The organism is Defluviicoccus vanus, from assembly GCF_014672695.1.
GTDB lineage: Bacteria > Pseudomonadota > Alphaproteobacteria > Rhodospirillales > Defluviicoccaceae > Defluviicoccus > Defluviicoccus vanus.
The window spans coordinates 1,032,501-1,263,186 of the sequence record NZ_CP053923.1; the positions used below are offsets into that span (position 1 = coordinate 1,032,501).

206 protein-coding genes, 3 tRNA genes and 17 pseudogenes (2 of these 226 only partly in view) are annotated in these 230,686 nt (G+C 63.4%); 77 read left to right on the forward strand and 149 right to left on the reverse strand.

The features are described from left to right. Together HQ394_RS04595 and HQ394_RS04600 are read right to left on the reverse strand one after the other, a co-directional pair. Positions 1–593 carry the start of a bifunctional anthranilate synthase component II/anthranilate phosphoribosyltransferase gene (locus HQ394_RS04595; RefSeq protein ID WP_317628996.1) on the reverse strand. The gene continues 1,078 nt to the left of window position 1, outside the view, so the window shows 593 of its 1,671 coding nt (coding positions 1–593); it begins with the start codon at positions 591–593; its stop codon lies off the left edge, out of view. Between the two features lie 301 nt (positions 594–894). Then, positions 895–1,053 (reverse strand): annotated as a pseudogene (locus tag HQ394_RS04600) (IS3 family transposase); the annotation flags it as partial. Between the two features lie 334 nt (positions 1,054–1,387). Between HQ394_RS04600 and HQ394_RS04605 the strand changes: the two are divergent. Next, positions 1,388–2,146 carry a TIGR01458 family HAD-type hydrolase gene (locus HQ394_RS04605; RefSeq protein WP_190262237.1) on the forward strand — a complete coding sequence of 253 codons (759 nt, stop codon included), beginning with the start codon at positions 1,388–1,390 and terminating at the stop codon, positions 2,144–2,146. A 46-nt stretch (positions 2,147–2,192) separates the two neighbouring features. Here the strand turns inward: HQ394_RS04605 and wrbA are convergent, their stop codons facing one another. The 5 genes and pseudogenes from wrbA to HQ394_RS04630 all read right to left on the reverse strand — a co-directional run. Then, entirely contained in the window at positions 2,193–2,792 is a 600-nt protein-coding gene (gene wrbA, locus HQ394_RS04610; RefSeq protein ID WP_190262239.1) for an NAD(P)H:quinone oxidoreductase, read from the reverse strand. Positions 2,793–2,912: 120 nt separating this feature from the next. Continuing rightward, entirely contained in the window at positions 2,913–3,368 is a 456-nt protein-coding gene (locus HQ394_RS04615; protein WP_190262240.1) for a carboxymuconolactone decarboxylase family protein, read from the reverse strand. A gap of 121 nt (positions 3,369–3,489) precedes the next feature. Continuing rightward, positions 3,490–4,620 (reverse strand): type 1 glutamine amidotransferase family protein, encoded by a 1,131-nt coding sequence (locus HQ394_RS04620; protein ID WP_190262242.1) that lies wholly within the window; start codon positions 4,618–4,620, stop codon positions 3,490–3,492. 306 nt (positions 4,621–4,926) lie between these two features. Then, positions 4,927–5,272: pseudogene (locus tag HQ394_RS04625) on the reverse strand (IS3 family transposase); the annotation flags it as partial. Between the two features lie 13 nt (positions 5,273–5,285). Then, positions 5,286–5,510, reverse strand: a pseudogene (locus HQ394_RS04630) (IS30 family transposase); the annotation flags it as partial. Positions 5,511–6,381: 871 nt separating this feature from the next. Here HQ394_RS04630 and HQ394_RS04635 point away from each other — a divergent pair. Further along, entirely contained in the window at positions 6,382–7,725 is a 1,344-nt protein-coding gene (locus HQ394_RS04635; protein WP_190262245.1) for an IS1380 family transposase, read from the forward strand. Positions 7,726–7,900: 175 nt separating this feature from the next. Here HQ394_RS04635 and HQ394_RS04640 read toward each other — a convergent pair. Next, positions 7,901–8,113, reverse strand: a pseudogene (locus HQ394_RS04640) (transposase); the annotation flags it as partial. 226 nt (positions 8,114–8,339) lie between these two features. Here HQ394_RS04640 and HQ394_RS04645 point away from each other — a divergent pair. The 5 genes from HQ394_RS04645 to ptsP all read left to right on the forward strand — a co-directional run bounded on the left by HQ394_RS04645 (position 8,340) and on the right by ptsP (position 12,364). Then, positions 8,340–8,768, forward strand: coding sequence for an HPr kinase/phosphorylase (locus tag HQ394_RS04645; protein ID WP_190262248.1), 429 nt, complete (start codon positions 8,340–8,342; stop codon positions 8,766–8,768). 105 nt (positions 8,769–8,873) lie between these two features. Further along, a complete protein-coding gene (gene rapZ / locus HQ394_RS04650; protein WP_223291850.1) occupies positions 8,874–9,776 on the forward strand; it encodes an RNase adapter RapZ in 903 nt (300 codons plus the stop codon). Then, positions 9,773–10,180 (forward strand): PTS sugar transporter subunit IIA, encoded by a 408-nt coding sequence (locus tag HQ394_RS04655; protein WP_190262250.1) that lies wholly within the window; start codon positions 9,773–9,775, stop codon positions 10,178–10,180. The genes rapZ and HQ394_RS04655 overlap by 4 nt, the downstream gene beginning before the upstream one ends. A gap of 8 nt (positions 10,181–10,188) precedes the next feature. Further along, complete coding sequence (locus HQ394_RS04660) at positions 10,189–10,482, forward strand: HPr family phosphocarrier protein (RefSeq protein WP_190263125.1); 294 nt, start codon at positions 10,189–10,191, stop codon at positions 10,480–10,482. A gap of 97 nt (positions 10,483–10,579) precedes the next feature. After that, positions 10,580–12,364, forward strand: coding sequence for a phosphoenolpyruvate--protein phosphotransferase (ptsP, locus tag HQ394_RS04665; RefSeq protein ID WP_190262252.1), 1,785 nt, complete (start codon positions 10,580–10,582; stop codon positions 12,362–12,364). 14 nt (positions 12,365–12,378) lie between these two features. On the opposite strand, the gene HQ394_RS04670 is transcribed toward ptsP, so the two are convergent. Next, entirely contained in the window at positions 12,379–13,413 is a 1,035-nt protein-coding gene (locus tag HQ394_RS04670) for an NAD(P)/FAD-dependent oxidoreductase (protein WP_190262253.1), read from the reverse strand. Positions 13,414–13,543: 130 nt separating this feature from the next. Here HQ394_RS04670 and tsaE point away from each other — a divergent pair, with 130 nt between their 5' ends. The 6 genes from tsaE to trxA all read left to right on the forward strand — a co-directional run bounded on the left by tsaE (position 13,544) and on the right by trxA (position 22,735). Further along, positions 13,544–14,026 carry a tRNA (adenosine(37)-N6)-threonylcarbamoyltransferase complex ATPase subunit type 1 TsaE gene (tsaE, locus tag HQ394_RS04675; RefSeq protein WP_190263126.1) on the forward strand — a complete coding sequence of 161 codons (483 nt, stop codon included), beginning with the start codon at positions 13,544–13,546 and terminating at the stop codon, positions 14,024–14,026. 22 nt (positions 14,027–14,048) lie between these two features. Then, positions 14,049–15,071: an aminoglycoside phosphotransferase family protein gene (locus HQ394_RS04680; protein WP_190262255.1), complete on the forward strand. Its 1,023-nt coding sequence runs from the start codon at positions 14,049–14,051 to the stop codon at positions 15,069–15,071. Positions 15,072–15,107: 36 nt separating this feature from the next. Continuing rightward, positions 15,108–15,845, forward strand: coding sequence for a nucleotidyltransferase family protein (locus HQ394_RS04685; protein ID WP_190262257.1), 738 nt, complete (start codon positions 15,108–15,110; stop codon positions 15,843–15,845). Continuing rightward, positions 15,842–18,790 carry a double-strand break repair protein AddB gene (gene addB / locus HQ394_RS04690; protein ID WP_317628997.1) on the forward strand — a complete coding sequence of 983 codons (2,949 nt, stop codon included), beginning with the start codon at positions 15,842–15,844 and terminating at the stop codon, positions 18,788–18,790. The genes HQ394_RS04685 and addB overlap by 4 nt, the downstream gene beginning before the upstream one ends. A 33-nt stretch (positions 18,791–18,823) precedes the next feature. Further along, on the forward strand, positions 18,824–22,327 hold the full coding sequence (gene addA, locus HQ394_RS04695) for a double-strand break repair helicase AddA (RefSeq protein ID WP_456151537.1): 3,504 nt from the start codon (positions 18,824–18,826) through the stop codon (positions 22,325–22,327). A gap of 81 nt (positions 22,328–22,408) precedes the next feature. Next, positions 22,409–22,735: a thioredoxin TrxA gene (gene trxA, locus HQ394_RS04700; protein WP_190262261.1), complete on the forward strand. Its 327-nt coding sequence runs from the start codon at positions 22,409–22,411 to the stop codon at positions 22,733–22,735. Positions 22,736–22,779: 44 nt separating this feature from the next. Here trxA and HQ394_RS04705 read toward each other — a convergent pair whose 3' ends face one another. The 10 genes from HQ394_RS04705 to cmk form a co-directional block, all read right to left on the reverse strand. Then, a complete protein-coding gene (locus HQ394_RS04705; protein WP_190262262.1) occupies positions 22,780–24,087 on the reverse strand; it encodes a bifunctional folylpolyglutamate synthase/dihydrofolate synthase in 1,308 nt (435 codons plus the stop codon). Between the two features lie 24 nt (positions 24,088–24,111). Continuing rightward, positions 24,112–25,047 carry an acetyl-CoA carboxylase, carboxyltransferase subunit beta gene (gene accD, locus HQ394_RS04710; protein WP_190262264.1) on the reverse strand — a complete coding sequence of 312 codons (936 nt, stop codon included), beginning with the start codon at positions 25,045–25,047 and terminating at the stop codon, positions 24,112–24,114. Further along, complete coding sequence (trpA, locus tag HQ394_RS04715; RefSeq protein WP_190263127.1) at positions 25,044–25,874, reverse strand: tryptophan synthase subunit alpha; 831 nt, start codon at positions 25,872–25,874, stop codon at positions 25,044–25,046. Before trpA ends, accD begins: the two co-directional genes overlap by 4 nt. Before the next feature lie 15 nt (positions 25,875–25,889). Continuing rightward, complete coding sequence (gene trpB, locus HQ394_RS04720) at positions 25,890–27,101, reverse strand: tryptophan synthase subunit beta (RefSeq protein ID WP_190262266.1); 1,212 nt, start codon at positions 27,099–27,101, stop codon at positions 25,890–25,892. Positions 27,102–27,238: 137 nt separating this feature from the next. Then, positions 27,239–27,880 carry a phosphoribosylanthranilate isomerase gene (locus HQ394_RS04725; protein ID WP_190262268.1) on the reverse strand — a complete coding sequence of 214 codons (642 nt, stop codon included), beginning with the start codon at positions 27,878–27,880 and terminating at the stop codon, positions 27,239–27,241. A 128-nt stretch (positions 27,881–28,008) separates the two neighbouring features. Beyond that, on the reverse strand, positions 28,009–28,350 hold the full coding sequence (locus HQ394_RS04730) for a LapA family protein (protein WP_223291851.1): 342 nt from the start codon (positions 28,348–28,350) through the stop codon (positions 28,009–28,011). Between the two features lie 37 nt (positions 28,351–28,387). After that, positions 28,388–28,672: an integration host factor subunit beta gene (gene ihfB / locus HQ394_RS04735; RefSeq protein WP_190262271.1), complete on the reverse strand. Its 285-nt coding sequence runs from the start codon at positions 28,670–28,672 to the stop codon at positions 28,388–28,390. 83 nt (positions 28,673–28,755) lie between these two features. After that, complete coding sequence (sppA, locus tag HQ394_RS04740) at positions 28,756–29,658, reverse strand: signal peptide peptidase SppA (RefSeq protein WP_190262273.1); 903 nt, start codon at positions 29,656–29,658, stop codon at positions 28,756–28,758. A 38-nt stretch (positions 29,659–29,696) separates the two neighbouring features. Continuing rightward, on the reverse strand, positions 29,697–31,484 hold the full coding sequence (gene rpsA / locus HQ394_RS04745) for a 30S ribosomal protein S1 (RefSeq protein ID WP_223291852.1): 1,788 nt from the start codon (positions 31,482–31,484) through the stop codon (positions 29,697–29,699). 215 nt (positions 31,485–31,699) lie between these two features. Beyond that, complete coding sequence (gene cmk / locus HQ394_RS04750) at positions 31,700–32,359, reverse strand: (d)CMP kinase (RefSeq protein ID WP_190262276.1); 660 nt, start codon at positions 32,357–32,359, stop codon at positions 31,700–31,702. 573 nt (positions 32,360–32,932) lie between these two features. Here cmk and HQ394_RS04755 point away from each other — a divergent pair. Together HQ394_RS04755 and HQ394_RS04760 are read left to right on the forward strand one after the other, a co-directional pair. Continuing rightward, positions 32,933–35,185: a polysaccharide biosynthesis tyrosine autokinase gene (locus tag HQ394_RS04755; RefSeq protein ID WP_190262278.1), complete on the forward strand. Its 2,253-nt coding sequence runs from the start codon at positions 32,933–32,935 to the stop codon at positions 35,183–35,185. Between the two features lie 152 nt (positions 35,186–35,337). Beyond that, positions 35,338–36,699 (forward strand): IS1182 family transposase, encoded by a 1,362-nt coding sequence (locus HQ394_RS04760; protein WP_190260069.1) that lies wholly within the window; start codon positions 35,338–35,340, stop codon positions 36,697–36,699. A 366-nt stretch (positions 36,700–37,065) separates the two neighbouring features. Here the strand turns inward: HQ394_RS04760 and HQ394_RS04765 are convergent, their stop codons facing one another. Next, positions 37,066–38,223, reverse strand: a complete 1,158-nt coding sequence (locus HQ394_RS04765; protein ID WP_190262280.1) for a glycosyltransferase family 2 protein — start codon at positions 38,221–38,223, stop codon at positions 37,066–37,068. 161 nt (positions 38,224–38,384) lie between these two features. Between HQ394_RS04765 and HQ394_RS04770 the strand changes: the two genes are divergently transcribed. Further along, on the forward strand, positions 38,385–39,233 hold the full coding sequence (locus HQ394_RS04770) for a ChbG/HpnK family deacetylase (RefSeq protein WP_223292032.1): 849 nt from the start codon (positions 38,385–38,387) through the stop codon (positions 39,231–39,233). 50 nt (positions 39,234–39,283) lie between these two features. On the opposite strand, the gene HQ394_RS04775 is transcribed toward HQ394_RS04770, so the two are convergent. The 49 genes and pseudogenes from HQ394_RS04775 to HQ394_RS05000 form a co-directional block, all read right to left on the reverse strand. After that, on the reverse strand, positions 39,284–40,327 hold the full coding sequence (locus HQ394_RS04775) for a Do family serine endopeptidase (protein ID WP_190262283.1): 1,044 nt from the start codon (positions 40,325–40,327) through the stop codon (positions 39,284–39,286). A gap of 118 nt (positions 40,328–40,445) precedes the next feature. After that, positions 40,446–40,961: an Hsp20/alpha crystallin family protein gene (locus HQ394_RS04780; RefSeq protein WP_190262285.1), complete on the reverse strand. Its 516-nt coding sequence runs from the start codon at positions 40,959–40,961 to the stop codon at positions 40,446–40,448. A gap of 32 nt (positions 40,962–40,993) precedes the next feature. Next, complete coding sequence (locus HQ394_RS04785) at positions 40,994–41,374, reverse strand: Hsp20/alpha crystallin family protein (RefSeq protein WP_190262287.1); 381 nt, start codon at positions 41,372–41,374, stop codon at positions 40,994–40,996. Positions 41,375–41,389: 15 nt separating this feature from the next. Beyond that, positions 41,390–41,830 (reverse strand): Hsp20/alpha crystallin family protein, encoded by a 441-nt coding sequence (locus tag HQ394_RS04790; protein ID WP_190262288.1) that lies wholly within the window; start codon positions 41,828–41,830, stop codon positions 41,390–41,392. A 123-nt stretch (positions 41,831–41,953) separates the two neighbouring features. After that, positions 41,954–43,048, reverse strand: coding sequence for an RluA family pseudouridine synthase (locus tag HQ394_RS19550; RefSeq protein ID WP_317629032.1), 1,095 nt, complete (start codon positions 43,046–43,048; stop codon positions 41,954–41,956). Positions 43,049–43,069: 21 nt separating this feature from the next. After that, a pseudogene (locus HQ394_RS19555) lies at positions 43,070–44,353 on the reverse strand (replication-associated recombination protein A); the annotation flags it as partial. A 132-nt stretch (positions 44,354–44,485) separates the two neighbouring features. Next, positions 44,486–44,917 carry a 50S ribosomal protein L17 gene (gene rplQ / locus HQ394_RS04800; protein ID WP_223291853.1) on the reverse strand — a complete coding sequence of 144 codons (432 nt, stop codon included), beginning with the start codon at positions 44,915–44,917 and terminating at the stop codon, positions 44,486–44,488. Between the two features lie 48 nt (positions 44,918–44,965). Beyond that, positions 44,966–45,982, reverse strand: coding sequence for a DNA-directed RNA polymerase subunit alpha (locus tag HQ394_RS04805; protein ID WP_223291854.1), 1,017 nt, complete (start codon positions 45,980–45,982; stop codon positions 44,966–44,968). 113 nt (positions 45,983–46,095) lie between these two features. Next, complete coding sequence (gene rpsK / locus HQ394_RS04810) at positions 46,096–46,488, reverse strand: 30S ribosomal protein S11 (protein WP_190262292.1); 393 nt, start codon at positions 46,486–46,488, stop codon at positions 46,096–46,098. A gap of 16 nt (positions 46,489–46,504) precedes the next feature. Continuing rightward, entirely contained in the window at positions 46,505–46,882 is a 378-nt protein-coding gene (gene rpsM / locus HQ394_RS04815) for a 30S ribosomal protein S13 (RefSeq protein WP_190262294.1), read from the reverse strand. An 87-nt stretch (positions 46,883–46,969) separates the two neighbouring features. Further along, positions 46,970–47,629, reverse strand: a complete 660-nt coding sequence (locus HQ394_RS04820; protein ID WP_190262296.1) for an adenylate kinase — start codon at positions 47,627–47,629, stop codon at positions 46,970–46,972. Beyond that, positions 47,626–48,972 (reverse strand): preprotein translocase subunit SecY, encoded by a 1,347-nt coding sequence (gene secY / locus HQ394_RS04825; RefSeq protein WP_190262298.1) that lies wholly within the window; start codon positions 48,970–48,972, stop codon positions 47,626–47,628. Before secY ends, HQ394_RS04820 begins: the two co-directional genes overlap by 4 nt. A gap of 21 nt (positions 48,973–48,993) precedes the next feature. Then, positions 48,994–49,518 (reverse strand): 50S ribosomal protein L15, encoded by a 525-nt coding sequence (rplO, locus tag HQ394_RS04830; RefSeq protein WP_190262300.1) that lies wholly within the window; start codon positions 49,516–49,518, stop codon positions 48,994–48,996. A 40-nt stretch (positions 49,519–49,558) separates the two neighbouring features. Beyond that, positions 49,559–49,759: a 50S ribosomal protein L30 gene (gene rpmD, locus HQ394_RS04835; RefSeq protein WP_190262302.1), complete on the reverse strand. Its 201-nt coding sequence runs from the start codon at positions 49,757–49,759 to the stop codon at positions 49,559–49,561. Positions 49,760–49,866: 107 nt separating this feature from the next. After that, positions 49,867–50,469 (reverse strand): 30S ribosomal protein S5, encoded by a 603-nt coding sequence (gene rpsE / locus HQ394_RS04840; RefSeq protein ID WP_190262304.1) that lies wholly within the window; start codon positions 50,467–50,469, stop codon positions 49,867–49,869. Positions 50,470–50,479: 10 nt separating this feature from the next. Further along, positions 50,480–50,842, reverse strand: a complete 363-nt coding sequence (gene rplR, locus HQ394_RS04845; RefSeq protein WP_190262306.1) for a 50S ribosomal protein L18 — start codon at positions 50,840–50,842, stop codon at positions 50,480–50,482. A 3-nt stretch (positions 50,843–50,845) separates the two neighbouring features. After that, positions 50,846–51,382 (reverse strand): 50S ribosomal protein L6, encoded by a 537-nt coding sequence (gene rplF / locus HQ394_RS04850; RefSeq protein ID WP_190262308.1) that lies wholly within the window; start codon positions 51,380–51,382, stop codon positions 50,846–50,848. A gap of 24 nt (positions 51,383–51,406) precedes the next feature. Continuing rightward, positions 51,407–51,805 (reverse strand): 30S ribosomal protein S8, encoded by a 399-nt coding sequence (gene rpsH / locus HQ394_RS04855; RefSeq protein ID WP_190262310.1) that lies wholly within the window; start codon positions 51,803–51,805, stop codon positions 51,407–51,409. Between the two features lie 12 nt (positions 51,806–51,817). Beyond that, positions 51,818–52,123 (reverse strand): 30S ribosomal protein S14, encoded by a 306-nt coding sequence (gene rpsN, locus HQ394_RS04860; RefSeq protein ID WP_190262312.1) that lies wholly within the window; start codon positions 52,121–52,123, stop codon positions 51,818–51,820. 19 nt (positions 52,124–52,142) lie between these two features. Then, entirely contained in the window at positions 52,143–52,682 is a 540-nt protein-coding gene (rplE, locus tag HQ394_RS04865) for a 50S ribosomal protein L5 (protein WP_190262314.1), read from the reverse strand. 11 nt (positions 52,683–52,693) lie between these two features. After that, positions 52,694–53,015: pseudogene (gene rplX / locus HQ394_RS04870) on the reverse strand (50S ribosomal protein L24). Further along, positions 53,012–53,381, reverse strand: a pseudogene (gene rplN / locus HQ394_RS04875) (50S ribosomal protein L14). Before rplN ends, rplX begins: the two co-directional pseudogenes overlap by 4 nt. 28 nt (positions 53,382–53,409) lie before the next feature. Beyond that, positions 53,410–53,646 carry a 30S ribosomal protein S17 gene (gene rpsQ, locus HQ394_RS04880; RefSeq protein WP_190262316.1) on the reverse strand — a complete coding sequence of 79 codons (237 nt, stop codon included), beginning with the start codon at positions 53,644–53,646 and terminating at the stop codon, positions 53,410–53,412. Between the two features lie 3 nt (positions 53,647–53,649). Continuing rightward, entirely contained in the window at positions 53,650–53,868 is a 219-nt protein-coding gene (gene rpmC, locus HQ394_RS04885; RefSeq protein ID WP_190262318.1) for a 50S ribosomal protein L29, read from the reverse strand. Positions 53,869–53,872: 4 nt separating this feature from the next. Further along, positions 53,873–54,292, reverse strand: a complete 420-nt coding sequence (rplP, locus tag HQ394_RS04890) for a 50S ribosomal protein L16 (protein ID WP_190262319.1) — start codon at positions 54,290–54,292, stop codon at positions 53,873–53,875. Positions 54,293–54,319: 27 nt separating this feature from the next. Further along, positions 54,320–55,003, reverse strand: a complete 684-nt coding sequence (gene rpsC / locus HQ394_RS04895; protein WP_190262321.1) for a 30S ribosomal protein S3 — start codon at positions 55,001–55,003, stop codon at positions 54,320–54,322. After that, complete coding sequence (rplV, locus tag HQ394_RS04900) at positions 55,003–55,386, reverse strand: 50S ribosomal protein L22 (protein ID WP_190262323.1); 384 nt, start codon at positions 55,384–55,386, stop codon at positions 55,003–55,005. The genes rpsC and rplV overlap by 1 nt, the downstream gene beginning before the upstream one ends. 3 nt (positions 55,387–55,389) lie before the next feature. Further along, positions 55,390–55,670: pseudogene (gene rpsS / locus HQ394_RS04905) on the reverse strand (30S ribosomal protein S19). A 16-nt stretch (positions 55,671–55,686) separates the two neighbouring features. Further along, positions 55,687–56,519: pseudogene (gene rplB / locus HQ394_RS04910) on the reverse strand (50S ribosomal protein L2). Positions 56,520–56,529: 10 nt separating this feature from the next. Continuing rightward, positions 56,530–56,844 carry a 50S ribosomal protein L23 gene (locus tag HQ394_RS04915; protein WP_223292033.1) on the reverse strand — a complete coding sequence of 105 codons (315 nt, stop codon included), beginning with the start codon at positions 56,842–56,844 and terminating at the stop codon, positions 56,530–56,532. 9 nt (positions 56,845–56,853) lie between these two features. Beyond that, positions 56,854–57,474: a 50S ribosomal protein L4 gene (gene rplD / locus HQ394_RS04920; protein WP_190262327.1), complete on the reverse strand. Its 621-nt coding sequence runs from the start codon at positions 57,472–57,474 to the stop codon at positions 56,854–56,856. A gap of 6 nt (positions 57,475–57,480) precedes the next feature. Next, on the reverse strand, positions 57,481–58,215 hold the full coding sequence (rplC, locus tag HQ394_RS04925; protein WP_190262329.1) for a 50S ribosomal protein L3: 735 nt from the start codon (positions 58,213–58,215) through the stop codon (positions 57,481–57,483). Between the two features lie 11 nt (positions 58,216–58,226). Beyond that, complete coding sequence (gene rpsJ, locus HQ394_RS04930) at positions 58,227–58,535, reverse strand: 30S ribosomal protein S10 (protein ID WP_190263131.1); 309 nt, start codon at positions 58,533–58,535, stop codon at positions 58,227–58,229. Between the two features lie 29 nt (positions 58,536–58,564). After that, positions 58,565–59,755, reverse strand: coding sequence for an elongation factor Tu (gene tuf, locus HQ394_RS04935; RefSeq protein WP_190262331.1), 1,191 nt, complete (start codon positions 59,753–59,755; stop codon positions 58,565–58,567). Between the two features lie 33 nt (positions 59,756–59,788). Beyond that, on the reverse strand, positions 59,789–61,870 hold the full coding sequence (fusA, locus tag HQ394_RS04940) for an elongation factor G (RefSeq protein ID WP_190262333.1): 2,082 nt from the start codon (positions 61,868–61,870) through the stop codon (positions 59,789–59,791). Between the two features lie 20 nt (positions 61,871–61,890). Beyond that, complete coding sequence (gene rpsG, locus HQ394_RS04945; protein WP_190262335.1) at positions 61,891–62,361, reverse strand: 30S ribosomal protein S7; 471 nt, start codon at positions 62,359–62,361, stop codon at positions 61,891–61,893. A gap of 15 nt (positions 62,362–62,376) precedes the next feature. After that, positions 62,377–62,748: a 30S ribosomal protein S12 gene (rpsL, locus tag HQ394_RS04950; protein WP_190262337.1), complete on the reverse strand. Its 372-nt coding sequence runs from the start codon at positions 62,746–62,748 to the stop codon at positions 62,377–62,379. Positions 62,749–63,217: 469 nt separating this feature from the next. Next, the gene (gene rpoC, locus HQ394_RS19560) at positions 63,218–67,411 is read right to left on the reverse strand and encodes a DNA-directed RNA polymerase subunit beta' (RefSeq protein WP_223292034.1); all 4,194 of its coding nucleotides are present in this window, start codon (positions 67,409–67,411) and stop codon (positions 63,218–63,220) included. 47 nt (positions 67,412–67,458) lie between these two features. Then, a pseudogene (rpoB, locus tag HQ394_RS19565) lies at positions 67,459–71,617 on the reverse strand (DNA-directed RNA polymerase subunit beta). Positions 71,618–71,937: 320 nt separating this feature from the next. Then, positions 71,938–72,318 (reverse strand): 50S ribosomal protein L7/L12, encoded by a 381-nt coding sequence (rplL, locus tag HQ394_RS04960; RefSeq protein ID WP_190262341.1) that lies wholly within the window; start codon positions 72,316–72,318, stop codon positions 71,938–71,940. A gap of 89 nt (positions 72,319–72,407) precedes the next feature. Then, positions 72,408–72,941 carry a 50S ribosomal protein L10 gene (gene rplJ, locus HQ394_RS04965; protein ID WP_190262343.1) on the reverse strand — a complete coding sequence of 178 codons (534 nt, stop codon included), beginning with the start codon at positions 72,939–72,941 and terminating at the stop codon, positions 72,408–72,410. A 376-nt stretch (positions 72,942–73,317) separates the two neighbouring features. Beyond that, the gene (rplA, locus tag HQ394_RS19570; RefSeq protein ID WP_223291855.1) at positions 73,318–74,013 is read right to left on the reverse strand and encodes a 50S ribosomal protein L1; all 696 of its coding nucleotides are present in this window, start codon (positions 74,011–74,013) and stop codon (positions 73,318–73,320) included. A 4-nt stretch (positions 74,014–74,017) separates the two neighbouring features. After that, positions 74,018–74,448: pseudogene (gene rplK, locus HQ394_RS19575) on the reverse strand (50S ribosomal protein L11). A 92-nt stretch (positions 74,449–74,540) separates the two neighbouring features. Further along, entirely contained in the window at positions 74,541–75,071 is a 531-nt protein-coding gene (gene nusG / locus HQ394_RS04975; RefSeq protein ID WP_190262347.1) for a transcription termination/antitermination protein NusG, read from the reverse strand. 2 nt (positions 75,072–75,073) lie between these two features. Then, positions 75,074–75,271, reverse strand: a complete 198-nt coding sequence (gene secE / locus HQ394_RS04980; protein WP_190262349.1) for a preprotein translocase subunit SecE — start codon at positions 75,269–75,271, stop codon at positions 75,074–75,076. A 17-nt stretch (positions 75,272–75,288) separates the two neighbouring features. Continuing rightward, a tRNA-Trp gene (locus HQ394_RS04985) sits at positions 75,289–75,364 on the reverse strand. 69 nt (positions 75,365–75,433) lie between these two features. Beyond that, on the reverse strand, positions 75,434–76,624 hold the full coding sequence (gene tuf / locus HQ394_RS04990) for an elongation factor Tu (protein ID WP_190262331.1): 1,191 nt from the start codon (positions 76,622–76,624) through the stop codon (positions 75,434–75,436). A 141-nt stretch (positions 76,625–76,765) separates the two neighbouring features. Continuing rightward, a tRNA-Gly gene (locus HQ394_RS04995) sits at positions 76,766–76,839 on the reverse strand. 38 nt (positions 76,840–76,877) lie between these two features. Continuing rightward, positions 76,878–76,962: transfer RNA gene (locus tag HQ394_RS05000), tRNA-Tyr, on the reverse strand. Positions 76,963–77,132: 170 nt separating this feature from the next. On the opposite strand from HQ394_RS05000, the gene rlmB reads away from it, so the two are divergent. After that, on the forward strand, positions 77,133–77,981 hold the full coding sequence (gene rlmB / locus HQ394_RS05005) for a 23S rRNA (guanosine(2251)-2'-O)-methyltransferase RlmB (protein ID WP_190262351.1): 849 nt from the start codon (positions 77,133–77,135) through the stop codon (positions 77,979–77,981). Here rlmB and HQ394_RS05010 read toward each other — a convergent pair. The 8 genes from HQ394_RS05010 to HQ394_RS05040 form a co-directional block, all read right to left on the reverse strand. Continuing rightward, the gene (locus tag HQ394_RS05010; RefSeq protein ID WP_190262352.1) at positions 77,978–78,688 is read right to left on the reverse strand and encodes an SEL1-like repeat protein; all 711 of its coding nucleotides are present in this window, start codon (positions 78,686–78,688) and stop codon (positions 77,978–77,980) included. The two genes, rlmB and HQ394_RS05010, sit on opposite strands and share 4 nt — an antisense overlap. A 31-nt stretch (positions 78,689–78,719) precedes the next feature. After that, positions 78,720–79,748, reverse strand: a complete 1,029-nt coding sequence (locus HQ394_RS05015) for an ATP-binding protein (protein WP_190262353.1) — start codon at positions 79,746–79,748, stop codon at positions 78,720–78,722. A 192-nt stretch (positions 79,749–79,940) separates the two neighbouring features. Continuing rightward, positions 79,941–81,905, reverse strand: a complete 1,965-nt coding sequence (locus HQ394_RS05020) for a putative bifunctional diguanylate cyclase/phosphodiesterase (protein ID WP_190262354.1) — start codon at positions 81,903–81,905, stop codon at positions 79,941–79,943. Positions 81,906–82,146: 241 nt separating this feature from the next. Then, positions 82,147–83,385: an ArsB/NhaD family transporter gene (locus HQ394_RS05025; protein ID WP_190262355.1), complete on the reverse strand. Its 1,239-nt coding sequence runs from the start codon at positions 83,383–83,385 to the stop codon at positions 82,147–82,149. A 21-nt stretch (positions 83,386–83,406) separates the two neighbouring features. After that, positions 83,407–84,246, reverse strand: coding sequence for a polyphosphate kinase 2 family protein (locus HQ394_RS05030; protein WP_190262356.1), 840 nt, complete (start codon positions 84,244–84,246; stop codon positions 83,407–83,409). A gap of 25 nt (positions 84,247–84,271) precedes the next feature. Then, positions 84,272–84,403, reverse strand: coding sequence for a hypothetical protein (locus HQ394_RS20400; protein ID WP_263053769.1), 132 nt, complete (start codon positions 84,401–84,403; stop codon positions 84,272–84,274). Next, on the reverse strand, positions 84,388–84,630 hold the full coding sequence (locus HQ394_RS05035; RefSeq protein ID WP_223291856.1) for a cation-transporting P-type ATPase: 243 nt from the start codon (positions 84,628–84,630) through the stop codon (positions 84,388–84,390). The genes HQ394_RS20400 and HQ394_RS05035 overlap by 16 nt, the downstream gene beginning before the upstream one ends. 204 nt (positions 84,631–84,834) lie before the next feature. Continuing rightward, positions 84,835–85,194, reverse strand: a complete 360-nt coding sequence (locus tag HQ394_RS05040; RefSeq protein ID WP_190262357.1) for a SpoIIAA family protein — start codon at positions 85,192–85,194, stop codon at positions 84,835–84,837. A gap of 543 nt (positions 85,195–85,737) precedes the next feature. Between HQ394_RS05040 and HQ394_RS05045 the strand changes: the two genes are divergently transcribed. Continuing rightward, positions 85,738–86,043 carry a hypothetical protein gene (locus HQ394_RS05045; RefSeq protein ID WP_190262358.1) on the forward strand — a complete coding sequence of 102 codons (306 nt, stop codon included), beginning with the start codon at positions 85,738–85,740 and terminating at the stop codon, positions 86,041–86,043. After that, positions 86,043–86,996, forward strand: a complete 954-nt coding sequence (locus HQ394_RS05050) for a hypothetical protein (protein ID WP_223291857.1) — start codon at positions 86,043–86,045, stop codon at positions 86,994–86,996. The genes HQ394_RS05045 and HQ394_RS05050 overlap by 1 nt, the downstream gene beginning before the upstream one ends. Positions 86,997–87,183: 187 nt before the next feature. On the opposite strand, the gene HQ394_RS05055 is transcribed toward HQ394_RS05050, so the two are convergent. Next, positions 87,184–87,555 (reverse strand): hypothetical protein, encoded by a 372-nt coding sequence (locus HQ394_RS05055; protein ID WP_190262360.1) that lies wholly within the window; start codon positions 87,553–87,555, stop codon positions 87,184–87,186. Positions 87,556–87,737: 182 nt separating this feature from the next. Between HQ394_RS05055 and HQ394_RS05060 the strand changes: the two genes are divergently transcribed. From HQ394_RS05060 to HQ394_RS05070, 3 genes are all read left to right on the forward strand, one after another. Next, positions 87,738–91,124 carry a tetratricopeptide repeat protein gene (locus tag HQ394_RS05060; protein ID WP_223291858.1) on the forward strand — a complete coding sequence of 1,129 codons (3,387 nt, stop codon included), beginning with the start codon at positions 87,738–87,740 and terminating at the stop codon, positions 91,122–91,124. 100 nt (positions 91,125–91,224) lie between these two features. Further along, the gene (locus tag HQ394_RS05065) at positions 91,225–91,794 is read left to right on the forward strand and encodes a tyrosine-type recombinase/integrase (protein WP_190262362.1); all 570 of its coding nucleotides are present in this window, start codon (positions 91,225–91,227) and stop codon (positions 91,792–91,794) included. Next, entirely contained in the window at positions 91,794–91,985 is a 192-nt protein-coding gene (locus HQ394_RS05070; protein WP_190262363.1) for a hypothetical protein, read from the forward strand. The genes HQ394_RS05065 and HQ394_RS05070 overlap by 1 nt, the downstream gene beginning before the upstream one ends. 49 nt (positions 91,986–92,034) lie before the next feature. Here the strand turns inward: HQ394_RS05070 and HQ394_RS05075 are convergent, their stop codons facing one another. Beyond that, a complete protein-coding gene (locus HQ394_RS05075) occupies positions 92,035–93,132 on the reverse strand; it encodes a tyrosine-type recombinase/integrase (protein ID WP_223291859.1) in 1,098 nt (365 codons plus the stop codon). A gap of 114 nt (positions 93,133–93,246) precedes the next feature. On the opposite strand from HQ394_RS05075, the gene HQ394_RS21035 reads away from it, so the two are divergent. Beyond that, entirely contained in the window at positions 93,247–93,558 is a 312-nt protein-coding gene (locus HQ394_RS21035) for a hydantoinase/oxoprolinase N-terminal domain-containing protein (protein ID WP_190262365.1), read from the forward strand. 247 nt (positions 93,559–93,805) lie between these two features. Here HQ394_RS21035 and HQ394_RS05085 read toward each other — a convergent pair whose 3' ends face one another. Together HQ394_RS05085 and rquA are read right to left on the reverse strand one after the other, a co-directional pair. Next, positions 93,806–94,093, reverse strand: coding sequence for a hypothetical protein (locus HQ394_RS05085; protein ID WP_190262366.1), 288 nt, complete (start codon positions 94,091–94,093; stop codon positions 93,806–93,808). Between the two features lie 208 nt (positions 94,094–94,301). Beyond that, positions 94,302–95,012, reverse strand: coding sequence for a rhodoquinone biosynthesis methyltransferase RquA (rquA, locus tag HQ394_RS05095; protein ID WP_190262367.1), 711 nt, complete (start codon positions 95,010–95,012; stop codon positions 94,302–94,304). 517 nt (positions 95,013–95,529) lie between these two features. Here rquA and HQ394_RS05100 point away from each other — a divergent pair. Then, on the forward strand, positions 95,530–96,345 hold the full coding sequence (locus HQ394_RS05100; RefSeq protein WP_190262368.1) for an EipB family protein: 816 nt from the start codon (positions 95,530–95,532) through the stop codon (positions 96,343–96,345). Here the strand turns inward: HQ394_RS05100 and HQ394_RS05105 are convergent. Then, on the reverse strand, positions 96,240–97,316 hold the full coding sequence (locus tag HQ394_RS05105) for an ROK family protein (RefSeq protein ID WP_190262369.1): 1,077 nt from the start codon (positions 97,314–97,316) through the stop codon (positions 96,240–96,242). The two genes, HQ394_RS05100 and HQ394_RS05105, sit on opposite strands and share 106 nt — an antisense overlap. Positions 97,317–97,395: 79 nt before the next feature. Continuing rightward, entirely contained in the window at positions 97,396–97,755 is a 360-nt protein-coding gene (locus HQ394_RS05110; RefSeq protein WP_190263133.1) for an ArsR/SmtB family transcription factor, read from the reverse strand. A 232-nt stretch (positions 97,756–97,987) separates the two neighbouring features. On the opposite strand from HQ394_RS05110, the gene HQ394_RS05115 reads away from it, so the two are divergent. The 6 genes from HQ394_RS05115 (at position 97,988) to HQ394_RS05140 (ending at position 103,664) form a co-directional block, all read left to right on the forward strand. Further along, positions 97,988–98,233: a sulfurtransferase TusA family protein gene (locus tag HQ394_RS05115; protein WP_190262370.1), complete on the forward strand. Its 246-nt coding sequence runs from the start codon at positions 97,988–97,990 to the stop codon at positions 98,231–98,233. A gap of 287 nt (positions 98,234–98,520) precedes the next feature. Then, positions 98,521–99,405: a histone deacetylase family protein gene (locus tag HQ394_RS05120; RefSeq protein ID WP_456151486.1), complete on the forward strand. Its 885-nt coding sequence runs from the start codon at positions 98,521–98,523 to the stop codon at positions 99,403–99,405. Positions 99,406–99,703: 298 nt separating this feature from the next. Then, on the forward strand, positions 99,704–99,952 hold the full coding sequence (locus HQ394_RS05125) for an exodeoxyribonuclease VII small subunit (protein WP_190262372.1): 249 nt from the start codon (positions 99,704–99,706) through the stop codon (positions 99,950–99,952). A gap of 8 nt (positions 99,953–99,960) precedes the next feature. Then, positions 99,961–100,851, forward strand: coding sequence for a polyprenyl synthetase family protein (locus HQ394_RS05130; RefSeq protein WP_223292035.1), 891 nt, complete (start codon positions 99,961–99,963; stop codon positions 100,849–100,851). Between the two features lie 66 nt (positions 100,852–100,917). Continuing rightward, positions 100,918–102,843, forward strand: coding sequence for a 1-deoxy-D-xylulose-5-phosphate synthase (gene dxs / locus HQ394_RS05135; RefSeq protein WP_190262373.1), 1,926 nt, complete (start codon positions 100,918–100,920; stop codon positions 102,841–102,843). Positions 102,844–102,920: 77 nt separating this feature from the next. Continuing rightward, the gene (locus HQ394_RS05140; protein ID WP_190262374.1) at positions 102,921–103,664 is read left to right on the forward strand and encodes a TlyA family RNA methyltransferase; all 744 of its coding nucleotides are present in this window, start codon (positions 102,921–102,923) and stop codon (positions 103,662–103,664) included. A 149-nt stretch (positions 103,665–103,813) separates the two neighbouring features. On the opposite strand, the gene HQ394_RS05145 is transcribed toward HQ394_RS05140, so the two are convergent. The 7 genes and pseudogenes from HQ394_RS05145 to HQ394_RS05175 all read right to left on the reverse strand — a co-directional run bounded on the left by HQ394_RS05145 (position 103,814) and on the right by HQ394_RS05175 (position 111,403). Continuing rightward, complete coding sequence (locus tag HQ394_RS05145) at positions 103,814–105,871, reverse strand: tetratricopeptide repeat protein (RefSeq protein WP_223291860.1); 2,058 nt, start codon at positions 105,869–105,871, stop codon at positions 103,814–103,816. 14 nt (positions 105,872–105,885) lie between these two features. Then, entirely contained in the window at positions 105,886–106,989 is a 1,104-nt protein-coding gene (locus HQ394_RS05150; RefSeq protein ID WP_407644713.1) for a branched-chain amino acid ABC transporter substrate-binding protein, read from the reverse strand. A gap of 170 nt (positions 106,990–107,159) precedes the next feature. Further along, positions 107,160–107,537, reverse strand: coding sequence for a DUF6867 family protein (locus HQ394_RS05155; RefSeq protein ID WP_190262376.1), 378 nt, complete (start codon positions 107,535–107,537; stop codon positions 107,160–107,162). Further along, positions 107,534–108,248, reverse strand: a pseudogene (locus HQ394_RS05160) (ABC transporter ATP-binding protein). The gene HQ394_RS05155 and the pseudogene HQ394_RS05160 overlap by 4 nt, the downstream one beginning before the upstream one ends. Before the next feature lie 11 nt (positions 108,249–108,259). Further along, on the reverse strand, positions 108,260–109,138 hold the full coding sequence (locus HQ394_RS05165) for an ABC transporter ATP-binding protein (RefSeq protein WP_190262377.1): 879 nt from the start codon (positions 109,136–109,138) through the stop codon (positions 108,260–108,262). Next, positions 109,135–110,449: pseudogene (gene livM / locus HQ394_RS05170) on the reverse strand (high-affinity branched-chain amino acid ABC transporter permease LivM). Before livM ends, HQ394_RS05165 begins: the two are co-directional and overlap by 4 nt. A gap of 36 nt (positions 110,450–110,485) precedes the next feature. Beyond that, entirely contained in the window at positions 110,486–111,403 is a 918-nt protein-coding gene (locus tag HQ394_RS05175) for an ABC transporter permease subunit (protein WP_190262378.1), read from the reverse strand. A gap of 1,307 nt (positions 111,404–112,710) precedes the next feature. On the opposite strand from HQ394_RS05175, the pseudogene HQ394_RS05180 reads away from it, so the two are divergent. From HQ394_RS05180 to HQ394_RS05195, 4 genes and pseudogenes are all read left to right on the forward strand, one after another. Further along, a pseudogene (locus tag HQ394_RS05180) lies at positions 112,711–112,893 on the forward strand (tyrosine-type recombinase/integrase); the annotation flags it as partial. A 12-nt stretch (positions 112,894–112,905) separates the two neighbouring features. After that, positions 112,906–114,081, forward strand: coding sequence for an IS91 family transposase (locus HQ394_RS05185; protein ID WP_190262380.1), 1,176 nt, complete (start codon positions 112,906–112,908; stop codon positions 114,079–114,081). Between the two features lie 401 nt (positions 114,082–114,482). Then, positions 114,483–115,430 carry an IS630 family transposase gene (locus HQ394_RS05190; RefSeq protein ID WP_223291524.1) on the forward strand — a complete coding sequence of 316 codons (948 nt, stop codon included), beginning with the start codon at positions 114,483–114,485 and terminating at the stop codon, positions 115,428–115,430. A gap of 468 nt (positions 115,431–115,898) precedes the next feature. Further along, positions 115,899–117,287, forward strand: a complete 1,389-nt coding sequence (locus HQ394_RS05195; RefSeq protein ID WP_456151538.1) for a multicopper oxidase family protein — start codon at positions 115,899–115,901, stop codon at positions 117,285–117,287. 160 nt (positions 117,288–117,447) lie between these two features. Here the strand turns inward: HQ394_RS05195 and HQ394_RS05200 are convergent, their stop codons facing one another. The 6 genes from HQ394_RS05200 to HQ394_RS05225 form a co-directional block, all read right to left on the reverse strand. Further along, complete coding sequence (locus HQ394_RS05200; protein ID WP_190262382.1) at positions 117,448–117,981, reverse strand: ferritin-like domain-containing protein; 534 nt, start codon at positions 117,979–117,981, stop codon at positions 117,448–117,450. 45 nt (positions 117,982–118,026) lie between these two features. After that, on the reverse strand, positions 118,027–118,863 hold the full coding sequence (locus HQ394_RS05205; RefSeq protein WP_190262383.1) for a 2-oxoacid:ferredoxin oxidoreductase subunit beta: 837 nt from the start codon (positions 118,861–118,863) through the stop codon (positions 118,027–118,029). A gap of 3 nt (positions 118,864–118,866) precedes the next feature. Further along, positions 118,867–120,591, reverse strand: a complete 1,725-nt coding sequence (locus HQ394_RS05210; RefSeq protein ID WP_190262384.1) for a 2-oxoacid:acceptor oxidoreductase subunit alpha — start codon at positions 120,589–120,591, stop codon at positions 118,867–118,869. A gap of 337 nt (positions 120,592–120,928) precedes the next feature. After that, positions 120,929–122,311, reverse strand: a complete 1,383-nt coding sequence (locus tag HQ394_RS05215; RefSeq protein WP_190262385.1) for a sensor histidine kinase — start codon at positions 122,309–122,311, stop codon at positions 120,929–120,931. Further along, positions 122,298–122,975: a winged helix-turn-helix domain-containing protein gene (locus tag HQ394_RS05220; protein ID WP_190262386.1), complete on the reverse strand. Its 678-nt coding sequence runs from the start codon at positions 122,973–122,975 to the stop codon at positions 122,298–122,300. The genes HQ394_RS05215 and HQ394_RS05220 overlap by 14 nt, the downstream gene beginning before the upstream one ends. 136 nt (positions 122,976–123,111) lie before the next feature. After that, positions 123,112–123,687, reverse strand: a complete 576-nt coding sequence (locus HQ394_RS05225; protein ID WP_223291861.1) for a PepSY domain-containing protein — start codon at positions 123,685–123,687, stop codon at positions 123,112–123,114. Positions 123,688–124,076: 389 nt separating this feature from the next. Between HQ394_RS05225 and HQ394_RS05230 the strand changes: the two genes are divergently transcribed. From HQ394_RS05230 to HQ394_RS05265, 8 genes are all read left to right on the forward strand, one after another. Then, the gene (locus tag HQ394_RS05230) at positions 124,077–125,705 is read left to right on the forward strand and encodes a ShlB/FhaC/HecB family hemolysin secretion/activation protein (RefSeq protein WP_456151539.1); all 1,629 of its coding nucleotides are present in this window, start codon (positions 124,077–124,079) and stop codon (positions 125,703–125,705) included. 11 nt (positions 125,706–125,716) lie between these two features. Continuing rightward, on the forward strand, positions 125,717–127,075 hold the full coding sequence (locus HQ394_RS05235) for a two-partner secretion domain-containing protein (protein ID WP_190262389.1): 1,359 nt from the start codon (positions 125,717–125,719) through the stop codon (positions 127,073–127,075). After that, positions 127,044–127,535, forward strand: a complete 492-nt coding sequence (locus HQ394_RS05240) for a hypothetical protein (protein WP_190262390.1) — start codon at positions 127,044–127,046, stop codon at positions 127,533–127,535. The genes HQ394_RS05235 and HQ394_RS05240 overlap by 32 nt, the downstream gene beginning before the upstream one ends. 575 nt (positions 127,536–128,110) lie before the next feature. After that, positions 128,111–130,657: a CHAT domain-containing protein gene (locus tag HQ394_RS05245; RefSeq protein WP_456151540.1), complete on the forward strand. Its 2,547-nt coding sequence runs from the start codon at positions 128,111–128,113 to the stop codon at positions 130,655–130,657. 16 nt (positions 130,658–130,673) lie between these two features. Continuing rightward, positions 130,674–132,647 (forward strand): adenylate/guanylate cyclase domain-containing protein, encoded by a 1,974-nt coding sequence (locus HQ394_RS05250; RefSeq protein ID WP_190262392.1) that lies wholly within the window; start codon positions 130,674–130,676, stop codon positions 132,645–132,647. Between the two features lie 31 nt (positions 132,648–132,678). Next, positions 132,679–133,440: a hypothetical protein gene (locus tag HQ394_RS05255; protein WP_190262393.1), complete on the forward strand. Its 762-nt coding sequence runs from the start codon at positions 132,679–132,681 to the stop codon at positions 133,438–133,440. Between the two features lie 139 nt (positions 133,441–133,579). Continuing rightward, positions 133,580–134,029, forward strand: coding sequence for an acyl-CoA thioesterase (locus HQ394_RS05260; protein ID WP_190262394.1), 450 nt, complete (start codon positions 133,580–133,582; stop codon positions 134,027–134,029). Between the two features lie 170 nt (positions 134,030–134,199). Next, positions 134,200–135,774, forward strand: a complete 1,575-nt coding sequence (locus HQ394_RS05265) for a choice-of-anchor I family protein (protein ID WP_190262395.1) — start codon at positions 134,200–134,202, stop codon at positions 135,772–135,774. A 90-nt stretch (positions 135,775–135,864) separates the two neighbouring features. Here the strand turns inward: HQ394_RS05265 and HQ394_RS05270 are convergent, their stop codons facing one another. From HQ394_RS05270 to HQ394_RS05285, 4 genes are all read right to left on the reverse strand, one after another. Continuing rightward, positions 135,865–136,287, reverse strand: a complete 423-nt coding sequence (locus HQ394_RS05270) for a rhodanese-like domain-containing protein (protein WP_190262396.1) — start codon at positions 136,285–136,287, stop codon at positions 135,865–135,867. A gap of 68 nt (positions 136,288–136,355) precedes the next feature. Beyond that, positions 136,356–137,663 (reverse strand): FAD-dependent oxidoreductase, encoded by a 1,308-nt coding sequence (locus HQ394_RS05275; protein ID WP_223291864.1) that lies wholly within the window; start codon positions 137,661–137,663, stop codon positions 136,356–136,358. Between the two features lie 47 nt (positions 137,664–137,710). After that, entirely contained in the window at positions 137,711–138,742 is a 1,032-nt protein-coding gene (locus HQ394_RS05280; RefSeq protein WP_190262398.1) for a 2-oxoacid:ferredoxin oxidoreductase subunit beta, read from the reverse strand. 1 nt (position 138,743) lies between these two features. Next, a complete protein-coding gene (locus tag HQ394_RS05285) occupies positions 138,744–140,621 on the reverse strand; it encodes a 2-oxoacid:acceptor oxidoreductase subunit alpha (protein WP_190262399.1) in 1,878 nt (625 codons plus the stop codon). 261 nt (positions 140,622–140,882) lie between these two features. On the opposite strand from HQ394_RS05285, the gene HQ394_RS05290 reads away from it, so the two are divergent. From HQ394_RS05290 to HQ394_RS20670, 3 genes are all read left to right on the forward strand, one after another. After that, entirely contained in the window at positions 140,883–142,229 is a 1,347-nt protein-coding gene (locus HQ394_RS05290; RefSeq protein ID WP_190262400.1) for a TldD/PmbA family protein, read from the forward strand. Between the two features lie 78 nt (positions 142,230–142,307). After that, positions 142,308–143,132, forward strand: coding sequence for an IS5 family transposase (locus HQ394_RS05295; RefSeq protein ID WP_190261407.1), 825 nt, complete (start codon positions 142,308–142,310; stop codon positions 143,130–143,132). 165 nt (positions 143,133–143,297) lie between these two features. Continuing rightward, a complete protein-coding gene (locus HQ394_RS20670; protein ID WP_317628998.1) occupies positions 143,298–145,091 on the forward strand; it encodes a glycosyltransferase in 1,794 nt (597 codons plus the stop codon). A gap of 65 nt (positions 145,092–145,156) precedes the next feature. On the opposite strand, the gene HQ394_RS05310 is transcribed toward HQ394_RS20670, so the two are convergent. From HQ394_RS05310 to metK, 12 genes and pseudogenes are all read right to left on the reverse strand, one after another. After that, positions 145,157–146,554, reverse strand: coding sequence for an NAD(P)H-dependent flavin oxidoreductase (locus tag HQ394_RS05310; RefSeq protein ID WP_190262402.1), 1,398 nt, complete (start codon positions 146,552–146,554; stop codon positions 145,157–145,159). A 172-nt stretch (positions 146,555–146,726) separates the two neighbouring features. Beyond that, complete coding sequence (gene pnp / locus HQ394_RS05315) at positions 146,727–148,874, reverse strand: polyribonucleotide nucleotidyltransferase (RefSeq protein ID WP_190263136.1); 2,148 nt, start codon at positions 148,872–148,874, stop codon at positions 146,727–146,729. A 102-nt stretch (positions 148,875–148,976) separates the two neighbouring features. Then, positions 148,977–149,246, reverse strand: a complete 270-nt coding sequence (rpsO, locus tag HQ394_RS05320) for a 30S ribosomal protein S15 (protein ID WP_190262403.1) — start codon at positions 149,244–149,246, stop codon at positions 148,977–148,979. 15 nt (positions 149,247–149,261) lie between these two features. After that, a pseudogene (gene truB, locus HQ394_RS05325) lies at positions 149,262–150,198 on the reverse strand (tRNA pseudouridine(55) synthase TruB). After that, complete coding sequence (gene rbfA, locus HQ394_RS05330; protein WP_190262404.1) at positions 150,195–150,641, reverse strand: 30S ribosome-binding factor RbfA; 447 nt, start codon at positions 150,639–150,641, stop codon at positions 150,195–150,197. Before rbfA ends, truB begins: the two are co-directional and overlap by 4 nt. 43 nt (positions 150,642–150,684) lie before the next feature. Continuing rightward, on the reverse strand, positions 150,685–153,462 hold the full coding sequence (gene infB / locus HQ394_RS05335) for a translation initiation factor IF-2 (RefSeq protein WP_190262405.1): 2,778 nt from the start codon (positions 153,460–153,462) through the stop codon (positions 150,685–150,687). Beyond that, positions 153,440–153,781, reverse strand: a complete 342-nt coding sequence (locus HQ394_RS21040; RefSeq protein WP_223291865.1) for a hypothetical protein — start codon at positions 153,779–153,781, stop codon at positions 153,440–153,442. Before HQ394_RS21040 ends, infB begins: the two co-directional genes overlap by 23 nt. A 34-nt stretch (positions 153,782–153,815) precedes the next feature. Beyond that, the gene (locus tag HQ394_RS21045) at positions 153,816–154,073 is read right to left on the reverse strand and encodes a DUF448 domain-containing protein (RefSeq protein ID WP_223291866.1); all 258 of its coding nucleotides are present in this window, start codon (positions 154,071–154,073) and stop codon (positions 153,816–153,818) included. 60 nt (positions 154,074–154,133) lie between these two features. Beyond that, a complete protein-coding gene (gene nusA / locus HQ394_RS05345; protein WP_190262406.1) occupies positions 154,134–155,666 on the reverse strand; it encodes a transcription termination factor NusA in 1,533 nt (510 codons plus the stop codon). 161 nt (positions 155,667–155,827) lie between these two features. Beyond that, positions 155,828–156,313, reverse strand: a complete 486-nt coding sequence (gene rimP / locus HQ394_RS05350; protein ID WP_190262407.1) for a ribosome maturation factor RimP — start codon at positions 156,311–156,313, stop codon at positions 155,828–155,830. Between the two features lie 119 nt (positions 156,314–156,432). Then, positions 156,433–157,137, reverse strand: a complete 705-nt coding sequence (gene trmB / locus HQ394_RS05355) for a tRNA (guanosine(46)-N7)-methyltransferase TrmB (RefSeq protein WP_223291867.1) — start codon at positions 157,135–157,137, stop codon at positions 156,433–156,435. A gap of 153 nt (positions 157,138–157,290) precedes the next feature. Beyond that, positions 157,291–158,463, reverse strand: a pseudogene (gene metK / locus HQ394_RS05360) (methionine adenosyltransferase). A gap of 324 nt (positions 158,464–158,787) precedes the next feature. Here metK and HQ394_RS05365 point away from each other — a divergent pair. Beyond that, entirely contained in the window at positions 158,788–160,452 is a 1,665-nt protein-coding gene (locus HQ394_RS05365; RefSeq protein WP_190262408.1) for an AMP-binding protein, read from the forward strand. Positions 160,453–160,510: 58 nt separating this feature from the next. After that, entirely contained in the window at positions 160,511–161,641 is a 1,131-nt protein-coding gene (locus tag HQ394_RS05370) for an acyl-CoA dehydrogenase family protein (protein ID WP_190262409.1), read from the forward strand. A 214-nt stretch (positions 161,642–161,855) separates the two neighbouring features. Here the strand turns inward: HQ394_RS05370 and HQ394_RS05375 are convergent, their stop codons facing one another. The 8 genes from HQ394_RS05375 to HQ394_RS05410 all read right to left on the reverse strand — a co-directional run bounded on the left by HQ394_RS05375 (position 161,856) and on the right by HQ394_RS05410 (position 169,131). Beyond that, positions 161,856–162,311, reverse strand: a complete 456-nt coding sequence (locus HQ394_RS05375) for a helix-turn-helix domain-containing protein (protein WP_190263138.1) — start codon at positions 162,309–162,311, stop codon at positions 161,856–161,858. Between the two features lie 229 nt (positions 162,312–162,540). Next, positions 162,541–164,073, reverse strand: coding sequence for an apolipoprotein N-acyltransferase (gene lnt / locus HQ394_RS05380; protein ID WP_190263139.1), 1,533 nt, complete (start codon positions 164,071–164,073; stop codon positions 162,541–162,543). An 80-nt stretch (positions 164,074–164,153) separates the two neighbouring features. Beyond that, positions 164,154–165,128: a hemolysin family protein gene (locus HQ394_RS05385; RefSeq protein WP_223291869.1), complete on the reverse strand. Its 975-nt coding sequence runs from the start codon at positions 165,126–165,128 to the stop codon at positions 164,154–164,156. A 3-nt stretch (positions 165,129–165,131) separates the two neighbouring features. After that, the gene (ybeY, locus tag HQ394_RS05390) at positions 165,132–165,647 is read right to left on the reverse strand and encodes an rRNA maturation RNase YbeY (protein WP_190262410.1); all 516 of its coding nucleotides are present in this window, start codon (positions 165,645–165,647) and stop codon (positions 165,132–165,134) included. Further along, the gene (locus HQ394_RS05395) at positions 165,619–166,521 is read right to left on the reverse strand and encodes a PhoH family protein (RefSeq protein WP_317628999.1); all 903 of its coding nucleotides are present in this window, start codon (positions 166,519–166,521) and stop codon (positions 165,619–165,621) included. The genes ybeY and HQ394_RS05395 overlap by 29 nt, the downstream gene beginning before the upstream one ends. Positions 166,522–166,656: 135 nt before the next feature. Beyond that, on the reverse strand, positions 166,657–167,994 hold the full coding sequence (gene miaB, locus HQ394_RS05400) for a tRNA (N6-isopentenyl adenosine(37)-C2)-methylthiotransferase MiaB (RefSeq protein WP_456151541.1): 1,338 nt from the start codon (positions 167,992–167,994) through the stop codon (positions 166,657–166,659). A gap of 191 nt (positions 167,995–168,185) precedes the next feature. Further along, entirely contained in the window at positions 168,186–168,614 is a 429-nt protein-coding gene (locus tag HQ394_RS05405; RefSeq protein WP_190262412.1) for a Fur family transcriptional regulator, read from the reverse strand. Between the two features lie 94 nt (positions 168,615–168,708). Then, positions 168,709–169,131: a MucR family transcriptional regulator gene (locus HQ394_RS05410; RefSeq protein ID WP_190262413.1), complete on the reverse strand. Its 423-nt coding sequence runs from the start codon at positions 169,129–169,131 to the stop codon at positions 168,709–168,711. A gap of 75 nt (positions 169,132–169,206) precedes the next feature. On the opposite strand from HQ394_RS05410, the gene HQ394_RS05415 reads away from it, so the two are divergent. Next, complete coding sequence (locus HQ394_RS05415) at positions 169,207–169,488, forward strand: sulfurtransferase TusA family protein (RefSeq protein WP_190262414.1); 282 nt, start codon at positions 169,207–169,209, stop codon at positions 169,486–169,488. Here HQ394_RS05415 and HQ394_RS05420 read toward each other — a convergent pair. The 3 genes from HQ394_RS05420 to tsaB are packed head-to-tail and all read right to left on the reverse strand — an operon-like array spanning position 169,436 to position 170,732. Further along, complete coding sequence (locus HQ394_RS05420; protein ID WP_223292037.1) at positions 169,436–169,816, reverse strand: GNAT family N-acetyltransferase; 381 nt, start codon at positions 169,814–169,816, stop codon at positions 169,436–169,438. The two genes, HQ394_RS05415 and HQ394_RS05420, sit on opposite strands and share 53 nt — an antisense overlap. Then, the gene (locus HQ394_RS19590; RefSeq protein WP_223292152.1) at positions 169,744–169,971 is read right to left on the reverse strand and encodes a hypothetical protein; all 228 of its coding nucleotides are present in this window, start codon (positions 169,969–169,971) and stop codon (positions 169,744–169,746) included. The genes HQ394_RS05420 and HQ394_RS19590 overlap by 73 nt, the downstream gene beginning before the upstream one ends. Then, positions 169,968–170,732: a tRNA (adenosine(37)-N6)-threonylcarbamoyltransferase complex dimerization subunit type 1 TsaB gene (tsaB, locus tag HQ394_RS05425; protein WP_223291870.1), complete on the reverse strand. Its 765-nt coding sequence runs from the start codon at positions 170,730–170,732 to the stop codon at positions 169,968–169,970. Before tsaB ends, HQ394_RS19590 begins: the two co-directional genes overlap by 4 nt. A gap of 94 nt (positions 170,733–170,826) precedes the next feature. Between tsaB and ddpX the strand changes: the two genes are divergently transcribed. Further along, positions 170,827–171,384 carry a D-alanyl-D-alanine dipeptidase gene (gene ddpX / locus HQ394_RS05430; protein ID WP_190262417.1) on the forward strand — a complete coding sequence of 186 codons (558 nt, stop codon included), beginning with the start codon at positions 170,827–170,829 and terminating at the stop codon, positions 171,382–171,384. A 1-nt stretch (position 171,385) separates the two neighbouring features. Here the strand turns inward: ddpX and HQ394_RS05435 are convergent, their stop codons facing one another. The 4 genes from HQ394_RS05435 to murJ form a co-directional block, all read right to left on the reverse strand. Beyond that, positions 171,386–171,967: a malonic semialdehyde reductase gene (locus tag HQ394_RS05435; protein ID WP_190262418.1), complete on the reverse strand. Its 582-nt coding sequence runs from the start codon at positions 171,965–171,967 to the stop codon at positions 171,386–171,388. Positions 171,968–172,155: 188 nt separating this feature from the next. Further along, positions 172,156–172,707: a NifU family protein gene (locus tag HQ394_RS05440; protein ID WP_190262419.1), complete on the reverse strand. Its 552-nt coding sequence runs from the start codon at positions 172,705–172,707 to the stop codon at positions 172,156–172,158. 91 nt (positions 172,708–172,798) lie between these two features. Beyond that, on the reverse strand, positions 172,799–173,812 hold the full coding sequence (gene trpS / locus HQ394_RS05445) for a tryptophan--tRNA ligase (RefSeq protein ID WP_190262420.1): 1,014 nt from the start codon (positions 173,810–173,812) through the stop codon (positions 172,799–172,801). A gap of 49 nt (positions 173,813–173,861) precedes the next feature. Further along, entirely contained in the window at positions 173,862–175,412 is a 1,551-nt protein-coding gene (murJ, locus tag HQ394_RS05450) for a murein biosynthesis integral membrane protein MurJ (RefSeq protein WP_190262421.1), read from the reverse strand. Between the two features lie 117 nt (positions 175,413–175,529). Here murJ and HQ394_RS05455 point away from each other — a divergent pair, with 117 nt between their 5' ends. Beyond that, positions 175,530–176,519 (forward strand): zinc-dependent alcohol dehydrogenase family protein, encoded by a 990-nt coding sequence (locus tag HQ394_RS05455; RefSeq protein WP_190262422.1) that lies wholly within the window; start codon positions 175,530–175,532, stop codon positions 176,517–176,519. 1,444 nt (positions 176,520–177,963) lie between these two features. Here HQ394_RS05455 and HQ394_RS05470 read toward each other — a convergent pair. Continuing rightward, a complete protein-coding gene (locus tag HQ394_RS05470) occupies positions 177,964–178,233 on the reverse strand; it encodes a hypothetical protein (RefSeq protein ID WP_190262425.1) in 270 nt (89 codons plus the stop codon). Between the two features lie 121 nt (positions 178,234–178,354). Between HQ394_RS05470 and HQ394_RS05475 the strand changes: the two genes are divergently transcribed. Further along, positions 178,355–179,470 carry a patatin-like phospholipase family protein gene (locus HQ394_RS05475; protein WP_190262426.1) on the forward strand — a complete coding sequence of 372 codons (1,116 nt, stop codon included), beginning with the start codon at positions 178,355–178,357 and terminating at the stop codon, positions 179,468–179,470. A 112-nt stretch (positions 179,471–179,582) separates the two neighbouring features. Continuing rightward, positions 179,583–180,227: a glutathione S-transferase family protein gene (locus tag HQ394_RS05480; protein ID WP_190262427.1), complete on the forward strand. Its 645-nt coding sequence runs from the start codon at positions 179,583–179,585 to the stop codon at positions 180,225–180,227. A gap of 20 nt (positions 180,228–180,247) precedes the next feature. Here HQ394_RS05480 and HQ394_RS05485 read toward each other — a convergent pair whose 3' ends face one another. The 10 genes from HQ394_RS05485 to kaiB all read right to left on the reverse strand — a co-directional run bounded on the left by HQ394_RS05485 (position 180,248) and on the right by kaiB (position 188,175). Further along, on the reverse strand, positions 180,248–180,991 hold the full coding sequence (locus HQ394_RS05485) for a hypothetical protein (protein ID WP_190262428.1): 744 nt from the start codon (positions 180,989–180,991) through the stop codon (positions 180,248–180,250). A gap of 144 nt (positions 180,992–181,135) precedes the next feature. After that, positions 181,136–182,197 (reverse strand): phosphate ABC transporter substrate-binding protein PstS, encoded by a 1,062-nt coding sequence (pstS, locus tag HQ394_RS05490; RefSeq protein ID WP_190262429.1) that lies wholly within the window; start codon positions 182,195–182,197, stop codon positions 181,136–181,138. Between the two features lie 19 nt (positions 182,198–182,216). Next, positions 182,217–182,984: a phosphate ABC transporter ATP-binding protein PstB gene (gene pstB / locus HQ394_RS05495; RefSeq protein WP_223291871.1), complete on the reverse strand. Its 768-nt coding sequence runs from the start codon at positions 182,982–182,984 to the stop codon at positions 182,217–182,219. Between the two features lie 84 nt (positions 182,985–183,068). Continuing rightward, a complete protein-coding gene (pstA, locus tag HQ394_RS05500) occupies positions 183,069–183,977 on the reverse strand; it encodes a phosphate ABC transporter permease PstA (protein WP_223291872.1) in 909 nt (302 codons plus the stop codon). 12 nt (positions 183,978–183,989) lie between these two features. Continuing rightward, positions 183,990–184,940, reverse strand: a complete 951-nt coding sequence (gene pstC, locus HQ394_RS05505) for a phosphate ABC transporter permease subunit PstC (RefSeq protein WP_190262430.1) — start codon at positions 184,938–184,940, stop codon at positions 183,990–183,992. Positions 184,941–185,090: 150 nt separating this feature from the next. After that, positions 185,091–186,101, reverse strand: a complete 1,011-nt coding sequence (gene pstS / locus HQ394_RS05510) for a phosphate ABC transporter substrate-binding protein PstS (protein WP_190262431.1) — start codon at positions 186,099–186,101, stop codon at positions 185,091–185,093. Between the two features lie 210 nt (positions 186,102–186,311). Then, on the reverse strand, positions 186,312–186,755 hold the full coding sequence (locus HQ394_RS05515) for a trypsin-like serine peptidase (RefSeq protein WP_190262432.1): 444 nt from the start codon (positions 186,753–186,755) through the stop codon (positions 186,312–186,314). Then, on the reverse strand, positions 186,682–187,185 hold the full coding sequence (locus HQ394_RS21050) for a trypsin-like serine peptidase (RefSeq protein WP_223292038.1): 504 nt from the start codon (positions 187,183–187,185) through the stop codon (positions 186,682–186,684). The genes HQ394_RS05515 and HQ394_RS21050 overlap by 74 nt, the downstream gene beginning before the upstream one ends. Next, entirely contained in the window at positions 187,143–187,832 is a 690-nt protein-coding gene (locus HQ394_RS05525) for a Crp/Fnr family transcriptional regulator (protein ID WP_223291873.1), read from the reverse strand. Before HQ394_RS05525 ends, HQ394_RS21050 begins: the two co-directional genes overlap by 43 nt. A 40-nt stretch (positions 187,833–187,872) precedes the next feature. Next, positions 187,873–188,175 carry a circadian clock protein KaiB gene (gene kaiB / locus HQ394_RS05530; protein ID WP_190262435.1) on the reverse strand — a complete coding sequence of 101 codons (303 nt, stop codon included), beginning with the start codon at positions 188,173–188,175 and terminating at the stop codon, positions 187,873–187,875. A gap of 512 nt (positions 188,176–188,687) precedes the next feature. Here kaiB and HQ394_RS05535 point away from each other — a divergent pair. The 16 genes from HQ394_RS05535 (at position 188,688) to HQ394_RS05610 (ending at position 205,326) form a co-directional block, all read left to right on the forward strand. After that, the gene (locus HQ394_RS05535; RefSeq protein ID WP_190262436.1) at positions 188,688–189,128 is read left to right on the forward strand and encodes a response regulator; all 441 of its coding nucleotides are present in this window, start codon (positions 188,688–188,690) and stop codon (positions 189,126–189,128) included. Between the two features lie 22 nt (positions 189,129–189,150). Beyond that, positions 189,151–189,633, forward strand: coding sequence for a hypothetical protein (locus HQ394_RS05540; protein WP_190262437.1), 483 nt, complete (start codon positions 189,151–189,153; stop codon positions 189,631–189,633). Then, positions 189,624–192,002: a hybrid sensor histidine kinase/response regulator gene (locus tag HQ394_RS05545; RefSeq protein WP_190262438.1), complete on the forward strand. Its 2,379-nt coding sequence runs from the start codon at positions 189,624–189,626 to the stop codon at positions 192,000–192,002. Before HQ394_RS05540 ends, HQ394_RS05545 begins: the two co-directional genes overlap by 10 nt. Before the next feature lie 722 nt (positions 192,003–192,724). Then, entirely contained in the window at positions 192,725–193,897 is a 1,173-nt protein-coding gene (gene wecB / locus HQ394_RS05550; RefSeq protein ID WP_223291874.1) for a non-hydrolyzing UDP-N-acetylglucosamine 2-epimerase, read from the forward strand. After that, positions 193,881–195,608, forward strand: coding sequence for a DUF3473 domain-containing protein (locus HQ394_RS05555; RefSeq protein ID WP_190262440.1), 1,728 nt, complete (start codon positions 193,881–193,883; stop codon positions 195,606–195,608). Before wecB ends, HQ394_RS05555 begins: the two co-directional genes overlap by 17 nt. 2 nt (positions 195,609–195,610) lie before the next feature. Next, entirely contained in the window at positions 195,611–196,843 is a 1,233-nt protein-coding gene (locus HQ394_RS05560; protein ID WP_223291875.1) for a DegT/DnrJ/EryC1/StrS family aminotransferase, read from the forward strand. 54 nt (positions 196,844–196,897) lie between these two features. Beyond that, positions 196,898–197,902: a Gfo/Idh/MocA family protein gene (locus HQ394_RS05565; RefSeq protein ID WP_190263143.1), complete on the forward strand. Its 1,005-nt coding sequence runs from the start codon at positions 196,898–196,900 to the stop codon at positions 197,900–197,902. A 44-nt stretch (positions 197,903–197,946) separates the two neighbouring features. Further along, the gene (locus HQ394_RS05570) at positions 197,947–198,582 is read left to right on the forward strand and encodes an acyltransferase (protein WP_190262441.1); all 636 of its coding nucleotides are present in this window, start codon (positions 197,947–197,949) and stop codon (positions 198,580–198,582) included. A 318-nt stretch (positions 198,583–198,900) separates the two neighbouring features. Next, positions 198,901–200,277 (forward strand): FAD-dependent oxidoreductase, encoded by a 1,377-nt coding sequence (locus HQ394_RS05575; protein WP_190262442.1) that lies wholly within the window; start codon positions 198,901–198,903, stop codon positions 200,275–200,277. Continuing rightward, entirely contained in the window at positions 200,274–201,281 is a 1,008-nt protein-coding gene (locus HQ394_RS05580) for a polysaccharide deacetylase family protein (protein WP_190262443.1), read from the forward strand. The genes HQ394_RS05575 and HQ394_RS05580 overlap by 4 nt, the downstream gene beginning before the upstream one ends. Positions 201,282–201,620: 339 nt before the next feature. Continuing rightward, on the forward strand, positions 201,621–201,839 hold the full coding sequence (gene infA / locus HQ394_RS05585) for a translation initiation factor IF-1 (RefSeq protein WP_190262444.1): 219 nt from the start codon (positions 201,621–201,623) through the stop codon (positions 201,837–201,839). Positions 201,840–201,980: 141 nt separating this feature from the next. Next, entirely contained in the window at positions 201,981–202,502 is a 522-nt protein-coding gene (locus HQ394_RS05590; protein WP_317629000.1) for a Maf family protein, read from the forward strand. Continuing rightward, on the forward strand, positions 202,492–203,727 hold the full coding sequence (locus HQ394_RS05595) for a ribonuclease E/G (RefSeq protein WP_223291876.1): 1,236 nt from the start codon (positions 202,492–202,494) through the stop codon (positions 203,725–203,727). Before HQ394_RS05590 ends, HQ394_RS05595 begins: the two co-directional genes overlap by 11 nt. Positions 203,728–203,741: 14 nt before the next feature. Continuing rightward, on the forward strand, positions 203,742–203,930 hold the full coding sequence (locus tag HQ394_RS05600; RefSeq protein ID WP_223291877.1) for a DNA gyrase inhibitor YacG: 189 nt from the start codon (positions 203,742–203,744) through the stop codon (positions 203,928–203,930). A 200-nt stretch (positions 203,931–204,130) separates the two neighbouring features. Continuing rightward, the gene (locus HQ394_RS05605; protein ID WP_190262447.1) at positions 204,131–204,667 is read left to right on the forward strand and encodes a DUF2946 family protein; all 537 of its coding nucleotides are present in this window, start codon (positions 204,131–204,133) and stop codon (positions 204,665–204,667) included. Positions 204,668–204,915: 248 nt separating this feature from the next. Further along, complete coding sequence (locus tag HQ394_RS05610; RefSeq protein WP_190262448.1) at positions 204,916–205,326, forward strand: DsrE family protein; 411 nt, start codon at positions 204,916–204,918, stop codon at positions 205,324–205,326. Positions 205,327–205,393: 67 nt separating this feature from the next. Here HQ394_RS05610 and HQ394_RS05615 read toward each other — a convergent pair whose 3' ends face one another. Then, entirely contained in the window at positions 205,394–205,546 is a 153-nt protein-coding gene (locus HQ394_RS05615; protein ID WP_190262449.1) for a hypothetical protein, read from the reverse strand. Here HQ394_RS05615 and HQ394_RS05620 point away from each other — a divergent pair. Together HQ394_RS05620 and bamE are read left to right on the forward strand one after the other, a co-directional pair. Next, complete coding sequence (locus HQ394_RS05620; RefSeq protein WP_190262450.1) at positions 205,526–205,786, forward strand: hypothetical protein; 261 nt, start codon at positions 205,526–205,528, stop codon at positions 205,784–205,786. The two genes, HQ394_RS05615 and HQ394_RS05620, sit on opposite strands and share 21 nt — an antisense overlap. A gap of 159 nt (positions 205,787–205,945) precedes the next feature. Beyond that, on the forward strand, positions 205,946–206,290 hold the full coding sequence (gene bamE / locus HQ394_RS05625; RefSeq protein ID WP_190262451.1) for an outer membrane protein assembly factor BamE domain-containing protein: 345 nt from the start codon (positions 205,946–205,948) through the stop codon (positions 206,288–206,290). 269 nt (positions 206,291–206,559) lie between these two features. On the opposite strand, the gene HQ394_RS05630 is transcribed toward bamE, so the two are convergent. Then, positions 206,560–207,567: a DUF6635 family protein gene (locus tag HQ394_RS05630; RefSeq protein ID WP_223291878.1), complete on the reverse strand. Its 1,008-nt coding sequence runs from the start codon at positions 207,565–207,567 to the stop codon at positions 206,560–206,562. A 1,131-nt stretch (positions 207,568–208,698) separates the two neighbouring features. On the opposite strand from HQ394_RS05630, the gene HQ394_RS21445 reads away from it, so the two are divergent. Continuing rightward, positions 208,699–210,021 carry a mechanosensitive ion channel family protein gene (locus HQ394_RS21445; protein ID WP_456151542.1) on the forward strand — a complete coding sequence of 441 codons (1,323 nt, stop codon included), beginning with the start codon at positions 208,699–208,701 and terminating at the stop codon, positions 210,019–210,021. 51 nt (positions 210,022–210,072) lie between these two features. Here the strand turns inward: HQ394_RS21445 and HQ394_RS05640 are convergent. From HQ394_RS05640 to HQ394_RS05650, 3 genes and pseudogenes are all read right to left on the reverse strand, one after another. Further along, positions 210,073–210,246: pseudogene (locus tag HQ394_RS05640) on the reverse strand (transposase); the annotation flags it as partial. Between the two features lie 109 nt (positions 210,247–210,355). Next, positions 210,356–210,625, reverse strand: coding sequence for a hypothetical protein (locus HQ394_RS05645; protein WP_223291879.1), 270 nt, complete (start codon positions 210,623–210,625; stop codon positions 210,356–210,358). 159 nt (positions 210,626–210,784) lie between these two features. Next, entirely contained in the window at positions 210,785–211,240 is a 456-nt protein-coding gene (locus tag HQ394_RS05650) for a sulfotransferase family protein (protein ID WP_190262454.1), read from the reverse strand. A 534-nt stretch (positions 211,241–211,774) separates the two neighbouring features. Here HQ394_RS05650 and HQ394_RS05655 point away from each other — a divergent pair. Continuing rightward, complete coding sequence (locus tag HQ394_RS05655) at positions 211,775–212,464, forward strand: hypothetical protein (protein WP_223291880.1); 690 nt, start codon at positions 211,775–211,777, stop codon at positions 212,462–212,464. A gap of 923 nt (positions 212,465–213,387) precedes the next feature. Here the strand turns inward: HQ394_RS05655 and HQ394_RS05665 are convergent. Further along, positions 213,388–214,443, reverse strand: coding sequence for a glycosyltransferase (locus HQ394_RS05665; protein ID WP_456151487.1), 1,056 nt, complete (start codon positions 214,441–214,443; stop codon positions 213,388–213,390). 804 nt (positions 214,444–215,247) lie between these two features. On the opposite strand from HQ394_RS05665, the gene HQ394_RS05670 reads away from it, so the two are divergent. Next, positions 215,248–216,450 (forward strand): acyltransferase family protein, encoded by a 1,203-nt coding sequence (locus HQ394_RS05670; protein ID WP_190262458.1) that lies wholly within the window; start codon positions 215,248–215,250, stop codon positions 216,448–216,450. Positions 216,451–217,011: 561 nt separating this feature from the next. Here HQ394_RS05670 and HQ394_RS05675 read toward each other — a convergent pair. Both HQ394_RS05675 and HQ394_RS05680 read right to left on the reverse strand, forming a co-directional pair. Beyond that, on the reverse strand, positions 217,012–218,274 hold the full coding sequence (locus tag HQ394_RS05675) for a glycosyltransferase (protein ID WP_223291881.1): 1,263 nt from the start codon (positions 218,272–218,274) through the stop codon (positions 217,012–217,014). A 317-nt stretch (positions 218,275–218,591) separates the two neighbouring features. Further along, on the reverse strand, positions 218,592–220,064 hold the full coding sequence (locus HQ394_RS05680; RefSeq protein ID WP_223291882.1) for an undecaprenyl-phosphate glucose phosphotransferase: 1,473 nt from the start codon (positions 220,062–220,064) through the stop codon (positions 218,592–218,594). 971 nt (positions 220,065–221,035) lie between these two features. Between HQ394_RS05680 and acnA the strand changes: the two genes are divergently transcribed. The 3 genes from acnA to HQ394_RS05695 all read left to right on the forward strand — a co-directional run bounded on the left by acnA (position 221,036) and on the right by HQ394_RS05695 (position 225,142). After that, on the forward strand, positions 221,036–223,717 hold the full coding sequence (acnA, locus tag HQ394_RS05685) for an aconitate hydratase AcnA (RefSeq protein WP_190262461.1): 2,682 nt from the start codon (positions 221,036–221,038) through the stop codon (positions 223,715–223,717). A 148-nt stretch (positions 223,718–223,865) separates the two neighbouring features. Further along, positions 223,866–224,591 (forward strand): DUF1223 domain-containing protein, encoded by a 726-nt coding sequence (locus HQ394_RS05690; protein ID WP_190262462.1) that lies wholly within the window; start codon positions 223,866–223,868, stop codon positions 224,589–224,591. Between the two features lie 305 nt (positions 224,592–224,896). Beyond that, positions 224,897–225,142: a hypothetical protein gene (locus HQ394_RS05695; RefSeq protein WP_190262463.1), complete on the forward strand. Its 246-nt coding sequence runs from the start codon at positions 224,897–224,899 to the stop codon at positions 225,140–225,142. Between the two features lie 304 nt (positions 225,143–225,446). Here the strand turns inward: HQ394_RS05695 and glpK are convergent, their stop codons facing one another. The 3 genes from glpK to dapF all read right to left on the reverse strand — a co-directional run bounded on the left by glpK (position 225,447) and on the right by dapF (position 230,191). Next, a complete protein-coding gene (glpK, locus tag HQ394_RS05700) occupies positions 225,447–227,009 on the reverse strand; it encodes a glycerol kinase GlpK (RefSeq protein ID WP_190262464.1) in 1,563 nt (520 codons plus the stop codon). Between the two features lie 141 nt (positions 227,010–227,150). After that, positions 227,151–229,346 (reverse strand): tRNA (N(6)-L-threonylcarbamoyladenosine(37)-C(2))-methylthiotransferase MtaB, encoded by a 2,196-nt coding sequence (gene mtaB / locus HQ394_RS21055; RefSeq protein WP_190262465.1) that lies wholly within the window; start codon positions 229,344–229,346, stop codon positions 227,151–227,153. Then, complete coding sequence (dapF, locus tag HQ394_RS05710) at positions 229,343–230,191, reverse strand: diaminopimelate epimerase (RefSeq protein ID WP_190262466.1); 849 nt, start codon at positions 230,189–230,191, stop codon at positions 229,343–229,345. The genes mtaB and dapF overlap by 4 nt, the downstream gene beginning before the upstream one ends. A 155-nt stretch (positions 230,192–230,346) precedes the next feature. Here dapF and HQ394_RS05715 point away from each other — a divergent pair, with 155 nt between their 5' ends. Next, positions 230,347–230,686, forward strand: partial view of a TM2 domain-containing protein gene (locus HQ394_RS05715; RefSeq protein WP_190262467.1) — the 5' portion only. It continues 14 nt past the right edge of the window; 340 of the gene's 354 nt are visible here — the first part of the coding sequence; its start codon is at positions 230,347–230,349; its stop codon lies off the right edge, out of view.

Genomic DNA, 230,686 nt, shown 5'->3' on the forward strand with positions numbered 1-230,686 from the left:
GGNNTAGCAGCGTTGCTACGGCGGGCTAGATCGAAGAAATTACCGATTATTCGCATGCCATGTTCGGTTTCAATACTTTCTGGATGGAACTGGACGCCGTATATAGGCCACTTCCGGTGCTGCAGACCTTGAATAACCCCGTCTTCACTGGTCGCAGTCACTTCAAGCTCTTCCGGCAGTGCCGTCGGCTCCACCATCAGTGAATGGTATCGCGTGGCGCGGAATGGGCTCGGCAGGGTGGCAAACAACCCCTTGCCGTGATGGCTGATCGAACTCATCTTGCCGTGCATCGGCTTTGGCGCCCGCACCACCCGGCCGCCAAAAACCTGGCCGATGCTCTGATGGCCAAGGCAAACCCCGAGGATGGGCACGCGTCCGGTAGCTTGACGAATCAACTCAAGGCAAATCCCGGCTCGATCCGGGTCGCATGGGCCGGGAGAAATAACGATCGCGTCCGGCTTCCACGCCAAGACCTCGTCGACGCTCACCGCATCGTTGCGCTTGACCACCACCTCGACTCCGAAGGAGCCGAGGTAATGAAAAAGATTATAGGTGAAGCTGTCGTAATTATCTATTAGGACATACATCTTCATCCTCGCGCGGATCGGAAAGATCACGCCTTCCCGATCTTGCAAAACCCATAGGGAGGCCCGGATAAAGACGGCCGATTATTTCAAGTACGATTCGCTCTGCGTCGGCCGTGCAATTCTTTGTAGTCCAGCAATCCACGCATCGTGCCACTGATACTTGCCCAGATCGATGCATGAACACTGGTGTTCGGTCCGGGGCTGCGAATGCGTCTTTTTTGAACCAAGCCCGTACGGCGACTACTTACCAGTTGCCAATCGGTCGGACAAGAGGCGGGCGGCGCGACGCGCCCCGGTTTGATGCCAATCACCGGCGCTTATCTTCGACGGTTCCGGCGAGTCTCGCTGTGGCCTCAGCCGGTGGGATACTGCCGATCGGCGCGAGGAGCCGCCGATTGTTGACCCAGTCGACCCATACGAGCGTGGCATACTCGACCGCTTCGAACGACCGCCACGGTCCGCACCGCCCGGCCGCGCACTTCCGGGGAAAACTTGCTCGTCGTCTTGCTCCTCATCGCTCCATGCTCTCAAAAGTTGGAGCCTCAGACCCACCGGAGCGGTTCACAGGAGCCCCTGTGATCTTTCGGCTGGCAAGGCGAACTCGCTCGTCGTTTACTACTCCCGTGGCGCGCGCAACGATGTGCCGCAATGACAGCGATGGGGCCATGGGCAATGAGAATGCCGCGCATCGGTAATGACGGCGGTTGCGGCGGTAAAGATTGCCGCGGCGCCGTGCAGCTGACGGAACGTCTGACCGCCGCGCCGTCGTCCGAAGGCGCTGCCAGAGGCATCCCATACCCATGACTGTCAGCGGCGTGCTGCTGGATATCGCCGGCGTGCTCGTCGATGGCCATGCCCTTGTTCCCGGAGCGCTTGAGGCCGTCGCCCTGCTGCGCGGCAACAACGTGCCCTTCCGGCTGGTCAGCAATACGTCGCGCCGACCGAAGCGCGACGTGATCGACCAGTTGCGCGAACTTGGCTTCGATATTGCCGCAAGGGATGTGTTCACCGGTGCAGAGGCCGTGATTGCGTATCTGCATAGCCAGCAACTGACGCCCTACCTCCTCGTCCATCCGGCACTCGAAGGCGAATTTGCCGCGCTGACAGGTAGTACGCCTAACGCCGTAGTCGTCGGCGATGCCGCCGAGCGGTTCACCTACGACCGGCTGAATGCGGCGTTCCGCTTGCTGCTCACCGGTGCGCCACTGCTTGCCATCGCCACCAACCGTTATTTCAAGGAGGCTGACGGCCTCAGCCTCGACGCCGGCCCCTTTGTCGCCGCGCTCGAATATGCGGCAAACGTCAAGGCGGCGGTGTTCGGCAAGCCGGCCGCCGCGTTCCTCGATCTCGTCCTCGCCGATCTGGGGACCGCGCGGGGCGAAACGCTGATGATCGGCGACGACGTCGAGAGTGACGTCAACGGGGCACTGGCCGCCGGACTGCAGGCCATTCTGGTCAGAACGGGAAAATTCCGGACCGGCGACGAACTGCGGATCAACGTGGGCGGCGAGAGTGCCGCCCACGTCTGGGAAGCGGTAGCAATCGCCCTCTCCCGCTAACCATTGCGTCGCCGAAATCCCGGCCAGTTTGCGCCTTGCGACCGCCTCAGCCGAACAGCTTGCCGGCAATCTCCGCCACGTGACGGCCCTGATAACGGGCGCCGTCGAGTTCATTGGCGCTCGGCAGGCGCGAGCCATCGCCCGCCGCAATGGTCGTTGCCCCGTAAGGGCTGCCGCCGGTGATCTCGTCGAGCGACAACTGTCCCTTGAAGGCGTAAGGCAGACCGACAATGACGAAGCCGAGGTGGAGAAGAACGGTATGAAAGCTCAGAATGGTGCTTTCCTGGCCGCCGTGTTGGGTCGCCGTCGACGTAAACACCGAGCCGACCTTGCCGACGAGGCTGCCTTCCATCCATAGCCGCCCGGTCTGGTCGAGAAAGTTCTTCATCTGCGACGCCATGTTGCCGTAGCGGGTCGGCGTGCCAAACACCACCGCATCATACTCGGCCAACTCCATCGGCGTGGCGATAGGCGCCGGTTGATCGACTTTGAACCCGGAGCGGCGGGCTATGTCGTCGGGAACCAGTTCCGGCACCCGTTTGACCGTCACGTCCGCAGCCGCCGCGCGCGCCCCTTCGGCGACCGCGTGCGCCATCGTTTCCACGTGACCATAGCTGCTGTAGTACAAGACGAGAACTTTTGCCATAACCGTCAACTCCTTGTGTATGTTGAATTGGTTAAAGGCGGCCAAACATTCACTGCTGCCCGGCCGTGGGTTAGTTGTCGAAGGCAGTCAGATCTGCATCGTCATCACGACCAAGACCGCTCAGGCGTGTCTAGCTGCTTGCGGCGGCACGCGAAAGCTGATGGCCATCCGGTTGTAGGCATTCATCAAACCGATCGCGATGGTGAGGTCGGCAAGCTGCTTATCACTGAACTGAGCGGCCGCGGCGCTGAACTCCGTTGCCGGGACGGCTGATGCGGCGATGTCTGTTACCGTCTCCGCCCAACGCAGGGCAGCCCGCTCCTGTTCCGAGAACAGATCCCCAGCCTCGTGCCAAGCCGGCACCAGGACGAGCTTCTCGACCGTCACGCCATCCTTGAGCAGATCACGCGAATGGAGGTCGATGCAGTAGGCGCAGCCGTTGATTTGCGATACGCGCAGGTAAATCAGGTCGATGAGTGCCTTCGGCAGCCCGCACTGAGCGACGTAAGCATGGACGCCGCCCAGTGCCTTCATCCCGTCGGCGGCCACCGTGGCATAGTCAAGGCGTTGGGTCATTGTACGCTCCTCCTTCGGCGCAAGCGGGCATCCGGAATGGCGGGCTGCAGCGATACCCCCGCGGCTATCAGGGTCGCCGTTGGTGGCGACGACGCCCGACAGCCGCTGTGGCGACAAGCACTCACCCGGCGATGCGGCGCACCTCGGCCAGAGTCGGCACATGCCCAAGGCCGTCCCCATCGATCACGTACTTGGTCGGCAACTGCCCGTTGCCGTGCATTTGCGCCAGCGCCAGCATCGCCGCCGGATAACCGTCAGGCGTCGTGCGGGCGGTAATGACATTGCCATCGGCGACCGCCATGTACGGGCTGCCGTTGTTGGAGATGAAGCCGCCCTGTGGCCCGGTATACTGCTTGATCATCTGTTCGAGGGTGATGGTGGCCGCGCCGTAGTTGGGGCCGTAGCCACCTTCGACCGGAACGTTGGTGGTTCCGTCGGTGTAGTCGTCCTGTTCGGAATGACCGGTGACCAATCGACCCCAGACGAGAGGGACCTTGGTCTTTGGATCCGTTGCCTGGATGAGGACCTCCACGCCGTAACAGATCGCCACCACCGGACGCCCGAGCGCGGCCAGCAGCCTGATCAGGGGGCGGATCGAGGTGTTGCCACCATAGTCCATGTAGGCGCCGGCGCCGCCGACGATGAACATGCCGGCGTACTGCGTTGCCTCGCTCAGTCCCTTGAGCAACGCCTGCCGGTACGGCTCGCGTGCCGCTTCGCCGTGCTGCGGCCGCGGCGTTGGCGGCAGCCAGGTATCGAGGTTACGCGGTTGATTCAAGCGTAGCCCCTCAGTGGTCGTCCGGTCGTTGTAGCGGTTGCCCAACGCCGCTTCACCCGGCGATACCTGGGCGGCATTCCACGCCTGATCACGAAAGCTGGTGTCGAGACTGACGCCATAGACAAAGGGCCGTTCCCCACGCAGGGTTACGTAGTCCACCTCGTAACCGGCGGCGCGGAAGGCCTGATCAGTGAGCGTCAGCTCGGAGCTCCAGTAACCGTGCTGGGGAATGACCGCCACGATCCTGCCGGGATTTGCAGGAACGTCGATCGTCACCCCGGTGAAACGCTTCACTTCGCTGATGAGGAACGCCTTGTCGTACCGCCCTTCGACCATCCGCTGGGCGACCAATCCGACGGGTGCGTCATCCGGAAACAACATCGTCGGAAACTCGACGGCCGCGGCGTGGCCGTTCGCGATCGCCTTGGCAACATCTTCGGGCGCTTGGTCGCCCTTCGTAGCCGTCTGTACCATCAAAGCCTCCTGGAGAAATTTGTCCGTACCGGGATCATCTCGTGCCCACGGTTTATTGTTGACGCCCAGCCCCTCCGCCCCGGAGGGGGATCGAAGTCATCTATCTGTCATCACAGAGGATGAAGTCCCCAACGTTAGACGCGGATGTGGCAATAGGTGTCGTCGCCGCCGGGTGTTGTCCAGAGCGCGCTGCGGAACTATCCGGGGATGCCCACAACGGATCCTCAGTGTCTGTCCGGGAGCTTTGTGAGTCATTGAAATCGGTTAATGGCGGGGCTGACCTTCCCCGGACATATGGGCGCCTGATTATGCGGCTTGAAGCTCTGCCTGTTCGGGTGTGAGGTCGCCGAGGGCGGAGTGAAGCCGCTGTCGATTGTAGTATCCTTCGATGTAGGCGAACAGGTCCCGTCTGGCTGTCTCGTCGGTCGGATAGGCGATGTGGTGAACCAGTTCTATCTTCAGGGTGTGGAACCAGTTTGCCATCGGCACCCAGCTTTCCATCGGCGCATTGTCGCAGCAATTGCCCTTCCGGCGCATCGACGGCACGATGCCATTCGCTTCCAGCAACGCGCGGGTTAGCGTCCGCGGAGAAGGCGGAAATTTGCGGCGAGTGGCGCGCCCGAGCGACCGCCGGGGAGTCTCGCAGAGGCGCGCCGCGGCGATGAGGCGGCGATCGCGTCTGCGCCATAGGCACTCAGATCGGTGCCTTTTGGAAGGTACTGGCGCAGAAGACCATTGGTGTTCTCATTGCTGCCACGCTGCCATGGGCTTTGCGGATCGCAGAGGTAGACTTGGACGCCTGCATCAATCTTGAGACGGGCATGCTGGGCCATTTCGGCTCCCTGATCCCAGGTCAGCGATCGGCGCAGCTCCTCGGGCAAGGTGATGATTGAACCGCTTCCCGCTTGAACGCGTCCGCGAAACTCCGACGCAGTTTCGTCATCAAACACCTTCCTGCCCTTTGCAGAGTTTAGCAGATGCGTCCACCAATTCGGGGAGTGTGCAACCTTCACCTGCATTGCCTTCACCTTCAGTTGAGCGGTGATCGCCTCGAACACGGCATGGTCCAGGCCGGCGGCGACGAGCGCCTGACGAAAGCGCACGAAGGCGGTGCGCGCCTAGCCGGCCGCGGGACAAGCCAACACCGATGTACCGACGAGGGATGACGCCAGCGGCGATCAACGTCACACACTTTCGACTGTGCAAAGCATTAGCATAAGCTGTAACGGCACCTGCAATCAGGAGTTTTGGCTGGCAGCGCAAACGTCCGTCCCGCCAGGGCTGACGCCGGGGGCGAGGATCGATAGTGCGCGTGATTGGCGCGCCCGCGCCGCGCACTGGGTCAATGACCGCTGCACCCGCATTTCTTGACTCAAAATGGCCGGCACTACATGTTTTTTATTTGTTCTTATGGCCGAAAGGTAAGGAAACGGTGCGAAGGCCGTAAGATAACGGCCATTTCGCGGAGACCTTGGTCTGTGCCCAAGAATTTCAGAGGCTTGGAGGGTTTGACCCGCCGATGAACGGTATCTGGACCGTCTGTGAACCACATCGATCCATCTATTAAGCGGTTTTAGCCAGCGACAGTTCCCGGACCTAACGGTGGTGGGCACCAACCAAGGTCTCGCGCCGTCTCGATCGGCGCAACTGTCCTAACCCGAAAAATGCACGTTGGCTGGCGGGTGTAGCGTAAGCCGTTGAACGGATTTAGGATATTGTTACTGAAGCCTGATCCTGCCGTTTCCGGAGGCCGCACCCGCCATGGTTGATCCGACGATACCGCTCCCCGGCCTGTCACCCGTCTCCGGCAAGACGGTGGTGGCCCGGTTTGATGGTGGCGAGCTTTCCTCGGCTGCCGGGGTGCTGGCGCTGCGCGAGATCGAGGCCCGCCTTGGCGTGGCGACGCGACTGGCCGCCTGCCTGGATGATCCACGGGCGCCGGGGCAGACCATCCATGGACTGGCCGAGATCATCCGGTTCCGGCTGCTGATGATCGCCGCCGGATACGAGGACGGCAACGATGCCACCGGCTTGCGGCTCGATCCGGTGTTCAAGATGGCGCTGGATCAGGCGCCGTCGGGCCGCGCGCTGTGTTCGCAATCGACCATCTCGCGGCTGGAGAACCTGCCGGGCAAGCGGGCGCTGCTGCGCATCGGCCGGGCCATGGTCGATCTCTATTGCGCCTCGTTCCGGCAGGTGCCGAAGCGGATCACGCTCGACATCGACGACACCTTCGACGCCGTCCACGGCGGCCAGCAGCAGCTTCGGCTGTTCAACGCCCATTATGACGAATACGGGTTCCAGCCCATCGTGGTGTTCGACGGCGAAGGCCGCTTCGTCACCGCCGTGCTGCGCCCTGCCAAGCGGCCCAAGGGCGTGGAAATCCGCACCTTTCTGCGCCGCCTGCTCCGCGCCATCCGCGCCAACTGGCCCCAGACCTCCGTCCTGCTGCGAGCCGACAGCCATTACTGCGCGCCGGAGGTCCTGGACTGGTGCCGGGGCGAAGGCGTCGATTACATCTTCGGCGTGGCGCCGACCCCGACGCTCCGCGCCCATATCCTTGCCCTGGAAGCCCGCACCCAGAAGCGGTTCGACGATACCCCGGACGGCGGCAAGCTCCGCCGCTTCAAGGAATTCCTCGACGGCGCCGCAAGCTGGAGCCGGGTCGAGCGCATCGTCGCCTGCGTCGAGGCAGGACCAGACGGCACCGACACCCGCTTCATCGTCACCAACCTGACCGGCGGCGATGGCCGCTCCCTGTACCAGGGCATCTACTGCCAGCGGAGACAGGCCGAGAACCACATCAAGTCCTGGAAGACCCACCTGGCCGCCGACCGCACCTCTTGCCACGCGGCCACCGCCAACCAGTTCCGCCTGTTCCTCCATGCCGGGGCGTATTGGCTGCTGTGGAGCCTGCGCGGGCTGATGCCAAAGCACTCGGTCTGGCGTGTCGCCCAGTTCGACACTCTCCGACTGCGGCTGATCAAGATGGCGGCGCGGGTGATCGAGATGAAGACCATGATCAAGGTCCACTTGCCCACCGCCACCCCGTGCCAGGACATCCTGCGCCTCGCCCTCGGCCGGATCCCACGCTTGGTCACCTGACCGATGGGGCGATGTGCCCCCAAACGCCACCCACATCGTGAACCCACCAGCCCCACCCCACATACCGTCCCCATCTCCGGCTGGCGGCGGGACGCCACGCCCAAACGCAACCTAACGGAGAGTGGTTGCCCGGGTGTCAAGTGCGAGCATCAGCGCGGTGCATAATGGCGGTTAGCAGGTCGCTTGGCACGGCGCGCCACTGGCAGCCGATACTCAACACGTACATGATGCCATTCAGGATTGCCCGGATATCGACGCTGCGCCAGCACCCGCCGCGTTTTTCTAAAGGAATTAGTGGCTTGATCAGCGCCCACTCGGCGTCGGTCAACTCACTCGGGTAGCGCAGCTTGCTGCGATCGTAACAGTGGCGGTTGTCGGTCGTCCACATCGGGCACCTCGCGAATCGGCGCCGACCATGGCGTCACAGATGAGGCCGACAGTTCAAGCCCCGCCAGTAACCGATTCCAATGGCTCGCAAAGCTCCCGGACGGACACTGAAACCAAGCGCCTGTTGGCACAATGAGCCTGTTGCTCCCAAGCGGTTGCGAGCGATTTTGCATTCACTCGATGGTCGGCAATTGACAACCGCACCCCGGCGCAGCAGGCTCCGGCGCATGCAAAGACTGCGCGGAACCTGTATCGCCCTGGAAGGGCACGGTATCCTGCTTCGCGGCGATCCCGAAGCCGGCAAATCCGACTTGGCACTGCGGCTAATCGATGCCGGTGGAGAACTCGTGTCCGATGATTACACCGATATCTTGGCGGAAGACGGCCGTCTTCTCGCGTCGGCACCGCCGCCATTGCACGGACTTCTTGAGGTGCGCGGTCTTGGCATTGTCCGCCTGCCAGCGATCGCAACCGCATCACTCGTCGCCGCGGTCGACTTGGTGGACATCAGCGAGATCGAACGACTGCCACACCCCTGTTCGGAGACGATTCTCGGCGTGGCGTTGCCGGTGTTCCGCCTGATGGCACGGGAAGCCTCCGCTGTCGCCCGCATCCGGTTGATAATCNNCACCTCGCCCGCGGCAGCATCATGCTGATGCAATGATCGTGAACTCGCCAATNNGCCCGATCACATTGAGGCGACAGGCCGAACTGCACCGGCAGACGCCGCCGCCCGAGGAAACCACCACGGTGTCCTGATCGTGACCGGCATGTCTGGCGCCGGCAAGACCACTGCTCTGAAATCGCTGGAAGATCTCGGTTACGAAACGATCGATCACCTGCCGCTTTACTTCTTGCCTCGCCTGTTCAAGCCGCTGGATGATGAACCCGAGCGGCCGATCGGACCGCTCGCCATCGGCTTTGATGTGCGGACGCTCGATTTCGATGTGCGCGGCTTTCTCGCCACCTACGATCGTCTGCGCGGCAGCGAAGCGCTTCCCACCCGGCTGTTATTTCTCCAGTGTGACGACGAGGAACTGCACCGTCGCTACACCGCCACTCGGCATCGCCATCCGCTCGCGCAAGAGCGGCCGGTGATGGAGGGGATCATCCGCGAACGAGAGCTGTTGGCACCCATCCGCGAGCGCGCCAACGTGGTGATCGACACCACCGGCCTTTCGCCGGCAGAGCTGAAGCGGCTGCTGGCCGGCCATTTCGTCTCAGCGGATCACGCCGGCCTGATGATCCACGTGGTCTCCTTTTCCTTCCGCAGCGGCCTGCCCCGGCACGCCGACCTGATTTTCGATGTTCGCTTCCTGGCCAATCCCTTCTACGTGCCGTCGCTGCGCACGTTGACCGGGCGCGATCAGCCTGTCGCCGACCATATTGCCGCCGATCCCAACTGCGGATTGTTCTTTGCTAATCTCACACGCTTGCTTGAACCGCTGCTTCCGCGCTACGACGCGGAAGGAAAATGCTATCTGACCATCGGCGTCGGCTGCACCGGCGGGCGGCATCGGTCGGTATTTGTTGCCGAGAAGCTCGCGGCTTGGCTGCAAAGGCGCAACTTGCGCGTGGATTTGACCCATCGCGATCTGGATCCGTCGGCAAACCACATCGAAGTTACGCCGAGGAGCGGCAACGAGGACAGCAAAGAACCATGATCGGAATGGTCATCGTTACCCATGGTCGACTGGCGGAGGAACTCATCAACGCGCTTGAGCACGTTGTCGGTCGCCAAGTCAACATCACCCCCGTTTGCATCGGCCCCGATGACGACATGGAGCAACGCCGCGCCAACATCCTCGACTGCGTCGCCCAGGCTGAGGAAGGCAACGGTGTGATTTTGCTCACCGACATGTTCGGGGGCACCCCCTCTAATCTCGCCATCTCCATCATGGACAAGGCCAACGTGGAGGTCATCGCCGGGGTCAACCTGCCGATGCTGATCAAGCTTGCAAGCGTGCGCCAGACCGAATCTTTGGAAGAAGCGGCGGAAAGTGCTCAGGAGGCGGGGCGGAAATACATTAACATTGCATCAAGGCTGCTCACCCAAGACGAAAATTGAGCGGTCGGATGGTCGAGTACAGTCGCGATGGCAATATCCTTAAGTGCATTGCCGTTATCGCCAACCGTCGAGGCCTGCATGCCCGCGCCGCGGCCAAATTCGTCAAACTGGCTTCGGGCTTCGACGCAGAGATTACAGTGTCGAAGCGCGGCCAAACGGTTTCCGGCCGCTCAATTCTCGGCCTGATGATGCTGGCTGCCGGACCTGGAACGGAAATCGAAATTGCCGCCGTCGGCCGTGAAGCGGAAGACGCGATCGAAAGCTTAGGGAGTATCATCGAAGCTCGATTTGACGAAGACTGAAATCGCACCGCCGATGTCACGGTCGCAACCGGCGGTCGACCAACTGAAGACACAAAGAAACTCGTATAGGCGGGATGAACATCCGCCAGGGGAGGAAATGACCGAGAGCATTGTCTTGGAGCGAGTCGTCGAAGGTCTCGGCGTCTCGCCCGGAATAGGTGTTGGCGTCGCGTATGTCTGCGAGGCTGGCAAGCCGCGAATCCCGGAGTATAGGATCCGGTACGCGGATGTGGCCATTGAACAGCGCCGGCTGCGCGGAGCGATCCTCAAGGCACGCCGCCAGATCGGGCGGTTGCGTGGCAAGGCGCGTGCCCGCGCTCAAACCACTCCCGGGCTCGCCGCCCAGGAACTGATCTATCTCCTTGAAGCCTACCAGCAGATCCTCAAAGACTCACGGCTCGTGCGCGGCGCCCAGTCCCGCATCATTCATGAGCAGGTCAATGCCGAGGCGGCGGTGCAGATGGAACTCGGCACCATCTGCGAAGGTTTCCGCAGCATTCAGGACCCCTATCTCGCCGCACGCATCGATGATATTCGCGAAGTGGGCAATCGCATCCTGGCGCAGCTCACCCGCTCTCCCGGTAAATTGCTGCTGACAATTCCATCCGGATGCATCCTCGTCGCCGAAGAGGTGACGCCGGCGGATACGGCGCAGCTCGATCCCGAGCACGTCATCGGCATCGCCGCCCAGATGGGCGGAGCACAGGGACACACCGCGATCATGGCGCGGGCGCTGGGGCTTCCGGCGGTGCTCGGCGCGCCAGGGCTGCTTGACGTCGTCCGCACCGGCGATCCGCTGCTGATCGATGGTGATCTCGGTCGAGTGGTGATTCACCCCTCCGCCCGCTCACTCAGCGTCTATCGGCGACGATGTGGTAAGCGCCGGCTGGAGGAACGCAACCTGCAGCGGCTGGCTACCAAACCGGCCGTAACCCGCGACGGCGTGGCGGTGCGACTGCAGGCCAACGTCGAGCTTCCCATCGAAATGGATCATGTGGTTGCGGTCGGCGCCTGTGGCATCGGCCTGTTGCGTACTGAATTCCTGTTCATGAATCGCACCGTTCCTCCCGATGAGGAGGAGCAGTTTGAAGTTCTCCGCAGCATCGTCATGCGGGCCGGCGGCCAGCCGGTCACCATGCGCACCCTCGATCTCGGCGGCGACAAGGGGGAAGCCTGCTTCGTGCACCAGTTCGGTGACAGCGTCACCTCCGCCCTTGGCGTCCGCGGCATCCGCCTGTCGCTCGCTCGCACCGAATTGCTCGAAGTGCAGCTTCGCGCCATGCTGCGGGCGAGCGCCTTTGGCCCGGTGCGGATTCTGCTGCCGATGGTCACCTCCGTCTCGGAGGTCCGCGCCGCACGCGAGATTCTTGCCCGCGCCGCGCGCCGCCTCCACCAGCGTGGCGTCGAGTTTCCCACCGCGCTGCCACCAGTCGGAACGATGATCGAGGTGCCGGCGGCGGTGCTCATCGCCGATGCGCTGACCCAGATCAGCGAATTCTTCGCCATCGGTTCCAACGATCTGACCATGTACACACTGGCCATCGATCGCGCCGACGAACGTGTCGCCCACCTGTACAATCCGCTGCACCCGGCGGTGCTGCGCTTGATCCGGCTCACCGTCGACGCCGCCCGCCGCGCCCACATTCCGGTCAGCATCTGTGGTGAAATCGCCGGTGATCCGCGCTTCGCCCCGCTGCTGCTCGGCCTCGGCCTGCATGAGTTGTCGATGGCGGCGAGCAGCATTCCCCGCGTCAAGCGCCGCATCGTCAACACGGATCTGGCTGCCGCCACGGCGATGGCAGAGACGATTTTGAAGGAAAGCGATCCCGTCCGCATCCAGATCCTCCTCGACGAGAACGAAGAGGGGGACGAGGAAGGGTGAGCGCTGCGGCAACGTTAGGACGCCGCCGGCACCCCCTTGGTGGTGGAGTATTCGAAATGCAGCGCTTCGCCCGGATGCACCACCGGGTGGGCAGCATGTGCGGCCGTCGCCGCCTCAGCAAAGCCGGTCAGGATCAGCTTGAGCTTGCCGGGATAGCTGGCGATATCGCCGATGGCAAATACCCCCGCCGATCCGGCGGAGCAGGTTGACGGATCGATGGCCACATGGTTGCGGTAGAGATTGAGCCCCCAGCGCGCGATCGGTCCCAAATCCTGCGACAGGCCGAAAAACGGCAGGAGGACATCCGCGGCAAGCGTCCGCGTCTGGCCATCGAGATCACGCACAACGACGCCGGTAAGCTGTTTGCCCTCGCCCTCCAGACCCGCAAGCTGGAACGGAACGACAAGCTCGATCGTTCCCGCAGCTGCCAGCCGCCGCAGCTTCTGCACGCTGTCAGGGGCGGCGCGGAACTTGTCACGCCGGTGCACCACCGCAACGCTGGCGGCAATCTCGGCGAGCGATACGGCCCAATCCACCGCCGAGTCACCGCCGCCGGCGATCACCACCCGGCGATCGCGATAGTCGTCGCGCCGCCGGACCAGATACTGGACTCCCGAGCCCGCCGGCTGCTGTTCGAAGTGCTGGATATGGGCGAGCGGCGGCCGATTCGGCCCGAAGGAACCGACGCCGGCCGCAAGGATGACCACCGCCGCATCGATGCCAACACCGGCCGAGGTCCCCAGAAACCAGCGGTCGGTCGGCAGCCGTTTCAGTTCAATGACTTGCTGGCCAAGATGATAGACGGGATGAAAGAGCGCCGCCTGCGTCTGCAACCGGTCGATGAGTTCTCCGCCAAGGATTTGCGGAAAGCCCGGAATGTCGTAAATGGGCTTTTCCGGATAAAGTGCGGTGCACTGGCCTCCCGCCACGTCGAGCACATCGATGACATGAGACGCCATGCCCAGCATGCCACACTCGAAAATGGCGAACAGGCCCACCGGCCCGGCCCCGATGATCGCCACGTCGGTCCGGAATGAGGTCGAAGTCATGGAATCGGCCCCCGTGTTTCGATCTGCTGTTGATGGATGTTCGTCGTACCTACCATGGCGGCTTCGCCGCTTCCGCGCAAGCATCGGTGCCAACAGTATGCTGCGCCGTGCACAAACGGGGGTGCCAGCGATGCTGCCGACGATCGCCGAACAAACCCTCGCCGACCAGCAGGCCACCGAACATCTCGCTGCCAGCCTGGCTAGGATCGCCCGCCGCGGTGATATATTCGCCCTTGAGGGTGATCTTGGCAGCGGCAAGACCGTTTTCGCCCGCGCCTTCATCCGGGCGCGTGGCTGCGTCGACGAGGACGTGCCCAGTCCCACCTTTACCCTCCTCCAGGTCTACGAGCCATCGCTGCCAGACGCCTGCCCGATCTACCATTTCGACCTCTATCGGCTCGACGCGCCGGATGACGCCTGGGAACTCGACATCGAGGACGCGTTCGCCAGCGCCATCTGCCTGATCGAGTGGCCAGATCGCCTCGGCCCGCTGCTGCCAGCGCACGCGCTCTCGGTGCGCCTGCGCCCGGGGACAGCGGCGGAGCAGCGTCGCATTCAGCTCGCCGGCACGACAGCCTGGCGGCAACGTCTGCAGGAGACCGGCCTTGCCTGATCGTTCCTTGCCTGATTGCTGCTTGTCAGATCGCGCTGGCCTCATCGACGCCTTCATCCGCGCCGCCGGCTGGCAGCCGGAACACCTGCGCCCGCTTGCCGGTGACGCCTCCTTCCGCCGCTATAGCCGTTTGGCCGATAATGGCCGCCGCGCGGTGCTGATGGATGCACCGCCGGACCACGAAGACGTCCGCCCCTTCGTCCGCATCGCCCGTCATCTGGCCAACCTCGGCCTCAGCGCCCCCGCCATCCTCGCCGCCGACGAAACGGCCGGCCTGCTGCTGCTGGAGGACTTCGGCGACGCCACCTTTACCCGGCTGCTCGCCGATGGCACCAGCGAGCGCGATCTCTACCGCCTCGCCACCGACGTGCTGATCTATCTCCACCGCTTGGCGCCTGCCGTCGCCGCGCCCGCCGGTCTTCCCGCCTACGATGAGCGCCGCCTCCTCGACGAAGCGTTGCTGTTGACCGACTGGTACCTCCCGGCGGTCACCGGCACGCCGATCTCCATCGCCGGCCGCGATGCCTGTGTGGCGGCTTGGCAGGACGCCCTGGCGCTTGTGATGCAGCTTCCACCGACGCTGGTGTTGCGCGATTTCCACGTGGACAACCTGATGCGCCTCGATGAGCGCGACGGCCTCGCCGCCTGCGGCCTGCTCGATTTTCAGGACGCCGTTGCCGGCCCCGCCGCCTACGACCTGATGTCATTGCTCGAGGACGCGCGCCGCGACGTTTCGCCTCCGGTCAAGCAGGCGATGCTGCAGCGCTACCTGCAAGCAATGGACATGGCCGATCGAGAGCAGTTCGCCGCCGCCTTTGCCGTGCTGGGCGCGCAGCGGCATGCCAAGGTGATCGGCATCTTCACCCGGCTGCACCGCCGCGACGGCAAGCCGATCTATCTCGGCCACATCCCCCGCGTCTGGCGCTTGCTGGAGGCGGCGCTGCAGCACCCGGCACTGGCGCCGGTGGCAGCCTGGTTCGATCGTCACTTGCCGCCAGCGCTGCGCCGCATGCCCGCGGTTGCCGACCAACAGGCCGGTCGTTGATGGCGTCGCACNTCCCTGGAGCGGCCGACGCGGGCGATGGTGCTGGCCGCCGGCCTCGGGGTACGGATGCGGCCGATCACGCTGACGCTGCCGAAGCCGCTGATCCGCATTGGCGGGCGGACGATGCTCGACCGGGCGCTGGACGAACTCGCCGCCATCGACGTGACCGAGGTGGTGGTGAATGTCCATTACCTGGCATCACTGATCGAAGCCCACCTCCAGGGCCGCACGCGGCCGCAGATCGCCATCTCGCCGGAGCCGGTGTTGCTCGAAACCGGTGGCGGCGTTACCAACGCCCTGCCTCTGCTCGGTCACGAGCCGTTCTTCGTCGTCAACGGCGACGTGCTCTGGTGCAACGGCCCGCAGCCGTCGCTGCGCCAACTTGCAGACGCCTGGGACGCGGGACGGATGGACGGCCTGCTGCTGCTGCATCCCACCGCCACCGCCTGCGGCTATAGCGGTCCCGGTGACTTCTTTCCGCTGCCGAACGGCCGGCTGCAGCGGCGAGGGACACGCGCCAGCGCNCCCACCCTGTTTGCCGGTCTGCAGATCCTGCATCCGCGGCTGTTCGTCGACCTGCCGGCGGGCGCGTTTTCTCTCAACGTCCTCTACGATCGGGCGATCGCCGCCGATCGGCTGTTCGGTGTGCTGCACCAGGGCGCCTGGTGCCACGTGGGAACGCCGACTGACATACCCGTCGCCGAAGCCTTCCTGCAAACCCACAGCGACGACGGCAACCACGCAACGGCAGCGGAGCGGCGGGCCGGGGAATGACCGCAGCCGCGGTCTACACCATTCCACCCGGCGTTTCCTTCGTCGATGCCCTGGCGAGCGAACTGCTGCGCCGTGGTGAGGGTGATCCGCTCGCCTTGCCAAGAATGCGCCTGCTGCTGCCGACACGACGCGCCTGCCGGGCGCTGGCCACCGCCTTCCTGCGCATCCGTCCCGACCGGCCGCTGTTGCTGCCGCGGATGACGCCGCTCGGCGACGTGGACGAGGACGAGATCGCCCTCGACCATGCGGCGGAGCTTGGCGGCGAGGACGCGCTCATCGCGCCTGCCATCCCGCCGTTGCGTCGCATCTTGCTGCTGACACGCCTCGTGCTCGCCCGGAGCCCCGGCGAGACCTCCGTCGATCAGGCGGCGCGGCTGGCGCAGGAGCTGGCGCGGCTGCTCGACCAGGTACAGACCGAGCGCCTGGATTGGCACGATCTGGCGGCGCTGGTGCCGGACGAAATGGCGGCGCATTGGCAGCTGACGCTGCGTTTCCTCGCCATCCTCACCGAGAACTGGCCGCGCATCCTCGCCGAGGAAGGCGCCAGCGATCCCGCCGACCGGCGCAACCGCCTCCTCGCCGCACAGGCGCTGGCGTGGACAAAGGCGCCGCCGCCGACGCCCGTCATCGCCGCCGGCTCCACCGGCAGCATCCCGGCGACCGCAGATCTGCTGAAAGTCGTCTCGCGGCTGCCGCAGGGGGCGGTGATCCTTCCCGGGCTCGACCAGGAGGCCGATGACGCCACCTGGGCTGCCATCCGCGCCGAGCCCTGGCATCCACAGTACGGCATGGCGCTGCTGCTGGAGCGCCTGGAGGTGACGCGGGCCGAAGTTCGGCAGTGGCCGCACCGACCGGGTGACCGGTTCAGCGAAGCGCGCGCCAGACTGATCCACCGGGCGTTGCGTCCCGCCGTCGCCAGCGCCGAACCTGAACCCTTCAAGGCCGCCGGGCTCGCCGTACAGCATGTCTCCCGGCTGGACGCAGCGACGCTGGAGGAGGAAGCACGCGCCATCTCGCTGATCATGCGCCAGACGCTGGAAGCGCCCGAGCGCACCGCCGCCCTGGTTACGCCTGACCGGGCGCTGGCCCGACGGGTCGCCGCCGAGTTGCAGCGCTGGTCCATCACCATCGACGATTCCGCCGGTCTGCCGCTGGGGGACACCCAGCCGGGCGCCTTTCTTCGCCTCGTCGCCCGCATGGTCGCCGAGCGCTTCGCCCCGGTGCCGCTGCTGGCAGCACTGAAGCATCCGCTGGCCGGCGGCAGTATTGCCGTCGAGCAGTTCCGCCGAACCGTCCGCCGGTTGGAGGTGGCGACACTGCGCGGGCCACGACCGGCACCGGGGCTTGTCAGCCTGCGCGCCGCATTGGGCGAGAAGACCGAGAGCAACAGCAGGCTGCACGCCCTGATCGACCACCTCGCCGCCGCCACCGGGCAACTGGTTGCCCTGCTGCAGCAGCGATCGGCAGACCTCCCGGACCTGCTCGCCGCGCACGTGGCCGCTGCCGAGGCGCTCGCCGCCACCGACGTGGAGACCGGGCCGGACCGGCTCTGGCGGGGTGACGCTGGCGAGGCGATGGCGAAGTTCATCGCCGAACTGGCCGACGCCGCCCGCGGCGACAGCGGCGTCGGCTGCCATGCCTATCCTGCCCTGTTCGAAACGTTGCTGGCCGGCCACGTCGTCCGCCCGGTGTGGGGACGTCACCCGCGCCTGGCCATCTGGGGGCCGCTGGAAGCCCGCCTGCAGCACGCCGATGTGTTGATCCTCGCCGGGTTGAATGAGGACAGCTGGCCACCGCGGGCAACAGCCAGCCCGTGGATGAGCCGGCCAATGATGCAGGCCTTCGGCCTGCCGCTGCCCGACCGGCGCATCGGTCTTTCCGCCCACGACTTCGCCCAGGCCTTCTGTGCCCCCGCAGTCTGGCTGAGCCGCTCGCGCCGGCGGGAAGGCACACCAACAGTGCCGTCGCGCTGGCTGCTGCGGCTGGAGGCACTGTTGCGCACCACGCCGGTGCGGCCGATCGAAGCGGGCATCACATGGCTGCACTGGCAGGCGCTGCTCGATGAACCACCTGCCAATGAGCGCCACCACATCGATCCGCCCGCCCCCTGCCCGCCGGTCGCCGCGCGGCCGCGCCAACTGTCGGTCACCCGGATCGAGACCTGGATGCGCGACCCTTACGCCATCTACGCCCAGTACATTCTCGGGCTCAGGGCGATCGAGCCGCTGGATGCGGACCCGGGGGCGGCCGAATATGGCTCCTTCGTCCATGCGGCGCTTGAACACTTCGTCCGCCAGCATCCGCGCCGTCTGCCGGGCGATGCGTTGCCACAACTGCTCGCCATCGGCCGCCAGGTCTTCGCGCCGATGCTCGACCGGCCNGGGGTGCGCGCCTTCTGGTGGCCGCGGTTCGAGCGGATCGCCCACTGGTTCGTCGCCGAAGAGCAACGCCGCGACGACAGCATTCGCTACCGCTACAGCGAAGTAACGGGTCGCCTTCGCTTCGAAGCTCCGTTCGCGCCATTCGAGCTGACGGCGAAGGCCGACCGGATCGATGTTCTCGCCGATGGCCGGCTCGGCATCATCGACTACAAGACCGGGCAATTACCAACCAGGAAAGAAGTGGCCGCCGGTTTTGCCCCGCAACTGCCGCTGGAGGCGGCGATCGCCCTCGCCGGCGGCTTCGATAGCATCGCCAGGGCGCCCATCGCCCAGATCACCTACTGGCGCCTGCGCGGCAACGAGGAGGGTGGCGAAAAACTCGACCTCGANCGGCGACCCGATCGAGCTGGCACAGACGGCGCGTGCCGGCCTGGAACGCCTCGTCGCGGTGTTCGATCAGGAGGAGACCGCCTACGCTGCCCGACCGCGATCCTCGGTCGCGCCGCGGTTCAGCGACTACGAGCACCTGGCGCGGATCAGGGAATGGTCCGCCTGGGGCGGTGACGCCAGCGAATGACCGACGCCCTCTCGCCGCCGATGCCTGACCCGAATGCTGCTCACGATGCTACCCCCGATGCGCTGCAGCGTCAGGCGGCCGCCGATCCGAACGCATCTGTCTGGGTCGGTGCCTCCGCCGGCACCGGCAAGACCAAGGTGCTCACCGACCGGGTGCTGAGCCTGATGCTGCAGGGGACGCCACCGCACCGCATCCTCTGCCTCACCTTCACCCGTGCCGCCGCGGCGGAGATGAACAAGCGCATCGCCGACCAGTTGAGCGATTGGGCGACGATGCCGGCGAAGGCGCTCACCCTGGCGCTGCAAGGCCTGCTCGGCCGGATACCGAACGACGACGAGGCGGTGCTCGGCCGGCAGTTGTTCGTCCGCGTCCTCGACACCCCGGGCGGGATGAATATCCAGACGATCCATGCCTTCTGTCAGTCACTGCTCGGCCGCTTCCCGCTCGAAGCCGGCATCGCCCCACACTTCGCCGTGGTCGATGAACGTGATGCCGGCGAAATGCTCGCCGATGCGGCACGACAGGTGTTGAGCAGTGCCGAGCAGGCAGAAGGCGGACTGACCGCGGCCGTCGCCGTGATCACCGGCCATGTGGCGGAAACCGGCTTCCAGGCGCTGGTGCAGATGCTGGCAAGCGAAGCCGGCCGGTTGCAGGGGACGCTCCAGGCCTGTGGCTCGATTAAAGCGGCCATCGTCGCGATCCATGCACGCCTCGGCCTGGCGACCGGCGAGACGCCGGAGACCGTCGTCACCAGTGCCTGCGCCGACGGTGCTTTCGAAGCCGATGCTCTGCGAGCAGCGATGGCGGCGCTGGCTGCTGGCGGCAAGACGGACCGAGAGCGAGCGACCGCCATCGCCGATTGGCTCGAAGGCAACGTCACCACGCGGGCGAGCGGATTCGCCAAATACGCGAAAGCCTATGTAACCAAGGATAAGGAAACCGACCTGCCGCAGCCGAAGAAGACGCTGGCGACCAGCGGGGTGCTGAAGGCTTGGCCGGCGGCGGAGGCCATCCTCAATGACGAAGCCGAGCGGCTGGTTGCCACCCTGCTGCGGCAGCGGGCGGCGGTGACCGCAGAAGCGAGTGCCGCTCTGCTCACCGTCGCCACCGCGCTGCTCGATGTCTACGCGCGGACGAAACAGGCGCGCGCACTGCTCGACTACGATGACCTGATCCGCGCCACAGCCCAGCTGCTGGAACGAGACGGCGGCGCGTCGTGGGTACTGTTCAAGCTCGACGGCGGCATCGACCACGTGCTGATCGACGAGGCGCAGGACACCAACCCGGATCAGTGGCGGGTGATCCGGGCGCTGACGGCGGAATTCTTCACCAGTGAACGGCGGTCGGTGCGACCGCGCACCGTCTTCGCCGTCGGCGACGTCAAGCAGTCGATCTTCAGCTTTCAAGGCGCCGAGCCGGCCGAGTTCATCGCCAACCACCGCCACTTTGCCGGCGAGGCAACCGAAGCCGGCAGCCGTTTCCGTGCCGTCGATCTCAGCGTCTCCTTTCGCTCCACCCGGGCGGTGCTGGCGGCGGTGGATGCGGTCTTCGCCCAGGATGCGGCGCGCGACGGCGTCGCCCTCGACGGCCAGCCGATCGCCCATCAGGTGTCGCTGAGGCGCCAGGATGACGGCGGCATAGTGGAGCTGTGGCCGGAACTGGCGGCTCGCAAGGAAGATGAGCCGGAACCATGGAAACCGCCGGTGGATCGCGTCGACAAGGATGCACCGCACAGCCGCCTGGCGCGACTTGTGGCCGCCCGTATCGCCCGGATGATCGCCAACCACGAACTGCTGGACTCGCAGGGGCGGCCGATCCAAGCGGGCGACGTGATGGTGCTGGTGCGCCGCCGGGACGCCTTCGTCGAGCAATTGGTCCGCGCACTGAAAGATCGGCAGGTTCCCGTCGCCGGCGTCGATCGGATGATTCTCACCGAACAGATTGCGGTGATGGACCTAATCGCGCTCGGCCGCTTCGTCCTGCTGCCGGAGGACGATCTGACCCTCGCCTGCGTGCTGAAAAGCCCCCTCCTCGGCCTCGACGACGATCAGCTTTTCCGTTTTGCGCATGGTCGTACGACCAGCTTGTGGCGGGCGCTACAGGCGGCAGAGGACGAGCCTGCGTTCGCCGCAGCGCGTACGTTTCTCCGCGACCTGATGGCGATCGCCGATCAGATCCCGCCCTTCGAGTTCTTCTCCCACGTGCTCGGACCGCTACGCGGGCGGCGGCGCTTCTTTGCCCGCCTTGGCCACGAAGCCGACGAGCCGATCACCGAGTTCCTCGATCTGGCGATGCGCTACGAACGGACGCATCCGCCGACCCTGGAGGGCTTCCTCCACTGGCTGGAAACCTCGGCGGTGCAGATCAAACGCGACATGGAGCAGGCGACGCGGGATGCGGTGCGGGTGATGACCGTGCATGGCGCCAAAGGCTTGCAGGCGCCGATCGTCTTTCTGCCCGATACCAGCAGGGTACCGCAGGTACATACCGCTGGTCGGCCGCCGCCGATTCTGTGGACGCAGGCGCTGAGCGGCGGGGCGTTGCTGCCGCTCTGGCCGCCCGCCGCCGACGCGCGCGAGGTGGTGACACAGGCGGAGCATGCGCAACTGAAAGCGCGGCAGCGGGCGGAATATCGCCGCCTCCTCTACGTGGCGATGACCCGCGCCGAAGATCGGCTGATCGTCTGCGGCTGGCACGGCAAACAAAAGCCGTCCGAGGGCTGCTGGTACCAGTTGATCAAGGACGGGCTCAGTGCTGCCGCCGTCGCCACCGAAAACGATCCCTTCCTGCAGGAGGCGAAGGAGCGGGACGAGTTCGACGCCGATCCCGTCGTCTATCGCCTGCGGTCGCCGCAACGCGTGCAGCCGCAAGCGCAGCCGGCAAGCGAGGCAGTGCAGCTGCCGGACCTGCCTGGGTGGGCGACAACATTACCGGCCGAGGTCCGCCCGGTGCCGCGGCCCTTGTCGCCCTCGCGCGCGGTGGATGCCGCCGATCCGCCGATCCGCCCGCCGCTGACCGCCAGCGGTGAGGGTGGCTATCGGCGCGGCCAGATCATTCACCGCTTGCTGCAAAGCCTGCCGCANGTGACCGGTAGCGGCCGCGACGAGGCGGTTCGCCACTGGCTCGCCCGTCAGGCGCGTGGGCTAGCCGCTGCCGAACAGGCGGATGTGATGCGCCAGGTGCTGGCGATCGTCGATAACCCGCAGTTCGCATCGATCTTCGGTCCGGACAGCCTGGCGGAAGTGCCGATCTCCGGCGAGGTGGACGGGCGACTGTTGAGCGCTCGCGTCGATCGGCTGGTGGTCAGCCCCGAACGCATCACCGTCCTCGACTACAAGACCGACCGGCCGCCACCGGACGATCCGGGGCGCGTATCGCCCGCTTACCTGCGGCAGATGGCGCTCTATCGCCGCGCCCTGAGCGCCGTATTCCCCGACCGCCCGGTGGAATGCCTGATCTTGTGGACAGATGCGCCGCGATTAATGCAGCTTAGCGATGAGACTCTCGCGGGGTTGACGCCTTGACCCCCGATGTCGCTCCATAGATTGTGGGACTAGGACGCAAGCTCAGGTTGGCTCGCGTTATGAAGCTGCAGGGATAACCAAATGCCGAAGCCCGTTACCGATGACTCGTTTTCCACCGATGTGCTCAAGAGCGAGAAGCCCGTTCTTGTCGACTTCTGGGCCGAGTGGTGCGGTCCCTGCAGGCAGATTGCGCCGGCACTGGAAGATCTCGACAAGGAGTTGGGCGCCCGCGTCACCGTCGCCAAACTCAATATCGATGAAAATCCGATGACACCATCGAAATATGGTGTTCGCGGCATTCCGACGCTGATGCTGTTCAAGGATGGACAAGTTGCCGCCACCCGGATCGGCGCACTGCCGAAGGGTAAACTGTTCGAGTGGGTCGAGTCCGTCCTGTCCGTGGCCTGATCGGCCCTGATCGGCCGGTCCGTCGCCTGCTCGCGGCGGCGCCATCAGCCGCGGGCGTTCGCCGCCAGGACGTGCCCGGCGAGATACAGTGAGCCACAGATAAGTACCCGGGCGCGCCCGCGCTGCCGGCCAACGGTGGCGAGGGCGCCGCGGATACCGTCGCAAGCCAGCGCGTTCGCCCCGCAGCTGCGGATCAGTGTTGCGAGCGCTTCCGCCGCGAAGCTGGCCGGCTCGTCGGGGATATCCACGGTGACCATGGTGTCGAAGAGCGGCGTCAGCGGCGCAACGAAGCCGGCGGCGTCCTTCGTCTGCAGCATGCCGATCACCCCATAGCAGGGGCGATCCTGCCACTGTCGCAACTGGGTCGCCAGGACCTCGGCCGCCCCCGGATTGTGGCCGCCATCGAGCCAGAGCTCCCAGTCGGCCGGCAGCAGCGCCGCCAGCGAACCGCTCGCCAAGTGCTGTAGCCGTGCCGGCCAGACGGCCGTCCGCAGCCCGGCAGCCACCCGCTCGCGTTCGGCCGCAATCCCGAACAGCCGGTGCAGGGCGGCGATCGCCACACCGCCATTCTGCCGCTGATGCGCACCAGGCAATGCCGGAGCCGGCAGGTCCCACGCGTCTTCGACGCCGTCGGCCCGCCACTGCATCCCGTCACCGCGGGCGCGCACGGACCACTCGTGCTCTTCTTGGACCAGCGGTGCCCCCACCGCCTTCGCCCGCGTGGCGATCACCTGTGCAGCCGCCGGTGGCTGCGCCGCAACCACGCAGGCGACACCGGGCTTCAGGATGCCGGCCTTTTCAAAAGCGATCTCGCCCAGGGTTTCACCAAGGTAGGTGCGATGGTCGATGGAAATCGGTGTGATCACCGTCAGTGCCGGACGGTCGACCACATTCGTTGCATCCAGTCGGCCGCCAAGCCCGGTTTCTAGCAAGGTGAAATCAGCCGGCATCTCGGCGAACGCGAGCAGCGCGGCAACGGTGGTGATCTCGAAGAAGGTAATCGGCGCACCGTCATTCGCCGCTTCGCAACGGGCGAGCAGCGTCGTTAGTGCCTGATCGTCAATGATTCGATCGGCAACAACGATTCGTTCGTTGAACCGCACGAGGTGCGGCGAGGTATAGACGTGCGTCGTTCGCCCATGCGCGGCGAGCATGGCCCGCAGGAACGCCACCGTCGATCCTTTGCCGTTGGTCCCGGCCACGTGCACCACCGGCGGGAGGTATCGGTGAGGGTCGCCCAGGCGCCGCAGCAGTCGATAAACACGGTCGAGCGACAGGTCGATCAGCCGCGGATGCAACGCCTGCAGCCGCGTCAGGATGGCGCCGGGGTCATGCTCGGTTGAGGCGCTCATGCCAGGGACGTCATGCCAAGGACGTCATGCCGGGGGCGGAGCGCTCCCACCCACCGCTAGCGACGGCAACGCCACTTCGGTTCCAGGTCCCTCTGCCTTCGCTTCGACCGCAGGCCGCCGCAATAGCCGCAGGATTCGCGCCAGCGTCTCCGCCAGCTGGTGGCGTGGCACCACCATATCCACCATGCCGTGTTCCAGCAGATACTCCGCCTTCTGAAATCCTTCCGGCAGGCTTTCGCGAATCGTCTGTTCGATCACCCGCGCGCCGGCAAAGCCAATGACCGCGCCAGGCTCGGCAAGGGTGATATCGCCCAGCATGGCAAAGGATGCGGAGACGCCGCCGGTAGTAGGATCGGCCAGGACGACGAGATACGGCAGCCCCGCCTCGCGCACTTCGTTCACGGCAATGGTGGTACGCGCCATCTGCATCAGCGACAGGATGCCTTCCTGCATCCTCGCCCCACCCGAGGTGGCAACGACGATCAGCGCGCACTGCTCGCTCACTGCCGCCCGCGCCGCGGTGAGCAGGCCCTCGCCCACGGCGATGCCCATGGAGCCGCCCATAAAAGCGAAATCGAGACAGGCGACCACCGCCGGCACGTCACCCAGGGTACCGATGGCAACGCGGATCGCCTCCGGCTGGCCGGTGCGCGTCTGCGCTTCCTTCAGTCGGTCGGTGTACTTGCGCACATCGCGGAAGCGCAGCGGATCGACCGGTGCCTTGGGCAGGTCGAGAATGCGGTACGCGCCAGCATCGAACAGGCTCACCAGCCGCTTCTCGACCCCAATACGCATGTGATGGCCGCAGTGCTGACAGACGTGCAGCGCCTTCTCCAGGTCGCGATGAAAGATCAGCTGCGCACAGGCCGGACACTTCTGCCACAAATTGTCCGGGATATCGCGTTGCGCACCGACCAGCTCACGCAGCTTCGGGCGGACAACCTCGGAGAGCCAGCTCATGCCGCCGACTCCCGACGACTGCCGGCGCGTACCCCTTGCGCCAATTGGGCGACGAAGGTGGTGATCGCGTCCACCAAGCCTGCCATGGGCTGGTTGGCCGCATCAAGGTGCTCGGCGACGCGTTTAACCAGTGCCGTGCCGACCACCGCTGCATCGCCGATCCTGGCCATCGCAGCAGCCTGCTCCGGCGTGGTGATGCCGAAGCCAACGGCGATCGGCAGGTCGGTTGCGGTGCGGATGCGGGCCACCGATCGCTCCACATCGTCGAGGCTCGCCGAGCGGGTGCCGGTCACCCCGGCGATCGAAACATGGTAGACGAAGCCCCGCGCATGGGCGACCACCGTCGGCATCCGCGTAGCATCCGTGGTCGGTGCGATCAGGAAGATGAAGTCGAGCCCCACCGCCTCGGCCGGAAGTCGCAACTCGTCCGCCTCTTCGGGTGGCAGATCGACGATGATCAGCCCATCGACACCGGCACGCCGCGCATCGGCGACGAACGCCTCCACCCCATAAACGTAGACCGGATTGTAGTAACCCATGAGGATGACCGGCGTCTGATCGTCCGACCGGCGAAACTCGCTCACCATTGCCAGCGTCCGACGGACAGTCTGTCCCGCCCGCAGTGCCCGCAGCGACGATGCCTGGATCGCCGGTCCGTCCGCCATGGGATCGGTGAACGGCATCCCGAGTTCGATCAGGTCGGCGCCGGCTCCGGGTAGCGCCGCCAACAGCTGTGCCGCGGTTGCGGCATCGGGATCGCCGGCGGTGAGGAAGGTGATGAGACCACCGCGGCCTTCGGCGCGCAGGGTCGCGAAACGGCGATAGATGCGACTCTNGGTTGATCACAGCTTGATTCCGAGATGATGGCCGACGGTGAAGACGTCCTTGTCGCCTCGACCGCACATGTTCATCACCAGCACGTGGTCCGCCGGCAATTGCGGGGCAATGCGCGCCACGTGCGCCAGCGCGTGCGCCGGTTCGAGCGCAGGAATGATGCCCTCCAGCTTGGCACACAGCTGGAAGGCAGCAAGAGCCTCGTCGTCGGTGACCGATACGTAGTCGACCCGACCGCAGTCACGCAGGTGTGCGTGCTCCGGGCCGACGCCGGGATAATCGAGTCCGGCGGCGATGGAATGGCCGTCGAAGATCTGTCCGTCGTCATCCTGCAGCAGGTAGGTGCGGTTGCCATGCAGAACGCCCGGCTGCCCCGCCGTCAGCGAGGCGCAGTGGGCACCGGTATCGATGCCGCGCCCCGCTGCCTCCACCCCGACCATGCGGACAGCGGCGTCGTCGAGGAACGGATGGAAGAGGCCCATGGCATTGGAGCCACCGCCAATGCAGGCAACTAGGGTGTCAGGCAAACGGCCTTCCGCCGCCAGGATCTGCTCCCGCGCTTCCTGGCCGATGACCGCCTGAAAATCGCGAACCATCGCCGGATAGGGATGCGGGCCGGCAACCGTCCCGATCAGGTAGTAGGTGTCGTCGACGTTGGCGACCCAGTCGCGCAGCGCCTCGTTCATCGCGTCCTTCAAGGTACCAGTGCCCGAGGTCACCGGCCGGACGGTGGCGCCGAGCAGCTTCATCCGGAAGACGTTCGGCGATTGCCGCTCGATGTCGGTCGCCCCCATGTAGACTTCGCAGCGAAGGCCGAACAGGGCGCAGACGGTCGCCGTCGCCACGCCGTGCTGGCCGGCGCCCGTCTCGGCGATGATTCGCGTCTTGCCCATGCGCCGTGCTATCAGCGCTTGGCCGAGTGTATTGTTGATTTTGTGCGCGCCGGTATGATTCAGTTCATCGCGCTTAAAATAGATTTTCGCGCCACCAAAGTATTCGGTCAGGCGCTGGGCCAGATAGAGCGGGCTGGGGCGACCAACGTAATCCTTCATGTAATAATCAAACTCGGCGATGAACGCCGGATCAACCCGCGCCGCATCGTAGGCCTGCTCCACCGACAAGATCAGCGGCATCAGCGTCTCGGCGACAAAACGGCCACCGTAGATGCCGAAGTGTCCGCGTTGGTCGGGATCGTTGCGAAGGGAGTTTGTACCCTCCATCGTCTTTGCCTCCTCTGCCCGAAGCACCGTCGCCAAAGGACGGTGCCGGTCCGGGGATCCAACCGGGATGGGCTAAGCCCACCGGCGACGCTGCCGACTGCTTGCTGTCTCCCAAGCCTGGCGCGCCCGGCACCACATCACAAGTCTTTCGCCACCGCCAGGAACTGGCCGATCTTGGCGAGGCTCTTTTCGCCCGGAACATCTTCGATGCCGGAAGAAACGTCCACCGCCGCCGCACCGCTAAGGCGCACCGCCTCGGCAAGATTGCCCGCATGCAGGCCGCCCGCAAGCAACCACGGCCGGCGCCACGCACGCCCGCGCAGCAGCGACCAATCGAAGGCCAGGGCGTTACCACCGGGATGGCGCGCCTGGTTGGGCGCCCGGCTGTCGAAGAGGAGCCAGTCCACCGCATCCTCGTAAGGCGCCGCCGCGTCCAGGTCGGCTGCCTCGGCCACCGGTACCGCCTTGATCACGCCGATGCGAAATCGCTCCCGAATTGCTCGTGCCCGCGCCACCGTTTCCCGTCCGTGGCACTGAACAAAATCAAACGGCGCCGCAGTCAGGATCGTTTCCAGCGTCAGGTCATCGGCATCGACGACAACGGCCACCCGCCGGATACCCGGTGGCACCTTTACCACCAACCTTGCGGCCTCGCATGGCGTCAAGGCCCGCGGTGAGGCAGGGAAGAAGACAAAGCCGACAAAGCTTGCGCCGCCCTGCACTGCCACCGCGAGCGCCACTTCGGTCTTCAGCCCACAAATCTTGACGGCAACCGCCATGGCTCAGTTCCGAACGGCTGCGACCGGCAATGGCGGCACCGCCGGCAAACGCCGCGCCTGTAATCTGCCACGCCGTCGATCGTGCCGCCGCAAACAGATCAATGCCTGGGTCGCCGTTCTGGTTGCCGCTACGCGGCCACGGCCGGCGGCGAGGGAATCGTTGCCTGGGCGACGGCGGCCTCATGCTTGGCGACCTGTTCGTTCAGGCCAATCGCCTCACGACGCGCGCGCTCAAGCTCCCGCATCAGTTGGCGGTTGCGCTGACGGACCTTGAAACCCTGTGCCCAACCGGCAAGGGCGCCAATGAGGAAGCCAAAGAGAGCGCCGACCAATGCGATCGCGTACAGCGGCACGTCCAGCTCAATAAACGGCCAGAGGTTCAGCGAGACCGGGTTGGGATTTGTTGCCGCAAAGACAATCACGAACGTGATCAGCAGCAAGGCAACAAGCCAGAAAATCACCTTCAACACGCTGGCTTACCTCTCGCTCGCAAGGAAGGAATATCGATTATTCATCCGTATTCAGCTTTTCGCGCAATTGCTTGCCGGTTTTGAAGTAGGGAACGTATTTGGAGTCGACGTCAACGGCCTCGCCGGTGCGCGGATTGCGGCCAACCCGGGCGCCTCGTTCCTTTACTGAAAAGGCGCCGAAGCCGCGCAGTTCAACCCGATCGCCTCGCTCCAAAGCGCCGGATATCTCCTCAATGATTGTTGTCACGATCCGTTCCACATCGCGCTGATAGAGGTGCGGATTGGCGGCTGCCAACCGTGCGATCAACTCCGATTTAGTCACCTGCGGAACCTCCCTCCCTTACAACGATCCTCGCCGGTCGTGGGGAGGCAACCGAGTTGCCTCTTCTCGCCCGTGACGCGGCCTCAAGGGTGCCAGAGGGAGACCACCCCGTCAAGACTAAGCCTTTCAGAAANAAGCGCTTTTCCAAAGGCGCCGCCAACGAGGTCACGCAGCGTCTTCTCCGTATCGTCAGTTTCCAGATCGATCGCCGGCAACTGTGTACTGATCCCGTGGGAGGATTGCAGCCAAGCTCTCGCTTCCTCCTCGCCGCCGAGTTGATCCACCAGACCACTTGCGATCGCCTGCCGGCCACTGAACACCCTGCCATCGGCAACGCTCGCCAGCTGCTGCCCGGTCAGCCCCCGGCGTTCGCTCACCATCGCCACAAAGCCGTTGTAGATGTCGCTGATGACCAGCCGCATCGCTTCACGTGCTTCGGNGGTGAACGTCTCGAGCGGGTTCGGCTGAGCCTTCAGTGGCGAACTCTTAATTGCTTCGGGCTTGATTCCCAACCGGCTCAACAGCCCGGTCACGTCGGCTGATTGCAGAATGACCCCGATCGACCCCGTTACCGTACCCTCACGGGCAAAAATGCGGTCGCTGCCGATCGCTGTCATGTAGGCTGCCGAGGTGGCGAGATTGCCCATCACCGCAACCACCGGCTTGTGTCGGGCGGTTTCGCGCAGGCGGGCGTAGAGGGTTTCGCCTCCAACGACCGTCCCGCCCGGACTGTCGATATGGACAATCAGCGCTTTGACCCGGTCGTCGTCGGCGATGCGGCTGAGGGCCTGATCACGCTCACGGTCGTCAACGATCACGCCTTCGACGAGGAGGCGCGCCACGTGATCGCCCGCCTGTAGCCGCACAAGGGGGCGCAGGCCGATGATAATTGCTGCTATCATCAGGACGATAGCAGCTATCCGCCAGAAGGTCAGATGACGCTTCAGCCGCCGACGGTCGACGAGGAAATCGGTGTCGATAGCCATCCTGTGTCCGTTAGCGGCCGCGCGCCGTACGCCCGAGATTAGGCCTTGTCGTTATCGTTATCGTTATCGTTATCGTTATCGTCGTCGTCGTTACCGTCGGACGCCCGGCTTGCCTGTTCCGCACGCTCGGCCGACTGACGCTTTTCCTTGATCGCTGCGCCGAGAATTTCGCCTAGGCTGGCACCGGAGTCGGAGGAGCCGTAAGTGGCAACTGCCTGCTTTTCTTCATCCAGCTCACGCGCCTTTATCGACAGCAGAACCTTGCGGCCAGGGTGGTCGATCTGGATGATCTTGGCGTCGACCTTTTCACCGGTGGCAAAACGGTCTGGCCGCTGTTCGACCCGATCGCGCGACAGCTCCGATTTGCGGATGACGCCAGGAATACCGTCGTTGAGACGGACCTCCACCGCGTTATCGAGCACAGCCGAGACGGTGCAGGTGACCACCGCGCCTTTGCGCAGCTTGTTGATGCCGGACTCGAAGGGGTCGTCGATCAGCTGCTTGATACCAAGGCTGATCCGCTCCTTCTCCACGTCCACATCGAGAACCTTGGCACGCACCTGATCGCTGCGCTTGAAACCGGCGATAGCCTGTTCGCCGCTCAGCTCCCACGACAGGTCGGACAGGTGCACCATGCCGTCGATTTCGCCGGTAAGGCCAACGAACAGCCCGAAGTCGGTGATGTTCTTGACTTCGCCATCCACCACCGAGCCGACAGGGAACTTCTCGACGAAATCCTCCCACGGATTGGGCAGGCACTGCTTGAGCCCGAGGCTGATCCGACGCTTGTCGCGATCCACATCGAGAACGACCACTTCCACCTCCTGGCTGGTGGAAACGATCTTGCCCGGATGGACGTTCTTCTTCGTCCAGCTCATCTCCGAGACGTGCACCAAGCCTTCGACGCCCGGCTCAAGCTCGATGAAGGCACCGTAGTCGGTGATATTGGTCACCCGACCGGTAAACCGTGCGCCCACCGGATACTTGAGGTCGACGCCTTCCCAGGGGTCGGCTTCGAGCTGCTTCATGCCGAGCGAGATGCGCTGCGTCTCCGGATTGAAGCGGATGACCTGCACCTTCACCGTCTCGCCGATCTGCAGCGCTTCGGTCGGATGGTTGATGCGTTTCCAGGAGATGTCGGTCACGTGCAGGAGGCCATCGACGCCGCCCAGGTCGACGAACGCACCATAATCGGTGATGTTCTTGACGACACCCTCGAGGATCTGCCCCTCGCGCAGATTGGCGATCAGCTCCGATCGGGCTTCCGCACGCGTCTCTTCGAGCACGGCGCGGCGGGAAACGACAATATTATTGCGCGTCCGGTCCATTTTCAGGATTTGAAACGGCTGCGGCGTGTTCATCAGCGGTGTGATGTCGCGCACTGGGCGGATATCCACCTGACTGCCGGGCAAAAAAGCAACCGCACCTGCCAGATCGACAATAAAGCCGCCCTTGACCCGACCAAAGATCACCCCGTTGATACGTTCGTTGCTCTTGAACGCTCGTTCCAGGTGATTCCACGCCTCTTCGCGTCGCGCCTTCTCGCGGCTGAGGATGACCGCGCCGTCCTTGTCCTCAAAGCGCTCGACATAGACCTCGACCGCGTCGCCTCGAACCAGCTGGGTGTCCTGGCCGGGGGAGAAAAACTCCTTTAACGGGACCCGACCTTCCGATTTCAGGCCCACATCGACCATCACCATGTCGTTCTCGATCGCGACGACGGTGCCTTTGACGACCCGACCCTCAAATGTTGCAGCGCCAGCGAGCGATTCCTCAAGAAGCGACTCGAAACTCTCCCGGGGAGGGAACTGCGCCTCGCCAACCAAGGTTTCGGATCCTGTAGCTACCATCTGTCTCGTCTTTCCTCGTTTCTGTTCACGCGATCCGTAGGTCCCGAAGCGCGGTACCATCCAGCCGCCACCGGCATCGCTTCCATAACCGCTTTGTCCTGCATTGGGGATCACTTCGTACGGAGCGCGGCCCTGAATCGCCTTCCGAGCGCTTGTCCGATCCGATCGCCCCTCGACCGCAGGCGCCTGCCTCAGAGCCCGAAACCACCGTTTGATGCAATCTGCATTATCGCAGCATCAAATACGGCGTCGGGATCGAGCGTACCAGTGTCGATCACAAACGCATCCGCCGCCGGTTGCAGTGGTGAAGCCAACCGATCGGAATCGCGCGCGTCTCGATCCTGCATATCCCGCAGAACTCGCTCTTCTATAGCTTGCAGCCCGCGCTGCCGCAACTCCCTAACCCGTCTGGCCGCGCGGATTTCGACCGCTGCGGTGACAAAAAGTTTTATTGGCGCCCACGGGCAGACCACCGTGCCGATGTCGCGACCGTCAAGAACCGCGCCAGCGGCGCCATTCGGCGGTCGGGTGGCGAAGTCGCGCTGAAATTGCAGCAACGCCTGCCGCACCGCGGCAATCGTCGCCACCTTCGACGCCGCCACCGCCGCCTCGTCGCTGCGAAGGCCGGGGTGATCGAGGTCCTGAAGCTGCAAAGAGCGCGCGGCAGCGCTCGCCGCCACCACGTCAGTGGCATCGAGACCAGCCACGATCAACTTCATGCCGACGCCGCGATAAAGCAGGCCGGTGTCAAGGTGGGCGAAAGCAAACTGCGTCGCCAGCCGTCGCGCCAGCGTCCCCTTCCCCGCCCCCGCCGGACCGTCGATTGCGATCACCTTCTTGGAATTATGCATCTAATCACTGAGTCTATCGTCTAGCCCGGATATGATCCGGTCAGGCCGGACTGTCAGGTAAGCCTGCTGCATTGTAGTTGCGAACCGTATCATCCACTCTTGGCAGGCTGCGTCACTATCCCGCAGCCCGATGGTCGACGGCGACAAATCCAATCCTGCAAACGTGCCCACAGTGTCAAGCTGTTCGCTGCTAGTGCGAAGACATTTGGCTGGAATTTAGCGGCTAGATGACTCACTCAGGCAACCAATTTGGCAACGCAGCAAAAATCTTGCCCGCGGCTGGCATCAGCGATACTATGAACTTATCCAGCATTCGCGCTGGGGTTGAAGGTAGCGCCAAGGGGGCGCCGCCACGGGGATTGTTTTGGGTATTCGCGCGACCACACAACCGCCTGTGTCTGTATCCTATATGCCTTTGTATTTGTGTCCTTTTTCACCTCTTGCGTTACCCCAGACATAGGGACGCCAAGCCCGTTCGTACGCGCGTTGGGTCCACAATTGCGACACTGAACGCGCACGCGGCAGCAAGATCCTTTGCCATCGACAGAAGAGCGAGATGAGGCAGTGAACTACGTGACTGAGCCTTCGACCCCGGCACCGGACCGGCTAAACTGGCGATCCCGTTTGGGCGACCGAGAACTCAGCCTGACGGATCTGTTACGCTTGCTGTGGCGCCGCCGGGGCCTCATCGTCGGCCTTGTCGTGCTCTGCATGGTCATGGCGATCGGCGCATTATTCGCGATTACGCCACTCTATACCGGTGCGACGCAGATTCTCATCGATACCAAGGAAGCGAAGATCGCATCCAGTCTCGAAGAGGTCCTGGCCGATACAACACCCGACAAGGAGGCAATCCAGAGCGAGATTGCCGTGTTGCAGTCCTGGAATCTGGCCGAGAAGATCGTCAACGATTATCAGTTGACTCGCGATCCGGAATTCAATAGCGCGCTTAAACCACCGTCGGCGATTGGCATTGCGGTAAAATCTGTCCGCAACTTCATCACTGGCCTGTTGCCACCTGACCTCCTGCCGCAGGCAAAGGACGCCGGCGACGAGGAGACCAGCGAGCAAAATAGCACGATCCAGACGTTTCTCGACCGTTTGGATGTCGCCATGGTGGGTCAGTCCCGGGTCATCCAGATCAGTTTTGATGCGGAAGACCCCCTCAAGGCAGCCAAGTTGGCCAACGCGGTCGCTGACGCCTATCTACTGTCGAACCTCGAGGCTAAGTACGACGCTACCCGTCGCGCCAATCAATGGTTGGGGAGCAAGCTGGAAGATATCCGCCAGAAGGTTGCCGAATCTGACGCCGCGGTGGAAGCCTACCGGCAGCGAGCCGGACTGCTGCAGTCGAACATCAACGGCAGCACGCTGATTTCACAACAGGTCACCGACCTGAATGGCCAGTTGATCGCGGCACGCGCGGACCGCGCCGCCGCCGAAGCGCGGCTAGCACAGGTCAAGCAGGCGGTCCAGTCCGCGGGTGGCGCCGAGTCCCTTGCCGACGTGCTCGGGTCGCCCATCATCGTCGACCTGGTTCGCCAGGAGACTGAGGTCAAACGTGCCATCGCCGAGCTAGCGGATAATCTGGGCGATCGGCACCCGCGGATGATCAGCGCCCGCAGCGAACTGGCCGATCTGCAGGCGAAAATGCGCGCCGAGGTCAATAAGATCATCAAGCGGCTGGAGAATGACGCATCGATCGCTCGCGCACGCGAATCCTCGCTGCAGGGGAGCCTCAAACAGCTCGAAGCCAAGCTCGGGCAATCCAATGCGGCGGAAGTGCAGTTGCGCGCACTGCAGCAGGACGCCGACGCCAACAAGACGACGCTGCAGCAGTTCCTGTCGCGTTTCTCCGACCTCAGTGCCCAGTCGGATTTGTCGGCGCACGACATCAGCGCCCGGGTGATCGCCCGCGCCACGCCTCCAGATAAGCCCACGTCACCGCGCAAGATCCTGATCCTCGCCATGGTTGTGGTGCTATCGACCGCGGCGGCCGTGCTGTTGGCCTTTGCGCTGGAAACCCTTGATCAGGGCTTCCGCAGTGGCGATCAGGTGGAAGAAGCGACCGGGGTCCGTACCCTAGGCCTGATTCCCGCTCTCCGCCGTCAGAAGCGAGGCGAAGGCGGCCCCGAGGCCTATGTGGTCAAGAACCCGTCGTCCATGTTCGCCGAGGCAATACGCTCCGTCTACACCAGTATTCTCATCTCCTATAGCCGGCCAGCACCGCGCACGGTGCTGATTACCTCCGCCCAGCCGAAGGAAGGCAAGTCGACGATTGCCGCCTGCCTTGCCCGGATGTGCGCGATCTCCGGCAAGAAGACGATTGTCGTCGAGACAGACCTCCGCCGGCCGTCAGTGCACAAGCTGATGGGAGTCCATCAGGGACCTGGCCTTGTGGAATACTATGGCGGCGAGGCGTCGCTCGAGGATGTCATTCACAAGGACGAGGCGACCGGAGCCTTCGTGCTGCCGGCCGGTAAGCTCGTCGTCGATCCGGTGAAGGTGCTCAGTTCACCGCAGGTGCGCCAGATGTTCAGCGCCCTCGCCCAGCAGTTCGATCTCGTGGTTATCGACACGCCGCCGCTGATGGCCGTTGCCGATGCGCGAATCATCGCCCCCATNGTGGATAGCACCGTTTTTGTCGCCCGCTGGGGTCGCACCAATCGCGAGGTGGTGCGGTTGGGCCTGAAAACACTGCTCGAAACCGGCGCCAGCCTGAGTGGTGTCATCCTTTCGCGCGTCGACGCCAAACGCCACGCCCAGTACGGCTTCGGCGATTCCGGCTACTACTACAAGGGTGTGAAAAGCTACTATACCCGCTAGCGCCCTGTCTGATTCGCACAAGGTGCGGCCAGGACACATGCGGCTGCGATTGCTGCGTGTGTCCTAGCAGCCTGTCGGACTTAACGCGAGGCGGAGCTGTGGGTTATAGAATCCGGGCATGGATTCACGCCCCCGGCCCGGACCTCTTCGGCATGAGCAACTTCCGCCCGATCGACCGCGACAGCGGATTTCTGATGCCGCCGTCGGTGGACGAGTGGCTTCCGCAGCGGCACTTGGCGCGGTTCGTGGTGGAGGTGATCGCGGGGCTGGATCTGCGGCCGATGACCGGCAGCTACCGTGGCTCTGGGGAAGCGTCCTACCACCCCAGCCTTCTGCTGGGCATTCTGATCTACGGCTACGCCACCGGGGTGTTCTCCAGCCGCAAGCTGGAGCGGGCGACCTATGACAGCGTGGCGTTCCGCTTCATCGCGGCGAACGATCATCCGGACCATGACACCATCGCCGCGTTCCGCCGACGCTTTCTGCCGCAGATCGAGAAGCTGTTCGTCCAGGTGCTGGTGCTCGCGCGCGAGATGGGCGTGCTGAAGCTGGGAACGGTCGGGCTCGACGGGACCAAGGTCCACGCCAATGCCAGCCGGCACAGCGCGCTGTCCTATGACCATGCGGGCAAGCTGGAGGCCCAACTGCAGGCCGAAGTGGCCGATCTCATGGCCAAGGCAGAAGCGGCGGACCAGGTGGACATCGCTGACGGCATGTCGATCCCCGACGAATTGGCGCGACGTGAGGAACGGTTGTCCAGGCTCGCCGAGGCCCGGGCGAAGATCGAGGCCCGCGCGAAGGAACGCTTCGAACGGGAGCAGGCAGACCATCAGGCGAAACTCGCAGCACGGGACGCCAAGGCAGCGGCCACCGGCAAGAAGCCCACGGGCCGTGAGCCGAAGCCGCCGGTGGCGACGCCGCTGCCCACGGATCAGATCAATCTGACCGACGAGGAAAGCCGCATCATGGCGGTGGCGGGCGGCGGTTTTGAGCAGTGCTACAATGCGCAGGCGGCGGTGGCGGCGGGCAGTCTGCTGGTGGTGGTCGCCGACGTGGTGCAGGCGCCCAACGACAAGCAGCAGCTTACACCCATGCTGGACAAGATCGGCACTCTGCCGGACGTGCTCGGCAGGCCGGACATGCTGTTGGCGGACAATGGCTACTTCAGCGAGGCGAATGTGCAGGCCTGTGTGGCCGGCGGGATCGAACCGCTGATCGCACTTGGTCGCGAGGCGCATCATCTCAGCCTGCAAGAGCGCTTCGCTGCGGCGCCACCGGCGCCCGAAGACCCCACCCCGGTTCAGGCGATGGCGTATCGGCTGCGCACGCCGCAGGGCCGCGCGCTCTACGCCCTGCGCAAGCAGACGCCCGAGCCAGTGTTTGGCATCATCAAGTCCGTGCTGGGGTTCCGGCAGTTCCTGCTGCGCGGGCTCAATGCCGCCCGTGGCGAGTGGAGGCTTGTGACCATGGCATGGAACCTGAAGCGGATGTTCGCCCTCAGCCGCGCCGTCTAGCCTGCGCGGCCAGTTCCGCAGGCGCGCCAGCGCGACCGCACCGCCCAAAATGGCGCTGACAGAGGCGCCGACGCACCGATCCCTACGCAGGTCCGGCGACGCCCGAGACGCAAGTCCGACAGGCTGCTAGTAGCCTTGTAACCAGGGTGAGGATTCGGCGCTGGTAACCTTCGAGTGCCCGTTGGCGAAATAAGTGGCAAGGATCGCGTGGTTCACCCTACCGGGAGAAACCACGCGATCCGCTACATTGAACAACCTTATGCCATCAGGGTGTATCGGCTGCGCAGAGCCACGGCCGATGAGAGTGCGCTTCCAAGACCATCGAGGGGCTGCGCCGCACGCAGGTATGTGCGGCACTGGCGGCTACTAATAGAGGCAGGCGACGCTGCGCGCTGCGGGATCAGTGGTGTTCTCGCGACTGCCGCTGCTACTTCTCGCCGGGGCATGCTTCGGATGGAGCATCACCGCCTCTTCGGCCTCGGCGGCGCTGCTTTCGCCATTGCGCGACCTCTCGCCGTGAGCGTCGAAGCCAGTATCGAACCCCACTTCCTCGGCCACAAGGTACAAGGGCCGCTGCTTGACCTCGGTGAACACTCTGCCAAGGTATTCGCCGATCACGCCCAGGCTGAGCAGTTGCACCCCGGCAAAGAAGGTCACCGCAATCATCAGCGACGATACCGCTGGCACGTCGGTGCCGTAGATCGACTCCCGCAGCAGGCAGTAAAGGCCGTAGCCGAGGGCAAACAGCGAGATGATGCCGCCGACGTAGGACCAGATACGCAACGGAATCATGCTGAACGAGGTAATCGCATCCAAGGCAAAGCGCCACAGGCCGAGATTGCTCCAACCGGAACTGCCGTTCTTGCGCGCTTCGACGTCGAAAAGGACTCCGATCTGCCGGAAACCGATCCAGGTATAGAGCCCCTTGGTGAACCGGGTACGCTCAGTCAGGCTGTTGAGCGCATCGACGGCTCGCCGGTCGATCAAGCGAAAGTCACAGGCCCCTTCCGGCAGTTTGGTCTGCGCCACCACCGCAAAGGTGCGGTAAAATATTCGGGTGAGCACCCGGCGCAGACCACGCCCCGCTTGCGGCCGACGCTGCCCATAGACGACCGGATAGCCCTCGCGCCAGTAGGCAACAAAGTCCTCGATCAACTCCGGCGGATGCTGCAGGTCGCCATCCATCAGGACGACGGCGTCGCCGCGGGCGTACCGCAACCCTGCCGCCAGCGCCACCTCCTTGCCAAAATTGCGACTAAAGCTGACGATACGGATCTGAGAGTGCTGCCGGTACAAGACCTTCAGGCGCGCGACGGTGTCGTCGATGCTGCCGTCGTCGATGCAGATGATTTCGCTGGCCATGCCAATGCGGTCGAGCACCGGCAGCAGCCTTGCAAACATGGGGTCGAGATTGGCAGCTTCGTCTCGCATAGGAATGACGATGGATAGCAGCGGACGGCCGGAGAGCGACTGGACTCGCGGGCCGCTCTTCACTGTTCGTTCGCCTTCATAAAGGTGAACCATGCGGATATTTTTTTCCCTGAACCAACGCGCGCTGAATTTACACGAATTTGTGACAACAATCAGCGCATTTGCAACAGGCGGATCATGACGCTCCCTCCGCGGCAATGCGGCGGCAAGAACGAAGAGATGTGCGGGAGAATGCGGTGAGTCAGCGGGAGCGCATGGTCGTCCTCTGCGCCGATGATTTCGGGCTGGCACCTGGAGTGAGCGAAGCGATCTTGTTCTTGGTTGAACACGCTCGTTTGTCTGCCACAAGTTGCATGGCGGTAGCCTCGGACTGGCCGCGGGCAGCGGCGTTGTTGCAACCCTTATCGGCCACCATTGACGTCGGGCTACACCTCACCTTGACGACCCTTCCGCCCTTGGGACCGATGCCGGTCCTCGCTCCGCAGGGTCGCTTACCATCGCTGCCGGGTTTGATGCGAGCGGCGTTTACGGGTCAGCTCAATGGCCGTGAAATTGGCACCGAATTGCGGCGGCAGCTTGACGCCTTCATGGCCGCATTCGGACGTGAACCCGATTTCATCGACGGCCACCAGCACGTCCATGTCCTGCCCACCATTCGTAACGAAACGCTGGCGCTGCTGCAGGATGCCGCGCTGACCGCCGCCGGCACCTACCTGCGCATTCCTTGGGAGCATCCCGCGCGCATCCTCAAGCGTGGGACATCTCGCCGCCGATCGCTGGTCATCGCCGGCCTATCCCTGCGGTTGGCGAAGCAGGCGCGCCTTCAGGGCGTTCTCGCCAACCACGGTTTTGGCGGTGTCCGCGACTTTGATCCGCGCATGGACTATCGCCACTTCTTCCAGCGAACCCTGGCTGGGCTCGGCGCGAACTCGATCATCATGTGCCATCCTGGCCACGTGGATGCGGCGCTGCGCGCGGTGGATGCCGTTACCACCACCCGCGCCCAGGAGTTTGCCTATTTCGCCAGCGATGCTTTCTGTCAGGATCTCGCCGCCGCCAACTGTCGCCTGAGCCGCTTCCGCGCCATGACGTCGCGGCGGTGACCGCTCCGGTGGCGCCTCTGTGGCCTGGCCGCCAAACTGCCCACCCCACCTTACCGCCGTGCCTGACCGGTCACTTGCGCCGACAAGGAGAGCGAACGGCCCTTTCGCTTCACGCTCACATCGATACGATTTCCCGCCGCGATCAGCCCGACCCGGTTACGCAGGTCGCCAGCATTGGTAATGGGATGGCCATCAATGGCAACAATCACATCGCCGATGCGGATACCGGCACGATCGGCCGGTGAACCCGACTCCACCTGGGTGACAAGCGCTCCCTCACCGCGGTCGAGGTCCAGGCTCTCAGCCATGTCGGGGGTTACGTCCTGCACCGCGATTCCCAACCGACCGTGACGCACTTCGCCGAAGCGGACCAGTTGCTCCATCACCCCGCGGGCCATGTTGCTGGGAACGGCGAAGCCAATGCCGATGTTGCCGCCTCCCGGCGACAGGATCGCGGTGTTGATGCCGATCAGCGAGCCGTGCAGATCCACCAGGGCGCCGCCGGAGTTACCCGGGTTGATCGAGGCATCGGTCTGGATGAAATCCTCGTAGCCGCCCACCTTCAATCCGGTGCGGCCAAGTGCGCTGACGATACCGGAGGTCACCGTTTGGCCAAGTCCGAAGGGATTGCCGATGGCGACGACGAAATCGCCGACCTTGAGCGCCTCGGAGTCACCGAAGGGAAGCTCGCTGAGGCCATCCGCCTCGATGCGCAGCAAGGCAATATCGGTCGCCTCGTCGCTGCCGACCAGTTGCGCCTTCAGCCGCCGCCGGTCCTTCAGGGTGACGAAGATTTCAAGCCCGTTCGCCACTACGTGGTGGTTGGTGAGCACATAGCCATGGCTGCTGTCGACGATCACCCCCGAACCGGCGCTGACCTGGGTCCGCTCCTCCGGCATCCCCTCGGGGATATTGAAGAAGCGGCGAANAAACGGGTCGCGCAGCAACGGATTGTCGGCCACCGGCGACCGGGAGACGACGGCAATGTTGACCACCGCCGGCGTGACCCGATCGAGAAGTGGCGCCAGGGTCGGAACCCCACCGCCACCGCTGAGAACGTCCAGCGGAATCGATGAGGCGCGAGCACTGCCCATAGGGCCAACACAAGCGCAAACAGCGACAAGCAGAAGCAGAATATGACGACGACTCACGTTGATGGCTCCGACACACAGTGCTGGCGTGTTCAATCCTGGCAACAGGAGCGAGGCAGGCCTAGCCTTTGTTGATTGGAATGAGCCTTACATCCTTTGGTGCACCAGCCAGCTTCGCAACCCAGACTGTCAACACACCGTTTTTGTAGGTCGCCTTGACGGACTCCTGGTCAACGAACGCCGGGAGGGCAATGGTCCGCTGCAACGTCCCATACAGTCGTTCGTTGATGCGAAAGCCATTGCCCTGGCGGTCACGGCTGGCGTGCTTCTCAGCCTTGATGGTTATGCACTCCTCCCCCAGGGTAACCTCAATGTCGCGCTCTTCGAGACCAGGCATTTCCGCTGTCAGTTCAATCTCATTTTCCAACTCGACGAGATCGATGCGGATATCGATCGCCTGCAGCGTCATGCCCCAGTTGGCGTGAAAGCTCGGCGTCGGAATGTTGCCCCAGAAGGATTCGAAGGCGCGGTTGATGTCGGCCTGCAGCGCTCGCAGCGGTTGCGCCGCGCTTTCCGGGTCGCCGCCCATGCCCGCCTGCGGCGGCCACCGCCACAGCATCAGGTCGCGAAAGTCCATCAGCCATATCCTCCCCTGAGTGTCGCGAGTCGTCAGCCAGCACGCACTTTTATTGTTTTCGCCGGCGCCGGCAGCGACTTTGGCAAGGTCAGGCGCAGGAGTCCGTCCTTCAACGCCGCCTCAATCTGATCGGTATTGATCGTCTCGGCGAGAGTAAAGGACCGTTCGAAGTCGCCGACACGATACTCGCCTACCGTCAGCACGGCACCCGCGGGCACAGACGCCTGTGTTCGCCCGCTGACGGTGAGCACACGCTTGTCCAGCGTCACGTTCAGGCCGTCAGTGCCGACCCNCGGCAGTTCGAGAATCGCAACGAGGGCCTCCTTCGTCTCATAGATGTCGGCAACCGGCCGCAGCGCCGGCACTGTGCGTGTATTCTCGGCGCCCGGAGCGCCGGTCATTCTGTCGCTCATCACCCGTCTCCTCGCCTAAACCGTACCGATCTGAATCTTGCGTGGCTTATCCGTTTCCGGTCGCGGCAACTCGATTCGCAGGATGCCGCAGTCCACCGATGCGCGCACCCGCTCCGCATCGACGTTGGAGGGCAAGGTAATGGTGCGAACGAAGGGTCCGCTCACCCGCTCCCGCCGATGGACGCTGACCTCGGCCGACGGCATGGTGGGATGCCGCACCCCTTTGATCGTCAAGCTGTTGAGATGCACCGAGAGATCGAGATCGTCCAGCGATACGCCTGGGATTTGCGCCGTGACAACGATGCCCTCTTCGCCCCGCCAAATGTTCATCGGCGGATAGTCACCTTCGGTGGCGGTGTACTCATCACCGAAGGCGCGATTGATTTCGTCCTGGATGCGCTTCAAGGTGGCCAGTGGCTCAACCCAGAACTCTGTCGGCGGCGAATACCTGACCATGGTTTCCTCCTGCTGTCGTGCGCGGCAGAACGACCCGTCGGTGGCGGCCCGTATCACAAGCTATCGAGCCAGACCGCTGGCGAGATCGTCGCCGATCTGATGTAGCCTGCGAGACGGACCGGCTCAACCCTTGCGCTTGCGCTCCGTATCAGCACGGCGCGGTAACAGCCGCTGGCCAGCCGGGCGCGGCCGCTGCCCCTTGCCGGGTGTTCGCCCGCTCGATGATGCGGCGGTGGGCGGCAGGTCGGAATCGCCCAAGGGATGCCCGGCAGCGAAACCGAGATAGCTCCAGGTTTCGCGCATAAATGGCGGCAACGGCGCCAGAACGCTGACCTCGCCGCCGTCGGGATGGGGAAACTGGATCCGGCGCGCAAGGAGGTGCAACCGCGTATCCAATTCGGCACCAGCAAGACGTGCGCCGTCGCCACCGTACTTGCGATCACCCAGGATCGGCGCATCCAATGCGGCGCAGTGAACACGCAACTGATGCGTCCGCCCGGTAACCGGTTCCAGTGCCAGCCAAGCCGCCCGCCGCCCCGCTCTGTCCACCACGCGGTAGGTGGTTACCGCGACGTCGCCTGTCGCCTCGTCCACCACCATCCGTTCACCATCGGCAGTGCGGCGCTTCACCAGCGGTAAGCTGATACGGCCGCTGGCAACCTCGGGCACCCCCACGACGATCGCCCAGTAAAGTTTGCGCACCAGCTTGTTACGGAAGGCCGCGGTAAGCTGTGCCGCAGCACTCACCGTCCGCGCCAGCAGCAGAACGCCAGAGGTATCCTTGTCGAGGCGATGGACCAGACGCGGCCGCTGGCCGCCAAAGGACAGCGCCTCCAGCATGGCATCCAGATGCCGGCGGACCATGCTGCCTCCCTGCACTGCCAAACCGGCCGGCTTGTCGATGACGATCACCGCATCGTCCATGTGCAGAATCGACCCCCGCAGCGCTTTGGCGTCGGCCTCCGCCACCGGCGGCCGCTGCGCCACCGGTCGCTTCGCCGCGGCGGTATCCTCACCGCGCGGTGGAACGCGGACCTGCTGACCGGCGCTCAGCCGTTCACCGGCCTTGACCCGTCGCCCGTCGATACGCACCCAGCCGAGACGCAGCCATCGCTCCAAGAGGCCGTGGGTCACCTCGGGATAGTGGCGGTGAAACCAGCGATCAAGGCGCAGGCCATCCTCGTCTGCGGCAACGCCCACAACCTCAACGCCCGTCATCGCCACCTCCACNNCGCGCGCCTTGCGATCGCGCAAGCCCTGCCAATAAGCGAGGCGCTTGCCGATTTCCTTTTCATACCCCCGCTCACTCGGCGAATAGAGCGTCTGTCGCGGCATCTCGTCCGGAAAGTAGTTCTGGCCGGAAAAGCCCTCCGGCGTGTGATGGTCGTAGACGTAGCCGGCGCCGTAGCCCAGTTCACCCATCAGCCGCGTCGGGGCGTTGAGAATATGCTTCGGCGGCATCAACGAGCCGCTCTCCCGCGCCAAGCGCCGCGATGCTTTTTCTGCCCGATAGGCAGCGTTTGACTTTGGTGCCGAAGCGAGGAAAACGACCACCTGGATCAGCGCCAGTTCACCCTCGGGCGAGCCCAACCGCTCGTAGGTCTCCCATCCGGCCAGGGCCTGCACCAGGGCCTGTGGTTCGGCCAGCCCCACGTCCTCAACCGCGAACCGCACCAGCCGGCGAGCGATAAAGCGCGGGTCTTCACCACCCTCAAGCATGCGCGCCAGCCAGTAGAGGGCGGCGTCGGTATCTGAACCGCGCATGGACTTGTGCAGCGCGCTGATGAGATTGTAATGTCCCTCCTGTGCCTTGTCGTAGAGTGGCATCCGCCGTTGCACCATGTCCGCCAGCGCCGCCACGTTCAACGGCGAGACGTCCTGCGGCAGATCGGCGAGAAGGTCTACCAGGTTGAGCAGGTAGCGACCATCGCCATCGGCCATCGCCCGCAATGCGGTCCGCGCCTCGGCATCGAGCGGCACTGGCCTGCCTTGCTCGGCTTCCGCCCGCGCAAGAATGCGCTCCAGCGCTGTATCGTCGAGGCGGTTGAGGACCAGCACCCGGCAACGCGACAGCAGCGGTGCATTGAGTTCGAATGAGGGATTTTCAGTTGTTGCACCGACGAGGATGACCGTGCCGTCTTCGACGCAAGGCAGAAAGCCGTCCTGCTGCGCTCGATTGAAACGATGGATCTCATCAATGAAGAGCAGCGTGCCGCGGCCGTCAGCGCGGCGACGCCGTGCCGCATCGAACACCTTGCGCAGGTCGGCGACACCGGAGAAGACCGCCGAGAGTGGCTCGAAGTGCAGGTCGGTGGCATCGGCCAGTAACCGGGCAATGGTCGTCTTGCCGGTGCCGGGCGGTCCCCAGAGGATCATCGAGGTGATGCGTCCGGCGTCGATCATCCGCCGGATCGCGCCTTNCGCCCCCAGCAGATGATCCTGACCGACGACATCGGCCAGCCGCTTCGGACGAAGGCGGTCGGCAAGCGGCTGCGGTGCCAGCTTTTCGAACAGCGACGACACGGGACCTTTCCGCCGCCCTTATGCGGGCTTTGCTGCTGCGGTTACGCCGCAGCGAGCCTGTTCGCCCGCGGACAGCTTCAACGCCGCGGGCCACCGCCGGCCCCGCCCCGCCCGAAGGCAGGCGAGCGCGGCTTAGCTTTCGGCCGCGTCGGCCAGTGCCTTTTCGGCCGCCGCCCGCGCCTTGTCTTCGGCGCCCTTCACCTCCGGATCGCGATCGACCAGTTCGATCACCGCCAACGGCGCGTTATCACCGTAGCGGAATCCGGCTTTGAGCACCCGTGTATAACCACCCGGACGATCGCGGTAACGATCGGCCAGTGTGCTGAACACCTTGCGCACGATAACATCATCGCGCAGGAAGGCGTTGGCTTGGCGCCGGGCGTGTAGGCCGCCGCGCTTACCAAGCGTAATCATGCGATCGGCAAACCGACGCAACTCCTTCGCCTTCGGCACGGTGGTGACGATCTGCTCGTGCAGCATGAGCGACACCGTCATGTTGGCGAACATTGCCAGCCGATGGTTCGTGGGCCGATCGAGTTTGCGCCCGCTCATGCGATGACGCATCGCTCTTTCTCCTCTTCTTCGTGCGTTTCAGCGACGCGACGGGTGGTCTCAGTAAGGCTCTTCCAGCCGCTTGGCCAGATCCTCGATGTTCTCCGGCGGCCAGTTGACGATTTCCATACCGAGGGAAAGCCCCATCTGTGCCAGCACTTCCTTGATTTCGTTCAAGGATTTGCGGCCGAAGTTCGGTGTCCGCAGCATGTCGGCCTCGGTCTTCTGCACCAGATCGCCAATATAGATGATATTGTCGTTCTTCAGACAGTTGGCCGAGCGAACCGACAGTTCCAGTTCGTCCACCTTGCGCAGCAGATTGCGATTGAACGGCAACTCGTCGCGCCGCTCCTCCTCTGTTGCCGCCTGTGGCTCCTCGAAATTGATGAACAGCTGCAACTGGTCCTGCAGGATCCTCGCCGCCAGCGCCACCGCGTCCTCGGNGGACACCGCGCCGTTGCTGGTCACCTCAAGCGAGAGCTTGTCGTGGTCGGTGACCTGGCCAACGCGGGTATTCTCGACCTTGTACGCCACTTTGCGTACTGGCGAGTAGATGGCGTCAATGGGAATGAGGCCGATCGGTGCGTCCTCACTGCGGTTCGCACCGGCTGGGACGTAGCCTTTGCCGCTCTCCACCACCAGTTCCATCGCCAACCGCGCACCTTCATCCAGCGTGCAGATGACCAAGCTCGGATTCATGACCTCGATGTCGTGGCCCGTGGTGATCATCCCCGCGGTGACTTCGCCCGGACCAGTGGCATTCAGCGTTACCCGCTTCGGACCTTCACCGCCCATCCGCAGTGCCAACGTCTTGATATTCAGCACGATGTCAGTCACGTCCTCACGGACGCCGGGTATGGTCGAAAACTCGTGCAGGACACCATCGATCCGCAGCGCTGTCACTGCCGCGCCTTGCAGCGACGACAACAGGACCCGCCGCAGCGAGTTGCCAAGGGTGAGCCCGAATCCCCGCTCTAGCGGCTCCGCTATAATCGTAGCGCTGCGCCGGGNGTCGGCGCCTGGAATGACCTCAAGCTTGACCGGCTTGATCAGTGCTTGCCAATTCCGCTGAATCACGTGCGACCTCATCCTCAACATGCCGTCTTCGGCCGGCTCAAACAGGCCATCGCCGGTCTCGTCACCGTCCAACGAAGGCCTTTCGACGGCGCTCCCCCGGAGCAACGGACCCTCTAGACACGCCGACGCTTGCGCGGACGACATCCGTTATGGGGGATCGGAGTAACGTCGCGTATGGCGGTTATGCTGAAGCCAACCGCCTGCAGTGCCCGGAGAGCTGACTCGCGTCCTGCTCCCGGCCCCTTCACCTCAACTTCAAGAGACTTCATCCCGAACTCCTGGGCCTTACGGCCAGCATCCTCCGCCGCCACCTGTGCGGCATAGGGCGTGGATTTTCGCGAACCCTTGAAGCCCTGCGCGCCCGACGACGACCAGGCAATGGCATTGCCTTGAACGTCGGTGATGGTAACCGTCGTATTATTGAACGTCGCGTTGATATGGGCGACGCCGGAAACGATATTCCGGCGCTCCTTCTTCTTCGAACGTTGTACCGCTGCTTTGGCCATGCCAACCTCTCGCCTGCTACTTCGTCACCTTCTTCTTGCCTGCAATCGGCTTGGCTGGCCCCTTTCGCGTTCGGGCGTTCGTATGCGTCCGCTGACCGCGCACCGGTAAACCTCGCCGGTGCCGCAGGCCACGGTAGCACCCCAGATCCATCAACCGTTTGATATTCATTGCCACTTCGCGCCGCAGATCGCCTTCGACGCGGTACTCGCGGTCAACCAGCTCTCTGATACGCAAAACTTCGGCATCGGACAATTCCTGCACCCGACGTTGGGTGGGTATGCCGACCTTGCTGCAGATGTCTTTAGCGGTCTTACGCCCAATCCCATGAATATAGGTCAGGGCAATTTCGACTCGCTTCTGCGTTGGTATATTTACGCCAGCAACGCGCGCCACTTACGCACCTTCATTCGTTTGTCAGGGAAACAACCGGCAACACGCCACAAGCGTGGGGGCTGAATTATAGGTGTAACCCCCACCTAGTCAACTCATTGCCTGTTTGTCAATGACAGATTGCACTTTTTCGGTTACTTCGTCGATCGGACCCATGCCGTCCACCCGTTTCACCAGCCCCCGCTCATCATAGAAAGCGATGATTGGCTCGGTTTGAACGTGATAGGCCTTCAGCCGCTCCCGAACGGTCTCGGCATTGTCATCCTTGCGGCGGACAAACTCGACGCTGCCACACGTATCACACACCCCGCCCACCTTCGGGAGCTGGAACAGGTCGTGATAGCCGGCGCCGCATTTGGCGCAGGAATAACGCCCGGAGATCCGTGCGATCATCGCCTCATCGTCCACCTCGATGGACACGACCACATCAAGCTTCAGCTTCTTGGCATTCAGCATTACCTCCAAGGCCGTCGCTTGCGGTACCGTGCGCGGAAACCCGTCAAGGATGAAACCGGNGGCACAATCCGTCTGATCAAGCCGCTTGTCCATGATGTCGATGATGATGCTGTCGGGGACGAGATGCCCCGCCTTCATCAGCGTGTCAGCGTTGCGGCCAATCTCGCTGCCCGCCGCAACTTCTGCCCGCAGCATCTCGCCAGTGGACAACTGGACGATGCCCAACCTCTCCTGCAGGCGCTTCGCCTGCGTGCCTTTGCCACTGCCCGGCGGCCCCAGCAATACCAGGTTCATCCTCTCCTCCCTTTAAGCTTCGCCTTTTTTATAAGCCCCTCGTACTGGTGCGCAATCAGGTGCGATTGTATCTGGGTGACCGTATCCATGGTTACCGTCACCACAATCAACAGACTGGTGCCACCGAAGAAGAACGGGACCGCAAAGCGGGAAATGAGAATCTCCGGCAGGATGCAGACAATCGCCAGGTAGGCGGCGCCGATGACAGTCAGCCGCGTCAAAACCCGGTCGAGATAGTCGGCAGTATTCTTGCCTGGACGAATCCCCGGAACGAAGCCGCCATGCTTCTTCAGATTATCCGCCGTCTCCACCGGGTTGAAGACAACGGCGGTGTAGAAGAAGGCGAAGAAGACGATCAGCAGCACATACAGCGCCAGATACAGCGGCTGGCCGTGACCGAGGTAGGCGGAAATGGTGCTGAACCACGACGGACCCTGCCCGGCGAAAAAGCTCATCAGCGTAATCGGCATCAGCAGCAGCGATGAGGCAAAAATCGGCGGGATGACGCCCGAGGTGTTGATCTTCAACGGCAGGTGGGTGCTCTCGCCGCCAGTGATCCGCATCCCCACTTGGCGCTTCGGGTACTGAATGATGATCCGTCGCTGAGCCCGCTCGACGAAGACGACACAGAAGACCACCGCGACCACCAGGATCATCAGTACCAGGATGAACACCGTCGACATCGCCCCGGTGCGTCCCAGTTCCAGCGTTGCCGCTATCGAGTGGGGAAAGGAGGCGACAATGCCGGTAAAGATGATCAGCGAAATACCGTTGCCCACACCGCGGGCGGTAATCTGCTCGCCGAGCCACATCAGGAACATGGTTCCGCCCACCAGGGTAATCACGGTGGTGAAGCGAAAGAACAGCCCCGGATCCAGCACCGCCGGTCCCATCGACGAGCGCATGCCCTCCATGCCGACGGCAAGCCCATAAGCTTGCGCGGCGGTGATCAGCACCGTCAGATAGCGGGTGTACTGGTTCAGCTTTTTCCGCCCCTGCTCGCCTTCCTTTTTGATGGCGTCGAGGCTGGGGATGACCGGCGTCATCAGTTGAATAATGATCGATGCCGAGATGTACGGCATGATGTTGAGGGCGAAGATCGTCATCCGCGCCAGGGCGCCGCCGGCAAAGACGTTGAACATGCCGAGGATGCCGCCAGCCTGGCGGGCAAACACATCGTTGATCACCGCCGGCTCGATGCCCGGCAGCGGAATGTAGGTACCGATGCGGTAGACGATCAGGGCTGCGAGCGTGAACCAGATCCGCTTGCGCAGCTCGGTNNTTGCCTTGCCGAGAGCGCCAAGGTTGAAATTAGCGGCTAGGTTGTCCGCGGCGGACGCCATGCTCGCGCTCCCCCTCTCCGCCTAGGTCTTGGCCGCGTCGGCAGCCGCGTCACCATCACTGTCCGCGTCTGCAACTGCCGGCTTGCCACCAACAATCACGATGCTGCCGCCAAGCTTCTCGAGCTTCTCGATCGCGGACTTCGACGCACCGACCACATGAAAGGTCACACCGGCACTCAGTTCGCCTTCGCCCAGCAAACGGACACCGTCATAGGTCCGCCGGAAGAGTCCGGCGCCACGTAGGCTCGCCGCGTCGATCGGCTGTGTCGGATCAAGCCGGCCGGCATCGATCGCCTTCTGCACCCGTCCCAGGTTCACCACCACAAAGGTTTTGCGGAAAGGGTTCTTGAAGCCGCGCTTCGGCAGCCGCCGGTGCAGCGGCATCTGGCCGCCTTCGAAGCCGACGTTGCTATTGTTGCCGCTGCGCGCCTTCTCGCCCTTGTGACCGCGGGTCGAGGTCTTGCCCATGCCGGAGCCGATACCGCGGCCGATCCGCTTGCGCGGCCGGGTGGAACCGGGATTATCTCTGATTTCGTTCAGCTTCATCGCTCACCTGCCACCAGCATCGCGACCAGGGTCGCCGCCCTCACGGGAGGTCCTCGACCTGGATTAGATGACGCACCTTGTCGATCATGCCGCGAACCGAGGGCGTATCTTCCAGTTCACGCGTCCGGTTAAGCTTGTTCAGCCCAAGCCCGATCAACGTTGCCCGCTGGTCCGCTTTCCTGCCGATTGGGCTTCGGATCTGTGTGACCCGCACCCGCTTCTGGCTTGCATTGCTTATCATCTCTTCACCTTAACCGCCGGTGCGACCCCGTTTTGGACGCCAGGACTGCACCCGGCCGCTGGTCTCCGCGCTCGCCCCTGTCGCTCCGCCTTTATCGTGTCCGGGCGCTATGCCCGTGCCCGCTCGCCGCCGGCGGTATCGCTGCGGCGAGCGACGATCTCGCCCACCCGCTTGCCACGCCGCGCCGCCACTGCCCGCGGCGAATAGCATTTCCGCAGCGCATCGAACACCGCTTTAACCATGTTGTGCGGGTTGGAGGTACCGATCGATTTCGCCACCACGTCCTGCACGCCCATGGTCTCAAACACCGCTCGCATCGGTCCGCCGGCGATCACCCCGGTACCCGGCGGTGACGAGCGGAGAACCACAAGTCCAGCGCCGTAATGGCCCTGCACGTCGTGGTGCAGCGTGCGGCCATCGCGCAATGGAACCCGGATCATGTGATTCTTCGCATGATCCGTCGCCTTGCGGATCGCCTCCGGCACCTCGCGCGCCTTACCGGTGCCGTAACCGACGCGACCGCGTCCGTCACCGACCACCACCAGCGCGGCAAAGGAGAACCGGCGGCCACCCTTAACCACCTTGGCGACACGGTTGATCGCCACCAACTTGTCGCTGAATTCGTTTTCTTCGCTCTGCTGACCGCCGCCACGCTCGCGGTTCTGATCGCGCTCGCGCTCGCCTCTCCGTCCACCCGGACTCCGCGCCATCTCCGTCTCCTCAGAAAGACAAACCGGCTTCGCGAGCCGCGTCCGCCAAAGCCTTGACCCGGCCGTGGTAGCGATACCCGCCGCGATCGAACACCACCGCCGAGACGCCCGCTGCGAGCGCACGCTCAGCCACCAGCTTGCCCACCTGACCGGCGAGTTCAGCACCTTTTGCCGCACTGTCCGCCGTGCGGATCTCCTTCTCCAGCGACGAAGCCGCAGCGACGGTCCGCCGCTGCCGATCGTCGATGACCTGCGCATAGATATGCTGGTTCGACCGGAACACCGACAGACGCGGTTTGCCGTTCGCCCGGCCAACTAGGCGAAAGCGGTTGCGCTGCTTACGCTGCTCGAAAAGCTCCGCTGAAGTGGACATGGATTACTTCTTCTTGCCTTCCTTGCGTACGACGAACTCGTTGTCGTACTTGATGCNCCCCTTGCCCTTGTAGGGCTCGACCGACCGAAAGGCGCGGATTTCCGCCGCCACTTGGCCTACCAGCTGCTTATCAGCGCCACTGACAATGATATGCGTCTGATCCGGACACTCGATCTTGATCGTTTCCGGGATGTCATAGCGAATCTCGTGGCTGTACCCAAGCTGCAGGACCAACTGGCTTCCCTGCAGCGCGGCACGATAGCCGACACCGTTGATATCAAGCTTGCGGCTGAAGCCGGTCGCGACGCCGTTGATCAGGTTGGCGACACGCGTGCGCGCCGTCCCCCACATCATCCGCGCCCGCCGGTTGTCCACCCGCGGCTTGACAACGATGCTATCGCCATCGCGGCTCAGATCGATCTCGTCGACCAGCGTCAAATTCAGCGTCCCGAGCTTACCCTCGGCACTGATCCGGTGACCGTCGATGGCCACCGTGACGCCGGCCGGCACCGCTACCGGGTGCTTACCAACCCGCGACATTGCTGCCTCCGTCCCTTCGCCGCATCAGAATACCTTGCACAACACTTCGCCGCCCACGTGCGCATCCCGCGCCTCGGCGTCGGAAATCACCCCGCGCGGCGTCGACAGGATGGCGACACCAAGGCCGTTGTAGACACGCGGCAGATCCTTGATCGACGAGTACACTCGCCGCCCCGGCCGTGAAACACGGCTGATCTCGCGGATCACCGGATCGCCCTCGTGGTACTTGAGCTCGATCCGCAACTCGCGTACTCCCGGACGAACGTCGTGCTCGCTGTAGCCGCGGATATAACCCTCACGCTGCAGTACTTCGAGCACTCGCTGATGCAGCTTCGAGGCGGGAGCAATCACTGCACCCTTGCGTGCCCGCTGGCCATTGCGGATGCGGGTCAGCATATCCCCGAGCGGATCGGACATGGACATTGGCGCCGCTCCTTACCAGCTGGCCTTGACCATGCCAGGAATCTGGCCGGTCGAAGCCAAGTCGCGAACGGCGATACGCGACAGGCCAAACTTACGATAGTTGCCACGCGGACGACCGGTCAGCTCACAGCGGAGTCGGATACGCGTTGGCGATGAATTGCGGGGCAGTTTGGCCAGCTTCAGGCGAGCGGCAAACCGATCTTCTGGTGAGACAGTCACGTCCTTTGCCCGCGCCTTCAACGCCTCGCGCCGGTGCGCGAACTTTTCCGCCAGCCGTTTACGCTTGTCGTTGCGCTCTTTCAAACTCTTCTTTGCCATGCTGCTTTCCCGCTCCCCTTCAGTTCGCGAAGGGCATGTCGAATGCCTTGAGCAACGCCTGTGCCTCGGCGTCGTTGTTGGCGGTGGTGCAGATAACGATATCGAGGCCGCGGATCTCATCCACCTTGTCGTAGGAGATCTCGGCAAAGATGATCTGTTCTTTAATCCCCATGGCGAAGTTGCCACGGCCATCGAAGCTCTTGCGCGACACGCCACGGAAATCGCGGATGCGTGGCAAGGCGATGGTGATCAGCCGATCGAGGAATTCGTACATTCGCTCGCGCCGCAGCGTCACCTTGCAGCCGATGGGCATCCCCTCTCGGAGCTTGAAGGTGGCGATGGACTTCCGTGCCCGGGTGATGACCGGCTTTTGGCCGACAATCAGTGTCAGGTCGCCGGCGGCTGCTTCCACCTTGCGCTTGTCCTGCACCGCCTCGCCGACGCCCATGTTCACCACCACCTTGGTAATGCGGGGAATCTGCATTGGATTAGCGTAATTGAACTGCTCCTGCATTACCCGCCGGACGTTCTCGTTGTAGTGATCGCGCAAGCGTGACATGCCCGCGTCTCCTAGCGATCGATGATCTCGCCGGACCGCTTGGCGAAACGGACCTTGCGGCCGTCATCGAGAAAGCGGAAGCCGACGCGAGTCGGNTTGGTTCGTCTTCGGATCCAGGTGCGTCAGGTTGGACACATCGATCGGGCCCTCCTGCTCGATGATCCCGCCTTGCGTCTTCATGCTCTGGCGCACGTGGCGCTTGATCATGTTGACTCNCTGGACAATGGCACGGTGCTCCTTCGGCATCACCTTCAGCACCTCGCCGACCTTGCCCTTGCTGCGGCCGGTCAGCACCATCACTTTGTCGCCCTTACGGATCTTACTCGCCATCACAGCACCTCGGGGGCGAGCGAGACGATNCTTCATGTAACCTTTCGAGCGGAGCTCGCGGGTTACCGGTCCGAAGATGCGCGTCCCGATGGGTTCGCCCTGCTTGTTGATCAGCACCGCGGCGTTGCGATCGAAGCGGATGACCGAACCGTCGGCGCGACGAATGTCCTTCGCCGTGCGCACCACGACGGCCCGCAGGACCTCGCCCTTCTTGACGCGTCCACGCGGAATCGCATCCTTGACCGAGACGACGATCACGTCTCCGACGTAGGCATACTTGCGCTTCGAGCCGCCAAGCACGCGAATACATTGCACGTTGCGCGCGCCGGAATTATCGGCAACGTCCAAGTTCGTTTCGACTTGGATCATGGTTCGCCCTCTTTTCTGTCCGCCGCCGTCAGACCGGGTCGGTCAACACTTCCCAGCACTTCCGCTTCGACAGCGGCCGGCATTCGCGTATCCGCACAACGTCGCCCGCCTTACAAGCATTGCCCTCATCGTGGGCCATGTACTTCTTCGACTGACGAATAAACTTCTTGTAGATCGGATGCATGACGCGCCGCTCGACCAAGACAATAATCGTCTTGTCCGCCTTATCGCTCACCACAACACCCTGCAAAACGCGTCTTGGCATCGGCTATTCCGCCACTACACTTTTGCCGGCGACAGCTCGCCGACGTTCCGTCAAAATCGTCTTGACCCGTGCGATGTCCCGACGCACCTGATGCCGGCGCGCCGAGTTTTCCAACTGGCCGCTTGCCGCCTGGAAGCGCAAGTTGAACGCCTCCTTGCGCAGCTGGTGCAACTCGTCCACCAACTCGTCGTCACTCTTGCGCCGCAGCTCGGCCCCATTCATCGCCTCACTCCTCCTCACCGGCGCGGGCGACAAAGCGGGTGCGTATCGGCAGCTTCGCCGCCGCTAGCCCAAGCGCCTGCCGCGCCACATCCACCGGCACGCCATCTACCTCGAACATGATCCGCCCGGCCTTCACCCGGCAGACCCAGAACTCGGGGGCACCCTTGCCGCCGCCCATCCGCACTTCCGCCGGCTTCGAACTCACTGGAACATCGGGGAAGATCCGGATCCAGACCCGGCCGGCACGGCGCATGAACCGGGTCAGTGCACGCCGCGCCGCCTCGATCTGGCGGGCGGTGATCCGCTCCGGCTGCATCGCCTTCAGCCCATAGCTACCGAAGTTTAACTCGGTTGCTCCCTTGGCAAGGCCGTGAATCCGGCCTTTGTGCTGCTTGCGATACTTCGTTCGCTTCGGACTGAGCATCTCTCGCTACTTTCCTCGCGTCGCCGCCTAGCGCGCCGCCTGCTGATCCATAAGTCGCTTGTCGACGGCCATCGGGTCGTGAACCATGATGTCGCCCTTGTAGATNNCCCAGACCTTGACGCCGCAGACGCCATAGGTGGTCTGAGCCTGCGCGGTGCCGTAATCCACGTGTGCGCGCAAAGTGTGCAGCGGCACCCGGCCCTCGCGGTACCATACAGTCCGGGCAATTTCCGCACCGCCGAGCCGGCCACCGCAGTTGATCCGGATCCCCTGCGCGCCAAGCCGCACCGCCGACTGCACCGCGCGCTTCATCGCCCGGCGAGTCGAAACCCGGCGCTCGAGTTGCTGCGCGATCCCTTCCGCCACCAGCTTCGCATCAAGTTCCGGCTTGCGGATCTCGACGATGTTCAGGTGGACCTCGGCCTTGGTCAGCTTCGCCAGCTCCAGGCGGATCCGCTCGATGTCAGCGCCCTTCTTGCCGATCACCACACCCGGACGCGCGGTATGAATGGTGATCCGTGCCTTCTTCGCCGGACGTTCGATGACGACGCGGGATACACCCGCCTGCTGCAGCCGCTTGTGCAGGAACTTGCGAATGCGCAAATCCTNCTCGTGCAGCAGGGACGCATAGCTCTCATCGGCGAACCAGCGTGAATCCCAGGTGCGGTTGATGCCGAGACGAAGCCCGACCGGACTGACTTTCTGCCCCATCAGTGGGCCTCCTCCTGCCACTCGCGCAACACGACGCGGATCTGGCTGAATGCCTTTTCAATCCGTGCCGCGCGGCCGCGCGCCCGCGGCGAAAACCGCTTCATCACCAGTGTCTTGCCAACCGTCGCCTCAGCCACATAGAGGCGGTCGACGTCGAGCTGATGGTTGTTCTCGGCGTTGGCGATCGCCGACTGCAACACCTTACGCACGTCCTGGGCGATCCGTCGCCGGCAGAATTCCAATTCCGCCAGCGCCTGGCCACAGGCTTTGCCGCGAATGAGCTGCGCCACCACGTTCAGCTTACGCGGACTGATCCGCAGCTGATTGGCAACCGCCATCGCTTCGTTATCGGCCAGGGGCCGTGGATATGCCGGCTTCCCCATCACCTACCCTCGCTTCGCCTTCTTGTCACCGGAGTGACCGTGGAAGGTGCGCGTCGGCGAGAACTCGCCGAACTTGTGCCCAACCATGTTCTCAGTGACCAGCACCGGGACAAACTTCTTGCCGTTGTGCACGCCAAACGTCAGACCGACGAATTGCGGGATGATCGTCGAACGGCGCGACCAAGTGCGGATAATCTCGTTGCGCTTGGCGCCACGTACCTGTTCCGCCTTCTTNNCAACAGATAGCTGTCGATGAACGGACCTTTCCAAACCGACCGCGGCACGGTGGATCGCCCTCCCTTACTTGTCGCGATGACGACGGCGCATGATCAGCCCGTCCGTCCGCTTGTTGTTGCGCGTCCGCTTGCCCTTGGTCGGCTTGCCCCACGGCGTCACCGGATGCCGGCCACCGGAGGTCTTGCCTTCGCCACCACCATGCGGATGGTCAATCGGGTTCATCGCTACGCCGCGCACGCTCGGGCGGATCCCAAGCCAGCGCGATCGTCCCGCCTTGCCGAACTTGACGTTCTGCTGATCCGGGTTGGATACGGCGCCGATTGTCGCCATGCACTCCGCCCGGACCAACCTGAGTTCGCCCGAATTCAGTCGTAGCTGAGCATAGCCCTGGTCCTTGCCGATCAACTGCGCGTAGGTCCCAGCGGAACGGGCGATCTGCCCGCCCTTGCCCTTCTTCATCTCCACATTGTGGATGATCGTGCCCACGGGAATGCTCTGCATCGGCATCGCATTTCCGGGTTTGATATCCGCCACCTTGCCGGAGATGACCGCATCACCCACCGCCAGCCGCTGCGGCGCCAGGATGTAGGCGCTCTCACCGTCCTCGTAGCGAATGAGGGCGATGAACGCCGTCCGGTTCGGATCGAATTCCAGCCGCTCCACGACCCCCGGGACGTCGAACTTCGTCCGCTTGAAGTCAACCAGCCGGTAGCGTCGCTTGTGACCGCCGCCCCGCCGCCGTGCCGTGACCCGGCCGAGGTTGTTGCGGCCGCCCTTGCTGCGCAGGCCTTCGGTGAGCCCCTTCTCCGGCTTACCCTTCCACAGCGCGCCNNACGCTCGATCAGCACGAGCCCGCGCTGGCCTGGTGTCGTCGGCTTGTATTGCCTCAATCCCATCGCCGCTCTCCTAGAGGCCCGTGGTCACGTCGATGGTCTGGCCTTCGGCCAGGGTGACGATCGCCTTCTTCGTCTCGGCGCGCTGGCCGAGATGACCACGAAAGCGCTTTATCTTCCCCTTCTGGCGCAGCGTATTAACGGCCATCACCTTAACCTTGAACAGCCGCTCCACCGCCGCCTTGATCTCAGGCTTGGTCGCATCGGTCGCGACCAGAAACGTCACCTGATTGTGCTCGGTGATCATCGTCGCCTTTTCGGTAATCACCGGCCGGCGTACCACCTCGTNAAGCGCGTTCGGTGCCGACGCGCACTTCGCGGCGCCGATAGGGCTTCGTCATGCGAGGCGCTCCTTCAGCTTGTCTACCGCGGCGCGGGTCAGGACCAGCGTCCCGTGGCGAAGTATGTCGTAAACGTTGGCGCCCTGGGTCGGCAGCACATCAACGCCGATCAGATTGCGCGCGGCCCGGGCAAAATTGACCTCGACCACCTCGCCATCGATCACCAGCGCCCGCTGCCAGCCGAGTTTCACCGCGTGTGCCGCCAGCGCCTTGCTTTTCGGCTCGGTGAGTTCGGCCTTGTCGAGCACCACCAGCAAGCCGTCGGCCCGCTTCGCCGAAAGGGCGCTCTTCAGCGCCAGCCGGCGGACCTTCTTCGGCAGGTCGATGGCATGCGAGCGCACCAACGGCCCGAAGACCACAGCGCCACCGCGCATATGCGGCCCCTTGCTCGATCCCTGCCGCGCGTGTCCCGTACCCTTCTGGCGAAATGGCTTCTTCGCCGTCCGTGCCACTTCGCCGCGCAGCTTCGTTTTGTGCGTCCCGGCGCGGCGCTTAGCCAGCTGCCAGTTTATCGTCCGCGCCATCACGTCCGGTCGAACATCGACGGCGAAAATCGCCTCGTCCAGTTCGACCGTACCCACGGTCTCGTTATTCAGATTGACCACATCCCACTGCACCGGCGCTTACTCCTTGCTTCCGCCGTCGCCGGCGTCGCTCGCGGGTGCTGTCACACTGGCCGCGGTCGCTTTGATGGCCGCCGGCAGCGGCGCCGCATCCGGGCGCTTGCGTTTGACCGCATCCTTGATCAGCACGTAGCCGTTCTTCGCCCCCGGCACGCCGCCACGGATGAGGATCAGACCACGCTCCACATCGGTCATCACCACTTCCAGGTTCTGTACCGTCACCTGCTTCGCGCCCATGTGACCGGCCATCTTCTTGCCTTTGAAGACGCGTCCCGGATCCTGGCGGTTGCCGGTGGAGCCATGGCTGCGGTGACTGATCGACACACCATGGGTCGCGCGCAGGCCACCAAAGTTGTGCCGCTTCATCGACCCGGCAAAGCCCTTGCCGATGGACACTCCGGTGACGTCCACCTTCTGCCCGGCGACAAAGTGCTCCACCGACAGCTCAGCGCCCAGCTCAAGCAATGCCTCGGCGTCGCAGCGGAATTCCACCACCTTACGCTTCGGTTCGACGTTCGCCTTGGCGAAATGGCCACGCATCGGCTGCGTGACATTCTTCGTCTTCGCCGTACCAATACCCAGCTGCACCGCGGTATAGCCGTCGCGGTCTTCGGTGCGCTGCTGGGTTACTTGGCAGCTGTCGACGCGCAGCACCGAGACCGGCACGTGCGTGGCGTCGTCGCGGAACACCCGCGACATTCCCAGCTTCTGCGCGATTAAGCCCGTTCGTTTCACGGCACGGCCCCTTAGAGCTTGATCTCCACGTCGACGCCGGCAGCAAGGTCGAGCTTCATCAGCGCGTCCACCGTCTGCGGCGTCGGATCGATGATATCGAGCACCCGCTTGTGGGTGCGTATTTCAAACTGCTCACGCGACTTCTTGTCGATGTGCGGCGAGCGAAGCACGGTGAAGCGCTCGATCCGTGTCGGCAGCGGAATCGGACCCCGCACCTGAGCTCCGGTCCGGCGCGCGGTGTTGACGATCTCGCGCGCCGATTGGTCGAGCACCCGGTGGTCGAAGGCCCTGAGGCCGATGCGTATGTTCTGGCTATCCATCGCCATTCGTCCGCCGAAGCGCTCCTTCTTTACTTAATGATCTTGGCGACGACGCCGGCACCGACGGTGCGGCCGCCTTCGCGGATGGCGAAACGCAGGCCGTCATCCATGGCGATCGGCTGGATCAGCTCAACTTCCATCGAAATGTTGTCGCCCGGCATCACCATCTCGGTGCCCTCGGGCAACTCCACCGTCCCCGTCACGTCCGTCGTCCGGAAGTAAAACTGCGGGCGATACTTGGTGAAGAACGGTGTGTGGCGACCGCCCTCCTCCTTGGTCAGAATATACGCCTCGCAGGTGAACTTGGTGTGCGGCGTGATCGTTCCCGGCTTCGCCAGAACCTGACCCCGCTCCACATCCTCACGCTTGGTGCCGCGCAGCAGCACGCCGATGTTGTCGCCTGCCTCGCCCTGGTCCAGCAGCTTGCGGAACATCTCCACACCGGTGCAGGTGGTCTTGGTCGTCGCCTTCAGGCCGACAATCTCCACCTCTTCGCCAACCTTGACGATGCCACGCTCTACCCGCCCGGTCACCACCGTGCCGCGGCCGGAGATCGAGAACACGTCCTCGATCGGCATCAGGAATGGCAGGTTCTTCGGCCGTTCCGGCTGCGGAATGTACGCATCCACCGCCGCCATCAGCTCGAGGATCGCGTCCTTGCCAATCGTCGGATCGCGGCCTTCCAGCGCCGCCAACGCCGAGCCCTTGACGATCGGAATGTCGTCGCCGGGGAAATCGTAGCTCGACAGCAGCTCGCGCAGCTCCAGCTCAACCAGTTCCAGCAGCTCCGGGTCGTCCACCATGTCCACTTTGTTCATGAACACGACGATCGCCGGCACACCAACCTGCCGTGCCAGCAGAATGTGCTCGCGCGTCTGCGGCATCGGACCGTCCGCCGCCGAAACGACGAGGATCGCCCCGTCCATCTGCGCCGCGCCGGTGATCATGTTCTTCACGTAGTCGGCGTGACCCGGGCAGTCCACGTGCGCGTAGTGCCGGTTCGCCGTCTGGTACTCAACGTGCGCGGTCGAAATCGTGATCCCGCGCGCCTTCTCCTCCGGCGCCTTGTCGATCTGATCGAACGGCGTGAACTCCGCACCGCCCGTCTCCGACAATACCTTGGTGATCGCCGCCGTCAGCGTCGTCTTGCCGTGGTCCACGTGACCAATCGTCCCCACGTTGCAATGCGGCTTGTTGCGCTCAAACTTTGCCTTGGCCATCTTTGTCCNGCTCCGCTTTCCCTCAGACGCTCGCTAACCTGCCAACTTTTGCCGCACGACTTCCAGAATCTGCTGCGGCACGTCGGCATAGCGTTCAAACTGCATCGTGTACTGCGCTCGACCCTGGCTCATGGACCGAAGCACGTTGACGTATCCAAACATCGTCGCCAGCGGCACCATCGCGGTGATCACCCGCGCGTTGCCACGCTGATCCATCGAAGTGACCTGGCCACGTCGGCTGTTCAGGTCGCCGATGATGTCGCCCATGTAGTCGTCAGGCGTCACCACCTCTACCTTCATCACCGGCTCCAGCAGCTTCGGCCCCGCCTTCGGCAACCCTTCGCGAAAGGCCGCGCGTGCGGCGATTTCGAAGGCCATCACGCTTGAATCGACGTCATGATAGGCACCGTCGATCAGGCTTACCTTGAAGTCGATCACCGGAAAGCCGGCGATCACACCGCTCTCCCGGGACGTCTCGAGTCCCTTCTGCACCCCTGGTACGTATTCCTTGGGCACCGCGCCGCCGACGATCTTGCTCTCGAAGACGAAGCCGGAGCCAGGCTCCAGCGGCTCGAATTTCAGCGTGATCCGCGCAAACTGACCAGCACCACCGGTCTGCTTCTTGTGGGTGTAATCCACCGTGGCGACACGGGAGATNNAGGTCTCGCGATAGGCCACCTGTGGCTGGCCCACATTCGCTTCGACCTTGAATTCGCGCCGCATCCGATCGACGATGATCTCGAGATGCAACTCGCCCATCCCTTTGATCACCGTCTGGCCGCTCTCCATGTCGGAGGAGACGCGGAAGCTCGGGTCTTCCGCCGCCAGGCGCGACAGGGCGACACCCATCTTTTCTTGGTCGGCTTTCGTCTTCGGCTCGACCGCCACTTCGATAACCGGATCCGGGAATTCCATCCGCTCAAGGACGATGGGATGGCGCGGATCGCACAGGGTATCGCCGGTCGTTGTCTGCTTCAGACCAGGCACGGCAACGATATCGCCGGTGCGGGCTTCGCGGATGTCTTCGCGCGAGTTGGCATGCATCAGCAGCATCCGGCCGACGCGCTCACCCTTGTCCTTCACCGTATTCTGCACCTGATCGCCACTCTGCACCACGCCGGAATAAATCCGCACAAAGGTGAGGGTGCCGACGAAGGGGTCGTTCATGATCTTGAACGCCAGCGCCGAAAACTTCTCGTCATCGGAGGGCGCCCGCTGCAATTCCTCATCGCTGCCGGGCTTGACGCCATGCATCGGCGGCACGTCAGCTGGCGAGGGCAGAAAGTCCACCACCGCGTCCAGCAACGGCTGCACGCCTTTGTTCTTGAACGCCGTACCGCAGATCACCGGGACGAACAGTCCGGTGACTGTTCCCTTGCGGATACAGCGGGTCAGCGTCACTTCGTCTGGTTCCTCACCCTCGAGGTAGGCCTCCAGCGCGGCCTCGTCCTGCTCCACCGCGAGCTCAAGCAGCTCGTGGCGATAGGACAGCGCATCGTCCATCATCTCTGCTGGGATCTCGCCGCAGGTGAACTCGGCGCCGAGCGATTCATCTTTCCAGACCACCGCTTGCATCCGCACCAGATCGACGACGCCCTTGAACTCGGACTCGGCGCCGATCGGCAACTGCAGCACAAGCGGCACCGCACCAAGCCGATCCTTGATCATCGCCACGCAGCGATAGAAGTCAGCGCCGATGCGGTCCATCTTGTTGACGAAGCAGACGCGCGGCACGCTGTACTTGTCCGCCTGCCGCCACACCGTCTCTGACTGCGGCTCAACCCCGGCGACAGAGTCGAACACCGCCACCGCCCCGTCGAGCACCCGCAGACTGCGCTCCACCTCGATGGTGAAGTCCACGTGGCCGGGGGTGTCGATGATGTTGATCCGGTGGTCGCGCCAGAAGCAAGTCGTCGCAGCCGAGGTGATGGTGATCCCTCGCTCCTGCTCCTGCTCCATCCAGTCCATCGTCGCGGTGCCCTCGTGCACTTCGCCGATTTTGTAGGACTTACCGGTATAATAGAGTACCCGCTCGGTCGTAGTCGTCTTGCCGGCATCGATGTGAGCCATGATGCCGATATTGCGATAATTTTCGAGCGGCGTCGTGCGGGACATCGATTAGTACCTTCGTCCAATCACCAGCGATAATGGGAGAAGGCCTTGTTGGCCTCCGCCATCCGATGGGTGTCTTCCCGCTTCTTGACGGCGGCACCGCGATTGTTGGCCGCGTCCAGCAGTTCGCCGGCAAGGCGCTCCACCATGGTGTTTTCGGAGCGCTTGCGCGACATGTCGATGAGCCAGCGGATCGCCAGCGACTGGCGGCGCGCCTGACGCACCTCGACCGGAACCTGATAGGTTGCACCGCCAACACGCCGTGAGCGCACTTCCAACGACGGCTTCACATTCTCGATCGCCTCGTGGAACAGCTTCAGCGGGTCCTGGCGAGCCTTCTTCTCTATCGCATCGAGCGCACCATAGACAATGTGCTCAGCGACGGATCGCTTGCCTTCACGCATCAATCCGTTGGTGAACTTGGTGATCACCATATCGGAGAACTTGGGATCAGGCAGGATCTCGCGCTTCTCGGCTGCACGGCGACGGGACATGAATGGAGCTCCCTGCTACTTCGGCCGCTTGGCGCCGTATTTCGAGCGCCGCTGCCGGCGCCCAGATACCCCCTGGGTATCGAGCGTGCCACGAATGATGTGATAGCGCACACCGGGAAGGTCCTTTACCCGGCCGCCGCGGATCAGCACCACCGAGTGCTCCTGCAGGTTATGACCCTCACCCGGGATGTAGCTCGTCACTTCGTAGCCGTTGGTGAGCCGGACGCGCGCCACTTTACGTAGCGCCGAGTTTGGCTTCTTCGGCGTCGTCGTGTAGACGCGCGTACAAACGCCACGCTTCTGCGGCGCCCCGGCCAGTGCCGGGACTTTGTTGCGCGAGGCGGGTGAACGCCGCGGGCTGCGAACAAGTTGATTTATCGTTGGCATATTACTCGTTGCTTCGGGCGAAGACCCGACAGCATCTCCCAAGAAATCTGACCAATCGCCGCATGGATATGCGGGCGCGCGCATCCGAACAAACAAAAAAAAAGCGCGCGCGGCACGTCCCATTTACCGCCCACTAGGCGCTCTTGTATTCCTTGCCGCAAATCAGGGCCGCGTCTGAGCCGTTCGGCTCACCACCAACCCCGCCTGGAAGGACGCGCATAGTATGGGCCGATTGCCGGACCGTCAAGCGTCAATCCGCCCTTAACGCATGTTCCGAGCGACCTTGCCCGGACATAGATAACGGCATTTGCAGCCACTCGACGCAGACGACTACCGGGCGCGGGACCCCGCTACGGATCCCGCCTCAGCACACCAGCATCAAGGCGACACCGGGGCGACAGCGCGCCCCGGCCCCTGCCCGAATGGCCGTGTTCCGCACCTTACTGCCGGCTCGGCGCCGGCCTCAACCTTATTCGGCAGCCGAGACCTCTTTGCTATCGCCTGACGACCGTGTCACCGGCGGCAGCGTTGCCTCGCCGTCGTCGTCTTCTACCGCTCCCATCGCCTTGTCGCGGTCGGCAGCCAGCCGCCGCAGCCGGTTCATCGCGCTGCCGGTGCCGGCCGGGATCAGCCGACCGACGATGACGTTCTCCTTCAGCCCCGACAAACTATCGCTACGCCCGGAGACCGCCGCTTCGGTCAACACCCGGGTCGTCTCCTGGAAGGAGGCGGCGGAGATGAAGGAACGAGTCTGCAGGCTGGCCTTGGTGATCCCCTGCAGCACCGGCGTCGCCATGGCCGGATGGTCACCCATGGATTCAGCCTTGGCGTTGACCTCGTCGAACTCAAGGCGGTCAACCTGCTCCCCGACGAGGAAGGTGGTGCCACCGGCATCAGTGATCTCCACCTTCTGCAGCATCTGCCGGACGATCACCTCAATGTGCTTGTCGTTGATCTTCACGCCCTGCAGCCGATAGACCTCCTGAATCTCGTTGATCAGGTAGCTGGCAAGCGCCTCGACCCCGAGCACGCGCAGGATGTCATGCGGCACCGGGTTGCCGTCCATCAGCGGATCGCCGGCTTCGACGAAGTCACCTTCCTGGACGCTGATATGCTTGCCCTTCGGGATCAGATATTCCCGCGGCTCGCCGTTGCCATCGGCCGGAACGACGACGATGCGCCGCTTAGATTTATAGTCCTTGCCGAACTCCACCCGCCCTTCGATCTCGCTGATGATGGCGTGATCCTTCGGCTTGCGCGCCTCGAACAGCTCCGCCACCCGCGGTAGACCGCCGGTAATGTCACGCGTTTTCGCCGATTCGCGCGGGATACGGGCGAGAAGGTCACCGGCGTGTACCTTCTGGCCGTTCTCCACCGACAGGATGGCGTCGGCGGAGAGGAAGTAGCGCGCTTCCATGCCGTTCTCGAGGGTGAGCACGTCGCCGCTATCGTCGCGCAAGGTGATTCGCGGCTTCAACTCGCCACCGCGTGGCTGCTGTTTCCAGTCGGTCACCACCTTCGACGCGATACCCGTGGCCTCGTCCACCTGTTCGATCATCGAGATGCCCTCGACCAAGTCGACGTAGTGAGCGTTGCCTTCGCGCTCGGTGATGATCGGCAGCGTATAGGGGTCCCACTCCGCCAGGCGGTCGCCACGCTTGATCTCGGCTCGATCCTCGCACAGCAGTTTGGAGCCATAGGGTAGGCGATGCCGCGCCCGCTCGCGGCCCTGCATGTCGATGACGATCAGTTCGGCGTTGCGATTCATCACCACCGGGACGCCGGAACTGTTACGGACGAAGTTGGTGTTGCGCAGCGCCACGTTGCCATCGGCCACCGCCTCCACCTTTGACTGCTCGGCGCCCCGCTGCACCGCACCACCGATGTGGAAGGTGCGCATCGTCAGCTGGGTCCCCGGCTCGCCGATGGACTGGGCGGCGATGACGCCCACTGCCTCGCCAATGTTGACCCGGGTGCCACGCGCCAGATCGCGGCCGTAACACGCGGCGCAGACGCCGATTGGCGTTTCGCAGGTCAGAACGGAACGAATTTTCACCGTCTGCAGGTCGGCCGCCTCCACCAGCGCCACCGCCTCTTCGTCGATGATCTCGCCGCGCGGGACGACCACCTCGCCGGTGATCGGATCGTTGAGGTCATCCGCCGCAACGCGGCCGAGAATACGCTCGCCCAGCGGCGAGACAACTTCGCCGCCTTCTACCACCGGCTGTACCGTGAGCCCGCGCAAGGTGCCGCAATCCTCTTCAAGGATGATGCAGTCCTGTGCCACGTCCACCAGTCGGCGGGTGAGATAGCCCGAGTTGGCCGTCTTCAGCGCCGTGTCGGCCAGCCCCTTGCGCGCACCGTGCGTCGAATTGAAGTATTCGAGCACAGAGAGGCCTTCTTTGAAGTTGGAGATGATGGGCGTTTCGATGATCTCGCCCGACGGCTTCGCCATCAGCCCGCGCATCCCGGCCAGCTGCTTCATCTGCGCCGCCGAACCACGAGCACCGGAGTGCGCCATCATGTAGACGGCGTTGACCTGCGTGCCGATCTGGGTCTTCGAAATCGCCTGCATCATGGCGTCCGCCACCTGATCGGTGCATTGCGCCCAGGCGTCCACCACCTTGTTGTACTTTTCGCCCTGGGTGATCAGGCCGTCCATGTATTGCTGCTCGTATTCCTTCACCCGATCTTCGGTGACGCGGACGTGCTGCCACTTGATCTCAGGCACCACCAGATCGTCCTTGCCGAAGGAAATACCGGCGCGGGTAGCGCGCTGGAAGCCGAGCCGCATCATCCGGTCGGCAAAGATCACCGTCTCCTTCTGACCACAGTTGCGGTAGACCGCATCGATCACCGCCGAGATCTCTTTCTTGGTCAGCAACCGGTTGATCAGGGAAAACGGCACATCCGGGCTACGCGGCAGGATTTCCGAGAGCAGCATCCGGCCGGGCGTCGTCTCCACCAGTTCGACGATGGGATTGCCTTCGGCATCCACAGTCCGGTAGCGCGCCTTGACCTTGGCGTGCAAGGTCACGGCCCGGCTCTCCAGCGCATGCTGGATCTCGCCAATATCGGTAAATACCATCCCCTCGCCCGGCTCGCCGGGCTGCTCCAGTGTCGTATAATAGAGGCCGAGGACGATATCCTGCGACGGGACAATGATCGGCTTGCCGCTCGCCGGGCTGAGGATGTTGTTGGTTGACATCATCAGCACCCGCGCTTCCAGCTGCGCTTCGAGTGCCAGCGGCACGTGCACTGCCATCTGGTCGCCGTCAAAGTCGGCGTTGAAGGCGGCGCAGACCAGCGGATGCAGTTGGATCGCCTTGCCTTCGATCAAGGTCGGTTCGAAGGCTTGAATACCAAGCCGGTGCAGGGTCGGCGCTCGGTTGAGCAGCACTGGATGCTCGCGGATCACCTCCTCGAGAATGTCCCAGACCTCGGGACGCTCTTTTTCGAGCATCCGCTTCGCCGCCTTGATCGTCGTCGCCATGCCGTAGAGTTCGAGCTTCGAGTAGATGAACGGCTTGAACAGCTCGAGCGCCATCTTCTTCGGTAGCCCGCATTCGTGCAACTTCAGCTCCGGCCCGACGACGATCACCGAGCGGCCGGAATAATCGACGCGCTTGCCGAGCAGGTTCTGGCGGAAGCGGCCCTGCTTGCCCTTCAGCATGTCGGACAGCGACTTCAGCGGCCGCTTGCTGGCGCCGGTGATCGGCCGGCCGCGGCGGCTGTTGTCGAACAGTGCGTCCACCGACTCCTGCAGCATCCGCTTTTCGTTGCGGATGATGATCTCCGGCGCGCGCAGCTCGATCAGCCGCTTCAACCGGTTGTTGCGGTTGATCACCCGGCGGTAGAGGTCGTTGAGGTCGGAGGTGGCGAAGCGCCCGCCGTCAAGCGGAACCAGTGGTCGCAGTTCCGGCGGGATGACCGGGACCACCTCCATGATCATCCATTCCGGCCGGGCACCGGATTCGACGAACGCCTCCACCAGCTTGAGACGTTTCACATACTTCTTGCGTTTCGCCTCCGAGGTCGTCTCCTTCAGGTCGGCACGCAAGGTAACCCGCTCGGCCTCCAGATCGATAGTCTTGAGGATGTCGCGCAGTGCCTCGGCACCGATGCCGACAGTAAAGGCGTCTTCACCGTACTCGTCGATCGCCCGCTGGTACTGCTCCTCGGTGATCAACTCGTGCAGCTTCAGCGGCGTCAGGCCCGGCTCGACCACCACGTAGGACTCGAAATAGAGCACCTTTTCCAGGTCGCGCAGGGTCATGTCGACGAGCAGGCCGATACGGCTCGGCAGCGACTTGAGGAACCAGATGTGCGCCACCGGGCTTGCCAGCTCGATGTGCCCCATCCGTTCGCGGCGCACCTTCTGCAGGGTCACCTCGACGCCGCACTTCTCGCAGATGATGCCCTTGTACTTCATCCGCTTGTACTTGCCGCAGAGGCACTCGTAGTCCTTGATCGGCCCGAAGATGCGGGCGCAGAACAGGCCATCGCGTTCCGGCTTGAAGGTCCGGTAGTTGATCGTCTCCGGCTTCTTGATCTCGCCGAAGGACCAGGAACGGATGCGATCGGGGCTGGCGATCGAGATCTGGATATTGTCGAACCGCTGGGTGCCGCCCACCTGGCCGAAAATGCGCAACAACTCGTTCATCGTGTCGTCTCCATGTCGGATTGCCGTTGCCGGGAAGCGTGCCTTGCTCAGTTGAGCTCGACGTTGAGACCNCAGCGACTGCAATTCCTTGACGAGGACGTTGAAGGATTCCGGAATGCCGGCCTCGAAGGAATCGTCACCGCGGACGATCGATTCGTAGACCTTGGTGCGGCCGGACACGTCGTCCGACTTCACCGTCAGCATTTCCTGCAACGTATAAGCGGCGCCGTAAGCTTCGAGCGCCCACACTTCCATTTCGCCGAAGCGCTGGCCACCGAACTGCGCCTTGCCGCCCAGCGGCTGCTGGGTAACGAGGCTGTAGGGGCCGATGGAGCGGGCGTGGATCTTGTCGTCCACCAGGTGATGCAGCTTCAGCATATAGATGTAGCCGACGGTCACCACGCGATCGAAAGGCTCGCCGGTTCGCCCGTCGCTGAGCGTCACCTGCCCGGAGGGACTCAGTCCAGCTTTCTCCAGCATGGCGACGATGTCGCTCTCACGCGCGCCATCGAACACCGGCGACGCCACGGGGACACCCTTGCGCAGGTTCTCGCCGAGTTCGAACAACTGCGCATCGCCAAGGCCTTCGATGATGTCGCTGTAGACCGCGGGACCGTAGATGTTCTTCAAGGTCTGCTGCAGCTGCTCGATTGCCGCACCGCGACGTACTGCATCGAGTGCAGCCGCCACCTGCTTGCCGAGACCAGCACAGGCCCAGCCGAGATGCGTCTCGAGAATCTGACCGACGTTCATCCGCGAAGGCACGCCAAGCGGATTGAGGACAATATCGACCGGGGTGCCATCCTCGGTGTAGGGCATGTCCTCATTCGGGGTGATTTTCGAGATCACCCCCTTGTTGCCATGCCGGCCGGCCATCTTGTCGCCTGGCTGCAGCTTGCGCTTCACCGCGACGAAAACCTTGACCATCTTCATCACGCCAGGCGGCAGGTCGTCGCCGCGCTGCACCTTCTCCACCTTGTTCTCGAACCGCTGTTCGAGCCGGGCGATGGACTCCTCGAAGGAGGTGCGCAACGCTTCGATGTCCTGCATCGCCTGGTCGTCGTCCACCGCGATCTGCGCCCATTGACCCGGGGTATACCCGGTGAGCAGCTCGTCGTTGATGGCGACACCGCGCGGCATCCCCTTCGGCCCGCTGGCGATAATGCGGCCGAGCAACAGCGTCCGCAGCCGGGTGTGGAAGCTGCGTTCCAGGATGGCGCGTTCGTCGTCGCGGTCCTTGGCCAACCGTTCGATCTCTGCCCGTTCGATGGCAAGGGCACGCGCGTCCTTCTCGACACCACGGCGAGAGAACACCCTCACCTCCAGAACCGTTCCGGATACCCCCGGCGGCACCTTGAGTGAGGTATCACGCACGTCGGCGGCCTTTTCGCCGAAGATCGCCCGCAGCAGCTTCTCTTCCGGCGTCATCGGCGTCTCGCCCTTCGGCGTCACCTTGCCGACGAGAATATCGCCCGGCTTGACGTCGGCACCGATGTAGACGATGCCGGCCTCATCGAGATTCTTCAGCGCCTCTTCACCGACGTTGGGAATATCGCGGGTGATTTCCTCCTGACCCAGCTTGGTATCGCGGGCCATCACCTCGAACTCCTCGATATGGATCGAGGTGAAGACGTCGTCGCGGACGATGCGCTCCGAGATCAGGATCGAGTCCTCGAAGTTGTAGCCATGCCAGGGCATGAACGCGACCAGCACGTTGCGTCCCAGCGCCAGTTCGCCCAGTTCCGTCGACGAGCCATCGGCGATGATGTCGCCCGCCTCGACGATGTCACCGACACGCACCAGTGGGCGCTGCTGGATCGTCGTATTCTGGTTCGAGCGCTGAAACTTCATCAAGTTGAAGATGTCGACACCCGGCGCCGAGTGCGATGTCTCCTCGGTGGCGCGGATGACGATACGCGTCGCATCCACTTGATCGACGATGCCGGACCGTTTGGCGATGATCGTCGCCCCGGAATCCCGTGCCACCGCGTCTTCCATGCCGGTGCCGACAAGCGGCGCCTCGGTCTGGATCAGCGGCACCGCCTGACGCTGCATGTTCGAGCCCATCAGCGCCCGGTTGGCATCGTCGTTTTCCAGGAAGGGAATCAAAGCCGTCGCTACCGACACCAGCTGCTTCGGCGACACGTCGATGTAGTCGATGTCCGACGGACGGGACAGGACGAAGTCGCTGCCACGCCGACAGCTCACCAAGTCGGAGACGAAGTAGCCGTTGTCGTCCAAGTCGGCGTTGGCCTGGGCAATGGTAAATTTGCCCTCGTCCATCGCCGACATGTAGATCACCGCCTCGCCTACCTGCCCTTCGGTCACCTTGCGATACGGGGTCTCGATGAACCCATAGCGATTGACCTGGGCGAAAGTGGCAAGTGAGTTGATCAGGCCGATATTCGGGCCTTCCGGCGTCTCGATCGGGCAGATGCGGCCGTAGTGGGTCGGGTGCACGTCGCGCACCTCGAAGCCGGCGCGTTCCCGCGTCAGGCCGCCCGGCCCCAGCGCCGACAGGCGGCGCTTGTGGGTGATCTCCGACAGCGGATTGGTCTGGTCCATGAACTGGCTGAGCTGCGAGGAGCCGAAGAACTCGCGCACCGCCGCCGCCGCCGGCTTGGCGTTGATCAGTTCCTGCGGCATCACCGTGTCGATATCAACCGAGCTCATCCGCTCGCGGATGGCGCGCTCCATGCGCAGCAGCCCGACCCGGTACTGGTTCTCCAACAGTTCGCCTACCGAGCGCACCCGCCGGTTGCCCAGATGGTCGATATCGTCGATCTCGCCGCGCCCATCCTTCAAATCCACCAGCACCTTGACCACGGCGAGAATGTCCTGCTTGCGCAGCGTCCGCATCGAATCGTCGAAATCGAAGCCAAGGCGGGAGTTCATCTTCACCCGGCCGACGGCCGAGAGGTCGTAGCGCTCGGAATCGAAGAACAGGCCATTGAACAGCGCTTCTGCCGATTCCAGGGTCGGCGGCTCGCCCGGGCGCATCACCCGGTAGATGTCGAACAGCGCTTCCTCGCGGGCCGAATTGCGGTCGATCGCCAGCGTGTTGCGCATGTACGGACCGACATTCATGTGGTCGATGGCAAGCGTCCGCACCTCCTGGATGCCCGCCTTGCGCAACGCCGCAATCGTCGCCTCGGTGATCTCGTCACCGGCCTCGACGTAGATTTCGCCGGTGTCCTCGTTGATCAGGTCTTCGGCCACATAACGGCCGGCGAGATCCTCATCCGGAACAAGCTGCTCCTTCAGTCCTTGCGCTGTCAGATGCTTGAGCAGCTTCGGCGTCAGCTTGGTCCCGGCCTCCGCCAGGATCTGGCCGCTGTCCGCGTCGATGAGATCGAGGTTGAGCTTGACGCCACGCAGTCGATCCGGGCGGAACTCGGTTTTCCAGCCTTCGGCGGCGGCGGCAAAGGTCACCTTCTCGTAAAAGTAATCGAGGATTTCTTCCGGCGACATGCNCGACGATTTCCGCCGGCTGTACCGCCCCCCCTCAGCGGCACGCTCTACTCGCAGCTGCTCCGTCGCCGCATTCTCCAGCGCCATGAACAGCGTCGAGACCGGCAGTTTGCGCCGGCGATCGATGCGAACGTAGACGAGGTCCTTGGCATCGAACTCGAAGTCGAGCCAGGAGCCGCGGTAGGGGATCANCCGCGCCGCGAACAGATACTTGCCCGAGGAGTGGGTCTTGCCCTTGTCGTGGTCGAAGAACACCCCAGGCGAGCGGTGCATTTGCGAGACGATCACCCGCTCGGTACCGTTGATGACGAAGGTGCCGTTGTTGGTCATCAACGGCATGTCGCCCATGTAGACGTCCTGCTCCTTGATGTCGCGGATCGACCGGGCGCCGGTTTCGTCATCCACGTCCCAGACGACGAGGCGCAAGGTGACCTTGAGCGGTGCCGCAAAGGTCATGCCGCGTTGCTGGCACTCGTCGACATCGTACTTCGGCTCCTCGAACTCGTACTTGACGAACTCGAGGGTGCCACGCGAGGAGAAGTCCTTGATCGGAAAGACCGATTTGAACACTTCCTGCAAACCGGTATCGGTCCGCTGCTCGGCATAGGTGGTGCGCTGCAGGAATTGGTCGTACGAGCTCTTCTGAACTTCGATCAGATTGGGCATCTGCACCGCCGCGGCGATACGTCCAAAACTCTTGCGAATGCGCTTGCGACCCGTGAAGCTGGTGGCCATAAGAAGCCCTCTTCTCTACTGCTGAAGTCGCTCAATCTCTCTTGCCGCCGACCACCGCCGTCGGGCGCAAGGAGCGAGACATGGCAAAATGCAAGCGTCCCTGCGACCACCAGCCTTCCGGCCCCTTTGCCGGCGGTGGTCCAGAGAGTTGCTTGCTTTCGCGGTGGCGTTCGCGGTCCCGGCCGCGGCAAGGCCTATACGAGCGAACGCGCCTACGCCACGGCGGCGGACACCGGAATCCGGTGCCGCAGCCTGGCGGTTGTCACTACAATCTGTCCGTATGGTCGTCGTACTGACGCCAACCCCCATTCTCAACGATGCTACTTGATCTCTGCCGTAGCGCCGGCTTCTTCGAGCTTTTTCTTGATCTGCTCGGCTTCTTCCTTCTTCACCGCCTCTTTCAGCAGCTTCGGCGCGGATTCGACCAAATCCTTCGCTTCCTTCAGGCCGAGGCCGGTGATGGTGCGAACTTCCTTAATGACATTGATCTTCTTGTCACCGAACGCAACCAGGATCACGTCAAATTCGGTTTTTCTTCTTCCGGTTCGGCGGCTGCCGGAGCTCCGGCAGCAACAGCGGCAACGGCNAACCGGGGCCGCAGCCGACACGCCCCACTTTTCTTCAAGCATTTTGCTCAACTGCGCTGCTTCGAGCACAGTGAGGCTGGACAGCTGATCGACCAGTTCTTCGAGATTGGCCATGTCGTTCTAACTCCTCAGACTTGAACCTTCATGCGTTGCGGCCGGCTTGCCGGGTATCATCGCGACCCCGGTCCGCACAGCCAGCATCTTCAGGCAGCTTCGCTCGTCGTTTCACCCGACTTGTCGGCGTAGGCGGCAAGTACGCGTGCCACCTGGCCACCGGGCGCCTGCAACACGCCAGCGATCCGTGTCGCCGGTGCGTTGAGGAGGCCGATCAGCTTGCCTCGCAGTTCATCCAGCGACGGCAGTGATGCCAGCGACTTGACGCCTTCGGCGTCGAGCATCTGACTGCCGAGACCACCGCCGAGCAACACCAGCTTCGGGTTGGTCTTGGCAAAGGTGACTGCCACTTTTGCCGCTGCCACCGGGTCCTTCGCGTAAGCGACGGCGGTCGGACCTGTAAACAGGTCGTTCAGCCCCGCATAGGGGGTTCCCGCCAGGGCCAGGCGCGCCAGACGGTTCTTGGCGACTTTCAGCGCCGCACCCGCCTCCCGCATCCTTGCCCGAAGCTCGCCCATTTCCGCGACGGTCAACCCCTTGTAGTGGGAGACCAAGACGACGGCGGTTTCGTTGAACGTGCGATGCAACGATGCGACCAGGTCCTCTTTCTCTGTACGGTCCATCGAGTCATCTCCGTTGCTGTCCCGACGGCAGACACGGTTCCCACTGGAACCACGCCACCGTTGGGGTCCACCACTAAGCCGTCCGGAATTCGGCCGAGCCGCTTCCGAAAGGCCGGTTGCCCTGTCCAGGGCACCGGTTCAAATCCGAGACCGGCAGGACGCACGCGCTCCCGCCCAATCCCCTCATCACACCGTCTCGGCAGGCGGACTGCTCCCTTAAACCACGAACCAATAGGCCGTCCCTGGCACCTGCTGTCTTGGACAGGTCTTGGCCTGCTGCCCACCTGGCGCTGATGCACCAGCCGGGCTGCATGCCAATGCCAGCCGGCCACTCGCCGATGGCGAACAGCCGGCCGTTACTCGCTGCCGTGCGTTCTCAGGCGAGAACGCTGGCAGTATTCAGGCGTAATCCCGGGCCCATCGTCGAGCTGACACTCACCTTTTTCAGGTAGGTGCCCTTGGCACCGCTCGGTTTGGCCTTCATCACCGCATCAACGAAGGCGCGTGCATTCTCGCCCAGCGCCTCGGTTGAGAAACTTACCTTGCCGATCCCACCGTGGATGATACCGGCCTTCTCGACACGGAACTCCACCTGACCGGCCTTCGCTGCCCGGACAGCGCCGGCCACATCGGNGGTCACCGTCCCCACCTTCGGGTTCGGCATCAAGCCGCGGGGGCCGAGGATTTTTCCCAACCGACCGACGATTGCCATCATGTCGGGTGAAGCGATGCAGCGGTCGAAATCCATCTGCCCGCCCTGGATGCGCTCCATCAGGTCTTCGGCGCCGACGATGTCAGCCCCTGCCGCCAGTGCTTCCGCCGCCTTGTCGCCGCGCGCGAACACCGCGACGCGCAGCGTCTTGCCGGTGCCATGCGGCAGGCTGACGATGCCGCGAACCATCTGGTCGGCGTGGCGTGGGTCGACACCCAGGTTGAGCGATACCTCGATGGTTTCGTCAAACTTGACCTTCGAGTTCTGCCTCAGGAGGTCGATCGCTTCGGGAAGGTCGTACACCTTGTCCCGATCGACGGTCTCATAGGCGGCGCGAAGCCGCTTGCCTGCCTTCGCCATCGGCCTACTCCTCCACCGCAATACCCATGGACCGGGCGGAGCCGANNTCACCATTTGCATCGCCCCGTCGATATCCTTGGCGTTGAGATCGCCCATCTTCTGCTCGGCGATCTGCCGCACCTGCTCGCGGGTGACACGCCCCTTGATCGAGCGCGACGGATCCGCGGCGCCCTTGTCCACCCCGGCCGCCTTGCGGATCAGATACGTCGTCGGCGGCGTCTTCATCACGTAGGTGAAGCTGCGGTCCGCATAGGCGGTGATGATCACCGGGACTGGCATTCCCGGCTCCATCTTCTGCGTCTGCGCGTTGAAGTCCTTCACGAACATCATGATATTGAGGCCGGCCTGACCGAGCGCCGGGCCAATCGGCGGCGACGGGTTGGCCTGCCCCGCCGGCACCTGCAGCTTGATATAGCCGGTAATCTTTTTCGCCATCGTTCTTCCTTCCGCTAACGGGCCGAAGCCCTCCCGCGTAGCCGGACGCGCGACCGATCAGTCACTGCCGGGGTGCGGTGCCTGCCTTGGGATCAGAGTTTCTCGACCTGTGCGTATTCCAGTTCCACCGGCGTGGATCGGCCGAAGATCGACACCGCCACCTTGAGCCGGCTCCGCGCCTCGTCCACTTCCTCCACCAGACCGCTGAAGGAGGTAAAGGGACCGTCACTGACGCGCACTTGCTCGCCCACCTCGAAGACGATCGCCGGCTTCGGCCGCTCGATGCCCTCCTGCACCTGATACAGGATGCGCTTCGCTTCGTCTTCGCCGATCGGCGTTGGCCGGCCGCGATTGCCGAGAAAACCGGTCACCTTGGGGGTATTCTTCACCAGGTGCCAGGTGTCGTCGGTCATCTCCATTTTCACCAGCACGTAGCCGGGAAAGAACTTGCGATCGGCGTTGACCGCTTTGCCGCGACGAACCTCTACCACCTGCTCCATAGGCACCATCACCTGACTGATGCGATCCTGCATCCCCGCCTGGCGTGCCTGCTCTTCGATGGATTGGGCAACCTTGCGCTCGAATCCGGAGTAGACGTGGATCACGTACCAACGCGGCTCCATCGCTACACCCCGAGATTCAGGAACAACCGGACGCCGAGCGCCAGCAGTTCATCAACGACGAAGAAGAATAGCGCTGCAATCAGCACCATCACCACGACCATCATCGTGGAGATCGCTGTCTCTTTTCGCGTCGGCCAGGAAACCTTATTGGCTTCCTGACGCACCTCGCGAAAAAACTGAACCAGATTTACTACCGCCATTGCTTCTTCAAAATGGGTGGCAGGGGCAGCAGGGTTCGAACCCGCGACCTGCGGTTTTGGAGACCGCCGCTCTACCAGCTGAGCTATACCCCTAACGCGCTTTCCCAACCTTTCCCGTCAAGTCCGCGACTGTGCCGTGGCTTGCGCCTGCCCCCGCCGCTGCTACTTAATGATCTTGGCGACGACGCCGGCACCGACGGTGCGGCCGCCTTCGCGGATGGCGAAACGCAGGCCGTCATCCATGGCGATCGGCTGGATCAGCTCAACTTCCATCGAAATGTTGTCGCCCGGCATCACCATCTCGGTGCCCTCGGGCAACTCCACCGTCCCCGTCACGTCCGTCGTCCGGAAGTAAAACTGCGGGCGATACTTGGTGAAGAACGGTGTGTGGCGACCGCCCTCCTCCTTGGTCAGAATATACGCCTCGCAGGTGAACTTGGTGTGCGGCGTGATCGTTCCCGGCTTCGCCAGAACCTGACCCCGCTCCACATCCTCACGCTTGGTGCCGCGCAGCAGCACGCCGATGTTGTCGCCTGCCTCGCCCTGGTCCAGCAGCTTGCGGAACATCTCCACACCGGTGCAGGTGGTCTTGGTCGTCGCCTTCAGGCCGACAATCTCCACCTCTTCGCCAACCTTGACGATGCCACGCTCTACCCGCCCGGTCACCACCGTGCCGCGGCCGGAGATCGAGAACACGTCCTCGATCGGCATCAGGAATGGCAGGTTCTTCGGCCGTTCCGGCTGCGGAATGTACGCATCCACCGCCGCCATCAGCTCGAGGATCGCGTCCTTGCCAATCGTCGGATCGCGGCCTTCCAGCGCCGCCAACGCCGAGCCCTTGACGATCGGAATGTCGTCGCCGGGGAAATCGTAGCTCGACAGCAGCTCGCGCAGCTCCAGCTCAACCAGTTCCAGCAGCTCCGGGTCGTCCACCATGTCCACTTTGTTCATGAACACGACGATCGCCGGCACACCAACCTGCCGTGCCAGCAGAATGTGCTCGCGCGTCTGCGGCATCGGACCGTCCGCCGCCGAAACGACGAGGATCGCCCCGTCCATCTGCGCCGCGCCGGTGATCATGTTCTTCACGTAGTCGGCGTGACCCGGGCAGTCCACGTGCGCGTAGTGCCGGTTCGCCGTCTGGTACTCCACGTGCGCGGTCGAAATCGTGATCCCGCGCGCCTTCTCCTCCGGCGCCTTGTCGATCTGATCGAACGGCGTGAACTCCGCACCGCCCGTCTCCGACAATACCTTGGTGATCGCCGCCGTCAGCGTCGTCTTGCCGTGGTCCACGTGACCAATCGTCCCCACGTTGCAATGCGGCTTGTTGCGCTCAAACTTTGCCTTGGCCATGTTCTCTTCAATCTTCCCTGGTCAACGTCCGCACGACGCGAATGGCGGATGGGTTTCGCTGCCGATCGCCGTACCCACACCCCGAATCGCTCCCGGACACCCTCGCCACTCGACGCAGCGTGCGTCCACGGCGAATCGAACTGGAGCGGGTGAAGGGAATCGAACCCTCGTCTGAAGCTTGGAAGGCTCCTGCTTTACCACTAAGCTACACCCGCTCAGACTGCCCGCATGACGACGACCGACCGTGGAAAGCTGGTGGAGGGGGTAGGATTCGAACCTACGTAGGCATAGCCAACGGGTTTACAGCCCGTCCCCTTTAGCCGCTCGGGCACCCCTCCGGTACGCCAGTCGTGCGGCAGTAAACCGGCCGGACGAGCGCTTGCAAATATTGCCTTTCCCGCCGATTGTCAACGTGCAACAAGCGAACCGTCCCTCGTCCCGTCGCGGCACGCTGCCGACGGCTGGCCGAAACCCGATGCGAAAAGGCCCCTCGTTCCTAACGGCGAAGATGCGACAACGCAAGGCCCCGCGTAAGCTAATCGAGCATAATCCCACCCAACGCCCCCAGCGCGGGTCGGCGAACCTGGTGGCGCGACCCGGCACCGGTGCTTCCGGCAGCGACGAGTGGGTCTATGGCCGCCACGCCGCACTCGCCCTCATCGCCAATCCGCAGCGGCAGATCCGCCAGGTCCTCACCGTCACCGAGCATGCGCCTTGGGTCGCTGCCGCGCTCGCCGGCCGCGCCGACGGCGCCCTCGCCCCCACTCTCGTCGATGCGCGTACGCTCGCCGCTGCCCTGCCCGAGGGAGCGGTGCATCAGGGAGTGGCGGTGTTGGCGGCGCCGCTGCCATCCATCCATCTGGATGAGCTGATCGCAGCCGCCGACCCGGCGCAGGCCTCCATCGTCGTCCTCGATCAGGCGACCGATCCGCGCAACGTGGGCGCCGTCCTGCGCGCTGCCGCGGCATTTGGCGCAACGGGGGTCGTCGTCCAGGACCGCCACGCTTCGTCGGCCACCAGCGCGCTCGCCAAGGCGGCCTCGGGCGCGCTCGAACGCGTGCCGCTGGTGCGCGTCGTCAACATCGCCCGGGCACTGCGAACACTGCAGGACGCCGGCTTCTGGTGCCTTGGTTTCGCCGGCGACGGCAGCACGTCCATTGACGCGGCGCGGCTCGACGGCCGTCTTGCCCTGGTGCTCGGTGCTGAGGACAGCGGCTTGCGGCGACTGGTGCGGGAAAGCTGCGACGACATCGTCCACATCCCGATCTCCGCAGCGGTGGAAAGCCTCAACCTCGCCACCGCTGCCGCCGTCGCCCTCTATGAAGTCAGTCGNCCGCGCCCGCCTGTCGCCGCTTAAGAGTCGCTGTTGAGCAGCTGATTGGCTTCGTCCGCGCCTATCTCCTTCGTTGCCACCATGTAGGCCACCAGCGCCGCCAACCGTGTCCGGGCAAGGGAGGCGCCGCGGCGGATGGCGTCGCGATACCAGCTGATTGCCTGGCGCGCGTCACCACGTGCACCCCGCACGCCGGTTTCCTGCAGGAAGAGGGGATCGTAGGTGCCGGCAACGGCGGTCAGTGCCATGGGATCACCGCTGCGGGCAGCGAGGAGGTAGAACTGCCGTGCCGCACTGACGTCGGAGAGCAGCATCAACGCGTCGCCGCGGCCGATCAGCACCGCCGTGTCCTGCAGGCTGGAGCCACTGTTGGTGCCACCGGTGCCGTCTGCCGTCGAACCGGGTGCACTGCTGATTTTTGCCCCGTCCGCACCGGGGCCAGCGGTGGCGCCGACTGGACCGCCCCACGACGGCTGAGCCGCCGAGCGATCTAAGGTCGTGGCCGTTCCTTCGGCCGGCCCCGGCCCCTGCGATAAACCCGACGCTGACACCGTCAATGGCGATGAACTGGTCACCGGCATCGCCACGCCGATGCCGCCTTGGTCGGTCTCCCCGCCCCACCAGCCGTACGCCAGGACGCCACCAACCAGCACCAGCCCTGCCATTGCCGCCAGCGCCAACCGGAGCCGGCGCGGGCGCCGTGCCGGCGGTCGGCCGGGTGCTGCTCCCATCGGGGGAACGCATCGGTGCCTGCCATCGCGCTTACGGCGCGCAAGAGTGGTGGCCTACCGGCCAACGCTTCACTGGGCAACAGTCCGCTGGACAACGGCACAACGTCGGCACTGTCGGCAAGGCCGGACCGCGCCATCGAATAAGCTGGAGGCTCCGGTGCGCCCAACGGCGGCACCAGGGCGATCGCCTCCCTCTTCGTACCTCCCCCGCCCGCTGGCGGAGGTCGTGTCGCGGCGTCGACGCGTCAGCGACAGGCGCGTCGGTGTAGAGCGCCGTGACGACGTGCTCGATGGCGGTGTGGGAAATCGTTGTTTCGCTCGCGCCCCGAGCAAAGGACAGCGCCGTCATCACCATCCGGCTGACCGTCTCCGGTTCGCCGGCCGACAGTTCATGCACGCGGATAAGGGCTTCGGGACTGAACCGATGGCCGTCACCGCGCTGCCGAGCGAGGCGATGGCGAACGTAGGCGGTCAAGTCCTCCAGGTCCCAGGGCGCGAGCGACACCCGGGGCCAGTGCTGCATCTCGCGCAGCGGTGCCACTTCGGCAATCTGCTCGGCCAGATCGGAGGTTCCGGTGAGAAGGATCAATGCCGGTGCCTGGCTGCTAGGCCAACCGGCGATGAACGCCACAATCTCCGCCAGTGCCGGCCGCGGCAGCGTGTCCGCGTCATCGAACGCAATGATCAACTGCGCCCCACCTGCCGCGCGCTGGCTGAGACCGGCGCGCAAGGCCGCGATCAGGCCATCGCGCCGGCCGAGCCCGGCAGTCGCCAAGTCAAAAGCGGCGGCAGCCGCTGCAAGCCAGTCGGTGGATTGCCGCGCCTCAACGATGAATACCTCGGTGGGCACCTCAAGAACCGATGCGGCTGGGCCAAGACACGCGAGAAACGTCGACTTGCCCCTGCCCTCGGCGCTGACCAGCAGCATCGCCGAGCGGCGTTCGCAGGCCCCGGCGAGGACCCGGTGCATCGGCTCGCGCCAAGCGTTGGGTACGAACAAGTCGTCGGTCAGACTGACCTCGCGGCTGTCGGCAGGCGAATGTATGGCGTGCGGCCTCACTGTCCGCGCACTCCCCCTTTAATACGTTTTCACGCTATCTCCCCACTCCACACAAAAGTGTAGCATGCTGCCGCAGGCATGCGTCAACTCCCATAGCGGGAAGCATCCGTGGCCACGCCTGTTGGGCGAGGAGGAGGCATCGAGGACGTGCTCGGGATGGCTCATCAGTCGTTGCCGCGCGGGTGCCGCCGCTCAGGCGGCGGTCATCGAGGGTGGCAGCGACAGCGGCTGCGTACCGGAGCGCAGTAGCATGGTCTCCAGCTCGTCGACGGACATTGGCAAGCCGAAATGGTAGCCCTGCACCTCATCGCAGCCATCGAGTAGCAGAATATCGGCCTGGGTGCGTGTTTCCACCCCTTCGGCACTGGTGCGGATACCCAGGCTGCGCCCCAATTGCACGACGGCGCGCACGATCGCGCTGGCTTCCTCTGTCTGCCCCAGATCGTGGACGAATGAGCGATCGATCTTGATCTTGTCGAAGGGGAAGGTCCGCAGATAGCTGAGACTTGAATAACCGGTGCCGAAATCATCCATGGCGATACGAACGCCGAGGCGTTTGATTTTGCGCAACGCGTCGAGGCTGGCCTCAATGTCCTGCAGCAGGATCGTTTCCGTCACTTCGACCTCCAACCGCTGCGGGTCGAAGCCACTTTCGGCAAGCGCCCGGGCGACGGCATCCTCGAGGCCGGGTTGGCGGAACTGTGTCGCCGACAGGTTCACCGCCAGGCGCAAATCGCCCCAGGGCTGTGCCTGCTTGCAGGCAGTGCGCAGCACCCACTCGCCAAGGGGTACGATCAGCCCCGTCTCCTCGGCGAGGGGAACGAATTCTGAGGGCATGATCAGCCCGCGTTCGGGATGCCGCCAACGGATCAGCGCCTCCACGCCGAGAATGCGCCACGAACCGGCCTCCACCTGCGGCTGATAATAGAGCTCGAACTGGCCCTCGATCATGGCGTGCCGCAGTTGTCTTTCCAGCAGCTTGCGCGCCTGCAGCCGGACATTCATCTCCTCGGCGAAGAAGCGAAATGCGCCCCGCCCCTCGGTTTTCGCACGGTAGAGCGCCAGGTCGGCGCAGCGAAGCAGCGTTTCCGGATCGTCCTCCTCTGCCGGATTGCTGAGCGCAATGCCGACGCTGGCGCCGATCACCGCCTCGTTGCCATCGAGATCGAAAGTCACGGAGAGGGCTTCGACGATACGCTTCGCACACTCGGCGGCCAGAGTACCTTCGCGCAGATTGCTCATGATGACGGCGAATTCATCGCCGCCGAGGCGCGCCAGCGTATCACTGTCACGCAACGAGCCACGCAGCCGCTGAGCCGCCTCCTTCAGCAGCCGGTCGCCGGCCGCATGGCCGAGGGTGTCGTTGACTTCCTTGAAGTGATCGAGGTCGATGCAAAGAATGGCAACCTGCTCATTGTGGCGGCGGGCCATCGCCAGTGCCTGATGCAGGCGGTCCCAAAACAGCACTCGGTTGGGCAGGTCGGTCAGTGAATCGTAGTGGGCGAGGTGACGGATCCGCTCGGCTGCGCGTTTTCGTTCGCTGACGTCGCGGATCACGGTAATCATCGCCAGCTGACCCTCGAACTCCAGGGTCCGGCTGCGCAGTTCCACCGGTGTCGCCGCCCCACCACCACACAGCAGCGACGCTTCGATGAACTCGGCTCCCTGCTCCCGGCTCATCTCATCCACGGCCGCCCGCTGTTCGTTGGCAAACAGCTCGAGCATGGGACGACCGATGAGCGCGCTCACATCGACACCAACCATATCAGCCAGCGCCCGGTTGGCATCGATGATGGCCCGCTCGTTGTGAATGAGGATCCCTTCCAGGGTGGCTTCGGCGAGGCGACCGGCACGCACCTCGCTGCTCACCGTCCGGCGACGCCAGCCGATAACGGTGATCGCAAGGTTCAGCCATACGGCGGCGACGAACACGCTGGCAATGACCGCGCCAATCACCTCCAACTCGATCGCGAGCGATGCCGCGCCTTCCGGGTTGGCGGCTGTCCGTGTCGTCAGCAGCCAGCCGATCAGGCCGAAGGTTACCAGCAACGCCGCGGCTAACTGGAGATAGAAAAAGCGTGGCCCAGTGGACGGCGGCGGCTGTCGCACGTTCGCTGCCGCGGAGTACTGCGTTATGCTGCTGTCGGCGTGCTGCATTCGTCGATCCGTGCCTGATGGGTTCGGCGACACTGCCAAACCCGATAGCACCGGAGGATGATGCAGAGGCCTTAATAACGCCTTAAAGCCGTATTGATGTCATGATTTACCCTTAATGAGGGAAAGCGGGCGCGTCGATCTTGCTGCCGTGCGGCGATCTGCAGGAACAAGCCCCGGCGCCTGCAGCGCCATCGCATCCTGACTCTCGGCGGGTTGCCCGTCGCCCGGTTGGGCGGTTCCTTCACGCGGCTAGGCACGCAATCCAAACGGCGGCGACGACCATGCAGGCGGCGGTAACCGGGACGCCGGCACGGCAGAACTCACCGAACGAAATCTTCACCCCCTGTTTCGCCGCCGCCTCGACGACGATGATCCCGGCCAGGCTGCCGAAGACGATCAGGTTGCCCGAAAAGCCCGTACCGAGCGCGAGCGCCGCGCCCATCGCGTCAACCGGTCCGCCGGTGCCAAGTGACGGGACAAGCAGCATCACTGCCGGATTGTTGCCGACGGCGTCACTCGCACANNCCGAGGCGACGGCGAATAGCCACAGTGGCTGTTGCAGATCGAAGCCGGCAGTCCGCAGCTCGGCAAGCAGATGCTGCGGCAGGTTGGTGGCGGCGAGCGCCGCGTTGACCACGAACAGACCCATCAGCAACAGGATCAGGTTGCCGTCGACGTGCTTCATCATGTCGGTCGACGCGATCCGCCGGTTGATCAGCAGCAGAGCGGCGGCGGACAGCGCGATCAGCTCNNGCGGCCAGTCGGTGACAACGAACGCGACGACGACGACGAGGGTAACCAGCGCCGCCTTGATGGTTTCCCAATGGTCAACGCTGACCTGAGCGACGATTGCGGTGTCCGGGGCCGCGGACGCGGGCTTCTCCCAGCGGTCCCGATACAGCAGGACAAGGACTGCCCAAACGATCGGCAGCGACAGCAGGGCGGGCCATCCGGCGACGCGGAGGAAGCCGGTGAACGACAGGCCAAGACCTTGCGCTGCGATCATGTTCTGCGGGCTGCCGATGATCGTTCCGGCGGAGCCGGTGTTGGCGGCAAAGCAGAAGCCAAGGAGGAACGGCACCGGGTTAAGCCCACGCGACAGGGTGATCGCGACGAGAAGTGGCGTCATCGCTACGACGACGACGTCGTTGGTCAGCAGCGCCGACAGGCTGCCGGCGACGACGATCAGAATTGCAAGCAGAGTCGGCGGCTTGACGTCGAGGGTCGCCACCCGTGCCGCCGTCCAGGCGTAGAAACCGGACACGACGAAGGCGGCGGACACCACCATCAGGCCGAACAGGAGGCCGATCGTCGGGTAATCGATCGATGCCCAGGCCGCCTGCGGCGTGATCCGCCCGGCTCCCAGCATCGCCAACGCACCGACCAGGGCAGCACCGGTACGATCGACCTTGAAGCCTGGCAGGTGGCCGAGCCCCATCGCCAGATAGACGATGAAGAAAATCAGAAGCGTCAGATCCATCCGGGTCCCTCGACGTCAGTCTCAAATCGACGCGGTGGTTGCAGCGGCGTGGTACTGCTGGCGGATCGTCTCCAGGTCCACCGTCGGCTTCGGCATCTTCATGCCGAGATCTTCAAGCGTATCGGCAATGATCCGCGAAACGGCAAGGTTGCGAAACCACTTATGATTCGACGGGATGACGTACCATGGAGCGTAACTCGTGGAACACTTCTGCAGCATGTCCTCGTACGCAGCGATGTACTGGTCCCAGTAGGCACGCTCCTTGTAGTCGGCGTCGCTGATCTTCCATTGCCGATGCGGATCCTCCAGCCGCTGCCGGAAGCGCTCCAGCTGCTCCTCGGGCGAGATATAGAGGAAGAACTTGATGATCGTCGTCCCGTGGTCGACGAGTCGCGTCTCGAAATCGTTGATCTGCGTGTAGCGTCTCGACCAGACCTCCCTCGGCACCAGCTTGTGGACGCGAACGACCAGCACGTCTTCATAATGCGAGCGATTGAACACCCCCACCTGCCCCAACGCTGGGGTGTGGCGGTTGATACGCCAGAGGAAGTCGTGCGCCCGCTCTTCCTCGCTCGGCTGCTTGAAGCCGGTGACAGTGGTGCCTTGAGGGTTCATCGCCGTGAGCACATGCCAGCACGTGCCATCCTTGCCGGCGGCGTCGATCCCCTGCAAGACGATGAGGAGCGCGTGCTTCTTCTCGGCGTAAAGCAGGTATTGCAGCTGGGTCAGCCGGGCTACCTCCTTCTGCAGGTCGGTGAGCGCCGCCTCGTGCGTTGCGTGCTTGCCGTGGAAGGCGGGATCGATGTCGCGGAGCTTGATCTTGGTTCCTGGCTCTACGATCAGCTTCTTGCGGTAATCCACAGGGGCCCTCCCATTCTTCGTGCGCTTACGTCGCCTCGTCCGGTGCCAGACCGGGCGGCACGTGCGGCTGCAGCGATTGCGTCACCAGTTGTGCGCTCTTCAGCCGTCTGGCGGTGCGGTGGTCGACAAGCGTCTCGGTAATCAGTCGAAAGCGCACATGAGCACCGCCAGCGCCGCCGCCTCGATCATGTAGGCGATCGGCCCCGTGAAGTAGCCGACGACCTTGGAGAGGAGGCTTTTCTCCTTCTCGACAATGGCATTGGAACCGTATTGGGCGAGGCGCTTTCCTGCTTCTGCGCTGGTCAGACCTCGTTCCAGCGTGACATCCAGCTTCGCAAGAACCTGCGCAACCGCTTTCTGCCCCTCGTTGTGCGACCCTGACACCCTCACCACAATTCGGCAGCACGTCGGCGATTTGGCGGGCTGGGATACCCTTCTTGGACAGGAAAGCACCTCCAGGCGAACATTTCCAGCCGCATCTCGCCAATGCCGTTCAACAGGGAAACTCGATCCCCACCGGCGAGCGTGACCACTCCCCCGGAAGCCCCCGCTCTCCCCACCTTGTCGGTGGTATCGTGGCAATCCTGTTCAGACAGTCAGCCAGGCTCGCGCCTCGGCCGCGTCGGCCAGTTGAAAATGGCGGACCGTGGTCTTTGACAACACCTTCGCAATCTGCAGCCCATCCTCGATGAACTTGTCACCGGAAACGATGGCCATCCGCTCCACGTCGGACCACTCCTGCGCCCACATGGCAAAAGCGTCCCGTTCGCCCTCCGCATTCCAGCCGGTCAGTTCGCTCCAGTCGAGAAGCACGTGCAGCGGTCCCGACGCGGCGGCAGCCAACTGCTCGAACCGCGGGCGTATAATCTCATAGTCGGTCGCTGTCAGCCTGCCGATCGCCTTCATCACAACAAGCCGGTCTCGCGTTTCAGGGGTTATCTCGTACATGCTCGGGCTCCATAAAGGTGCGGTCGATACCGGATGGCGTCCGCCGCGCCACCTCTTTTTCGCGCATGCAGCACCACTGGCAAACCGCCTTTTAGCTTGTAACTTCCGCCGCATCTTATCATTTCGCGCCAGCTTTCTGCGCCGTCTCGCCTGCATGACGGCGCAGTAACGAAGGCACGATCGCCTTGCCTGTTCACCGGCCCACGAACCTGCCATACACATTGCGGCCAACGCGCGTGGCCCCACGCCTGAGGCGCTGAGCGATCGTGAGTGTATCGAGTTTGCATGGCTTACAGCGATGAACTGGCGGCGATGAACTGGCATTTCTGGACTGCCTTCGGATTTCTATAAGCGATTGATTTTTAACGGTTCTGTGTCGGAATAATATCCTTGCCTACGCGGTGCCTACAAACCCCGAACGGTACCGTCCGCCCCGCCTGACAAATCGCTGACACGATCACGTCCTGCCGGTCGGTCGGGTTCCGATGCCCGACGCATTCAACGCCAGTCAGGGTAGAAAAAGAGGCAAGGGATGAAAACCTCTTGCCTCTCAAATACTTACCTAATATGCCGGTTCGGAGGAATCCGACCCATCCGTATTTATTCAGCGTCGCTCACCCGACGTTCTCCAGCGGTCAAACGAAAGATAAATACCGCCGTATTTACTTTTTTTTTTCGGAGGAATCGGATATGAACGATTCTGATTTCAAACCCGCGTGGCTCAAGCTCTTTGAGCCGGGCAATGAATTTTTCCTGCGTTGGCTAACGGCAGCGCAGCGTCGTGACCTGGAAGCCCAGATGATGGCGGACTACGACGCCTACGTCCGCAAGCAGTTCGGGGAAGAGTGATGACAAGTTACGCACTCTATCGGCTACGGCAGGCCATCGTCGAACAGGACAGGGTGGCTGATGCCCAGAGGATGGGTGCCAAGGTCAACGCCAAGCAGCGACTCATTCGGGAAGCGCTTGTGAATGACTGCGATGGCAGGGAACTTTGGTGGCGCCTCGCCGACTGTGGCACCGACCGGCGACGTTGCAGCTCCCCCTTCTGCATCAAGTGCTTCAACCGGTACGTCGAGGGTCAAACATTGCTTATGAAGCGCTTATTTGACCGATACCCGACCGAAGTCGACCAGAGGCAGAACATCCGCTTTCTCACCATCCTATTCGATGCCTACACCTTTGACCTCCATGCGGCACGCTATCCCGTCTTCCCGCTGGAGCGGACACGGCTGGCCATCAAATATGCTCGCAACGAAATCCAAGCGCTAAAACGGCGTTTCCCCACCCTAAAAATTGTCGGGGCACTGGAACTGGACGTTCTCGACAGCATCGCCAGAAACCTGCGCAAGGATGCCGGAACCATCGAGACGCTGTTGAACGAAGGCCTCGTTCGCGATACGCGATCTTTCTATGAAGTGTTGATCCAGCCTTTCCACACGAGGGGATGGGAAGATCACGTGCTCCTTCTGCATGGGCATCTCGTCGTCGGGTTGGACGGAGTCGATGATCGGGCGTTCCGCCGCTGGTGCCATGGTCGCTGGGGCAAAAATTGTCCAAACAAACCCATCCGACGCGGCGTTCACATCACCAGCCTTCGTTCCAACCGAACGATCGAAGAGTCTCTGAACATTCTCGCACGGTACCCATTGAAGACTCCATTCCACTATCACGTGCCACGAGATGCGAAGGGTCGGCTCGTAGCCGACAAAAGACCTCTGGAAGATCCGATTCTGGCGGCAATGGTGGTTGGCCGATCTTTACTCGGCATTCGGGAAACCAGGGTTACGGGTAGGTTATGAAGTATGTTGTCGTACGGACAATTTTGATCATTTCGTTCATTAGGTATACTAACTAATACTATTAGTATATTCTGGCGATTTACTAACGATTCTTGTATTGATGAATTGCTCGTTTATACTATTGGTGTATTTACACTTTTTTTCATTGACACGCCGCCGACCCGGCTTTTTGCTTCTGGGGTCGATGTCAAGATGAAGTTGCTCCAGCCTTCTTTCTGCGGCGACCGATTTCTCGCATCGCCATCTGGTACAGGTCGTCTTTGCGCTGTTGGCTGACCTCGGCCTTGGCGATGCTTTCGCCGATCTCTGCTTGCAGTTCACGCAGCCGTAGTTCCTGCTCCCGACCGTCAAGCTCGACCTCCCGCTCGTCAAGGCTGTGCTGCTCGGTGTTCGGATCGGCATACATTAGCGACCACAGCCGTTGGCGTTGCTCCTCGTCGGCTCGCCGTGCCGCTTTCAGCCGCTTCAGTTGGTTGATGTGGCGAAGGCTGACGATGGGTTTCCGACCGCTTCCGGTGTCCCCGCCGCCGCCTGTCTCATAAAGTTCCCAGGCTCGCATATCCCTATTTAGTGTCCGCATTCCCCCACCGGGGCGTTCTGGTGGCCGCTGGGTGGGGTCTCAGTTTCCCTCTAAGGTTGCCGTTCTGTTGCCGCTCTCGCAGTGTGCGGGCGTCTGGTGGGTTCCAGCGGGGTGTTTGTCGGACAAATTGGCTGTACAATCCTCGGAGGGGATGCGAGGTCGTGAGAGGGCGCGTCTTGGAGAGTCCAGGGGAACAGCAGGTCGATTTCTTCATCAGCCGGGCTGGGGCGGATGCTGCATTCGCCGCCGAAATCGGGCGCATTCTGGAGGATGACGGCAAGAGCGTCGTTCTGCAGCAGTGGGATTTCGCCAACCGCAACTTCATGGAGCGGATGCATTGGGCTCTCGGCTCCGGCGCCCGAGTCGTAGCGCTGCTGTCCGGCGACTACCTGTCCAGCGCGCACTGCGAAGCGGAATGGCAAAATACGATCGCCCATGATCCGCTCAATCGGCAGGGACGCCTGATCGTCATGCGCGTGGACGAATGCGTGCCAACAGGGCTGCTGACGGCGCTGGCCTACTGGGACCTGGTGCCGATCCGCGACGACCGCGACCTCGTGCGCGACATTGTCTTGGCCGCGATCAAGCCGGGGCGGCACAAGCCCGACGGCTCACCGGTGGGGCCGTACTGGCGCGAGGCGCGGGCGATCGTCCACCAGGACATCCGGCCAACGCCGAGCTTCACCGGACGCGAAGCCGAACTGTCGGCCATCGATGCTGCTCTCACATCCGGCGGGGCGGCGGCGGTCACGCAACCGGCGGCGGTGCATGGGCTGGGCGGCATCGGCAAGTCGGTGCTGGCCCGCGAATACGCCCATCGCTTTCAGGATCGCTATGCCGGCGTCTGGTGGCTCAACGCCGCGAAGCCGAAAATGTCGGAAGGGTTCGAGGGTGTTGAAACGGCGCTGGTGGAGCTCGGCGCCATCTTCATCCGTGGCCTCGATCAGGCGCAGGACCGTGAGAAGGCGGCCCGGCACACGCTGCAGTTCTTGGCCGATGGCGGCTTCGAGAAGCCGTGGCTGCTGGTTTTCGACAACGTGGACGACGCGCGTGTCCTGCGGGAGTGGGCGCCGCAAGGCAATAATGCGCACTTTCTGCTGACGACCCGCCTCAGCGGCTGGCCCGGCAGGGTGCGAGCGATCGAGATCGAAGAGTGGCCGATGCCGGATGCGATCAGCTACCTGCTGCGCGAGAGCGGCCGCGAAGACTTGAACGAGGCCGACGCCGAGAAGATTAGCGAGGCGCTGGGGCGACTACCGCTCGCCTTGTCGCACGCGGCCGCCTACCTGCGCAGCCGCCAAAACGTCACTGCCGCCAGCTACTTGGCGAACCTGAGGCGACGGATGAGCGACGCGCCGCGCGATGCAGAGTACGATCGCGCCGTTTTCGCTACCTTCCAGCAGGCGCTGGACGAGGCGGACAGCGAGGCGCCAGGCGCGCGAGCCGTTCTGTCACTCGCGGCGTTCTTCGCCCCGGATGACATTCCGGAGGATCTGTTTCGGCAGCCGTCGTCGTCCTACCCCGAGGCGCTGGCCGATTTGCTGGCCGATCCGGGTGCTACGGACGACGCGATCGGCGCGCTGGCCCAGCTCTCGCTGATCGATTTCGATCCGGCCCGGCGCTCATTTTCGGTTCATCGCCTCGTTCAGGCTGCGACCCGTGACGCACTGGCGACCGAGGCTCCGACCTGGGCCGCTGCAGCGTTGCGCGCGGTGCGCGTCGCTTTCCCTCAGCCCGAGTTCAACACTTGGCCCGTCTGTGAACGCCTTGTCCCCCATGTACGCGCTGTGGCAGCACAGGTGACGACGGACAACCGTGAACTGGCCTGGCTGCTGGATGCGGCGGCCAGCTATTTGATGGAGCGGGCGGCGCTTGCGGAGGTTCTGCCGCTTTACAAACGAAGTCTGGCGATCTTCGAACGTTTCGCCGCCGCCGACCCCGGCAATGCCGGCTGGCAATATGACCTTGGGATCAGCAACGAGCGCATTGGCGACGTTCTGATGGCTCAGGGCGATTTAGCCGCCGCTCTGAACGCCTACCAAGCCAAGCAGGGGATTATCTCACGCCTTGCCGCCGCCGACCCCGGCAATGCCGGCTGGCAGCGCGGCCTCGGCGTCTCGCACGACCGGATCGGCGACGTGCTCGTCGAACAGGGCGACCTCGCCCAGGCGCTGGCGAGCTACCAGGCCTCGCTGGCCATAGCCGAACGCCTCGGAGCATCCGACCCCGGCAATGCCGGCTGGCAGCACAACCTCTCGGTCTCGCATAACAAGATCGGCGACGTGCTCTGGGCTCAGGGCGACCTCGCCCAGGCGCTGGCGAGGTACCAGGCCTCGCTGGCCATAGCCGAACGCCTCGCCGACGCCGACCCGGGCAATGCCGGCTGGCAGCGCGACCTCTCCGTCTCGCACGACAGGATCGGCGACGTGCTCGTCGAACAGGGCGACCTCGCCCAGGCGCTGGCGAGCTACCAGGCCTCGCTGGCCATAGCCGAACGCCTCGGAGCATCCGACCCCGGCGATGCCGGCTGGCAGCGCGACCTCTCGATCTCGCATAACAAGATCGGCGACGTGCTCCGGGCGCAGGGCGACCTCGCCCAGGCGCTGGCCAGCTACCAGGCCTCGCTGGCCATAGCCGATCGCCTCGCCGCCGCCGACCCCGGCAATGCCGGCTGGCAGCGCGACCTCTCCATCGCGCAGGAGAAGATCGGCAACGTGCTCGTCGAACAGGGCGACCTCGCCCAGGCGCTGGCCAGCTACCAGGCCTCGCTGGCCATCAGAGAACGCCTCGCCGACGCCGACCCCGGCAATGCCGGCTGGCAGCGCAACCTCTCGATCTCGCATGGAAAGATCGGCGACGTGCTCGTCGAACAGGGCGACCTCGCCCTGGCACTGGCGAGCTACCAGGCCTCGCTGGCCATAGCCGAACGCCTCGGAGCATCCGACCCCGGCAATGCCGGCTGGCAGCGCGACCTCTCGGTCTCGCATAACAAGATCGGCGACGTGCTCGTCGAACAGGGCGACCTCGCCCAGGCGCTGGCGAGCTACCAGGCCTCGCTGGCCATCAGAGAACGCCTCGGAGCATCCGACCCCGGCAATGCCGGCTGGCAGCGCGACCTCTCCGTCTCGCATGACAGGATCGGCGACGTGCTCCGGGCTCAGGGCGACCTCGCCCAGGCGCTGGCGAGCTACCAGGCCTCGCTGGCCATAGCCGAACGCCTCGGAGCATCCGACCCCGGCAATGCCGGCTGGCAGCATGATGTCGCGCTTTCGCTCATGCGCGTCGGCTTCGTCGCGGCGCAGAAAGGCGAGCGCGACGGCGCATTGGTCGCCTACGGCCGAGGCCTCGGGTATGCAGCGGCTGGTGACGCTCGCACCCGACCATGCCGCGTTCACGCGAGATCGCGGCAGGTTCGAGGCGCGAATCGCCAAGCTGGGCGGCTGACGTCAGATCGATGTGCCGCTGCTCGGCTGCGCATGACGGGAGCCGGATCACGGCGGAATCATAGACAAGGTATCAAGTCTAACATTCTCCGCCTATCCCCTTGAGCGGCAACATTTTCTCTAACCATCTCATTTCGCTCGCTTTTCCGAAATGTGATGATACAATCATTACGAGCATATTCTCTAACATTTTCGGATGCCGACGATGGCCAAGCAAGCGAAGGTTCTGAACGAGATCGATGCGAAACGGGTGCTGGCGGTCATTACCCAGGATCGGCATGCCGAACGCAACCGGGCGGTCTTCATGCTGTCGCTGCTGGCGGGCTTTCGGGCTTGCGAAATCGCCGCCTTGACCATCGACTCGGTGACCGATGGCAGCGGCAATGTGGCCGACCGCATCACGTTGTCGAAGTCACAGACCAAGGGCAGCGAAGCCCGGTCGGTGCCGGTGTCGAAGCGGCTAAGGAAGGAACTGGAGGCGTACCTGGGCACGATCCGCAGGCTCGATGCGGAACGGCCGCTGTTCGTCAGCCAGAAGGGGGTGGCNTTCACCGCACACGGCATCACCTTGCTGCTCAAGCGGATGTATGAAGCTGCCGGGGTGAAGGGAGGAAGTTCGCACAGCGGCCGTCGCACCTTCGCCACCCGTCTTGCCGACAAAGGCATCGGCATCCGGGTCATTCAGCGGCTGATGGGGCATTCCTCCATCCAGACAACGGCGGCCTACGTCGAAGCCGGCGAGCACCAGCAAGTCGCGGCCGTCGAACTGCTGTGATGACTGCCGCCTCGAAGGTGGGATGGGTGGGCTACGCTGTCGCCTTCGTCGCCGCACACGCCGGGCTCGATACGCTCTTCCTGGTCGCGCTCATTCTCGGTATGGCCTGCCACTGGCGGTTTTGGCGCATCGGACTTCCCGTGCTCGTCGTCTCCGTCATGATCGGCTGGCATTGGGGCGGCCGCCGGTAGACATCGGCTGTCTACACCTTCGCCACGGCTGAGGCGTCAGGCGATGGGCCTACTGCGTGAGTCGCTTGACGGCATCCCTTGTCCTAACGTCGGAATAAAACTTCTCGATCATCTCGACGCTTGTTCCGCAATTGCGTGCGAGCAAGAACACATCAGGGTGTTCTGAATATTTTATATGGTTAGTTATGTAGGTGTGGCGCAAGCAATATAAGGCGAACGGGCCGATTCCGGCTTTTTCGCAGACATTGTGCCAACTTTCGCGAACATCGCGGATAGGCTGACCACGGCAATCTGCAAATAGGCGGCTGCTTTCTCCCCGCCACAACTTCTTACTCAACAGATACCCCTTGTAGTGTAGCAGGATGGTTATCAGTTCTGGATACGCTACGACCTCGCGTTCACCCGTCTTGCCGTTGACCTTGAGCAGGAACGTGCTGTTCGGGCCGTCGATTTTCGTTCGTTCCAAGTCAGACCACCTCAGCGTCCTCGCTTCTCCGATGCGAATCCCCGACAGCAAGAGCGTCAAGATCAACGCCTTGATCATCCAGCGGTGCGGTGTATCCGCCCAGCCGTTCTCCAGCATCCCCTTCAACCGCTGCTGTTCCTCCGGAGTCAGTGCAGGACGCCGGTTGCGCTTGATCTTTTTCATGACAGGCATTTGCGGTTCGATGGCAAGCCACCCTCTCCTTCTCGCGAACGCAAACACCCGCCGCATCGTCTGCACTTCCAGAACAAGCGTCCGATCAGCCGGGTTCGCCTTGGTGGTGGGCTTCCCTACACGTGAATGCCTCTTCCAGTATCCCCGACGCCAGGCAAGGTAGTCCGACAGATCGCCTACTTCGGTGACCAGCCTGTCGCCGATCCACTCCTTCCAATACCGCAAAGATTTCGTCGCGGCCTTTCGCATGGCAGGTGTGAGGTCTTCCTCCGCCAACCATTCGTCGATGACGCTGGCAACCCGCTTCGGGAACAGCGACAGCCCGTAGCGCTCATGGAACATCACCTCCATCGCAAACTCGGCTGCGGCCTTCTCAGCAACGCCCCTGTCGGCGGTTCGCAGGGAACGCCAGATGTAGCGTCGGGTGCCTTGGTTCTTCACAGACACCCGAACCTGCCATACACCGTTTCGGCAAAAGAGCGTGGACATGCCTACAGAATGCCAACTTCGCCTTTCTAAACCGTTGATGTTATTAGGGGTGCCTACGCCGTGCCTACACCCTCTGATGATGCTTAGGGCGTTGATTTTGCGTGGTAATTTTCGATGAAGTGGCATTTCTGGATCGATCGAGGCGGGACCTTTACCGACGTGGTGGCAAGGACGCCCGCGGGGACGATCGTTACCGCCAAGCTGCTCTCGCACGACCCGGAGCACTACGAGGACGCGGCGGTGGAGGCGGTGCGGCGACTGATGGCGTACTTGTGCTCGGGGAAGGCCCGGGTGAAACCGTCGGCGACCTCTATGGCATCGGCGATCTGCGGCGGCACGTGGCACGGGTCCATATCCTTGGGGAACACGTCCGCCGCCGGCATAACGTTGGTTCCCATGCCGAGTTCGCGTGACGATTTCGCGTGACGATTTCGCGTGACGATTTCGCGTGACGATTTCGCGCTTGAGCAACCGCTTCAGTCGACCAGATTTTAGACCAGTGAAGATTTACGTATCGGGACTGGCGGGCGCAAGTTGCGTCCGCTTACAAGAGCTTCGGGTCAACAACGAATTGGCGGTTCGCCCTCTATGTTGTGCATTTCGGACGTCGACGACGACGAGCAACAGAGTGCCACGAAGCGGACCCGGGAGCGAGTCTATCCGGCAACGACGCCTACGGCGTCGGTAGCAGCACCGACACGATCACCGAGTTGGCCGGGGGTGGCATCGACGGCGTACACAGCAGCGTCACGTTTTCGCTCGCCGCATTTGGCAACGTCGAGAACCTGACGCAACAGGTGCTGTAGCGGTCAGCGGCTCGGATACGCTGATCCAGGGCGAGATAACCGGCGACGGTGTCGCCGATTTCGAACTCCTGGTGAAGGGCGCCGATGCGATGGATGAAGAATGAGCGCTGATCGCTCCGTCGCTGGTATGACGACGGAACCTGGGCGCGGATCAACCATCACTTGCTGATGGCGGCTCGCGAGGCAGCAAAGCGGGAGGCGAGCCCGTCGGCGGGCACGGGGGAAATCCTTGAGGCGGGAATACCGGTTGTTGACGGTCTGGAGCCACGGGGACGCTCGCCCGCCGACTGGTTGAGCACCTCATGGCTGCCTCCCAGGCGGCGGCATGTGGCGGATAGCTTCTGCAGTCGTCCGGCCGGTCGCCTACCCTCGCCGGGTTGCGACCACCTTCTGGTAGAGGCCGCCGAAGAAGGTTTCTTTGGTCCAGGTGAAGGTGTCAGGATTGGAGGCGAAAGCGCGGATTTCGCTGTCGATCAAGCTATTGGCGAAGGGCTCGAGCCAGCGGAAGACCAGCCCCATCGGCGCCCGCAGCGNGTGCCACCAAGCCGCTTGGTGATAGTCGATGAACACCACCTTGCCACCCGGTTCCACCCGTGCCAGCAGCGCATCGACTACGGCACGCTTCTCGGCATCGGGAATCTCGTGCAGGAGGAAAAAGCAGCACACGCCGTCATAGATTGCGCCACCCGGCCGGGTGGCATCGCCCACCCGCGCCTGCGCCTGCGGATAGGGTGCAAGCTTGCGGTTGACGTGCTCCACTTGCAAGGGCGCAATATCCACCAGGTCGAGCCGGCCGTCGGCACCCACCGTTCGCGCCAGTTCGGTGGCGATGTTGCCGTAGGCATTGGCCGCCTGCAGGATCGACTGCCCGGGAGCGAATTCGATACAGGACGCACGCACCAACCGGGGCAGATTGCCCCAGAGCAGGCAGGTAAGAAACAGCCAGTTGTCAAAAATCTGCAGACTGGCGGGGGTCAGATAGGCCCACCAATAGTTTCGCACCAGGTACTCAGGTAACCCGGAGGTATCGTTGCTGGTCGCAGTCTGCAGCTTGGCTTCGAGGCCGCCGTCCATCGCTTACCCCGCGGTTTTGGCAGTTTCGAGCGGCATACACTGAAACGACGGATGCTGCAACGCGCAAAAAAACTAGGGAGTTACTGCGCCTGCACTAGGGCGGCGCCGGGCGCCAGTTGTAGCAGAAGACAGGGCGCAGAGTACATCAAGGATGCGACCGATCTGGTCGATGCGCGGTGGCGAAGGCGGTGACGGTCGGGTGCTGAACAAGCGAGGGCGAAAACGCAACGAGCGTGCCATCAGCACCCTCCGGCTCCGCATCACCGCAATCAGCGCCTTCGGGCGCCAACTGACGGAATTTCCTGGCTTCTGGTCTCCCAGGCGACCGCCTCCGCCAACAGCCGCCCCCGCTATTGCCCGGCAGAAAATGCCTGGCGGCAAGCCTGCCCTGGCGACCACCACCACCTTGATTGACTGCCGCCGGTGCCGATATCGATTCCTCGCCAATGGACAGTGGCGACGCATTCGGCGTATCGTCCCGGCCGTCATGGTATTCTCTTGTCAACTCCACTTCCGCATGCCCCGTCAGATCGTCTTCGGTCTCGGTTGTCTCCTGTTGCTCACCGGCGCCAGGGCGACGACAGCGGTGGAACTGCAACCGCATCGGGCCGTGTATCGCCTGTCGCTCACCGCCGCGGAGCGGCCGACGGACGTGGTCGCCGCTGACGGCGTCATGCTTTACAGCTTCGCCCGCGGTTGTGACGGCTGGACGGTGGAAAACAAGACCGTCCTCCGCCTCACCTACGACAACGACACGACGACCCAGACCTTCTGGTCCTTCGTCAGCTGGGAATCGATGGACGGACGACAGTTTCGTTTTCGTGCCCGCTATGACCAGGATGGCGAGAAGGTCGAAAAGATCTCCGGGCGCGCCGACATCCATCCCACGGCCGGTGGCAGTCACTCTGGCAGCNNGGCCCGCTTCTTCGAACCGGAAGCGCAGACGATGGCGTTGCCGATGGGCGCCCTTTTCCCTACCCAGCATCTGCGCCATGTCATTGCCGCCGCTATCGGTGGTCAGCATCGCCTCAACCGAATCGTCTTCGACGGGGCCAGCCTGGACAATCCCTATCAGGTCAGTGCGCTGTTCGGTCCGTTGTCGGACACCGACGCGGAGGAGATAGCGAAGGCTGCCGGCCTGCCGAAGCTCCCGGCTTGGTGGACGCGGATGGCTTTCTTTCCCGAAGGATCATCTGACGCGGTGCCTGAGTTCGAGATCGACGCCAATTATCGCGCCGACGGCATTGCCGACCACATCGTCCAGCGGTTTGAGCGCTTTGCCCTTGATCTGCGCCTGCACCAGCTCGACGTGCTGCCGCCACCGGAGTGTTGAGTACCGGGTGTTGAACGCGGGGCGCCTTCAGCCCCTGTCGATCGAGACGCTCGACGCGCTGGCGGCGCTCCCGGCGGTCGGCCACACAGCCACGCAGCTCCCCTGACGCCGCTCGCATCCCCATGGCGATTGCGTCGCAGCGGCGTGACCACAGCATCGGAAAAAACCCACCGCTCCCACAAGCGGGGCACTGCTTGGTAGAGGCTGTCGACCTTGGACATGCCGCCACCAAGGACGATCACGTCCGGATCAAGCAGGTTGATCACCGTTGCCAACGCCCGCGCCAAGCGATGCTGGTAGCGATCGATGGCGGCGAGAGCGTCGGTATCGCCCGCTGTCGCCAGGGCGATGATCTGCGGCGGAGTCGCATGGTGTCCGCTGGCGGCGGCGAAATCGCGGGCAAAGCCGGGACCGGACAGGAAGGTTTCGATGCAGCCGCTGCGCCCGCAGTAACAAGGGGGCCCGGCACTCTCTTCGCGCGTCGGCCAGGGCAGCGGGTTATGTCCCCATTCGCCGGCGATGGCGTTGGCGCCGATGCGCGGTTGCCGCGCGATCGCCACCCCGCCACCAACACCAGTACCGAGAATGACGCCGAACACCACACCGGCATCCGCACCGGCGCCGTCGACGGCTTCCGATACGGCAAAGCAGTTTGCATCGTTGGCGATTCGCACCGGCCGGCTGAGGAGGGATTCCAGATCACGATCCAGCGAACGGCCGTTCAGCCACGTGGAGTTGGCGTTCTTGACCAGCCCCGTCGCCGGCGAGATGGTCCCGGGAATGCCAACACCGACGCTGCCAGCGCATCCAATCTGCTGCTCGATCGCACCGACCAGCGACGCGATCACCTGCAGCGTCGCGGCATAGTCGCCGCGTGGTGTCGGCACGCGCAGACGGAGCTGTTCCGCACCGCCAGCCGCGAGAGCGACAGCTTCGATTTTGGTCCCGCCGACGTCGATTCCGATCCGCATCGCCCGATAATATGTGCGCCTCTGACGCGCGCCGCGTCACTCCGCTCAGCCCCTTCGTCGTGCCATCAGGAGCATCGGGTCAACGAATGGACAGCGAGCTCACCGTGGCCTTCGACGGTTCCTCATGTGAATAGGAGATCGTCGAATTATCGCAGTAGAGACGGTAGAGCGTTGCCAGAACCTGACTGGCTTCCTCGCCGGCAAGAGAGTAGTAAATCGTTTGTGCAGAGCGCCGGGTTTTGACCAATCCATCACGTCGCAGCCGCGCCAAGTGCTGCGACAGGGCGGACTGGCTCAAGCCAACCAGACGTTCGAGTTCTCCCACTGAACGCTCACCCGCCAGCAGCTGGCACAAAACTACAAGCCGGTGGGGATTCCCCATCGATTTGAGTAACGTGCTCGCGCGTCGGGCACTTGTATGTAAAGCCTCCACGTTCACGTTATTCACCGTTTCCTGTTGACCGGCTTTGCCTTTTCGCACACACAAAGCACTTTATTGCCTATGAAAGATGTGGAAATAAACTTCCCACACCCTAACTCTAATGAATGTCCGCGATCACCGCTATGCTGTTTTTTCGCGTCCGAGCCCCTCAGGCAAAATAGTCTGGGGAACTTTCGCAGTGCGCGCGTAGCGTACACAGCATCAACCATCCAAATACGCGAACGATCCCATGCAAGAGAACAAATTGCGCGAGTTGGACGCGCGCGGCCTCGCCTGCCCTCTACCGGTGTTGCGCGCCAATCGGCTGCTTCGCAGCATGACGCCCGGAGCACAATTGAAAGTGATGGCAACAGATCCATCCGCGCCAGCCGATTTCGTCCAATTCTGCTCGGCGACCGGCCACCGTTTGCTCGACCAGTCGTGCCAGGATGGCGAATTCCATCTCATCATTGAAAGGCGAAGTGACGGCCAATGAAACAAAGCGCGTTGTGGCAGCGAGGTTCGCCGCCAAACGGCTTTGCCGCCGGCAGGCAAAAGGCGTCGTCGCGGGTGTTTGCCTGCTTCAGCCCTGACTGAAGACAAGCCAGCGTTGTGTCGGACCGCTGATTGGCAATGAGGCGGCGGAATGCGCCATTTCATCCTTTCAAACGGTGACAAAGCCGACCAGAATGGCGCCAATAATCATCCTGGGGACGTCCCGAAGGCTATATCCGCACCATGCCGACAGCTTTGTACACTCATCCGGTATGCCAGGAACACGAAATGGGCGAATGGCATCCGGAAACACCGGCGCGCCTCAAGGCGGTTCTCAGCGCACTCGAAACGGAAGAATTTACCTTCCTGCATCGAATTGAAGCACCGCTTGGTACACTGCGCCAAATCGAAAGGGTGCATGCGCCTTTCTACGTTGAGTCAATCTTCGAGAACGTCCCCAATTCTGGTCACGTGCATCTGGATTCGGACACGGCGCTGAACCCCGCCACCGGTGACGCGGCGCTGCGCGCGATCGGCGCCATCTGCGCCGCTGTCGATGTGGTCGCCAACGGCGAGATGCGCAATGCCTTCTGTGCCGTTCGCCCGCCCGGACACCATGCCGAATCATCGGCAGCGATGGGCTTTTGCCTATTCAATAATGCTGCGGTAGCAGCGGAACACGCCCGTCACGTCCATGGCATGGAGCGGGTCGCGGTCATCGACTTCGATGTTCACCACGGCAACGGAACACAGAATCACGTTTTTCGTTTTCGTGACCTGTTTTACGCCTCAAGCCACCAGTGGCCTTGTTATCCCGGCACCGGCATGGAGCATGAAACGGGCGTTTTCAATAACATCGTCAATGTGCACTTGCGTCCGGGGAGTGGTTCGGAGGAGTTTCGCCGAGGATATATTGAGCGAATACTTCCTGCCTTGCGCAACTTTTGTCCAGAACTGGTGATTATCTCTGCTGGTTTTGACGCCCATTACCGCGATCCCCTTGCTCAGCTTCGCCTGGAAACTGAAGACTTTGCCTGGGTAACACGCGAAATCCTCGAGGTAGCGGAGAAAACCTGTCGTGGCCGCGTTGTCTCCACCCTGGAGGGAGGCTACGACCTGCAGGCCCTAGGCGTCTGCGCCGCCGCTCACGTCCGGGCGCTGATGGGGCATTGAAACGGCGAACGCTTCCGCCGCTAGGCCAGGGCCCGGCAACGAGACTAATGCGAGCGCGAATGAGCTAGGCGATCAACCCGACGTTACATTTCAGCGACACTCAGTAAGAACTCGCAAGCGTCGCCTCGCGCTTGCAGCAATTGTGCTTGCGCCCCTGTCGGAAACCCTCGACAAGGGATCCTTCCATGATTGTTGCGCTCATGCAACGCACCGTGTCTTGCGCTTCGAGAGATCGCCCTCCGCAATTGGACGGGGTGGTTGAGGGTGTAGAATGGGGGTGTTAGGAGCTGCGAGGGCCATGACGGCGGTAGGCACAAGCGACACTTCGCAACTCACTTTCGAGGAAGCCCTCGCGGAACTGGAAGCGATCGTTCGCCGTCTTGAAGAAGGAAGCGGCAAGTTAGACGATGCGATCGCAGCCTACGAGCGTGGAGCGATGCTGAAGCGCCATTGCGAAGCGAAGCTACAGCAAGCGCAGATGCGTATTGAAAAAGTTGTTCTCGGGCCAGACGGTACCGCCACGCTGGAACCCGCAGACCTGGATTGAGAGGCTCGATCTTGTTCGAGATCAAGGCGGCACTAGCAGAAAATGCCCGCGAGGTAGATCAGGTTTTGGATCAACTGCTACCCCTACGGCCGGACCCGGAAGCCCGGTTGATGGAGGCTATTCGCTATTCTGCGTTATCGGGCGGCAAACGAATCCGCCCTTTTCTGGTGACCTACAGTTCGACTTTGTTCGGCGTCAGCCGTTCTTATGCGATGCGGGTTGCAGCCGCGGTGGAAATGGTTCATTGCTATTCGCTCATCCACGATGACCTGCCAGCGATGGACGATGATGATCTGCGTCGAGGCGTACCCACCTGCCACGTGAAGTTCGACGAGGCGACGGCCATTCTCGCTGGCGATGCGCTGCTGGCGCGTTCGTTCGAAGTGCTTGCCGATCCGGCCACCCATTCGGATCCGCGGGTGCGTAGCGATCTCGTCGTCGAACTGGCGCGCGCTGCTGGGGGTGACGGTATGGTCGGCGGGCAGATGCTTGATCTTCTCGCCGCCGAGAGTTCGCTGCAGATGGCGGAAATCACCCGCATGCAGCGGATGAAGACCGGCGCACTGATCGCTTTCTCCTGCGAATCGGCAGCGCTGCTTGGCAAGGCCAGCGACAGTGCCCGTCACGCACTGCGCGCTTACGCCCATGATCTCGGCTTGGCGTTTCAGATCGCCGACGACCTGCTTGACGTTGAAGGTGACCCGGACGTCGTCGGCAAGCGGACGCAAAAAGACGAGAACGCCGGCAAGGCAACGTTCATTTCGCTGCTCGGCACCGATCGAGCGCGATCCCAATCGCAGATGTTGGCGCACCAGGCGGTACAGCATCTCGATATGTTTCCTGATACCGCCGACCCGCTCCGCGCGCTCGCCGAGTATGTGGTCAACCGTAACAACTAGGTAGACTTGGCACCCGACGAGGGCCGTGCTGATCGCACTAGCGGACGCCAGTTAAGGAGGTAAGATTTGACCGAGCCCAGTAAAACACCGCTCCTCGATCGCATTAATGATCCCGCGGATTTGCGCAAATTTCCCGAGGATCAGCTGCAGAAGCTGGCAGACGAATTGCGTCAGGAGACAGTACGCTTCGTTTCGTTTACCGGCGGTCATCTTGGAGCGAGCCTGGGCGTTATCGAACTGACCCTGGCGTTGCACTACGTGTTCAATACGCCGCAGGACAAACTGCTCTGGGACGTTGGTCACCAGTCCTACCCGCACAAGATTTTGACCGGCCGGCGTAGCCGCATGCCCACCCTGCGTCAGGGCAACGGCCTCTCCGGTTTCACCAAGCGGTCGGAAAGCGTTTACGATCCCTTCGGCGCGGCGCACACCTCCACGTCCATTTCCGCCGCGCTCGGTATGGCAGTGGCGCGCGACTTTCAGGGCCAGGACCATGACGTGATCGCCGTCATCGGCGACGGCGCCATGAGCGCCGGTATGGCCTACGAGGCGATGAACAACGCCGGGTCGATGAACTCGCGGCTGATCGTCATCCTCAACGACAACGACATGTCGATCGCCCCGCCTGTCGGTGCGATGAGCGCCTACCTGTCGAAGCTGATCTCCTCCAAGCCCTACCGCTCGATCCGCCACGTTCTTGCCGAACTGGCGAAGAAGTTCCCGCGCGGCTTGGAAGTGGCGGCACGCAAGGCGGAGGAATACGCCCGCGGCCTCGTTACCGGCGGCACGCTGTTTGAGGAATTGGGTTTCTTCTATGTCGGGCCCATCGACGGCCACAACTTCGAGCACCTGCTGCCGGTGTTGAAGAACCTGCGCGACGACCGTGAGGCGGGTCCGGTGCTGGTGCACGTGGTCACCAAAAAGGGCCATGGCTATCCGCCGGCCGAGAAGTCGGCCGACAAGTACCACGGCGTCGGTCGGTTCAACGTGCTGACCGGCGAGCAGGTCAAGGTGCGCGCCAACGCACCGAGCTATACCGACACCTTCGCCCGTGGGCTGATCAAGGAAGCCGAGCACGACGACAAGATCGTCGCCATCACCGCGGCGATGCCCGCCGGGACTGGCCTCGACAAGTTCGGCGCTCGCTTCCCGGACCGCTGCTTCGACGTGGGTATCGCCGAACAGCATGCGGTGACCTTTGCCGCCGGCCTCGCCTGCGAGGGCTTCAAGCCGTTTACCGCCATCTACTCCACGTTCCTGCAGCGGGCCTACGATCAGGTGGCGCACGACGTCGCTCTGCAGTCGTTGCCAGTGCGCTTCGCCTTGGATCGTGCCGGTCTCGTCGGTGCCGACGGCGCAACCCATGCCGGCGCCTTCGATCTCGCCTACATGTGTTGCCTGCCACGGATGATCGTCATGGCCGCCGGCGACGAGGCGGATTTGATGCACATGGTGGCGACGGCGGTGGCGATCGACGATCGGCCGTCGGCGTTCCGCTATCCGCGTGGCGAAGGCCTGGGCGTCGACATGCCGGAGCGCGGCATCCCGCTCGAGATCGGCAAGGGCCGCATCCTGCGCGAGGGCACCTCGATCGCCATTCTCAGCATTGGCACCCGCCTCAAGGAGGCGCTGAAGGCAGCGGACGAGTTGGCGGCACGCGGGCTGTCAACCACGGTTGCCGACGCGCGCTTCGCCAAGCCGTTGGACCACGACCTGATCCGCCTCCTGGCGCGCAATCATCCGGTGCTGATCACCGTCGAAGAGGGTACGGCTGGCGGCTTCGCCGCGCATGTCATGCAGTTCATGGCGACCGATGGCCTGCTCGACAACGGCCTGAAGTTCCGGCCGATGGTGCTGCCCGACATCTACATCGATCAGGACAAGCCAGAAACGCAGTACGACATCGCCGGCCTGAATGCCTCGCAGATCGTCGGCACGGCGCTGGCGGCGCTCGGTCAACTGAAAGACGCGGCGGCCGCCGTCCGCGCCTGAGGCGCATGAACCCTCACCCTACCCCTCTCCCGCCAGCGGGAGAGGGAGGCGGCCGCAGTGCAGCGGGAAGCTGAGGGATGCCGGCTAAGGGAAAGCTTCGGGTCGATCAGTTGCTGGTCGAGCGTGGTTTGGCAGAAAGCCGATCCCGGGCGCAGGCGTTGATCCTTGCCGGGGTTGTTTTCAGCGGTGACCGGCGGGTGGCGAAGGCAGGTGATCTGCTCGCCGGCGANCGCCCCCTCGCCGTCCGCGGTCGCGATCACCCCTGGGTGTCACGCGGCGGACTCAAGCTGGTGCGCGCACTCGATCACTTCGCGATTGCCCCTGCCAGCGGCGTCTGCCTCGACGTCGGCGCATCAACCGGCGGCTTTACCGACGTTCTTCTCAGCCGCGGTGCGACACGCGTCTATGCCGTCGACGTTGGAAACAACCAGCTCGCGTGGAAGCTGCGGCAGGACCCGCGTGTCGTCGTCCTCGAACGCACCAACGCCCGCACCCTCAACCGCGAGCAAATACCCGAACCGATCGATCTCGTCGTCGCCGACGTCAGCTTCATCAGCCTGACCCTGGTGCTGCCGGCGGCGTTGGCGCTGACCGCCCCGGGAGCGCGACTGGTCGCCCTGATCAAGCCGCAGTTCGAAGCCGGCCGCGACCAAGTCGGTAAGGGCGGCATCGTCCGCGACCCGGCGGTGCGGCAGCAGGTGTGCGAGCGGATCGAAAACTGGCTGGCAGCACAGCCCGGCTGGCAGGTCATGGGCCTGACCGAAAGCCCGATCACCGGCGCCGACGGCAACGTCGAATTTTTAATCGCGGCGCGGAAGTAAAGGCTGCCATCTGGGGCAGTGCGCTTTGTCCCCACTTAGCCCCACGACCGGCTGACGTGCGCCCGAAACGACCGGCCGTCTGCGTTTCCCCGGAGAAAAACCAGAGGCAGCCATAACGACACCGGGGTCTTCTGCGTCCGCTATAGTGTTTAAAGCACAGATTTACTTTGATCGATGGCTGCCTGTTCTTTTTCAAGTTGGGTCAACAGTGCCTGGGCACTCCTCATAAGAGGGTGATTGATGGGCAGGCATGCTGCCATCCGCGGCAGTAATGCTTGAAGTGATTCATGAGCCTCGTCGGAGCGGCCGAGGCCGTGGAGGATGCTGGCCCGCAGGGAGCGCGTGGTCAGCGTGTCGGGATGCTCGGCGCCCTTGACCCTCTCTTCGAGCGGCAGCAGTGCCTCGACGGCGTCGAGCGCTTCGTCGGAGCGGCCGAGGTCGCGGAGGATGCTAGCCCGCAGGGAGCGCGTGCTCAGCGTGTCGGGATGCTCGGCGCCCTTGACCCTCTCTTCGAGCGGCAGCAGTGCCTCGACGGCGTCGAGCGCTTCGTCGGAGCGGCCGAGGTCGCGGAGGATGCTAGCCCGCAGGGAGCGCGTGCTCAGCGTGTCGGGATGCTCGGCCCCCTTGACCCTCTCTGCGAGCGGCAGCAGTGCGTCGACGGCGTCGAGCGCCTCGTCGGAGCGGCCGAGGTCGCGGAGGATGCTGGCCCGCAGGCCGCGCGTGCTCAGCGTGTCGGGGTGCTCGGCGCCCTTGACCCTCTCATGGAGCGGCAGCAGTGCCTCGACGGCGTCGAGCGCCTCGTCGGAGCGGCCGAGGTCGCGGAGGATGCTGGCCCCTAGGTAGCGTGTGGTCAGCGTGTCGGGATGCTCGGCGCCCTCGACCCTCTCAAAGAGCGGCAGCAGTGCCTCGACGGCGTCGAGCGCCTCGTCGGAGCGGCCGAGGTCGTGGAGGATGCTGGCCCGCAGGTACCGCGTGTTCAGCGTGTTGGGATGCTCGGCGCCCTTGACCCTCTCTTCGAGCGGCAGCAGTGCCTCGACGGCGTCGAGCGCCTCGTCGTAGCGGCCGAGAAAACTCAGTGCGGCCGTGTGCCAGTAACGTGCGGTAAGCGTCAATGACGCTGACGGGCCGAGGCGGCCACGCGCGGTAAAGACCGCGCGAAGGGCGAGACGCTCTGCCGAACGATAATAGCCAGCGACGAGGTTCAAATGACATGAGTCGCACAGACGGACGACGAGGGTCGGAACGTCGACATCGACGCCGAACAGCGCTTCGAGTGCTGCTTCATCATCATCGAATTCAACTGCGTCCGCGCCCTTCGGGTCCTGCCGGTCGGCCTTGATTTCGATGATTTCCGCCAGGAGATACTGACGGTCTCGGTCATCGGGCTGGCACAGCACGGCTATGCGCGCGAATCGTTCGGCCTTGGCGAGGCCGGTGCGCGGCATCTGCGGCAGCGTCGAGAGATGATGGAGCGCCAGCTCATGGGTGATCCGCCCGATGTCCGACGCGAACGCTTCGAATCCGCGGATCAGCGCGCGAATCGCCAGGACTTCGTTGCCGTCCCGCCGTTCGCGCTCCATTCTCTCCAGAATGGTCGCTGGTGCGGCCGCACTGAGAGCCGTGACTTCCCGCTGCAGCGCTTCGATCTTGCGTATGTTCGCATCCCTGAGATCGGAGAGCGCCTTATTTTCAAGCCGCAGGTCGTCGACGGTCCGGCGCATCAGCCGTCGCACCACCCATGTGGTCAGACCGATGATCGGCCCAAACAGGCCGACGATCGTCGACAGCTGCGACAGAGCGTCCAACTCTGCAAATTTCGCCCACGCTTGCTCAGCGAAGGCGAGTAGCGCCAAATCCGCCATAATCCCCCTAAACCATGGCCGCCGAAGCATCCTGAGCATCACGTTGTGGTCATGAGTTCCAGGCCGTCTGCTTGAGCTGGCATAGCGCTCTCGGCATGCGTTCACAATGAGCACGCGGAGCGTCTGCTGTTGGCGTTTCCCTCCCTCGCCCATGACGACCTCGTTTCTGTTGTCGTGGGGCCTCAGGACCGAACTGCTCGGCTTGATCGCAACGCGGATTGACGATGTCCTGGCCGGTGCCCCGCGTCTCCTTCGGCGCTGGACAGAAGACGATGCGACTGCCAGACCACACTCCCCGGCCTTGACCAGGATGCAGCGGCGGCCCGGCGGGCCGCCGCGATCCACACGGGATGATTTGACTACTTGGCGTAGTCGTAGGTGCCGTCTTTCCACTCGTAGACCACATAGGCCGGCTGCTTGACGTCACCTTTCGCGTCGAAGGAGATCGGCCCGAGCACGGTTGCGAAGGTATTGTCGTGCAAGGCGGCGATCACCTTGTCGGTATCGACGGAGCCCGCTTTGCGCGCCGCATCGGCCCAGGTCTGTACCGCACCATAGGTATAGAGGGTGTAGCCCTCCGGCTTGACGCCCTTGGCTTCGAATTCCTTGACGATTTTGGCGTTGGCGGGGTCTTTGGCGGGATCGAGACCGAAGGTCATCTTCGTCCCCTGGCCAAGCGGCCCGGTGATGCTCCAGTATTCGTTGGTCGCCAGCGCGTCGCCGGAAAGCAACTGGGTCGACATCCCCTGCTCACGCATCTGCCGGGTGATCAGCCCCGCTTCGGTATGGTAGCCGCCATAGTAAAGAACTTCGACGCCAAGGTCCTTGAGCTTGCTGACCAGCGCCGAATAATCCTTTTCACCCTTGCTGATGGTCTCGTAGAGGACTTCCTGGATGCCGCGCGCGTTCAGCTGCTTCTTGGTTTCGTCGGCCAGTCCCTTGGAGTAGGTCTGCTTGTCGTGAACGATGGCGATCTTCTTGCCGGCGTAATGGTCGGCAAGGTAGTTGCCGGCGACGACGCCTTGCTGATCGTCACGACCGCAGACGCGGAAGGTCGTCTTGCGGCCCGCCTCGGTCAGCTGCGGGTTGGTGGAGGCCGGTGAGATCTGGATCACGTTGCCTTCGAAGTAGACCTCGGAAGCCGGAATGGACGAACTCGAGCAGTAGTGCCCGGCAACCAGCTTGACACCCTTGGCGACCACCTGATTGGCCACATCGCGCGCCTGCCGGGGATCGCAGGCATCATCACCGACTTCGAGCACCAGCTTCTGGCCGAGGACACCACCCGCGGCATTGATGTCGGCCACCGCCTGCTCGGCACCGGTCCGCATCTGCGCGCCAAAGGTGGCGTTATCACCAGTCATCGGTCCGACGACGGCAATCGGAATGTCAGCACTCGCCACCCGCATCCCCAGTGCCAGGACCGAGGCCACGGTCAAGGCGAAATGTCCGGCATATCTCATAACGTCTGTCTCCCATCTCGCTTAATATATCGGGATTGATCCACAACATTTGTCGCACCCGCCGGCAGCGGCAGGACAGCCCCTCTCGTTTGCCCTAGATATTGTTTTCGCTCCAGTCGGAATCGGCAATTTATCAACACAAAATTCCCGCGACCGGTCCCGACAACCGGTCACTGGGGTTGGCTTGGCACCGGCAACCGCTCGCGCCAGCCAACGAGACCGGCACGTTCATAGAGCCATGGGTATTGCGCAACCATCTTGCGGGCGCGGTTGATGCCGAAGCTCAAGGCGCTGATGCCGGCCAGGATTGCCAGGGTGATCAGCAGCCCTGGCAGGGAGAACAAGACGGAATGGAATAGGGCAAACAGCACGAAGCGCGTTCCCAACGCCAGCAGTAGGCTATAGGCGAAGACCTGCCACAGCGGCTTCCAGCCGACGGCGATCGCCTTACCGGTGATCCAGGCGGCCCCACCGGCCAGCAGTCCATTGAGAACAATGAAGGCAAGCAGGCTGGTGCCCATGACCGCTTGCGTGAATTCGCCGCTCACGCCACCCCTCCTTCAAGATAGGCGGCGCGAATCTCTTCGTTTTTCAACAGCTCGCCGGCCGGGCCGCTCAGGCTGACCTGGCCGTTGACCAGAACATAGCCGCGATGGGCAATGGCGAGCGCGTGGTGGGCGTTCTGTTCGACGAGGAAGACGGTTACCCCCTCGCGGCGATTGATGTCCTGAATGATTTGGAAGATCTGCTTGACCAGCATCGGGGCAAGGCCAAGCGACGGCTCGTCCAGCAGCAGCAGACGCGGCCGGCTCATCAGCGCCCGGCCGATCGCCAGCATCTGCTGTTCACCTCCGGACAGGGTGCCGCCGCGCTGGCGGACCCGTTCCTTCAGCACCGGAAATAGTCCGAACACCCGGTTCAGGTCCTCGTCCAGATTTTCCGCCGGCGCCACCGTGGCGCCAATGAGCAGATTCTCCAGGACGGTCATTCGCGGAAAGATGTGCCGCCCCTCCGGCGAATGAGCGATGCCGCCGGCGATGATCGCGTTCGTCGAGCGATGGGCGATATCCGCGCCGTCGAAAAACACCTGTCCGCGCCGTGGATGCGGCTGGCCACAGATGGTCATCAGCATCGTCGTCTTGCCGGCGCCGTTGGCACCAATCAGGGTGACAATCTCGCCGCGCCCCACCTCCACCGACACGCCGCGCAAGGCCTNCGACGTTGCCGTAGGCGGTATAGACATCACACAGTTGCAGCAGAGGCGGTGCGCTCATGCGGGCTCCGAATGAATGGCTTCGGCAACGAGGTCATCGGCCTCGCCACTCTCTTCGCCCAGATAGGCGCGGATCACTGTCGGATCACGGCGGATCTGCGCCGGAGTTCCCTCGGCGATCTTCCGGCCGTAGTCGAAAACGACGATCAGATCGGAGATCCCCATCACCACGCTCATGTCGTGTTCAATCAGGATGATGCCGATCCGATGCTGCTCCTTGATCGCCAGCAGCAGCTCACGCAGTTCGCCCGTCTCGCGCGGGTTGAGGCCGGCGGCGGGCTCGTCTAGGCAAAGCAGCACCGGCTCGATGCACATGGCGCGGGCGATCTCCGCCCGCCGCTGCTGGCCGTAGGAAAGGCCGGAGGCCGGCATGTCGGCACGCTCGGTGAGCCCGACGCGATCGAGCCAGTAGCACGCCAGATCGATCGCCGCCTTTTCCGCATGGCGATAGCCGGGAAAGCGGAGCAGGCCACCGATGGTGAACCGCGACGCCTTCATCAGCTTGTTATGCTGCGCAACGATCAGGTTCTCCAGCACCGTCATCGCCGGGAACAGCCGGATGTTCTGAAAGGTCCGGGCCACACCCGCCTGCTGGGCGATGCGGAAGCCGTCCATCCGCTCGAGAAACAACCGCCCCTTGGCTGGATGGTTCAACGTCAGGCGACCTACAGTCGGCTTGTAGAAGCCGGTGAGGCAGTTGAAGACGGTGGTCTTGCCGGCACCATTGGGACCGATGATCGCGGTGATGGCGCGATCGACGACGTTGAAGGAAACATCGTCGATGGCCACTAGGCCGCCAAACCGCATCGACAGGTGTTCAACCGCCAGCAGCGGCGGCGCCGCGTTTGCCGTTTCTGCCACCACCGGCTCGCTCATCCGGTCAATTCCGTTTCGCCTGTCGCTTTGCGCAGCAGCACCGGGCGCTGGCGATCGAGGCGAACCGTCGGTTGGCGGAAGCCGACGAGCCCGGCGGGCCGCACCACCATGATCAGCACCATCAGCGCACCGAAGGCGAGCATGCGGTACTCNGTCGAGACCACGCACGAGTTCTGGCCCGCCGATCAGCAGCACGGCGGCGACGACCACACCGATTTGGCTGCCCATGCCGCCCAGGACGACGATAGCGAGAATGATCGCCGNATCGATGAAGGTGAAGCTTTCCGGGCTGATGAAGCCCTGGCGGGTGGCAAAGAAGCAGCCGGCAAAGCCGCCGAACATGGCGCCGATGGCGAATGCCGTCAGCTTGGTGTTGGTAGGATTGATACCCAGCGCCCGACAGGCAATTTCATCCTCGCGCAGCGCCTCCCAGGCACGGCCGATGGGCAGCCGGCGAATGCGCAGGGTGAAGAAGTTGGTGAGCATTGCCAGGACGAGGATCAGGTAGAACAGAAACGCCTGACGATGCATGGGCGAATAGGCGAGGCCGAACAGGGTGTGAAACGTCTCCTGCCCGGGAGGCGCGCTGGGAGCGAAGGGGACGCCGAAAAAGGTGGGGCGGGGAATACTGCCGATCCCATTCGGGCCGTTGGTCAGCGAGAACCAGTTGATCAGGATGATCCGGATCATCTCGCCGAAGCCGAGGGTGACGATGGCGAGATAGTCACCCCGCAGTCGCAGCACCGGGAAGCCCAGCAGCACCCCAAACGTGGCCGCCAATAGGCCCGCGAGCGGCAGGCCTTCCCAGAAGGTGAAATTGAAATGCGTCGCCAGCAGCGCGAAGCTGTACGCACCCACGGCGTAGAAGGCCACGTAGCCAAGATCCAGCAGCCCGGCGAGGCCAACGACGATGTTCAGGCCCCACCCCAGCATGACGTAGGTCATCACCAGGATCGAGACCTCGAGCACGTAGCGGTTGGCCCAGACCGGGACCGTGGCCGCGAACGCCAGCGCGGCAAGGGCGAAGCCGGTCTGCAGCCACCGGCGCCGCAGCGCCGCACGCTCATCGACGACCACCGCCGACGCACGTCCCGCCCGATGCCGCCGCGACGTGATTGCATGCCGGAGCAGCACGAAGAGGAGGCGTCCGACGAACACGGCAGCGACAGCGATCGCCACCTGGGGCCAGCGCGTCTGCAATGTCAACCCGCCACCACTGAGCGGCTGAACCGTCTTGAAGCCGAGGAGAGGAATGGCAATCAGCAGGGCGACCGTCGCCGCCACCGCCGCTTCCTTGGCTGCGGCAACCAAAGGCGGCGGCGCGCCTGTCCCTGCGGCCGNCCATCTTCAGACCTTCTCGATTTCCGGTCGGCCGAGCAAGCCGGTGGGCCGGAAGATCAGCACCATGACGAGGATCGAGAACGCGGCAACGTCTTTATATTCGATGGTGAAATAAGCCGACCAGAACACCTCGATTAGGCCGATCAGGAGGCCGCCCAACATGGCGCCCGGCAGCGAGCCGATCCCCCNCAGCACCGCGGCGGTGAAAGCCTTGATCCCGGCAAGGAAGCCAATGAAGAAGTCGATGACGCCGTAACGGAGGGCAAACATGGTACCGGCGACGGCGGCGAGCGCGGCACCCATGACGAAGGTGATCGAAATCGTCCGGTCGACATTGATGCCGACGAGCGAGGCCATCAGTGTGTCCTGCTGACAGGCCCGTTGCGCCCGGCCGATGGAGGTTCGGGTGATGATCAGCGTGAACGCCAGCATCAAGCCGATGGTCAAAAGGATGATNNGAATCAGTTCCAGGTAGCTGAGGCGCACAACGAAGTCGCCCCGGTGCATCAGTTCAATCCCCCCTTTGACCACCGGCGGCAGCGACTTTGTCCGCGGTCCCTGTAGCACCTGCACGAAGTTCTGCAGGAAGATCGACATGCCGATCGCCGAGATCAGCGGCGCCAGACGTGGCGCCTTGCGCAGCGGCCGATAGGCGATCCGCTCCAGCGTCCAGCCATAGACACTGGTGAAGACCATTGATGAGAGAAGAACAAGAACGATGGCGAGCGGCACCCAGGTGACGTCAGCCATGCCGAGCAGGAGAAAGGTGATGACCGCGACGAAAGCACCGATCATGAATATCTCGCCATGGGCGAAATTGATCATGCCAATGATCCCGTAGACCATCGTATAGCCAAGAGCGATCAGGCCATAAATGGCGCCGAGCGTCAGCCCGTTGATCAGCTGCTGGAGAAAATACGCCAATAGCCACCTCCCCTGCGCGCGGACTTGTTGCTCTTCTGGCGCGTGATCGTGGCCAACGCCACCATTGCCCGGGCGTTTGCCCCTGAGCAGACCGCTATGTGTTTACCGTTTTTGGCTATCAATGCAACAGCTCACCCGCCTGGCTCACCGTTCCACGCCGGATTCGGTGGATGCTAGGCAAGCGGTGAGCCAGCGCAAGGCAGCTGGCGGCCGGCGGCAGCGAGATAGGGACGCTTGCGATCTCGGCCCAGCCGCCTCGACCGCGTACGGCTGCTCACCCGATCGCCCCATGTGGCACACCGCGCCGCCGCGGGCTCAGGATTTGCATTCTGTTCATCGACGTTAACCGCGGAGCGCCGAAGGCGCCGCGCCTTCGGCGAACATTGACGCTGGCCTCCGCCATAAACAAATAAACAAAAATAAAGACCCTCGGGCCGGCAAAGCGGCGCGCCGAGGGTCTTATTTTTCGGAAGACTGTAGCTTCCGAACTCGAACACATCGAGTTGAAGCTTGGGCTTTCAACTTCGTCACCGGTGCCAAGGGGCCGGTGACCACTTGCTGATCCGGCGGGGTCATGCGTTCGATGCACCCTCCAACTACTGTTGACCTACTATTACTATGCACCCGCTTGCCGACCGTTGTCAAGGCGCTGGCCGGCGCGACGTGAGAAGCCCGACCTCGCAACGCTGTCTGTTGGCGGATTGCGCTGCGCTCACATTTATAAATTTGGGGTGCCGCAGCATCAGTTGCCATACGTGGCGTATGCGATCACAGCTAGAGCGGAGGCCGATCTGAGTGAATCGTTGGGGATTGAACGAACCCGCTGTCGCGGGAGTGGGGTGATCGGTTAGCAGGGACAGCTCCCGTCTGAGAGGATTACGGCGTGTTGAAGCCCTATTCTCAGACAGGAGCACCTCGATGGCCGAGATGAGCCCTCTGCGCCGGCGCATGACCGAGGACATGACGGTCCGCAATCTGTCGCCGGCGACGCAACGGTCCTATCTGCACGCGGTCAGCAAGTTCAGCCGCCACTTCGCGTCGCTCGCCGGACCAGCTTGGCCTGGAGGACGTGCGCGCGTTCCAGGTCCATCTGGTGTCGACCGGCATTTCGTGGCCGGCGCTGAACCAGACGGTGTGTGCCCTGCGGTTTTTCTACGGCGTGACGCTCGGGCACGGCGAGATCCCGGAGCGGATCCCCTACGCGCGCGAGCCGCACAAGCTGCCAGTGGTGTTGAATGCCGATGAAGTGGTGCGCTTTCTCGAGGCGGTGCCCAGCCTGAAGAGCCGCGCTGCGCTGGCAACGGCCTATGCGGCACAGCTTCGCCACCCACCTGCTGGAGAACGGCACCGACATCCGCATCATCCAGGTGCTGCTTGGCCACGCCAATCTGTCGAGCACGGTCCGCTATACCCGGGTCTCGAACGGCCTGATCCGGCGAACGCAGAGCCCGCTCGACCGGCTGACGCTGGAGGTCGTGCCGCCCGCCTGATGCGGCCGCACGATGGCGGCCAGATGGGAGGTGGCGGATGTCTTCCGCCGCCATGGGGATGCTTATCGCCGGGCGCACGACGGCCATCTGGGCCGGGTCGAGCGGCGGGTGATGAGTGCGGTCGCGCTGTGCCGGACGGCGGCGCTGGGCGGCCATGCCGAGGGTTGCGCCGACTGCGGCTTCGTCCGCCACGCTTACAACTCCTGCCGCAACCGGCACTGCCCGAAGTGCCAGGGTCAGGCCCGCGCCGAGTGGCTGGCTGCCCGGCAGGCCGAGCTCCTGCCGGTGCCGTACTTCCACGTCGTCTTCACGGTAGCGTCGCCGGCGGCCGAGATCGCCTTCCAGAACAAGCAGACGGTCTATGCCATCCTGTTCCGCACGGCGGCGGAGACGCTGCGCCGGATCGCCGCCGACCCGAATCACCTCGGGGCCGAGATCGGTCTCGTCGCCGTGCTCCACACCTGGGGCCAGACCCTGCAGCATCATCCCCATGTCCATTGCGTCGTACCCGGCGGTGGCCCGTCGCCCGACGGCACCGCTGGGTCGCCCTGCCGGCCCGGCTTCTTCCTGCCGATCCGCGTCCTCTCGCGGCTGTTTCGCCGGCTGTTCCTGGACGAACTGCGCGCCGCGTTCGACGCTGGTCAGCTCGGCTTGTTCGGCGATCTCGCCCACCTCGCCGACCCGGCCGGCTTCGCTCGTCGCCTCCGCGATCTGCGGCGGGCCGAATGGATCGTCTATGCGAAGCCGCCGTTCGGTGGGCCGGAACAGGTGCTGGCCTATCTCGCTCGCTACACCCACCGCGTCGCCATCGCCAATTCGCGGCTGATGACCGTGACCGAGGATGACGTCACGTTCCGCTGGAAGGACTATCGTCACCACGGCAAATCGAAGGTCATGGCCCTCGACGCCGACGAGTTCATCCGCCGCTTCCTGCTCCACACCCTGCCGGACGGGTTCCATCGCATCCGCCATTACGGCTTCCTCGCAAACGGCCACCGCGCCGCGAAGCTGGCGCTGTGCCGCGAGTTGTTGGCCGCGCGACCGATCATCGAGCCCGCAACACCGACTGAGCCGAAGCAGGCCACCATTGCGTTCGATCGCTGCCCCTGCTGCGGCGGCGCGATGATCACCTTCGCCATCCTCCTTCGACCACCGCCCCGCCCCTCGTTCCGCCAGGACACCTCATGAGCCGCCGGCATCCTTGCCGCTCCGCCTGTCCGGCACCGACGCTGCCGTGCGTCGGTGCCCATAGCCTTGTCCAACAGCCTGCCCGGCTGCGCCAGATCCGGCGCAGCGCCCCTCGAACGCGCGGTTCAGCTCACTGCCGCGACCAACCGCCCGGCATCGCCGGCCTCGACCGCTCCCGGGCAATTCTCATGCAGACCCGCCCGAAAGCTGTCTCGGACCACCAGACGCGGCAACAATCCCCATAGCTCGCCGGCCATCCGCGGGTTCGCTCAATCCGGCTTCAATGAGGTCGCGCCGACGCACGCCAAACACCTCGTCACGCGACCTCACAGAAGCCTCCAGATTCCCATTGGGGGCTGGTTCTGATTCAAGATGTCTGCCGGAGGAGGAGGCCGGTGGACATGTCGACAGCGCTTTCCCTCGATCTTCGCGTCCGGGTTCTCAAGGCGGTGGCGGAAGGCGCGAGCCATCGCGCGGCGGCGGCGCGGTTCGGCGTCAGCGCCGCCAGCGTGAGCCGATGGCGGGCGCTGGAGCGGACGCAGGGTGATCCGCGCCCTGGCCCGCTCGGCGGCGACCGCCGCTCCGCCCGCGTCGAGGCGCAAGGCGCGCTGATCCGGCAGCTGATCGAGGCGACGCCGGACGTCACCACCGAAGAGCTGCGCGCGACGCTGGCCGAGCGGGGCCACGGTTTCGGCTACGGCACGCTGCAGCGGTTCTTCCGCCGCCACGGGCTCACGCGCAAAAAAGACCGGCCATGCGACCGAACAGGACCGCCCCGACATCCTGAAGCAGCGCGAGGCGTGGTTCGACGGCCAGATCGACCTGGCCCCGGAGCGCCTCGTGTTCATCGACGAGACCTGGGCGAAGACCAACATGGGCCGTACCTACGGCCGCGCGCCCCGCGGCGAGCGGCTGCGCATGGGCTTCCCCATGGCCACTGGAAGACCACGACCTTCGTCGGCGCCCTGACCATGCGCGGCATGATCGCCCCCTTCGTGCTCACCGGAGCGATCAACCGCGACGCCTTCGATGCCTATGTCGAGAAGGTGCTCGTCCCCGAGCTCCGCCCCGGCGACATCGTGATCATGGACAACCTGTCCAGCCACAAGGGGCCGCGCACCGATGCGCTGATCAAGGACGCGGGCGCCAGCCTCCTCTTCCTGCCGCCCTACAGCCCCGACTTCAACCCCATTGAGAAGGCGTTCGCGAAGCTCAAGGCCCTGCTCCGCAAGGCCGCCGAGCGCACCGTCGAAGCCCTCTGGGCCGCCATCGGCCGCTTCGCCGACGACTTCACCCCAGCCGAGTGCGCAAACTACTTCAGCGCCTGCGGATACGATCCAGACTGGTAGGATTCCGCTCTAGCCGCGATCATGCAAGAGGGGGAGTGGCGCGCCGTAGGATCGAGGCGCCGGTGGCCGGCCGCATGGTCGGGTTCGCCTGCGGAGACAAATAGTAGAGTCAAAATAGCTGGCTTCGATCGCTGCAACCATCAACGGCACACTACTTTTGAGATGCAATATTTACGCTTGGACAACCAGAACAACTCTACTACAGACTTATCTATGTACACACGTTATTATTGACACTGCGTATCAAAATAGGAGAAAATGCCGCAGCTTGAATAGACTGCAGTCACTATTGCTCAATAGGGCGAAAATGCAGCGAATAGGGATGGGAGGGAAGAAAACGTGCTGTCATCTTTTCGACGCACCGCACTTGTTGCCGGGATAGCTTTTATTGCATCGACGGCAAATGGCATCGCGGCGGAACCGAACCCTGTCCTTGATGCGGTCGAAGCAGTCAGTACCCGCACGCCGATGACGGTTACAGTGGGTCAGCCGCTGCAGAACCCACCGCAGATCGTCAGCAAGCAAGGCGTTCTATCAGCAACGCTGACTGTAGAGCCGGCACAACTCAGCGTCGCCGGACAACAGGTGCTCTTTACGGCATTGTATAATGGACTCTACACGCCGCCGCTTTTGCGAGTGATGCCGGGCGATCGCGTCACATTACTGCTGAATAATTTCGCTCAATTGCCGACTAATCTACATTACCATGGCTTCAATGTGACCCCGCGCTCGACTGGGGACAATATTTTCATCAGCGTCGATATGGGAGATTCGTTTCAATACGACTTCCCGATCCCGAAGAACCACCGGCAGGGCCTCTACTGGTACCACCCGCATCGGGATCCGCTGCTGAATACGCAAATCTCCGGTGGTATGGCGGGCGGCATCATCATCGGTGACGTCCTCGCTCCCTTTCCTTCGCTGAAGACTATTCCCGAACGGGTAATGCTGCTGAAGGATCTGAAGACAGCAAACGGCATGCCCGTCGAGGATCCCGACCCGAGCGGCCCGACCACCAAGCGAACAATCAACGGCCTCTATAAACCACAACTGCAAATGCGGCCCGGCCAGCTGGAATTCTGGCGAATCGGCAACCAAAGCTCGAACATATTCTACAAATTAAGTATGGGCGGACAGAAATTCTACGTCATTGCTACGGATGGCAATTTACAAAACCGACCGACGACGGTAACGACTCTTATTCTACCGCCCGGAAGCCGCCGCGAAGTCCTGGTCTACGGGCCGCCCGCCGGAACCTATCAGCTACAGGACGCCGCATTCAGCACCGGCCCCGCCGGCGATCAATATCCCGGGCAACTAATGCTGACGGTGATTTCGAAGGGCACCCCGGTCACTCCCATCCCCATCCCGCCGGCTACGGCGTTTCCGAAACTACCCGACTTGCGGAAGGGCCCGATCGCCAAGAATCGGACTATCGTCTTCGCCGATACGGTGCTGCCCGACCTGTTCTACATCAACGGCAAGCCTTACAGCCCCAATTGCGTCGACTCNGTGGTCAATCTCGGTGACGTTGAACGGTGGACGATCAAGAATACGGCACAGGAAGCGCACGTCTTTCACATCCACCAGCTCGATTTCCAAGTCATCGACATCAATGGCCAACCACAACCGTTCAACGGCTACAACGACGTGGTGACGCTTCCGGCAGCAGCGAGCGATAGCAAACCGAGTGTGGTGACGGTGCTAATCCCCTTCACCGACCCGGTTATTCTCGGCAAGTTCGTCTACCACTGTCATATCATCCAACATGAAGATCAGGGGATGATGTCGGTGGTGCAGGTGATCGACCCATCGAAGCCGCGGCCCGATATCAAGATGTGCCACACGACCCCGTGACGGACCGAGAGCGACGGCTCGATACGCGGCTTGCACCGCAGTTTCGCAAGCCGCTAGGAGGCCGGCTGTGGAAGGCATGCCTCTTGCGGGAGGTCGCCATCCGCCCCCGCACGGCGGCGAAATCCGTAGGGGCGCCCGCGACGAGATGCAGCTCTGCGTTCTACTCCGGCATTGACGGCGGATCGGGGTCGAAGTCCCAGTTCTTTTCGGCGCTGGGGTAGCGGACGATCCACTCTTCGAGCAGGCGGACGTGTTCCGCTTCCTCGCTGGCAAACTCGCTCGCCAGCTCCTTGATCCGGGGCACCTTCGTCGTCTTCGCCACCGTGGCGTAGAAGTCGTGTGCCTGCTGTTCCGCACGCAGGGCAAGCAGCAGCGCCTGCGAGGGCGTCATCATGTAGTGGACACTGTCGGCGCCGGGCGTCTCCGGGCTCTCGCCATCTTCCCAGGCAAAATCCCATGGCGCGATGTGCGGCAGTGTCAGTCCCGTGGCCAGGGATTGCACCTCGCTCGCGTGCATCCGCCCGTACTTGCAGAACTTGTAGAACAGCTCAGCCACTTCGGGATTGTTGTGTACCGCCATGCTGTCGCCGATCTCCTGGTAGCCATCGGCGGCTTCGTTCTCCAGGGTCAACGCATGCGCCAGGAACTCCTCCACTGTCGCGATATCGCCCGGGGCCTTCCTAACCTCAACCATCGTCCTTCTCCTTTTCCCGCACTGCCCTCGTTCAAGGCCCAGGCGTCAGACCGCAAACCATTTTTCCAGGTCCGCGACGCTTGCCGTCTCCTCCAGCTCCGGCCGGTAAACCGGACGATGCCCCTTGTACATCACCCCGGTGCTGAGGCCGTCATCGGCCATCAGCCAGCGGGCAGCGAGGTCGGCTTCCGAGGTGGTGACGATGTCGGCCTTGCGCACCGTGTTTTTCCACTCGCGCTGTTCCGGCTGATAGGTGACGCAGGGGCTCAGCACCTGCACCATGGAGAAGCCAGGATGACGGACAGCCTCGGTGATGACCCGCGCGGTGCCGTTGGGATCGCCGGCGAAGCAGCGGGCGATGAAGTTGGCCCCGGCGGCAAGCGCCACGGCCAGCGGATGGAACGGGCTCACCCCGGTGCCGTGCGGCGTCAACTTGCTCTTGTCCCAGTCGGCAGGCGTCGTCGGCGACGCCTGGCCCTTGGTCATGCCATAGACCTGATTGTCCATGACGATGTAGGTCATGTCGACGTTGCGACGACAGGCGTGGATGAAGTGGTTGCCGCCGATGGAATAGCCATCACCATCGCCACCAGCAACGATCACCAGCAGGTCCGGCCGTGCCACCTTGAGACCGGTGGCCACCGCCAGCGCCCGCCCATGCACCGAATGGAAGCCGTAGAGATTGGTGTAGGCGGGGATGCGTGACGAGCAACCGATGCCGGAAATGACGGCGATGTCCTCGCGGCGGACCGCAAGTTCGGCGAGCGCCTTGGTCAAGGACGACAACACCGAATAGTGGCCGCAACCGGGGCACCACACCGGCCGGTAATCGGACTTGAAGTCGCTCGCACTCAACGCCGTCTGCTCAGGAAGTGCGCTCATCGCTCAGCTCCAGGACTGGATGTGTTGCAGGACCTCACTCGAGCGGATCGGCAGCGGTCCCGGTCGGCTGAAGACGCGGATCTCACCCGGAAGGTCATAGAAGGCGCGCAGGTAGCGGTAGAACTGACGCGAATGGCTCTGCTCCACCACCAGCAGCCGCTCAACGCCGGCAAGCGCCTGCTCCAGCCGGTCGGTCTGCGCCGGGGCGAGAAGCCGCAGCGAAATCACCCGAAGATCCATGCCGGCTGCCCGCGCCAGTTCGGCCGCCTCGCGCACCGGCCCGGCGCACGATCCCCAGGTCACCACCGCAAGCGGGCCTTCGCCCTCGATCTCGGCCCAGTACTGGCCGTAGTCGAGATCCTCCAGCTTGCGAGCCCGCTTCGCCAGTTGCTCGCCATGGTCTTCGGCGCCGCTCGACGGTCGGCCGGTGACGCTGTGTTCAAGGCCGTCAGCGACGTACTCGCCACCCGGCGTGCCTGGGATCGCCATCGCCGAGACGCCCGATCCGGTGATCGCGTACCGTTGATAGGGTGTTGCCGCGGCAGCGGCGAAGGTTTCCCGCTTGCTGAAGAAGCTGATATCGGCAGGACGGTCGATGACGGCGCGCGACTGGCCGAGCGACTGATCCGTCAGCGTGATCACCGGAGCCTGTAACTGCTCCGCCAGATGCACCGACCACTGGGTGGTGAAGAGGCAATCGCTGATGGAGTTAGCAGCGGTGACGATATGTGGCGCGTCGCCATGCAGGCCATAGAGGGCGATGTTGAGGTCCGATTGCTCCGACTTGGTGGGAATGCCGGTGGACGGACCGCCACGCATGACGTTGACGACGACGATTGGCGTCTCGGAGGCCACCGACAGGCCGATCGCCTCCATCATCAACGCCAGGCCGGGGCCCGAGGTCGCCGTCAGCGATGGTGTGCCGCCGAAGGAGGCGCCGATGATCATGTTGATCGAGGCGAGTTCATCCTCCGCCTGCACCAGAACGCCCCCCACCTTCTCCAGGTTGGGCGCCAGCCACTCGAGGATTTCGGTTGCGGGAGTAATCGGATAGGCGGCGACGAAACGGATGCCACCGCGCACCGCGCCCAGGCCCGCCATCTCGTTGCCGCTGACGCTCCATCGATCGGTCCGCGCCGCCGTGCTCGCCCCTTGCAGATGGAAACGCCCTACGTCGAGGCCTTCGACCAAGGAGCGGCCGGCGGTGACGCCGGCGAGGCCGGCATCCAGCACCGCCTGGCCGCGTTTGCGCAGAGCCTTTTCGACCACCACCGTGATCGCGTCATCCGGTACGCCGAGGATGGCGGCGAGGACGCCCAGACCCAGCATGTTAAGACGGCCACCGGGCAGTGATTTCACCGTCTGCTGCAACGGCAGCGTGACGAATTGCGCACCACTGGCGACGATGCGTGACGGCGGTGGGCCGGCGTCGGCGTCACAGACGATCAGGCTTGCCGCGTCGAGCGGAATCTCGGCAGCGAAACGCTCGACGTTGAGCCAGTCGAGGGACACCATGACATCGAAGCGATTGTCGAGGCAATTGACTGGCTTCGCGCCAAGACGAATGAAGGCGGCAGCCTCGCCGCCGCGAATTTGCGGCCCGGTGGAGCGAGCCATCAGACCGTAAAGGCCGGTCCTCGCCGCGGCATTGAGCACCATTTGCGCCGCCGTCATCACCCCGGCACCACCGGCTCCGGTGATGGCGATCGACACCGTTTCAGCTGACACGGAGCCTTCCCTCCTTCTTATGAATTTGCTGCGCCTGTTTCGTTACAGGCCGCCATTCCTTGCCACCCGCCGCCGCGACACATCTCCGGACACCCGGCACCCGGGGGTGCAAGCACTCGTCGCCGCCGCGAGCAGACGTCACGGGCCGCCGGCATGCAAGCCGCATGCCTCGATAGCGGCATGGACCGGCCGGCGAGGCGCGACGGCGAGCACGATCGTCGCGCGAGGCAATGACCGACAGCAGTGGCGGCGGCAACAGCATGCTCGCCACTAACGCAAACGCCGCCATGGATCAATTGAATCCACACCGACGTCATTTCGCTTCCTGCGCTCCGCCTCACGCTAGCGCCATCGCCAATGCTTGATGCGGAAACTGCAGGGTAACCCGCAGGCCCGGGCCATTGTCGCTGAGCTCAACCTTTATCGCATGCAACTGGGCAATGGCTGCCACCAGACTAAGCCCGAGACCACTGCCCGGCTGCGAACGGCTGCGGTCGAGGCGGTAGAAGCGCTGGAAGACCCGTTCGCGCTCGGCTGGTGGAATCCCCGGACCATTGTCGGCGACAAGGCCGATCGGCCCCTCGCTTCCGGCGCCGAGACTGACCTCGATCGATTGGCCGCCGGGAGAATGGTCGAACGCGTTTTCGATCAGATTGACGATCATCTGTGTCAGCAACTGACGATCTCCGGCGACGTGGATATTCGGCTCGATCCGGCTCAGCAGTTTGCGACCACGGTCGTCGGCCACCGGGGCATAGAGATCCACCACCGTGGTGAAGACGTCTGACAGCGAAACATCGTCAAAACTGGCGCGCTGCGCTCCCGCCTCCAGCTGGGCGATGCGCAGCAGAGCGGAGAATGTCTCAAGGATGGCGTCGGTATCGCTGATCGCCGCCTCCACCGCCATATCGAAATCCTCGACCGAGCGCGCCGACGCACGCGCCCCTTCCAAGCGTTGCCGCAGCCGGGTCAGCGGCGTTCGCAGATCGTGGGCGATATCGTTGCTGACCTGATGCAGGCCTTGCATCAGCGCCGCGATACGATCGAGCATGGCATTGAGGTTTTCCGACAGGCGATCGAATTCGTCGTCGTTGCCACTGAGCGGTATCCGCCGCGCCAGGTCGCCTTGCATGATCTGTGCGCTGGTTCGATTGATGGCATCGATCCGCCGCAGCATACCGGCGCTCATGACGATGCCGCCGAGGACGCCCAGGACCACCGTTGCCGCCAGACTCCAGGCGAAGGCATCGAGGATCAGCGCCCGGACTTCGCGCAACCGATGGGCGTCATGCCCCACGAGCAGGAAGAGGCCGTCGGGAGGCAACACCACGCCGTGGGCGCGGATATATGCGTGCTCGGCTACCGGACTGCCACCGGCCGGAGGCGGCAGATTCTGCCACGTGCGTACCGGCGGCATCGCCGGTAGATTGCCGGCAATCCGCCGGCCAGCGCGGGTCTGCAGCAGGTAGTAATCGGCATGATCGCGGCTGTGCAGACGGCCTTCCAGCGTCTTCTGCAGCCGCGGCAAGCCGCCCAGGCGATATTCCTCCTGCAGGTCATGCAGATCGAGCTTGATGTCGGCTTCCAACTGCTGGGCTAGCAGACCCGCAATCGCCCAATAGGTTACGAGCAGGATGACGCAGACGGACGCGCCGAACAGGCCGACATAGAGTACCGTCAGCCGAAAGTTCGAGGTACGAAGGAGCCTATTCCGGCGCACGGAGGATGTAGCCGGCGCCGCGTACAGTATGGATCAGATCCACGTCGAAACCCTTGTCGATCTTGCTGCGCAACCGGCTGATGTGCGTCTCGACCACATTGGTCTTTGGATCGAAGTGCAGTTCCCACACATGCTCCAGGAGCATCGTTCGCGTCACCACCTGCCCGGCGTGGCGCAGCAAATAGGCCAACAGATCAAACTCGCGCGGCTGCAGTTCGATCGGCCGCTCACGCCGCCGGACCCGCCGCTTCAGTAGATCCAGTTCCAGGTCGCCACATCGAAGCACCGTCTGCTGGTCCTGCAGCGTCGGCCGGCGGCAGAGCGCGTCGACCCGCGCCAGCAATTCGGCAAAGGCGAAGGGCTTGACGAGATAATCGTCGCCACCGGCGTTGAGGCCACTGACCCGGTCGTCGACGGAGCCGAGCGCGGTCAGGAACAGGACCGGCACTTTCAGCCCGGCGCCGCGGACCGTTTTCACAAGTGCCAGCCCGTCCAGGCCCGGCAGCATCCGATCGACGATCAGGAGATCGAAGGGTGTGCCGGCGGCCAGGAACAAGCCGTCGCGGCCATTGTCGGCGATGTCCACCCCGTGCCCCTGTTCGCGCAGGCCATTGGCGACAAAACCAGCGGTGACGCTGTCATCTTCGATAAGTAGAATCTTCATGGCCACTATTCTAACGATATCGCTGCCGCAGCGGGACTCCTTCGCCGATCGGGCGAATGCAAGGCAGGACGCGCGAGGCGTGGACTAAGGCCTGCAGGTCAAGGCCAGGCCTCAGTCCGGCATCAGCGTTGGGTTGCTACTTCGCCGCCCCCTCCTTCGCCCCCATCTCTCCGCTGACGCTCGACGACTTCATCGGCGAGACAGCGTGACCGAGTTCCGCATCGACAAACACCGTTTCGCTCCTGCCCGCCTTTTCGACCACCACTGCATAGGTTAACTTGCCCTCATGCATCTTGTAACTGGCCTCGATCGCTTTGCCACCGGAACTGGTCTCGGCGACCGACATGGCATCGGCGAGCGTTGTCTTTGCCGCCGCGAGTTCATGCAGTTCGTTCTGGTGCTCCCTGGCGAGGTCTTTCAGCGAGGTAATCTGCTTTGATTTCAGTACCGCGCCACTGGTGGGATCGACGATCAGCTTCAGCAGCGCGTCCGCGTTCACCGCTTTCACCTCGTAAACCGTCTCCATCTTTTCCTTGCGAGCGAAGACCTCGAACGCATGCGCTTTGCTGTATTGTTCTGCCTTTTCGACCGCTTCGATCGGCGACACTTTGGCATGCAGCGTTAGCGCAACCTCTTTCGCCGTTTCTGTCGCCAGTGGCGCAGCCACCGCGAGACCACTGCTGCTAACCGTGACGGCGGCCATCAACGCCACCGGCAAAACCATCCTTCGCAACATAGTCGTCTTGCTCCTTTGCCGATCGCAACACCGAGTGTGCGTGCTGCATGCCAAGCAGTATCGCTCTTTGCCGATTGGCGACATTTTGTCCAAACTATACCGATTGGTGAGGAGTAACGGGCGATGCGCGGAGCGAACATTGCGTTTGCGTGAACAATGTGCATACAATACGCAAAATATGAAGTGTATTGCGTGCGGGACCGACGTTTTGACCTTGGCACTGTCAAGAACCCGAACGGGTGGGAACGCGCCCGAAGTGGCGAGTATTCGCCATGATCGGCACCGAATGCGCCGCCATCTTGCATTTGCGATGGTTATTCGCGTTGACTGTTGGCGTCGCGTTGGCAGCACCGATGCAGCACGCCATGGCGCAGCGCGCTTCACCTGATATCCCGCCGGCGGCGCTGCCGGACGTCCGACTGCAGCGATTGCCGACTGAGGAGGCGCCGAGCCCGGCACCGCAGTTGAGTGTACCACCACCAGCGCCGGCGTATCCCTCGCCAAGTGCTGGTGCGGTACGCTTCCGGTTGCAGCGCGTTGATCTGTTCGGCGTGACTGCTTATCCGGTCACGGAGCTGCAGGCAACCTTCGACCCTCTCATCGACACCGAGGTCACGCTGGCTGACATCTATCGGTTGGCGAAGAACATCGAGCGCCGTTACCGCGACGATGGCTATTTCCTTAGCCGGGCAATCGTGCCGGTGCAGACAGTGGAAGACGGCCGCGTGCGNCTCCAGGTGCTGGAAGGATTCGTCGCCGCGGTGCGGATCGAAGGCGACGTCGGCGCCGTCCAATCCCTGCTCCAGGCCTACATCGACCCGGTGACCCGCGAGCGCCCATTGCGTTTCGCCACGCTGGAGCGCGCGCTGCTGCTCGCCAACGACCTGCCGGGACTGAGCGTTTCGGGCCTATTGCAACCGGCGCCGAGCCAACCCGGCGCCGCCGATCTGGTGGTGAGCGCCAGTCGCCAGCCCTTCGAGGCGTCGATGCTCGTCGACAACCTGGGCGACGACTACACCGGTCGCTACGAGTATGCGGCGAGCGTATCCTCCAACGCCTGGACGCCGCTGGGCGAACGGGTGAGCGCTGTCGGCTTCGTCACCAATCCCTTCGACGACCATAACCAGAAGGTTGGTCAGTTCTCCACCTCCTGGCGTCTGGGTGGCGACGGGCTGGCGCTGGAAACCATCTATTCCTACGGGGTGTCACATCCGGGATCGACGGTCGCCCCGCTCGACATCGAGAGCAACACCTGGCTCGCCGGCGCCAGCGCCGTTTATCCGGTCATCCGCAGCCGCAGCTTCAATCTCTCCGGTCGCTTCGGCTTCGAGGCACTCAACGACAATGTCGATTTCTTCGGCAACACCACCTTGTCGCGCGACCGTCTACGCGTATTATTAATGACGGCGAACATCGATTTCCGCGACGCTTGGCGCGGTACCAACACCTTCGAAACGACGCTGCGTCAGGGATTGCCGGTGCTCGACGCCACCCGTCGCAGCGATGACGACAAGTCACGATCGGACGGAACCGGCCAGGCGACGGTGTTTCAGGCATCACTGTCGCGTTTGCAGCCGGTTTACGACAACTTGGCCGTCTATGTCGCTTCGAGTGGCCAGTACGCCTTCACCAGCGTCCTCTCGGATCAGGAGTTTCTCCTTGGTGGAGCCCAGTTCGGTCGCGGCTACGATTATGCGACGCTTGCCGGCGACAGCGGCATCGGCGGCACGGCAGAACTCCGCTACACCCAGCCGCTGCCGTGGGCTGAGTTTGATCGGGTTCAGGTATTCGGGTTTGTCGACGGCGGTCGCGTCTGGGACCGGCAGACGCTGGGCGAGGACCAACTCACCTCTACCGGCGGCGGCCTGCGGCTGTTTCCCTTCGATAGGCTGTTCTTCGAACTGGTGGGGGCAAAGCCGCTGACACTGGACAGTGGCCGGGCCAACGGGGACCGCGATCCGCAGTTCCTTTTCCGGGCGGTGGGACGATTGTGAGGCGCGAAACGATGTGGCGGACAGCGCTCTGGACGATGGCGGCAGCAATCGCCGCGTTGGTGCCCGCGGCGGCAATCGCCAACCCGCAGGGCGGCACCGTTGCTGGTGGCAGCGCATCGATCAATCACAATGGTAACGAAACCACCATTACCCAGACCAGTGACCGGGCGATCATCAACTGGGAGAAATTTGGCATCAGCGCGGGTGAGATCACCCGCTTCCAACAGTTGGGAAAGGAGTCAATCGCTCTCAATCGCGTTATCGGCGACGGATCAGGCATCTCGCCGTCGGTGATCGACGGCATCCTCACCGCCAACGGCGGCGTCTGGTTGGTCAATCCGAGCGGTGTCTTCTTCGGCCCAACGGCCCGGGTGGACGTACACAGTCTGGTGGCGACCACCGCCAACATTCTCGACGCCGATTTCATGCACGACACCTTCGCCTTCGCGTTCCCGACCGCCGATGCCAACGCGTCAATCATCAATCAAGGCACGATCACGGTGGGGGAGATGGGCCTGGCGGCGCTGGTGGCGCCGCACGTGCGCAACCAGGGCGTGATCGAAGGACGGCGGGCGACGGTGATCCTCGCCGGGGTGCCCACGTTTACTCTCGACTTCGACGGCGACGGGCTGGTGCGGTTCGCCGCAACTTCGGCGGTGACCACTGCACCGGCGGGCGCCAACGCCCTGGTGGAAAACCCTGGCACCATCAGTACGCCGGGCGGAACCGTCATGCTGACCGCCAGCGCCGCCCTCCACGTGATCGAAAACGTCATCAACACCTCGGGCGTGGTCGAAGCCCGCGGTATCTCGGTTCAAAACGGCAAGATTATCCTCGACGGCGGTGAACATGGCTGGATCGCCGTCAACGGCACGCTCGATACCGCGCCGGGCGAGGTGGGCGCCCACGCCGGCAGCATCGATCTCGTCGGCGACCACATTACCCTCAATAAGAAAGCGGTGGTGGATGCGGCCGGCTCGGCCGATGGTGGCTCGATCTCGATTACGGCGCGGAACGCCCTCGGCATCTCCGCGCCGATCACCCAGCCCGGCGACACCGACATCTCGTTGCAGGCCAATAACATCTACATCTATCAGCCGGTGCAGACAGGCGGCACTGTCCGTATGCGCGCCATAAACGCCACAACCGAGCGTGCCGGATTGGTCAGCGCCCAGCAGCTAGACGTCGCGAGTACGGCGAACGCCACTCACACCCCCGGTGGCGGAAGCGTAAGCCTTGCCACCAACGTGCGCGAGCTCGCCATTGGCAGCAAAGGGCCAAGCCACCGGACCTTCCACGACGTCAGCATCACCAACACCGGCGATCTGACGGTGGGCCATGTGGACAATACCCGGAATCGCCGCCGATAACGTGCTGCTGAAAACCGACGGCACGCTGACCCTGAATGCGGCGATTCAAACCACCGGCAGTGGTGATCCACTGGTCCTCGTCGCCAACCGCTTTCTCAATCGGGCGGGAAGCGCCGCGCTCTCCACTTCCAACGCCGGACGATGGCTGGTTTATTCGCTCGATCCCGCCGCCGATGAACGCGCTGGGCTTAATGGTACCCTGCTCTACAATACCGGCTATGCCACGTCGCCGCCGGGAAGCATCGCCACCGCCGGTAATGTCTTCGCCTATGCGCAATCACCGCCACCCCCGCCGCCAGCGGCCGAGCCGGCCGAGCCGGCCGACGTTCTGGAGATCGCCACCACCCCAATCAACACGGAACCGCTGATCCAGGTAACCACGCCGCTCGATCGCGGCGCTCGCCTTCGACGCGCAGTTGATCGCCATCGCTCCGCCAGCGGACGACCGGCCGGAAGATGACCCTCTGTTTGCCAGCGACGGTAATCGCGAGCTGTGGGACCTCGTCCGTGGCCGCTGATGCTCGGGGAGGCAAACGTCGGCTTCCCCAATGGACCATATTGTTGCGCACCGCCGGCGCCGCCGCTGTCAGCAGCCTGCTGCTCGCCTGTCAGGCAGGTGCACCGCGCACCGTCGCCACGCTGTCATCCGTTGACGCCGGCGCCAACCTCCTGGGTGAGCCCTGCCGCATCGAAAGCCCGCGAACGAAGCCGGCGCCTGGAAGCGAAGTCCAGTTCGAGATCTACTGCGGCAAATGGGAACAGCCGAGCGCCCGGCTGGTCCGCTCCACCGGTTCCGGATCGCTCGACGACCTGGCGCAATCGAGCGCTTGGCGCGCCAGCCTTGACGGCTTTGCCAACTGCCAAACACCCAAGCCCGCAGCGGTCCTGGGCGACGTCCCTGCCCTGACCTTTGCCTGCGCCGTTCGTCCCGGCAGCTGGTCGTACCAAGCGATGGTGGCGCGGATCGGCGATACCGCCTACATGGGCGACAGCATTCCGGCAGCCACGGAGGTGCTGGAGCGGGCGATGGCGATCATGTCCGGCCGGGAGAGGCCGCCCAGCAGTGCGGCAAGCAAGGCGGCCGAGGACGGTGGCAACACCACGGGTACGCGCCTCTACAGCGCCGGCCAACTCGCCGCCTACCGGCAACTCTTGCATACGGCGCAATACTACAATCGGCAGGGCAACTATCCGGAAGCCGAGAAGCTCTATCGGCGAGCGCTGGCGCTGCAGGAAGAGCGCTCGGCCAACAACGATGGCGGTCTCGCCTATGTGCTGATGCATGTCGGCCTCGAGCTGAGCAACCAGGAGCGCTTTGCCGAGGCACAGGCTTTCTTCGCCCAGGCGGAGGCACTCCTTCCCTATTCCCTTGATCCGGCAGATGAATCCCGGCTAACCAGCTATCGCGCCATCGATTTCGCCAATCAGAAGCGCTCGCAGCGGGCGGCGGAAATGGCCGAAGACGCCTCGAATGCAAGACGCGTGCTCGCAACCAAGGTGCCTGGGTCCTCCGATCAGCTCGAGCAGGTGGCCTCCGTGCCTGTCGCCGTCGGCGGTACCCGCGGACGCTCATCACAACTGTCGCTTCGTTCTCTGGGCGGCGGCGAAACGGCACAGGGCGACATCGTCCACAGCCGCTCGATTGAGGCGGCGATGCTGTTGCGCCAGGGTGAACTCGACAAGGCGGATGCGGCCCTGAACGACGCGCTTGCCATCCTTGATACGGAACCGCGCGCGCCCCGCCAATGGCGGCCGCAGTTGCAGGTCCTGCAGGGCCTTGTCGCCGAGCGACGCGGCAATCTCACGGCCGCCGACAGCTTCCTCAGCGACGCGATNCGACGGTTATCGGGCGCTCGGCGCCGGCTCCCCAACGAAGCGCTGGCACTGCTCGACCTGGGCCGGGTGCGCGCCGCGGAAGGACAGGAGCAATCGGCGCTCACGACCTTTCGGGCCGGGTTCGTGCTGATCAAGGCCGCCGGCTCCGGCGTTCGCTTCGATGATGCGGCGGCGTATTTCGATCTCGCCCTCACCGAAGCGGCACGCAATCCGCAAGCCCGCGCGGACCTGCAGGCGGACATGTTCGCCGTGGGCCAGCTTATCCGCAGCAGCGAGACCAGCCAAAGCATCGCCCTTGCCGCGGCCAGGCTTTCGGCCAGCGACCGCGAGGTGGGCAGTTTGATCCGCGCCCTGCAGGATGCGCAGCGCGAGCGCGATGCCGCGGCGCAGGCACTGCTCCAGGCACAGGCGTCGCCGTCGGCGCTGGCGCCGCAGATCGAGGCACTGGAAGCACGCTGGCAGACGGCCAGCGCCAAGGTCTCCGCGGCGGAGCGGGAGGTGCAGGTGGCGGCACCACGCTACAACCAGCTGATCGACACGCCCACCACACCGCAGGCGGTGGCGGCGGCACTGATGCCAGACGAAGCGCTGCTGCAGATCATCGTCGGCCCAACACATGCGTTGGGTTTCATCATCGATGCCTCAGGTACAGAGGTCTATCGGATCGAAGTTGGCGAGCAGGCGGCTCTCCGCTTTGTCACCCTGCTGCGCGCGCCCTTCGATCAGGTGCTGGGGGCACCCTTCGATACCGCGACGGCCTACGAGCTCTATGGCAAGCTCCTCGCCCCGGTCGCACCGCGGCTGGCGCGGGCGAAGCACCTGATCTACGTGCCGAGCGGTCCCCTGACCAGCATGCCCTTCGGTCTCCTCGTCAGCGAGCCGCCGAACCCGGCCGCTCGCGACGACTACAGTCACGTCGCCTGGCTGGCGAAACAAGTTGGACTGACTCTCGCGCCATCGGTGCAATCCTTTGTTGCCCTGCGCACGACAGTGCAGCCATCGCAGGCGACCCGTGGCATGGTGGGCTTCGGCGACTTCCTGCCCGATCGCAACATCGAAGCAACGCTAAAAGCGCGCGGGCTTCCCGAAACCTGTCGTCAGGCCATCAAGTCATTGGCGGACATGCCACGGCTGCCCGGAACAGTGCCTGAGTTGCAGGCGGCGAGGACGGCACTCGGCGGTGCCGGCAGCGTCAATCACCTGCAACCTGATTTCACCGAAAAGACGGTGCGAAGCGAACACCTTGCCGACTTCCGGGTGGTCTATTTCGCCACCCATGCCCTGTTGCCGCACGACTTCAATTGCTGGGCCGAGCCGTTGCTCCTCACATCGGGCGGTGGCGATGGCGACAATGACGGCCTCCTCGTCGCCAGCGAGATCGCCGAGCTTTCGCTTGATGCCGATCTGGTCGTGCTCTCGGCATGTAACACTGCGGCGCCTGACGGCGGCATGGGCGGCGACAGCCTTTCCGGTTTGGCGCGCGCCTTCTTCTACGCCGGGGCGCGGGCGCTGCTGGTCACTCACTGGCGCATCCCCGATACCCCGACGCAGAAGCTGATGACGACATTTTTTGGCGATCTGGTGGCTCGTCAACTGACCCTCGCCGAGGCACTGCGTCAGGCGCAGACGGCGCTAATCGCCGATCCGCGCACGGCGCACCCGCTGAACTGGGGTGCGTTCAGTATCGTCGGTGACGGCGGCAAGCGCCTGCAGCCCCGGGCAGCGCTAGCGGTGCCGACGCACTAGCGTTAACCCACGGCGCATGAGCAGCGATCGCTGGCGCCTGCGGGTCCTGTTGCCGGTCGCGGCGATCTGTCTCGCCTGCGGTAGCGCCAGTTACTTCGCACCACGCCTGGTCCCCTTCTTTGCCGTCGCCGAACAATGGCTGGTGGATCTCAGGGTAGCATTGCTGACGCCGGCAGAACCGCAACGCTCGGACATTGTCCTGGTGACGATCACCGAAGAGACGCTGGCAACCCTCGCCTACCGCTCGCCAGTGGATCGCGCCTTCCTCGCTGACATCCTGCAATGGCTGGACGATGCTGGCGTCAAGGCCATCGGCATCGATCTGCTGTTCGATCAGGCGACGGAATCGGCGAAGGACAACCAGTTGCACCGCGTCCTGCAAGGGTTGCACACGCCCACCGTCCTCGCCTGGGCGGATGCGGACGACGGCTTGCGTGAACCGCAGAGCCAATTTCTTGCCGCCTACCTCTATGGTCTGCACAAGGGCTACGTAACCATCCTCACCGACCCCTACCTTGGCGTCGTCCGCTGGATTTATCCGGGACGCGACTGGCAGGGAACCGCCATTGACGGGTTCCCCTGGGCGGTGGCGCGGGCGGCCGGTGTGGCGAACGTTGCCGCCCCCGACTCTGCCCTGCAAGCGATGCCGCTCGCCTTCCGTCAGCCGCCCGACGCGACGACGCCACCCTTCCGCAGCTTTGCCGCCCACATGCTGTCGCTGATGCCGAAAGCCTGGTTTACCGGCAAGATCGTCCTGATCGGCTCCGATCTGCCGCACATCGACCAGCACCGGACGCCGGCGACGACGGTTTACGGCGAACAGCGCGGCTCGCAACCAGGGGTCGCTATTCATGCGCACGCCATCGCCCAGTTGCTTGACGGCCGCCGCGCAGAGGCGATTACACCGCTCACCGATGCCACGACCGTGGCCGTGATCACCGCGGCGGCGATGTTGATTGCCGCGCTCAATCTGTCGATNCCGCTGCACACCGCCATCGGCGTCGCCTCCTTCGCCGCCCTCTGGCTGGTTGGATTCGCGCTGTTCCAGTGGGTGGGCGTGTTGATTCCACTGGTGACGCCGAGTCTGGCGTTCGCGCTGACCTTCGCCGCCGGCAACGCCTACTGGCGTGGGCGCAGTCGTCGTCACAGCACCTTCATTCAGGAGGCATTCACCCGTTTCACCTCGCCGGCGGTGGTGGAGGCGCTGATCCGCGATCCTGAACGGTTGCGCTTGGGTGGCGAGAAGCGGGAGATCAGTTGCCTGTTCACCGACGTCGCCAGCTTCACCTCCTGGGTCGAAGCCACGGATCCCGAACAAGCGGTGGCTACGCTCAACGCCTACCTCAACGAGTTGTGCCGGATCGCCTTCGAGCACGACGGAACGATCGACAAGCTGGTGGGTGATGCTCTCCATCTCATGTTCGGCGCCCCGCTGGAGCAGCCGGATCATCCCGAGCGTGCCGTCCGCTGCGCCATGGCGATGGACGCCTTTGCCCGCAGTTTCGCCGCCAGCGAACGGGCAAAGGGAAGCCAATTTGGCGATACCCGGATCGGCGTCCACACCGGGTCTGCCGTGGTCGGTAATTTTGGCGGCGATCGCTTCTTCGATTACACCGCCTACGGCGATATGGTGAACGCCACCGCCCGCCTGGAGTCGGCCAACAAGCATCTGGGAACCCTGGTCTGCGTCAGCGGCGCGACGGCCGGCCGCTGCTCGGGGATCACCTTTCGGCCCATTGGCTCGCTGATCGTCGTCGGTAAGAGCGAGCCGATCGACGTATACGAGCCATTAACCCCGGCGTTGGCCACGACAATCGATCTCAAGAAATATCTTGAGGCCTATGACCGGTTGCGGGAGCATGCAACCTGTGCCTACGACGCGTTCGCCGCGATGGCCGCTGCCAATCCGGATGACGGCCTCGTTCGCTTTCAGGCGAAGCGATTGGCGAATGGCGAGACCGGAGTGGTGCTTCGCCTGGCTGAGAAGTGAAGCAGTACACTCGAAGCAACGGGAGAAGTGGGTGACCTACGCAAGAGGACTGTTGTTCGCGGCATCCGCGATGGTCTTGGCGGTTCTGCTGGTGCCGCTCTCTGCCGCCGGTGCGGCCGAGCTGGTTATTGTCGAGTCGACGGCGCCGCAACTGCCCGCCGGGCAGGTGATCAATACCACAAGCCCACTGGTCGTTCCGGCCGGAGCGCGGATTGCCATCGTCGGCGACGACGGTAAGGTGAACCGGATCGAGGGACCGTATTCCGGTACACCGACGGCCGCCGCGCCTGCCGCCGGCGGTGCCGCGGCGGGTGGCGATAAGGGTGTCGTTCCGGCACTGTCGCGACTGTTCGCCGATAAGGGACCATCGGCCTCGTCATGGGGCACCTTCCGTGGTGCCGAAGGCGGTGATGGCGCCGACACCCCGCCGGAGGTGTGGGCGATAAACATGATGCACGCTGAGACTGTCTGTGTGCCAAGCGGGGTCGAGCCGTTTCTCTGGCGCGCCGACGCCAGTCAGGCCGCCTCGCTTATCCTGCTGCAACTCGCCACCGGGCGCGAAGGCGCGATCGAGATCATCCCCGGCAAACAGACGGCGCCGTGGCCACCGACGCTGCAGCTGCGCGACGGCGGTGAGTATGCCATCCGCGATACCGGCAACACCTGGGAGCGCCGCCTGTTCATTCGGGTTATTCCCGCCGACAAATCAAGCGGCATTGCCCAGGTTGCCTGGATGTCTGATGCCGGCTGCGTCCGCCAGGCGAAAAGGCTGCTCACTCAGCTGACCAACTGATCAAAGCGAGAGATGGACGAAGAGTCAGGAAAGAGGCGTTGCCGGCGTCACGGTGCCGGGCCTATTCCTTATGTTCGCACCCCGGCGAGAACGTCCCCTCGCCGCAACGGACAACGAACCAGGAAACATAGCCTCAACCATGACCAAGGCATCGGACACCCCTGCCCACGACCCCACCGACCCTGCCGCCTACGCCTTCTTCACCCGGGAGAAGGTGCGATTCTCCGACGTTGACCGGTACCGACACGTCAATAACGTCGCGACCGCCACCTATTGTGAAACCGGTCGCGTCGAGTTCGCCGAGTTTCTCGCGCCCGGATCCACCTCCGGCGAGGGAGCAGGCTGGGTGATCGTCAAGCTGACGGTTCACTTCCTAGCCCAGGCGCATTTTCCGGGCGACGTGGTTGTCGGTTCACGGGTCGAGCATATCGGCCGTACCTCCTGCCGCATTGGCCAGGGATTGTTCATGGACAACATCTGCTTCGCCACCTCGGACGCAGTACTGGTCTGGGTCGACATGGACGACGGCGGCAAGGCGACGCCGTTGCCGCCGGACCTCGTCGATCATCTGCGCGCCAACATGACCTGACGCACGCCGTCTTTTTCGCTCTATTCCCCTCGATCGCCGAGCGACGTCACGAAAACTTCACCTCGATGACCCTGCCCGCGGGCTGGCAGCAGGTAAACTGCGGACGCCAAACTCAGGCGGAGGCGGATCGGCGGATCCGCGGGCGATAACGGGACTGGAGGGAAGACCACATGCGACCATTCATTCTGGGCGCGACGGCCGCGCTGGCGAGCGTGGTGCTCATCAACAGCGCCGCACTGGCTAAATCGTCGATCCGGCTGGAACTGGCCGGCAGCTACAAGACGGGCGTTTACGGCGAAGGTGCGGCAGAAATCAGTGCCTATGACTGCGCAACGAAGCGGGCATTCGTCGTCAACGGTGACAGCGAGAGCATCGACATCCTCGATCTCAGCGACCCGGCAAACCCCGTCAAGGTAGGTGCGCTCAGTGTGCTGGACTACGGCAGCCCGAACAGCGTCGCCACCGCACGCGGGTTGATTGCCATCGCCGTCGAGGCCGAACCGAAGACCGAACCCGGCCACGTGCTGTTCTACACCGTCACCGGCACCTTCCTCAGCGCCGTCGAGGTGGGTGCTCAGCCGGACATGCTCACCTTCACCCCTGACGGCAAGTCCGTCCTCGTCGCCAACGAGGGCGAAGCGACGGAAGGCACCGGCCTGCCCAACCCGGTAGGGTCGATCTCGCTGATCGACATTGCCAAGGGGCCGCGCCACGCGGTGGTCACCACCCTCGGCTTCGAGGCCTACAACGGCCAGAAGACCCAGTTGATCGCCAAGGGGGTCCGCTTCGTCGATCCGAACGCGACGGTGGCGCAGGATCTGGAGCCGGAGTATATCGCCGTCGCCCCCGACGGCAGCCGCGCCTGGGTCTCGCTGCAGGAAAACAATGCCCTTGCCTTCGTCGACCTCAAGACAAAGTCGATCGATGATATTGTCGGCCTCGGCAGCAAGAACTTCGCTCTTGCCGCCAACCCGCTCGACGCCAGCGATAAAGACGGCAAGATCAACATCGTCAACTGGCCGGCCAGCGGCTTCTATATGCCGGACGGCCTCGTCGCCTTCAGTGGCAAAGGCAAAACCTACCTGATCAGCGCCAACGAGGGCGACGATCGCGACGACTTCCTGCCGGGTGGCGAGACCGCCCGGGTCAAGAACCTCAAGCTTGATCCGACCGTCTTTCCCAATGCGTCGACACTGCAGCAGGACGAGAACCTTGGCCGATTGACCGTCTCCAAGCTCGACGGCGACACCGACGGCGATGGCGACTACGACCAGTTGTTCGCCTTCGGTGCCCGCTCATTCTCGATCTGGGGTGCTGACGGCACGCTCGCCTGGGATAGCGGGGCTGCCCTGGAACAGATCACCGCCGCCGCGTTGCCGGCCGACTTCAATTCCGACAACGCCAAGAATAATTCCTTCGATACGCGCAGCGACAACAAAGGCCCAGAGCCGGAGGGAGTTGCCGTCGGCCAGGTCAACGGCCATCTGTTCGCGTTCATCGGGCTCGAACGGATCGGCGGGGTCGTAGCTTACAACATCGACAACCCGCTGGCGCCCACGTTTGTCCAGTACATCAACAACCGCGACTTTGCCGGCGACGCAGAGAAGGGAATCGCGGGCGACCTCGGACCGGAAGGCGTCGAGTTCGTCCCCGCCGGCCACTCCCCCACCGGCACCCCGCTCCTCATCGTCGCCAACGAGGTCAGCGGCAGCACCTCGATCTACTACGTCAAGCGCGTGCCCTAAAAGCCTGCATCGAGGCTAGGCGAACCTTGCGGCGAGGGGAACATCGGGCGATACCCCTCGCCGTCCTTGGTCCGTTAACGACGCCAGCGATCAGCTTTGCACCCAGGGGAGAGAGTCGGCCCGCCAGCCGGTGACGGAGTTGCGGTGACGGCCCTGATCCATGTCGCCCTCGAACCCATTGAGAATATTGTAGCAGCGGCTGTAGCCGCGCTGGGTCATCGCGATCGCCGCGGCGCGCGAACGCGCCCCCGATCGGCACAGAAACAGGATCGGCGCCGTTGGATCAGCGACCACTTTTTCCGTCTCGGCGACAAAGCGCGGATTGCGCTCCATGGTCGGAAACAGGACCCAGGAGTTGTAAACGGCGTCCTTGCCGAGACTGCTCAGATCGGGGATGCCGACGAACGACCACTCGGCAGCGGTTCGCACATCGACCAGAACCGCGTTAGGCTCCTTCGCCAGCATTGCCCAGGCGTCCTTCGGCATGATATCTCCCGCGTATTCGTCGGCCATCGGATCATCTCCTCCATACCCATGCATTGACGTTGCGACGGCGGCCGGTTGCCACAGCGCTGCCAGCCTCATCCCAGGCGCTGCCGACGCGCCGCGCCAAGCACCGCCATCATTTCGGCGAAACTGGTAAACTTGCGCCGCGGTGCCGGCGCGTCGGCACGCGTGACCTCCTGCTCGTTGAGCAGCCGCCAGTCATCGAAGGTCACATAGCGAATCTGCCGCTCTGCGAGCAAGCGCTCCAGGCCTGCCCGTCCGGGCCGGGCGGTGGCAGCCGCGTCCGATCCCAGTTCGGCAAGGATTTGCTCGGCACAGTGCTCGCCGTCCGGCTTGTTACTGCCGATGACCCCGGTGGGCCCGCGCTTCGCCCAACCGACGGCGAACAGTCTGGAGTCGACGCGACCGTTAATGTTCTCCACCCGACCCGCATCCGCATTGAAGGGCACGCCCGGCAATGGGCTCGCCCGATAACCGATTGCCGTGATCACCGTGCCGCAGGCGATGTCGCACACCGCGTCAGTCGCCACCAGACGACCGGCTTCCACCCGGTTGCGACGATAGCGGAGCGCCTCTACGTGCGCGTGGCCGATGATTGCCTCGGGTGCAGCAAAAAACTGGAACTGCAGTCGCTTGTGTGCACCGCAGGGGGCGACCGCAGAAAAGCTGCGGAAAAGCTTCAGCACCTTGTCGTCATCAGCGGCATCCTCCGGCATGTCGGCCGGATCAACAAGCGGCGTGCAATCGGTCAGCCGAGCGATTTCGCGCATCTCAGCCGGGGCGAACTTGGTATTTGCCGGGCCCCGGCGTCCCAGGACGTGAACAGTTTCGATCCCCGCCGCGGCAATGGCATCCAGAGCATAGCCGGGGATATCGGAAGCGGCCATCTCGTCCGGTGTCTTGACCAAAATGCGGGCGATGTCGAGGGCCACATTGCCGTTGCCGATCACCACCGTCGACGGCGACAGGCGGGGGTTGAGATCGCGAAAGTCGGGGTGACCGTTGTACCAGCCGACAAAAGCGGAAGCGCCGTAAACCCCTTCAAGCTGTTCGCCGGGCACCCCCAGCATGCGGTCGTTCGGTGCACCCGCGGCCACCACCAGAGCATCGTACTGTGCGAGCAGGTCATCGATCGTGATGTCGCGGCCGACTTCGACGTTGCCGTAAAAGTGCACGAGGTTAGCGAGGGCGGTCTGTTCGAACTTCCGAACCACCTGCTTGGTGCTCTGGTGATCCGGTGCGACGCCGGCACGCACCAGACCATAGGGCGTGGGCAGTCGTTCGATGATGTCGATCGTCACCGTCTGGCAACGTTCCAGCAGTGCCTCGACGGTATAAAATCCCGCCGGCCCGGCACCGATGATGGCGACCGTGATGCCCACGCCAGCGTCCTCCTGCCGCATGCCTTACTGTTGTCGGTGCGACAGCATCAACCGGTTATGGTCCAGGTATCACCGCCGCGCAGCAGCGCGTTCAGCTTCTCTACCGACGGCAGCGGCGACATTGCCGCCTCGACCGCGGCATCGAGCGTCGTCGCCGGGTTGCAGTAGAGCACGCCGAGCGCCACCGGCATCGACGGCGGTTCCAGCGACGCCAGCAGGATCGCCAGAGTCTTGTTGGTCTGGTCGTGAACGAGGATGTCATCCACGCTGACGCCATTTTCGCCGAGCGTGACCGCTTCCAGCGTCAGTGACCGGGTGTTGAGCACAAGGCCGCGGCTCTTGTTCGGTCCGAACAGCAACGGCTCGCCATGCCGCACATGCAACTGTGTCGACGCAGCCACGTCCTTCTCGGTGAAACCGGCGAAGACCGCGTCGTTGTAGACGATGCAGTTCTGGAAGATCTCGACGAAGGAGGCGCCGTGGTGTGCCTTGGCCGCCTTCAGCACCTCCACCAAGTGTTTTTGCAGCGTATCGATCGAGCGAGCAACAAAACGGGCGCCGGCGCCGAGCGCAAATTGCGCCGCCGAGATCGGCTGCTCCAGCGAGCCCCGGGGTGACGTCGGGGTGCGGGTACCAGTCCGCGACGTGGGCGAATACTGGCCCTTGGTCAAACCGTATATCTCGTTGTTAAACAACATGATCTGCAGATCGATGTTGCGGCGCAGGACGTGCAGCAGATGATTGCCACCGATGGACAGGGCGTCGCCATCGCCGGTGACCAGCCAGACGTCGAGATCCGGATTGGCGAGCTTGACCCCGGTCGCCACCGCCGGTGCACGGCCGTGGATGGTGTGAAAACCGTAGGTCGACATGTAGTAGGGAAACCGCGACGAGCAGCCGATTCCGGAGACGAACACGGTATCTTCCCGCCGTGCGCCGAGGTCAGCGAGCGTCTTCTGCACCGCCTTCAATATGGCGTAGTCACCGCAACCGGGGCACCAGCGGACCTCCTGATCGGTCGCGTAGTCCTTCGGTGACAGCGCCGGCCGCGCCGGTGCCACGGGGGTGATAACGTTCATCTCAGTTTCCCAGTCGTTGCCGCACCGCCGTTTCGATCTCCTCGATCTTGAACGGCTGGCCAGCGATCTTGTTGAGCCCCTCTGCATTCAGTAGATAGCGGCTGCGCAGTAGTTGCAGCAACTGCCCCTGATTCATCTCCGGCACAAGCACGTGCTCGTAGCCGGCCAGCAGCTGGCCCAGGTTGGCCGGTAGCGGCGAGAGATGGCGCAGATGGATGTGGGCGACGCTGTAGCCCTCGGCAAGCAGCGTCCCGACGGCACGGCTGATCGGCCCATGCGTCGAACCCCAGCCGACGATTGCCAAGCGTCCCGACGTCGGCCCCTGGTCCACTGACTGGGGCGGAATGTCGGTGGCGATCCGCTCGATCTTCGCCGCCCGGGCTTCGGTCATCCGCTGGTGATTGGCCGGGTCGTAGGAAATGTGCCCGGAGATGAAGTCCTTCTCGATGCCGCCGATCCGATGCTCCAGACCCGCCGTGCCCGGCACCGCCCAGGCGCGGGCCATGGTCGTCGGATCGCGCAGGAAGGGCTGAAAGCCGTCGACTTCGGTGCGAAAGGCCACCGGGAACGCCGGCAACGCATTCACGTCCGGCACGTGCCAGGGCTGAGCGGCGTTGGCGATGTAACCATCGGAGAGCACGATCACCGGCGTCATGTACTTCGTCGCGATGCGCACCGCCTCTACCGCCACATCGAAGCAATCGGCCGGCGCACTCGCGGCCAGTACCGCCAGCGGCGTCTCGCCGTGACGGCCATAGAGCGCCTGCAGCAGGTCCGACTGCTCGGTCTTCGTTGGCATGCCAGTGGACGGCCCGGCACGCTGGGTGTTGATGACGACGAGCGGCAGTTCGACGGCGACGGCGAGGCTGATGGCCTCGCTCTTCAAGGCCAGCCCCGGCCCGGAAGACGAGGTGATGCCGATGGCGCCGGCAAAGGAGGCACCGATGGCAGCGCAACAGGCGGCGATCTCGTCCTCCGCCTGCAGGGTTGTCGTCCCCAGGTGCGACAGCTTGGCCAGCGTGTGCAGGATCGGCGACGCCGGCGTGATCGGATAGGAGGCGAAGAACAGCCGCAGGTTAGCCAGATACGCGCCGACCACCAGCCCCCAGGCCAGTGCTTCGCCGCCGGTGGTGGTCCGGTAAAGCCCTGCCGGCAAGTGAGCCGGCGCGACGCTGAAGGTGGGCAGGTCGCCCTGCAGTTCAGCGGTTTCGCCAAAAGCATGCCCGGCGTCGAGGGCGGCGATATTCGCGTCCGCAAGCACCGGCTCGTTGGCAAACCGCTGGCGGATCCACTGCTCGGTGGGACGGCGATCGCGATCGAACATCCAATAGACGAGGCCGAGCGTCCACATGTTCTTGCAGCGCAATCCGTCACTCTGGGTAAGATCGAACCGCTTGACCGCTTCCAGGGTCAACCGCGAGACGTCGACGCGAATCGTCCGGTAGGGACGCAGCGTGCCGTCTTCGAGCGGGTCTCCGGCATAGCCGGCTTTGCGCAAGCTGCGGGCAGAGACGGCGCCAGTGTCGATGATGACGATGCCACCCGGTTTCACCTTGGCCAGTTCGACCTTGAGTGCCGCCGGATTGAGTGCGACCAGAACGTCGGGGANATCGCCCGCGGTCTTGATCGCCCGCGCACCGAAGTTGATCTGAAAGGCGGAGACGCCGTATGTGGTTCCCGTGGGGGCACGGATCTCCGCCGGAAAATCCGGAAAGGTCGCGAGGTCGTTGCCGGCAAGTGCCGTCACCGCCGCAAAGCGGCCTCCGGTGAGCTGAATCCCGTCGCCGGAGTCGCCGGCGAAGCGAACGACGACCGACTCACGCGACTCGCGCGGCGTCGCGTTGCGCAAGGTGGGTTGGTCGAGTGTATTCGTTGACATATGTTCCCGACGATAGTCTGCGGCTCTTGTGCGACGCGCTTTCGCGTCACCGCCGAGGTTGGAACCTGATCGTTCCCACTTATCTAGCTGCTATGGTACGAATTTGAAGGATCTATTCCATTTGGCAACGCGCTTGGCGATGAGTCAACCATCGCGGTGTGGCGCGTGCCACACAGGATGATAATTTCATAACACTCGTCAGGCCACGGGCAAACACTCTGTTTGCCATTTTGCTGCCGCTCCAGCACGCAAAGGAACGCTATGATCACCGCCGATCGATCTCTTGCCCTGCTCGATACCCTGCTGTCCGACGCCAGACGCTGCGGCGCCGATGCCGCCGATGCGGTGTTTATCGACCGGCAAGGGCTGAGCCTGTCATGGCGGCTCGGCAAGCAGGAGACGGTGGAGCGCGCCGAGGGTGTCGATCTGGGCCTGCGCGTCTTCGTCGGCACGCGCCAGGCGCTGGTCTCAACCTCCGATTTGTCTGACGAGGGCCGACGCGCCCTGGTCGAGCGCGCGGTAGCGATGGCACGCTTCGTCCCGGAAGACCCGCTGTGTGGTCTCGCCGACGCGTCCGCGGTCGCCGGCGACATTCCCGACGTGGACGCATGCGATCCGCTGCCGGTGGATCTGTCGGCGTTGCAGGCACGCGTCGTCGCCGCGGAAGAGGCCGCACTGGCAGTTCCCGGGGTGACCAACTCCGAAGGGGCCGACGCCAGCTGGGGCCTCACCAGGGGTGCCGTCGCCGCCACCAATGGCTACGCTCGCAGCTTTGCCTATTCGTCGCACNNAGCGTCTCCGTCTCTGTCCTCGCTGGCGACAGGCACCGGCATGGAGCGGGACTACGACTACGCCGGCACCGTCTACGCTGCCGACCTTCCCGACCCGGCCATGCTCGGTCGCAACGCCGGCGAGCAGGCCGTCCGCCGGCTCAATCCGCGTAAGATCGGCTCGATGCAGTTGCCGGTGATCTTCGCGCCGCGGGTCGCCCGATCGCTGGTCGGCCACCTGGCCGCAGCGATCAATGGTCAGGCGGTCGCCCGTGGCACCACCTTTCTCAAGGACAAGATGGGGGCGGCAGTCTTTGCACCGGACATCACCATCATCGACGATCCGCTACGCCGGCGCGGCTTGCGCTCGCGGCCGGTGGACATGGAGGGGATCGCCACGCAGCGGCGACAGGTGATCGACTGCGGCGTGCTCACCACCTGGCTGCTGGAGCTTCGTTCCGCCCGCCAGCTCGGACTACCGCCCACCGGACACGCCACGCGCGGTGTTGCGTCGCCGCCGTCGGCGAGTGTCAGCAATTTCTACCTCGAGGCCGGCGGGCTGAGCCCGGCGCAGCTGATGGCGGAAGCGGGAACGGCCCTCTACGTCACCGACCTGATGGGCTTCGGCGTCAATGGCGTGACCGGCGATTACAGTCGTGGCGCCTCCGGATTCTGGGTCGAGGGCGGCGAGATCGCCTACTCGGTCAGCGAGATTACCGTCTCCGGCAACCTGATCGAGATGTTCCGCCACCTTACCCCGGCCAACGACCTCGATTTTCGCTACGGCCTCGATGCACCGACGGTCCGCGTCGACGGGATGACCATCGCCGGCCGCTAAGAGCCCGGCCGAAAAAGAGTTGAGTGATTTCAGTGGGTTGTGATTCTGTCTGGTTGACAGCAAGACGGAGCGACGAAGATGCCCTGGACTGAAATCACTCGGCCGAAGTATCGGCGGGATGGACTGAAGTATGCAAGCGACACGACGGACGAGGAATGGGCGCTGATTGCGCCTTTGATGCCGCAAGCGCGCCGGCTGGGACGGCCGCGCGCAACAGCGCTGCGGGCGGTAGTCGATGCACTGTTCTACATCCTGTCCAGCGGCTGCCAGTGGCGGATGCTGCCGAAGGATTTTCCACCGCGCTCGACGGTGCAGGGCTACTTCTATCGCTGGCGCGACGACGGCACCTGGGGGCGGATCAACCATCACCTGCTGCTGACGGCGCGTGAGGCGGCGGGACGGGAGGCGAGCCCGTCGGCCGGGGTGATCGACAGCCAGTCGGTGAAAACGACGGAGGCGGGCGGCCCGCGCGGTTACGACGCCGGCAAGAAGGTCAACGGCCGCAAGCGGCACATCCTCACCGACACCCTGGGACTGCTGGTGGCGGCGATCGTCCATTCCGCCGGCATTCAGGACCGCGACGGCGCGGTGCCGCTCCTCGCATCGATCCGCAGCGCCTTTCCCTGGCTGCGCTACGTCTTTGCCGACGGCGGCTACGCCGGGGAGAAGCTGCGGGCGGCGCTCGGCCGGTTGGGCCGCTGGACGCTGGCGATCGTCAAGCGCGCCGCCGACGCCGACGGCTTCCAGGTGCTGCCGCGCCGCTGGGTGGTCGAACGGACACTCGCCTGGCTCAACCGCAACCGCCGACTGGCCAAGGACTTCGAAAAGTCGATCGCCAGCGCCGAATGCTGGATCATGATGGCCAGCGTCAAACTCCTCTCGCGACGTATCGCAAGAGGCTGAACAACCTATGCGATTCCGAGTCAGACACTAAGCGCCAGGCGGCTCACGGTCCTGGATGACGTAAAGACGACGGATTGCTTAAACTTTTATGACGTCGCGCAATCACAGGTGATCAAGCGTCAACGGTCTCTATAATAGAGCCCTTGGCGCCCCCAGGACCTGTTGATGAACGCTGATAGGCAGTCACTCGAAACGTTTCGCTCTATTTGGATTTCCGACATCCATCTCGGAACGCGTGGCTGCAATGCTGTCCTGCTGCTGGACTTTCTCCGGTCGACCGAGTCGCAATACCTTTATCTGGTTGGCGACATTATCGACATCTGGCGAATGCGCCGCACCTGGTACTGGCGGCAGGAACACAACGACGTCATCCAGAAGGTGCTGCGCAAGGCGCGCAAAGGGACGCGCGTCATTTACATTCCCGGCAACCACGACGAAAGCTTTCGCGACTTTGCCGCGCATCGCTTCGGCCGCGTTGCCGTCCTGCGCGAGGCGATCCACGTAACCGCCGACGGCAAGCGATTTCTCGTCATGCACGGCGACCAGTTCGACGGCATCGTCAAGTACGCCAAGTGGTTAGCCTTTGTCGGCGACCGCGCCTACAGCTGGGCGCTCGCTGTCAACGGCTGGTTCAACCGTGCACGCCGAACGCTTGGTTTTCCCTACTGGTCGCTGTCGGCTTATCTCAAACACAAGGTTAAAAATGCGGTCGAATACATAAGCAACTACGAATCCGCCGTCGTCGCCGAAGCGCGCCGTCGCGGCGTGGATGGCGTGATTTGCGGTCACATTCACACCGCCGAGGTTCGTTGGTTCGACGATATCCTCTATTGCAACGATGGCGACTGGGTCGAAAGCTGCACCGCCCTGGTGGAGCATTTCGACGGCCGGCTGGAGATCATCCGCTGGGCCGAGCGGCCGCATCTGTTGCCCATGTCACCGGTTGATAAACAGGANATGCGTCTCTGCCTCGTCACCGACGCCTGGCTTCCTCAAGTCAATGGTGTCGTCCGCACGCTGGAAATCCTGAAGGACCAGCTCGGCGCTGTCGGCCATAACGTTCATTTCCTCACCCCGAACGGATTCCGCTCGTTCCCGTGTCCGTCCTATCCGGAGATTCGTCTGGCGCTGGCCACCCCGATCGGCATCGCCCGGGCGATCGACGCGCTCAATCCGGACGCCATCCACATCGCCACCGAAGGCCCGCTCGGCCATCTGGCGCGACGCTACTGCCGTCGGCGGCGCTACCCGTTCACCACCTCGTTCCACACACTCTTTCCCGAATACCTGCATGCGCGCTGGCAGNNCTGCCGGGTCGGCTGGTCCTACGCCTTCCTCCGTCGCTTCCATGGCGCGGCCGCGTGCACCATGGTGGCGACGCCATCGATCGAGGCCAACCTGCGCCGGCACGGCTTCCGCCATATCGCCCGCTGGTCGCGCGGCGTCGATACTGCCGTCTTCCATCCGCGCAGCAAGGATTTCCTGCCGTATCCGCGACCGATCAGCCTTTATGTGGGTCGCATCGCGGTCGAAAAGAGCATCGAGGACTTTCTCGCTCTCGATTTTCCCGGCACCAAGGTCATCGTCGGCGATGGCCCGCAGAAGGAGGAGATGCAGCGCAAATACCCCGAGGCGGTCTTCGTCGGCGTCAAGCGCGGCGAGGAACTCGCCCGCCACTACGCTGCGGCCGACGTCTTCGTCTTCCCCAGCCGCACCGACACCTTCGGTCTGGTCATGCTGGAAGCGCTGGCGTCAGGTGTTCCTGTCGCCGCCTATCCGGTTCCCGGTCCACTCGATGTGATCGACGGCTCCGGCGCCGGCGTTCTGGCGGCCAATCTGCGAGATGCGATCGAGGGCGCGCTGGCGATCGACCCGGCACACTGCCGCCAACACGCCGAGGCCTATTCTTGGGCCAACAGCGCCCGCCAGTTCATCGGCAACGTGGTCCCCGTGCGATAAGGTCGCAACAAGCGAGCACCGACCTTGTGGGCGACGACCGAAAGGACGGGGGAGCGGAGCGCCGCTCAATCCCCCGTCAGGATCCGCTCCACCAGTTGTTTTACCGTCGGCACGAAGCCATTCGAATAGAAGGGGTCGGTGGAGAAGCGGTAGGCATTGTGGCCGGCGAACATCAGGTTGACGTCGATGCTGCCGCCATGCGCAATCGATTGCAGCGTCTTCTGGATGCAGTAGGAGCGAGGATCGGCGAGTCGGCCGGTGGTCCCTTCCTCGTTTTCCGCCCAGTTGGAGAAACGACACTGGCTGAGGCAGCCCATGCAGCCCTGCTGGTCGAGACGAAGTTCGCGCGACTTTTCCGGGGAGACGAACACAAGCGTCGCATCGGGCGTGCGCATCGCCTCGGTAAAGCCGGCGTTGATCCAGCTTTGCGCCCGGCGCAGGTCGGCCGGTGTCACATAGACTGTGCGGCCACGCACACCGATGGCAAGCATCTCGGTATGTTCGCCCACCGGTTCGCGGCTGAAGGCCACCTGGCGTTCGTTGCGCTCGATCAGTTCCTGAATGAACGCGTTGCGCACCGCCGACGAGTAAAAGCCGGTGGGACTGAAGCGATTGAGGAAGACATCGCCCGCTTTCAACGCCACCAGACGCTGCTTCCATTCATCCGAAATCGGACTCTCGGTGGTCAGCAGCGGGCGGGTGCCGAACTGGAAGGCGATTGGGCCAAGCTCTGGATTATCGATCCAGTCGTCCCACTCGCGCAGATACCAAACGCCGCCGGCCATGAAGATCGGCGTATCGTCAAGACCGTACTGGCGCAGTTCGCGCCGTAGCTCCAGCACCCGCGGATAGGGCGATTCCGGCTGACGTGGGTCTTCCGAGTTGCTGAGGCCATTGTGCCCACCGGCGAGCCACGGGTCCTCGTAGACGACGCCGCCCAATGCGCTGCGATACTTGTGATAGGTACGCTTCCAGAGCGCGCGAAAGGCGCGCGCCGAGGAAACGATGGGATAGCAGGAAACGCCAAAGCGGGCGGCGATCTCCGCCATCCGGTATGGCATGCCCGCACCACAGGTGATGCCGTGGATCAGCCCCTTGGCACCTTCGAGAATCCCCTGGAGGATGCGCGGCGTCGCCGCCGCTTCCCACAGCACATTCATGTGGATGCGGCCGCGGCCCCCGGCGGTATCGTGTGCCATCCGTGCCTGGGCAATCCCACCACGGGTGGCAAAGGCGATCAGCTCCTCGTAGCGTTCGCGGCGTGTCTTGCCCCGATAAACCTGCGGCACGATCCGCCCTTCGCCGTCGAAGAAATCCGCATTGACGCCGGAGAAGGTGCCGACGCAGTCGGCGGCCGCGAAAGCACCGGCGCTGAGACCGTTGGAAATGGAGACCCCCTTGCCGCCTTCGATGATCGGCAAGACGTCCCGGCCGGAAATGCGCAACACATCGAGTACTTTCATCAGTCCTCAGCCTGCCAGCGGCAACACAGCAATCGGTCTTCGTTCCCCCAGTCCCGCTTGCGTGAGTCGATATGGGGAAAAGCGAGCGAGTCGTCGAGTGCAGGCGCCTCGCTCAGAGCGGCGGTGCTGCCACCGCCGCCAATCGAGCTCACACCGAAGGCACCCGTTCGGCTCAGGTCGCCGCCTTCTCGCGCGAGAGGGCTCCCGAGATATCCTCGCCGGTCGCCTGGTCAACACTGCGCATGGACAGCTTGATCTTGCCCCGGTCATCAACGCCGATGACCTTGACTTTCACCTGATCGCCAATTTGCACCACGTCGGTCACTTTGCCAACGCGTTCGCGCGCCAGTTCACTGATGTGCACGAGGCCGTCGCGATTGCCGAGGAAGTTGACGAAGGCACCGAAGTCCACCGTCTTGACCACTTTGCCATTGTAGATAGTGCCCACTTCCGGCTCGGCGGCAATGGAACGGATCCAGTCGATCGCCGCGTCAGCCGAACGCTGGTCCACCGCTGCCACCTTCACCGTACCGTCGTCTTCCAGGTCAATCCTTGCCCCGGTCACTTCACAGATTTCGCGGATCACCTTGCCACCCGGGCCGATAACCTCGCGGATCTTCTCCTTGTTGATTTGGATGACGGTGATCCTGGGCGCCATCTCGCTCAGCCCTTTGCGAGGCGTCGACAGGCCGCGGCTCATCACGTCGAGGATATGCAGACGACCGTCCCGCGCCTGCGCCAGGGCCACCTGCATGATCTGTTCGGTGATCGAGGTGATCTTGATGTCCATCTGCAGCGCGGTGACACCTTGCGATGTGCCGGCAACCTTGAAGTCCATGTCGCCGAGGTGATCCTCGTCACCAAGGATGTCGGACAGCACGACGAAGTCGTCGCCTTCCTTGATCAGACCCATGGCGATGCCGGCGACCGGGCGCAGCAGCGGGACGCCCGCATCCATCATCGACAGAGACGCACCGCAGACGGAAGCCATCGACGACGAGCCGTTCGATTCGGTGATCTCGGAGACGACGCGGATTGTGTAGGGAAAGTCGGTCTTTGCCGGCAGCAGTGCATGCATTGACCGCCAGGCCAGTTTGCCGTGCCCGACCTCGCGACGGCCGGTGAAGCCCATGCGGCCGGCCTCACCCACGGAGTATGGCGGGAAATTGTAGTGCAGCATGAAATGCTCGCGGAATTCGCCGGCGAGCGCGTCGATGATCTGTTCGTCCTGGCCAGTACCGAGCGTGGTGACGACAAGCGCCTGCGTTTNCCCGCGGGTGAACAGGGCGCTGCCGTGCGCGCGCGGCAACAGGCCCACCTCAACCGCGATCGGCCGGATGTCGGTGGACGTACGATTGTCGATCCGCCTGCCGGTGGCGACGATGGCCCGCCGGACGACGTCCTTCTCCAGTTCCTTGAACTGGTCGTCCATCGTCTGGGTGACCAGCCCCTGGTCGACGCTCTCGTCTTCGCTCAGTGCCTCGGCGAGCCGCTTCTTGACCGAGATCACCTTATCGCGCCGCGTCGACTTGACCGTTTCGGTATAGGCTTCGCGCAGATCGCCCTCGGCCATACTGCGGATGCGCGCCGCGAGATCCGGGAGGCCCGCCGGCGGCGGCGGCAGATCGACCGGCTCCTTGGCACAGGCCTGGGCCAGTTCGATGATCGCTCTGATCACCGGCTGGAAGCTGCGATGACCGAACATCACCGCCCCCAGCATCACGTCTTCCGAAAGCTCTTTCGCTTCCGATTCGACCATCAGGACACCGTCGCGGGTACCGGCCACCACCAAGTCGAGTTCGCTGTTCGCCATCTCGTCCAGTTGCGGATTCAGCACATATTCGCCACGGATATAGCCCACGCGGCAACCGGCGACGGGACCGAGGAACGGCACGCCGGATAGCGTCAGCGCCGCCGAAGTCCCGACCAGCGACGCAATATCGGGATCGTTTTCCAGATCATGCGAAAGCACGGTGCAGATCACCTGCGTTTCGCAACGGTAACCTTTGGCGAACAACGGCCGGATCGGTCGGTCGATCAGGCGGGAGATCAGAACCTCACGTTCCGCCGGCCGGCCTTCGCGTTTGAAGAAACCGCCCGGAATCTTCCCGGCAGCAAAACTCTTCTCCTGGTAATGGACAGAGAGCGGGAAGAAATCGAGACCCGCCTTCGCCGTCTTCTCATAGACGACCGTACACAGGACCTTGGTTTCACCCAACGTCACAACGACGGCGCCGTCGGCTTGTCGGGCAATCTTGCCCGTTTCCAGGACGAGCCGCCGGCNCCNCCAATCGATTTCCTTACGGAATTCTTTAAACATCATACTTTCCTTGCAACGCTGCCTAGCGCAGCGAGCGCGACCGGCGTCCATTCGACGCCGCGCGTTGGGTCATTGGGTCAGGGCCTGCACCTTTGATGACGGCTACCGCCTGAGACCGAGACGCTCGACAAGCCGCTCATAGCGGCCCGCCTCTTTCCTTTTCAGGTAGTCGAGCAACCGACGGCGCTGGCCGACCATCATCAGCAGCCCCCGCCGCGAATGAAAATCCTTGCTGTGGGTCTTCAAGTGCTCGGTCAGGTTGCGAATGCGTTCGCTGAGAATGGCCACCTGCACCTCCGGCGACCCCGTGTCGCCGCCCACCGTCGCATACTCCTTGATCACTTCCTGCTTCCGCTCTGCGGTGATCGACATCTCGTTCTCCGTTTCCTATAAGTTCAGCACACGCAGCGGGCGCAGTTCGCCCCCTTGATTTCCGCGAGCGCAATCGGCTTACCATCTGCGGTTGCACAGACGATAGCGCCGGCAGCCACGTTGCGGAGGGGGAACGGCTGGCCACGGGCAGAACCGCAATCGGGCGCCCATGCTGCAGGCTTCGGGCCTCAGCAGCCGTCAAGTGCAGTGCCGGGATGCCGGCCAGCGCCACACCGACGGGAAGCAAAGCCTCCGCCACCGACCCACTATGCCCCATCGCGTCGAGCTGTTCCAGCGTGATCGCCTGATCCTCGCAAAACGGTCCGACGGACAATCGCCGCAGGTTCGCAATGTATCCCCGGGTGCCCAGCGCCAGCGCCATATCGCGGGCGATGGAGCGCATATAGACACCCTTGCCGGCGGCAACGCGAAAGACCGCGTGATCCCGATCCGGCATCGCTTCGAGCTCGATACGAACAATGCTGACCAGCCGGGGGCCGAGCGTCACCTCCATATCGGCGCGCGCCAGCGCATAGGCACGTTTGCCCGCAATCTTGACCGCCGAATAGGTGGGGGGAATCTGTTCGATCTCGCCGATGAAGCTAGGCAGGATGGCTTCGATCGCCGCCGCATCGGGGCGGATGTCGCTGGTTGCCACCACCTCGCCTTCGGCGTCGTCGGTGTTTCGCTGCTCGCCCCAGCAGACGGTGAAGCGATACAGCTTGGCGCCATCCATCACGTAGGAAACCGTCTTCGTCGCCTCGCCAAGAGCAATCGGCAGAATGCCGGTGGCGAGCGGGTCAAGTGTGCCGCCATGCCCGGCCTTCGCCATGCCGACTGCGCGCCGCACCCGGGCGACGACGCCCGCCGACGAAAGTCCTGCCGGCTTATCAATCACCAGCCATCCGTTCACCGCCGCGGCGCGGCGGTGAGTGGTCGCCAAATCGCTCATTCCGTGTCCTTGCCGGGTGTGCTGGCCGCTGGCGGCGGCGCCTCGTCATCGTCGCCGAGATCCCGGGCCACCGCCGGTGAATGCAGCAGGTTGGCGATGCGACCTGCCTCTTCAAAGGAGGTATCGAGGCGAAACGACAGGTTGGGGGCAAATTTGAGATTGACCAGTTCCGCCAGCCTATGGCGCAGGTAGGCACGCGCGCGTACCAGCGCGGCAATGATGTCATCCGCACTGCGACCACCGAGCGGCGTCACGAAGAACGTCGCGTGACGCAAATCCGGCGTGAGTCGTGCTTCGGTTACGGTAATCGGCACGGTCGAGAGGAGCGGATCGCGCAGTTCCCGCCTCTCGAAGATCGCCGCAAGGGCGCGGCGCAATTCCTCACCGACGCGCAGCTGCCGCTGGCTCGGGCCGTCCACTTTCTGCCGGATGTGTCTGCTCATCCCACCTGACTGTGCGAACCTTCCATATTGCTCAGAGGCACGACTAAAGATGCCGCGCCACCTCCTCCATTTCGTAACATTCGAGGATGTCGCCAACCTGGATATCCTGGAAGTTGGCGAGCGAGATGCCGCAGTCGTAGCCTTCCTTGACTTCGCGGACGTCGTCCTTGAACCGCTTCAACTGGCCGATCTCGCCATCGTGGATGACCACGCTGTCCCGTAGCAGCCGCAGCCGGCAACCGCGCTTGACGAGGCCCTCGGTCACCATGCAGCCGGCAACCTTGCCCACTTTGGTGATGCTGAAGACTTCTCNGCGGATGTCGGCGTAGCCGAGGATGTGTTCGCGCAGCACCGGCGTCAACATGCCGCTCAACATCTGCTTCATGTCGTCGGCAAGTTCGTAAATGATGGAATAGTAACGGATTTCCACCCGATCGCGACGCGCCAGTTCGCGAGCTTGTGGATTGGCACGGACGTTGAAGCCGATGACCAGCGCGTTGGATGCGCGCGCCAGCGTCACGTCNNGCACGTCGCTCTCGTTGATACCGCCGACGCCGGCGTGGAGGACGTTGATCTTGACGTCATCGGTGGACAGCTTGTCGAGCGCGCCGACGATCGCCTCGGCCGAACCGTGCACGTCCGCCTTGAGCACCAGCGCCAATTCCTTGGCTTCGCCATCCTTGATCCGCGAGAACATTTGCTCGAGGGTGCTGCGGCTGGCCGTTGTTCGCGCATCGCGCTGGCGGCGCTGGCGGAACTCGGTCACCTCACGCGCCCGCACCTCGCTCGGAACGACGATCAGATCGTCACCCGCTGCCGGCATGCCGCTCAAGCNCAGAATCTCTGCCGGCATTCCCGGCTCGGCCGACAACAGTTCGGCACCAGCCGCGTCCATCAAGCCACGCACCCGTCCCCATTCGCTGCCGGCAACGAAGATATCGCCGACGCGCAGGGTTCCCCGCTGCACCAGGACGGTCGCCACCGCACCGCGTCCACGCTCTACCTTGGTCTCGATGATCACACCTTCCGCCGGCCGATCCGGGTTGGCCTTCATGTCGAGCACTTCGGCCTGCAACAGGATCGCCTCGGCGAGTTTGTCGAGGTTCGTGCCCTGCTTGGCGGAGACCTCCACCGACAGCGTCTCACCGCCCATCTCTTCCACCTGGATGCCATACTGCAGCAGTTCGGTACGAACCCGCTGCGGGTTGGCGTCGGGACGGTCGACCTTGTTAATGGCGACGATGATCGGCACGCCTGCCGCCTTGGCATGGGTAATTGCTTCGACCGTCTGCGGCATCACACCGTCGTCGGCAGCGACCACCAGGACGACGACGTCGGTCGCCTTGGCACCGCGGGCGCGCATTTGCGTAAATGCGGCGTGACCGGGGGTGTCGATAAAGGTGATCTTGTGGCCGGAGGCGAGCGTCACCTGATAGGCACCGATGTGCTGGGTGATGCCACCGGCCTCGTGGGCGGCGACGTCGGTCTTGCGCAGCGCGTCGAGAAGCGACGTCTTGCCGTGGTCGACGTGGCCCATAACGGTGACAACCGGCGGCCGCGGCACCAGCGTTTCCACCGTATCGCTGTCGCCGCGCAGGCCGATTTCCACGTCGGAATCACTGACGCGCCGCAGGTTGTGACCAAACTCCTGCACCACCAGTTCCGCCGTGTCGGCATCGATCGACTGGGTGATCGTCGCCATCACCCCCATCCGCATCAGCGCCTTGATCACGTCGGCGCCACGTTCCGCCATGCGGTTGGCCAGTTCCTGGACGGTAATAACCTCCGGCACGATCACGTCGCGCACGACCTTCGGTGCCTCCGCCCGCATCAACGCCAGTTGCTTCTGCCGTTCCTTTTCGCGGGCGCGGCGAACCGAGGCGAGACTGCGGACACGCTCGGCAGCCCCCTCTTCGGTATCGACAAGAACCGTGATCTTGGCACCGGCGCGACGTGACACGTCACCACGGCGGCCGGCAACCGGCGCCTTCTTGACCTCGGTGCGCACAGGGCCACGACGCGATCGGCCACGGCTGTCGCCCTCTTCCTCCTGGGTAGGGGTGAGCTGCAACTTGGTGTTCGCAGGCGTCGACGCAGCCGGCGTGGCCGGCCGTTTGCTGGCAGCTGTTGCCGCTTCCTGCGGCCGTCGCCGGTCACCACCGCCGGGACCGGAAGCCGGACGACGCGTCTCTTCGGCCGCCGGACGTGCCGGCGCAGTTGGCGCCGTCGAAGCTACTGGTGAGGTGGCCGTGGCTGCATCCTTAGACGCCGAACCCTCCGCTTGGGCGGGTTCGCCAACCGGCGTCGACGCTGCAGAGGCGGCCTCTTCGCGACGCGCTGCCTCCAGGGCGGCAGCGGCGGCGGCAGCTTCCGCCGCCCGCGCTGCTGCCTCTTCGGCTTCGCGCGCCTCTGCCGCCAGGCGCGCTTCTTCTTCGGCCTTGCGCGCCTTCTCGGCCTCGATCGCGGCCTGTTCGGCCGCTAGCTGCGCCGCCTGGGCGCGTTCTTCTTCGGCCTTCTTGGCATCGTGCAGCGCACGAAAGCGCGTTTCCTTTTCGCGATTGGTCAAGCCGGCCATGCCCAGGTCGCGAGCGCTGGCGCCGCCGGAGCGGCCGCCGGACGAACGCCCCTTATCGCCATCCCGGCCACCCGTTTCGGCGGCGATCGTCCGCTTCTTGCGAACCTCGACCGTCACCATTTTCGAGCGGCCATGAGAAAAACTCTGCCGTACTTGGCCGGTCTCCACCGTCTTCTTCAACTCCAGTTTGCGGGGACCGTTCACTTGCCCCTGCTTGGTGGCGTCACGTTCGTCCGTGTTGCTCATGTCCCCTACTTGCTTTATCGGTTATTTGGCTGGCAAGTGATTGGTCGGCGGCTACCGCATCGGTCCGCAGCCGGATAAGGCGTTCGCCTTCGTCGCGAATAGCGCCTGCCAGGCGTCCCTTCGCGACGACGCCATGTACGGTGCGCTCGCGGCCAGTGGCGCGCCCGATCTCGTCTGCCGTCAAAACTTCGATGACGCTCAAATCACCCGCCAGCGCCTTCAGCCGGCCACGGTCGCGCGGATCGCCGTCGCTCGCTGCAATCAGCAGCGCCGCCCGGCCCGCCTGTAGCCACTCGCGCGCCTTTTCGAAGCCGAACACGGCTTCGTTCGCCCGCCGTGCCAAGCCAATCAGGTCAAGGAAACGCTGCAGCACCTGTGTTTCCACGAGCGCCGCCAGATCGGGCGGAACCGCCACCTCGGCGCGCGCGGCGCGGGCGGAACAGGTTGCGCGTGCAGGCGCGCTCGAGAATCGCCCGGTCGGACTGGACCCACATCCCGCGCCCCGGTAGTCGGCCCGCCACATCGGGCACCACACGCCCCTCGGGCGAGACCACGAAACGGATGAGTTCACTCGCCGGATGCGTAACACCAGTGACAAGGCATCGGCGCATGGCCGGTGCCGATGCCGGACGCCCTGGAGACGTAGAGTCGGGTCGCGCCGCCAACGGCGGTTATTCCCGTTCGGCTACCGCAGACGACGTGTCCGCGGTCTCGTCAGTAGCAAACCAGTGTGCTCGGGCCGCCATGATTATCTCGTTGGCGCGCTCGGTGGTCAGCGCTCCCGCCGGGACGATGTCCAGAAGTTCGTCGGCGGCCAAATCAGCCAAGTCGTCCAAGGTTTTGACGCCGTTTTCGCCCAGCGCCACCAGCATCCCCGGCTTCAGGCCGGACAAGGCTGCCACCTCCTCGGTGACGCCCAGTTCAAGCCGGCGCTCGGTAAACGCCGCATCGCGGGTTTCGAGGTAGTTGCGGGCGCGCGATTGCAACTCTTCCGCCAGTTCGTAATCGAGGCTCTCATTGGCGGTGAGGTCGTCGGTGGGAACGAAGGCCACCTCCTCCACCGTCGTGAAGCCTTCGGTAACCAGCAGGTGGGCAATCACGTCATCGATATTGAGGGCATCGATGAACGTCTTCGAACGCTGGCGGAACTCTTCCTGCCGGCGCTGCGATTCCTCGTCCTCGGTGAGAATATCGATATCCCAGCCCGTCAGTTGCGACGCGAGGCGAACATTCTGACCGCGCCGACCAATGGCGAGGCTCAGTTGATCATCGGGAACGACCACCTCGATCCGGTTGCTTTCTTCGTCGAGCACGACCTTCGCCACCTCTGCCGGCGCCAGGGCGTTGACGATGAAGGTCGCCGGATCGGCCGACCACTGAATGATGTCGATCTTCTCGCCCTGTAGTTCACCGACCACCGCCTGCACCCGCGAACCGCGCATGCCGATGCAGGGGCCAACCGGATCGATGCTGGAATCACGCGAATGCACCGCGATCTTGGCCCGCGATCCGGGATCACGTGCGACCGACTTGATCTCGATGACGCCTTCGTAAATCTCCGGCACTTCCTGCGCGAACAGCTTGGCCATGAACTGCGGGTGGGTGCGCGATAGGAACACCTGCGGGCCGCGCGGCTCCTCGCGCACATCGGCGATGTAGGCGCGGACGCGATCACCCACGTTCAGGTGCTCGCGTGGAATGGTCTCTTCGCGCCGCAGCAGCGCCTCCGCACGGCCGAGGTCGACGATAACGTTGCCGAACTCGACCCGTTTCACCAGACCATTGACCACGTCGGCGGTGCGGTCCTTGAACTCCTCGTACTGGCGGCGGCGTTCGGCCTCGCGCACCTTATGGACGATGACCTGCTTCGCCGTCTGCGCGGCGATGCGGCCAAAATCAATTGGCGGCAGCGGATCGACAAGAAAGTCGCCTAGCTTGAGCTCGGGATTGCGACGGCCAGCGGCAGGCAGAGAAATCTGCGTTGCCTCGTTTTCCACCGCTTCCACCACTTCCAAGTAGCGGGCGAGCGATATCTCACCGGAATTGCGGTCGATGCGGGCGCGAATGTCGTGTTCGTGACCATACTTGGACCGACCCGCCTTTTGGATGGCCTGCTCCATCGCGTCGAGCACTTCGTCCCGATCGATGCTTTTGTCACGTGCAACTGCGTCGGCAACCTGCAGCAGTTCGGGACGCGCATGCACGGCGCTGGTTTCGGTAGTCGGTCGGCTTATCACAGGCTCAATGCTTCCCTTTTCTCTTTACGCTTTGAGCGTCACGTCATCGCTTGCTCGCTTGGCACTCGACGTCGCCTCCGTCGCCCCGTTCGTCGCCCTGACCGAAATGCCGACGACCCTTCGCCACATCAGGCGTGGGCCGCCAGGAGTTCGTCGGTCAGCACCAGCTTCGCCCGCTGGATGTCGGCGAAGGGCAGCCCCACCTCGACCCCAGCCACGTCAATGCGAACATCCTCTCCGGCCGTACCGATCAGGCGCCCTTGAAAGCGGCGGCGGCCATCGATCATCCGTGCCAGCTCGATACGCGCTTCGAAACCGGCAAAGCGGTCGTAGTCAGTGAGGCGAACCAGCGGTCGGTCGATGCCGGGAGAACTGATCTCAAGCGTATAAGCGCTAGCGATCGGATCGTCTACGTCGAGAACCGCAGAAATCGCGCGGCTCAATGCGGCGCAGTCATCGACCGTCATCGCGGCATCATCGTTGCGCTCGGCCATAATCTGCAACCGCATGCGCTGCCGGCCTTGCACCTGCACCCGGACCAACCCATACCCCATCGCCTCGATGGTCGGGCAAACCAGTGCGGCGATGCGGCCGGCAACATCCTCGCCCGCCATCAGCAATCCCTGCGTCGCCTAATCAACTATTTGATAAACTGCCTTGAATACAACAGGCCACCACGGCGCACACGGCTATTGGCTCACTTGAGCCCTCGCCAGCGTGCACGCGGTGACCATCAAAGGCGCGCTTGCAAAGCTATATACTCTTGCCCGCTCGCCGGCACAAGGCTTTTTCGTGTTGCGGCGGCGCCGCGGCGACGGCGAAAGGACAGAAACACCGGCGACGCCCCCGCGGCTTCGGCCTTGTGCTGATAGCGGGTGGCGATCCAGTCGGTGGGCGGCCGGCGCCAATCCTCCGGGCGTCGCGCCGTCCATTGGAAGGGGCTGCTTCCGGCCGCAGCACCGCAGAGATGCGACAGCGTCCACCTTGCATAGTCCATATGATCGGTGGCGATGCGCAACTCGCCGCCGGGAGCGATGATTCGTCCCAACTGCTCCACCATCACGGCGGAAATGAAGCGACGGCGGTGATGGCGCGCCTTCGGCCACGGATCGGGGAACAGCACGAACACCCGCTCCAGGCTCGCCTCCGGCAGCCGGGCGATCAGCAGTCGCGCATCGTCAGTGAAAAGGCGGATATTGTCGGCAGGCTGACGATCGAGTTCGGCCAACACGGTGGCGACGCCATTCATGAATGGCTCGCAGCCAATGTAGCCTACCTCGGGATGCGCCCGCGCCTGCGCGATCAGGTGCTCGCCGGCGCCGAAGCCCACCTCAAGCCAGACGGCGCGCATAGGCCGTGGAAACAGTGCCGCCAGATCGAGCGGCATCGGCGCCCCGGCCGGCAGCGAGATGCCGAGCTGCGGCAAAAGGCTGTCCACCAGCGTGCTGCGCCAGGGGCGAATGCGACGCCCATGCCGTCGGCCATAGAANNGTTGGGCACGCCGCTCGCCGCCGCCGCGTGCTCGGCGCCCACGGCGGCTGGTCGATCCGCATTGCCCGCCGGCGCCTCCGCCCTCGCGCCCGGATCGGCCTCAGCGGACGTTAAACGCAAGGCGCAATCCGTCCACCAAGCTGTTCTGCTCCCAGGAAAACCCTCCGTCCGGATCGGGGGCGGCCGAAATGGCCGTAGGCGGCGGTGCGGGCGTAGATCGGCTTGTTGAGCTGCAGATGCGAGCGGATGCNNCGCGCGGGCTCAGATCGATCAATTCCTGCAGAATGCTCGCCAGCCGGTCCTCGTCCACTTCGGTGGTGCCGTGGGTATCCACGTAGACCGAGAGCGGATGCGGCACGCCGATGGCATAGGAGAGTTGGATGGTGCACCGCTTGGCCAGCCCGGCAGCGATCACGTTTTTCGCCATATAGCGCGCGGCGTAGGCGGCCGAACGATCCACCTTGGTGGGATCCTTGCCGGAAAAGGCGCCGCCACCGTGCGGTGCCGCGCCACCGTAGGTATCGACAATAATCTTGCGGCCGGTGAGCCCGGCATCGCCGTCCGGACCACCGATGACGAAGCGGCCGGTGGGATTGACGTAAAAATGCTCTTCGTCGCACATCCAGCCGTCCGGCAGGACATTCACCACATGCGGACGGACAATCTCGCGCACCTCAGCGACACTGACGTTTTCGCCATGCTGCGTCGACACGACGATGGCGGAAGCGCCAACCGGCATGCCGTTGACGTAGCGCAGGCTGACCTGGCTCTTGGCGTCGGGCCCCAGTTGCGGCGCCGACCCGGAATGGCGGGCATCGGCAAGGGAGCGCAGAATCGCATGGGCGTAATAAATCGGCGCCGGCATCAAGGCTTCGGTTTCGTGACAGGCGTAACCGAACATGATGCCCTGGTCGCCGGCCCCCTCGTCCTTGCTATCGCCGGCGTCGACACCGCGGGCGATATCCATCGACTGAGCGTGGACGCGGCACAGGACGCGCGCATCGCGCCAGTGAAAGCCCCGCTGCTCGTAGCCGATTTCCTTCACCGCGTGGCGGGCGATGTTTTCCATGCGCGCCGGCGTCATCGTCTCCGGCCCACGCACCTCGCCGGCGAGAACGATGAAATTCGTCGTGCACATGGTTTCGAGTGCCACCCGCGCATGCGCATCCTCGGTGAGAAACGCATCGAGAATAGCATCCGAGATACGGTCGCAAATCTTGTCGGGATGTCCTTCCGAGACTGACTCGCTCGTAAAGACAAAGTCTTTTTCCACACCACCGTGCGCTCTCCTGCGTTCACGGAAATCCGGCGATGCCGAACCGGCGCTTCTCCGCGTCTTGTCGCCCCTTCTGGCAACTCTCACGCGCGCCGTCAAGCCGGCCACGCGGCTGGCGACACGAGAAGGGAGTCCTGGTTGGTCGGTTGGCGCAAGAGCGCACCGCAAACACCCACTGACGACGGGTGATGATGATCCGCTTCGTCTTGTCAGCGACGCCCCAAATGCTACTCTACGGCACAAAGGGGTGCGATGGAATCCGCCTGCCGCGATCGTCGGCGCACCGAACGCTAGACAACGTGTAACCAGGAGGCAACAAAGATGGCCATGCGCGAGTTCGCGGCAGCCGTCGCCGCATTCCGTCTGGAAGAACTGGCTGCTCACCTGCACGGCAACCTCGAGGCGGGGCTGAACGCCTGCACCGAGTGTTGTGATCGCTACGCCGAGACCGCGCCCGACCGTCCTGCCCTTTACTGGGAGAGCCACGACGGCCGCTCCGCAACCTACAGCTTTGCCCAGATGCAGGCACTGTCGGCACGCTGCGCTAACTTTCTGTCCGATCAGGGGGTGCGCGCTGGCGACGTGGTTGCCGGCCTCCTGCCACGGATACCGGAACTGCTGGTGACGATTCTCGGTACCTGGCGCGTCGGTGCCGTCTACCAGCCACTGTTCACCGCCTTCGGCCCCAAGGCCATCGAGCACCGCCTGGCGCTGAGCAAGGCCAAGCTGGTGGTCACCGATGCGGCCAACCGGCCCAAGCTTGCCGAGGTGCAGGGCGCACCGCCGGTAGCCGTCGTCAGTCCCGAAGGTCATCCAGGCGGCCAGCCGGGCGACCTTGATTTCGCCGTCGAGGTTGCGCGGCGCGATCCCGCCTTCGCACCAGTGCTGCGCCGTGGCGATGATGCCTTCCTGATGATGTTCACCTCCGGCACCACCGGGCTGCCGAAGGGTGTCAGCGTGCCGTTGAAGGCGCTGTTGAGCTTCCTCGTCTACATGCGGGACGCCGTCGATCTGCGCGCCGAGGACAGCTACTGGAATATCGCCGATCCGGGCTGGGCTTATGGGCTTTACTATGCCGTCACCGGTCCGCTGCTGATGGGCCATGCCACCACCCTCTACGACGGACCATTCACCGCCGAGAGCACCTACCGGATCATCGAGAAGCTCGGGATCACCAACCTCGCCGGCGCGCCCACCGCCTATCGGCTGCTGATCGCTGCCGGACCGGACGCGGCGGCGTCAGTGAAGGGGCGGCTGCGCGCGGTCAGCAGCGCCGGCGAACCGCTCAATCCAGAGGTGATTCGCTGGTTTGCCGACCACCTCGCCACCACCATCCACGACCACTACGGCCAGACCGAGATCGGTATGGTCGTTTGCAACCATCACGCCCTCGCTCACCCGGTCCACCCGGGTTCTGCCGGCCTGGCGATGCCGGGGTACCGCGTCGCGGTGATCGATGAAAACGATCAGGAGCTGCCGCCAAATCGGCCGGGCATCCTCGCGGTCGATATTGCCCATTCTCCCCTCTTCTGGTTTTCCGGCTACTATGAGCAGTCCGGGCCGTCGATGGCCGGTGGCTACCATCGCACCGGCGATACGGTGGAACTGGAGACGGATGGCAGCATCAGCTTCGTCGGCCGCTCCGACGACATCATCACCTCCTCCGGCTATCGCATTGGCCCCTTCGATGTGGAGAGCGCCCTGATCGAACACCCCGCGGTGATCGAAGCGGCGGTAGTCGGCAAGCCGGACCCGGAACGCACCGAACTGGTCAAGGCCTTCGTCGTCCTCCAGGCCGAAGCCATGCCCTCGGCGGCGCTGGCTGAGGAATTGCGCCAGTTCGTCAAACACCGGCTCTCGGCCCACGCATATCCGCGCGAAATCGAATTCGTCCAGCAGTTGCCGAAGACGCCCAGCGGCAAACTGCAGCGGTTCATCCTGCGCAATCAGGAACGGACAAAAGCGGTCGAACTCGCCACACCTTGAGTGCTAGCATTTTCTGGTCGCTTTATTCCTCCCCCTCCCCGCAGCACGTGAGCCAGCCATGATCCTGAGCGAAGAACAAACGCAGATTCGTGACGTCGCCCGCGACTTCGCCCGCGAACGGCTCGCCCCGTTCGCCGCCGAGTGGGATCGGACCCACTGCTTTCCGGCGGCGGCGATCAAGGAGATGGGTGAGCTCGGCTTCCTCGGCATGCTGTTGCCGGAGCGCTACGGCGGCGCGGCAGCCGACGCCGTCGCCTATGCGCTCGCCTTGCAGGAGATCGCCTCCGGCGACGGAGCATGCTCGACGATCATGAGCGTGCACAATTCCGTCGCCTGCATGCCGATCTTCAAGTTCGGCAATGAGGCGCAAAAGGAGCAGTTCCTGCCGCGGATGGCCACTGGTGAATGGCTGGGCGGTTTCGCCCTGACCGAACCGCAGGCCGGCTCGGATGCGGCACGGCTGAAGGTCCGCGCCCGCCGCGACGGTAACGATTATGTGCTGTCCGGCACCAAGCAGTTCATCACGTCGGGAAAGGCGGCAAAGATCGTGATCACCTTCGCGGTCACTGATCCCGCCGCCGGCAAGCGTGGCATCACCGCCTTCCTCGTTCCCACCGACACCCCGGGCTACGTAGTCGCGCGGGTAGAGGATAAGCTCGGCCAACGCGCCTCCGACACTTGCCAATTGGTGTTCGAGGATATGCGACTGTCCGCCGATCTGCGTCTCGGCGAGGAAGGGGAAGGCTATCGGATCGCCCTTGCCAATCTGGAAGGCGGGCGAATCGGCATCGCCTCCCAGTCAGTGGGGATGGCGCGCGCCGCCTTCGAGGCCGCCCGCGACTATGCTCGTGATCGCGTCGCCTTCGGCAAGCCGATCATCGAGCACCAAGCAGTGGGCTTCCGCCTCGCCGACATGGCAACGCGCATCGAAGCCGCGCACCAGATGGTGCTGCATGCGGCGACGTTGCGGCAGGCCGGACTGCCCTGCCTGACCGAGGCGTCAATGGCAAAGCTCTTTGCCTCCGAAATGGCGGAACAGGTGTGTTCGTCCGCGATCCAGATTCACGGCGGCTATGGTTATCTCACCGACTTTCCGGTGGAGCGANNGATCTATCGCGACGTTCGCGTCTGCCAGATCTACGAGGGCACCAGCGACGTCCAGCGCATGGTCATCGCCCGTAATATCTGACCTGGTGGACGATCAGGACTAGGCGCCAGCGGCAACGCCGCAGCACGAAACAGGCGCAAGGTGCGGTTGCACCCGCCGCAACGAAGGAAGCCGTAAGGAAAGAAAGGTCGTCCGGTGGAGATGCCATTTGCCACCGAGCCGCGGCGGCAGCAACGAGGTCGTTGCCGTCGCCCGGGAGCCTGCGGTCAAACCGTCAACGCTTGCGGCGCCGCGATTACTCCGTCTCTTCGGCGTGTCCGAGGGATTTTGTAAGTTCAAACAGCCGCTTGCGAACATGCGGATCGCCGATGCGGTAGTAGGCGCGTACCAGTTCAAGCGTCTCGCGGCGGGTGAGCGGATCAGGATCCAGTGGATTCTGCGGCTTATCCGAAAGGCCACCATTGGCGGCCATATCTCCGACGATCAATCGGTCGCTCATATCGTCGAAAAAGAAAGAGACAGGAACGTCGAGGATGCGGCTGAACTCAAACAGCCGCGAAGCGCCGATACGGTTGGCACCGCGCTCATACTTTTGAATTTGTTGAAAGGTCAGGCCGACGGCTTCGCCGAGTTTTTCCTGGCTGAGACCAAGCAACGTACGCCGCAGCCTGACCCGGCTACCTACATGGACGTCAACCGGGTTCGGCACTCCGGTCGCGTGATCCTCGCCCGCAGTGGATTGAAATGCCATACGCTCTATCCGCTTCCCAAACGTGTTCCCATTATTAGCGTCCAGTTTTGCAACCTCATGCACGCTCTTTGTTGTATCGCGCCCCGCGCGCTCACTCATTGGATTAGTTTTGCGCGGGAAACTCGCGCAAAATCCCGCATAACTTCGATGATATGCAAACAGTAGGCGTCTTCGCAACAACTGTTCGCGTCAAATCTGTCTTTTCTACGGGTTTTTCCCCCATAAGGGGCTATTTTATGCGCGATAATCCTGCGCCAATCATCGCGAAAATAAGCACTAGGGCGAACACTGAAAGGTTTCCCAGGCGTGCATAGGGCGTTGGATTCGTGAGCGCCGGCGGTAGTGGCCCGTCCACGACGCCTTTTTCGCCCAATCCGAGGCGGACGACCACGCGCCCGTAAGCATCGATGATACCGGAAATGCCGGTGTTGGCTACACGCACCAGCGGCAATCCTTCTTCCACAGCCCGCAAGCGCGCCGCGGCGAAGTGCTGGTAGGGTCCGGCCGACTGCCCATACCAGCCGTCATTGGTGATATTGAGCAACCAAGCCGGGCGATCGTGACGATCAACAACAGCGGCAGGGAAAATCACCTCGTAGCAGATCAAAGGGCTGAACGGTGGCAGACCGGCAAGCCGCATGGTCCGCACCCCGGTGCCGGGGGCAAAATCGGCCATCCCCGCCGCCAGCGATGGCAACGGCAGGATGCCACGCAGTGGCATATACTCGCCAAAAGGCACCAGATGCGACTTGTCGTAGCTGCCGACAATCTGCCCGGCAGGGTCGATGGCGAGCATGCTGTTGGCGAGGTCCGACGGTTCGCTGGCGGACGTCCGCCGCAGGGTGCCGACGATGGTGAGGCCACCGGGCGGCGTGGCCGCGGCGATCATCTGCAGGTGACGCTGATCATCGGCGAGAAACGTCGGCGCGGACGCCTCCGACCAGATCACGTGCGTCGGCGGCACTGCAGTGGGTTCCGCTCCCATCGCAACCTGCTGCTCGATGTGGTGGCTGATCAGATCGCGCCGCCATTTCAGATTCTGTGGAATATTCGGCTGCACCAGTCGCAGCCGGACGCCTTCTACCATCGGCGCAGCCGGCGTGAGGTCAAGCCGCAGCACGCCGCCCAGGTAAACCGCGGCAAGCACGGCGACGGCACGCCGAAGGGCCAGGCCGGCCATTCGCGGTTGCGTGCCCGCACNTGTTTCCGCCGGCATCGCTGCCGCGGTGACGGTCAGCAGGCCGAGCCCGTAGGTGCCAATCAGCGATGTGACCTGGATCATCGCATCGGAAAAGGTCCAGACGCTGCCAATCAGATTCCAGGGGAAACCGGTAAGCCAGAAGCTGCGGACCCATTCCATCAAGGTCCAGGACGCGGCCAACGCCAGGACGAAACCGGCGCCAGGACGCGGCGCCAAGATGCGCGCCAGCCAAGCGGCGATCGCTACCGTCGGCGCGACGAGGAACGCGAGACAGATGGGCGCCACCGGCGCCAGCCAGCCGAACTCCTCCGGCTTGGTCAACAAGGCATTCGCCACCCAGTAGAAACCGGCGGTGAAATAGCCCATGCCGAACCACCAGCCGCTGGCCAGTGCCGTTCGCGCCCGGCTATCGCTCTCCAATAGCCAAGCGAAGCCGGTGAATGCCGGGATGAGCGCCGGAATGAAGTAAACCGGCGGCAGCGCCAGTACTGCCAGCGCGCCAAGTCCAAGAGCGGTGAGGATGCGTCGCCAGCCGCGAAGCTGCGCCAGACGGACCCGCATCCGGTCGAGGCCGCGGAAGACGCGAGGACCGTCATAACTGCCGGCGGCGTTCAGCCGCCCCACATAGCCGTCCGGCACGCTCACGCTGCCCCTCCCGCCTCGGAACGGCGGGCGACCTCTCCGGCCGCCGCGCTATCGCTGCGGCGACGAATGCGCAGTCGTTTGATCCGCCGCGGATCGGCATCACGAACCTCGAAATCGACCCCGTTCGGATGCGAGACAAGCTCTCCCTTCGTCGGAACACGCCCGGCAAGCGACACCACCAAGCCACCCAGGGTATCGATCTCGTCGCGTTCGTCTTCGCTCAGCAGTTGGCCGAAATGCTCTTCGAACACATCAATGGGCGCGCGGGCGTCGGCATCAAGGCTGCCATCGGCGTGCTTGACCACGGCGAGAACAATATCGCGATCATGCTCGTCGGCAATTTCACCGACGATCTCCTCGACCACATCCTCAATGGTCAGCAGGCCATCGACGCCGCCGAACTCGTCAACGACGAGTGCCATGTGCGATCTTTTCGCCCGCATCTCCAGCAGCAGCGGCAACACCTCCATGGATGGAGCCACGAACAGCACCGAACGGACGATCTTGGCCAGCTGGAAGGCTTCGTCCGCGTCACGCCACGCGAGCACGTCTTTGATATGCACCATGCCGATCGCATCATCCAACGTGTCGCGATAGACTGGCAGGCGCGAATGCCCTGACGAGATCATCAGGTCGATGACATCGCTGAGCGTAGCTTGGCTATCGACGGCGACGATGTCGGCGCGTGGCACCATGACATCCTCTGCCGCCCTATCGTGCAGGCGCAGGATATTTTCCACCAGCGTCCGCTCATCGCCGCTGAGAACGGGCGGCTCGTCGTCGGTGCCGGCAATCAGCGTGTCGAGTGCGTCGCGTCCGCGCTGCTCGCCGTTACGCATCCAGCCGAGGTTGCGGANGCACCCCCTGATCACCTGGCCAATCGAGCCATCCGGTTTGGCCCCGCTTGAGCGGGGCAGACTACTGCCGGCGGGGGTATCGGCAGCGGGCGTACTGTCGTCGTCTGTATTCATGTCTTAAACGTCGCTGTCAGCGGCATAGGGATCCGGGACGCCAAGGGTGGCGAGGACCCTCACCTCCAGCGCCTCCATCGTCGCCGCGTCCTCTCCCTTTTGATGATCATAGCCCAACAGATGCAAAATACCATGCACGACGAGGTGGCATAAATGGTCGGCAGGCAGCTTCACGTCGCGCGCCGCCTCGGCGAGGAGGGTTTCGTAGGCGACAACCACGTCGCCCAGCACCACCGGCCCCAGCATGTCGCCGCCGGTCAGCAGATGCCCGCCCTCCAAGGCGGCAAAGGCCAGCACGTTGGTCGGCTCGTCGCGCTGGCGATAGTCGCGGTTCAGCTGACGGATATGCGCGTCGTCAGTGAGCACGAGACTTGCCTCTGCCGGCCGCGAATCGCGCCAGACGCTGGCAAAGGCCGCCGTCGCCGACCGCCGACACTGCGCTTCCACATCGGGAATCGCCGCCTGCCAGGCGGCGGTCAGCGTCATCAGATCAAGATCGAGATCGCCTGCGACCGCCATCCGTCCCTTCACTTTCGTATTGCGCACCCGACTTCAGGTGTTCTTCGGCGCGTTCGTAGGCCCGGACGATCCGGCTCACCAGCGGATGGCGCACCACATCGGCATCGGTGAAATGTACGAAGGCGATTCCCTCGACGCTGGCCAGAACGTCCATCGCGTGACGCAGTCCCGAGCGCGTCCCTTTCGGCAGGTCAACCTGACTGAGGTCACCAGTGATCACCATCCGCGCATGGTCGCCTAGCCGGGTGAGAAACATCTTCATCTGCACCGCGGTCGTGTTCTGCGCCTCATCGAGGATGACAAAGGCATTGGCGAGCGTACGTCCGCGCATGAACGCCAGAGGCGCAACTTCGATTTCGCCGCTTTCCAGGCGCTTGATCACCTGCGGCGCCGGCAGCATGTCATAGAGCGCATCGTAAAGCGGCCGCAGATAGGGATCGACCTTTTCACGCATGTTGCCGGGCAGAAACCCCAGTTGTTCCCCCGCCTCCACCGCCGGCCGTGACAGGATGATCCGGTCCACATCGCCGTTCACGAGCCGCTCCACCGCCTTGGCGACGGCGAGATAAGTCTTGCCGGTGCCCGCCGGGCCTAGGCCAAAGACCATGTCGTGCGCATCGATGGCGCGCAAATACTCGGTCTGGGTCGGTGAGCGGGTGGCGACGGTGCGCTGACGGATGTTGAGCGTCACCATTGAATTGGCTACCGAGGCACCCCGGCTGGCCGCGCGGACAAGCGCATCCACATCGTGCGAGGTCAGCGGGTGCCCCTGCTTCAGACGCTGATAGAGGCCATCCAGGACCGCATTGGCGCGCGTCACCGCGTCCTCATCACCCTGGATCGTCAACTGATTGCCACGGTTGTGGATCGCCACGTCGAGCGCGCGTTCGATCCGCGTNNCAGATTGGCGTTGTGGGCGCCAAACAGCTGCATGGCCAGTTGGTTGTCCGCAAACTCCTTTTGCGTCGTTGCCATCCGGTCGGCCTCGNNCCGGTCGGCGGTGTCCGGGTCACGCTGCCGCCTGGCGACTAAGGCGCCCGGCAAGACTCTTAGGCCCGACCCCATCGATCTCCACCGCCTTGATCGCGCCCATCAGCGTCGCGTCGGCACTGGCATGGACCACCTGCATGTACGGCGTCCGCCCGAGCAATTGACCGGGTCGATTGCCGGGACGATCGAACAGCACCGGAACAGTGCGCCCAAGGAAGGCCACATTGAAGGCGCGCTGCTGCCGGTCGAGAAGGTCCTGCAACTGTGCCAGGCGCTCCCGCTTCACCTCTTCGGGCACCTGCGGCAACGCCGCCGCCGGCGTCCCCGGCCGCGGGCTGTACTTGAAGGAATAGGCCTGAGCGAAGCCCACCTCCTCCACCAGCCGCAGCGTTGCCCGGAAGTCGGCATCCGTTTCACCCGGAAAGCCAACGATAAAGTCCGAACTCAAAGCCAGATCGGCCCGGGCGCAACGCAGGCGCTCGACGATCCGGCGATACACATCAGCGGTGTGGCGACGGTTCATCGCCGCCAGGATGGCATCCGATCCGGCCTGCACCGGCAGATGCAGATAGGGCATCATCGCCGCAACTTCGCCGTGAGCGCGGATCAGCGCGTCATCCATGTCGGCCGGATGCGAGGTGGTATAGCGGACGCGGGCAATCCCGTCGATCGCCGCCACCGCCTCGATCAGCCGCGCCAAGCCCCACGGCGTGCCATCGTCGCCGTCGCCATGGTAGGCGTTGACGTTCTGTCCCAGGAGCGTGATCTCGCACGCCCCGTCCTTGGCATAGCCGCGCGCTTCAGCGAGCACCGCCGCCACCGGGCGGGAATATTCGGCCCCGCGGGTGTAGGGAACGACGCAGAAGCTACAGAACCGGTCGCAGCCTTCCTGAACGGTCAGAAATGCCCCCGCCGCGCCCGGCGGAGCATGGATATCCGGAAGGTGGTCGAACTTGGACTCGGCCGGAAACTCTGTATCGACGCGCGCCGCATGGCTCTGGAAACTGTCGGCCAGCATCTGCGGCAACCGATGGTAGCTCTGCGGCCCGACGACCACGTCGACGAACGGCGCCCGCTCCACCAGTTCCACCCCCTCCGCCTGAGCCACACAGCCGGCAACGGCGATCAGAAATTGCTTCGCTCCGCTGCGGCCGCGATCGCGGCGTATCCGCTCGAGACGGCCAAGCTCGGAGTAAACCTTCTCGGCGGCCTTGTCGCGGATATGACACGTATTGAGTATAACGAGGTCCGCCTCGACGGGATCGTCAACGGTTTGATACCCCTGGCCGCCCAGCAACTCGGCAATCCGCGCCGAATCGTATACATTCATCTGACAGCCATAAGTCTTTATGTGCAGTCTTTTTTCACGTTCACCGTTAATCGTCAGCCCGTGACATGCAGTCCCGCTTCAATCCGACCGGACTCGCCGGGAAGTAGCCCACATTCCTCGCAACGGGATAGCAGGCCCCACCCTAGCTTTTGCACCGGCCCAGTCAAGCCGAACGCCCAGGGCTGCTGGACAGACCATGGCAGTATTCCCTGTGAGCTTCAGTCTTTGGTCGGCGCATCAAGCGGCACCCCGTACAGTTCGAGACGATGGCCGACAAGACGAAACCCATGTCGCTCGGCGATTTGTCGTTGTAGCGCCTCGATTTCCGGACTGCGGAACTCGATCACCCGGCCCGACTGGATGTCGATGAGATGATCGTGGTGTTCCTCGCTTGCTTCTTCATAGCGCGATCGGCCGTCGCCGAAATCGTGACGTTCAAGAATGTTGGCTTCTTCGAACAGACGCACCGTCCGATAGACAGTGGCGATGCTGATTTTGGGATCAATCCGCACCGCACGGCGATAGACCTCCTCCACATCGGGGTGGTCGGTGGCTTCTGAGAGGACGCGGGCGATAATGCGACGCTGCCCGGTCATCTTCATTCCTTTTTCGACGCATATTTTCTCGATGTGTGACAGCTGTCCCATGACTTCTCCCGTGGTTTGGCGTTCTCAAGCGCCGACGGAATGAGACCGCCGCGACGAGGAGTACGCTAGCCTGTTTTTATGCCTCCAAATCCTATTATGCCTGCTTCCGTGCGTCACCGCGACGCGTAGTTCCAAGACCGATTTCTTTGGCTAACGCACTGCGATGCTTCGCATAATTCGGCGCAACCATAGGATAGTCCGGCGCCAGACCCCAGCGGTCGCGATACTCTTCGGGAGTCATGTCGTAGGCGGTCTTGAGGTGCCGTTTCAGCATCTTCAGCTTCTTGCCATCTTCCAGGCAAATGATGTAATCGGGGAACACCGACTTCTTTACCGGAACCACCGGCTTGAGCTTTTCGGCGGTCATCGGCGTGGTCCCGACTGAAACGAGCGTCTTGTAGACATCCTGGATAAGTGTCGGAAGCTCAGACGCTGGCACTGGGTTGTTGCCAACGTGCGCCGCGACTATCTCCGTTGTCAATTCAAGCATCTCGTTCAAGCTCGACTTTTCACTCATACGTATCTTGCTCCGGTTTTCGAAAGAACTAAATCGGTATATATATAAGCCTAATTACAGGTGCAAGACTGAGCGATGGTCAATAGACTCGAACAAGGCATCGAAACTGATCCGGAGCTATTCCTTGATATCTCCGCGGAGGTCTGTCCGCTGACCTTTGTTCGCACCAAGCTGTTGATTGAAAGCATGAAGCCGGGCCAGACAGCGGAAATCCGGCTCCGCGGCAGCGAGCCATTACGCAATGTTCCGCGCGCCGTAAGTGGCCTCGGACACACGGTCTTGTCCCTTTCTGCCGAACCGAGCACTACCGACAGAGCAGGCACGCACAGGCTGCGAATTCGCAAGCGCACAGAGTGATTCGCAACGGCCGGCTCAGAGACTGCATACCATGGTCAAGGCGTCGCCCCCCTCCAGCCTTCAGTCGGTAATAGCCGCGTCGGCGGCCATTTGTCTGCAATCCCATACTTAAATATAAATTGCCCGCCGCGGTGTTGTTCTCGCCGACTTCCAGAAACAATTGTCGCGCGCCCATGCTGCGGGCGACATCCATCGCTTCCTCCAGCAGTAACCGGCCGATGCCGCACCTGCGGCGTCGCGGGCGGACCGCAAGCGTCAGTACTTCTGCCTCGTCCGCAGCGACGCGGCAGAGGATGAACCCGAGCCCCCCTCGCCATTGCCCGCAGATGCGTCGGCGACAACGCCGAACGCCCCCGGCATCGCCAGCAGCGTCCCACAGGCCTCGGGGCTCCACGGCTCATCGAAGCTTTGCGCATGGATTTGCGCCATCACATCTGCGTCAGTAGCGCTGAGCCAGCGCACCGTCGCCGCCGCGGGCGTCATTGTCCTGGCCCCGTTATCGCGGTGCCAGGCCCGGAGCCGGTTTCCAGCGCCTCGGCCGCGGCGCCGCCTGCAGGCACGAAGGTTGAAGGGCCGGTATCGGCAGCGCGCAGGTAGAGTGGCGCCGGCGCCGCCGACGGCCGTTCGCCACCGATCCAGCGAGCGGCGGCAAGGCGGACCACCGCGGCCGCCTGCGGCGTGCGAGAGCCGGCCACCTCGATCGCTTGGCGGCCCTCAGCGGCAATGGCGGCAGCGATCGCCGCGTTACCATCGCCTGCCACCAGGACAGTATCGCCAAGCACCGCCGCCGCCAGTCGCCGGGCATCGGCGACCTGCGGCGGCGTCAGCGGCGACGCATCGGCGGCGAACACCTGCCCGTAGTAATCGCGCCGCTTGCTGTCGAGGGCGACGAGCAGTGGTAGCGTCGCCGGTATCGCCTGCTCCCGGCGCCAGTGGCCGGCCGCCTCGGCGATGGCTTCCAGCGTCGTTACACCGAAGCACGGCACGCCGACCGCAAGCGCGATCCCGCGCGCGGCGGCGAGACCGATTCGCAGGCCGGTGAAGGCGCCCGGCCCCACGGTGACCGCCACGGCGTCGAGTGCAGGCAAGCCGGCCCCGGCCGCCGCCATCAGCTCTTGCACCATCGGCAGCAGCCGCTCGGCATGCCCGCGCTCGAATTCCTCGCTACGATCGAGGATTGCGCCATCGGACCAGAGCGCGACCGAGCAAGCACCGGCAGCAGTATCGATGCCGAGGATCCGCATCACCCTGCGCCCTTCGCGCCAACCCCTGGCGCCAGGCGTTTCATGCTACCCTTTGCCATCTCGTATCAGCATCGCTCGAAGAACTCTCCTGCCCATGCCGCTTGTTCCGATCACCGAAGCCACGCACGGCGTTGACATCGATCTGGTGTACGCCAGTGACCGCAATTTCACCGGCCGCACCATCTATCGTCATCCCCGTTGCTATCTGCACCGGGACACCGAAGCCTGCCTGCTGCGGGCGGTGGACTTCGCTGCCCGCCTCGGCTTTCGCTTGCGCCTGCTCGACGCCTTCCGTCCCGCCGAAGCACAATGGATGCTGTGGAACCATCTCCCCGACCCCACCTACATCGCCGATCCCCGCCGGGGCTCGCCGCACAGCATGGGCGCTGCGGTTGATCTCACACTGATCGATACAACGTCCGGCGAGGAGATGGACTTCGGCACCGGCTTCGACGACATGCGCTGCCTCTCCTGGCATGGCGCCGCCGGACTGAGTGCCGCGGTGGAGCGTAACCGCGCTCTGCTGCTGGGGTTGATGACCAATGCCGGCTTCGATTTCTACCGCAACGAGTGGTGGCACTACCAGCTGTTCAGCCCGCGCGGCCGCTATCCGGTGCTGACCGACAGTGTCCTCGCTGAAGGTATGATGTAGCTCAGGCGATACGGCAGGCTTCGTCGAAGGACAGCCTCTTGTCGCGCGGATGGAGCTTCGCCGGATCACCATAGCCGAGATTGCAGAGAAAGTTGGACTTGAGCGTCGTGCCGGCGAAGAAGGCCTCGTCCACCTTTGCACTGTCGAAGCCCGACATCGGCCCGCAGTCGAGGCCGACCGCACGCGCCGCCAGAATGAAGTAGGCACCCTGCAGGCTGCCATTGCGAAAGGCGGTCGACCCGATCAGCGCCTCGTTACCGACAAACCAGGAGCGCGCATCGGTGTGCGGAAAGAGCTCCGGCAAGCGTTCGTAAAATGCCATATCGCAAGCGATGATCGCCGTGACCGGCGCGGCCATCGTCTTTGCCACGTTGCCTTCCGCCAGTGCCGGCTTCAGCTTCTCCTTTGCCGCCGCGCTGACAACGAAGACGATCCGCGCCGGGCTGGAATTGGCACTGGTGGGCCCCATCTTCGCCAAGTCCCAGGCCGCCCGCAGGGTTGCTTCGCTGACCGGCTTGTCGAGCCACTTGTTATGCGTTCGCGCGTTGCGGAACAGCCTGTCGAGGGCTCCGTTGTCGAGCATCGGCCTTCACTCCAGTATTCGGACCAAGGGGGGACTGATGACGCGCGGGCGGTTGCCCACCGGGCGTGATGCCCTATGAACATTGGGTGCCGCCCGCGTCGTAACAGGCCGGCGCACTAGGCGAGAGGGTTTCGGCGGCGACGCGTCGCCCACGGCAACACCGTCGCGGACAAACCAACGGCGCCTCGCTAAACCGGGCGGACTTCGAGCACCTCGGGAATGTAATAGCGAAGCATGTTTTCAATCCCATGCTTCAAAGTGGCGGTTGAACTGGGACAGCCGGAGCACGAGCCCTGCATGTGCAAGTAGACGATCCCGTTTTCGAAGCCATGGAAGAGAATGTCGCCGCCGTCCTGAGCCACCGCCGGGCGGACGCGCGTTTCGATCAGTTCCTTGATCTGCTGGACGATTTGATCGCCCTCTTCGCCGTCGACGCCGGCTTCCGCCTCGTTAGTGTGTTCGATAACCGGATCGCCCGATATGAAGTGATCCATGATCGCGGCGAGAACGAGCGCCTTCAGCGCATCCCAACTTTGGTCGGACGACTTGGTGACGGTGATGAATTCATTGCCGAGAAACACGCCTTCGACACCGTCGATCTCGAACAGTCGCCGCGCCAGGGGCGATCCAGTGGCGTCTTCGGCAGCGATGAAGTTGGCGGTGCCGCTGACCAGCACATCGCGTCCGGGAAAGAACATCAGCGTCGCCGGGTTTGGCGTTCCCTCAGTCTGGATAAACATCCTTACACCTTTTTGACCTGCACCGACGCCTGTTGCCGTGAACGCGTAGAGCCGCCTGCTGCAGGAAACGTGGTTCCCGCCATGACGCTTATCAAGCCGAGGTCGGCTGCGGCGGCAAAAAGCCGACGATCTGATGCACTTCGCGCAGCACCGGTTCCGCCAGTGTCGCCGCCCGCTCGGCACCGCGGTTGAGAATGGCGTCGATGTGCGCGGGATCGGCTTCCAGGCGACGCATCTCGGCCGTCATCGGCGCCAGCGTCGCCACCGCCACTTGGGCGAGTTCGTCCTTGAAGCGGGAGAATGGCTGGCCGGCGAAGCGCGCGCATACGTCTTCCACCGTAATATCAGCCAGCGCGGCATAGATGCCGATCAGATTGGCGGCTTCCGGCCGCGCCTCCAACCCGTCCGGCGCTTCCGGCAACGGCTCGGGGTCGGTGCGCGCCTTGCGGATCTTCAGGCGGATCGCTTCGGCGTCATCGGTCAGATTGATCCGCGAATAGTCCGACGGGTCGGACTTACTCATCTTCGCCTTGCCGTCGCGCAGCGACATTACCCGGGTCGCCGGCCCGAAAATCAGCGGCTCGACGATGGGAAAGCAGTGGACGCCGTAGTCGTTGTTGAACTTCTGGGCGATATCGCGCGCTAGCTCCAGGTGCTGCTTCTGGTCTTCGCCCACGGGGACGTGCGTCGCCTTGTAGAGCAGAATGTCCGCCGCCATCAGGTTCGGATAGGCATAGAGACCGACCGAGGCATTCTCCCGGTTCTTGCCCGCCTTCTCCTTGAACTGGGTCATTCGGTTGAGCCAGCCGAGACGGGCGACGCAGTTGAAGATCCAGGCGAGTTGCGCGTGCCCGGGCACGCCGCTTTGATGGAAGACCACATTGCGCTCGGGATCGATGCCGGCGGCTATCATCGCCGCCGCAATCCGGCGTGTGTTGGTGACGAGTTCCGCCGGCTCCTGCCAGACGGTGATCGCATGCATGTCGACCACACAGAACAGGCACTCGAACTCCTCCTGCAGCTTCACCCAATTGCGGATGGCGCCGAGGTAATTGCCGAGGTGCAGGTGGCCGGTGGGCTGGATGCCGGAAAAGATGCGGTTCATGGGCTCTAATCGATAGGACGGCCGGTTATGGCCAGAGGATGGCTCTGGGTCAAGTCGCCTGCTTACGCCTGACGAGCGTCTTCATGTCGGCAAGCGAAGCAGCGCCGAAAAGCTGCGCCGCCACAGCGAAGGCGATCAGCCCGGCGATGATGATCGCCGCCAGCGCCGTCACCCGCAGCATCAGCGGCGCCGCCAGCCAGTTGCCGAGGGCGTAATCCAGGCCGATGACAGCGGCGACCATCACCGCCGTCGCCAGCGCGGTGCGTGGCAGGCGACGCTTGAGCCGGACATCGACGACGAGCCGTCCCTGGCGCCGCAGCACGACGGCAAGCAGGGCGGCGTTCAGCCAAGCGGCAAGGGAGGCGGCAGCGGCGATCCCCACGTGCAGGAACGGCAGCATCATGGCGCCGGCAGCGGCGATGTTGAAGACAGCGGAGACGACGCCGATCTTCACCGGCGTCTTCGTATCACCGCGGGCGAAGAAGTTGGGCGTCAGCGCCTTGATCAGCATGAAGGCCGGCATCCCGGCGGCGTAGGCGATCAGCGCCGCCGCAGTCTGCCGCACGTCGTTGCTGCCGAAGGCGCCACGCTGGAACAGCACCGCAATCACCGGCTCTGCCAGCGCCATCAGCGCCGCCGCCGACGGCAGCATCAGGAACAAGGCGAACTCGAGCGCCCGGTTCTGGCTATACATGGCTGCCGTCTCGTCGCCTGCCCTCACTTGGCGGGCCAGCAACGGCAACAGCGCGGTGGAGACGGCGACACCGATGATGCCGTAGGGCAATTGGTTCAGCCGATCGGCATAGAACAGGTAAGAGACGGAGCCGGCAGGCAGAAACGAAGCCAGCACGGTGCCAGCCATGATGTTGATCTGGTAGACGCCGGCGCCAAGCGCCACCGGCAACGCCCGGCGCATCAGTTCGCGTACCTTCGGCGTCAGCCGAGGCCGTGGCATCCTGAGCGAGACGCCCGCGCGCCGGCAGCTACCGAGCAGCCAGAGAAACTGCAGGATGCCGGCGGCGACGACACCCCAGGCGAGGGCGTGGCCGATGGTGGGCATCCATGGGCCGGTACCGAGCAGGGCAGTGATGATGGACAGGTTGAGAAGGATTGGGGTTGCCGCCGCGGCAGCAAAACGGCCAAGCGCATTCAGAATGCCGCCCTGCAGCGCCGTCAGTGAGATAAACAGCAGATAGGGGAAGGTGAGGCGGGAGAATTCGACCGCCATATCGAACGTAGGCGTGCCGACGAAACCGGGAGCGAGCGCCAGCATGGCGAGCGGCATCGCCACTTCCATGGCGAGAACAAAGACGAGCAGCGCCGTCGTCAACACCGCCAGCGCATCCTCGGCGAAGGCGACCGCCTGCTCGCGTCCCTCGTCGTGCAGCAAGCCGACAAAGATCGGCACGAAGGCAGCGGAAAACGCCCCTTCGGCGAACAGCGAACGGAACAGGTTCGGGAAGCGTAACGCAACGAAGAACGCGTCTGCCATCGGCCCAGCGCCGAGGAACGCCGCCATCAGTGTATCGCGGATGAAACCGAAGACCCGGCTGACGGCGGTCAGGCCGCCGATGGTGGCAATGGAGCGGAGGAGCGACATGGCGCCTGCTTACTCCAACCCATGGCGCTTGGCGAGAACGTGCCGCGCAGCAGCGACGCAGCACCCCTATATTGAAACGGCCGAGGGCAACGGCAACACAATCAAGGGAGATCGCGAATGCCGCGGATCGTGCGTTTTCACCAGACCGGCGGGCCGGAGGTGCTGCAAATCGAAGACCTACCCTCACGGCAGCCAGGCCCGGACGAGGTGCGCATTCGCGTCGCCGCTCTCGGGCTGAACCGCGCCGAAGCAATGTTCCGCGCTGGCAATTATCTCGAACCGCCGGTGCTGCCGGCGCGAATCGGCTACGAGGCGGCAGGCGTCATCGACGCGCTCGGCGAAGGCGTCGAGGGCCTGCAGCCGGGTGACGCCGTCGCCGTCGTTCCCGCCTTCTCAATGACCGCATACGGCGTCTACGGCGAAGAGGCGGTGGTGCCAGCCCGCGCCGTGGTCAAGACACCGCCGGAGCTATCGGCGGTCGAGGCGGCATCGCTGTGGATGCAGTACATGACCGCCTATGGCGCCCTGATCGACATCGGTGAACTCGATACCGACGATTTCGTGCTCATTCCCGCCGCATCGTCAAGCGTCGGCATCGCGGCGATTCAGATCGCCCGGATGATGGGCGCGACGCCGATCGCCACCACCCGCACCGAGGAGAAGAAGCAGGCGCTGCTCGACCTGGGTGCTGCGGCGGTGATCGTCACCGAGGAAGAGAATCTGGTGGAGGAAGTCAGACGCCTCACCGACAACCGCGGGGCGCGGATCGTCTTCGATCCGGTGGCCGGTCCCTATGTGGAGAATCTGGCGTCAGTAACATCGCCGGGCGGTATCCTGTTCATTTACGGCGCCCTCAGTCTCAAGGCGACGCCGTTTCCGCTGTTCAAGGCACTGGCTAACGCCCTGAGCATTCGTGGCTACACCGTGTTTGAAATTTCGCTCGATGATGACCGGCTGGCCCGCGGCGTCCACTTCGTCAAGCAGGGCCTTGCCCACGGCCTGCTGAAGCCGATCATCGCCCGCACTTTCCCCTTCGAGCAGATTGTCGACGCCCACCGTTACATGGAATCGAACGAACAGATCGGCAAAATCGTCGTCACTGTATAAGTGAGGCTCGTATCCGACGGATGCCCTGCTTGTATCCGCCGGCTTCGGTAGAGATTTTACGGAGGGGTGAGCGCTCGTCTCTCGCCCTTCTCAGCCGGTCCTGATTGTGCCGTCGCGACATCTGCAGCACGCCGTCACTGATTCAATCGCACAAATTGTTGTTAGGCACAGCAAGATGGCATTGAACGAACGGATCGATAAAATCGTTGTTATGATAAAGGGCCATGCAGTGGTGCATCAGATGCGCAGAGTGAGGTGTGGCGATGCTGCGATCGCACGGCCAGGAGCGGTGCGGATGGGTCCTTGGATCAGATCACGATTATCGCCGGCCATCTTGACGCTCGCCTTCTCCTTCTTGTCAGCCCCGGTTGTCGCCGCCATGAAAACCATCGATCTCCAACCGCTATTCACCGCCGCAGCAGCAGAGGGCCGGCTCGGCGTCGCCCGCAAGACGAAGACGGTGGATGCCAGGCCTGCCATCCCGGGCGAAGTCATCGTCACCGTGATCGCCGGCGAAGGAGTGGAAACCCAGAGCAAGCCGGCGGCGCCCGGGGACATGGTGGTGCGCAATCGCTGTCCCGAAACAGGCAACGAGCAGTTCCTGGTCAAGGCCGCCGACTTCGCCAAACGCTATGGGCCGCCGCTTGCGCCGGCTGACGGCGACGGCTGGCAGCCCTTCCGCCCGGCCGGGGTTGAATTGCTGTACCTGATCGTTCGGCCGGAAGACGGTAGCTTCACCTTCACCGCTCCCTGGGGCGAGACGATGCTGGCGCANCCCGGGGATGCCCTGGTCCGCGATCCTGCCAACACCAGCGACACCTATCGGGTAGCAGCCGCCTCTTTTGTCTGCACCTATGAGGTCCTCAAGCTGGCCGTTCCATATTGACCGAAAGCGTGCCGCGGGAGCTCAGAGACACGTTGCCGACGTCATCAAGAGCCGTCTGCGACATTTTTTCTGCGCAATTTTATGTCGTCGGCTGCCCAGCCGCGGACGGGAAGACCCCGCATAGCGCGGGGTAAAATAGTTGATTGTTGCACATGGGTATTTGCAGTTTCTCGGAATATCATTTTATTTCAATATGTTGTTAGACAGCTGTGACTGAAATGCCGCGATCAGCATCGAAGACATCGCTCATCGTTGACGCCTGCTCGTGATGCCCTACTTGATGAGCCAAGCAACGGTCGCCAACGCAAAGCTGCGGCCGCCGATCACGGGATGCGGGAGGATACGGCCAGACACCATTTGCCGATTGGCAAAGGAGCACTGACCATGACGCGTATAAACGCTCCCGAAGCGACGTTACGCTACCAGACGACAGAACGTTGGCGGTGGCCCGCCGAGATGAACGCCCTGCGCATTCTCGCCCCGTTGGCCACCTGGGCTCACACGCATGACGATGTGAATACGCCCAACCTCCGCGACACCACGGCCGCGAACGCGGAATCAGTTGCGCCGGTGCGCTGGCCGCAGCGACAGGCGGGCTTGTTGCACGGCATTCTCAGGGAACTGGCGGACTTGCACCGCCTGGAAGACCGCGAACGCGCCGGCGAGCAGACCAAGCGGCACGGCAATGGCCTGGGCAGCAAGCCCGACCTCGACCGGCTGCAGATCGAGCAGCTGGTGGCACAGGCGCGCCTGTGCCGCGCTGCCGGTGGTGCCTGGAAACAGATCGCAGCGACGCTGGCGACGAGTGCGCCGTGTGCTTCGCCTCAACCGACCGACCGCAGCCGCCTCGAAAGCCTAAGGCCTCCCCTCCCGGAACGACGTCCGAACCGTCGTTCCGGGCGAGCGCGGACGGAAAGCTCAGTTCGGCGAACCATCGCAAGGTCTTGCCATGTTGAATGCAACAACCAAACGCGGGCGCGGACGAGAACAGCCGCAGGAGCCGTCGCTGCTGCGGTCCTTCGTCCAGGCGCTGCGGCCGACGCCGTCCCGCCGCCGCCTCTCCCTCGCGTTACAAGGCGGCGGATCCTTTGGTGCCTTTACCTGNGGGGTGCTTGACTACCTGCTCGAACGCAACGCGTTCACGCTCGATTGCGTCAGCGGCGCCAGCGCCGGCGCGGTCAACGCCGTCGTTCTCGCCGATGGACTCGCCCGCGGCGGCGTGGATGGCGCCCGGGAACAGCTCGAACGCTTCTGGAGACGAGCCAGCGGCTCAACCGCCTTCTCTGTATTCAGTAACAAGGTGGCGGATGGGATGGCGATGGCCGCCTTCGACCTGTTGATTCGTGTCTATTCGCCATACGAGTTTAACCCGCTCAGACTCAACCCGCTGCGCGATATCCTTGCCGAGGAGGTGGATTTTGCCCGCCTGCGCCGCGCCTCACCGATCAAACTGCTGATCGCGGCGACGCGAGTCGACGATGGCAGCACGCGACTCTTTCGCGAACACGAACTCAGCCTCGACGCGGTGCTGGCCTCGGCGTGCCTGCCACTGCTGCAGCCGGCGGTGNNGGAGATCGAGGGCAAGCGCTACTGGGACGGCGGCTATAGCGCCAACCCGCCTTTGCGGCCCCTCGTCTTCGAGTCGGCTGCTGCCGACATCCTCCTGGTCCGGATCACCCCGAAGCAGGACAGCGAGCCGCCGCGCCGTGCGCCAGACATTGCGCGCCGCATCAATCAGATCGCCTTCAGCAACCCGCTCGAGAAGGAGCTCGAAGGGCTGGACGATCTGCGCCGGCTGAGCGCGAGCGAGGGTCTCAGCCGTTCGCCACTCGCACGCAGGCTGCAGCGACTGCGTCTGCACGTGGTCTGCGCCGAGCAGGCGATCGAGGGCCTGAGTCATGAGAATGCCCTCAGCCTCGATTGGCCATTCCTGCTGCGGCTGAAGGAGAGCGGCCGCGAAGCAGCGGCAGAGTGGTGGGAGCGCGCCCGCTCGAAGCGTCGTAAGCCCTTCAGTGCAGGCCTGTTGCCACCCCGCCAGGCGCCATCCCTAACCCTGCCGGCGTAAACGCACCGCTTGCCAGTGCCGCGCAATCAGCGGAACAGCAGTGGGGCGCGACGGGCTTGTCGCGCCCCATGTATAATGCTGAAGGGGGCAACGCCAGCCGCGGATGCATGGGATGTCAGGCATTGTCGTCTACGGGCCAGCACGCAGCAGCTATGTCTGGAGCGTCAGAATGGCGCTCGCCGAGAAGGGCGTGCCGTATGAACTGATCGAGGTCCCCTTCGGGATGCAGCGCGAACCGCCGCACCTTGCGCGTCATCCCTTCGCCAAGGTGCCGGCGTTCGAGCACGACGGCTTCTGTCTCTACGAGACGCAGGCAATCCTGCGCTACCTGGACGACGTCTTTCCCGCACCACCGCTACAGCCTGCCGCAGCGAAGGTTCGGGCGCGGATGAATCAGCAGATGGGCATCCTTGACGCCTATGGCTGGCCTTCGATCATTGGCAACATTCTGTACAATCGCTGGATAGCACCTCGCCTCGGCCTGCCGGTGGATGACAACGCGGTGGTGGCGGCGCTGCCGCGAGCCAAGCTCTGTGTTCGCGAGTGGGAGCGACTGATGGAAGGCCGGATGTTTCTCGCCGGCGATGATCTCAGCCTCGCCGATATTCTCGTCGCACCGCTGCTGACTTACTTCCGCCGCACCGCCGAGGGTGAAGCGGCATTGCGCGACCATGCGGCGCTCGCAGCCTGGTGTGATCGCATCCGCGCGCGCGATTCCTTCGTTGTCTGCACGCCCCCACCCCTGCCGCCGTCCTGACCAGCGGCCTGATCGACGTTTTATCTGCGACCGGGGCCAGTTGCCGCATGCAGGCCGGAGCGGTTCTCTTCTCCAGATACGGAAATGGTTTCCCGCTGGGGCGATAGCAGCAGAAAAGCCGGCGATGCCTGCCGGCGGAGGAACTCGGCAAACGAGCGTTTGATTTTCGGCATTTGGTAGAGCATGGCCAGACTCTGCTTGCGTGTCCGGGTAATAACCGTCGATGGATTGAAAAAGGATCGGGCGTTTTCGATCGTCAGGACGAACGGGGGCTGACCTTCCCGCGCCAGCAGATAGCTCATGATTAGGGCGCCGGTGCGATGATTACCCTCAATGAACAATTGCGGCCGGCTCAGTCCGCGGACGTAGACCCCGGCCGCCCGCTTCCATACCGACTCATCGCGATGCATGGCATACCACTCGGTGAGGTCACGAATGCCGCCACGTTGGTCATCGTAGAAGCGGTCTTCGGTTGCCCGCAGATGGCTGGCGTGCAGTAAACGCTCGTGTGCATCAGTGCCGCAAAGGACACGTGCATTGAGTTCCAGGAAGTGCCGGGTATTACCGGCGGCGAAAAAATCGATGCCTTCAGCGAGCGCCTGATCAACGTAGGCGTAGCCGCTCAGCATCCGTTCGATCACAACGTCGTCCAGACTGTCGCGCCGGCAATCGAGCACGGCGTTGATCTCGCCGAAACGCTTCTGGACGATGCGCAGCGCCACTTCAATGTTGCTCAGGTTCAACCGGGCGGCGACCTTCACCATGCAACAACAGCCTCTTCCCCCACAGACCTCTGAAGTATGCGGCCAAATTACGCGTTGCCGCCCAAAGGTCAACCAAGTTGTCGCGTCCTCGGGTGTGCGTGTTCGCAGTAGCCCGTCGGGTCCTCGTTAACAAACGCTCACTGCTTAACGGATACTCGCCAGCGTCTGTTCTGCCTGCGCCGCCACCGCCGGTGCAAGAGGAATATAGCCAAGGTCGCGGCCGAAGGTTTGACCCTGGCTCAGGCCCCAGCCGACAAAGTCCTTCAGCACCTTGCTCCGCCGTGGATCGGCGTACTGCTGATAGAGCAACAACCAACTGAACGTGACAATCGGATAGGCATCGCTGCCGGTGGGATCGGCGACGAATACCCGCCTTTCGCCCGACCCTTCTGCGGCTGCCTCGGATAGGGCCTGTTGCCCAGCCGTTTCCGTCGGCTTGATGTACTGACCGGCCTTGTTCTGTAGCGCCGCCACCGGCAACCCGAGCCGCTTGGCGAAGCCATACTCCAGATAACCGATCGCACCCTCGCTGATTTTGATGCGTGATGCCACACCTTCGTTGCCACGCACGGTCATTGCCTTATTGGGCCAGGCGATCAAGGTGCCGACGCCCAGTCCGGAGGTTCGCCAGCTTGGGCTGATCGCCTCCAGATTCTGCGTGAACGTGTAGGTGGTTCCGCTGGCATCGAGGCGAACCACCGGTGCGATGTTCATCGCCGGCAGTTGCAGCGCGGGATTGGCGGCGACTATGCGGGAGTCGTTCCACTGGCTGATCTTGCCGCTGAAGATATCGGCGTAGACGTCGCGCGGTAGCCGTAGCTCGCCGGTCACACCGGGAATGTTGTAGGCGAGAACCACCATGCCAGAGGTAGCCGGGATCATAACCACGCCGTTTGCCACCTTCGCCACCTCGGCGTCGCGGAGACCGATGTCGCTGGCACCGAAATCCACTGCGCCGCCAAGGAAACGGCTGATTCCCTCACCGCTGCCGACCGCAGCGTAGTTGATCGCCACGTTTGGATGCGCCTGCTGATAGGCCTCGATCCACTTCTTGTACAGCGGCGCTGGGAACGTGGCTCCGGCACCCAATAACGAGATTGCTTCCTCAGCCGCCTGAGCCGGCGTCGCGCTCCCCTGCCACACTGCGAACGTGGCGGTGATTACGCACGCAGCAAACGCCGCGCCAATCCTTCGCTGGATATTCATCGCTGCTCGTCCTTGCGGCTTAGCTGAACTCGCCGCGAATATATTCTTTCGTCAACTGCTCCTGGGGCGCCTCGAAGATCTGCTTCGTTTCACCCATTTCCACGAGGTAACCGGTGCGGCCGCCCTTAGAGATATCGACAGCGAAAAAAGCGGTGATGTCGGCCACCCGGGTCGCCTGCTGCATGTTATGGGTGACCATGGCGATCGTGTATTCCTCCTTGAGCTCTAGCATCAGTTCCTCGATGCGCCGAGTGGCGATGGGATCAAGAGCCGAGCACGGCTCGTCCATCAGCAGCACCGTCGGTTCGGTGGCGACAGCACGGGCGATGCACAGCCGCTGCTGCTGACCGCCGGAAAGTGACAGGCCGCTCGCCTTCAGCTTGTCCTTCACCTCGTCCCACAGCGCTGCCCGGCGGAGCGCATACTCCACCTTTTCGTCGAGGTTGCCCTTGTAGCGGTTGAGCCGCAGGCCGAAGGCAACGTTGTCGTAGATGCTCATGGAAAACGGGTTCGGCTGCTGGAACACCATGCCGATGAAGCGACGAACGATCACCGGATCGACCTGCTTCGCGTAGACGTCCTGCCCCATGAAATGGACCTGACCTTCCAGCCGGAAGCCGTTGATCATGTCATTCATCCGGTTGAGGCTGCGTAGCACCGTACTCTTGCCGCAGCCGGACGGGCCGATGAAGCCGGTGATCTTACCCTTCTGGATCGGTACGTTGCTGTCACGCACCGCAAGGAAGCTACCGTAAAAGATCTTCTCCACCACGCAGTGGATAGCCAAGTCCTCCTTCGCAGGTATCGCGGCGGGACGCTTGGCGGNAAAGTGCTGGGGCGGCGGTCATCATGAGAAGTCCCGTTGTTTTCCCTAAGTCCTAGGGCGGCCGATCAGTCGGCTCAGAATGTTGAAAACAAGAACGATCAGCACGAGGACGAGAGACGCCGCCCAGGCGAGTTCGATCTGGTTTTCAAATGGCATGCTGGAAAAGTTATAGATCAGGATCGATAAAGACGCGGTTGGCTCACGCACACTATTCAGCCAGTAGTTGCTGAATAACGCTGTAAAGAGGAGTGGCGCCGATTCACCGGCAACGCGTGCTACTGCCAGCATCACGCCGGTAAGGATGCCAGGCAGCCCTGTCGGCAGCACCACTTTCCAAATCATCTGCGTGCGGGTGCAGCCCATGCCAAGGGCGGCATCCTTCATTTTTCGCGGCACCATCTTCATCGCCTCCTCGGCGGTGAGGATCACCGTCGGCAGCATCAGCACCGCCAGCGAGATGCCGCCGGCGATTGCCGAATAGCTGCCCATGGCCAGCACTACCGCGGCGTAGACGAACACACCGGCCAGGATCGAGGGAAAGCCGGTTAGCACCTTGGCGAGGAAGCGGGTAGTCGACGCCACCTTGCTCATCGGGCTGAGCTCCGCCAGATAGATGGCGGCGAGGATGCCGATCGGAATGCTGACCAGCGAAGCCAGTCCGACCATCACCAGCGTGCCGAGGATGGCGTTGCCGAAGCCGCCGCCCATCTCGAAGCCGGCCGGCGGCAACTCGGTGAACAGTTCGGTGCTGAGGCGAGCGCCACCCTTAACGATCAGCATGTAGAGGACCGAGAAGAGGGGCACGCTGGCGATCAGGGCGACGATCCATGCCCCCCGGTCAACACGGCGCTGCGGATCGCCCGGGCCTCGGCCAGTGAGCGCCGCAGGTCGGGAACCCGTATGGCGACCGCAGCGGGTCGCGCGGCATTTCGTTCGATCATGACTTACCTGCAAACTTGCGCTGGGTCACAGTGAGGATGCCGANNTGCCGACGACGTTGACGATGAGGGTGATCGCGAGGAGCACCAGCGCCGCGTACATCAGCGCCTGCACCTCCACCTGCCCCGCTTCCGGAAAATGCGAGGCGAGCAGCGATGCGAGTGTATTGGCGGGAGAGAACAGCGACAGGCTGATCTGGTTCGAGTTGCCGATCAACATGGCGAGCGCCATCGTCTCGCCCAGTGCCCGACCGAAGCCGAGGACCATCGCCGAAAAGATGCCACCGGACGCCGTCGGCACCATGACCTTGAGGATCGCCTCCCAGCGGGTCGCTCCCAAACCATAGGCGGCCTCCTTGGTCCGGTAGGGAACCAAGTGCATCGCGTCCTGGGAGATGGCGGCAATCGTCGGCAGGATCATGATCGCCAGCACCAGCGTCGCCGGCAGCAGACCCGGGCCGCTCAGCGAGGTGCCGAAGAAGGGGATCCAACCGAGATAGTCGTGCAAATTGTTCGCCAGCGGCCGGATCGCCGGGATAACGACGAAGATGCCCCACAGACCGAAGACAACGCTGGGGATGGCGGCAAGCATCTCGATGATGGTGCGAAAAACCATCGCCAAACGCGGCGGCAGAAAATCCTGCGTCAGGAAAATGGCGACAGTCACACCGAAGAAGCCACCGAGCAGGAGAGCCAAGAACGAGCTGTAAAGGGTACCCCAGATCTCCGGCAGGATGCCGAAGTCCTGCGTCTGAACGTTCCAGTTAGTCCCGACCAAGAAGCCAGCGTGGTACTTGCCCAGCGCGGGGAGCGCCTGACCGCCGATTTCCCACAGGATGTAGGCGACGAGGAAAATGATCAGCGCGGCCGCGACGAGTGCCAGCGAGCGGAAGCCGCGATCGGCGAGGAATTCGTTGGACGACGGCGGCCGCGAGATCGCTGCCGACGTGATCGCTTGAGCAAATGGATTCTGGGACATCTTGTTATCGTCTCACCACAAGAGCAGTCGTTGGGGGATGGGACAAGGTACAATCCGCGCATCGGGCGAATCGGCGTACACCGCCCCGTCCGGCATTGCGCTCCTGCCTCATCTCCCCTTTTCTATACATGGGTCGACCGTCTTCGGTGGTTATTGAATCTGCGCCGAAGCGGCCCGAACCTTCTCAACGACTTCCTCAGGCAGCGGGATATACCCCATGCTGTCGGCGATCTTTTGGCCCTGCGTCAAATTGTATTCCACAAGCTTGCGCAGCGCCTCTGCCTTGGCGTCATCCTGATCTTTGTAAAACAGCATCCAGGTGAAGCTGGCGATGGGATACGCTTCGGCACCGTCCGGATCTTCGACCCAGCCGCGTAGATCGGAAGCCAACTTGGCGCTGGCCAGTGCGGCCTTGCCCGAGGCTTCGCCCGGCTCGACGAAGGTGCCGGCCCTATTCTGCAGCGCGGCCACGTTCGCCTTGGTCAATTTGGCAAAGCCGTATTCGATGTAACCAATGGCGCCCGGGGTCTGCTTGATTGTCGCGGTGACACCGTCATTCTTCGGTGCGGCGACGAACTTGTCGCTCGACGGCCACTGCACGGTGGTACCGCTACCGACCTTCTCCTTGAACTCGGGACTGATCGCCGCGAGGTGCTTGGTGAAGACGAAGGTGGTGCCGCTGGAGTCCGAACGCCGGACCACAGTGATCGGCAGGTTAGGCAGTGTGACGCCCGGATTGGTCGCCGCGATCCGTGGATCGCTCCAGTTGGTGATCTTGCCGAGGAAGATGTCGGGATAGACATCCCGCGCCAGCTTCAGGCCACTCGGAACGCCGGGAATGTTGTAGGCAAGGACGATCTCACCCGCGGTCATTGGCAGCAGCACGGCGCCGCCGGGGACCTTGGCAATCTCCTCATCGGTCATCGCCGCGTCGCTGGCGGCGAAATCAACGGTTTTGTTGATGAAGTCCTGAATACCGGCGCCACTGCCTTTAGCCTGATAGTCGACAGTTACCCCAGGGGTCTCTTTGCTGAATTGCTTGAACCAAGCAGAGTAAATTGGAAATGGAAAGCTGGCACCGGAGCCGATCAACCGAACATCGGCCGCCGCCGCCGGCCGAAGGGCCATGGCCACCACAAGGCACGCAAAAACCAACGCCATGCGCAAAAACTGCTGCGGCGCATTCTCTTCTCCCTACCCGTATTTTTAACTGGCCATTAACTATAGCGCGGAACACATTACGGTTTTATGACGCAGCCGAGCGATTCGCGCGCTGCAGCTGCGAAAAAATAGCGCAGTGCCACCAAGAACCGCAGAATTTTGGAGAAGAAACGCCCGTCATGCGTGTGGCGAGCGCAGGCAAAGGCTGTATTAGCGGGTGCGAATGGCCGCGAATGCAGCAACGTCGATGACGATGCTGGCGCCGTGACGCCCGTCGTCGGCGACCGCAGCGGTGATGCCGACCAGCGCAACCTGATTCCCCTCCCCCTGCAGCAGCGGTGAACCGGAGTCGCCGCGTGTCGCATCGCAACTGGTCAGCAGCAACGGCTGCTCCGGCACGCGATCGACGACCGCGCAGTCGCGATGGATCGAAAGCAGGTGGGGACGATCCTGGCTGTAGCCGGCCCGCATCACGCTGGCCCCCACACCCGGCGCAAGACTGCCGAGGGGGATCGGCCGCACCGGCAGCGGTTCCTGCAGGTGGATGACCGCCCAATCGCGGGCGAGTGCCGGCAGATCCTTAACCTCGAAGTGATAGTTCGGCGGTGCATCGGCGGCGGGGATTTCGATCCGCGCCCCGATACCGTGCGCCACGTACTCGCCACGACGATAGCCGGCAAAGAAAATGCAGTTCGGTCGGCGCCACCATCTGCCCGGTCCGCGGGTCCCAGACGCAATGGCGGGCGGTCAGCACCGCAGCGGGGGCGATTAGCGTCGCGGTGCAAAAGCTGCCGCCGCGATTGAGGCGGCCGATCGCCTGCCAGGGCCACGCCGCGGAATCGACGATGACCCGATCATCGTGGCCAATGATGCCCGGACGCAAGCGCGCCTCCGCTGCGGCCGCCGGTAACGGGACGAGTGCGAGGAGCGTGCCTGCCAGCCTGGCGAACCGAACGACACGACGCGTCTGTCGACGGGCATTACATCCCGTTAACCGGCTGCTTAAAGGCGCGTTACCTCGCGGGGCGATACTCGGTGGCTTCAGCAAGAAACGCCGGCCGCAACGGCTGAGGAGGAGGAGCATATGCACAGCGAGATCGGAGACGCGTGGGGCAGGTTGCTGGTGCTCGGCTGGTTGCTGAGCCCGATCGTGTTTATCGCCGTAGCAATGATCATGGTGCTTCTGGCCGAACTGGGTCGCAGAGCCCGATCAACTGGCAGCAGCGACCGCACACCAGTCAGCATCGATGCGTAGCCAGCATCGATCCATGGCCAGCGCCGCGCAATTGCCGACGCTGCTTTACTCCGAGGCCGGTGGGGGTGCGCATCATCGGCGAGCCGTTCGAGTTCGGCGGCGACGCGACCGAAGAGTTCGATCATCGCATCGAGGATCTTCGCCGCCTCGTCGGGGTTGGAATAGATCAGCGCTTTCAATTCGCGGCGCGAGAAGGCAAGCACCGACGTATCGCTACGGGCAGTCGCCGTCGAACCGTAGGGTCGTTGAAAAAGGCCAGAAAAGCCGATGATCGTCCCCTTGCCGCTGCTGACGACGACCGCCCCGCGGCTGGTTTCCACCTCGCCATCGAGCACCAGATAAGCGATCTCGGGAGGATCTCCACTGCGATAGATAACCTCGCCGGCTGCGAACGTCAGCCTGCGCATGACGATAGACGGCAGCAAGCGCGCCAGATCGGGGAGAAAAATCGCGGGTTCATGGCGCCAGACACCCATCGGGTGACTGGCGGCGGACTAGCACAACGGGTCGAGGTGCTCATTGTCTGCCTGCTTTGGCGGCCGCTTCTTCAACAGAGAGATCGAGGCCGAAGAGAACCTTCTTCCTGTCGGACAGGTCACCAACGAGACGGCGCAGAGGCGTCGGCAGTTCCCGCACCAGCGTTGGAGTTGCCAGAATCTTTTCATTCTCCGCCAGTTGCGGCCACTCAAGGACGTCGACGACGTCAAGCTCGTAGAAACCCGCCAGATCACGCTCACAGATTTCGCGGACACCCGTGATCGCTTGTTCTGTCCGCGGCGTACGCCCGCTGACGTAGAGCTTGAGCACGTAATGAGTCATCTCGGAACATTCCCCGTGATCGTCAGTACGGAGGCGACGTGATGTTTGACCCCCAACCGACACGCCACCTTACGCTTCCGCTCCTCCAACGCAAGATCAAGCAAACTGGAATAAGCCGCAACTCGTACGGTAACTCCTTTGGATAACGGACGATGGGCACAAATATATAGGAGCGGCAACCGGTTTGCGACAGGCATAACGGGCCGATCTGGCGATTGGCTGTTCGAACGACCGGTCGCCTTCCCCTGTCGTCGCCGCAACGCTACACACCCACTCAACATCATCGCCCATCCCGCCAACCACCAGAAGACGTCGAGCGACTTTTCCGATTAAGGACAACTCGTACCTGCATCGATGTCGCCAATATTTGCGGGACGCGGCTGTCTAGCCGCTTCCGCCACGCACCATTACCGCATATCGTTGCGTCGCCGTAGCGGAGGCAGTCGCTGTTTTGCGCCTGCGCGCAATGACACAATAAAACAGCTTTGCGCTAGCGACAATCGAGGGGTTGGATGACGGCCAAGCGCCTGTTAATCGTTGACGATGAACCAAGATTTGCGGCTTTCGTTGAACGAGTAGCCCAGCGCATGGGCTTCGAAGTCGAGGTCACCCAGCATGGCCGGGATTTCATGTCCTCGTACTTGCGCTGTACGCCCGAAGTGGTTGTCATTGACATGGTGATGCCGGATATCGACGGCAACGAACTGGTGCTGTGGCTGGTGGAACAAGGCTCAGTGGCCAACATCATCATCATCACCGGCTATCACCCCGATTATGCCGTCAACGCGCGCCTGCTTGCCGAATTCAAGGGCCTCCGATCGGTACAGACACTCAGCAAGCCGGTCAACGTGAGCAGACTGCGTGAAGCGCTCGTTCACGCCGATGGCGGACCGCCCCCACGGGCGATCCACTGCGGCGGCAGTCTCCAACCGACAACACCGGCACCGACCTGAATCACGACGACGGAGAGGCGATGTGAGTGACCGGTGGGCGTATGCTCTCCTGGTCCTTATCATGACGGTGGTCGCGGCTACCGTCGGTGGCGTCGCCGTCGGCACCCTCGGTCAGTTGCAAATCGGGGAGCGAAAGGCGGCTCTGCTTGAAGCGACATCCCTTCAGGCGCAGCAGCTTCAGCAGTACGGCGCTGATCTTTTGCTGGGCGAGAGTCTGGACAGCGCGGCCACCCGCCGCATCGAGCGGGTGCTCGGCGGGGATGCACGCATCCTGATCGGCCGCATCAGCGGTTCGCAGTTGGAGTTCCTGTCCATACCCGGGTTGCAGACGGCACCAATGCAGCCTCCACCGGCAGCCGATGCCGCACTCACCATGGCAATGCAGCGCGCCTGGCCGGTGCGACCGGCACCGAACGGCTCACCAGCGAAAGTGGTGTACCCCTCCTTCTCGCCTTTCGTCCGGTCCCGGAGCGCAACCTCGGCATCGTCGCCGAAATGCGCCTAGATTCACTGCGGGAGCCATTCGTCAACGCAACCAGACGAACGGCGCTGGTCGGCATCGTCCTGATCATCGCCGGCAATGCTTTGTTCTATTTCATTGCCCGACCGGTCATCCGCCGCAGTCGCGCGCGCCAGAAACGGATTCACGAGCTGGTGGAGAATACCCGCTCCGTTGTGATCATCCTGAAACCGACGGTGGGCGGCGAAGCTTTTCTGGTGTGCGACTTCAACCGCGCTGCCGAGCGCGTCTTCGGCAAGGATCGCGTTGACGTGATGGGCGAACTGATCACCGACGCGCTGCCGGGAATCCGCGCCACCGGACTGCTGGACATCCTGCGCCGAGTCTCCCGCAGCGGCCAGCCGGAGAATATTCCGGCGGCGGTCTACACCGGCGAGGCAGCAAGCCGCGACGCGGTGTGGCTGGAACTTTACCTGTACCGGCTGAGCAGCGGTGAACTGGTGATAATCGCCGGGGATGTCAGCAACCACCATCAGGCGGAAGAAGCGCTGCGCGAAAGTGAAGCGCGCTGGCGCTCGATCATCGAACTGCACGACCAGGCGATCGTCATCGTCGATCAGCAACACGACATTCGCTTCGTCAACCGCGCCGCCGTGACTCTCTTCGGCAAGACGTCGCCAAATCTGATCGGCGTTCCCTTCGGCTATCCAATGGTCCAGGGCGAGGTGGCCGAGATCGAGATCCTGCGACCGGGCAAGGGCATCGCCTATACCGAGATGCGCGTGATCCCAATGCGCTGGAGCGGCGAGGAGCACTTCCTGCTGTTCCTGCGCGACGTGTCTGCCTACAAGCGCGCCGAAGGCGATCTGCGCAAGCTGTTCCAAGCGATCGAACAAAGTCCCGCGGCAGTGGTGATCACCGACGTGGATGGCCGGATAGAATACGTCAATCCGAAATTTACCGAGTCCACCGGCTACACCTATGCCGAGGTGGTCGGCAAGAACCCGCGCTTCCTCAAGTCGGGATACACACCGGCAAAAGACTATGAGGAGATGTGGAGAACGATCTCCTCCGGACATGTCTGGCACGGCGAGTTCTATAACCGGCGCAAGAGTGGCAAGTCGTTCTGGGAGCTCGTCTCAATCGCGCCGGTGCGCGATGCCCGTGGCAAGATAACCCACTACGTCGCGGTCAAGGAGGACATCGACGAGCGCAAGGCAACCGAGGATCGGTTGCGTCATGCGCAGAAAATGGAAACGATCGGCCAACTAACCGGCGGACTTGCGCACGACTTCAATAACCTTCTCGCCATCATCATCGGCAACCTGCAACTCCTCGATGAGAAGAGGGATCTCGACGGTGAGACGAGAGAGCTGATCGCAGACGCCTTGTGGTCCGCCGAACGCGGCGCCCAACTCACGCACCGCCTGCTGGTATTTGCTCGCCGCCAACGGCTCAATCCACGCGTCACGAACCTGAATAACGTCGTCAGCGAGATGACCGGCCTGTTACGACGGACCATCGGCGAGAAGATAACCATCAACGAGCATCTGGCCCCCAACCTGTGGAAGGCCATGGTGGACCGAAGCCAGCTGGAAAGCTCGCTGCTCAACCTCGTCGTCAACTCACGTGACGCCATGCCCTCAGGCGGCTCACTGACCATTTCAACCGGGAACACCCAGCTGCCGCAGTCCCCCGCCGCCAACGTCGAGGATGCCACTCCCGGCGACTATGTGGTGCTGCGGGTTTCCGACTCCGGCGTGGGCATGCCCCAGGAAGTCCTTGAGCGCATCTTCGAGCCCTTCTTCACCACGAAAAAGCTTGGCGAAGGGAGCGGCCTCGGCCTCAGCATGGTCTACGGCTTCGTTCGCCAGTCGGGTGGCCAGATCTTTGTTGACAGTGTTCCGGGTGAAGGAACGACGGTCCGCCTCTATCTGCCGCGCGTGGTCGGCGAGGAAGTGGAAGAAAGCACCGCGCGACTGGCGATGGGCAGCCATACCGCAGGTGGCGAGGTCGTCATGGTGGTCGAAGACGACGGCCGGGTGCGCAAGACGGCGGCGGCGATCCTGCGCAAGCAGGGTTACGAAGTGGTCGAAGCGCCTGATGCCGCGTCGGCATTGGCACGGATCGAATCGTTGCCGCGGCTCGACCTCCTCTTTACCGACGTTGTGCTGCCGAATGGGCGCAACGGCGTTGAACTGGCCGAGGAGGTACTGGCGCTCCGCCCAGAAGCACAGGTGCTGTTCACCTCGGGCTACGCCATGAGCACGCTGTTTGCCGACAGCCCATGGGACGGGGAGGTTGACCTTCTGGTCAAGCCCTATCAACGCGATCAGCTGACCGCCAAGGTGCACGAACTCCTCGGTCGCCACGTAGCGGAGCACGCAGCAAACCCAGGCGCGCGCCCTGCCTGACCGTGGCACAGCGGTAACGCTTGGCAGCTACACGTACCGGCGGCATCATTTGTGGACACTCAGGCTCTCGCCAAAATGGTCATTCTCGCTCATAAGTTCCTCATTCGGCGTCACGGGGTGAACCAGATCACAGTACGCGTCGGCTGATCGACCTACGCTTCAGTAAATCGAGTGCTACGCATGCTGGCTCGTATGGGCCGTCGGATGCCGCTCTCGGCGCGTTAGAGTCGCACTCTCGGTGCAATCGATCGCCGATCCCGGAACGCGGGGAGGTCATGTCGCGGGGAGACGGCTGGGAGATGAAGGGTGCTTGGCATTCGCTTGAGGTGCCTGGAGGCGAGGCAGGACGGAACGAGCCGCGACGGCAGACTCTCATGGCATATGCATCGGCTGGTGCGACGCAATAACGCCGACACCGTCCTCCTTGCAGGGAACTAGGATTATGGTATTGTTGTGACGAGATTTTGCCTACTAACATTGTCGACGATCGTCTCTCATCAGTTTGTTCGCGCGATGGCAAGTGCGGATTCGGCCATATTGTTACGCAGCACTGTGCGTATTTGGGCAGCCACTATCGGCGACCCAAATAACCGTGTAACGAAACGTTTATTCGAGACCTTAGCAAAATTCACCTTAATATCATCGGCAATTGTGGTAGTTGCGGTCGATGGGAGCTCTACGCCAAGGTACAACGCATAATTACAAGTATAAATAGGGTACGAATGCAGGCGAAAAAGACCGTTCTAACCGTGTTCGGCACGCGACCGGAAGCAATCAAGGTGGCTCCCGTTCTACGCGAGTTGCAGCTGCGCGGGCGAGTGCGCTCGGTCAATGTGGTGACCTCGCAGCACACCGACCTGCTGCGGCCCTTTCTCAATCTGTTCGAGATACATACCGACCATGATTTGCAGGCCATGCAGCCTGGCCAGCCGTTAAATCAACTGCTGGCCAGGCTGATGGCCGCGCTTGACCCGGTTCTGGTGGACGAAGTGCCGGATCTGGTGATGGTGCAAGGGGACACCACCTCGGCCTTGGCTGGCGCGCTCGCCGCCTTTCATCGGCGCATTCCCCTGGCGCACATCGAAGCCGGATTACGCTCGGAAAATCCGCTCAGCCCCTTTCCTGAGGAGATGAACCGGCGCCTCATCTCGCAGCTTGCCAGTTATCATTTCGCGGCGACGCCGCACAACGTCCGCTCCCTGCGCGCCGAAGGCGTCGCCGAAGCCTCGATCATCCTCACCGGCAATCCGGTGATCGACGCCGTGCGCTGGATCCTGCACGAAGCGCCGCCGTCGGCAGCCTTGCGTCAACTGGTGGACGAATTGAAGCACCTGCGACTGGTGGTGCTCACCACGCATCGGCGGGAAAACTTCGGAGCGGTCATGCGCGATCACCTCGTGACGCTGCGCCGCTTCATCGACAGCCACGCCGACACCGCCCTGATCTTCCCGGTGCATGCCAATCCGGCGGTGCGCGAGGTGGCCTATGACGTCCTCGACGGCAATCCACGTATCCGGCTGATNCGCCCCCTCGATTACCCGGACTTTCTCCACTTGATGAACCACGCTTGGCTGATTGCCTCGGATTCCGGCGGTGTCCAGGAGGAGGTGCCGACGCTGGGCAAGCCCCTCCTCGTTCTTCGTGAGAACACGGAACGTCCTGAAGCCATCGAATGCGGCGCGGCTCGTCTCGTCGGGCATTCCGGCGAGCGCCTGTGGGCGATGCTGGAAGAGGCTAGTCGGGAGGACAGTTGGATGCAGAGGGTGAAGCGGGTGGAAAACCCCTTCGGCCGAGGCGACAGCGGTGTGCGAATTGTCGATGCTATTGAGCGTATCTTTGGTCTGCCTGCACGACTGCAGCCGGAAAGGATGATGCCGGATGAGCTCTCCGCTTGAGCGTCCGCAACGTAACCACATTCTGAGCGTGGTTCTTGAGGATTACTGCCATGTGGGTCCGGTCAGTCGGGTCGTTCCCCCGGATTACTGGCCGCGCTTTGAAAGCCGGGTGCAACGCAACACCGAGCGCACCCTCGACCTGCTGGACGAGATGGGCGCCAAGGCCACCTTTTTCGTCCTTGGCTGGATTGCCGAGCATCAACCCCAGGTGGTTGCCGAGGTGGCGCGGCGTGGCCACGAAATAGCGAGCAAGGGATATTGGCATCGATCCATCCGGCAGATGACGCCGGAGGATTTCCGCACCGACGTGCGGCGGTCGAAGCAGGTGATCGAGGCGGCAACCGGGGTAGCGGTACGCGGCTTTCGCATTCCCCGCGGTGGGTTTGGGCCACGCGACCTGTGGGCGCTCGATATCCTGAGCGAAGAAGGCTTTCTCTACGATTCCAGCCTGCGGCCACTGGGCACCACCTTCATGTCGGAGCCGCAACGGCGCTTCGTCCACCGACACGAGGCGAACGGGCGAAGCATCTGGGAGGTGCCGCTTTCCACCTGGAAGGTGGGCCCCCTGTGCATCCCGATTTCCGGCGGCAACTTCGTTCGTCAGTTCCCGCATGCCTTCATCCGCCGCGCGATCGAGCAGTGGGAGCGGCACACCACCGATCCGATCGTCTTCTATTTTCACGTCTGGGAACTCGATCCGGAGCAGCCGCGGATCACCGCCGTTTCGCAGCTGCAGCGCATCCGCCAGTACCGCAACCTGGAGGAAATGATCGGTCGTATTCGCTACTATCTCGAGAAGTACCGCTTCGCTACCGTCGCCGACCATCTGTGCCTCGGTCCGGCGCCGGCTGTCGAACGGGTGATGCCGGCAGCCATAGCGGTGGAACCGACGCTGTCGGTTGAAGCGAGCGCGGTGCGCACGCCGATTACCGTCGTCGTCCCCTGCTATAATGAAGAGGCGACGCTCGGGTACACCTCTAACACCCTGCGCAGCTTCAATGATCGGATGAAGGACGCCTACGACGTCTTTTTCCTCTTCGTCGACGATGGCAGCCGTGACAACACCTGGAAGCGGCTCACTGAGCTGTTCGCGGATCGCCCGGATTGCGGCTTGCTGCGGCACTCCAGCAACCGCGGTGTCGCGGCGACGGTGCTGTCCGGCATCCGTCATGCGCGTACCGAAATCGTCTGCGTGATCGACTGCGATGGGACTTACGATCCGCTGCAGTTGCGAAAGATGATCCCGATGCTGCAGCCGGGTATCGATTTAGTTACCGCATCGCCGTATCATGCCGAAGGTCGGGTTCTCAATCTGCCGGCATGGCGGCTGGTCCTCTCCAAGGGACTCTCCGTCATCTACCGCTTCGTTCACCATCACAAGCTAGCGACGTATACATCGTGCTTTCGCGTGTACCGTCGGCGTGCCGTTGCCGATATCGAGCTTCGCGACGAGCGTTTCGTCGGCATCACCGAGTTGTTGAGCCGGATTGATGCCGGCGGCGGCCGTGTCGTCGAATGCCCGGCGGTGATGGAGGTTCGCCTGCTCGGAACGTCGAAAATGAAGACGCTGAAGACGATTGTTGGGCACCTGGGCCATTTGAGACGCCTGATTGTCGAGAGGGTTTCACGTTCTTCCTTGCCGACGCCTGGTCCATTCAACGACTTGATGGCCGGTCAGCAGTCGGGTGAGGGAATCCATAAAGGAGGTTGAGAGTGACAGAATTGGCCGTGAAAGCGCAGTCGCGCATCTCGCTGCCGTCGGACCAGGACAGTTCCGGTCGGACCCTCGGGCAGGAAGAGCTAGAGCAACTGCGCCACGTCATCGAGAGCGGCACGCTCACGTGCACCAAGGGAACCGCCTGTGCGACGCTGGAGAAGCGCTTCGCTGACATGCTGGGCGCCAAGTTCGCGATTGCCTGCGCCTCCGGTTCCGCCGCCATCCACACGGCAATTGCTGCGATCGACCCCGAACCGGGCGACGAGATCATCACCACGTCGATCACCGACATGGGTGCACTGACGCCGATCCTCTACCAGGGGGCGATCCCGGTCTTTGCCGACGTGGATCCCTATACCTGCAACGTCACCGCCGAAACGATCGCCGCCCGGATCAGCGAGCGGACCCGCGCGATCATCGTCACCCACCTCTTCGGCAACCCGTGCGAGATGAAGGACATCGTCGCTCTGGCCGCGCAGCACAACCTGCCGATCATCGAAGACTGCGCGCAGGCGTATCTCGCCCGCTACGACGATCAATACGTGGGGACGATCGGTGCCATCGGCTGCTTCAGTTTGCAGCAGGGCAAGCATATCACCACCGGCGAAGGCGGTCTGGTGGTCAGCAACGATCCCGACTATGCACGCCGCGTCCGCCTGTACGTCAACAAGGCCTGGGGTTACGGCGACGCCAATCCCGATCACTACTTCCTCGCCCTCAACTATCGCCTGACGGAACTGCAGGGTGCAGTGGCGGTGGCCCAGCTCGCGAAGCTGCAGGACGGGGTGGACCAGCGTCGGGCAATGGCAGCACGGCTGACCAAGGCGATCTCCGGTCTCGACGGCGTCAGCCCGCCGGCCCATGCCGAGGGTTCCGTCCACACCTATTGGCGCTATTGCGTTTGGGTTGACGGCAGCAAGCTGCCGGGCGGATCGCCAGCCCTGGGCGCCGGACTGAAGCAGTATGGCATCGCCGCGGCACCGCGCTACATCCAGAAGCCGGCCTTCCGCTGCCAGGTGCTGCGCGATCAATGCACCTTTGGCAAGAGCCGTTTCCCCTTCACCCTCGCCCGCCCGGAAGCAGTGGATTATGACGCCGCCTTGTTCCCGGGAACCTTCCAGGGACTGGACGAGATTTTGGTGCTGCCGTGGAACGAGCGGTTCACGGAAGCGCACGTGGACTTCATCGCCGACGCCATTCGCGCCGAACACGCGCGGCTCTGCAAGTAAGCCGCGTTTCCGTGCCGTCACGACAAGATCAGGAGAGCCGCCGTGGATGAAACGATGCGTTTGGGTTTGGTTGGCGTCGGCGCCATTTCCCAATCCTATCTGAAGGCGACCGAAGGCTGCAGCGAGGTGCGCTGGGTCGGCATTGCCGACGTACGCGCCGATGCCGCTGCTGCTGCCGCGGAAATCTGGGGTTGTCCCAGCTTTACCTCCCATCGCGAGATGGTGGAGAACGTCCAGTGCGATGCCGTGGTGGTCTGCACACCGCCATCGACCCACACCGAGATCGCTCTCGACCTGATCGGTCGCGGCATCCACGTCCTGTGCGAAAAGCCGCTGTCGACGGATGTGGTAAGCGCGCGCACCGTGTGCGACGCCGCCCGTGAGAAGGGGGTGGTGATGGCGATGGCATCAAAGTTCCGCTACGTCGATGATGTCATCCGCACCAAGTCGCTGATCGCGTCGGGCGTGCTGGGAGAAATCCTGCTGCTCGAGAATGCGTTTACCTCCAACGTCAGCATGGGCAAGCGCTGGAACGCCGAGCCCGCGATCAGCGGTGGCGGGGTGCTGATCGACAACGGCACGCACTCGGTTGACATCACCCGCTACCTGCTTGGCCCGATCGAACGCGTGCTGGCGGTTGAGGGCAAGCGCAGTCAGCGCCTTGAGGTGGAAGACACGGCCACCGTCTTCCTCCACACTGCCAGCGGCATCAACGCCAGCATCGACTTGTCGTGGAGCCTGAACAAGGAATTGGACACCTATATCAAGGTGTTCGGCTCCAACGGCACCATCTTCGTCGGCTGGCGAGAGTCGCGCTTCCGTCAGGCATCGAGCCCCGAATGGATCGTCTTCGGCAATGGCTACGATAAGGTCGCGGCGTTCCGGCGGCAGGTTCTCAATTTCTGCAACCACATTCGCGGTCTCGAACCGCTGCTGATTTCCCTCGAAGACGCCGTCGCCTCGGTGGAGGTCATCAAGGCCGCCTACGAGTCGTTGGATGCGGGACAGTGGGTACGCGTCGGCGCCAATCCGCCGGTGCGGTTGGCGGCCAGTTCGTAGTCGCGACAGCAGCAACAGGCCAGCCGTAGACAGCCGAGGCAGACATGGGCGTACGTATTCATCCGACAGCGTTGATTGAGTCAGGCGTGGAGATCGGCGACGGCAGCTCGGTGTGGGATAACGTCCATATCCGCGGACCGGCGAAGATCGGTCGCGATTGCATCGTCGGTGAAAAATCCTACATCGCCTATGATGTGACCATCGGCGACCGGGTGAAGATCAACGCCTTCGTCTATATCTGCACCGCCGTCAGCATCGAGACCGGGGTGATGATCTCCGCCGGAACCGTATTCACCAACGATCGGTTCCCGCGGGCCACCACCGCCGACCTCCGCGAGTTGCGTGGCTCCGGACCGGACGAACACACCCTGCCGACACTCGTTCGCGAGGGTGCAACCATCGGTGCCCGAGCGGTCATCGGCAACGATCTCGCCATCGGTCGCTTCGCCATGGTGGGCATGGCGGCGGTGGTCACCCATACGGTCCCCGACTTCGCCCTCGTTGTTGGGCATCCGGCACGGATCGTCGGCTACGTCTGCCGATGTGGTGAGCCTTTTCTCCGGGTCGGCGGCGGGCAGACACCAAGCGATGGTGATCACGTCTGCCCGGCCTGCGGCCTGACCTACGCCCTTCGCAGCGGTGTCGTCATCGAGACGGCGGCGCAATTCGCCGCGGCTTAGTGCCACGGCGACCCTGTTTGCGGCGTTCCGCGTTGCGAGTGTGACTGGCTACACGGACAGCCGCTTGACTGTGCCGGCATAGTTATTCTCGCCGGGCGACTGAAGCGACGTGGATCCGTTTGCCCGCGACCACTTCGCTGCGCGCAAGACAATATTGCAGCTCGTAGGGCGCCGGCGGTGCCATGTGGCGGACAGGAAGGGTGCGGTAAGCGCCGGTACTGGCGGGAACGCCGCCCACGACTTCGAATGCACACCCCCACCTCCAGGTGCGCGCGACGCGCGCAAGCGCTGGAGTGGGACAAAGACGAACAGGCAACGATGACCGACGCGGCTTCAAACGACCGGCGAACGCAACGGTGGGCAGTGATCGGCGGCGGCCTGCTCGGATTGACCCTGGCGCACCGCTTGGCCCAGGCCGGCCAGCAGGTAAGCGTCATCGAAGCGGCGCCCGAGCTCGGCGGTCTTGCCGCCGCTTGGCGCCTCGGCGACGTGGTCTGGGACCGCCACTATCACGTGATCATGCTGTCGGACCAATCGCTGCGCCGCATCCTCGCCGAACTCGATCTGGAACAGGAGCTGCTGTTTGATACCACGCAGACCGGTTTCTACACCGGCCGCGGCTTCTACCGGATGTCGAGTGCCATCGACTATCTGCGTTTTCCGCCGCTGTCGCTGATCGACAAGGTCCGCCTCGCCTTCACCTTGTTCTACGTCTCGCGGATCAAGGATGGCCGCAGCCTCGAACAGATTCCGCTCGCCGCTTGGCTCGAGCGCCTATCCGGACGACGCGTCTTTGCGCAAATCTGGCGGCCGCTGCTGGCGGCAAAAATGGGCGATAACTATCGCATCGCCTCGGCATCCTTCATCTGGTCCTATGTCGCCCGCATCTACGCTGCCCGCCGTGGCGGGATGAAGACCGAGAAATTCGGCTACATTCCGGGCGGCTATCGCCGCATCCTCGATCGCTTCGCCGAACGGCTGACCGCCGCGGGAGTCAGCATCCGGCTGGCGAGTCCGGTCGAGGCGATCGAACGCCAAGCCGACGGCGTCCACGTCCGCACCGCCGACGGCGAGGACTGCTTCGATCAGGTGGTGGTGACCGCCGCCGGACCGCAGGCCGCGCGCATGTGTCCGGGACTGAGCGAGGACGAACGTCAGCGCCTGAACGGCATCGTCTATCAGGGCATCATCTGCCCGTCCTGCCTGCTCGATCGCAAGCTCGCGGGATACTACCTCACCTACATCACTGACCCGACGATCCCCTTCACCGCCATTGTCGAGATGTCGTCGCTGGTCAACGCCAAGGCAGAGTTTGACGGGTTGTCGCTTGTCTATCTGCCGCGCTACGTCACCGCCGACGATGCCTTCTGGCAGTACGACGATACGGAAATCCGCCGCCGCTTCATCGCTGGCCTGCAGCAGGTCTACCCCGATTTGACCGAGGCCAATATCAAAGCGTTTCAGGTGTCCCGCGTCCGCCAGGTCTATGCCATCTCCACCCTTGGCTACTCGGACCGGCTGCCGCCGATGATCACCTCGGTGCCAGGGCTTGCAATCGTCAACTCCGCCCACATCGTCAACGGCACCCTGGCTGTCAATGAAACCGTGGCCCTCGGCGAGCGCGCCATCCCGGTGCTGCTGGCAGCGGCCGACGCGCAACCCGCCGTCCAACCGCAGTTGGAGATTGCCGAATGAGCCCGCAAGGCAAACTTGCCGCCAGCCTGTCGCTGGATCTGGACAATCAGTGGTCGTACATGAAGACGCGTGGCGACGCGGCCTGGGTGGACTTTCCCTCCTATCTGGATGTGGTGGTGCCGCGATTCGTGGCCATGCTGGCGAAACGGCAGCTGAAGATTACGGTCTTTATTGTCGGCCAGGACGCCGTCCGGCCGGAGAATGCGGCAGCGCTACAGGCCATCACCGCCGCCGGCCATGAGGTGGGCAACCACTCCTTCAAGCACGAACCCTGGCTGCATGCCTATAGCCCCGACGAACTCGAAGCGGAGATCGCCGGTGCCGAGGAGGCGATCGCCCGCGTCACCGGGCAGCGGCCGATCGGCTTCCGCGGCCCTGGCTTCAGTTTATCGCGGGAAACGCTCTCTGTACTGCTCCGCCGCGGTTACCGCTACGATTGCTCCACCTTCCCCACCTTCCTCGGCCCCCTCGCCCGCACCTACTATTTCTTCACCGCCCGGCTGTCCGCCGACGAGAAGGAGCAACGTCGGCAGTTGTTTGGCGGCTTCGAGGACGGCTTCCGGCCGCTGCGTGCCTATCGCTGGCAACTGGATCGCGGTGCCTTGCTGGAGGTGCCGGTGACGACGATGCCGATCTTCCGCATCCCCTTCCACGTCAGCTATCTGATCTACCTTGCCCGCTTCTCGCCCTGGCTGGCGCGGACCTACTTTCGCATTGCCCTCGATCTGTGCCGGCTGATGCGGGTAGAGCCCTCGCTACTGCTGCATCCGCTCGACTTCCTCGGCGCTGACGATGGCTTGGAGCCGCTGGCCTTCTTCCCCGGAATGGATGTCCCGGCGCAAAAGAAACTCGCCTGGCTGGACGGCTTCCTTGCCGATTACAGCAAGCGCTTCACCGTCCTGCCCATGAGCAAGCATGCCGAGGTGATTAACGCCCGCGGCGATCTGCCGCTGGTGACGCCGCGCTTCGAAAACGAAACAACGGCGGCGACTGCCACCTCCTGAGGGCCGCCGGCGAGGCCAGGCAACCACGCGCATCGCTTCGCCAGTCGTTCGCGGCCTTGGCAAGTGGCCCGGCGGCGGCTAAGAATAGGCCGCCAACGATGGCAAGGTAGCCGATCGGTCGCGGCAGCGTGATTTTTGCGTGTGCGCCACTGGCGCGCTATGTGGATGTATTGCTGTGGTCGCAGCGGGGATGTACGCCACTGGCCACTTGCATGCAGTTTCGGCAGAACATGCATGCCACACGATGACACACTGCCATATCTGCTCGCCCTTAAGCACTTGACCTCCTGCCGAGGCCCGTACATCTGTTGGCGAGAGCAAGGAAAACCTGGAGTTTGCATGGCCAAGGAAGAAATGATCGAGTTCATCGGCGTGGTTACCGAGCTGTTGCCCAACGCGATGTTTCGGGTAAAGCTCGAGAATGACCACGAAATTCTCGCGCACACAGCGGGGAAAATGCGCAAAAATCGGATCCGCGTTCTTGCCGGCGACCGTGTNAACGTCGAGATGACGCCCTATGATCTGACCAAGGGCCGGATCACCTTCCGCTACAAGTGACCGGCGGTCACAGCGCGTCGTTCTCCTTCCCCCTGCAGGCATCCCTTTCACGCGAATCCCCAATGCCGCTGATTCTCGCCTCGGCCTCGCCGCGGCGCNGTCGATCTGTTGCACCAGATCGGCTATCCGCCTGATCGCGTCGTGCCAGCCACCATCGACGAGACGCCCGCGCGCGCNGAGCTGCCACGCGACGTGGCGCTGCGACTGGCCCGCGCCAAGGCCGAAGCGGTGCGCCTGAGCTGTCCCGGCGCCTATGTCATCGCCGCCGATACCGTCGTCGCCCGCGGTCGACGGGTGCTACCGAAACCGATTGATGCCGAGCAGGCACGTCGCTGCCTGATGCTGCTGTCCGGTGCCCGCCATCGCGTTTACGGCGGACTCGCCGTCGCCGCTCCGGACGGCCGGCTGACCGATCGCGTCATCGTGACCCAGGTCGCCTTCAGNCAATTGACCGACGATGAAGTGCGTCGTTATCTCGCCACCGGGGAATGGCAGGACAAGGCGGGCGGTTACGCCATCCAGGGCCGCGCCGCGGCCTTCGTCCGCCAGTTGATCGGCTCCTACTCCAACGTGGTCGGTCTGCCACTGTTCGAGACGGTGCAACTGCTGAACGGCCTCGGCTACCGGCCGGTGGACGGTGAAGGCGATGCCAATGGTTATTGACGAAATCCTTATCACCGCGCTTGGGACCGACCGCCGCGTGGCCAGCCTCGCCAACGGCCGGCTGCGGCGCTTCGCCCTGCGCGTTCCTGGCGACGATGTGCGCGCCGGCGATATCTTCGTCGGCCGGGTTACCAGCGTCGACCGGCGGCTGGCCGCCGCCTTCGTTGACATCGGCGCCGAGCGGGCCGGTCTGCTGATGCTGGCCGATGCCGCCGATCCCCGCAACCCACCATCGGAGGGCGACCGTGTCGTGCTGCGCGTGCTCCGCGCCGCCGATGGCAGCAAGGGGGCAAAGCTTGCCGCCCGGCCGCCCCTGCCAGCAGACTTGGTTGCCGAGGGCAAGGGGTTGCGCCCGCCACAGCGGCTGCGCAAAGCAGCCGATCCGGTGCTCACGGCAGTGGAGAGTGCGCTGGCAAACACCGAGGGCCCGGGTCTGGCGCGCGTCGTTGTCGACGATGCGGCGGTGCTGGCCGAGCTTCGCGCTGCCTTTCCGGATCTGGGCGAGCGCATCGAGTTCCATCGCGGTCTGGCGTCGCTGTTCGCCAGCGAGGGTGTCGACGAGATGCTCGATGCTGCGTTGCTGCCGCGGGTGCCACTGCCGTCGGGCGGTGCCATTCTGATCAGCGAAACACCGGCCGTCGCCGCCATCGATATCGACATGGCCGCGGCCACCGGGCCGGGGATGACGGCGGTGCGGGCAACCAATCTCGAAGCCATGGCGGCAATCGCCGAGGCGATCGTGCTGCGCGACCTCGCCGGTCACATCGTCATCGACCCGCTGGCCGCCCGCGATCGCAGCCACCGCGGTGATCTGGTTTCGGCGCTGCGCACGGCGATGGCCGGTGACGACCGCATCCTCCGCTGGGGCGGCTTTACCCCGCTCGGCCTGATTGAACTGACCCGTGAACGGCGCGGTCCGTCGTTACGCCGACAATTGGGCACGGTCTGCGGCGCCTGTGGCGAGGGCTGGCAACGAGCACCGTGGGTGGCGGCAGGCGACGCCCTGCGAGCCGTGCTGGCAGAAGGACGCGCCCACCCGGGGCGGCTGCCGCGACTGGTAGCGGCGCCGGCGGTGGCGGACGCACTGAATGAGGCCATGGCGCCGGCAAAGGCGGTGGCGGAAGAACGCCAGGGCGGCCCGCTCGTCATCGAACGCGACGCAACCCTTGCCCCGGTCGGCTACCGCGTCGCTGTCGCCGATGCGGCAGTGGGACTGCGCCCGTAAGCCCGGAACGAATGATGACTGAGACGCCGCCGCCAAAGAATAGCACGCCACGCAAGCGCTGCCCGATCTGTGGCCGACTGGCAGATGCTGCCTACCAGCCCTTCTGCAGCCTTCGTTGCGCCGACGTGGACCTGGCCCGCTGGCTGGGTGAGGTCTACCGGGTTCCCGCAACCGAAGACGAGCCCGACGACGACGAGACCTAACCCACGCGACAGTGCGCCACGCCCGCGGCTCACATCCGTTGACGCCGACGTCCCCGGCCGGTAAGCAGCAAAGAGAAGCAGAACCAGCCGGCAGGACCGCCATCGGTGCCGCAGCGCGACCGTCACAGCAATCCTACCCGACCGAACACCGCGGCTGACAGGCGATCGCCCGGCAGAGGCGTCGGCGGTGGGTGCGGGCAATGACGCCGCCAAGAACGCTGCAAGCCGCTAGCGAGGATGCGACAGCGCGCCTCCTCGTCCTGCTGGCGCTGCTCGCCAACCTGCTCGTCCATCTCTCGCCGCTCTGGGTACCTGCCCTCGAGCGGAGCGGCGCCGAGATCTGCACCGCCTACGGCCTCGTCGTCGTACCCGCCCCGGGGGCAGTTCCCGCTGGGCAGCAGGAGCATCAGCAGCGCGTCAAGTTCTGCCCGTTTTGTGCCGTCCACGCCGCCATTGCGCTGGTATCGACGGCGGCGCTACTTCCACTCACTGATCCATGGCACGCCGCGCCGCTGCCGTCCGAACGAAGCTGCGTCACCACTGGCCGCCTTGCTGGCTTCGATCGTCTCCCACGCGCCCCCTCCCCTCTCCTGACGCTCCCACTGCAACCGACAAACATCTTTCGGTTCATGATCAGAGCCCTGGAGAGATTATGCGCAGAACAGCTCAGCGCCTCTGCATCGCAGCAGGCTGCCTATGCATTGCGTTACCGGCGACGGCGTTTGCCAGCAACGTAGCCGCGTCGCTTCCGCCGCATCCCGACAGCAAGCAGATGCCGCTCGACCATTCGTCGATGGCAACGACGTCGGCGCAGAAGTCATTCTGCCGGTTTATCAAAATCTCAATGGCCCGCAGCTAAAGGACAACTGGACCGGGTGACGTAAGGGGTTCTCCCTCTAACGACACCGGTCCGGCGACCGGGGGACGGGGTCGCCGGACGCCGCCCCTGCGTCCCCATCAACCGAAGCAATGGAGTATTTCGACGATGCGAAAGTTCCTGGCGATACTTGCGTTCTTGGGTCTGTTGGCGACACTGCCGGCCGCGGCCGCCGAATCAGGTTCACTGTTCGTCAACCTGACCTCAAACGACTCCCACCGCGCCGACATGGCCTTATCCTTCTCCGGGGCGATGATGGAGCGGCAACATCCGGTCACCATCTGGTTGAATGACAAGGCGGTCCTGCTGGCGGCAAAAGCGAACGCCGGCACCTTCGGCCCGCAGCAGGAAAAACTCACGGCGCTGATGGCCAAGGGAGCGACGGTTATCGTTTGCCCCTTCTGCATGAAGTACTACGGCGTCGACGACGGCGACCTGCTCGCCGGCGCCAAGGTCGGCAATCCCGATCTGACCAGCGGCCTGCTGTTCAAGGAGGATACGCGGACGCTGAGCTGGTAACACCCATGCTTGCGCGGGGTAAGGTGAGGCCGTGGCATAACAGGCCGCCAGGTCGCTTGTCGACGCCTCACCCCGCCACCCGCAGACCGGCGCGGGCGAGATCGACCAGATCGAAGATGCGGGCGACGTAGTGATCACGGACGTGGAACGCCGCCGCGTCTTCACCCCGCAGCCGCCGGCCAACGACGTCGATCAGCCGGTGCAGACGGCGCTGGTGCACACCGGCGAGCCAGAGCAGCGGGTCGACGACGACACCGACCGCAACTCCCTGCGCTCCGCTATTGGCAGGGCGGAGATTCAAGAACGCGCCGAGGTCGTCGAGCAATCGGTCACCCGCACGCTGGACCACGGCGGCATCCTCCAAAGCTGGCTGGAAGACGTCTACAATCCCTATCTGATGCACCTCGCCTCCCACAACGTCGGCATCCTCGTAGTCACAATCATTCCCCAGCCGCGATGAGCAGCGCCTCCAAACCGTCAACGGTCTGTCAACCATCGCTTGCATGTTCTCCTACAGGTAGCATAAACTTGCACACAAACTCGCTTATTAATTGCAAGTCAGTCTCGGTATCAGTGGGATCGCGATCATTCGCATGGTACGAGCAAGGGGAGAAAAGGGGTGTCCAAAATCACGGTGTCGTTCGCCGCGGCTCTTGCGGCCACAATGCTCGCATGCTGCACGTATAAAACTGGTCGTGAAATTAATACGGCTGCGATAAATGATGTCGTTATAGGCCAGAGCAATAAGGAGCAGGTGGAGACGTGGTTTGGACCGCCAAGCAACATTTTTATGATGGCGACGGGCGAGACATGGATGTACACGTCGACGAAGATCGATATTCGAGGCTCAAATTTCATCCCCTACGCTAACCTCTTCAATAACGAAACCGACCACACTTCAGCGCAATTAAACGTGTCATTCGACCGAAAAGGGATTGTAACCGATTGCTCGTATCATCGCTAACGCGAGTGTCATGCAGGGAGGCATCGCCCATAACAACGAGTCAATTTATCAACAGGTTGCAACCGGGAAGCGTTGTGGCGAGTCAAGCAACATCTCGGCCGATCAAAGCCCAGCTAACGCAAGCGGTGCTCCGGTCAAGTCGAGCAATGGAGCACAAGGCACAAAGTCGAAAGGCCGAGCGCGTTGATGCCGCGTAACTACAGAACCAACGTGGAAGCGCGAAGCGGCTGCTAAATCTATCCAATGACACTGGCGACTCCGCCAGCGCCTCACCCCGCCACGCGCAGACCGGCGCGGGCGAGATCGACCAGATCGAAGATGCGGGCGACGTAGTGATCACGGACGTGGAACGCCGCCGCGTCTTCACCCCGCAGCCGCCGGCCAACGACGTCGACCAGCCGGTGCAGACGGCGCTGGTGCACACCGGCGAGCCAGAGCAGCGGGTCGACGACGACACCAACGAAGGCAGCGAGGACGGCCGCCACTCCCACCAGGCCGAGGGTCGTTGCGGCGATCGCCATCGCCGACGGCTTGACGGCGAACACGCTGTACCACAGGCCGCCGAGGCCGGCGCCGAACGGAAAGGTGGCCACCGCGGTCTGGTGCACCAATGCGGCGGCAATCGCCGGCCCCAGTGACACGGCGCCCGGTGTCAGTTCCTTGAATGCTGCCGCACCGGCACTGGCAAAGACCACGTTGTTGAACAGGTCGGCGGCGGCGTTGCGCGCATCCGTGTAGCCGGCAAGCAGCCGTGCCAGATCCGCCGGGTCCAGGCGCTGTCGGCTGGCCGCCGCCGCGGCGGCAAAAACGGGTGCCAAGTCCGCATCGCCGACGATTTCCGCCGCCAGCGCGTCGTGCTGCCAGCGGCGCTGCCCGTCTTCGAAGGGCAAATCCAGCAGCTCGGTCTGGATCGCCCAGGTGAGCGAGCGGGCGACGTTGGTGGTCAGGAAGGGCGTGCGGGTGGCAAGCCAGCGGGCCGGCCGCTGCCAGCCGAGGCAGCGAGCCGCTGACGCCAGCAGCTGCATCAGTATGTAGACGACAATCAGCGCCGTGTTGAGTGGTGCGCGAAGCAAATCAAGGCCGATGGCGTGGCGGTGCAGGCGAAGGGCGCCGCGGAGGCTGAAATGCCGATCGGCGAAGCCGGCAACGCGCGCATGACACCCGTCGAGATAGCGGGCGATGGCACGATCCACCAGCGCCTCGATGCGCGCGGCATCGGGACGCGAGACCGGCAAGCCGGCCGCTGGCAACCTCGCTGCGCGCTCGCCTGTAATCATCACCTCCCCCACTTGCCTCGCGTTCCGATCCGGAAGCGCGGGCGGTGCGTGTCTGTCGTCCCTGATGTGCGCGGCCGGGCACCGCCGATCAATCCCCACCCGTCACTCCTGGACATTCTCCGGGCAGCGCACACCGCGGTTGGCATCCGGCACGTCGGGTGTCTAAGGTCCGCCCGCAGACGCGAGGCAAAGCAGATAGGACGGATAATGCCGAGACCAACGCCCACCGGATTGTACGCTCACCTTGGCTGCAACGTCGCACTGTGGCGGTTCAGCCGCATGTTCGTGCTGCTGGCTGTGCTGTTTACTACCCTCGGCACGACGATGCCCGCGGCCAGGGCAGCAGCGGCTGCGGCGCCGGCAGAGACGCTCAGTGTCGACGGTCTGCAGCGGCTGGTGGTGACAATCGAGGACGAAGGCAAACGCAAGGAACTGGTGGCGACGCTGCAGGGACTGATCGCCGCACAGCAGACGCAGGATGACACGGCAAATTCGCAAAGCACCATCAGCGGCCGGCTGATTGCGTTCCTCGACGCCGGCTACACGACCACCCGCCAGTCGCTGGATGCGCTTGCCACCGCAGTCGGCAGCTGGCCGGACTGGATCGCCCAAACCCGTCAGGCCTTCGCCGATCCGGTCAAACGGCAGCAGGGCGTCCGCTCGGTGCTGGCGCTCGTCGCCGTCTTCGCCGTCGGCTGGTTTGCCGAACTGCTCAGCTGGTGGCTGATGACGACGCCGCGACAGCGGCTGGAAGCGGTGACGTCGGAGGTGCGCTGGGAGCGATTGTGGCGCGGCGCGTTACGGGTGCTGCTTGATCTGGTACCGATCGTCATCTTCGCTGCCGCCGCCTATGTGGCAGCGCTGACCTTGGAACCGCCGCGCGCGGTGCAGTCGACGGCGCTCAATTTCGTCAATGCCTACGTGCTGGCCCGCGCCATCTTGGCCTTTGCCCGGATGCTGCTGTCGCCCCGTGCCGCGGTGCTGCGGCCGCTGCCGCTCGGCGACGCCACCGCGCTCGACCTTTTTCGCTGGGTGCGCCGCTACGTCGGTCTCGGCGTCGGTGGCTTNTTTCTCATCGCCGCCGCCGTGCTGTTGGGGTTGCCCAACCGGCTGACGCCGATGCTTTATGATATGCTGTATCTGGCACTGGCACTGCTTTCGGGACTGTTCATCCTCTACCATCGTAGCCAGTTTTCGCGGTGGATCGAGAACCAAGCCAGCCAATGCCAGCGCTTCTTCGCCGTCGCACCGCTGCTGCGGCTGGTTGCCGCCCTCTGGCACGTGCTTGCTATTGCCTATCTGATCGTGCTGTTTTTCATCGCCGCGTTCGATGTGGAGGACGGCCTGTCCTACGTTCTGCATGGGACGCTGGTCACCGCTGCCGCCGTCGCCGTGGCGGCGATGGCCATTTCCCTGCTGCATCCCAAGGAAGCCGCGGTGACCCCGCTCAAGGCCGCCCCGGCGACGGCAACGCTCAGCAGGCGGCTCTACGGCTATACACCCTTCATCCGCCTCGGCATTGCCGGTCTTGTCGTCGTTGCTGCGCTGGCGTTTGTCCTCGATGCTTGGGGAGTCCCCGCCATCGCGTGGTTGCTGACACCGCGTGGACAGCAAGTCATCGGCGGGGCCCTGAGCATCGCGCTCACCTTGGGTATTGCCGTCGTCGCCTGGGAGCTCGCCAACGCGGCGATCGAGCGCTACCTGACGCAACACAACGGCTCAGGCGCCGACGTGCGGTTGCCGAGCGCACGCGCCCGCACCCTGCTGCCCCTTGCCCGCAAGATGCTGGTGGTGCTGCTGACGGTGATGGTGGTGCTGATCACGCTCTCGGAACTGGGGATCGACATTGCCCCCTTACTCGCCGGCGCCGGTGTGGTCGGCCTCGCCATCGGCTTTGGGGCGCAGAAAATGGTTCAGGACGTGATCACCGGCTTTTTCATCCTGGTGGAAGATGCGATCGCCGTCGGCGACGTGGTCACGGTCAGCGGTGCGTCCGGCGTGGTGGAGGACCTGAGCGTGCGGGCGATCAAGCTGCGGGACCAGGCTGGCGCCGTCCACACCGTCCCCTTCAGCTCGGTAGACACGGTCACCAACATGACCAAGACGTTTTCCTACTACGTCATCGACGTGGGCGTCGCCTACAAGGAAGACACCGATCAGGTGGCGCAAGTGTGCCGCGAAATCGTCGACGAGATGCGCCGGGAACCGCCCTACGCTGTCAATATTCTTGAGCCACTCGATGTGCTCGGTCTCGACAGTTTCGCCGATTCGGCGGTGATCGTCAAAATGCGGATCAAGACACGGCCGATCAAGCAGTGGGAAATAGGCCGGGAATTTAACCGCCGATTGAAGAAACGCTTCGAGGCTCTGGGCATCGAGTTCCCCTTCCCGCATCGAACGCTGCTGTTCGGCAGTGAGCCGGAGCGCGCGGATCCGCCCTCGCCGGCAACCTGAGCGGACACGGCCGCTGACGCGCGGCTCGCGCGGACGGGGCGGCGGAGAAAGGCGCAGGCCGTCGATGCAGGTGGCGAGACGATCGGCGACTTCCAGCCGGCGCTCGATCTCGCGCAGAACCAACAGGCCGCCGTCGGACGACAGCCGGCCGCCATCGAACCGGGCGACCAACTCTTCGCCGGCAACCGGTGAGAGGCCTGGCAGCGGCAGCGTGGGATCAACCATGGCGGGAGGGCGCTGCGGAAACGATATGGATTGGCTTCGAGCACAGAATCTTAGGCAATTGCAACGGACTAGGCTACACCCGCCAACCTGAACGCATAATCCCAGCTAGCTAGCGGCGGGCGACGTGGACGACGGCGTCGGCGTGCAGCCGAGCGTTGCCACGAATCATATGCTCCGGCACATCCAGCGCCTTGGCCGATGCCAACCGCTCGATGACGGCCTGGAAGTCGAGGCCAACAAGCTCGCCAATGCGTGCCAGCGGTCCCGCTGGTGCTTCACACAACTCCTCATAGGAAACCTCGATCGCCCTCGTACCGTCGGCTTTGACGAAGCTGCCGACCGTTCGCTGGTAGTGGTGTAGGCGGCGGGTGTGCCGCATCGCATCATAGACGTAGCCGAGGGTGTAGGGGCGGATGTCCCCCTGCCGGCATTTGAGGTTAAGACGCGACCGTAGGACCGACAGCCGTCGCCGCCGCAGGTGGATGATGCTGAGATCGATGCCCTTGATGGCACGAATGGCCCGNNGGCGGCGTGCAGATCAGGCAACGTCGACAATAAAGGGCCGTCCGGAATGCCGGCAGACGCTGGCATAGACGGCCTGCGCCCGAACCGCGGCAGAGGCGTCGGCGAGTGGCATCAGGGCGGCCGCGACATCGGTCCAGAACGGGCATGCGACGGCTAGGGCACCGCACGAGCACACTTTCAGTGGCTTCAACTGACGGGCAGGAAAACCATAGAGCTCGCCGGTCGCAAAGATATTGGGGTGCTGCCCAAGTATGTAGGATGCGATCGTTGTTCCTGAGTTCGGAAAGCCTGCAAGGAGGATGACCTTTGGACGGGATGTCTCCGCAGTCATGATCTGTACCCTTTTGTTTATATTTCTTGTTATTGAACTTGAAACATCAAACGCTGCCACGGTCGCCCGGCGTACCGGCTGTTGCTGACGCGAACGCATCCGATTGTGCTGCGTGGCTTCAGCTTCGAGATCGCTCATGTGCCGGCGATCAAGCCGACGATTGCTGAGTGTGGATCGAGCGAGCGTCCAGTCGCGGAAACGGATAGTCTGGTGCTGGTCAGCGAGCTTCAGCGTCGGGTGTTGCGAAGGCCCAGATCGCTTCCACGCGCCAGGATCGGCAGCCTTTTTTGTGAGTACAGTGTGGCTGCGTTGCACGTAAAGCTTGCCAGTCGCGGCTAGGTGAATTGCGTCCGCGAAGATAGTATGCTTGAGCATGTGGAGTGCAGACAACGCTCGGCAAATGGCAGCAGGCGAAAAAAGGCCGCAACGCGGGTGGGTGACGAGCGACTGGCTCCCTAATGTAGAACGAGTTCCTCGACGTTGCTTGATGCAAGTGTTCCGTCGTGTCCTAAAGGAACCAGAAATAACCAAGTGTGAGGATCAGATACCCTAAAATATTTAGGGTGTGTAGGCGTTAGAAGAACAAAGGATCCTTTCAGGATGGTAAGGTTTAGCCTAGAAAATCTTGAACTACGCTATGAGCCTTTCCCAATTGGCTGTGCGCAGCCGATTATGGATACGCAAACATATACGAGTTTGGTCGATTCGTTTCCTGCGGAGGACCTCTTCGTCAGCTTGCCGAAAGTCGGCCATAAATACGTCCTCTCCGAAAAGTTCAACGAACGAGCCTATCATCAGTTCATTCGCTCGCAACCGGAATGGCGGGAACTGCATCGATGGATCAAGAGCGAGGACTTTATCGAATCGGTGATGGAATGCCTGCATGAACGCTACGTGGATCTGGGCTATGGCCAGCGCCTGTCGCCGGGGCGGCGTTTCCTGCGGAGTCTGGTCGGCAAATCGGGCCGCGGGTCGCTCAAGCTTGGCACGCATCGGTTGAACGCCCGGTTTGAATTCTCGATGCTGCCCTCTGATGGTGGCCACGTGCGCCCGCATACCGACACGCCGGCGAAACTCATCACCCTGGTCATTGCAATGCTTCGCCCCGGTGAGTGGGAGCCGGAATTTGGTGGCGGTACTGACGTGAACCGGCCCAAGGATGTCCGGCAGACCTTCAATATCTTGAACCGCAAGGCTGGTTTCGACGAGATGGATGTGTTGCATACCTATCCGTTCGTGCCGAATCAGGCGATCGTCTTCGTCAAGACTTTTAACTCCTGGCATTCGGTGCAGCCAATGACCGGCTACGCTCGTCGGACGATGCGCAAGACGCTGACCATCAACATCGAAACGAGGCGATGAATCTCCGAAGCGGCAGTGGGACGTGATAGCCGTTGCTAACGCCAGCGTCGAAGCACTTGCGCCGCGTTACGACGTGGGGCCCTGCTGCCAGTAATCTTCGTTCCGCGGCACCTGCAGGTCGCTCGGTCGGCTGCGGCCCTCTTCCTTGCGATCGCCCTTGCGGTGGTCGAGGAAGCTGCCGAGCTTGCTGTTGACGAACACGTGCCCCCTTCNGTCACCGGCGCCGTCGCTGATGTCGTGAGCGTAATAGCCCTTGCGCTCGAACTTGCGGCGGATGACGTCGAACAGGTAGGAATCGTGGAATTCCCGCTCGGCAAACAACGTATCAGCGGTGTAGAGGCGTTCGAATTCGGCGAGGAAGGTGCGCGTGCCCGGATGGCGCAGGTTGTAGCCAACGAAACCGCACTCGGAATAGCGGGGACGCCGCAGGTAGCTGACGATGCAATCAGGCGGCATCAGTTCTTCAAGGAACGACAGCGTCACATCACTGAAGGTGAAGGTATCCGCATCGATCCAGAACAGCACGTCGGCGTGACAACGACGGGCAGCATCGAAAATGCTGAAGGTCTTGTGACTAAAGCGGACCGCATCCCAGCGAAAGCCTTCACCCCAGTTCCGCACGCGACGTATGCTGAAGCGCGGCCGATCGAAACGGCATTTTACTTCCCAGTGAGGATGCGGGTGGCGACCGTGTGCCGCCGGGTTGTCCTTGTGACGGGCCTTGAACGCCACCAGTTCCGGGCACTCGGCGAGGAGATCGAGCCAGATGATATGCGGGCTTTCGATGTCCGCGGCAAAGCCCTCGCGATAGACGTAAAGTGGGACCTCCTGCGGCCAGTGCGCAGTGAAACTCTGCACCATTAGCCGACCGTAGCTTTCGTAACCGGCGGCATGGCAGGTGGTGACGGCGGCGAAGGTCCGCATCACCGCTGACTCAAGGCGGCGATGCGAGGCTGGCGCATCGCCGCAAAGGCGTCGATCGTCTGGCGGGCGATCACCGGCCAGTCGAAGGCCTCGAGCGGTGCCCGTGCCGGCCGTGCCGTCGTCGTTGCCCAGGCCAGCGCCTCGCGCANGGATTTGGGGGTAAGCTCGCCGTCGTAGATCTGAACCCAGTCGGCGCCCACAGCTTGCTGCAACTCCCGCATCGCCCCACGATTGGGCACCAGCACCGGGCGGTCGAAGGACAGGCCAAGCAGCGCGCTGCCGGAGTTGAGAATGTCGCGATAAGGAAAGACAAGCAGGTCGGCGGCGGCAAAATAGATTTGCACATCATCGTCGGGGATGAACTGCAGCAGCAGGTGAATGCGCGGATCGTCGGCGGCTGCCCTCCGAAGTTCGGCCTCCATGTCGACCCGTTTGCTGAGTCGCCCACAAACAAAAAGCTCCAGCGCGTCGTTGCCATCGCGCACGCACTCGATCAGTCGCGGCACATTCTTATAGGGGCGAATCTGGCCGAAATAAGTGATCACCTGCCGATCGGCAACGACCTGCAGGCGCGCCCGCGCGTCCGTCCGCGTCATGCCACTGGCATACTGACCTCGGTAGTGGCCGTGCGGAATCACAAAAGCGGGCAGAGCAGCCAGCCGCGGAAAGCGTTGCAGCGCCAAGTCAAGACCGCTGTGGGTCAGCGCCGTCAAGCCATCGATACGATCAAGGACCGCATCCCAGAAACGTTGCTCCAGATCTGGAAAGACCAAGTCGTGAGGCTTCAGGTCGTGCACTGTCCAGATAACTTGCGTACCACGCTTGCGCACATAATCGAGAAGAAGGAGATATTTTTTCTCCGACCACAGTGCAGCGAGGCGAGATCCCGTTTCGAGCAGGCTTTCCGGCCAATGCAAATGCAGAATGTCCCAGCGAGAGGCAAGAAGCGATCTCGATGAGTATTCAGAAATCTTTACACCGCATTGCTGCATCGCTGAATAAAGCAGGAAGTTATACGGGTTGCGCTTTACGTTCTTAAAGGCGGGCCGAGCCATGATGCGCAAGTTAGCCCCTAATTGAGGCAATTGAGGCAAAGCATTTCACCATTTTCTTGTTGCCATGCCGGATGGCATTTCTTGCAAGCGGTGGCGATCGTCGTTAGTCCTACACGGCAGGCGTGGCAATGGCGGAGTCTGCAGCGAGCGGCACCCTACCCAGCAATTTAACCATAAATTATATCAAACATCAAGCCGCTGAGTGGTGGTCGCGAACAGAAATCACTAGGATGCTAGACAATACAAAATTAAAGAAAGAACATGAATTTCTGCGTTCAACATCAGCTGTTACAAATTCGTCATGTGCTCGCTTCACCCTACATTGTGCTTGTTTTCGGCTTTGCCGCGCATCAGCGTTGCCGGCATTGAGCAGGGTTCGTCTAGCAGCCAATTGATGCAGCCGCTAACGGCTGCGCGCCGCAGCCGCCGGCTGCTATGCCCGATCAAGCACAGGATGCTGCCGCGGTCAATGCGCGAGCGAGGATGGAGCCGTCAGCCAGGCCGCTGCCTGTCGTAATGACGAATCGCCGCGGCACAAAATGGTTGATGGCCTTTAGCCAACGCGATCGCATCGATCGAAGCCCCCATACCCTGACGACGCTCGCATCACGACCCCGGCAGTCGTGGGCAAATTTAAGCCGCCGAGTGACCGCCAGCACTGTGTCCGCGGTGGCGGACTGCTAGCGTGCGCGCTCCGGTGGCAAGAGTGGGCAGCGGACGTGGGCAGCGTCGCCGGGTCAGCCGCGAATTGCCAAGCACGGCGGGTGGCAGCTAACGAAGCCCTCATGGCATAGGGACCATTGCATGCGGTTTCAGGCTCTCGATGGCTGGCGCGGCGTGTGCGCNCTCATCGTCGCCATCTTCCATCTCGGTGTCTATAATCATTTGTATGATGTGGCCTTGATTCGGTACGCGTTCTTTTATGTAGATTTCTTTTTTGTCTTGAGCGGATTTGTCATTGCCGCGGTATCGCTCTCCCGTGTCAAGGACAGCGAATCCCTGAAGCTGTTCATCGTCAGGCGCGTCGGTCGCATTTATCCGCTGCACGTGGTCGTTCTGCTGGCATTTCTTGGCGTGGAATTGGCGAAACTGGGTGCGGTTTCGCATGGCGTGCATTCCGGGCTGGAGCCATTCAGCGGCGAAACCAGCGTTCAAAGCTTTTTCAGCAACCTGTTTCTGCTGCAAGCATTCGGAATTCACCAGGAGCTGACGTGGAACTCNCCCAGCTGGAGCATCAGCAGCGAGTTCTACGTTAATATTCTCTTTGGCGTTTTGCTGTTTCTCACCGTGACGCTGTCCGTGCGTAGCCGCACGCTCGTCTTCGCCCTGGCGCTGGTAACCGGTGCCATCATACTGATGACTCAGGCGCAGCACGGCATTGACGCTAGCTATGATTTCGGTTTTTTCCGCTGTCTTTACGGCTTCTTTTGCGGCGTCTTCGTTTGGTTGCTGTACCTCAGGTCATCCTCGCGACCATTACGCTTCGCAAGCGCGTGTGAACTGGCTGCGATCACGTCGACCGGTCTCTTCATCACCTTTGCCGGTCGTACAAGCCTGTCCTTCGCAGCCCCGGTTCTATTCTCACTCGTCGTCTATATCTTTGCTTTCCAGGGTGGATGCGTCTCTCGGTTGTTAATGTGTAAGCCCTGCCAGCTTCTCGGACGGCTGTCATACTCGATCTATCTAGTGCACGCGTTCATCGCCAATAACCTGATCGATCGACCGGTGAGCATAATCGAAAAGCTGTTCCACATTCAGCTCACCGGCCCCATACCGGCGGCGCTGCCGCAAGACCTGCTGAACGACAGCCATTTCATTATTCTCGGCAACAAGCTGCAGGGCGACCTAGTCTGTCTCGTCTATCTCTTGGTGGTGGTCGGCATTTCATACTTAACCTACACCTACGTGGAGATGCCCTGGCAACAGAGGATCAGCCGCGGTTACGCGTCATTCGCTGCCTCACGCCGCCTGACACCAGTCGCTGTAACCGGTGAGGCCGGTCAGTAGCGGCGCGGACGGGAGTGCGCCGGGCGTCTTGGCCTCGGGTGGAGCGGTAGATGAGCAAGGCAACGCTGTTGGCGCCCAGCCTGCCACCGTCCGCAAAGTGCACGTGGAGTACTGCCGTTTGAGCGATACGCAACACCGAGGCAAGCACCCGGCGGGACCCGCACCGATAAGAGGCTCTGGGCAGCCCCCCCGGATCGCGGCATGAGGCCGGGGGTATTGTCAGTGCCGCCGAACACCAGCGCAACTGCGCGTACACCGGCCGTCGCGCTCCGCCGCGCATACAAAACCGTTAACTTGGCCGCCGCTCGTGGTTGGCCAGTTCAACGCGAGGTGATGGCAGCAGTTCCGGACGATGCGGCGAGCGACCGAGGCGGCTGGCAGCTGACACCGTCCGTCTCGCGTCCCGCAGCGTCGCCCGGGCCAAGGATCAATGGCGACGGTACTGGCATATTGGCCGTTCCTCGGCTGGGACATCCTCTCCGCAACCTTCGATCAAACTCCCAACACAGTAACACCAGGAGCCGATGGGCTGGGTCCGGATATCCCGTTTACAGGGCCAGATTAGCGGTCGAGCGCGGGCTGAAGCTGCCTGATTTCCTTTGTCGCCGGATTGGATTGGCCCAGCAGCAGGTCAAGATAGCGCGAGAGAACCACGTCGCGGGATGCGGTCGCAGCGACGTAGTCACGTGCCCGTTGTCCCATGCCTTCACACAATGCGGGATCGCTGGCGAGGCGAATGACCGCGTCGGCAAAAGCGTCGGGGTCATTTGGCGGCACGCAGGCGCAGCTTTGCGTCTGCTTTTCCAGCAGGGCGAGCGGCGAGCCGGGAACCGCCGTACAGACGAACGGCCGGCCGGCGGCCATGATGCCGTACACCTTCGAGGGAATGGCGAAGTCGGCACCATTGGGATCCTGGGGAACGAGGTGGACGTCGCCAGCGGCCAGTCCCTCGTTAAGCTGCTCGGCGGGGACGAGTGGCTGGAGCGAGACGTTGGTCAGTCGCCGCTCCTGAATCTCCTCTTGCAGCACGTCGATGCGCGAGCCGGTACCGCGAATGACCACCTGGATGTCGGGCCGCCGATCGCGGAGAATTTCTACCATGGCGATAAGCTGGTCCCAACCCTGCTTGCGACCGAGATTGCCACTGTAGAGAACCACCGGGCGCGCGCCATCCGGCCGCGGCAGCGGAAAAATCTGGTTCAGATCAACCCAGATGGGGATGACTTCGATCGGGCGGCGAACGCCCTGGCGCTGCAACACCTCGCGCATGTGCTCAGAGAGGACGATGATGCTGTCGGCGCGGTTAAGAGCGAATCGCTCGAGTGACTGCAGCAAACGCAGAATTGGCCCGGAGCCGAGCATGCCAAGGCCGGCAGCAAGTCCGGACTGGATATCGTGGACGATGGCCACGTGCCGTCCGGATCGTTTTGTCGCGACGGCACCGGCGAGGACGGTAAAGATGGACGGACACAGGCTTACCACTTGAGTGCTGCGCTTGATCCGGCCTGTCAGCAGCCGGGAAACGACACCTGCGAGAAACACGGCTTCGTTGATGCAGCGCTTGATGGCGCGTCCACCCTTGGGCACGTAGGTGGGCAAGCGAAGTACGTCGACGCCAAAAACCTCTTCGCAATCGCGCTGGCCGGCTTCATAGCCGGCGGCGATCTCGTAGTCAGGATAAAACGGCCGATCCGTCACCACTGTGACTGCACGACCGCGCTCAGCCATCCACCGTGAGAAATCGGTGATATAAGCAGCGGAGCCGATCAATGTAGGGTAGAAGTGCTGAGATAAAATAAGGACAAATTCGTTATTAGTTCGCATGCCGCATCCTATCCTTTATCCCCGCCCCGCTTTGTTTGCTACTCTATACGCAGTGCGGTGGGTGCACAATCCGAAACGCCTCTAAGGGCGATGCCCGACGCTTGGATTTCCCCGAGCGACCATGTATCGGATCACGAATGCGTTAACGCCGGCTTTATCCGCCGCACGTGCTCTGCCGACCCGTTTGCCGCCGCGGGCGTTTTTCGCCCGTCGGCGGCATCACCAGAAAGCCTGCGATGTAGCCGCGGCATTCCCTGAGATGATCATATCACAACGATAAATCAACCGCACGTTACCTGCGGGTTGATCTGTTTCGGCTAATAGGCGTTCTTGTGTGTCCAGCCGATAAATGCAGTCAGGAACAAAACCTTCACATCGAACCAAATGGACCAGTTTTCGATATAGAAGATATCGTGCTCGACGCGCATCCGCATCTTGTCGAGGGTATCGGTCTCGCCGCGGAAGCCACACACCTGCGCCCATCCGGTGATTCCCGGCTTCACCTTGTGGCGACCATGATAACCACCGATCAGTTTGGCATACTGCTCGTTGTGTTCGACGGCGTGTGGCCGTGGCCCGATGAGCGACATATCACCCTTCAGGACGTTGAGCAGTTGCGGCAATTCGTCGAGGCTGGTGCGTCGCAAAATTCCGCCGATGCGGGTAACCCGGGGATCTCCCTTCCGGGCCTGTATTACCCCCGCCTCCTTTGGGCGATTGTGATACATCGACCGGTACTTATAAACAACGATCACCTCGTTGTTGAAACCGTATCGCTTCTGGCGGAACAGCACTGGGCCCGGGCTGTCGAGACGGACGGCTAAGGCGATCCCCAGCATCAGTGGCGATAGCAGGAGCAGGATGATGCTGGCGATGACCTTGTCTTCGATCGATTTCAGCAGTCCGCTCCAGCCGGTGAGCGGCGCGGAGGCGATCTCCATGACCGGAACGCCTTCGAGGAACTGCTCGCGGTGGCGGGGGAAATGGTAACCGATCAGGTCGGAGCCGAGATAGACGTGCACCGGTAGCGCACGCAACTTGCCGATGATATTGATCAGTCGGGCGTCGGCGCTCCAGGGCAAGGTGATCACCACGTCCTGGATCAGGCCGCGCCGCACATAAGTAACCAGGTCATCCAGGTTACCCAGCACCGGCAGTCCGTCGATGTCGTTGCTGATCCGGGTTCGCCGGTCGTCAAACACGCCGATAATGCGCTTCCACGGTGCATCGTGCTGGTGCAGACGCTCCACCAAATGCTGCGCCTGACCGCTGGCGCCGACAATTGCCATGTTGCGGATCAGGGTTCCCGAGCGCGCCAACCGGCGGATCATCGACTTGGCGATGCCGCGGCTGGTAAACATCAGCAATGAGGAGCCGACGAAACTGGCAAAAAACCACAAACGCGAGAACTGATCGGCAATTTGCAGCGCAACCGCCAAGGCAGCCAGGACGAGCATGACCAGCGCGCTGAGCAGGACCATCTGCCGCATGCGGCTTGGCCAAGCGACGATGGTGTTGAAATCGTACAGTCCGGCGTAGTGAAAGACGCTCAACGTCAGCCCGATATTAACGGCAATTTCCGTCAGATAGGCGCGATACGCCTCTGAACTCCAGCTGAAGAGGTAACTGTAGAACAGCAGCCCGGTGAGGGCGATCGCGAGTGCGTCAGCCACCCGGACGAGCCCGGAGACGATGCTTTCCGATAACAGCAGAGACTTTCGCGTCGTTGCCGGCGTGCGCGGGTTGACGACGTCTGTATCGGCCGGGATGGAAGTATCTATCGAGGTCATATGAGCCTGGGAGGTTTCAAGGTGCATAGCTGGCGTCGCTTCCCGATCTAAACCGGTACCGCGCTGCGATCGATCCACATGGTCACTAGGTTGATTAACGGCGGAACCCGCATTTTAGCCCACGACTTCCTTCCGCCAAACCCAACGAGCGGGGCAATGCGAAGCGCCAGAGCTGAACGCGCGCAAGTGATGCCCTTGGGCCACGTTTGCGACGCCAAGGACGAACGTAAGTCATGCGCGCTCAATCCAGGGTTTAGTAACATTACAAGAACCCCGCTTCCGCGAAGCCGATGGCGTGCTCGGTGCTGTTTGACCTAACGGCCGGTCAGCGTTGATCGCACCCCAGAAGAACCGGAAGGGTGCGACAATCGGCGCTCAAGCTCTTTCCTCCCCAGCCCACCACTTTCCAGCGTCTGCAACTGCACCGGTTCATTGGCCAATTCTTGGTGTCCTCCTCGACTCTCTGTATACCCAGCCAGCCTGCTATTGTCCATGACATATTCCTCCAGGCGCATCTCAACCCATAGACGTGCCATGTTCATAATCATCGCCTTACTGTACCAACAAAACCTTCCGACACTATTCGGAAAGGACAAATGACCAAGCAATCACACGTTATTCACATTGCCGCGGCCGGGTCCACATGTTCGCTTCCGTATCTTTGCGATCACCGTCCAGGCTGCTTGCACGATCACAACTCTTGGATGTTGGCACAGCGCCATCCTCCGATCGTCGGGCTGGCTCACGCCGTCCGGCATGCCATCGCTCAATCCCCTTCGATCCAAGCCACTGTCACGTGATATCTAGACTTGCCCAGGACGGTCGCGCCAACAATGTCCAGGATCACACTTCTCACCGAAGTCGGCGCGAAAGCCATGTGTGCGGAAACGGTTTACAGGACCGTCGATCTGTGGTTTCTCGCGCCGCGCATCGGTTTGGTTCGCACATTGGTTTCGTCAGGGAGCGTCCCCATGTCGCAGCACGGCAATGACAGCCTAAACTGTCGCCGCAGCCTGAGCGCCGGCGGTCATAAATATGACTATTTCAGCATCCCCGCTGCGAGCGCCGCGGGCCTCGGTAACGTCGAGGCACTGCCGTTTTCGCTCAAAGTGTTGCTGGAAAACCTGCTGCGCTGGGAGGATGGCCGGACCGTTTCCATCGACGACGTCCATGCCGTCGCCACTTGGCTGCAGACGCGGAGTTCCGATCGTGAGATAGCCTTCCGGCCGGCGCGGGTGTTGATGCAGGACTTCACAGGCGTGCCGGCCGTGGTCGATCTTGCTGCCATGCGCAACGCCATGGCTGCTGCCAACGCCGATCCGGCGAAGATCAATCCGCTGGTGCCCGTCGATCTGGTCATCGACCACTCGGTGATGGTCGATGCCTTCGGCAACGCCAGCGCCTTCGGGACCAACGTCAAGTTGGAATACGAGCGCAACCGCGAGCGCTACGAATTCCTCCGTTGGGGCCAGTCGGCTTTCAACAACTTCCGCGTCGTTCCNCCGGGCACCGGCATCTGCCATCAGGTCAACCTGGAATACTTGGCGCAGACCGTCTGGACGACGCCGGACAATGGCTCGGTGCTTGCCTATCCCGACACCCTCGTCGGCACCGACAGCCACACGACGATGATCAACGGACTGGCCGTCCTTGGTTGGGGCGTCGGCGGCATCGAGGCGGAAGCGGCGATGCTCGGCCAGCCGATCTCGATGCTGATTCCCGAGGTCATCGGCTTCAAGCTCACCGGGGCGATGAAGGAAGGAACCACCGCCACCGATCTGGTGCTGATGGTCACCGAGATGCTGCGCAAGAAGGGTGTCGTCGGTAAGTTCGTCGAATTCTACGGCCCCGGCCTCGACCATCTGACGCTGGCCGACCAGGCGACGATCGCCAACATGGCCCCGGAATACGGCGCCACCTGCGGCTTCTTCCCGATCAGCCGTGCCACCGTCGATTACCTGCGCTTCAGCGGCCGTGATCCGGCCCGCGTCGCCCTCGTCGAAGCCTACGCCAAGGAGCAGGGCCTGTGGCGTGATTCGAACACGCCCGATCCGGCGTTTACCGACTCGCTGCAACTCGATCTGGCGGCGGTAGAGTCGTCGCTTGCCGGTCCGCGCCGGCCGCAGGACCGGGTGTCCCTGTCGTCGTCGGCCGCCGCCTTCAAGGCCTATCTGGCGAAAGAGCGTGGCGACAAGCCGGACCATGTGGCCGCCGCGCCTGGTGCCAACTTCGAGGTCAAGGATGGCGACGTGGTGATCGCCGCCATCACCAGCTGCACCAATACCTCCAATCCGAGCGTGCTGATCGGCGCCGGCCTCGTTGCCCGCAACGCCAGGCGCGCCGGGTTGACCGTCAAGCCGTGGGTCAAGACCTCGTTTGCCCCCGGCTCGCAGGTGGTCACCGATTATCTGAATGCCGCCGGCCTGCAGGAAGATCTCGATGCGGTCGGTTTCAACCTCGTCGGCTATGGCTGCACCACCTGTATCGGCAACTCCGGCCCGCTGCCCGATCCGGTGACCAAGGCGATCGACGATGGCGATCTGACCGTCGCCGCCGTCCTGTCCGGTAATCGGAACTTCGAAGGCCGCGTCCACGCGCAAACCAAGGCCAATTACCTCGCGTCGCCGCTTCTGGTGGTGGCCTATGCCCTTGCCGGCACGATGAAGCTGGATTTGCTTAACGAACCACTGGGCACCGGTGAAGAGGGGCAGCCGGTCTACCTGCGCGACATCTGGCCGACCAACCACGACATTCGCGAGACCATGGAACGGGTGCTGACGCCGGAGATGTTCCGCCAGCGTTATGACAACGTCTTCCTCGGCGATACTGCCTGGCAGGCGCTGGAGGCCCCCACCGGCAACACCTATGAGTGGGTTGAAGAGTCGACCTACGTCCGTAACCCGCCGTTCTTCGCCGACCTGACGCCGCAGGGCTTCAATGACGTCGTCTCGGCCCGCGCTCTGGCCATCCTCGGCGACTCGGTGACCACCGATCACATCTCTCCCGCCGGATCGATCAAGAAGGATAGCCCCGCCGGGCGCTACCTGATCGCCAACGGTGTTCCCGCCGCCGACTTCAACTCATACGGCTCGCGCCGCGGCAATCACGAAGTGATGATGCGGGGCACGTTCGCCAACATCCGCATCCGCAATGAGATGGCACCGGGAACCGAAGGCGGTGTCACCCGCCATCAGCCCGATGGTGAACTGATGCCCATCTACGATGCGGCGATGACCTATCAGGCGGCGGGAGTGCCGCTGGTCGTGATCGCCGGCAAGGAGTACGGCACCGGTTCTTCGCGTGACTGGGCAGCGAAGGGAACGCGCCTGCTCGGCGTCAAGGCGGTGATCGCCGAAAGCTTCGAGCGCATCCACCGCTCCAACTTGATCGGGATGGGGATCCTCGCACTGCAGTTCAAAGAGGGTGTCAGCCGCAAGACGCTTGGCCTTGATGGCTCGGAGGTTTTCGACATCACTGGGCTCACCGGCGAGATCATGCCGCGGATGGACGTAACGCTGGCCATCCACCGCGCCGACGGACGCACCGATACCGTGCCGCTCTTGTGCCGGATCGATACCCTTGATGAGGTGGAATACTATCGCAACGGCGGTATCCTGCAGTTCGTCCTTGGCAACCTGGCTGCGGCCAGCTGAGCGCGTCCGGGCGCGCTTGACGCGCGTCACGTCGTTCCGTTCGTCCCGCGGCCGGCTCACTGGCCGCGGGTTCCGATCGGGAAAGTCGGCGTGGTTTGTAACGCGGTTGTGGCTGGACGTGACTGGCATCCGGCCATATCTGCCGTGTATGAGCGACGTGCTTGTTTCCCTTGTGCGGGCGTGGTGTGCGGTGGCGATGGCCGGCCTGATGCCGGTCGTGGCCCGCGCTTGTGAGCAGCGACTGACCGTGATCGAACTGTTCACCTCGCAGGGATGCTCGGCCTGCCCGGCGGCCGATCTACTGCTCGGCGCTCTCTCCACCCGCCCCGATCTCCTTGTTCTGTCCGAGCACGTGGACTATTGGGACTATCTCGGCTGGAAGGACCCCTTTGCCTCGGCGGTCTACTCCCAACGTCAGCGCGACTATGCGCACCTCCTCTCCGTTCGCTACGTCTATACGCCGCAAATGGTGGTGCAGGGGGCCGCGCAGGTAACGGGCAGCGATCGTGCCGCCGTAATGCGGGCGATCGAGGCCGCGCCGGTGGCAACGGCAGCGGTCCAGCTTAGCTGGCAGGAGCCGAGCCGCCTGACCATTGCGCTGGACGCGGCCAAAGTTCCTGCGCCAGCGACCGTCTGGCTGACGACCTTCGATCGCGTCCAGACCACGCACATTGGCAGTGGCGAGAACAGCGGCCAAGCGGTGCAAAACTTCAATGTGGTGCGCAATCTCACCGCTGTCGGCTCCTGGTCTGGCGGGCAGACAGAAATGACCGCCGAGATGAAAGCGGACACCTGGAAGGATGGCCGCTGTGCGGTGCTTGTGCAGGCAGGCGGCGTGGGACAAATCCTCGGCGCTGCCCGCTGCGGCCACTGAAACCTCCGTTCTCGCCTCTGCGTTGGTCGCTCCCCATCGACTCTCTACCACACCGCTTGTCTCGCCCCCGCAACGGGTTATACTATGATTATTAGTACGCCCGATGCTTCTGAGACACAGTTTGACGCGTCCTTGTAGGAGGTTTGCGTGCGCGTCAAACAGCCGATCCACGTAAAATACGGAGCTCGAAAATAAATCGAGCCAGTTCCTAATAAAAAGAGACCATGTATCTGTAAGGTCTGCGAGGAAAGTGCCGTTTCTGCCGCGATGTTATTCTGCTGCAGCGAGACCAAGGGAGGAGAGAAGTGCTGGAAGCTTGCGTCCATCAAGTGGCGATTGAGCAGTATATGCCTTTCGTTGGGCGAGAGCCACGACGCTCCGCCGGACGACACGAACCCTATGCCGAAGCCGGCATTGAACCACGCCTCGAAGATCTGCTGGGCGATCCGCTGACGCTGCTGCTGATGCAGCGTGATGGCGTCAGCGATACAAGCCTTCGTCAGTTGATCGGTGCGGCGAAGGAACACCTGCGCGCCCGTTGCACCGCGTAGGCGGAGTGCTTTTACGCTTTAGCTAAAGTTCCAACGCACCGATGCTGACCGCTGCATGCAGGCAAGCGGCAAAGTCCTGACGCGAGTGGCGAGGCCGGGTGTATCGGTTGGCCATAGCGATAGCAGCCCCAAGGTGCTGCGGACGAAAACGAGGAAGACCTGGGCATCCGCAGACAGGCATCTTCGGATGCCCAGGTTGTCTTATCGCTGCCGGTTCGGTCATCAGCGCGGCATTAAAGCATCTACGATCACCCTGCGATCGATCGTCGCCGGTCGCGTCAGTGCCGGCGCGGCGGCTGCGGGTCTATGCGCTTGGCGCTTGGCTTGCCAAAGGATCGGCATCGCCTTGCACGGTCTCGTCGCCACGTGCCCAGTCGCGCGCCCGCGTGACGGCGTGCTGCCAGCGGCGGTAAAGGCTGCCGCGCTGCGGCGCATCCATGGCTGGGGCGTAGCGACGGGCGATCCGCCAGTTGGCGGCAATTTCGTCCCGGTCGGCCCAATAACCGATGGCAAGGCCCGCGAGATAGGCGGCGCCGAGGGCCGTAGTCTCTGCCACCTCCGGTACCTCCACTGCGACGCCGAGGATGTCGGCCTGGAACTGCATCAAGAAGCCGTTGCCAACCGCGCCACCGTCGCAACGCAGCGCCGCCAGGGCGATCCCGGAATCGGCGGCCATGGCGTCCATCACGTCGCGGCTCTGGTAACACATGGCTTCGAGGACGGCGCGTGCCAGATGCGCCCGCGTCGTGCCGCGGGTGAGGCCGATGATCATCCCACGGGCATAGGCATCCCAGTGCGGTGCGCCGAGCCCAACAAGGGCGGGGACGAAATAGACGTCTTCGTTCGAGGGCAGTGATGCGGCCAGCACTTCGGTTTCTGCCGCTTCGGTGATGATGCCGAGGCCGTCGCGCAGCCATTGAACGCCGGCGCCAGTGACGAAGATGGCGCCTTCGAGGGCGTACTCCACCGGCTCGTCGCCAATCTTCCAGGCGATGGTGGTCAGGAGGTTATGCCCGCTGGCGATCGCCTGGTTGCCGGTGTGCATCAGCACGAAGGAGCCGGTGCCATAGGTGTTCTTGGCCATGCCGCGGTGGTAACAGGCCTGGCCGAAGAGAGCGGCCTGCTGGTCGCCAGCGAGGCCGGCCACCGGGGAATCGCNCCGGGTGCCGAAAAACCGCTCCGGATCGGTGTGGCCGCAGACCTGTGACGACGCCACCACCTCCGGCAGGATGCCAGCCGGGATATCGAAGAGCTGCAGCAGGTCCTCGTCCCAGCGTAACGTGTGGATGTTGAACAGCAGCGTCCGTGCCGCGTTGCTGTAATCGGTGACGTGCGCCCGCCCGCCGGTCAGGTGCCAGACGAGCCAGGCATCGATCGTGCCGAAGGCGATCTCGCCGCGTTCCGCCCGCGCCCGCAGGCCGGGCACATGATCGAGCAGCCACTTGATCTTGCTGGCAGAGAAATACGGATCGATGACCAGGCCGGTCTTGCGCCGGATGGTCTCCTCCAGCCCGCGCGCCTTCAGCGCGTCGCACAGGGGCGCGGTACGCCGATCCTGCCAGACGATGGCGCGGGCGACCGGCCGGCCGTCGCGCCGATCCCACAGCACCGTCGTCTCACGCTGGTTGGTGATGCCGATCGCCGCCACGGCGCTGGCGCCGACGCCGGCACTGGCCAGTGCCCGCTCCACGGCGCCCAGGGTGACTGTCCAGATTTCGTCCGGGTCCTGTTCAACCCAACCCGGGTAGGGGAAATGCTGGGTGATTTCGCCATAGGCGCGGCCTTTGATCGACGCGAAGCGGTCAAACAGGATCACGGTCGACCCTGTGGTTCCCTGATCAATGGCGAGGACGTACGAAGCGGCCATGGCGTCGCTCTTTTCCAGCTTGCAGCTACGTTAGCAGCCCGTTGACGATATGGCTGTCGTGATCATGTTGGCTGGGCAGTGACAATGCCGAGAAAGATGCCGGAGCCGAGCCGAACCGAGGCTCCCCTCCCCGAGGCTCGGCTACCCTTCGAGCCCGAGGAGCGAGCGGGCGAAGGCGGGTGCTTCGAAGGCGCGCATGTCGTCGATGCCTTCACCGACGCCGATGGCGTAGACCGGCAGGCCGAACTTTTCCGCGAGTGCGACGACGACACCGCCCTTGGCCGAACCGTCGAGCTTGGTGACCGCGAGCCCGGTGACCTCCACCATCTCGCGGAACACCTGAACCTGGCTGTGGGCGTTCTGGCCCACCGAGGCATCGAGGACGAGGAGGCAGTCGTGCGGCGCCGAGGGATCGAGCTTCTTCAGCACCCGGACGATCTTCTCCAGTTCCGCCATCAGATGCCCCTTGTTGTGCAGCCGGCCGGCGGTGTCGATCATCAGCACGTCGAAGCGCTCGCCGCGCGCCAGTTGGAAGGCATCGAAGGCAAGGCTTGCCGCGTCCGCACCGGGCGCGCGGGTGACCACCGGGCAGCCGGCGCGGTCACCCCACACCTGCAGCTGCTCGATCGCCGCGGCGCGGAAGGTATCGCCTGCCGCCAGCATCACCTTGAAGCCTACCGCCTGGAACAACCGCGCGAGCTTGCCGATGGTCGTCGTCTTGCCGCTGCCGTTGACACCACAGACGAGGATGACGTGAGGCTTGTTGGCCTCGTTGATGGTGATCGTCTGCGCCACCGGCTCGAGGATCTTCGCGACCTCATCGGCCAGTGCCGTGCGCACCTCGTCGCCGGTGACTTCGTTGCCGAAGCGGGACTTGGCGATGGCCGCGGTCAACTTGGCGGCGGTGGTGACACCGAGATCGGCGCTGATCAGCAGCTCCTCGAGTTCCTCCAGCGCCTCGTCGTCGAGCCGGCGCTTGCCGAACAGCCCGGTAATGCCGCCGCTCAGCTTGGAGGATGACCGGCCGAGACCGTGACGCAGCCGGCCGAGCCAGCCGGCAGTATCGCCGCGNNTTGCAGCTCCTTCGGTTCGGCACTCATCCGTCTCTTCCCCGAACAACTGACGGTCATCGCTGCCGGTGATCAGCACCGGGACGATCGTCCCCGGTGTGGCGGCAAAATCGAGGCGGACCGGCGCATACCACGGGCAGCGGCCGATGCCATCGGCCTCCACCAGCACATCGGTGCGGCTGCCAACGCGCCCTGCGAGATAGCCGGCGAGCGCGGCGTTGCCGGCGGCGCGCAGGGCCGCGGCGCGCGTCTGGCGCAGCGGCGGTGCCACCTGCGGCATCTGCGCTGCCGGTGTTCCCTGGCGGGGCGAATAGGNGAAGACATGCAGGTAGGTCAGTCCGAATTCGCTCACCGCGGCGAGCGTGTTGGCAAAGGCGGCGTCGCTCTCGGTGGGGAAGCCGGCGATCAGGTCTGCGCCAAAGACCATGTCGGGCCGCGCTGCCCGCAGCCGGGCGATCAGCGCCGCTGCCGCCGTCCGGCTGTGGCGCCGGCGCATCCGCTTCAACACCAGGTCGTCGGCGGCCTGCAGGCTCAGGTGCACATGCGGCATCAGCCGCGGCTCGCGGCCGAACAGCGCGATCAGGTCGTCACCGACGGTGGCCGGATCAAGGGACGAGAGGCGGAGCCGGCGCAGTTCCGGGACATCCGCCAGCACCGCCGCCACCACGTCGGCGAGGGTTGATCCGTCGGCGCGATCGGCGCCGTAGGAGCAGAGGTCGACGCCGGTCAGCACCACCTCGCCATGGCCGGCGGTCACCAGGAGCCGCACCGCCTCGACGATGCGGTTGATGGGGACGCTGCGGTTCGGCCCGCGCGCGAAGGGGATGATACAGAAGGTGCAGCGATGATCGCAGCCCTGCTGCACCTGGACGAAGGCGCGGCTGCGGCCCTCGAAGCCAGCCAGCAGATGGCCGGCGGTTTCGCCCGCGCTCATGATGTCGTCGACAATGACCGGGGTATCGGCGGCGAGGCGATGGCGATCGAGCTTCTCCGCATTGCCCAGCACCCGGTCCACCTCCGGCATCCGGGCAAAAGTGTCGGGCGCCAGCTGGGCGGCGCAGCCGGTGACGATGATCCGCCGCTCCGGGTGCTGGCGGCGTAGCTTGCGGATGGTCTGCCGCGCTTGGCGCACCGCTTCGCCGGTGACGGCGCAGGTGTTGACGATCAGCGTATCGGCTAGCCCGGCCGCCGCCGCTTCGCTCTCGATCACCCGGGATTCCAGAGTGTTCAGCCGACAGCCGAGGGTGATCACCAGCGGGTCGCTCATCGTCTGCTTCCATTCGCCAGCAGCGTTGGGTCGAGCACACCGGAGAAGGCGAGGGTTGCCGGGCCGGTCATCAGCACGTGACCGTCGGTGAGCAATTCGATCAGCAGTTCGCCACCGTCGAGGATGACCCTGACCTGCGCATCCACAAGACCGAGGCGATGGGCGGCGGCGGCGGCGGCGCAGGCACCGGTGCCGCAGGCCTGGGTGATGCCGGAGCCGCGCTCCCACACCCGCATTCGCACCGTGGCGCGGTCGAGCACCTGCACCGCCTCGACGTTGGTGCGCTGGGGAAAGAGCGGATTAATCTCCACGCGCGGGCCGCAGTCGGCGAGCGGCACCGCCTCGGCATCGGCGACGAAGAACACCGCGTGCGGATTGCCAACGCTGACCGCGACGCCATCAACCAGCGGGCCGTCGGCGATCGGCAGGTGCAGGGTGTCGACGGCGTGAGCGAGCGGGATCTCCTCCCAGGCGTAGCGCAGCGGCCCCATGTCGACGCTCACCCGCCCGCCAGTGTCACGGCGGCAGGCAAGGATGCCGGCGGCGGTGGCAATCGCCACCGAGTCGCAGCCGCGCTCCTCCATCAGCAGGCGGGCAACGCAGCGGGTGGCGTTGCCGCAGGCGCCCACTTCGCCGCCGTCGGCGTTGTAGATGCGCATGAAGGCGTCAGCAGCCGGCACCACTGCCGGCTCGATGACAACAAGCTGGTCGCAGCCGACACCGGTGCGACGGTTAGCGATGGCGCGCACCGCCGCTGGGGCAACCGCGATCGCATCCGCGCGCCCGTCGAGGACGACGAAGTCGTTGCCGAGACCGTGCATCTTGCGGAAGGCGAGTAAATTCATGGCGCCGCTAATATGGCGCAGCCACCCGGGAAGTCCACCCAAACCGGCGTCGCCCCCTTTGCGTCGTGCGGCGAACCTGCCTAATTAAAGCGACGCACCCGACTCAGGTTGCAACAAGCGCCGGGGCAGGCCCGGTACGCATGCGGAGAGCGCGGATGAGCACACCCGGGGATGCCCCGTTCAGTGAAGCCTTGGGCGAGAGCAAAGCGAGCGGAAGGGATGCGGATACCCGGCTGCAGCTGCGCTACGACGCGGCGAAGAAGTCGACGCTGATCGCCTACCTCCTTTGGTTCTTCCTCGGTCCCTTCGGCGTCCACCGTTTCTATCTGCACCGGATCGTCACCGGCATCGCCTATTTGCTGCTGTGGGCGATCGGCGGACTGCTGACCTTCATTGGTGTCGGCTACCTGCTCCTCGCCATCGCCGCTGTCTGGCAGGTGATCGATATCTTCCTCATCCCCGGCATGGTCCGCGACTATAACACCCAGCTGATCG

What these genes read in the sequence shown, in the direction of transcription:
- HQ394_RS04605 (WP_190262237.1), top strand. Translation starts at nt 1,388, where the DNA reads ATGACTGTCAGCGGCGTGCTGCTGGATATCGCCGGCGTGCTCGTCGAT.
- wrbA (WP_190262239.1), bottom strand. Translation starts at nt 2,792, where the DNA reads ATGGCAAAAGTTCTCGTCTTGTACTACAGCAGCTATGGTCACGTGGAA.
- HQ394_RS04615 (WP_190262240.1), bottom strand. Translation starts at nt 3,368, where the DNA reads ATGACCCAACGCCTTGACTATGCCACGGTGGCCGCCGACGGGATGAAG.
- HQ394_RS04620 (WP_190262242.1), bottom strand. Translation starts at nt 4,620, where the DNA reads ATGGTACAGACGGCTACGAAGGGCGACCAAGCGCCCGAAGATGTTGCC.
- HQ394_RS04635 (WP_190262245.1), top strand. Translation starts at nt 6,382, where the DNA reads ATGGTTGATCCGACGATACCGCTCCCCGGCCTGTCACCCGTCTCCGGC.
- HQ394_RS04655 (WP_190262250.1), top strand. Translation starts at nt 9,773, where the DNA reads ATGATCGGAATGGTCATCGTTACCCATGGTCGACTGGCGGAGGAACTC.
- HQ394_RS04660 (WP_190263125.1), top strand. Translation starts at nt 10,189, where the DNA reads ATGGTCGAGTACAGTCGCGATGGCAATATCCTTAAGTGCATTGCCGTT.
- ptsP (WP_190262252.1), top strand. Translation starts at nt 10,580, where the DNA reads ATGACCGAGAGCATTGTCTTGGAGCGAGTCGTCGAAGGTCTCGGCGTC.
- HQ394_RS04670 (WP_190262253.1), bottom strand. Translation starts at nt 13,413, where the DNA reads ATGACTTCGACCTCATTCCGGACCGACGTGGCGATCATCGGGGCCGGG.
- tsaE (WP_190263126.1), top strand. Translation starts at nt 13,544, where the DNA reads ATGCTGCCGACGATCGCCGAACAAACCCTCGCCGACCAGCAGGCCACC.
- trxA (WP_190262261.1), top strand. Translation starts at nt 22,409, where the DNA reads ATGCCGAAGCCCGTTACCGATGACTCGTTTTCCACCGATGTGCTCAAG.
- HQ394_RS04705 (WP_190262262.1), bottom strand. Translation starts at nt 24,087, where the DNA reads ATGAGCGCCTCAACCGAGCATGACCCCGGCGCCATCCTGACGCGGCTG.
- accD (WP_190262264.1), bottom strand. Translation starts at nt 25,047, where the DNA reads ATGAGCTGGCTCTCCGAGGTTGTCCGCCCGAAGCTGCGTGAGCTGGTC.
- trpB (WP_190262266.1), bottom strand. Translation starts at nt 27,101, where the DNA reads ATGGAGGGTACAAACTCCCTTCGCAACGATCCCGACCAACGCGGACAC.
- HQ394_RS04725 (WP_190262268.1), bottom strand. Translation starts at nt 27,880, where the DNA reads ATGGCGGTTGCCGTCAAGATTTGTGGGCTGAAGACCGAAGTGGCGCTC.
- cmk (WP_190262276.1), bottom strand. Translation starts at nt 32,359, where the DNA reads ATGCATAATTCCAAGAAGGTGATCGCAATCGACGGTCCGGCGGGGGCG.
- HQ394_RS04760 (WP_190260069.1), top strand. Translation starts at nt 35,338, where the DNA reads ATGAGCAACTTCCGCCCGATCGACCGCGACAGCGGATTTCTGATGCCG.
- HQ394_RS04765 (WP_190262280.1), bottom strand. Translation starts at nt 38,223, where the DNA reads ATGGTTCACCTTTATGAAGGCGAACGAACAGTGAAGAGCGGCCCGCGA.
- HQ394_RS04770 (WP_223292032.1), top strand. Translation starts at nt 38,385, where the DNA reads ATGGTCGTCCTCTGCGCCGATGATTTCGGGCTGGCACCTGGAGTGAGC.
- HQ394_RS04780 (WP_190262285.1), bottom strand. Translation starts at nt 40,961, where the DNA reads ATGGACTTTCGCGACCTGATGCTGTGGCGGTGGCCGCCGCAGGCGGGC.
- HQ394_RS04790 (WP_190262288.1), bottom strand. Translation starts at nt 41,830, where the DNA reads ATGGTCAGGTATTCGCCGCCGACAGAGTTCTGGGTTGAGCCACTGGCC.
- HQ394_RS19550 (WP_317629032.1), bottom strand. Translation starts at nt 43,048, where the DNA reads ATGACGGGCGTTGAGGTTGTGGGCGTTGCCGCAGACGAGGATGGCCTG.
- rplQ (WP_223291853.1), bottom strand. Translation starts at nt 44,917, where the DNA reads ATGCGTCATCGCATGAGCGGGCGCAAACTCGATCGGCCCACGAACCAT.
- rpsK (WP_190262292.1), bottom strand. Translation starts at nt 46,488, where the DNA reads ATGGCCAAAGCAGCGGTACAACGTTCGAAGAAGAAGGAGCGCCGGAAT.
- rplO (WP_190262300.1), bottom strand. Translation starts at nt 49,518, where the DNA reads ATGAAGCTGAACGAAATCAGAGATAATCCCGGTTCCACCCGGCCGCGC.
- rpmD (WP_190262302.1), bottom strand. Translation starts at nt 49,759, where the DNA reads ATGATAAGCAATGCAAGCCAGAAGCGGGTGCGGGTCACACAGATCCGA.
- rpsE (WP_190262304.1), bottom strand. Translation starts at nt 50,469, where the DNA reads ATGGCGCGGAGTCCGGGTGGACGGAGAGGCGAGCGCGAGCGCGATCAG.
- rplR (WP_190262306.1), bottom strand. Translation starts at nt 50,842, where the DNA reads ATGTCCACTTCAGCGGAGCTTTTCGAGCAGCGTAAGCAGCGCAACCGC.
- rpsH (WP_190262310.1), bottom strand. Translation starts at nt 51,805, where the DNA reads ATGTCCATGTCCGATCCGCTCGGGGATATGCTGACCCGCATCCGCAAT.
- rpsN (WP_190262312.1), bottom strand. Translation starts at nt 52,123, where the DNA reads ATGGCAAAGAAGAGTTTGAAAGAGCGCAACGACAAGCGTAAACGGCTG.
- rplE (WP_190262314.1), bottom strand. Translation starts at nt 52,682, where the DNA reads ATGTCACGCTTGCGCGATCACTACAACGAGAACGTCCGGCGGGTAATG.
- rpsQ (WP_190262316.1), bottom strand. Translation starts at nt 53,646, where the DNA reads ATGCCAAGACGCGTTTTGCAGGGTGTTGTGGTGAGCGATAAGGCGGAC.
- rpmC (WP_190262318.1), bottom strand. Translation starts at nt 53,868, where the DNA reads ATGAATGGGGCCGAGCTGCGGCGCAAGAGTGACGACGAGTTGGTGGAC.
- rplP (WP_190262319.1), bottom strand. Translation starts at nt 54,292, where the DNA reads ATGCTCAGTCCGAAGCGAACGAAGTATCGCAAGCAGCACAAAGGCCGG.
- rplV (WP_190262323.1), bottom strand. Translation starts at nt 55,386, where the DNA reads ATGGGGAAGCCGGCATATCCACGGCCCCTGGCCGATAACGAAGCGATG.
- rpsJ (WP_190263131.1), bottom strand. Translation starts at nt 58,535, where the DNA reads ATGGATAGCCAGAACATACGCATCGGCCTCAGGGCCTTCGACCACCGG.
- tuf (WP_190262331.1), bottom strand. Translation starts at nt 59,755, where the DNA reads ATGGCCAAGGCAAAGTTTGAGCGCAACAAGCCGCATTGCAACGTGGGG.
- rpsG (WP_190262335.1), bottom strand. Translation starts at nt 62,361, where the DNA reads ATGTCCCGTCGCCGTGCAGCCGAGAAGCGCGAGATCCTGCCTGATCCC.
- rpsL (WP_190262337.1), bottom strand. Translation starts at nt 62,748, where the DNA reads ATGCCAACGATAAATCAACTTGTTCGCAGCCCGCGGCGTTCACCCGCC.
- rpoC (WP_223292034.1), bottom strand. Translation starts at nt 67,411, where the DNA reads ATGAACGAGTTGTTGCGCATTTTCGGCCAGGTGGGCGGCACCCAGCGG.
- rplJ (WP_190262343.1), bottom strand. Translation starts at nt 72,941, where the DNA reads ATGGACCGTACAGAGAAAGAGGACCTGGTCGCATCGTTGCATCGCACG.
- nusG (WP_190262347.1), bottom strand. Translation starts at nt 75,071, where the DNA reads ATGGAGCCGCGTTGGTACGTGATCCACGTCTACTCCGGATTCGAGCGC.
- secE (WP_190262349.1), bottom strand. Translation starts at nt 75,271, where the DNA reads ATGGCGGTAGTAAATCTGGTTCAGTTTTTTCGCGAGGTGCGTCAGGAA.
- tuf (WP_190262331.1), bottom strand. Translation starts at nt 76,624, where the DNA reads ATGGCCAAGGCAAAGTTTGAGCGCAACAAGCCGCATTGCAACGTGGGG.
- HQ394_RS05010 (WP_190262352.1), bottom strand. Translation starts at nt 78,688, where the DNA reads ATGGGAGCAGCACCCGGCCGACCGCCGGCACGGCGCCCGCGCCGGCTC.
- HQ394_RS05020 (WP_190262354.1), bottom strand. Translation starts at nt 81,905, where the DNA reads ATGCAGCACGCCGACAGCAGCATAACGCAGTACTCCGCGGCAGCGAAC.
- HQ394_RS05040 (WP_190262357.1), bottom strand. Translation starts at nt 85,194, where the DNA reads ATGTACGAGATAACCCCTGAAACGCGAGACCGGCTTGTTGTGATGAAG.
- HQ394_RS05050 (WP_223291857.1), top strand. Translation starts at nt 86,043, where the DNA reads ATGACAAGTTACGCACTCTATCGGCTACGGCAGGCCATCGTCGAACAG.
- HQ394_RS05055 (WP_190262360.1), bottom strand. Translation starts at nt 87,555, where the DNA reads ATGCGAGCCTGGGAACTTTATGAGACAGGCGGCGGCGGGGACACCGGA.
- HQ394_RS05070 (WP_190262363.1), top strand. Translation starts at nt 91,794, where the DNA reads ATGACTGCCGCCTCGAAGGTGGGATGGGTGGGCTACGCTGTCGCCTTC.
- HQ394_RS05075 (WP_223291859.1), bottom strand. Translation starts at nt 93,132, where the DNA reads ATGTCCACGCTCTTTTGCCGAAACGGTGTATGGCAGGTTCGGGTGTCT.
- HQ394_RS21035 (WP_190262365.1), top strand. Translation starts at nt 93,247, where the DNA reads ATGAAGTGGCATTTCTGGATCGATCGAGGCGGGACCTTTACCGACGTG.
- HQ394_RS05105 (WP_190262369.1), bottom strand. Translation starts at nt 97,316, where the DNA reads ATGCGGATCGGAATCGACGTCGGCGGGACCAAAATCGAAGCTGTCGCT.
- HQ394_RS05115 (WP_190262370.1), top strand. Translation starts at nt 97,988, where the DNA reads ATGCAAGAGAACAAATTGCGCGAGTTGGACGCGCGCGGCCTCGCCTGC.
- HQ394_RS05120 (WP_456151486.1), top strand. Translation starts at nt 98,521, where the DNA reads ATGGGCGAATGGCATCCGGAAACACCGGCGCGCCTCAAGGCGGTTCTC.
- HQ394_RS05125 (WP_190262372.1), top strand. Translation starts at nt 99,704, where the DNA reads ATGACGGCGGTAGGCACAAGCGACACTTCGCAACTCACTTTCGAGGAA.
- HQ394_RS05150 (WP_407644713.1), bottom strand. Translation starts at nt 106,989, where the DNA reads ATGAGATATGCCGGACATTTCGCCTTGACCGTGGCCTCGGTCCTGGCA.
- HQ394_RS05165 (WP_190262377.1), bottom strand. Translation starts at nt 109,138, where the DNA reads ATGAGCGAGCCGGTGGTGGCAGAAACGGCAAACGCGGCGCCGCCGCTG.
- HQ394_RS05185 (WP_190262380.1), top strand. Translation starts at nt 112,906, where the DNA reads ATGGCGGCCAGATGGGAGGTGGCGGATGTCTTCCGCCGCCATGGGGAT.
- HQ394_RS05190 (WP_223291524.1), top strand. Translation starts at nt 114,483, where the DNA reads ATGTCGACAGCGCTTTCCCTCGATCTTCGCGTCCGGGTTCTCAAGGCG.
- HQ394_RS05200 (WP_190262382.1), bottom strand. Translation starts at nt 117,981, where the DNA reads ATGGTTGAGGTTAGGAAGGCCCCGGGCGATATCGCGACAGTGGAGGAG.
- HQ394_RS05205 (WP_190262383.1), bottom strand. Translation starts at nt 118,863, where the DNA reads ATGAGCGCACTTCCTGAGCAGACGGCGTTGAGTGCGAGCGACTTCAAG.
- HQ394_RS05220 (WP_190262386.1), bottom strand. Translation starts at nt 122,975, where the DNA reads ATGAAGATTCTACTTATCGAAGATGACAGCGTCACCGCTGGTTTTGTC.
- HQ394_RS05235 (WP_190262389.1), top strand. Translation starts at nt 125,717, where the DNA reads ATGTGGCGGACAGCGCTCTGGACGATGGCGGCAGCAATCGCCGCGTTG.
- HQ394_RS05240 (WP_190262390.1), top strand. Translation starts at nt 127,044, where the DNA reads ATGTGGACAATACCCGGAATCGCCGCCGATAACGTGCTGCTGAAAACC.
- HQ394_RS05260 (WP_190262394.1), top strand. Translation starts at nt 133,580, where the DNA reads ATGACCAAGGCATCGGACACCCCTGCCCACGACCCCACCGACCCTGCC.
- HQ394_RS05265 (WP_190262395.1), top strand. Translation starts at nt 134,200, where the DNA reads ATGCGACCATTCATTCTGGGCGCGACGGCCGCGCTGGCGAGCGTGGTG.
- HQ394_RS05270 (WP_190262396.1), bottom strand. Translation starts at nt 136,287, where the DNA reads ATGGCCGACGAATACGCGGGAGATATCATGCCGAAGGACGCCTGGGCA.
- HQ394_RS05280 (WP_190262398.1), bottom strand. Translation starts at nt 138,742, where the DNA reads ATGAACGTTATCACCCCCGTGGCACCGGCGCGGCCGGCGCTGTCACCG.
- HQ394_RS05295 (WP_190261407.1), top strand. Translation starts at nt 142,308, where the DNA reads ATGCCCTGGACTGAAATCACTCGGCCGAAGTATCGGCGGGATGGACTG.
- HQ394_RS05310 (WP_190262402.1), bottom strand. Translation starts at nt 146,554, where the DNA reads ATGAAAGTACTCGATGTGTTGCGCATTTCCGGCCGGGACGTCTTGCCG.
- rpsO (WP_190262403.1), bottom strand. Translation starts at nt 149,246, where the DNA reads ATGTCGATCACCGCAGAGCGGAAGCAGGAAGTGATCAAGGAGTATGCG.
- rbfA (WP_190262404.1), bottom strand. Translation starts at nt 150,641, where the DNA reads ATGAGCAGACACATCCGGCAGAAAGTGGACGGCCCGAGCCAGCGGCAG.
- HQ394_RS21045 (WP_223291866.1), bottom strand. Translation starts at nt 154,073, where the DNA reads ATGCGCCGATGCCTTGTCACTGGTGTTACGCATCCGGCGAGTGAACTC.
- rimP (WP_190262407.1), bottom strand. Translation starts at nt 156,313, where the DNA reads ATGGCGGGCGAGGATGTTGCCGGCCGCATCGCCGCACTGGTTTGCCCG.
- HQ394_RS05365 (WP_190262408.1), top strand. Translation starts at nt 158,788, where the DNA reads ATGGCCATGCGCGAGTTCGCGGCAGCCGTCGCCGCATTCCGTCTGGAA.
- HQ394_RS05375 (WP_190263138.1), bottom strand. Translation starts at nt 162,311, where the DNA reads ATGGCATTTCAATCCACTGCGGGCGAGGATCACGCGACCGGAGTGCCG.
- ybeY (WP_190262410.1), bottom strand. Translation starts at nt 165,647, where the DNA reads ATGGCGGTCGCAGGCGATCTCGATCTTGATCTGATGACGCTGACCGCC.
- HQ394_RS05405 (WP_190262412.1), bottom strand. Translation starts at nt 168,614, where the DNA reads ATGGGACAGCTGTCACACATCGAGAAAATATGCGTCGAAAAAGGAATG.
- HQ394_RS05410 (WP_190262413.1), bottom strand. Translation starts at nt 169,131, where the DNA reads ATGAGTGAAAAGTCGAGCTTGAACGAGATGCTTGAATTGACAACGGAG.
- HQ394_RS05415 (WP_190262414.1), top strand. Translation starts at nt 169,207, where the DNA reads ATGGTCAATAGACTCGAACAAGGCATCGAAACTGATCCGGAGCTATTC.
- HQ394_RS19590 (WP_223292152.1), bottom strand. Translation starts at nt 169,971, where the DNA reads ATGACGCCCGCGGCGGCGACGGTGCGCTGGCTCAGCGCTACTGACGCA.
- tsaB (WP_223291870.1), bottom strand. Translation starts at nt 170,732, where the DNA reads ATGCGGATCCTCGGCATCGATACTGCTGCCGGTGCTTGCTCGGTCGCG.
- ddpX (WP_190262417.1), top strand. Translation starts at nt 170,827, where the DNA reads ATGCCGCTTGTTCCGATCACCGAAGCCACGCACGGCGTTGACATCGAT.
- HQ394_RS05435 (WP_190262418.1), bottom strand. Translation starts at nt 171,967, where the DNA reads ATGCTCGACAACGGAGCCCTCGACAGGCTGTTCCGCAACGCGCGAACG.
- HQ394_RS05440 (WP_190262419.1), bottom strand. Translation starts at nt 172,707, where the DNA reads ATGTTTATCCAGACTGAGGGAACGCCAAACCCGGCGACGCTGATGTTC.
- trpS (WP_190262420.1), bottom strand. Translation starts at nt 173,812, where the DNA reads ATGAACCGCATCTTTTCCGGCATCCAGCCCACCGGCCACCTGCACCTC.
- murJ (WP_190262421.1), bottom strand. Translation starts at nt 175,412, where the DNA reads ATGTCGCTCCTCCGCTCCATTGCCACCATCGGCGGCCTGACCGCCGTC.
- HQ394_RS05455 (WP_190262422.1), top strand. Translation starts at nt 175,530, where the DNA reads ATGCCGCGGATCGTGCGTTTTCACCAGACCGGCGGGCCGGAGGTGCTG.
- HQ394_RS05480 (WP_190262427.1), top strand. Translation starts at nt 179,583, where the DNA reads ATGTCAGGCATTGTCGTCTACGGGCCAGCACGCAGCAGCTATGTCTGG.
- HQ394_RS05485 (WP_190262428.1), bottom strand. Translation starts at nt 180,991, where the DNA reads ATGGTGAAGGTCGCCGCCCGGTTGAACCTGAGCAACATTGAAGTGGCG.
- pstS (WP_190262429.1), bottom strand. Translation starts at nt 182,197, where the DNA reads ATGAATATCCAGCGAAGGATTGGCGCGGCGTTTGCTGCGTGCGTAATC.
- pstS (WP_190262431.1), bottom strand. Translation starts at nt 186,101, where the DNA reads ATGGCGTTGGTTTTTGCGTGCCTTGTGGTGGCCATGGCCCTTCGGCCG.
- HQ394_RS21050 (WP_223292038.1), bottom strand. Translation starts at nt 187,185, where the DNA reads ATGCTCCTCCTCCTCAGCCGTTGCGGCCGGCGTTTCTTGCTGAAGCCA.
- HQ394_RS05525 (WP_223291873.1), bottom strand. Translation starts at nt 187,832, where the DNA reads ATGGGTGTCTGGCGCCATGAACCCGCGATTTTTCTCCCCGATCTGGCG.
- kaiB (WP_190262435.1), bottom strand. Translation starts at nt 188,175, where the DNA reads ATGACTCATTACGTGCTCAAGCTCTACGTCAGCGGGCGTACGCCGCGG.
- HQ394_RS05535 (WP_190262436.1), top strand. Translation starts at nt 188,688, where the DNA reads ATGACGGCCAAGCGCCTGTTAATCGTTGACGATGAACCAAGATTTGCG.
- HQ394_RS05545 (WP_190262438.1), top strand. Translation starts at nt 189,624, where the DNA reads ATGCGCCTAGATTCACTGCGGGAGCCATTCGTCAACGCAACCAGACGA.
- HQ394_RS05555 (WP_190262440.1), top strand. Translation starts at nt 193,881, where the DNA reads ATGAGCTCTCCGCTTGAGCGTCCGCAACGTAACCACATTCTGAGCGTG.
- HQ394_RS05565 (WP_190263143.1), top strand. Translation starts at nt 196,898, where the DNA reads ATGCGTTTGGGTTTGGTTGGCGTCGGCGCCATTTCCCAATCCTATCTG.
- HQ394_RS05570 (WP_190262441.1), top strand. Translation starts at nt 197,947, where the DNA reads ATGGGCGTACGTATTCATCCGACAGCGTTGATTGAGTCAGGCGTGGAG.
- HQ394_RS05575 (WP_190262442.1), top strand. Translation starts at nt 198,901, where the DNA reads ATGACCGACGCGGCTTCAAACGACCGGCGAACGCAACGGTGGGCAGTG.
- HQ394_RS05580 (WP_190262443.1), top strand. Translation starts at nt 200,274, where the DNA reads ATGAGCCCGCAAGGCAAACTTGCCGCCAGCCTGTCGCTGGATCTGGAC.
- HQ394_RS05595 (WP_223291876.1), top strand. Translation starts at nt 202,492, where the DNA reads ATGGTTATTGACGAAATCCTTATCACCGCGCTTGGGACCGACCGCCGC.
- HQ394_RS05600 (WP_223291877.1), top strand. Translation starts at nt 203,742, where the DNA reads ATGACTGAGACGCCGCCGCCAAAGAATAGCACGCCACGCAAGCGCTGC.
- HQ394_RS05605 (WP_190262447.1), top strand. Translation starts at nt 204,131, where the DNA reads ATGACGCCGCCAAGAACGCTGCAAGCCGCTAGCGAGGATGCGACAGCG.
- HQ394_RS05610 (WP_190262448.1), top strand. Translation starts at nt 204,916, where the DNA reads ATGCGAAAGTTCCTGGCGATACTTGCGTTCTTGGGTCTGTTGGCGACA.
- HQ394_RS05630 (WP_223291878.1), bottom strand. Translation starts at nt 207,567, where the DNA reads ATGATTACAGGCGAGCGCGCAGCGAGGTTGCCAGCGGCCGGCTTGCCG.
- HQ394_RS21445 (WP_456151542.1), top strand. Translation starts at nt 208,699, where the DNA reads ATGCTGTATCTGGCACTGGCACTGCTTTCGGGACTGTTCATCCTCTAC.
- HQ394_RS05645 (WP_223291879.1), bottom strand. Translation starts at nt 210,625, where the DNA reads ATGCGGCACACCCGCCGCCTACACCACTACCAGCGAACGGTCGGCAGC.
- HQ394_RS05650 (WP_190262454.1), bottom strand. Translation starts at nt 211,240, where the DNA reads ATGAGCGATCTCGAAGCTGAAGCCACGCAGCACAATCGGATGCGTTCG.
- HQ394_RS05655 (WP_223291880.1), top strand. Translation starts at nt 211,775, where the DNA reads ATGGATACGCAAACATATACGAGTTTGGTCGATTCGTTTCCTGCGGAG.
- HQ394_RS05675 (WP_223291881.1), bottom strand. Translation starts at nt 218,274, where the DNA reads ATGCGAACTAATAACGAATTTGTCCTTATTTTATCTCAGCACTTCTAC.
- HQ394_RS05680 (WP_223291882.1), bottom strand. Translation starts at nt 220,064, where the DNA reads ATGACCTCGATAGATACTTCCATCCCGGCCGATACAGACGTCGTCAAC.
- HQ394_RS05690 (WP_190262462.1), top strand. Translation starts at nt 223,866, where the DNA reads ATGAGCGACGTGCTTGTTTCCCTTGTGCGGGCGTGGTGTGCGGTGGCG.
- dapF (WP_190262466.1), bottom strand. Translation starts at nt 230,191, where the DNA reads ATGAATTTACTCGCCTTCCGCAAGATGCACGGTCTCGGCAACGACTTC.